The following is a 225,737-nucleotide window of genomic DNA, read 5'->3' on the forward strand; positions in this document are numbered from 1 at the left end:
CCCCATCTGATAGAGGCTGCCCACGGAATAGCGGCTCGCCTCCCAAAGCACGCCGGCGCCGATCAGCAGCGTCGTCAGCGAGGAAAGAAACTCGCGTGTGTCTACTCTCATAGTGTCCTCGACCGTTGAATGAGTGCCCTCGCCAGCTGCCGCATAAGGCATCTGAGGCGTTTGGGCGGCGATGCCGCCACGAGGACGGATACGCAGCATGCCGCGCGACCCATCGATCGCCGACATTGGCGCGGACGGCGCAATCCGTCGCGCGAGCAAAAATGCGCCCCGGCAAGGGGCGCATTCGAAAAGGACCTACTGGATGGTGATGCCGAACTGCTGGATGATCTCGCCGTAGGTCTCGGTGCTGTCGGCCAACCAGGTCGAGAATTCCTGTGATGTTCCGGTGGCGGTTCGTGCGCCCTGCTCGGCGACCCGCGCCTGCATTTCCGGGCTTTCCACGATACGGCGAACCTCTTCGCCGAGCCGCTCGACCAGTTCTTCCGAACTGCCGCCGGTCGTCAGCAGGCCCTGCCAGGACCCCATCTGGTCGGCCGCCAGGCCAAGCTCGCCGAAGGTGGGCATATCGGGCAGGTCGTCGAGGCGGCTGTCGCCGGTGAGCGCGATTCCGGTCAACTGGCCGCTCTTGACGAAGGGCAGCGTTGCCGTCGATCCGTTGATGATGACCGTCGCCTCGCCCGAAACGACGGCGCGCGACGATTCCGAACCGCCGCGATAGGGGATCGTCGTCCAGTCGAGACCGAGATGATCGCCGAGCATGACGCCGGCGAGATGGGTCGCGGACCCGATGCCGGAATTGCCGATGCGCAGGGCGCGCGGATCTTCTTCGCCGAGCGCGACGAGCGCCTCGACATTGTCGATCTCGAGCTGCGGATTGACGGCGAAGATGTAGGGCGAAAAGCTGATCATCGTCACGGGCGCGAGATCATTCGTCGGATCGTAGCTCAGATCGCTGTAGAGCCAGGGCGCGGTCGCCAGCGTCGAGACATCCATCAGGAGCAGCGTGTGCGCATCGGGCTCGGCCTTGGCGACATAGTCGGCCCCGATATTGCTGCCCGCACCGGCCTTGTTCTCGACCACGACCGGCTGGCCGACCGCCTCGGAAAGTTCGGGCGCGATGAGGCGCGCGAGAATGTCGGACGTTCCTCCGGGCGGCGCGGCCACGACGATGCGCAGTGGCTTGGTGAATTCCTGCGCCACGGCAGGGGTGAGCGCGGACGAAGCGGCGAGCAGCGCGCCCGCAAAAGCACCAATGAGCAGTTTCAAGGTCAACCTCCCTATTCCGTTATCAAGACCGGCCCTGCGGCCGGACTCCAGTCCTCCAGTTTATAGAGCGCGAGACCTGACCGGCCGTTCGACGGGCCGACGAACGGCAAAAACCGTCCACCAAGTCATCACATCTCTTGTTATTAAGTTCTATTATGAGTTTGAGGGTTCGTCAACCGGATCGGCCTTTTTCGCCAGACCGGGCCGCGTCAGTGCGCGATAGCGCTTGATCCCGCCCTGGAGATGCTTGCGCATCGCCGCCCGCGCGCGCTCGGGATCGCGTGCCCAGATCGCTTCGGCAACCTCGACATGCTCGGCGAGAAGAATGTCATCGCGATTTGGAAGAGGATCGACGCCGCCCATGAGATTGCGGAACTTCACGCGCGGAATGATGCGCCGTCCGACATGGTCGAGAAACGATTTGAACCGCGTATTGTTGGTCGCGGCCGCAACCGCGAGATGAAACTCGAAATCCGCCTGGTCCGTGGATTTGCCTTCCTCAACGAGCCTCGCGAATATCTGGATTTGCGCTTCGAGATCGGCTTCCTGCGCCGGCGAACTGCGAAGCGCCGCAAGGCCCGCCGCCTCGACTTCGACCCCGATGCGGATTTCCATCTCCTCGATGATGTCCGATATGCGACTGGTCGCTTCCGTGAACAGAGCGAGCGGCGCGGACGACTGCCGGGGTCCGAGCGCGAAGACACCTATGCCCTGCTTGGATTCCACAAGCCCCTCGGCACGCAAGGCCGCGATCGCCTCGCGGATGACGGTGCGGCTGACGCCGAAGCGTTCGACCAGCACAGGCTCCGTCGGCAGCTTATCGCCGACCGCGTAATCGCCATTTTCGATCTGCTCCGTAAGCGTCTCGATGACCTTGGCCGCCAGACTTGGCCGCCCGCCCGATTGTCTCGAAAAATGCATTGCACTGACACCCGTCTGTTTGATTGGCACGCATCATACTTCGTGCGCCCGCAAACGCAATTTACGCGCAAATTCGTATGATAATTGATGTGGCAGCCTGTCAGTTCATTGCGTGGCGCACACGCCGCTGACGCGGCGCAGGATGTCGCTTCGTTTCAGGAACTCCGGATCGAATTCAGCGCCCAGCCCCGGCCCGGCGAGCGGGGCGATATAGCCGTTCTCGACCTTCGGAATGTCCGTCATCGCCGTCCGATAGAAACCGTCCAGATGAGAGCGAACCGTTTCGGCGATCAATCCGTTCGGCGCATGCGCCAGGAGATGGAGATTGGCCAGAAGCGTGACCGGTCCGGTGCAGTCGTGCGGAGCGATCGGCCGATCGAACGTGTCCGCCAGATGGGTGACGCGTTGCGCTTCGGACAGACCGCCGGTCCATGTCACGTCGAATGTCGCCACGTCCACGATGCCGCGCGTAAAGGCTTCGCGAAACCATTGCGTCGTGCCGAGATTTTCGCTCGCCGCCACCCGCGCGCCGGACTGCCGGCGAAATTCGGCAAGGTCGGAGAAATTGTCGAGCGCGATCGGGTCCTCGTGCCAAGTGATGCCGTAGTCGCTCAGCGCATTGGCGATCTCGATGGCCGGCGGCGCTTTCCACAGGCCGTGATACTCGATCATGATCTCCATCCGGTCGCCGACGGCATTGCGGATCTGCTCGATCGGCCACAGCCCTTCACGTATCTGCTGCGGCGTGATGTGCATGCCACCATTGCGACGCGCGAAGACATCGAACGGCCAGATTTTCATGGCGCTGATGCCTTCGTCCAAGAGTTCCTGCGCCAGACGAGCGGGCTCGTAGACCTGCAACAGGAGATCTTCGTGACGGCCGATCCGGGCGGGCGGCGGCTCGTCCCGGCTGAAAATCTGCTGATTGTAGCCGGCGCGAACCTTGTTGTTGTATTCGCTGTTGGCGCAGGTGTTGTACATGCGGATCTTTTCGCGCGAGCGTCCGCCGAGCAGCGTATGGATCGGCTGGCCGGCAGCCTTGCCGCACAGATCCCACAGTGCGATGTCGACGGCGGAATTGCCGCGAATCTCGACGCTGCGCGTTGGAAATCCTTTGAAATTGTTTCCGACCTCGTCGCGCAGCGCCCGTGAGATGGCGGTTCGATCGATCGGATTTTTGCCGAGAAGATAGGGCGCGCAGGTTTCATGCAAATAGGCGATGACCGCCAGCGGATTGCGGAACGTCTCGCCAAGGCCGACGAGACCTTCATCCGTGTGCAGGCGCACCCATACGATGTTGGAAAATTCCTCGACCTGAACGGTTTCAAGTCCGATGATCTTCATGCGCCCCTGCCCTTAATTTGCTTGTTCGAGACGCGCGGCGCGCACCAGATCGTTCAAGGGCTGGCCTGAAAGAAGCGCATCGACATTCGCCGCCATCTCCTGCCCGCGCCTTCGCACAAGGCCGGTCGACCAGGCGGAGTTGTGCGGCGTCATGATGATGTTGGGCAGCGTTTCGAACGGCAGCGTCGCGGGGCGGCCCGTCGTCTCGCCGGGTCCTGGATACCGATACCAGGTGTCGATCACCGCACCGCCTATCACCCCTTCCTTCAAGGCGGAAAACAGCGCCTGCTCGTCGATGACCGGGCCGCGCCCGACATTGATGATCGTGGCATCGGGCTTCATGGAAGCAAAGGCCGCCGCATCGACCAGCCCCTCGGTCTGCTCGTTCAGCGGCAGCGAGACAACGACGAAATCGCAACCGCCGTAGAAATCCGCAAGGGCATTCATCGGGAAATACCGGTCGACATCGCCCGCCTCGGCAATAATGCTGCGGTTCGCCGCATGGACCTTCATGCCGAATGCCTTGGCCCGCCGCGCGATCGCCTTTCCGATATGGCCGTAGCCTAAAAGGCCGATCGTCATGTCGCCGATCTCGCGGCGCAAGGTCGACCGGGTTCCGGCGCGATGGGTCCAGTCTCCTTCCTTCAAGGCGGCGTGCGATTGTGCGATCGGAACCTGCCGAAGGAGTATCGCCGCCATCACATATTCGGCGATGGCATCGCCGTGGCCGAAACAATTACAGACGGCGAGTTGCGCAGGCAGGCGGTCGAGATCGATCTTGTCGTAACCCGCCGCGCAGACCTGATAGAGAAGCGCGCGTTCCGGCAAAGGCATCGCGGCGCCGAACCGGTTGCCGATCAGGACATCGGCCTGACGATAGGCGCTTATGTCGGCTTGCGTTTCCAGCGCATCCGGCAGGATATCGACGCGAGCATCCGCCTTCAGGGCAGCTTTGAAATCCTGCGCGTAAATCGCGGCGGTTTCGCCGTGGATAACGATGTTCGTCATTGCCCTGCACCTTTCTGCATAATTCTTCATTGGACGCGCCGCGCCCTATCTGGCGACCGGCAGGGAAACCGCGAGCCTGTCCGCCCATGGCCGCAGCGCACCGACGATCCCGTCGCTCAATTCCAGCCCGTCGCGCATCTGCCGCGCCCTGCGATGAAGCGCTCCGTCGCCCGGCACGCGCACGGGCCTTTGCGGATCGATCGCGCGCGATTGCCGCGTCTCGCGCGCCATGAGGTCGGTCTCGTCGAGGAAGGCCTCACGCCCGCCGAACGCGGCCGGGTCGATGATCTGAAGAAAGAAGCCCTGCGTCTTTTCTCCTGTCGCTCGCCCCCATCCCGGCAGGCCGAGCGACAATGCGCTAACCAGCATCGCCAGTGCGTAGCCCTTGTAGCCGTGCTCGGCGCCGCCGAGCGGTAAAATAGAACCCGGCGGATCGGTGTCGAGCACGGTCGGATCGTCCGTCACCTCGCCCGTATTGGACAGGAGCGCCGGCCATGGAAGGCGTTCGCCGCGTGCCTTGGCGCGTCCGGCAAATCCGTTGCTCGTCAATGACGTCGTGGTATCGATCAGGATCGGATCGCCGCGCGTGGGAAGCCCCGCCGCGACCGGTTCGCTGGTCAACACCGGATCGAGTCCACCAAAAGGCGCGACGCTGCGCACCTTCGAATCCGTTGCCCAGATGATGCCGAGATAACCGTGCCGCGTGATCGACGGCAGATAGACCTGTAGCGCGCCGATATGCTGGCTGCGGCGCACGGCGGCGCTGACGACGCCCTGCTCCGGCACCAGATCGAGTGCGGATTCGATGGCGCGCTCGACGACCCAATGGCCGGGCATCATGCGCCCGTCGAACATCAGGCAGCCGCCGCGCCGCGATATCGTTTCGATGTCGCCGGAAAGCGTGGTGAGCCCCTGATCGATCTCGCGCAGATAGCGCGGCAATTGCGCCATGCCGTGCGTGTCGTGGCCGGCAAGGTCGGCATCCACGATCCGCCCGGAGACAACCGAAGCGATCCGCGGCTCAAGCCCCAGCGCCTCCAGACATTCGACCGCAAAGGAGCGGACCTGCTCGTGATCGTAGATCTGACTGCTCATGGACGCGCGAATCCCTCCCGGATCAAATGCCGGGCGGCGATATTCCTGCGTCCGGCGCGCCAGACATATGATGACTAAATTTCAATGTCAACGTAACGTCAAATGCCGTAAGTCATCTATCCACTTGTTGAAACTTTGTAATTTCGAATTGCCTGTTGAGCTTTCAAGCTCATCATATTATGATATTCCCTACTACGACAATGCTCTAGGCATCGCCGGTCAGGCGCTTGCGTCCGCACTTACAAATCCCCGGGAATCGCGGCGACGAGTTGGCGCGTGTAATCTCGTTGCGGATTTCGGAAAATGCGCGCCGGAGGGCCGGATTCGACGACTTCGCCGCGATGCATGACCAATACCTCATCGCAAATCTGACTGGCAACGCGCAGATCGTGCGTGATGAAGATCATGGCCAGATGGCGTTCCCGCTGAACCTTTGCCAAAAGTTCGAGGATCTGGGCCTGGATGGATACGTCGAGCGCCGATACGGCCTCGTCCGCGATGATGAGGTCGGGATCGCACATCAGGGCGCGCGCGATGCCGATGCGCTGGCGTTGGCCGCCTGAGAATTCATGCGGATAGCGATCGAAGGCGGAGGGATCGAGCCCCACCTGGGCAAGGATGTCGCGTGCCTTTTCGCGCGCTGCGCCGCCCGGCATGCCGTGCGCGATCGGCCCGACGACAAGGGACGTGCCCACCGTCTGGCGCGGATTGAGCGAGGCGAACGGGTCCTGAAAGATCATCTGGATGCGCAGGCGATAGGGATGAAACTCCTTTTCGCTCATGGCCAGAATGTCCTTGCCGTCGAACTCGATGCTGCCGCCATCCGCGTCCGACAGGCGCATCAGCACCTTGCCCATCGTCGATTTGCCGGAGCCGCTTTCACCGACCACGCCCAGCGTCTTGCCCCTGTGCAGTTCGAAGGCCACGTTGCTGACCGCGTGGACCGTTCGTTCCTTCCTGAAAAGCCCGCCCTTGAGGTGGTAGGTCTTCTCCAGCCCCTCGACCTTCAGCACGATCGGAGGCGCCTGACCGGCTTCGGCATCGTGTTCGCGAAGGCGCGGCACGGCTGCGATCAGCCTTTTCGTATAGGGATGCTCGGGCGCGCGCAGCACCTGTTCGGCACTACCCTGCTCGACGAGATCGCCCTTCTCCATCACGACCACCCGGTCGGCGATATCGGCCACGACACCGAAATCGTGGGTGATGAACATGACGCTCATGCCCTTGCGACGCTGGATGCGGCGGATGAGTTCGAGAATCTGGGCCTGCGTCGTCACGTCGAGTGCGGTCGTCGGCTCGTCCGCGATCAGGATATCCGGATCGAGCGCGAGCGCGATGGCGATCATGATCCGCTGTCTTTGCCCGCCGGACAGGCGGAAGGGATATTGATGCCGTAGCAATTCAGGGTCGGGCAGACCGACCTCGGTTATGAGTTCGAGCACTTTGGCGTCGCGTTTGGCCGAATCCTTCCAGCCATGCGCGACCAGCGTCTCGTCGATCTGCGCGCCGACCGTCATCAGCGGATTGAGGGCGGAAAGCGGATCCTGGAAGATCATCGACAGCGACTTGCCGCGAAGATCGCGCCGGGCGCGCTCAGGCAAGGTCAAAAGGTCGTCGCCCCTGAAATGGATGCTACCGGACACCACCTTCATCGCCGGCGAGAGCAATCCCATGACCGTGCTGGCGGTGACGGACTTGCCCGAGCCCGACTCCCCGATGATGCACAGGATCTCTCCCGCATTGAGGTCGAAATTGACGTCCTTCACCGCATATTGCCGGTCCATGCCGGACGGCAGGGACACGGTGAGGCCTTTGACGGACAGAACGGCTTCGCTCATGGGATGCCCTTTGCGGATCGGTTGACGATCAGGGTTTAGGAACGACGGTCGCGACTTTGCGGAACGGCGACAGCACTTCCAGCCACGGCGCGACGCCCTTCGGTACGCGGACGATCGAGCCGGGTCCGATATCCTGCAGATCGCCCTCGCCGAGCCGTAGCTTCGCCTCGCCCTGCAGAACCACGAAGGTTTCTTCCAGATCGCGCGGCGGGTAAGCGTATACGCCCGGCTCGGCGATCCAGACCGCCACCTTCGTCGCGGTCTCGGACGCGCCATCGTCTTCCCAGATCAGGCGGCGATACGATTTGGCCTTGCCATCTTCGGCATCGAGGCCAGGGGTCAGGTTTTCATCGGCGGAAATATGGGTCACGTTGCTCATCGAAATTCCTTGTCAGGCGTGAGGTGGGAGGGGATCGCCCGCGAGCCGGGCGGTGAGATTTTCATAGTGGCGCATCTGGCGCAGCTTGAGCGCAGGCGCGACGGCCATCCATGCCGGCGCGCGGTGCAGAGGCTCGATTTTGAGGTCGAGGTCCGCTTCGGGCGTGCCCTTGGCCCAGTCCGACAGGATGCCGCCGAGCATCGTGCCGGTCGGCACGCCACGCCCCGAAAGGCCGGTAAGCGCAACGACGCCCGGCGCAAGGCCGTAGAGCCGCGGCACCGTGCGGTACTGCATGTCGAGTTCGCCGAACCAGAGATATTCCCAGACGATGTCCTCGCGGATGTCCGGATGCAGCCATTTCAGCCGGTCGGCCAGAACCTCGCGGGTGTAGCCCTCGTCCTGCCCGCGTCGGCCCATCGGAAACATCGACGCGACGATGCGCCCGGTGCCGTCCCATTTGTAGACGTAGATGTCACCCCTTCCGTCATGCATCGTCGTGTTGCGCGGCAAGAGTTTTGCGCGCAATTCCGGGTCGAGCTGCCTCGTCGCCGCGACGAAGACGCGCTGGATGCGAAAGCTCTGGTCGAGCTTCGGCCAGCCGCCGACCGTATAGGCGCCGGTCGTGAAGATCACGCGATCGGCAACGACGTGACCGTCGGGTGTCGTGACCTTCCAGCCGCTGCCGGCGCGCTCGCATCCTAAGACCGGCGATCCGGGATGCACGCTTGCGCCTTCACGCAGCACCGCTCCAGCAAGACCACGCGCATAGGCGAGCGGCTGGAGATGGCCCGCTTCCTCATGATGCCAGCCGCCGAAAAAGCGCGGACTGCCTGTGATCGCCTCGGTTTCATGCCGATCGAGAACGCGCGTCCGGGCTCCAACGGCGTTGTAGCTTTCGGTCTTGGCGTGCAGCGCCGCCATCTGCCCGCGGCGCAGGGCGCCCATGACGTAGCCCTGCTGCACCCAGTCGCATTCGATGCCGTAGTCGCGAATATAGGCGGCTGCCTTGTCGTTGGCGCGCGTCTGGCGGGCGATGAGACGTTCGGCCCACTTCTCGCCCAGCATGCGGCGCAACTCGTCCAGCGAATAATGCGTGAAGGTGGGCGTGCAGTGCCCGGCATTTCGGCCCGAACCGCCGAAACCGACCTCCTCGCGTTCCAGCACGACGACGGACGCGCCCGAGCGCGCCAGTTCCAGCGCGGTCGTAAGGCCCGTATAGCCGGCACCGACGATGCAGACATCGGCTCGCGCCTCTCCCCGAAGCGGCTCCATTGCAGGCGCCGCCGGGGCGGTTGCGTACCAGAGCGAGCGGTCGAAGGGGGAGAAGCGCGACGTCATGCCCGGTGATCCGCCCGTGCATCGAGCGCATCGCGCAAGCCGTCGCCGATGAAGTTGAACCCGGTGACGGCCAGGGTGATGGCGACGCCCGGCACGATGGCGAGCCAGGGCGCGCTGGCGAGATATTGCTGCGCGCCGTTCAGCATGTTGCCCCAGCTCGGCAGCGGCGGCTGGATGCCGTAGCCGAGGAAGCTGATATAGGCTTCCATCAGGATCGCGCGGGCGACCGTCAGGGTCGCGGCCACCATGATCGGCCCCATCACGTTCGGCAGGAGTTCGCGGAACATGATGTGGCTGCGCGACAGGCCGAGCATTCGCGCCGCCATTACGAAATCGCGGTCGCGGTAGGAACGGATTTCCGCCTCGACGATGCGCGCGACCTCCATCCAGCTCGTGAGCGCGATGATGAGGGTGATCATCATCGCGCTGGGGCTGACGAAGGCGGCGAGTGTCAACAGCAGGAAAATCGCCGGGAACGACAAGAACGCATCGACGAGCCGCATCAAGGACGCGCCGAGGCGGCCGCCCGAATAGCCGGCGATCACGCCGATCAGAACCCCGATCACGGTCGAGATCAGCATCGCCGCGAAGCCGACGATCAAGGATGTCTGGCCGGCCACGAAAAGTCGCGCGGCAATGTCGCGGCCGAGCGGATCGGTGCCGAAGATATGCGCGCCCGTTCCCGGCGGCGCGAAGCGCGCGCGCAGGTCGATATAGAGTTCGTCGAAGGGGAGAAGATACGGGCCGAAGAAGCAGGCCAGCGTCAGCACGAAGATCATCACCAGGCCGATGAGCGCCAGCCGGTTGCGGCTGAACCGGCGGAACGCGCGGCTTCGCCAGAAGCGTTGGCGGGGTGCGGGGTGCGCGGGAGAAGCGAGTGTCATCTTGTGGCTCCTCTCAATCCAGACGAATGCGGGGGTCGACCAGCGCGACGAAGATGTCGGCCAGAAGGTTGCAGACGATCACGAGGATCGCGGAGAACATCAAAAGTCCCATCACCACCGGATAGTCGTTGTAGCCGAGGCTATCGAGGAACAGGCGCCCCATGCCCGGCCAGGTGAAAACCGTTTCCGTCACCAGCGCGCCGCTCAGAAGTGTCGGCAGTTGCAGGCCCGCAAGCGTGATCATCGGCACCATGGCGTTGCCGACGATGTGCTTCATCAGAACCCGGCGCGGCGGCAGGCCCTTTGCCTTGGCGGTGCGAACGAAGTCCTGCCCCAGAACGTCCAGCGTGGCGGATCGCATGTAGCGGCTCCAGACCGCGACATTTACCAGCGCCAGAACGACCGCCGGCATCACCAGATGGATGGCATAATCGCCCAGCGAGCCGTCGCCGATCGTGTACATATTGCCGGCCGGGAACCAGCCGAGCTGCAACGAGAAGACGTAGATCGCGACAAGGCCGAACCAGAAGGTCGGGATCGACAGTGCCACCATGGCGAAGATCGTGGCGCCGTAGTCGAAGGGCGAGCCTTCCTTCAGCGCACTGCGAATTCCGATCCAGCCGCCGATCGCGACGGACAAAAGTGTGGATGCCCCCATCAGCAGGAGCGTCGCGAAGAGGTGACCGGCAATCACGTCGAGCACCGGGCGGCCATCGCGAAAGCTGTTGCCCCAGTCGCCTCGCAAGAGCCGGCCGAACCAATCGAGATACTGGACGATCAGCGGCCGGTTCAGGCCCATCTGTTCAGCCAGACGGTCGAGCGCCTCCTTGGTCATGCCCGGCGTGAGCGCATATTGCGACAACGGTCCGCCGGGCGCCAGATTGAGCACGAAGAACCCGATAAGGGATACGAGGACCAGCAAGATCAGGCTTTGCCAGAACCGGGAAAGCAGATAGCGCAGCATCGACAACTCCGAATGTTTGCCGGAAGGACCGCCGGGGCGGCCCTTCGCGACCGGACATCGTCCCGGCCCGTCCTATGGGCGGGCTGGAACAGGCGACGTCAGCTCCATTTCCAGCTACGCACGTCCCATGTGTCGATGCGGTTGTTGATGTTGGCCGCGTAGCCCTCAAGGCCTTCCTTCTTGCCGCGCACCACCGCGTATTGGAAGATCGGCAGGAACGGCAAATCCTCGCGCATGATCTCCTGGATCCGGCGATAGATCGGCAGGCGTTCCTCCTGCGCCATCAGGCTTGCGCCCTCGACCAGAAGCTCATCGACCTCGGGATTGTTGTAGACCCAGGTATTCTGGCCGCTGCCGCCGGTTGCCGGAGAAGATGTCGAGCGGAAATAGTCGGACGTGTCCGGATCCGGTCCCGCGAAGCAATTGAGGCCGACGATGACCGTGTCGAATTCGGACATCATCCAGTAGTCGCCCCACATGACGGCCGGCGGCAGGTTCGAGATCGTCATTTCCGCGCCCACCTCGGCAAATGTCTGCTGGAGGAATTGCTGTGCCTGTTCGCGCAGATGGTTGCCGGCAGTCGTGGAGTTGGTGAAGGACAGGCGCACTCCGTCCTTGGCACGAATGCCATCGTCGCCCCGCTCCCAACCCGCCTCGTCGAGGATTTCGTTGGCACGCTCTATGCTGAATTCGTGCTGCGGAAGGTCGGGATTGAAGTAGGCATATTCGCGCGGCATGTAGGTTTCGGTCGGCTTCGGCACGCCGTAATAGAGCGCGTCGATGATCGACTGCTTGTCGATGGCGTAATAAAGCGCCTCGCGAACGGCCCGATCCTGGAATTGCGGACGTTGCAGGTTGAAGGTCAGCGATTCGAAGGTCGCGCTGCCCGCAATATCGACCACGCGGCCGGGAAGCGTGCTTGCCTCGGCATAGTGATCCGGGGTGATCCACTGCACGCCGACCGCATCGACGTCGCCGCTGCGGAACTGGGTGTAGAGCACCGTCAGGTCCGGGATGTATTTGAGCACCAGCCGTTCGAGATACGGCCCGTCGCCGAAATAATCCGGATTGGCTACGAGTTCGATGTGATCGCCCGCCACGCGGTTTTGCCATTTGAACGGGCCGGTGCCGATCGGGCTGTTGTTGAACGGCGCCGAATTGGGATCGACACCCTCGAAGGCGTGCCGGGGCACGATGAAGGTCGTCGCGAGGATCGAGGCGTAGGGTGCGAAGGAGCGCTCCATCGTCCACGAAATCTCCGTGTCCGAGATGACGTTGATCTCGGTGATGAGTTCATGGCCGTTGCGCCGCCAGCTTCTGAAATCAGGATTGACGAGAAGCTCCAGTGTGAACTTCACGTCCTCGGCGGTGAACGGCGTGCCGTCGTGCCATGTCACGTCGTCGCGCAGCTTCACGGTCCAGGTTTTGCCGTCCTCCGATATGCCGCCATTGGCCTGCGTGGGAACCTCGACGGCAAGGAGCGGGAAAAAGTTGCCGTCCGGATCGACATCGATCAGCGGATCGAAGACCGCGTAATAAACGCCTTCATCGACCTCGATATGCGGGAGGTGCGGGTTGAAGACGGTCGGTTCCTGCGAGAATCCGACGATCACCTGGCCGGTGGGGTCGGTCTGCGCGTTCGCCGCTCCGCCGCGTCCGAAGCCCGGAATGATTGCGGCAAGACCGGCTGCACCCATGAATGCAAGGCTTTGCCGGCGATTTATGCTGAAAGCGTTCTTTCGGTTCGTCATGATAATTCCCCTTTGCTCTCTTCTTCCGCGGCTTGTCTCGCCGCCTGCTTGTCGGCCGGCTGCGCGCCGGCCGGATTCCTGCCGGTCAGAACCCGGAAACCAGCTCGATCTTCGAGCCGTCCGTAAACCGGCTGAAACGGTAGTCCTTCGCATCCACCACGGGCGTCGTTCGCGTCACGATATCCGCCATGAGCTTGCCCGCCGCCGGCCCGATGCCGAAGCCATGGCCTGAAAAGCCCGAGGCGAGAAAAAAACCGGGCACCTTGTCGATGGGCGAAATCACCGGCACGGCGTCCGGCGTCACGTCGATATAGCCTGCCCATCGCTGCGCGATTTCGGCGTTCGCCAGAGCCGGGAAGGCACGCTGCGCGGCGCCGAGCGCGGCATCCGAAAGGCGCCTGTTGGGTACGGGATCGAGCACGCGATTATACTCGAACGGGCTCGGCTCATTCAGCGACCAGCGTGTGGGAATACGCGCTTCGTCGAGGAAGCTCAGCCCGAAACGCAGGTTCAGCGACCGCCATTCCTTGCGCAGGGCCGGCAGGAACTGGCGGGCATAGCGGAAGCTTTTCGGCACGATCCGCACGATGTTCTCGTGCCCGGACGCGATCGTGTAACCCCCGTCCCTGCGCTTGCGGATGGCGAAGTCGCTGTGCCAGATCGCTTGCTCCGGCCCGCCCTCGATCGGCTTGGTGCGCAGCACCGAGTTCATCACTTTGAGCTGTGGGAAATCGATGCCCATATTCCCGGCGAAGAGGTTCGACCAGGCCCCGCCCGCGAGCACGACCGCGCTGCACGCAATGGCGCCGCGCTCGGTCACGACGCCGCTCACGGCCCCGCCCGACGTTTCGATGCCGCGTACCGCGCATTCGGTCAGCACATGCGCGCCGCGATCGCGCGCCGCCTCGGCGATGGCGGGTGCGGCAAGCTGCGGTTCGGCGCGCCCGTCGACGGCGGTGTAGAGCGCTCCCTTGAGGTCCATGTTGACGTCCGGCACGAGATTGCGCAGTTCGTTGCCCGAAACCATGCGGCTTTCGAACTGATAGGGCGTGAGCAGTTCGTTCCATTTCTCGTGATCGGCATATTGCCGGTCGGTCGCGCAGGTAAAGATGATGCCGGCGCGGCGATAACCCGTCTCGCGCCCTGTGCGTTCGTTCAGATTGGGCCACAGCCGCAGCGCCTCGGCCATCAGCGGCACTTCGCGCGGGTCGCGGCGCGATATGCGCACCCAGCCCCAGTTGCGGCTCGACTGTTCCTTGCCGATGCCGCCCTTCTCGCACAGCGCGACGCGCAGGCCCCGCTCGACCAGTTCGAGCGCCGTGGACGTGCCGATGATCCCGCCGCCGATGACGACGACGTCGACCTCCCCAGGCAGTTCGGCATCGCCATGAACAGGAGTGACGTAGGGACCCGGCATCAGAAACTTTCCTCGATCTGGCAATTGACGGCAAATTCGGCGACGCTTGCCTCGTTCGGCAGCGAAATCAGAAGCGACACGATGCGTGCGAGATCGCGCGGATCGGTCATCAATTCGGGAGGGCGGTCGGACACGCCCAACGCCATGTCCGTCGCGACGAAACCGGGACAGACGGCCGTGGCGCGGATGCCGAGGTCGAAGCCTGCATGGCGGATCGCGTGCGCCAGCGCGGTGGCGGCGAATTTGGTCAGCGCGTAGCTTCCGGCCTTCGCCGATTTCACCCGTTTGCCGGACAACGAGCTGAGGATAATGACCCGCCCCTGCCCGCATTCTGCGAGTTGGTCCCAGGCGGCTTTGGCGAGCCTGCGCGGCGCCTGCACATTGACGTCGAACATGGCCTGCACATCGTCGTCATTGGCCTCGATCACCGATCTGGCGATCATGATCCCGGCATTTGCGACGATCGTGTCGATCGAGCCGAACCGCTCTCGCGCCTCGCCGACCCAGCGCGTTGCGGCATTCCTGTCGAGCGCGTCGTAATCGACGAGGTGCAGCCGCTCGACATAGGGGCGGAGCGAAGCATCGCCGGCCCAGTCGGGGTGCTCGCCGCCGCGCAGGCCGATCGAAACATTGTGCCCCTCGCCAAGCAGCCGTGCTGCGATGGCCGCGCCGATCCCCCGCCTTGCACCGGAGACCAGAACGGTTCTCATCAGATGCCCGCCTTCGGAACGAGCTTGAGGTAGATTTTCTGAAGCGTCTCGACGAGCGCGTCGTGATCCTTCTTGCCGAGCAACGGCCCGAAGAACGCTTCCTCCTGCGCGATGACGATCTCGCGCACCTGCTTGGCAAGCGCGGCTCCATGCTCGGTCACGCAAAGCTCGTAGGCGCGGTTGTCCTGATCGGCGGTGCGCCGGCTGACGATGTCGTGGGCGATAAAGCTGTCGATGATCCGGGTGACGTGCGCGCGGTCCTTCATGATCCGCTCGGCGATCTCGGAGGGGCGAATGCCCGGATGGCTGTCGATCAGCAGGAGCGTGGTGATCTTGCCCTTGCCCCTGGCGACTTCGAGACCCTTCAGCCTCTCGTCGAGATCGCGCGACACCGCGATGTCGAGCGACCGGATGAAGAAGCTGAGCGTGCCGCCGAGAACATCGAGGTCCAGCCCCCGATCGTCGGCCGTCGTATCGACATATCCTTTTTGGCCTGGCGCCAGCATGTCGCAGCTTCCTGTGCTCACCCAACGGCAGCTAACGATATTTAGTTGACGAATGCAATTACTTTTGTCGTTGGCTATTTTTCCATGACCCATCGGCATGCCGGCTGAACGCATCTGCGGCGAAACGTTAAGGGGAATCGCTCAAGACATCCGGGAGCCCTTTTTTGCACCCGGCTCCTCTTTGGACTATGCATCTTGCAATCGACCTGTCTTTGACGATTGCGATATCTGAGGACGCATCTGCCAAGGAGTGGCGATGAGCCAGAGCGCTGCACTGGATCGCCCCGTCACAAGGGCAGCGAGCGTTTCACCGCCGGTCTTCCAGCAGGTTCTCGGCGACGATTGGGAGCTCGGCTCCATCATCCAGCGGCACTATTTCCTGCGGCCCTTCAGCGACGTCGTCCACGCCATCCGAAGGCGGGACCAGCGTTCCGCGATAGGCGTCGTCGACGAAGCGGGCGCGCTGTTGGGCGGAAGGAATCATGCATTCGGCCCGGCGCCCGAGCAGCCGATACCGGTTTCGGGCGATGAAACCGTATGCCGCATCGCGCAAAGGGCGCGGTATGACCGACATCGCGCGCAACCAGCGCCACGGCGGGGGCAACCGTTTCAATATGGCGATCACCGCGTCGCTGGCCTCGAGCGGCCTGCCTCGATCGAAAAACAGGAAGGTGGACGGATCGTCCGGATCGACGCCGAACCGAGCCGCCAGATGCCGCCCATAGGGCGACTGGATCGAGGTGAACCGGATCGCGCCCGCTCTGTCGGTGCGCAGGATGAACTGGACCTGCGCGGAGCAGAAATTGCACAGACCGTCAAAAACCATGAGGCCGTCCGGCTCGCTCGTGCGCCGGTCTTCCTGCTCGATGCTTGTCGTTCCCTCCATCATGCAGGCGCAGACTTCGTGCTTTTTCCCAGCATGCGCTGGTAGAAGAGGCCGATGCCGATCAGCACACCGCCCAGCCCCATGAAGGACAAGGCTCTGAGCACGCCTTCGAGCTGGCGCATGTCATAAAGGAAGACCTTCGCGACGGCGAGCACCACCAGCGCGGCGGAGGCGAGCCGAAGCGTGCGCGATCCGAACCGCAACCCGGCCACGAGAAGCGCGACGCCGAGCAGAAGCCACACGGCCGAATGCGTGTAGGTCTCCAGTTCTCCCATGCCCTTCCATGCACCGATGAACTCGCCCTGAAAGATGCGCCGAACCGACAGGCTGACATAGGCGAAGGCCAGCGCGGATGCGCCGATGGCGAGCATGGCGACATACCAGTCGGGACGGATTCCGCGCGCGCGCCATGCGAGCGCCGCCATCGCGGCGGCCGGGATGAGATAGGCGAGCAGCAGCAGATTGAAGATCGGGATCGAACCCGTCGATGCGTTCGTATAAAGCGGATTCAGGGCGATCAGATGCGACGAAGCGATGAACAGCATCGACAGGACACCCAGCGCGATCGATCCCCATTGGAAAACGGGGCTTGGCGAACGCCGGTCGAGCACTAGCAGGATCGCGCCGCCGCCGATCATGATCAGCGTGTAGATCGCCTGTTCGGCAAGTGCCGGCTCGCTCGCGTCGATCACGCCTCCATTCATGGCGTGGCGGACCAGCATGGCGACACCGAGCAGCGCGAACAATGCGGCGAAGGCTTCCATGGCGAGACGCGCCCGGCCGTCGCCGGTTTGCGCGAGTTGCCATGCCGCATAGGCGAACGCGGTCGCCGGCAACAGATAGCCCGGCGTCAGCGCATTGAGGACCGGCGTCGTCGAAAGCCGTTCCGGCCCGGCGATGGTGGGGTCGATGCCGATCCTGGCCAACGTGACGGCTGCGAAGCCGGCCGAAATCCAGCCGAGCACCGGCCAAGAACGCAACCGCGTTGCGACCGCCGGCAAAGCTGCGGCAAATCCCGTCAGGATCGTGGTCATCACCGGGCCGAAACCGGCAAGCAATGCCAGGCAGAACGCCGCGGCGGCACCGGCAGCCAGAAACGATACGGCGAGGCCGCCAGTCTGCGGCCTCTCTTCGGCCCGACCGACGAGTTCGGCACAAACCGCCAGAACACCGGCCAGAACGAAGCTCAGGAACGCAAAACGCCAGTCGATGTTGAGATTGCCCATGAGCACCCATGTCGCCGCGACCGTCACGAGCGGCAAGGCAGCGGCCCAGAACGCCCATGCGGCGGCGCGCGCGGCGCTTTCGGCCACGATTTGCCGCGCCATGAATACGCCGGCGATGAGAACGAGAGCGGCGATCATCCCCGAATAGGGCGCAAAGACAAGCCCGACCGTGAGCGGCCACGCGCCGTCGAGCGCGAGTGTTCCGCCATCAGCAAGCAGATAGAAGCTGCCGTCGAAATAATCCCACGCCTGGATCATGATGGCTGTCGCGCCAGCCGCGTGAAGCAGCGCGATGGCGCGCGGGCGCCACATGGCGACGGCGACCATGGCCACAAGAAGAGTTGTCGCGAGCAGGCGCGCGGATACCAGACCGACCAGTTCGCGGACGAGAAGCGCCGTCACAAGCCCGGTCATCACCCCGGCAACGATCGTGGGCAAGTCGAGACCGTCGCGTTCGCTGTCGCTGACATTTCTCAGCCAGATCGCGGCGATCATCGTCAGCCCGACCAGATGCAGGAATGCGACAGGGCCGGCAGACGGTTCAAGCATCGCCGCCAGATAGGCAAGGCTCCAGAGGCTCGCACCGGCATAGGCAGTCGCTGCCAGAATTTGCCAGCGGCGGATGGACGCCACGCTCACGGTCGCGGCAAGCACGATCGCCAGATAGACGAAGAGCACCCAAGGGTTCGGCGCATCGGACGAAACGAGCATCGGCGTGAGATAGGAGCCGATCAGGCCGAGCCCGGCCAAAGCCTGCCCATGCACCAGCGCGATGACGATTGTCGCGATGGCGAGCGCACCGAGAACGACAAACGTCGCGGCAGGTCCGATGAACCCGTAAAGCGCATGCGCCGCGTAGACCGCGCCGAACAGGGTGAAGGCGGATGCTGCTGTAAGGATCGCCGGTATGTATGCACCGCTCACGCCGGCGACCGGTGCTCGAAAGCCCTTGCGACGGGCAAGTTCGCCCGCTGCCGCCAGGGCGCAGCCGAAAAGCGCGGCGAATGTCAGCCGCACGCCGGGACCGAAAATGCCCGCTTCCAGCGAATAGCGCACGAGGAAAATACCGCCGAGCGCCAGTGCCAGCCCACCGACCCAGACCGCCCAGCGCGTGCCGAGTGCGGTCTCGATATCCGGTTTTTCGGCTACCAGCGTCGGTACGGAGGGCTGCTCGGCCTCTTCCGCCTGAACGGGAACCGCCGTCGCCCTCCACGGACCTGTGGAAACCTCCTCGGCCCTGGCTTCCTCCAAAGCTGGAGCGCTCTCCTCAGGCATCGCTGAAACGACGGCCTCTTCCACGGTCGATTCCGCTTGGGTAGCCGTCACGGCATTCGAAGATGCGATCTGCGTCCGCAACGATGCGATGCTGCGCTCCAGAACCTGAAGACGCGCGTTCTGCTTGTTCAACAGGATAAAGGCCACCACGAGGGCGATGATGATGAGCAATTCCAACGCGGCGCCCCGAATACTTCAGGCCGACACCGCGCTGGACGACGGCCGCCATCTGTTTGAACCCTCCGATTTGTAGTTGAAACGATTGCGTTGAGCGAGAGTAAAGCGCGCCGCCCAAGCTGCGCCCCGGTGAGAGACGGGCGCAAGTGACCTTTTCTTCTAGTCTTGCTAGTTCGCGCGTGGCCTTCAGGCGAAGGTCGGTGCGCGACGATCGGAAAATGACGGGGCTTTGATCGCGATCGTCGTCGTCCTTTGGGCGCTTTGGTGCGCGGTTCGCCCGCGAGCGAACCCGGAACGGAGCGCCTGATCAAAGGACAAGTATACATCATGCGACCGCCCGATCGGCGACTTTCAGCGACTTTCGACGTTTTCCTGGGACACATCCTCTTGCGAATGGCAAAACCATGTATACACTTCGATCCAGGAGGAACGACCCGGCGAAGCGCGATTGCGTATCCTGCTTCGCCGTGGCAACAAAGCCGTCAGGCAATGGGAGGAATTCGCATGTTGGGACGAACCGCAGCAGTTGCAATGCTCGGACTGGGTACCGCCTTGTCCACCGGCGCATATGCGCAGGAAACCGTTAAAATCGGCGTCATCCTGCCCTATTCGGGGCCGTTCGCCGACGCCGCCAATCAGCTTCAGGCCGGCATCGACCTTTATATCGCCACGCATGGCGACGAAGTCGCCGGCAAGAAGATCGAAATCATCCGCCGCGACACCGGCGGCCCGGCTCCTGACGTCGCCCAGCGCATGGCGCAGGAGCTCGTCGTGCGCGAAGGTGTCGACATCCTTGCCGGTTTCGCGTTGACGCCCGAAGCGCTCGGGGCCGCACCCGTGGCCGAGGAAGCGCAAAAGCTGATGGTCGTGATGAACGCGGCGACCTCCATGGTCACCGAGCAGTCCGAATATATCGTGCGCACATCGCTCACCATCCCGCAGGTCAACTACGCCTTCGGCCAGTGGGCGTATGAGAACGGCATCCGCCAGACCTATACGCTGGTCTCCGACTATGGGCCGGGCCATGATGCGGAAAGCTCGTTCGCCGACGGCTTCAGGGAAGCCGGCGGCGAGATCGTCGGCGCCGACCGCACGCCGGTCGCGAACCCAGATTTCTCGGCCTATGTGCAGCGCGTTCGAGATGCCAATCCGGAAGCCGTCTATATCTTCGTTCCGGGCGGCGCGCAGCCGGCCGCCATCGGCAAGGCGTTGTCGGATCGCGGCCTGACGCCGCCCGACACGAAAATCCTCGCGCAGGGCGAACTGACCCATCCCGAGGCGCTGGACGGTATGGGCGAGACTGCACTCGGCATCATCACCACCTTCCACTACACGCTCGAGCGCGACGACCCGATCAACAACGAGTTCGTCGAGGGCTACACCTCCGCCAACAACGGCCGCGAGCCGGACCTCTTCTCGATCGGCGGCTATGACGGCATGCACCTGATCTACGAGACGCTGAAAGCGACGGAAGGCGACGCGTCGGGCGATGCACTCGTGGAAGCGGCCAAGGGCATGGCGTGGGAAAGCCCGCGCGGTCCGATGTCGATCGACCCGGAAACGCGCGACGTGATCCAGACCGTCTACATCCGTGAAGTCCAAGAGGTCGACGGCGAGTTGCAGAACGTCATCATCGACGAAATCCCTGACGTGAAAGATCCGCTGCACGGCGCGAACTGAGACTGACGGCCGAGCAGGAGCGAGACCCGGATCGTGATCAACCAGATCGTCATCGTCCTGTTCGACGGTTTCGCCTTCGGGATGCTTTTGTTCGTCCTGTCGGTGGGGCTGTCGGTCACGCTCGGATTGATGAACTTCATCAATCTGGCGCATGGCGCATTCGGCATGCTGGGCGGCTATATCGCCGTCCTGACCATGCGCCAGCTCGGCCTTCCCTTCCTGCTCGCGCTGCCGGCCGCTTTCCTTGCGGCAGCACTCGTCAGCGTCGTTTTCGAGCGCACGCTCTTTCGCCGGCTCTACAAGGCCGGCGAACTCAATCAGGTGCTGTTCACCATCGGCATGGTGTTCGTGGCGGCGGCGCTCGCAACCTACTTCTTCGGCACCGTCCAGCAGGTCATTCCCCTGCCCTCCTGGCTGCGCGGCTCGGTCGAATTCGCCGGCATGCGCTTCGGCGTCTACCGCATCTTCATCATCGTCGTGGCGCTCGCCGTCACCGCCATTCTCGTCTTCGGGCTGGAGCGCACCCGTCTCGGAGCGCAGATTCGCGCCTCGGTCGACAACCAGCGGGTCGCGCAGGGGCTCGGCATGAATGTCGAGCGCACCTTCGCGATCACCTTCGCGCTGGGCAGCGGCCTTGCCGGTCTCGGCGGCGCGTTGGCGATCGAGATCGTCGGCCTCGACCCGTCCTTCGGCTTCCACTTCCTCGTCTATGTGCTGATCGTCGTTTCGGTCGGCGGCCTCGGCTCGATCACCGGCTCGTTCGTCGGGGCGGCGCTGCTCGGTATCGGTGACGTGGCCGGCAAATATTTCGTGCCCGAGATCGGATCGTTCCTGATCTACCTGCTTCTCGTGGCGATCCTGCTCGTGCGGCCGCGCGGCATTTTCGGCAAACGGTGATCCGCATGAACGCTGCGAACCCGACCCTTGGCGATCCGCATGTCTGGCTGAAACGCCAGAGCCGCTGGTCGCCTTTCGAAATCCTCTTCTGGCTGGCCGCGCTCCTGCCCTTCTTCCTCTTTCCGACTTATTTGACGCTGGCGAGCCAGGTCGCCATCGTCGCGCTCTTCGCCATCTCGGTCGACCTCGTGCTCGGCTATGCCGGCATTGTCACGCTCGGCCACGCGATGTTCTTCGGCCTTGGCGCCTATGCGGCTGGCATCATCAGCGTGCATGGCTGGGGCGAACCACTGACCGGCCTGATCTTCGCCGGCGCGTTCGCGGGGCTTATCGGCTTCATCGTCTCGTTTCTCATCGTGCGCGTTCAGCATCTGGCACTGATCATGGTCACGCTCGGCCTCGGCTTCCTGACCCTCGAACTTGCCAATTCGATGTCATGGCTGACAGGCGGCGCGGACGGTCTGCGCGGCATCAGCACCTGGCCGATCTTCAATCAGTTTCGCTTCGATTTGTGGGGCTACACGGCCTATTCCTATTCGCTGATCGCGCTTTTCGTCGGCTTTCTCATCTCGCGCCGGATCGTGCATTCGTCCTTCGGCCTGTCGCTGCGCGGCATTCGCGAAAACGTCACGCGCATGCCGGCGATCGGCTCGGACTACAAGTTCCACCTGCGCAAGATCTACACGATCTCGGCCGCGATGGCCGGCGTCGCGGGCGCGCTGCTCACGCAGACCACTAACACGGTCGCACTGGATTCGCTGTCGTTTCAGCGCTCCGCCGATGTCGTCGTCATGCTGATCCTCGGCGGGACGGGCCGGCTTTATGGCGCGATCCTCGGCGCGATCATCTTTCTCATCGCGCGCGACCAGCTTTCGGGCGTCAATCCGCAATATTGGTATTTCTGGATCGGCGTCCTCCTGATGATCGTCGTCCTGTTCATGCCGAAAGGCATATTGGGCTTCCTTGCCCGCATCGCAGGCAGGCGCGACTAATGGCCGGGCAAGATTTCGTCCTCACCACGCAAGCGCTCAAGAAGAGCTTCGGCAAGCTCGAAGTCGCGCGCGACATCTCGCTCAGCCTTCCGCGCGGCTGCCGCTACGCGCTCATCGGCCCGAACGGCGCTGGCAAGACCACGCTGATCAACCTCGTCAATGGCCAGCTCAAGCCCGATTCCGGCCGCATCCTTCTGGAAGGCGAGGACATTACGCGGCTTTTGCCGGCCGACCGCGTACGGCGCGGCCTGACACGCACCTTCCAGATCAACCAGCTCTTTCCAGACCTGACACCGATCGAATCCGTCACGCTTGCCGTTACCGAACGCGATGGCACGGCCGGCCAGTTCTGGCGCAGCCTTCATTCCCACACGGAAGCGATCGACGAAGCGTTTGCGATCCTCCAGCAACTCGGTCTCGCCGACGTCGCCACGCGGCTGACGCGGACCCTCGCTTACGGCCAGCAGCGCCTCCTGGAGATCGCGCTGGCGCTGGCGACGCGGCCGAAAGTGCTTCTCCTCGACGAGCCCGCAGCAGGCGTCCCAAAGGACGAAAGCGCCGCGCTGTTCGAGGTGATCGCCGCGCTGCCCGCAGATATCTCCGTGCTTTTCATCGAGCACGACATGGACATCGTGTTCCGCTTCGCCAGCCGCATCATCGTTCTCGTCGCCGGCGGCGTGCTGGTGGAAGACACGCCCGACGAGGTGCGCAACGATCCGCGCGTGCGCGAGGTCTATCTTGGACAGGCGGCGCATCATGGCTGAACCCCTTCTCGAATTTCGCGACGTGCGCGCCGGCTATGGGGATGCCGTCGTGCTCGATGGCGTGTCGCTCGTCCTGCCCGCCAATGGCAGCCTCGCGCTGCTCGGGCGAAACGGCGTCGGCAAGACCACGCTGCTCCTGACCGCGATGGGCTTCGTGCGGCTGATGCGCGGCTCGATCTTTCTGGACGGCAAGGACATCTCGAAGCTCGCGCCGCACAAGCGCGCGCGGCTCGGTCTCGGCTGGGTGCCGCAGGAGCGCGACATCTTCCCCTCGCTGTCGGTCGAGGAGAACCTGACGGTCGCCGCGCGGCCGGGTCGGTGGGATGTCGGGGCCGTCTATGGGCTTTTTCCGCGCCTGAAGGAACGACGCACCAATATGGGCAACCAGCTTTCCGGCGGCGAACAGCAGATGCTGACTATCGCGCGCACGCTGATGACCAACCCATCCGTCCTGCTTCTCGACGAACCGCTCGAAGGCCTTGCACCCATCATCGTCGAGGAACTGACGGCAGCCGTGAAGAAGATGGCTGAGGACGAAGGCATCGCTCTCGTTTTGGTCGAACAGCACGCGCAGGTGGCGCTCGGGCTGACGAAGGACGCCGTCATCATCGAACGCGGCGAGATCATGCATCGCGCGCCCTCCGCCGATCTCTTGAACGACAGCGGCACGCTGGATCGATATCTCGGATTGAAGCTCGGCGGCGGCTGAAGCGCCGCAGGCGGCGTCAAAAGCGCGCACGGCCGGGAATTGACGGCGCCTTATGCCGCCTCTCTATTTTCCACATCCGACAATCCTGCTAATGCGAAACGCATTGGCGGTACGGACAATTGAACAATCTGCGCAGACATCGGTGGAATGGCGGGACCGCGATCTTCTCGGCTGCGATGCTGTTTTTCCAGTTGGTTCTGGGCGGCTTCGCGCTTGGTACGGCCGCTGCCGCGACACCGACACTCGATATTTTCGGCAATCCCCTGTGCATCACCGGCACGCATGCGCCGAACGGCGAGGACGGCCGCGAGCACTCGGGTCTGCCCCATTGCTGCACGCCCGGCTGTTCGATGTTCGCGCCGTTCAAGAGCGTCGACCGCGAAGGGTCCGCTTTCACCAATCCGCTCGCCTTGCAGGCCGAGCTGTCCGTCCCTGCCCGTGTCGGCATCGCCGCGCTTCTGGAAGACCACGATCCGGGCAATCCGCGCGCGCCTCCTCTTCATCTTTGAAATCCGGGAATCCCAATTTCAAAGATACGCCGGTCCGTGGACGCGGCGAAAAGGAGTATATCGAATGTCGTTCAACTTTTATCCGGGCGCACGCGCCGCCGTTCTTTCCGGGCTTTTCCTTGCCACGACCATAGCGTCGCAAGCCCATGAATTCAAAGCCGGTGACATCGAGATCGACCATCCATGGTCGCGCGCCACACCCGAAGGCGCGCGCGTTGCCGCAGGCTATATGGTGCTGAAGAACAACGGAACGGAACCCGACCGCCTGGTCTCGATCACGGGTGAAATCGGAAGCCGCGCCGAGCTCCACGAAATGACCGTCAACGAGCAAGGCGTCATGACCATGAGACCCCTCGCCGATGGCCTCGAAATCCCCGCCGGCGGCGAAGTCGCACTGGAGCCGGGCTCCTATCACATCATGTTCCTGGACCTGGAAAGCGGCCTGAAGGAAGGCGAAACCTTCACCGGCACGCTGACGTTTGAAACGGCCGGCGAAGTCGAGATCGAGTATCATATCGACGCGATGGGAGGCGGCTCTGCCCATGACGACCATGGATCCCATGGCGATCACGGCAGCCACGGCGGCTAAGTTTTCCGCATTGCCATGACTCGATCAAAGGTGGCTGCGTAACGCGGCCACCTTTTTTGTGTTCGCTGCCGCGACAATGAATTGCTACGGCAAAGCCCAGCGAAGGGTCGATCTGCCGATCGTGCTTCACGTTGCGGCGATCGACATGGTAACGAGGCCCAGCGCCCGCTTGCCCAAACGCCGAGGACTTCAAATGAACCGCCAGCAACCCGCCTCTTCCATCCCGGTCGCGTGGCTGAAGCCCATCCCCGAAGGCTATCGGATTCCGCTGTGGCGATGGCTTCTGGTTCCCGCGACCGTTCTGATGCTCAAGCGCAGCGGCGGGGTCTGGATCAGCGGCACGCTTACGCTGGCCGAAGACGACTTGCGGTTCACGCAGACCAAGGCCATCAAGACGAAATCTACGCAGTTGGAGGAATGGACCGTCCCGCTTGGCCAGATCACCGACCTGACGGTCGCGCCCGGTTTCGCCTCCGAAACCTTGCGCATCACGCATGCGAATGGAGTCCATAAATTGATGGCGGCCAGATCCGAGGATTTCGTCGCGGGTCTGCGCAAGGCGCTTTCCGCACGCTGATCCGTCGTCATGTTGCAAGCTCGGTGATGTTTATTTTCGCCGCAGCCTTGTTTCCATGGCGTCAGAGACTACATTCAGATGATCGATCTTGCTTGTCGGACTTTGTTACCGGCGCATCAGCGCCCTCGGCGATCCTCCTCTTTCAAAATCGAAATCTGCCATTTGTGGCGGTAAATGCGGTTTTCGCATCTGTTTGAGACTCTTGAAAGGAAATCGCCATGACGACCGGCGTAGTCAAGTTCTTCAATACGACCAAAGGCTTTGGTTTCATCCAGCCGGATACCGGCGGCGCGGACGTGTTCGTTCACATCTCTGCTGTCGAGCGCTCGGGCATGTCGACCCTGTCCGAAGGCCAGAAGGTCAGCTTCGACGTCGTGAAGGACAATCGCAGCGGCAAGAGCGCCGCCGAGAACCTTCAGTCTGCATAACGAGATTGCGCTTCTGGTCCTTGACCACGGATGTACTGGCAATGATCATCGAGGCGCATTGGAGAGGCCGGGTTCGCCCGGCCTTTTTGCTTTTCTGAGCGGAAGGACACCATCATGGGCAACACCATCACCGAGCAGCCTCTCTTCGTCGCGAAACCATCGAAAGCCACCGCGAAGGCCGACCTGACGGATCACGCCGCTCGCGCGATCATCGGGGAAGAAGCCGCACGCCGCATCGCCAAGACGGAAAAGCTGCGGCTGGCGCGACTTGAGCACGAAGCGAAGCTGGCAGAGACGGAAGCGGCGGAAAAGCCGCGCGCGAAGAAGAAGGCGCCCGTCAAGCGCGCCAAATCCTCGACCTGACATTTCGCCCGGTAAGAACGGCCGGCCTACAACTTTTATTGTGCGGCCCAGGTGCTGGGCGACACGAGCCTGACGGCACGCATTGTGAAAACCGCCCGCTGGTTTGAACAAGGAGAGGCCAAGGTCGGTTCAGCGCCTCCAAAGTTGATTGATCGCCCCTCCACTGCCTTCGGCGATCCGGTGATGCCGTTTACGGGCGAGGTCGCCCGAAGGGTTGGAGGGGGCGCTCCCGTTAAACGCTGAACCGCTCTATGCAGCGCGGCTCGCATCCTTTCGGGCACGAAGCTGCCTGGCCGCCGCGACCATGTTGACGAGTGCCGGCCGGACTTCGTCCCATTTGCGGGTTTTTAGGCCGCAATCGGGATTGATCCAGAGCTGGCCCGCATCGAGCCGTCGTTTTGCCAGATCGATCAGCGCCGTCATCTCGCCGATCTCTGGCACGCGCGGCGAGTGGATGTCGTAGACGCCCGGCCCGATGCCCGCAGGATAGGAATAGTCGCGGAAGGCGTCGAGCAGTTCCATCTTCGAGCGGGACGTTTCGATCGAGATCACGTCAGCGTCCATGGCCGCGATCGCTTCGATGATGTCGTTGAACTCGGAATAGCACATGTGGGTGTGGATCTGGGTGCCATCGGCAACGCCCGCCGCCGTAAGCCGGAAGCACTCCACCGCCCAGTCGAGATAGGCCCGCCATTCGGATTGGCGCAGCGGCAGACCTTCACGCAAGGCGGCCTCGTCGATCTGGATCATCGCCGCGCCGGCGCGCTCCAGGTCGATCACCTCGTCGCGGATGGCGAGCGCGATCTGGCGGCAGACCTGCGATCTTGCCAAATCGTCGCGGACGAACGACCAGTTGAGAATCGTCACCGGTCCGGTCAGCATGCCCTTGACCGGCTTGTCGGTCAGCGACTGCGCGAACTGCCACCAGCCGACTGTCATCTGCTCGGGGCGCGCGACATCGCCGAAGATGATCGGGGGGCGCACATAGCGCGAGCCATAGCTTTGCACCCAGGCGTTTTTCGTGAAGGCGAAACCGGAAAGACGCTCGCCGAAATACTGCACCATGTCGTTGCGTTCGAACTCGCCATGGACGAGCACGTCGAGCCCGATCTCTTCCTGCCAGCGGATCGCCGCCTCGGTTTCCTGGCGCAGAAGCGTCTCGTAGTCGGACAGGCTCAATTCGCCGCGACCGTGCGCGGCGCGGGCACGGCGCACCTCGGGCGTTTGCGGGAAAGAGCCGATGGTGGTCGTGGGAAACTGCGGCAAATCCAGCTTTCGGTCCTGCGCCGAACGGCGGTCGGCGAACCGGCTTTCCCGCTTCGACATGGACGCGTCAAGACTTTCGATGCGGGTCTGCACGGACGCGTCATTGACCTTTAGCGACTTGGCTCTTCCCCGGCGAATGGCGCGTGCGGCTTTCAGGGCGTCATCGACCTTTGCGCGGCCATCGACAAGCGCGATGGCGAGCGTGTCGAGTTCCTCGATTTTCTGGATCGCGAAAGAGAGCCAGGAAACGATCTCGGTGTCGAGTTCCGGTTCGGCGGCAAGATCGAGCGGGACGTGGATGAGCGAGCACGATGGCGCGATCTCGATGCCGTCAGCGCCGCGATCCGCACGAAGCGCCGCGACCCGGTCGAGAATGACGTCCAGATCGGCGCGCCAGATATTGCGTCCGTCGATGACGCCGAGCGACAGGACAAGGTTTTTGCGCACGGTTGCGGCAACGGCGTCGAGCTGTTCGGGAGCACGCACGAGATCGACATGCAGGCCAGCAATGGGCAACGAGGCGACAAGATCGAGATTGTCGCCGAGCGCGGCGAAATAGGTCGCGAGCATGATCTTCGGAACCGACGCCGTCGCCAACTGGCGATAGGCGGCCGCGATAGCTTCACGCTCGGCTTCGTTCAGGTCGGTGACGAGGATCGGCTCGTCGATCTGCACCCAATCGGCTCCCGCCGCTTTCAGCCCCCTCAGAAGCTCGGCATAGACCGGCACGAGGCGTGGCAGAAGGTCGATCGGATCGCCGCCGCCGTCCCTGATCTTGCCGAGCTTGAGGAAGGTGGCCGGGCCGACGAGCACCGGGCGCGTGTGGATGCCCAGTTCTTTCGCCTCAAGGAACTCGTCGATGGGCTTGCGCGAGGCGAGTTTGAATTCCTGATCTTTGCCGAACTCGGGCACCATGTAGTGATAATTGGTGTCGAACCATTTGGTCATTTCGAGCGCAGTCGCCGAGCCGTGACCGCCGCACCCGCACGCGCCGCCATCGGCGCTGCCGCGCGCCATCGCGAAATAGGTGTCGAGCGAAACTTCGCCGCCCGTCCAGCCATAGGCATCCGGCACGGCCCCGACCATAACGGCCGTGTCGAGCACATGATCGTAGAGCGAGAAATCGTTCGAGGGGATATTGGTCACTCCGCGGTCGAGTTGGTCGACCCAGTTGGCTTTGCGGATCGCGGCGGCCACGTCCAGAAGCTCCGCCTGCGAGGATTTGCCGGCCCAATAGGATTCGAGTGCGAATTTGAGTTCGCGGCGACGCCCGATACGCGGGAAGCCGAGCGTAGATACCGCCAGTTTCTGGTTTGCCATATTGATCACCCCGATAGCTGGGACGAAGGCGCGACGGATCGATGACGGACAGGAAGGCCGTGCGACGATCCACCGGACACCCCGCCCGTGGACAGATATGCGCCACGGCAGGTCTCCTGGCTCGCGGGTCGTCGCCTTCACCCGTCTTCCCGAAGCAGACGCTTCAGTGACGTTCTGGATGTCGGCTCGCCGCTTACAGTTGCGGGGGCAGCGCCGGCATTCCCGATCCTATCGGGGCACCGGCTTCCCTCTTAGCCCTTCGGCATGCGCCGAAAGGAACCGTGACGAACGCCATCATTCAGCGCCGCCAATTAATTGTCAATATCGCATAAAGAAATGTTTATATCGTTACGTGTTTATCAAGCGGAACGGCGTGGAAGTACGGCAGATGAACATGGTTGTGCCTTTTTGATTTTCGCTGTCGGAACCGAAGCGGCTTGCGCGTCCTATTGGTGTCAGAAAAGGAGACACACAATGGGTGCACTTCAAAACAAGGTTTCATCGGCCATCGTCGCGGCAAGCGACATGGAGAGAGCGCGGCGCTTCTACAGCGATACGCTGGGGCTCGAACTCGAAGACGAGGGAACGGAGGGCGTGCTGGTCTACAAGACCGGTGCGACCTATCTCGTGGTCTACCCCTCCGAGTTCGCCGGCACCAACAAGGCCAATGCCGTCGTCTGGGACTGCGGTTCCGACGTTGATGCCATCGCCGCCGATCTGCGCGCCAAGGGCGTCGAGTTCGAACGCTACGAGATGGACGGCACGAGCTACAAGGATGGCGTTCACGACGCGAACGGCTTCAAGATGGTCTGGTTCAAGGACCCCGACGGCAACATCCTCCATCTGAACAGCGCATGAGACATCGACCGGCACCAGAATAATCGCTGCTTCGAACAGGAAGGACGAACCGATGTCCGAACCGCTGATCGTCTGGACCTATGATCGGGTGCCGGGAGGGCAAAACGGGCCGAGCGGCTATGTCCGCGACATCCGATTGCGCTGGGCGTGCGAAGAAGCCGGCCTCGATTACGTTATCCGCTCGGTCCCGTTCGATGAGCGCGGGCCGGAACATCTTGCGCGCCAGCCATTCGGCCAGGTGCCGTTTCTCGAAGACGACGGTATCGTTATCTTCGAGAGCGGCGCGGGGCTTTTGCATCTCGCCGGCAAGAGCGAGGTTCTGATGCCGCGCGACCGGCGTGGTGCGGCCGAGACGCTCCAATGGGTCATAGCCGCGCTGAACTCGATCGAGATGGTGACCGTGCCGTGGTGGTTCATCGGCCTGTCGGCGGACAAGGACAATCCGCTCGAGGGCTGGGCGACCTCGCGGCTCGACCATCTGAACGAGGTGCTTTCGTCACGCGAATGGCTGGCCGCCGATCGCTTCACCGCCGCCGACCTCTTGATGGCGGACGTGCTGCGCGTTCCGAAGGTTCGCCGGTTTGGGGCATTTGCGGCGCTCGGTTCCTATGTCGAGCGCGTCTGCGCCCGCCCGGCGTTCATCAAGGCGAAGAACGACCAGTTGGCATATTTCGCCGCGGCCGATGCGCAGGGCAAGAACGCAGAGTAATTGTGCAACCGTCGCTCGAGCCGGCACCACCGCAACGCCGTTTCCGCTTGATTGCCGATCACCGGTTCTCCACATACCGACAATGGTTTGCAAGGATTCATCCAATTGAGCGTCGCATTCGTCAAAGAGGAAAGCGCCGAAGCCGCGTCGGAAACGGTCCTGCCGGCGCGCCCGATCTCCGACCGGATCAACCTCGTCACGGAAGCCGGCCTGAAGTCGCTGGAGGCCGAACTGGCACGCGCCCAGCAGGCTCTCGACGCTGCGAACCTTCTCGAAGACGTCAATGAGAGGCGGCGGCAGGCAGCGGTGCCGCTTCGCGATGTGCGCTACTACGCCGAGCGCGTGCGAACGGCGCAGCTATTGCCGATGCCCGTTTCCAATGACGTGGTCGCTTTTGGCCATACCGTCACCTTCGAACGTGACGACGGACGAACACAGACCTTCCGCATCGTCGGTGAAGACGAGGCGACCCCCACCGAAGGCTCCATCTCGCATGGCTCGCCGGTAGCCATCGCACTGATCGGCAAGACCATCGGCGATGTCGTCCAGATGGGACCGCGCGAACTCGAAATACTATCCATTTCGTAGTTAGCCCCCCAACCGGCATGCGCCGGGTCAATCAGGTCGACGCGCCGAAGAATTCGGCATATCCGCTTTGGGTACGTTGATTCTCGATGGGGCGAGCCATGAACCGAACAGCATCCGCCTTCCTGCTCATTGCCGCGCTGGCGGGACTGATGATGGCGTTGGGATTCGGATTGCAGATGAAGGGGTATGCGGTCGGGCAACTCGGTAACGGCCGCCTTGCGAGCCTTGCCTCGTCCGCTGCATTCATGCCGCTGGCCGCGATCTACGCGCTTACTGCCGCGCTGGTGATGATCCTGCCGCTTCGTGCGGCGGGTTTCATCCATTCTCACGGATCGACGCCCGTCCACTCGACGGCGCTCGTTCTTCTCGCGACCATCTTCGGCGTCCAAGGGGCGCGGTTCGGCTTCGGGTCGAGCAATGCGCTCGAAGGGCTGCTCGACTGGCAGTTCGCATTCGCGGTCGGGATCATCGCGGCGCATCTGGCGGTGGAAAAATTGCGCCGGAACGCGCTGCTCCGTTCCCTTGCCTTCGTCGGCTTCACCGCGGCGATGCTTGCCTGCCTCTACTGGACGTTCCGGTTGTGACAAGCGGGAACCGATTTCCCTCATTGCGAGTTTAACTGCGCAACTTCGTCAAAGCGCCGTGCATCTTTCCGACGCACAAAAGGACGCTCCAGAAATTCAATCAAGCATCGGATCGGTCCGAAAAATTTTCCGGTCCGATGCAGCAGCGGGGACTCATGCAATGAGCGTACTGGTCAGCCTTCTCGTCACTTTTCTCGTCATCATCCTGGTGCTCTACCTGATCGGAATGCTCCCGATCGACGGCCGCGCCAAGCAGATCGCCCGGATCATCGTCATCATCATCGGTGTGGTTTCGCTGCTGCGCTATCTGCAAGTGTTCTAAGACACCTGCCCTGACCGGCCGCCCGCCAGCCACGGGTTCAACTACCTGAATGCTGGCATCGGTCAATTCGAGCGCGGTCCGATCGAGGGAAGCCGTTCTTCGGCTTCCCGAAATTCGCATCAGCCTCGGCGTGCCTTGCGCGCGGCATAGCGCGCGTCGCGCTTGCTCTTCAGTTCGGCCTCATATTCCAGCATCTGCTTGATGAGAGCCTGATCGTTTTCTTCCTTCGCGCGCCGTGCGGCATTGGCCGCTTCTTCGGCTGCCGCAGCTTGCGCTGCACGTTCCTGCTCGAGGCGTTCAGCCTCTTCGCGCTTTGCCTTTTCGCGCTCGGCTGCCCGCTTTTCGCGTTCGGCAGTAATGCGCGCGCGTTCGGCCTGCCGGGCGAGCACTTCGGGAGAATCGCTTGCAGGCCGCGCTTTGAATTTCTCCAGAAGCGCGCTCTTGGCGGCCTCCGCAGCCGCGCGACGGTCTTGAAAGCTCTGATTCTTCATTGTCGACAAAGGGTACGTTCCAGTTTGCGGGGTTCGATTTTTTAACAGTCTACAAGTGCTCAGATGAAAAAGGCCGGGCATTCGCCCGACCTTTTGACATCTCGACAGGTGCGCCAGTACATTCGTGGTCGCGGCCTGGAGATGAATTCGGCCCGCTTATTAAGCGGACTGAAGGTTCTCAGCAGCCGTCTTGCCGCTGCGGCGGTCGATGACGGCTTCGAAGGAGACCTTCTGGCCTTCCGACAGCGTGCTCATGCCCGAGCGCTCAACGGCCGAAATGTGGACGAACACGTCCGCGCCGCCGGTTTCCGGCTCGATGAAGCCGAAGCCCTTGGTGGTGTTGAAAAACTTAACGGTTCCGATAGTCATGACGATTTCCTTTCAATCGACATAGAGTTTACGCGCCAGACCGAGTGCCCTGCGCTGGTGATCGAAGTTGAAAAGAAGATCGTGGGTGCGCCGAAGCGCCGTACAACATTCGTCAGCAAGATCGATGCGCACCACATAAGCGCCATTCTTGTCCAATGCAAGGCACAACCGCTCGCCTTGGCCGCCTTCAGCCCTTCACGCCACCCGTCATCAGGCCGGAAACGACGCGGTCCTGAAAAAGAACGATCAGGATGGCAAGCGGCACGATCCCGACGACCAGCGCCGCCGAGATCACCGGCCAGGGAAAGTTGAACTCGCCCTGATAGAGCTGAATCCCGACAGGCAGCGTTCTGAGCGCCGGATTGGAATTGAAGGACAGCGCCAGCAGAAACTCGTCCCACGCATTGACGAAAGCGAGGATCGCGGCTGTGAACACGCCGGGCGCCGACAAGGGCACGATCACGCGGAACAGCGCGCCGACGCGCGTGCAGCCGTCGATCATCGCGGCATTCTCAAGGTCCTTCGGCACGCCCTCGAAGAAGGCGGCGAGCACAAGCGTGCAGACCGGCAGGCTGAGCACCGTATAGGGAATGACGAGCGCCGCCCACGTATTCAACAGGCCGAGCGCGCGCATGATCTCGAACAGCGGCACCAGCAGCGTGACCAGCGGAAAGGTCGAGATGGCGATGATCGCCGCCAGGATCAGATCGCGATATCGAAGGTTTAGGCGCGCGATCGCATAAGCGGCGAGCGTGGAGACGAAAAGCGTGGCGATCGTTGATAACGTCGCCACCATGAAGGAGTTGAACAGGAACAGATGCAGCGGCTGGTCGGAAAACGCGACGACGAAGTTCTGGAGCGTCGGGTCTTCCGGCAGGTAGGTGATCGGCCGCCGGGTGAGTTCAGGTTCGCTCTTCAGCGACGTCAGCAGAATCCAGATCGCCGGGAACAAGCCGTTGACCAGAAGCACCAGAGCCGCGATGGCGCGCAGCGGACGCCCGGACAGGGAGAAGCCAAGCAGCGGACGATCGGCGGAAGCAGCGTTCGACATGGAAAGTCAGCCTCGCGTTCGGATCATGCGCAGATAAAGCGCGGTGAAAATCATCGAGATCGCGAACATGACGACCGCGAGCGCGGAACCGTAGCCCAGATCGAGGAACGAGACGGTGTTCTGGTGAATGTACATGGCAAGCGTCGCGGTGGACGAACCCGGCCCGCCGCGCGTCATCATATAGGGAATGTCGAAGGTCTGGAGCGCGGTGATCGTACGGAAGATCAGCGCCACGGCGATCGCGGGTTTCAGGAGCGGCAGCGTGATCTCGATGAACTGACGCCAGCGACCCGCCCCGTCGACATCGGCCGCCTCATAGAGCGAGCGCGGTATCGTCTGGAGCCCGGCAAGGATGATCAGCGCCATGAAGGACGAGGTCTTCCAGATGATCGTCAGGCAGATCGCGGCCATGGCCCATCGCGGCGAGTTGAACCAGATGATGCCCTCGAAGCCCAACCGGCGCAGAACGTCGTTAACCACGCCGTATTCGGAATGAAAGAACCAGGCGAAGATCAGGCCCGCGAAGGACAGCGGAAGCGCCCATGGAATGAGCAGCGACAGCCGGACGGGCCACTTCCTCTTGAACGGCAGATTGGCCAGAAGCGCCATGCCAAGCCCGACGACGAGCGCGCCCGGAACCGTGATCAAGGTGATCAGGATCGTGTTGAAGGTGGTCTGCCAGAACGTGTCGTCATCCAGCATCCACAGATAGTTCTCGATGCCGACGAAGGCGGCCGGCGCGCCCGAGGTCAAGGCAAGATCAGTGAAACTCGTATAGACGAGCCGCCCGATCGGGTAGAGCACGACTAGCGACAGGAGAAGCGCGGCCGGAGCCAGAAGAACAACGGCGAGCGCCGTGTCGCCCGGATCGAGAAGACGGCTCCAGCGGCCGGGCGGCGGCCCCTCGCCTGCCATGGCGTGACGCGGGATGGTTCCGGTTCTCTTGCTGTCGGTCGCCATCGCCAGTTCCCTCAGACCAGCGCGCGGCCGGTTTCGACATCGAAAAGATGCGGCTTATCCGCATCGATGCCGACTTCGATGGTCTCGCCCACCGATGGCCGCGCTTCAGGCGGTAGCCGGGCCGTCAGCGTGCCGCCGGCGATCTCGAGATGGACGAGCGTATCGGAGCCGAGCGGCTCGACGATCTGCACCGTGCCGGAAAGGCGCTGCGAACTGCGCTCGGCCGGCTGGAAATGTTCCGGCCGAATGCCCAGAATCGCGGCCTTTCCTTCGGCTTTCGTCGCAACCGAGCCGTAGCGCGGGCCGAGCGGCAAGCGTTCTCCCGACGACAGGCGGGCGTGTCCATTCTCGATTGTCACGTCGACGAAGTTCATGGCGGGCGCACCGATGAAGCCGGCGACGAAGGTGCTTGCCGGCTGGTTATAAAGCTCGTCGGGCGTGCCGTCCTGCTCGATCGACCCGTCGCGCATGATCACGATCCGGTCGGCCATCGTCATCGCCTCGACCTGATCGTGCGTCACATAGACGGTCGTCGTTCCGATGGTCTGGTGAAGCTTCTTGATCTCGGCGCGCACCTGACCGCGCAGCTTGGCATCCAGATTTGAAAGCGGCTCGTCGAACAGGAACACCTGAGGGCGGCGAACGATGGCGCGCCCCATGGCCACGCGCTGCCGCTGACCGCCGGACAACTGGCTCGGACGACGCTCCAGCAGTGCCTCGATGCCGAGCATCGCGGCCGCTTCCGCCACGCGCGGGCGGATCTCGTCCTTCGGCGTGCCGCGCATCCTGAGGCTGAACGCCATGTTCTCGTAGACGGTCTTGTGCGGATAGAGCGCGTAATCCTGGAACACCATCGCCACGTCCCGCTCGCGCGGCGGCAAGGCGTTGACCAACCGTTCGCCGATGCGCACCTCGCCCGACGAGATCGGCTCCAGACCGGCGATCATCCGCAGCGTGGTCGACTTGCCGCAACCCGACGGACCGACGAGGACGACGAACTCGCCATCGTTGATCTCGCAGTCGATTGCCTTGACGACCTCGACGGCACCATAGCTCTTGCCGAGCCGTCTCAGACTGACTGTTGCCAGAACCGCCTCCCGATTTAGATCAACCGCCGAAGGCGGAAACAAAGGCCGCGACGCCATGGTCGCGGCCTTCCCGACACATGGATCAGCGCAAGGCGCGCGCGAGTTCGCCCTGCATGGCCGAGACAGCCGCGTCAGGCGCTTCGGCCCCGGCAAGCACGGCGTTGACGCGGGACCGGATCGTGTCGGACACACGCTGATAGTTCGGCGAGGTCGGGCGGGCGCGGGCCGTCTCCATCACAGGCAGCGCCTGCTCGAACCACGCGTTTGCGGCGAGCACGTCGGCGTCGGCGTAGAGTTCGGAGCGAGTCGGCAGCATCGAGCCCTCGACGGCAAGGAATTTCGAGGCTTCCTCGCTCGCCAGGAACTGGATGAGATCGGCCGCCGCATCCTTGTTTTCGGAGAAAGCCGAAACCGCCCATTGCCAGCCACCGAGGCAACTCACGCTTTCACCGCCTTCCGTCGTCGGCAAGGTCGCAACGCCGACATTGCCGACGACCTCGGATTCGTCACCCTGGAAATGCGCCCAGCCATACGGCCACAGCACGGCCATGGCGACATCGCCGGTCTGGAATTCACGGCGCGTGTCGTCCGTGCCGACTTCGGCGATGTTCGCCTTGGAGGTACCGCTTTCGACCATGTCCAGCCAAACATTGAAGCTGTTGACGGCATATTCCTCATTGAGCGGCTGGCGGCTGCCCGTCTCGATCGCGCCGCCCTGACTCCAATAGGGGATCAGGAAGGTGCAGACCGCACCCTCGATAGCGCGGGCCTGGAAGGACAGGCCCTGAATATCGGCGTTGCCCTCGCCTTGCTTGATCGTGGCGGCGGCCTGCTCGACTTCTTCCCATGTCGTCGGCGGCTCGATGCCGGCCGCTTCGAACAGGTCGGTGCGGTAGAACAGCATCATGGCGTCCGCAAAGGCCGGAAGCGCGACGAGGTCGCCGTCGATCACATCGGCCTCAGCGTAGGCGGGAAGATATTGCGACACGAACGTCTCGACATCGCCGTCGATGTGGTCGTTCAGGGGCTCCAGCCATCCGGCGGCCCGATACTGGGCCGGGTTGACGACATCGATCAGCATGATGTCGATGGCAGAATCCTGCGCCGACAACACGGTCGACAGATAATTGCTCTGCAATTCCGACGTCGCGCCGCCCGTTTCGAGCTCGACCGTCACGCCGGGATTCTGCTCTTCATACATGTCGAAAAGCTGCTGCATCAGGTCCGGCCTTTGCTGCGCGCCGACGAAGACGCGCAATGCCGCGCCGTCCTGCGCGAATGCCTGCACGGGCATCGAGGCAAGCACGGTGAAAACCGTTGTCGCAGCCAGGGCTGCCTTGATCATGGTCATCGAATTTCTCCTCCTGCGATTGAGCATTCGCTCTTTGAACTGGCGGCAAGCAGCCGACCGCCACGGCGCGCATAGTGTTTCCGGCAAGGCGCGCTGACAAGCACCGCGCCGATGCCGGTCTTCAGTAATGCGAGCAAAATATGCTCGCAAACCGCCCCCTTATGGTTGTTGCTTGCCGCGCATCTTGCGACAGCATGCAACACGTTTCCTCCCAAATCGCACCCACGCCTTTCAGCCTTTCCCGGCAAAGCTGCCGAAACTGCCGCGCGAGAAACACAAGGGCTCCCCTTCCCTGTGCGCCGCCCTCAATACGCGTCCGATCACGATCGAATGGTCGCCGCCATCGTGAACCGTCCAGCGCGCGCATTCGAAGCGCGCAAGCGCGCCGGCGATGAGAGGCACACCTTCATCGTTCTCAAACCAGTCCAGTCCCGAAAAATCACTGGCCCGGTAAACGAACCGCTCGCCGATATCGTGCTGGTCGGCACCAAGCACATGGATCGCATAGTGCTGTGCTGTCACGAACGGCGTGTGACGCCGGGAGCTTTTGGCGGGCGACCAGAGCACCAGAGGGGGGTCAAGCGAAACCGAGGCGAAACTGTTGGCGGTCATGCCGATCGGCCCGTCGTCGGTCGTGGCGGTGACGACCGCAACGCCGGTCGTGAAACTGCCGAGCGCGGTGCGCAGGCTGCGCTGGTTCGCAGGCTCGGGGACGAAGACGGTTTCGTGCCTGGACATGACGACCTCCATGTTCACGGCACCTCGTGGCCGATGGCGAGGGAGTAAAGTTCGAACCATGTCTGCCGATCGATCTCGACCGTCATGGCCTCGGCAATGCGCGCGATCCGCTCCAGCCTGTTGGTGCCGAGGACGGGCAAAATGCGCGCGGGATGGCGCAGCAGCCAGGCGACCGCGACAGCAGACGCCTCGACGCCCTGCTCACCGGCGATCCGGCCGAGAGCCTGCGACAGCGCGGAATCGCCGTCGGTGAAAAGCCCGCCGCCGCCCAGCGGCGACCACGCCATCGGAACGATCCCGCGCTCCTGCACGAAGGCGAGATCGCCATTGGTGAAGGGGCGGTGTTCGACGAGGCTCAGTTCGATCTGGTTGGCGACCAGCTTTTGCGACATCGCCGATTGCAGAAGCGTGACATCCCATGGGCGAAAGTTCGACACGCCGACCGCACGCACCTTGCCGGACGCGACGAGATGATCGAGTGCGCGGCCCGTTTCGACATGATCCATCAGCGGGTCGGGGCGATGAATGAGCAGAAGGTCGATCCGCTCGACCCCGAGATCGTGCAGCGACTGCTCGACCGAAGAACGGATATGCGCTTCGGACGTGTCGTAATGCTTGACCCTGGCGCTTTCGTAGCGCCCCATCGGGGCGACGATGTCGCATTTGGTGACGATTTCGATGCGGTCGCGAAGCTCCGGCGCGTCGCGCAGCGCATCGCCGAAAATCTTCTCGCCGGCATAGCCGCCATAGATATCGGCATGGTCCATGGTGGTGATGCCCTGCGCGAGACAGGATTCGACCTTCTCCCTGACATGGCGCGCTGACGTGTCCTCGTCGTCGGCAAGCCGCCACAGCCCGTAGACGAGGCGCGAGAACGAAAGGTCGGGCGTGATCTGCACGCGTTCCATCAGTGGCGCTCTCCGTTTCCAAGCGGTGTTGCGGGTGTCCCTGGGGGAATCCGGCCGTATTCGTGCGGCAGCGAACAGGTCTTGAGCTGCGGCAGGACTTTGGCGCCGAAATGGCCGGCCTCGTCCAGATGCGGATAGCCCGACAGGATGAAGGCGCGGATGCCCATGTTCCGGTAGGCTTCGAGTTCGGAAAGCACCTGATCCGTCGAGCCGACGATCGCGGCCCCGCAACCGGAACGCGCGCGGCCGATCCCGGTCCACAGATGGGGCTCGACATAGCCGAACTCGTCGGCAAGTTCGCGGGCACGAGCCTGATGCGATACGCCCAGCGAAATGGAATCATGCGCGCGGTCGCGGATCAGCCGGCCATATTCGTCGTCGAGCCCGGAGACCAGATGCTCGGCATAGTCGCGCGCTTCCTGTTCGGTATCGCGCACGACGACATGAACGCGCAGGCCGTAATCGATGACGCGGCCATGGGCGGCGGCCCGCTCGTTCACCGCGCGCATGCGCTCGGCCAGCATCTCTTTCGGCTCCGGCCACATCAGATAGACGTCGCATTGCGCGGCGCACAGTTCCAGCGCATCGGGCGAATAGCCGCCGAAATAGAGAAGCGGCCCGCCATTTTGCTGGTAGGGACGCGCCGGATCGGTCGGCACGCCTTTGAATTGATAGATTTCGCCCTCGTGGTCGATCGTCTCGCGCGTCCATGCCTGGCGCAAAATTTCCACCACCTCGTGGCTGCGGCGGTAGCGATAGGCGCTGTCGGCCTTCTCGCCGGGGAAGTCGGACGAAATCACATTGAGCGTCAACCGTCCCTTGAGCATATGGTCGAGCGTCGCGACCGTCCGGGCAAGCATGATCGGCTGCATCTCGCCGCAGCGGATGGCCGCGAGGAAATTGATGCGCTCGGTCAGCGGCGCGCAGGCGGCGACGAAGCTGAGCGTGTCCTGCCCGACCTGATAGGACGACGGGCAGAGAATGTTCCGGAAGCCGAGTTCTTCGGCCTTCAACGCGATCTTCGAGCAATGGTCGAAACTGGAGCGGAGCGAACCCTCTGGAACGCCGAGCATCGCATAGTCGTCCGAGCAGAGCGCCGAGAACCACGACACTTCCGCGCCGTCGATATCCTGCGATCGCACCGGAACTACGGACATGAAATCTTCCTCCTGATCGATGCTCGGATTTCAGCGATTGGCTCTTGAATTACATCACGATTTCATGTGAAGCAATAGTGTATCAATTTTCAAGGGAGTTATCCGGCCAGATGTCGGAGCCGATCGGCAGCCTGCCCCGTTTTCTCCAGATCGCCGAGCTTCTGGTTCGCGATATCGCCGCCGGTCGCCTGATCGACGGCGAGAAGCTGCTTCCCGAACGCGAGATGGCCGAGCAGCTTGGCGTCGCCGTCGGCACGTTGCGAAAGGCGCTCGCCGAGGTCGAGGATCGCGGCCTTCTGGAGCGCGTTCAGGGCTCGGGAAACTACGTGCGCGCGATTCCGGACACGCGCAGCATCTACGCCATGTTCCGCATCGAGCTGATTGAGGGCGGCGGCCTGCCGACGGCGAAGGTCCTGTCGGTCGACCGGCTTGCCAAGCCCGGTGATCTGCCGGCGTTCGGCACATCGCCCGAAGGTCATCGCATCCGGCGCCTGCGCTTTCTCAACGACCGGCCGGCGGCGGTCGAGGAAATCTGGCTCGATGGCGACTATGCCGCCACGATCACGCGCGAGGCGCTTTCGGAAAGCCTGTACCTCTTCTACCGAACGCAACTGAACCTTTGGATCGCGCGCGCGGAGGATCAGATCGGCCTTGACCGTGTGCCCGAATGGTCGCCGCCGGCATTCGCGCTTTCGCCGGATGAGCCGGTTCCGCATGTGCTTCGCATCAGCGTCGACGCCAACGGGCAGCGCGCGGAAGTCTCGCGCACCTGGTTCGATCCCAACGTTGCCCGCTATGTGACGCGGCTGAAATGAGACCTGGAGAAAAGATGCCGGACACCCCACTAAACGGGCCACGATATGGCGTGATCGGCTGCGGGATGATGGGCCGAGAGCATTTGCGCAACATCGCGCTGATGCAAGGCAGCGAGGTCGCCGCGATCTTCGAACCCGATGCCGAGATGCGCATGCGGGCCGCGCAAATCGCGCCGCGCGCCGTCATGGTCGAATCCATCGAGGCGCTTTTGGCCGTGCCCGCCGTGAACTGCCTTTTGATCGCAAGCCCCAACGACATGCACCTGTCGCAGTTGCAGACGATCGCCGCGATTCGCCCGCTTCCCGTTCTGGTCGAAAAGCCGCTCGTCATCTCGCAAGACGAAATCGGGCGCCTGGACGCCTTTCGGCAGACCTATCCCGCACCCGTCTGGGTGGCTATGGAATACCGCTACATGCCGCCCGTCGCGCGATTGATCGCGGAGGCCGAGGCGGCAACAGGCGGCATACGGATGCTCACCATTCGCGAGCACCGGTTTCCGTTTCTCCACAAGGTCGGCGACTGGAACAGGCTGAACCGGCGAACAGGCGGCACGCTGGTGGAAAAGTGCTGCCATTTCTTCGACCTGATGCGCTATATCCTCAAATCCGATCCCGTCAGGGTGATGGCATCGGGCGGGCAATCGGTGAACCACAAGGACGAAATGTATGAGGGGGAAGCCGCCGACATCTGGGACAATGCCTATGTGATCGTCGATTTCGCCTCCGGCGCGCGGGCGATGCTGGAATTGTGCATGTTCGCGGAAGGGTCGCGCTATCAGGAAGAGATCAGCGCCATCGGCCCCTCCGGCAAGATCGAGTGTCACGTTCCCGGCCCCGCCCGGTTCTGGCCAGAGCATCTTGGCGAGCCGCCCGTCGCACAGGTCGTCGTTTCGCCCCGCACCCCCAAGGGACCGCGCACGATCGACATTCCCGTCGATCCCGAGCTTCTGGAAGCGGGAGACCACAACGGCTCGACCTTCTACCAGCACCAGCGTTTCGCACGCGCAGTTGCGGGAACTGGACCGGTCGAGGTGACGGCCGAAGACGGCATATGGGCGGTCGCGATGGGGCTCGCCGCGCAACACTCTGCGCTGACCGGACAAAGCTGCCCTGTCGACAGCAATTTCGGCACGAGGCTTTAACGTTCGGCGAACTCGCGCTAGTCATTCCCCCGGCAACGGCACTTTCAGGATGGCTTTCATGGCGACGAGCAGCTTGCGCCTCGACGATGCGGCACGCGCCGGCTGGCTCTATTATGTGGCCGGTAACACGCAGGACGACATCGCCCGCAAACTCGGCGTCTCGCGCCAGACGGCGCAGCGTCTCGTCTCTCAGGCCGTTCGCGAAGGTCTCGTCAAGGTGCGCATCGACCATCCGATCGCCGCCTGCCTCGATCTGGCGGCGCGGTTGCGCGAGCGCTTCGGGCTGGAATTGGCCGAGGTCGTTCCAAGCGATGCCGATTCACCGTCTACGACGGTCGGCGTTGCGGAAGCCGCCGCCGCAGAACTCGAACGCCGGCTTTCTGCGGACGATCCCATCACGATCGCGATCGGAACCGGCCGCACGCTGAAAGCGGCTATCGAGAAGCTGCCGACGATGGATTGCCCGCAGCACAAGGTCGTCTCGCTCACCGGCAACATCGCGCCGGACGGCTCCGCCGCCTTCTACAACGTCATCTTCACTATGGCCGACAAGGTGAAGTGCCGATCCTTTCCCATGCCCCTGCCCGTCATCGCCTCGTCGGCAGCCGAGCGTGACCTTCTGCACAAGCAGCCGATGATCGCGGCGACGCTGAAACTGTCGGCGGAGGCGGACGTGACTTTTCTGGGCGTCGGCGATCTCGGCCCGCGGGCGCCGCTCGCGGTGGACGGGTTCCTGTCGCCTGCCGAGCTTGGCGAACTCAATGCTGCCGGCGCGGTGGGCGAGATCGTCGGCTGGGTCTTCGACCGCAACGGCCGGCTTCTGCCGGGACTGACCAACGACCGGGTGGCGAGCGCGCCGATCCCGTCCCGAAAGACCGGCCTCGTCATCGGCATCGGCAAGGGCCGGACGAAGACGCCGGGCATTGCCGGCGCTTTGAACGGTGGCCTCATCAACGGGCTCATCACCGATGAATTGACCGCATCCGCCCTTCTTTCGGACTGAAACAGCTTCCTTCTCGGAATGCCGCTTGCCGCAATGCAGCAACGATTGCGCATTGACTTCGCATGTGTCGTTGTGAGTAATTGCCCAAAGCAAAGGCAATTGCTCATAGAACCACTTTTTCTCATTTGGGAGGAACTGATGAGATACCGAATTTCCTATCTGGCAAGCTGTGCCGCATTGGCCGTCGCGACGGCCGGCGTCGCCAGCGCACAGGAAACGCTGACCATCGCAACGGTCAACAATGGCGACATGATCCGCATGCAGGGGCTGACCGAGGAGTTCACCTCGCAGCACCCCGACATCCAGCTCAACTGGGTGACGCTGGAAGAAAACGTGCTTCGCCAGCGCGTCACCACCGACATCGCGACCGGCGGCGGCCAGTTCGATATCATGACCATCGGCACCTATGAGGTTCCGATCTGGGCCGAGAACCAGTGGCTTCTTCCGCTCGACAATCTGGGTGACGACTACGACGTCGACGACCTCATCCCGGCCATTCGCGGCGCGCTGTCGAAGGACGACACGCTTTATGCTGCGCCCTTCTACGCCGAAAGCGCGATGACGCTTTACCGCACAGACCTGTTCGAAGCCGCCGGCATCGAGATGCCCGCCGCGCCGACATGGGACTTCATCGCGGACGCGGCGCGCCAGATTTCCGAGGCCAACGACGACGTCTACGGCATCTGCCTGCGCGGCAAGCCGGGCTGGGGCGAGAACATGGCCTTCCTCGGCGCGATGGCCCGCTCCTACGGCGCGAACTATTTCAATGCTGAGTGGCAGCCGCAGTTCGAAAGCGAAGGCTGGACCACGGCCGTTACCCAATATGTCGACATGATGACCAATTACGGTCCTCCCGGCGCGGCCTCGAACGGCTTCAACGAGAATTTGACGCTGTTCAATCAGGGCCGTTGCGCGATGTGGATGGACGCAACCGTCGCGGCCTCCTTCGTGACCAATCCGGAAGAAAGCCAGGTCGCCGACAATGTCGGCTTCGCACCGTTCCCGTGCGGCATCGAGAACTGCCCGAACCAGGGCGCGAACTGGCTGTGGGCCTGGTCGCTCGCAATTCCGGCATCCTCGCAGAAGGCGGAAGCGGCCGAAACCTTCATCTCCTGGGCGACTTCGAAAGCCTATCTGGAACTCGTCGCCGAAAACGAAGGCTGGTCCAACGTGCCGCCCGGCACCCGCACCTCGCTCTACGAGAATCAGGAGTACATTTCGGCCGCGCCTTTCGCCGAACAGACGCTCCAGGCCATCGAGAACGCCGATACGTCGGCGGGTGACGACAAGCCCTATGTCGGCCTGCAATACGCCGCCATCCCCGAGTTCCAGGGGCTCGGCACGGCCGTCGGGCAGCAGATGGCAGCCGCCGTCTCCGGTTCGATGGGCGTCGAGCAGGTTCTCTCCGCCGCGCAGCAGACCGCCGTGCGCGAGATGACGCGGGCCGGCTACATCAAGTAGCCCCGCGCGCACCCCGCCCGGTAAATCCTCCGCCGGGCGGGGAAGCGGCTTTCGCACGATCGTGATCCCAATCGGCCAATTCTTAACCGGAAAGGCTTCGCCATGGCGACCTTGCAGACCAAATCCGCCGCGCGGCTGATGATGGCGCCGGCTGTGATCGCGCTCCTGATCTGGATGATCGTGCCGCTGTCGATGACGCTCTATTTCTCGACGCTGAACTACAATCTGTTCAACCCGGCGCAGACGCCGTTCATCGGACTGACGAACTACCGATTCTTCCTGACCGACCCGGCCTTCTTCACCGCGCTCACCAACACGTTGAAGCTGGTGGCGGGCGTGCTGGCGATCACGGTCACGGGTGGCATTCTTCTGGCGCTTCTGCTCGATCAGGATTTCTACGGCGTCAACATCGTGCGCCTCCTCGTCATCGCGCCGTTCTTCGTCATGCCGACCGTCGCCGCGCTGGTGTGGAAGAACATGATGATGAACCCGGTTTACGGCACGATCGGGCAGTTCCTGAACTGGATCGGAATTGGCGCGATCGACTGGTTCTCCGCCTATCCGCTTACTTCGATCGTCATCATCGTCGCCTGGCAATGGCTGCCCTTCGCCACGCTGATCCTTCTGACCGCGCTGCAATCTTTGTCCGAAGACCAGAAGGAAGCGGCCGAGATGGACGGAGCGGGGCCGGTCTCAGTCTTCTGGCACATCACCCTGCCCCACATGGCGCGTGCGATCACCGTCGTCATCCTGATCCAGACGATCTTCCTTCTGTCGATCTTCGCCGAAATCTACGTGACGACATCGGGCGGGCCGGGCCTGCAGACGACCAACCTGACCTATCTCGTCTACAGCCAGGCACTGTTGCAATTCGACGTGGGCGGGGCATCCGCCGGCGGCATCGTCGCGGTTGTTCTCGCCAACATCGTCGCCTTCTTCCTTGTCCGCATCATCGGCAAGAATCTGGACGCATGAGGTAGACCTATGGCCCGCGCAGTCTCGACCCGCCGCAAGATCACCATGACAATCATAGGATGGTCGATCGGACTTCTGATCTTCTTTCCCGTGATGTGGACGATCCTGACATCGTTCAAGTCCGAACTCGACGCCATCGCCACGCCGCCGAAATGGTTCTTCTTCAACTGGACGCTGGAGAACTACCAGACGGTCCACGCACGCTCGGACTATTTCCGCTTCATGATGAACTCGGTCTATCTGGCGGTCGGCTCGACGGCGCTCGGCCTGCTCTTCGCCATCCCCGCCGCGTGGGCGATGGCCTTTTCGCCGACCAAGCGCACCAAGGACATTCTGCTCTGGATGCTGTCCACGAAGATGCTGCCGGCCGTCGGCGTCCTGATCCCGATCTATCTGATGTTCCGCAACTGGGGCCTGCTCGACAGCCATGTCGGTCTGATCGTCGTCCTGTTCCTGATCAATTTGCCGATCATGGTGTGGATGCTCTATACCTACTTCAAGGAAATCCCCGGCGAGATCCTCGAAGCCGCCCGCATGGACGGCGCGTCACTGACGAAGGAAATCGTCTACGTGCTGACACCGATGTCGGTGCCCGGCATCGCCTCGACGGTTCTTCTTTGCATCATCCTCGCGTGGAACGAGGCGTTCTGGACGCTCAATCTGACGACCTCGAACGCGGCGCCGCTGACGGCCTTCATCGCGTCCTATTCGAGCCCGCAGGGCAATTTCTACGCAAAGCTTTCGGCGGCCTCCACGCTCGCCATCGCTCCGATCCTCATTCTCGGCTGGTTCTCCCAGAAGCAGCTCGTGCGCGGCCTCACCTTTGGCGCGGTCAAATAGGAGAACGTCATGGGACAGATCACGCTCGACAAGGTCTCCAAATCCTTCGGATCGACCGATGTCATCCATGCTGTCGACCTGGAGATCGAAGATGGCGAGTTCGTCGTGTTCGTCGGCCCGTCCGGCTGCGGCAAGTCCACGCTTTTGCGCCTCATCGCCGGGCTGGAAGACGTGACGAGCGGGCGCATCATGATCGACGGCACCGACGCGACGGGCCTCGCGCCCGCCAAGCGCCGCCTGTCCATGGTGTTCCAGTCCTACGCGCTCTACCCGCATATGAGCGTGCGCCAGAACATTGCCTTTCCGCTAAAAATGGCTGGCGAGAGCAAGGATTCTATCGAGCGCAAGGTGGCGGACGCGGCGCGCACCTTGAACCTTGCCGACTATCTCGACCGCAAGCCACGCCAGCTTTCGGGCGGCCAGCGCCAGCGCGTCGCCATCGGCCGCGCCATCGTGCGCGAGCCGGCGGCGTTCCTGTTCGACGAGCCGCTGTCCAATCTCGATGCCGCGCTGCGCGTCAACATGCGTCTCGAAATCTCCGAACTGCACCAGCACTTGAAGACGACCATGATTTACGTCACCCACGATCAGGTCGAGGCGATGACCATGGCCGACAAGATCGTGGTGCTGAACGCGGGCCGCATCGAGCAGATCGGCTCGCCGCTCGATCTCTACCGCAATCCGGCAAACCGTTTCGTCGCCGGCTTCATCGGCTCGCCGAAGATGAACTTCGTCGAAGGCGACGCCGCGCGGGGCCAGGGCGGCGAGACGATCGGCGTCCGGCCCGAGCATCTCGACATCTCCACCACCGACGGCGCGTGGAAGGGCACGGTCGGCGTCTCCGAGCATCTGGGTTCCGACACGTTCCTGCACGTCCATGTCGACGGCCAGCCGACGCCGATCACCGCACGCACGGGCGGCGAGTTCACCCTGTCGCACGGCGATACGGTCTATCTGACGCCGAAGGCCGGCAAGGTTCACAAGTTCGACGGTAGCGGGCTCGCAGTTCGATGAAGCGGCTTGCCGGAAAATCGGCGCTCATCACGGGATCGGCTCGCGGCATCGGCCGCGCCTTCGCTGAAGCCTATGTGCGCGAAGGCGCGAGCGTTGCCATCGCCGACATCGACATGGCACGCGCCGAAGAGACGGTTGCTGCGATCGGCGACGCCGCCTATGCCGTGAAGCTCGACGTCACCGACCAGTCCTCTATCGATGCCGCGATCCGCACGGTCGAAGAGCGGACCGGCGGGCTAGACATCCTCGTCAACAATGCCGCGATCTTCGACCTCGCGCCCATCGTGGACATCACGCCGGAAAGCTATGCGCGCGTTTTCGCGATCAACGTGCAGGGCACGCTCTTCATGATGCAGGCGGCGGCGAAATCGATGATCGCGCAAAACCGGCGGGGACGCATCATCAACATGGCGAGCCAGGCCGGACGGCGCGGCGAGCCGCTGGTCGCGGTCTACTGCGCCTCAAAGGCGGCCGTCATCAGCCTCACGCAATCGGCGGGGCTGAACCTCATCCGCCACGGCATCAACGTCAACGCGATCGCGCCGGGCGTGGTCGACGGCGAGCACTGGGACGGCGTCGATGCGCTCTTCGCGCAGTATGAGAACCGTCCGCGCGGCGAGAAGAAGCGCCTTGTCGGCGCCGAGGTGCCCTATGGGCGCATGGGCACGGCTGATGATCTGATCGGCATGGCGATCTTCCTCGCCGGGCCAGAGAGCGAATATGTCGTCGCGCAGACCTACAATGTCGACGGCGGCAACTGGATGAGCTGACAGGCGAAACCGCCCGCGCCAAGGATTTTTCGATGCTGACCAAACTTGCCGATGCCAATCTGTCGAAGATCGCCGCGAAGGCCGCCGTTCCGGCCTATGACCGCGCGTCGCTGACGGCCGGCATCCTGCATTTCGGCATCGGCAATTTTCACCGCGCCCATCAGGCCGTCTATCTCGACGACCTTTTCAATGAAGGTCGCGACCACGACTGGGCCATTGTCGGCGCGGGCGTGCTGCCGTCCGACAAGGCGCTGAAGGACAAACTTCAGCGCCAGGATTATCTGACGACCGTGGTCGAGCAGGAGGCCGGAAAGAGCGAAGCCCGCGTGACGGGCGCGATGATCGACTATGTCGAACCGGGCGACACGGCGGCGATCATCGCGCGCCTCGCCGACCCCGCCATCCGCATCGTTTCGCTGACCATTACCGAAGGCGGATATTACATCGACCCTGCGTCGGGCCGCTTCGATCCCGAGCATGCCGACATGCGCCATGACGCCGAGGACCCCGATGCACCGAAGACTGTATTCGGTCTCATTCTCGCCGGTCTCAAAGCGCGCCGCGCGGCAGGTATCGCACCTTTCACGGTCATGTCCTGCGACAACATTCCCGGCAACGGTCACGTCACCGAAAACGCGGTCGCGGGCCTTGCCGAACGCATCGACACTGAACTTGCCGACTGGATACGCGCCGAAGTCGCCTTTCCGAACGGCATGGTGGATCGCATCACGCCGGCAACCGGCAAGCGCGAGATCGACATTCTCTCCGACGAATTCGGCATCGACGACGCCTGGCCGGTCTTCTGCGAGGACTTCAGGCAGTGGGTTCTCGAAGACCGTTTCCCCGCCGGTCGCCCCGCGCTGGAAAGGGCCGGCGTCACCTTCGTCGAGGATGTCGCGCCCTACGAGTTGATGAAGATCCGCATCCTCAATGGCGGCCATGCGACCATCGCCTATCCGGCGGCGATGATGGACATTCACTTCGTCCACGAGGCGATGGAGAACGACCTCGTGCGCGGTTTCCTGCAAAAGGTCGAACGCGACGAGATCATCCCCTGCGTGCCGCCGGTTCCCGACACCGATCTGGACGACTATTACGCACTCATCGAACGGCGCTTCTCCAACCCCAAGATCGGCGACACGGTTGCGCGCCTCGCCCTCGACGGGTCGAACCGGCAACCCAAGTTCATCCTGCCCTCCACCGCCGACCGGTTGAAGGAGGGGCGATCGATCACCGGCCTTGCGCTCGTCTCGGCGCTCTGGTGCCGCTACTGCGCGGGCACGTCCGATTCCGGTCACGACATCCCGCCCAACGATGCGAGCCACGCACGCCTGAAAGAGGCGGCCCTGAAAGCGAAGGACGATCCGGACGCGTTTCTCGCGCTCGAAGACATTTTCGGTGCGGTCGGCCGCTCCCCCCTCTTCCGCGAAACTTTCGCCACGCATCTTTCCTCGCTATGGACGCACGGCACTGCGGATACGCTGCGGCGCTATTTGCAGGAGTAAGGATGAAGCCCGACCTCGTCATCTTCGATTGCGACGGGGTGCTCGTCGACAGCGAGCCGATTTCCATTTCGGTGCTGCGCGAGATGATCCGCACCGCCGGCCACGAAATCGGCGAGGACGTCGCCTATGAGCGGTTCCTCGGGCGATCCATGGCGTCGATCTGCGCCGCGCTGGCGGACGATCCGGGCATCGAGATCACCGCCGATCAGCTCGGCGCGATGCGCGAGCGGCTGAATTCGCGCTTCCGTGCCGAATTGAAAGCGATCGACCGCGTCGGCTGGGCGTTGCAGGCATTGCCGATGGCCCGCTGCGTGGCGTCCTCCTCGAAGCCCGAGCGGATCGCCCTGTCGCTGACGGTCACGGGACTTTTCCCGTTACTCGATCCGCATATCTACAGCGCCACCATGGTGCAAAACGGCAAGCCGGCCCCCGACCTCTTCCTCCACGCCGCCGCCCAAATGGGTTTTCCGCCCGAAAAATGTCTCGTCATCGAGGATTCCAGCGCCGGTGTCGAAGCTGCCAAACGCGCGGGAATGCGCGTTTTCGCCTTTACCGGCGCAACCCATGCGCGCCATCCGGCCCACCTCGAACGCATTACCGCCCTTGAGCCCGATCTCGTATTCGATAACATGGCGGACCTGCCCGGCCTGATCGGCCGTCAATAAACGAGGAGCGAGAACGGGGTGGAGCGCGACTTCGTCGTTGCGGTCGACGTGGGCACTGCGAGCGTGCGCGCCGGTATCCTCGACCGGCAGGGCCGCACCCTTGCGCATGCCGAACATCCCATCGCGATGCACCGGCCTGAGGCCGATCATGCCGAGCATGATTCGGAAGACATCTGGCGTTCTGTTTGCCGCACCGTGCGCGCCGCGCGGCAAGACGCGAACGTTCCGCCGCAGGCCATCGCCGCCATTGCCTTCGACGCAACATGCTCCATCGTGGTGCGCGGGCGGGACGGCGAACAAGTCACCGTTTCAACCGGAGGCGATTCACGCTGGGACACGATTGCCTGGCTCGATCACCGCGCGGCTGCGCAGGCCGATCGTTGCACCGCGACCGGCCATGAGGTCGTCGCTCATGCCGGCGGCGCGATCTCGCCGGAAATGGCGACCCCCAAGCTGGCCTGGCTGAAAACACATCTGCCCGAAAGCTGGGCCGGCGCCGCGCACTTCTTCGACCTTGCCGATTTTCTGACATGGAAAGCGTCCGGCTCGACCGAGCGCTCCGTCTGCACGCTCGGCTGCAAATGGGCCTATCTGGCACATCGCGACGATCCCTGGCCCCGCGACTATCTCGACGCCATCGGGATAAGCGACATGCTGGAGCGCGGCGGCTTGCCTTACGAAGCCGTGCCGGTCGGAGCCGATCTTGGACCGCTGACGCCGCAGACCGCCGGCGCTCTCGGCCTCACGCCATCCTGCCGGGTCGCCGCCGGCTTCATCGACGCGCATGCCGGTGCGCTCGCCGTCCTTGGGCCATATGCCGAAGACCCGCAAGATCTTGCTCGCCGCGCCGCGCTGGTGGCGGGTACGTCGAGCTGCGTGACCGTACTGACCACGAATCCCATTCAGATACGCGGCATGTGGGGCCCGTATCTGGATGCCACCTTGCCCGGCTTCTGGCTTTCGGAAGGCGGGCAATCCGTCAGCGGCGGCCTGCTCGACCATTTGATCCAAATCCACGGGGCGGGACAGGCGGCCGACCGCGCCACGCACGAACGCATCTGCGCGCGTATCGGCGAGTTGCGCGCCACTGAGGGAACGGCGCTGGCGCACCGCCTGCATGTCCTGCCCGATTTCCACGGAAACCGCTCGCCCATCGGCGACCCGCATGCGCTAGGGGTCATCAGCGGCATGGCGCTCGATCCGTCCTTTGACGGGTTATGCCGCCTCTACTGGCGAACGGCGGTCGCCATCGCGCTCGGTATTCGCCAGATCGTCGAGACGATGAACGATAACGGCCATTCGATCGAGACGCTGCATCTTGCCGGTGGGCATACGCGCAGCCCGCTCCTGACGCAGCTTTACGCCGACGTGACGGGCCGCGAAGTGATCACGCTGGACACGCCGAGCGCCATGCTCCTCGGCACCGGAATGGCGGCGTCCGTCGCGGCCGGCTGGCATTCGACGCTCGCCCAAGCCTCGCGCGCGCTTCGCCCACGCCACACGCATATCCAGCCGGACCGCTCGTCCTTCGCGCACTATGACCGTGACTATCGCATCTTCCAGCGCATGCTGACGCATCGCGCCGAGATCGAAACCTTAAGCGGCGCGCCATGACGGCGGCGACAGTTCGGTAAGGCGCGGCGGGTTCGCGCCCTGCCGTGCGACCGTAGCGGCGGCGACCTCGACGGCGCGGGCAAGGCACCGCTCCAGCGCGTCCGGCCCTGCCCGGCGTATCCCGTCTTTCGACAAGAGGCCGAGCCCCGCGAGCCCCTCGATGAAACCGGCGTTGAAAGCGTCCCCCGCGCCGACCGTATCGACGACGCGCGTGCGTGGCGGCTTCACCGAAACCGAGCCGCCTTCCGTCACCGCCGTCGCGCCATCCTCTCCGCGCGTGACGAGCACGGCATGGACGCCTTGTGCGACGAGGCCGGCAACCGCCTCGTCCTCATGCCCCGGCGCGAGCCATTCAAGGTCTTCTTCCGACAGCTTGACGATATCGGCCGCGCCCAGCATGCGCGACAAACGTGCGCGATACGCCGTCTCGTCGCGGATGAAGGCGGGGCGGATGTTGGGATCGACCATGACGAAGCGCCTCGCCCGCTCGCGCATCATCAGCGCCTCGAAGGTCGAGCCGCACGGCTCGGCAACGAGACTGATACCGCCGAAGAAAAGCGCATCGATCTCCTGTGGCAGCGTTGGCAAATCTTGTTCGGAAAGCATACGTCCTGCGCTGGCCTCGTCGTAGAAGACGTAGCGCGCCTGACCGTCGGTCAGCATCACGAAGGCGAGCGTCGTCGGACGTTCGACCCGCGGTGCGAGCGAAAAATCGACATGGGACGCATGCAGTTCCCGCGCCAGCATCTCGCCGAAAAGATCGGTCGAAATCGCATGGAAGAATGACGGCTTCATTTCCAGCCGCCCGAGCGCGATGCTGGTGTTGAAGACGGCTCCGCCGACATGCGGGACGAAGCCCTTCCCACCACCGGGCAGATCGGCGGGAATCATGTCGATCAAGGCGTCGCCGCAACACAATATCATCGTCTGTCTGTCCTCTCCGAACTGCACGGGATCGTAGGAATGGAAGCCACTGAAAACAACTCCAATCTGCCGATAATCCTCGACAATCCGGACATGCGGCGGGGTGCCGAAATCAACGCCGCGTGCCGTTCAGAACCGATGCCAGCGAGCGCGTCAGTTCGAGAAGCGCCGGTCCGACCTGCTCGTGGATGAACTGCTCGGTGAACTGGTAGGGTGGGCCGCCGCAATTGAACGCGTAGATGCCCGACCCGTCCGCCGCCACGAGAGGGGCGGCGACGGCATGGATACCCGGTCGCCATGCGCCGACCGAAACCGCGTAGCCAAGGGTCATGCATGTCTCGATTTCGCCGCGCATCTCGGCCTCGACACCTGGCCAGTCATCGCCATAGCGCGACGAAAGGCGCTCGATGGTGGCCTCGCGCTCGGCCTGCGACATGACGGAAAGAAGCGCGCGGCCCATGGCCGATTGCGCGAGCGGTATGCCCGACCCGATGTCGAGCTGAAACGTGAATGCCGAAGAGCCGCGCGAGATATCCACATAAAGTGCGCGGACGCGGTCGCGTATGCCCATCGCGACCGGCGCGGCCAGCCTCTCGGCCATCTCGTCCATGAAAGGCCGCGCGATCTGCCGGATGCCCAGATTGGCGAGCGCCGAATAGCCGAGCGTGATCGCCGAAGGCGCAAGCTGATACTTGCCCAGACGCGGAACCCTGGTGAGGTAGCCGAGCCGGCACAGCGTATAGGTGATGCGCGTGACCGTCGGCTTGGGCAGACCGGTGCGCTCGGCGATTTCCTGGTTGCCCAGAAAACCGTCGCGCGGGCGGAACGAGCGCAGCACTTCGAGGCCGCGTGCGAGCGCGACGACGAATTTGCGATCCCCCTTCAGGCTGTTTTCTTCCTCCTCCTCCTGCGCGATCTTCTCGGCGTCATCGTTCATGCTGGTTGACATCTCCATCTGGCTCACCCAACAATACCCTCTGCTTGCGAAAGTCAATTTCGCAGTGCGGAATTGGGAGAGATAGAGGCTTTCGCCAAGATACCGGGTCGAGACGGCCCGAAACGGGAGGATCACATGTCGTTCATCAGCCGCCTGGCCCTCGTGCCGGCAGCCATTGCCGCGTTTGCATTCATGCCGATGGCCGCGAACGCGCAGGACACAGTCACCTGGCGCGTCCAGTCGCACTGGCCGCAATCATCGAGTTCCTACTCCGACAGTCTGGAGCATCTGCGCGACGTGCTGGACGAGCGCACCGGCGGGCGGCTGAAGCTGGAGCTTCACGCAGCCGGCGGCCTGTTCGGCCATGACGAGATCTTCAACGCCACAAGGCGCGGCATCATCCAGATGGGCACCATCTCGCCCGCCTACATCATGGGCGAAGTGCCGACCGCCGGCATCGCGAACGGGCTTCCCAACGCCTTCCAGAATACATGGGAGGCAGCCTATTTCTTCAAGCATCTGGGCTTCGAGGACATGGTGCGCGAGGAAGCGGCCCAGCACGGTATTTTCTATTCCACCGACAAGGTCTACCCGACCGAGATGGTGCTGGTGCGCAAGCCCGAATCCATGGACGATTTCCGCTCGCTCAACATCCGTTCCTCCGGCACGCTGCAAACCTTCCTGACAGCCGCCGGCGCGGCCTCCAACTCGATCGCCGGTGCCGAACTCTACCAGGCGCTGACGAGCGGCATCGTGGACGGCGCGCACTGGGGCGCGGTTCAGGGCGCACTGTCGATGAGCCTCTACGAAGTGGCGAAATATCATGTGCGCCCGCCGCTCAACATCGGCGGCATCGATGCCTTCGTCGTCAATCAGGAGGCGATCGACGCGCTGCCGGAGGACGTGCAGCAAATCTTCTACAACGCGATGGAAGAGCAGTTCTGGCGCCGCACCAACGAGTATATCTATCAGGAGCAGGTGGCGCTTGCCCGCGCGCAGGCCGAGCACAATGTCGAAGTGATCGAACTGCCCGAAGACGTGCGCACCCAAATGCTGCAAGCAGCCCAGCAAACCTGGGAACAGGAGCGCGCACGCGGCGGAAAGGCCGCCGAGGCGATGGAGATGCTTGAGGCGTTCCTGACCGAACTCGGCCATTTGTGACCGATTGAACATGGCCTGGGGCGGCGATGATGATCATTCGCCGCCCTCGCGCTCCTGCTCATTCGCATCCGCGCACGCCGTGTGCGATCCAGCCTGTCGAGGGTTCCCATGAAATTCCTGAGAGACGCGGTCGGCGCCATCACCTGGGTGAACGGCTGGGTCGGCCGGCTGACGGCCTATCTCGTCCTGCCCATGTTCGTGCTGCTCTTGATGGAGGTTGGCTTCCGCTATGTTCTGCGCGCGCCAAGCGTGTGGACCGGCGAACTGTCGCAACTGATCTTCGGCGTCTACGCGCTGATGGGCGGAGGTTATCTTCTGGCGAATAACGGCCATGTCAGCGTCGACATCTTCTATGCCAATTATGCGCGGCGCACGCAGGCCCGCATGGATGTCGCGACCTCGATCCTGTTCTTTCTCTTCGTCGGCGTCATCGTCTGGCAGGGCGCGTCGCTGGCCTATGATTCCGTGACGCGGCTCGAGACGTCGCAATCGGCATGGAATCCGCCGATCTGGCCCGTCAAGCTGATGATCCCGGTGGCCGCGCTGCTCCTTTTCCTTCAGGGGCTGGCCAAGCTCCTCAACGACATCATGATCGCGACCGGCCGCCCGCCGATCCTCACCGAGACGAAAAGCGACCATAGCGCCGGAGCAGAACTGTGAGCATCGAAATCCTGACGGTCCTGTTCTTCGGGTCGCTCGTCGTCTTCCTGATGCTCGGCGTGCCGGTCGTCTTCGTGCTCGGCGGCATCTCGGTCATCTTCCTCTATTTCACCTGGGGACCGCACGCCTTCTACATCGTCGCCTCGCGCATGTGGACGACGATGAACAACTTCACGCTGATCGCCATACCGCTCTACATCCTGATGGCGATGATCCTGGAGCGTTCCGGGGTCGCCCAGCGGCTCTATCACATGATGCATCTGTGGTGGGGCGGCATCCGCGGCGGCCTCGCCATCGGCACCATCTTCATCTGCGCCATCTTCGGCGCCATGGTCGGCATTTCGGGCGCCGCCGTCACGGCCATGGGGACGATCGCCCTGCCCGCGATGCTCAAGCGCGGCTACGACAAGGAACTGGTGCTCGGCGCGATCAATACGGGCGGCGGCTGGGGCGTGCTCCTTCCGCCGTCGATCCTGATGGTGCTCTACTCGCTCATCACCGGCGTCTCCGTCGGCCAGCTCTTCGCCGCCGGCGTCGGTCCGGGCATCCTGCTCATTATCATGGCGGCGATCTACATCGCGGTCCGCTGCCATCTCCAGCCGCATCTCGGCCCGCCGCTGCCGCCTGAGGAACGTGGCGACTGGAGCGAAAAGCTGGCAGCCCTTCGCGCGGTGATCCTGCCGATCCTCATCGTGTTCTTCGTTTTGGGTTCGATTTTCGCCGGCCTCGCGACGCCCACGGAAGCGGCTGCGATCGGCGTCTTCGGAGCGCTGATGACCTCGTTCGTCAACCGTCAGTTCTCATGGTCCATGCTCGGAGAGGCGAGCCTGCGCACCTTCCGCCTGACCGCGATGATCATGTGGATTCTGTTCGCCGCGCATGCCTTCTCCACCGCCTATACCGCGATGGGCGCGCAAAGCTTCATCACCGAACTTATGAACTACGTGCCGGGCGGCAAATGGGGCGCGCTGATCGCCATCATGGTGATCCTGTTCCTGCTCGCCATGGTCCTCGACCCGGTCGGCATCATGCTCATCACCCTGCCCGTCTTCATGCCCCTCGTCGCCATGCACGGCTTCGATCCGATCTGGTTCGGCATCCTCTTCATCATCATGATGGAGATCGGCTACATGACGCCGCCATTCGGATTCAATCTCTTCTATCTGAAGGGCGTGGCGCCGCCGGACGTCACGATGGGCGACATCTACCGCTCGATCGTGCCCTATACGATCGTCGAGCTCGTCGGTCTGGCCATCATCATCATGTTCCCGGCCATCGCATTGTGGCTGCCGAGCATGCTGTTTTGACGATCAGATCAGCCTGTTGAAGCGGCTGTAGGCGCCGCCCTTCTCGACGAGCTGGTCGTGCGCGCCTTCTTCGACGATGCCGGATTTGTCGATGACGACGATGCGGTCGGCATTGCGGATCGTCGCCAGACGGTGCGCGATGACAAGCGTGGTGCGTCCATCCGAAAGGTCGGCCAGCGATTGCTGGATTTCGCGTTCGGTCTGGGTATCGAGCGACGAGGTCGCTTCGTCGAGGATCAGGATCGGCGGGTTCTTCAGGAAGATGCGGGCGATCGACAGGCGCTGTTTCTGGCCTCCCGACAGCTTGACGCCGCGCTCGCCGATGACCGTTTCGAGGCCGTCCGGCAGCGACGCGATAAGGCCGTCGAGACGGGCGCGGTGCGCGGCCTCCTCGATCTCTGCGTCGCTCGCGCCGAGACGTCCATAGGCGATGTTCTCGCGGATCGTGCCGCCGAAGAGGAACACGTCCTGCTGGACGATGCCGATCTGCGCCCGCAGCGAGGCGAGCGTCATGTCGCGGATATCGATCCCGTCGACGGTGATTGCGCCCGCCTCGACCTCGTAGAAGCGCGGCAGGAGGGAGCAGAGCGTCGTCTTGCCCGCACCGGACGGACCGACGAAGGCCACCGTCTCGCCGGCGCGGATTTCCAGGTCGATCCCCTTGAGGACAGGCCGACCCGGCGTGTAGCCGAACGTCACGCCCCGATAGGCGATGTTGCCGGCAAGCGCCTCGACATTGCGCGCGCCGGGACGATCCGCGACGTCCGGGTCGGTATCGAGCAGGGAGAGATAACGCTGAAAACCGGCGATGCCTTTCGGGTAGGTCTCGATGACGGCGTTGATCTTCTCGATCGGCCGCACGAAGACGTTGACCAACAACAGGAAGCCGACAAAGCCACCGCTCGAAAGGTCGCCATTGATCACGTAGTAGCTGCCGGCGATCATGACGACGAGCTGGATCAGTCGCACGCTCATATATGAAAGCGAGGTGCTGGCGGCCATAATCCTGTAGGCGGCGAGCTTGGTCGTGCGGTAGCGGGCATTGTCGCGCGCGAAGAGCTTGCGCTCGAAATCCTCATTGGCGAAGGCCTGCACCACGCGCATGCCGCCGATATTCTCTTCCAGCCGCACGTTGAAATCGCCGACGCGGCCGTAGAGTGCCTGCCAGTTCTGCGTCATGCGCCCGCCATAGCGCGTCGTGATCCAGGCGATGAACGGCACGATGGTGGCGGTGATCATCGCCAGCGGCGGATGCACCCACCACATCAGCGCGAGCGCGCCGATCAGCGTCATGACGGCGATGAAGAGATCCTCCGGGCCGTGATGCGCGACCTCGCCGATCTCTTCGAGATCCTTCGTCACGCGCGCCAGAAGATGCCCGGTCTTGTTCTCGTCATAGAAGCGAAAAGAGAGCTTCTGGAGATGGTCGAACGCCTTGCGGCGCATTTCCGTCTCGATGTTGATGCCGAGCATATGGCCCCAATAGACCACCACCGCCATCAGGCAGGTATTGACGATGTAGAGGACAAGCAGGCCCGCCGCCGCAAGCATGATCGCGCCCCACTGGGCCGTCGGCAGCAGCGTATCGATGAACCATTTGACCGCCAGCGGAAAGCCGAGCTCGAGCAGGCCCGCAAGGATCGCGCAGGAAAAGTCGAGGACGAACAAGCCCTTCCAGGGCGCATAATAGGTAAAGAAGCGGCGGATCATCGATGAGCGTCCATGGGTGTGTTCCTCAGCCGCGCTGGTGCGCGCCGCGCGACAGGAGGTAGACGAGATAGGGGCCGCCGATCAGCGATGCGAACAGGCCGACGGGAAGCTGATAGGGGAACGCGACCATGCGGGCAAGCCAGTCGGACACCACCATGAGCGCCGCGCCCAGAAGCACCGCGCCGATCAGGTGATCGCGGGCGCGCCCGAGGCCGAGAAGCCGCGCCAGATGCGGCGCGATCAGTCCGATGAAGGAAAGCGGGCCGACGAACATGGCCGCCGAGGCCGTCATCAGCGCGGCGAGGAGCACTACGAGGAAACGTGCGCGGATAAGGGGAACACCGAGGCTTTTCGCCGTTTCGCCGCCGAGCGGGAGAATGTCGAGCCAGCGGACGGTCAAAAGCGCCGGAGTGATCAGCACGGCCATCAGCGTCAGCGCCGTGAATGCCTGCGTCGCATCGGCCTGCGCCGTCGAGCCGGTAAGCCAGGTCAAAAGCGTGTAGGAGGTCGTCGTGCCCATGGCGACGACTGCCGTGATGATGGCGCTTGCCGCAGCGCCGATGGCCACGCCGCCCAGAAGCAGCCGTTCCGGCCCGAATTTTCCGCGCGCGGCGACGCCGAGGATGAGCAGGAGCGCACCGAGTGCGCCCGCAGCCGCGCCCGCGATCTGCCAGAAAAGGCCGGCGGTGGCGTTGATCAGCAGCACGGCCGTCAGCCCCGCTCCCGCGCCGGTGCCGACGCCGAGCACTTCGGGGCTGGCGAGCGGATTTCCGGTCAAACGCTGCACCATGACGCCCGCCGCCGCGAGCATCGCGCCGGCGGCGGCCGCGACGACGATTCGCGGAATGCGCCATTGCGACAAATCGGCGAGAAGGTCGCCGGTCGCGATGGTCCAGCCATACGGTCCGCTGCCGGCGAAAAGGGCGACCACCATGGCGAAGATCAGGGCGACAAGCGTGACGAGCAGCATCGCTACCGGACGCGCTGCCCGCCGCGAGGCAGCCATGGGCGTCGTTAATGAAGGCCATTCCATCATCCGCAGACGCGGCAGGATCCACAACAGCAAGGGTCCGCCGAGAAGCGCGGTCGCGGCGCCCGTCGGCAGACGCTCGCCGCCTGCACCGGAGGCGAGCTGGACCAACCCGTCGGTCACCCACAGAAGGATCGCGCCGATCAGGGGCGCGGCGACGATGCGTTGGCGAAGCGTGCGCGCGCCCGAAAGCGTCGCCAATGCGGGCGCGGCAAGACCCACGAAGCCGATGATCCCGACTTCCGCCGCGACTGTCGTCGCGATCCACACGGCCAATGCGACGATGGCGAAGCGGCTTGCGTGAAGGGCAACGCCGAGGCTGCGCGCAGACGCGTCGTCGAGGCCGAGAATGCCAAGCGGTCGCAGAAGCAGGATCGCCGCCGCAAGGCCGATCGCCAGACGTGACCCTATGGCGATGGCAGGATCCCAGCTTTGCTGGACCAGCGAGCCGCCCCCCCAGATGAACAGCGAGAAGAGATAGTCGCCATTGGCGAGGATCAGCGCCGCGCTGGCGGCGTTGGCGGTGAGCGCGACCATCATGCCGGCGAGCACCACCGAGACGGGTTCGAGGCCGCGCCGCCATGTGAGCGCGAGAATGATCGCGACGGCGGCGATACCGCCGGCAAAGGCGACGAAGCCGACCGACCAGCCCATCAGTGCGGGCGCGTAAAGGGTGGCGGTCGCCATCGCCAGTTGCGCGCCGGCCGAAATGCCGAGCGTCGACGGTTCGGCGAGCGCGTTGCGCAATACGCGCTGCAACAGCAACCCGGCCAAGCCGAGCGCCGCGCCGGCTAGGATCGCCACGACAGCGCGCGGCAGGACGGCATTTTGAAGAATGATCCATTGCAACGCATCGTCGCCTTGCGGCCATGCGGCGCGAAGTTCCATCGCGAAGAGCATGGCCGCCAGCAGGCCGAGCCCGGCCCATGGCAGAAGGATGCGCTGACCTTTCATGCGACCGGCCATTGCGACATGGCGGATTCGGTGAGACGCGCGAAGCGGCGTGCCGAGGGCAGGCCGCCGAAATGGCTGACGGGGGCGATGGTCGCAACCCGCCCTTCCCGGACGGCCGGCAGCGCGTTCCAGATCGCATTGCGCGGCAGGCCGCGTGCGACTTCCGGCGGGGATGGATCGACGATGACGATCCCGGCGTCCGGCACGCGCGCCAGCGCCTCGATGCCGACGGGCGCAGCGGCGCTGTAGCTGGTCGTGTCGGACCACGCATTTTCCATCCCAAGTCGGCCGAGAACGTCGCCGAACATGGAGTCTCCGCCAAATGCGCGGAAGTGGCGGGAATCACCCAGATTGATGATGAAGACGGGCCGTGCGCGATGCGATGTGAGCGCGGTGCGCCGAAGCGCGATCTCACGCGCCGTATCCGTGACATAGGCGCGCGCTTTTTCGGCGATACCGAGGGCTTCGCCGAGCTTGAGGGTCGAATCCTCCACCAGCGCATAAGGGGGCGTGCCGGCGTCGTAGACGGGCAGGCTCAGGACGGGTGCGATCCGCTCCAGTTGCGGGCGCTGATAGTCGTAGAATTGCGAAATCACGATCAGGTCGGGTTCGACCTGCCGCAGCATCTCGAAATTCGGTGAGCCGCGCAGGCCCAGATCGGCAACGACAGTGTCGGGCACTTCAGGTTCGACAACGAGATTGCGATACTGCATGAGTTCGCTTGCGGCCGCCGGCACGATACCCAGCGCCAGCGCGGTCTCCAGCAAGGCCCAGTCGATGATCGCGATGCTGCGAGATACGTCGGCGCGGACAGGCGCCGCCGCAAGCGCCGCCGCGCCCGAAGCGAGAAAGGCGCGGCGCGTCATCGCCGTTGGTGTTCTCAGCGTCTTTCCCATGGCTCAGGCGACGTAGCTCAGCGGCTGGCCCGTCGCCGGATGCGGAATGATGCCCATCGGCAGGCCGTAGAGCGCCGCCAGCGTTTCGGGCACGACGATGGCGTCCGGCGCGCCGCGCGCGACGATCCTGCCATCCTTGAGCGCGACGAGTTCGTCGCAGTAGCGCGCGGCCATGTTGATGTCGTGGAGCACGACGAGCGCGGCCAGATCGCGCTCGCGCGTCAGGTCGCGCACCAGCGCCAGCATGTCGGCCTGATGCGCGATATCGAGCGCCGACGTCGGCTCGTCGAGGATCAGGCAGGACGCATCCTGCGCCAGCATCATGGCAAGCCAGGCGCGTTGGCGCTCGCCGCCCGAAAGGCTGTCGACCAGCCGGTCGGCGAAGCGCATCAGCTCGGTACGCTCCAGCGCGGTCTCGACTTTTTCGGCATCCACACCGCTAAAGCGACCAAGCGCGCCGTGCCAGGGGAAACGCCCGAGCGCGACGAGTTCGCGCACGGTCATGCCTTCGGCCGGCGGCGTGAATTGCGGCATATAGGCGATGCGTCGCGCCAGTTCGCGCTCGCCGAAACCATCGAGCGGGCGGCCGTCAAGCCGGATCGTGCCGGATGTCGGCTTTTGCTGACGCGCGACGAGGCGCACCAGCGAGCTCTTGCCCGACCCGTTCGGCCCGATGATCCCGGTCATCCTGCCCCGGACCAGATCGAGCGAAACGGGTTTCAGGATCGAAACGGAACCGGCGCTGAAGGTGACATCCTCCAGCGCCAGCAAAGTTTCCATGGTTCCGCGTTCAGTCATCGTCACCAGCGCGCATGGGCCTTGAGCTTGAACGAACGTCCTTCGCCGTAAGAGCAGACGCTCGCACCCTGACAGCTCGACACGTAGGTTTCATCGAACACATTGGTCACGTTGAGCGCAACGCCCCAATTGTCCTTTTCGTAGCCGAGCTTCAAATCCACCAGCGTGGCGTCGGGCACCTTCAGCGTGTTCTCGTTGTCGGCCCAGGACGAGCCCAGGTAGCGCACGCCTGCCCCGGCCGTGACGCCGTCATACCAGGCACCGCCCTCGCGGAACGTGTAGTCGGCCGAAACCGATGCCAGCACCTCCGGCACGATGAAGGGCGTGTTGCCGATCAATGCAGCGTTGGCGTCCTCGGTGATCTCGATGTCGTAGGCGGTGATGCCGGCCGTCACCCTGAACTGTTCGGTGACATTGACCTTCGCCTCGGCTTCGAAGCCGCGCGAGCGGACTTCGCCGAGCTGAAGCTGGTCGAACAGGGTCACGTTGGACGGCACGTTCTGCCGGGTCAGATCGAAGACGGAGAGCGTAAACAGGCCGTCGATGAAGGTCGGTGCATATTTGATGCCCGCCTCGTACTGGACGCCTTCTTCCGGCCGGAAGAGTTCGTCGTTCACATCGACGCCGATGATCGGATTGAAGAAGCTCGCCACGCTCACATAGGGCGTGATTCCGTTTGCGAATTCGTAGGCGAGGCCGGCACGGCCGGAGAAGCGGCCATCGTTGCGCTTCTGGGTGACGTTCTGATCCGGCGCATAGAAAGTCGGCCGATCGTGCGCTTCCAGCCAGCCGTGATCGTAACGGCCGTTGAGCGTCGCGATCCAGCCGCCGCCGAAACGCATCTGATCCTGCAGATAGATACCGAGCTGGCGCTGGGTGAGATCCTGATTGGTGTAGCTGACCGGAGTGGTCAGCGGCGCGCCATAGACCGGATTGAAAGCGTCGATCGGCGGCGTCGTGCCGAAAACGGCCGCCGACTGCACCTGATCGATATTGAAGAACTTGTAGTCAATGCCGCCCAAAATGCGATGTTCCACGGCCCCGGTGTTCACGGTTCCCTCGAGCTGATTGTCGATCAGGAACGTCGTCGATTGCGTCTGGTGAGCGAAGTTGACGCGGTTCAGCTCGGTCGCGCTGGCCCATCCGTCGGCATAGAGAAACTGCTCGTCGATGTCCGAAACGCCGAAGCGGGCGTTGGATCGCACGGTCCAGTCATTTTCCAGCGTGTGTTCAAGTTCATAGCCGATCGAACCTTGCTGGCGCTCGTAAAAATCGACGGAAGGCTCGGTGAAGTTCGCATCGCGGTCGATCCGGCCGTAATTCACGCCGCCAAAGACGCGATCGACCACCGTGCCGTCGTAAGGCAGGAAGCTGTCGCCATTGTGCGTTTCGTCGATATGCGTGTAATTGCCGAAAAATGTCAGGCTGGTGCCCTCCTCCGGCTGAATGGTGAGGCTGGGCGCGATGAAGCCGCGCCAGCCTTTCTGGAAATCGCTATAGCCCTCGCCGCCCTGAAGACGGCCGTTCATGCGCAACGCCACGTTTTCATTGGCGACGTCGGAAATGTCGAAACCGACATAGCCGGTACCCGCATCGTTGATGCCGCTTTCGACATACCGGTTGCGGCTGAAATCCGGGCGCTTGGACACGTAGTTCACGATGCCGCCGGGATTGGAGCCGCCGTAGAGGACCGAAGCCGGCCCCTTCAGTACCTCGACACGCTCCAGGCCGAACGTATCGACATAAAAGCCGCCGAAAGCATAGCCGAAGAGCTGCAGCCCATCCATGTAGGCGCCGGTCTGCGTTGCCTGGAAACCGCGAATAAAAAGCCAGTTCGTATCGCTATCGGTGCCGAAGGGCTGGGTCAGGACGCCCGGTGTATAGCGCAGCGCCTCGCCAACATTCTGTGCGCCCATGTCGTCGATTTCGGTGCGGCCGACGACGGAGACGGCCTGCGGAATGGCGGTGAGTTCGGTGGCGGATTTCATGCCCGTTCGCGAGGTTCGCGCGACGACGCCCGTGACGGGACCGACACCGCCATTTTCTTCCAGCGCCGCGCCTTCGACGACGATCTCCTCAAGTTCGGTTGCCTCCTGCGCCATGACGCCCGAACCGGGAAGCAGAGCCAGCGCGGCGACGGTGCCGGCAAGCATGGAACGATAGTGCGAACGGTCGGTCATCGAGAACTCCAGTCAACCCCGTGCCAGCAGTTTCGCCAGCCCCTTAACTTGACCGTGTAGCTCTACTTATATCGCTTGAATTGAATATTCTTGACCGGATTGCTCAATTTTGGGCCGGTCCGCCTCGTGTCGGTCGCATGATGCACAAATGTCACTTGCCGACCGGGTTCTCCCGCTTCCACAGAGCCGGCGTCACGCCCGTCACCTGCCGGAAAACACGGTTGAAATGCGCCTGATCGGAGAAGCCGCATTCGGCCGCGATGCTGCCGATGGACGATGCGGAGGTCTGCATCATCGCCTGTGCCTTGCGCACGCGCTGCTGCATGACGAAGCGATGCGGGGGCACGCCGGTCGCGGCCTTGAACGCATGGCTGAAATAGGTTTCGGAAACGCCGACGAGCCGGGCGAGGTCGGCGAGGCGAAGCGGCTCCAGACAATGCATGTCGATATGATCGAGCGCCAGACGAAGCTGCGTGCGTGAAAGCGCCGGCCGCCGCCGCTCTTCTTCCTGACGGATATCGAACAGGACCGCCAGAAGGGCATTGGCCAATCCGTCAAGGTACAGGTCGTGACAGGGCTCGTCGGCATCCAGCGCATCCGCCAACAGACCGGTCAGCGCGGCAAGGCGCGTGTCGCAAAGGGAAAGGCGCGGTTCTTCCATCTGCCGCCGGGACAAGGCGCGCCCGAACCGGCGGACGAGGCCGGCTTCGCTCATGTGCAAATCGAGGTGACGCAGCCGAAGCCGTCCCCTCGCCTCGCCCTGCGTCGCATGCCCGGCGGGAATGTAGCTCGCTACGCCTCCAACCCGCCCGCCAAATCGGTGTTGCCGGTGCTCATCTCTCAGAAGGAACGTCCCCTCGCCTGCGATAGCCAGCGGAACGAACAGGCGCGGATCGGGTGAAAGATAGTCGCCCTGCGCGCCGTCCATGCATTCGACGTCCCACAAATCCGCAGCAAGCCCGCCCCAGGCCCGCCATTTCAGGTCCTCGACGGCAAAGCCCGTGATGCGGCTTTCCATGCGCGGCCCGAACCGGATCGAGGACATGTCTGTAGGCATTGGCTGCTGTTCCGACTGCTTTGCGTGACCTGCGGGCGGACGCGCCCGAGGAAATGACATTGTGATGCGACCGACAATGAATTACAGCAAAACATGACCGCGATGGCAGGGTTTAATCGCAATCATGAACGGCGCAATTTCCATACAAGGCGGATATGCCGTTTCGGTGCTGGACGAAGCGCTTGGCGCACAGCGCCGTTTGTGGCCGCACTATCCACTTGAGATGATCGGCGGATTCGACCGGCGATGGCGCCCCGCCGAAAAATTCTTTGCGGATCACGGCTCCATCGAGGAATTGCTCGTCTTGCAGGACAAGGCCCTCCCCGGCCTCGACCGGAAGGGCAAGGCCGCATTTGCGATCGGCGCCTACAGCTATGCCCTTGCCGCCGGACTGGTGCCGCTTTTCGTGGGCTTTCGCGTCGTGCCGGACTTTTCCGCATCCAACCTTGCGGTTGCGTTCGCACCGGCCGGGCCTTCCCGGCTTCGCTTCGCGCTGACGCGAACGAACATCGCTACCGACGCCGCTTCGCCGCATCCGAACGGTAGCGACGTCCCCGAAATGAGCAGCGCGGCGCTTCGTGACCGCTTCAGCGCCCAGCTCGAAGAACACATGTGCCCGTTGATTGAAAGCCTGCATCTGGCGACCCGGCTTGGGCGAGCAGCGCTATGGCGTCTGGTCGCGGATTACTTCGCCCAATTGTTCCTCGACGCGGGCGACCAATTCCACCGGACAAGGCGTTCGCAGGCCGACGCAATGGGAATATTGAAGCGCGCTCGTTCATCGCTCTCCAATCCCCAATTGCATTTCTTCGACCTCGCGGAAGAGAATCGCGCGATCAAGCCATGCCGGAGCGAATTGCGGCGAACATTCGTATCCCGTGGCGGCTGCTGTCGTCAGTACACGGTGGACGGTTACGAGTTGTGCGCTACCTGCGTTTTGCAGAATCCGGAAGCCAGGGATATCGAAATCAGGAAGCAGTTGCGCGCTGCGGCCGGGCTAGAAATGGCGGAGCATGGCCTCCCGCGCGGATAATCATGCGGCCCCTTGACGGGACCAAGATATGATCCGCATCGAGCCATCGTCACCAACATACGGAGCTTAAGCCATGGTCCACCCGCAGCCGAAAATGCCGAAGCTGATTGTCGTGATGGCGTTTGATTGGAACGACGACGGCGAATTGGTAACCGCATTTGGGCCGCAGGACTACGCTTCCGAAGAGCGTGCCGTGCGCCAGGCGCAAACGCTGGTGCCGAACCATGCCGGCGTCATCGCATGGAGCCGGGAGGCCAATCCCGACATCGGCGAATATGGCGAGCCGGTGACGCTGTTTCAGGCCGGCGACATGCCCGATATGGAGTGACACGCCGCCGCTGCGGCGATCCGGCCCTTGCTTACTTCCCGCCCGTCTCGGCCATTTTGATCGGCGCGGCGACGATCGTCCTGTAGCCGGGTTTGTTGTCCTCTTGATCGATCGTGCCGCCCAACCGGTCGACGAGGGCGGCGAGCATGCGTGAACCGAAGCCGGTTCCCTCGACCTCGCCCTTGTGACCCTTGCCCCGGTCGGCGACGATCAGCCGGAAGGTTTCCCGGTGCTGCTCGACGCTGATGGTCAGCGGGCCCGGCTTGCCCTCATAGGCATATTTGGCCGCGTTCGTCAGAAGCTCGTTGACGATGAGACCTACGCTCACCGCACGTTCGGTTTCGATCAGCATCGGAGACAGATCGAGGTTGAGGTGCTGGTTCCATGCCGGATCCATGGTCGTTTGCAGTTCACCGACCAGTTCCTCCAGATAGCGGGACAGATCGATGATCTCGAGGCTGTCGTCCTGATAGAGCCGCCGGTGCACCAGCCCGACCGCCATCAGCCTGTGCTCGGCTTCCGCCAGTTGCTCCTTTACCGCCGCGTCGGCGGTGCGCGCCTGCATGCGCAGGAAGGCCGAGACGAGCGACAGGCTGTTCTGGACGCGGTGATTGACTTCCTTCAACAGGAAGTCCTTCTGCTGGATCAGGCTCTCGTTCTCTTTCAGCGTGGTGGTCAGTTCGCGGTTGAGCTTGCGCATGCGCCGGTTGTTGCGCGCTTCGAGCATGAGCTTGACCACGCGCGAAGCGGATTCCGATTCGGCGTGGGTCCATTCCTTCGACCGCCCGGAGACGTGTTCGGACCAGGCCTCGAACGAGGCGCGAGGCATCAGGACCGCGCCCTCTTCGAGTTCGACATCCTTGTGAGGATTACCCGCCCACTTCACGGTCTGGAGCTGTTCGGCCCGGAACCACATCAGGATCGTCGGCACTTCGGTGGACATCGTCACGGCCAGAAGGCCGCTTGCGAGGTCCCTGTAGGCGGTGGCAGCCGGGAACTCCCTGGACAAATGGCTTGTCACGACCGGCTTGATCGATGCAGGCTTGCGCACATGCTCGCCAAGCGCCCTGACGTCGATCGGATCGGGGCAGGACCCCGCGCAGAAAAGGTCGGCTCCCTGCATTGCCGCGAACCCGTCTGCCCGCAAGAGACTGGCCAGATCCGCTCCCGACCGGTCGAGGAAGTTCGAAAGAGATTCGTCGGAGCCGAGGCGACTGACGATCACATCCTCCTGCCCGCGCAGCCGAATGCGCTCGCGGTACAGATCGCCATCCTCGCGCATGCGTATCTGCCGCGCGAGCGCGGTGGCGATGGTCTGGCAGGCCAGTCGGGTCGTGAGCGAAAGCGGTCGCGGTTCGTCATGATGACACGCGACCAATCCCCACAAAATCCCGTCCTTGACGATCGACATCGACGCCGACGCGGCGACTCCCATGTTCTTGAGATACTGGATATGGACCGGCGAAACGCTGCGCAGCGTCGAATCGCTCATGTCGATCGAGGTCAGGTCGTCCCTCCCGCTGACGACGGGCAGCGGCGTGTAGTTCACGTCCGCGATCACGCGTACCCTGTTACGCACGTATAGCGCGCGCGCCTGCTTCGGTATGTCCGACGCGGGGAAGTGATGGTTCATGAAGCCGGCGGCCGCGTTTGAGAGGCTTTCGCCGATCACGACACCGGCATCATCCTCGATGAAGCGGTAGACCATGACCCGGCTATATCCGGTCAACTCCTGAAAGACCCTCGCCGCCTGCTCGGCCAGATCGGACAGCGAGGTCGACCGTTCGAGCGCCGCTCCCATCCCGTCGAGATGAGCCAGAAACGTCGCGTCGAGATGCGGTCCCGAATCAGCCACGGTCAGTTCGACGATTGTATGATTACCGCTTCTGTAGGCGATGACGTCGTGTGTCGCGCCTGCCCATTGGGCTTGTGCGAGAACCTTGATGCCGGTTTCCGGAAGATCACGGATGGCAGCCTCGGTGGCGGATGCGACGGTTTCCGTCAGCCGCTTGCCCATGATATCGGCGATGTCGCCTGCGCTGCCGGCATAGCCGCAGATCACGCCGTGAGCGTCGGCGATCAGCATCGTCCCGTATGGCTGGATCGAGCCGGGAATATGGATCGGTTCGATGTCGCAATTCGTCAGGCCGGCGGCGGTACGTTCGAGCATGGGTCATGTCCTTCGACGATATTGCAGGACGAACAACCAGTGCTTCGGCCAATTCGCTATCCGCCTATAGCACGCTATTTGGCAGAAATTTGAATTTTGCTACAGGTAGGATAACCACCGAGGGTCTACTTTTCCCGGCTTGGGAAATCATTCGCAAGACCGCGCCTCGCACTTTGCAGAAAGTCGTTCACGATGGCTGTTGCCGATATGGCCCTGCCCCTTCGCTCAAATCTGGCGGGCTTGCTGAAAGAATCGACCAGCACCACGCATGAACGCCTCGACAAGGCGGTCATGGACTGTGAGCCGTTTTCGAACCGAGCGCGTTTTTGCCTGTTCCTCAAGGTGCAGCATGCGTTTCATCGCGAGGTTGATCCGCTTTACAACGATGCCGCGATTTGCGCTTTGATGCCTTCTATCGCCGGGTCCAGCCGCCTCGAGAGGATCGAACAGGATTTGGCCGATCTGGGTGCCCGGACGCCGACCTACGCTTCGGCTCCTCTTTTCGCGGCGAACGCCGGAATCGATCTGCCTGCTGCCTTGGGCTGGCTTTATGTTGCGGAGGGCTCGAATCTCGGCGCTGCGTTTCTTCTCAGGCAAGCCGGGACGCTGGGGCTCTCGGACATTTTCGGTGCCCGTCATCTGGCTGCGGCGCCGGAAGGTCGCGGGCTGCGGTGGAAAACCTTCAAAAATGAGCTGAACGCCATCGAGCTTGCGGAGCGGCACGAAGCTGAACTCGTCTCGGGTGCTGCGGCAGCTTTCGATCGTGTCCGGGCCGTGCTTGACGACGCCTTCGGTTAATCCCACATCGCGCGGGCAGAGGTACCGGATCGATTGGACGTTTCGGCTTTCTCCAGACGTGCCAATGCGTCGGCGAACCGATCGTCTTCGCGCGTTACTTCGAAGCCGGGCAATGCAGACAGAGCCGCTCGGGTCATGGGAAGCTTCATGACCCGGCGTATTTCCTTGGTAAGCGACACGATAGCAATTCCTGTACAGATCGCGCTGAACGCATCGGCTGCAAGGGGGTTCCGCCTCCGGCTGTAAAATCGAACACGCCGGCCCTCTTAGGCCCACGGCTTACGCCGAAAAGCCAAGCAGATAGGTGAGCAGGACCGACAGAGCCGACAGCGAGACGATGATGTTTGCAAGGTCCCAACCGCTCCGCGCCATCCCGTCGGCTCCGCGGCCGGCAAAGCGTCGTTCGCCAATGGCGGTGATCGATGCGGACAGCAAATAGGCACCCAGCCACCAGACCAAGACACTGACCGGCCCCCATAAATTGGAAGATGGCGGCGATGCCGTCGTGCACAGCACGAGAAAAGGCGCGACGAGATAGATGCGGCGGGTGGTGTAGACCGCGCCCGGCTGAGCGTCTTCGACAGCGGCAAATCCCACGTTCAGTGCGTTGCGGTTCAGCCGCGCTGCAAGCAAACCTGCCCCGGCGGCAAGGATGGCGAGACAGACGATCCTCGACCGGGGATCACCGCCAAGGCGCATCAATGCGTCGACGGGTCCGCCCCCCGGCGCAAGTCCATGCGCGCCGCCGTTGCCGATCAAGCCAGAAAGACCGATGGGGATCAGTGCGATCGCGAATATGACGCCCACAATAATTTGAGAAGCGCGCGCTTTTCGCCCGCCCGCTTCTTCAAAGGTCCGGCGTGCCGCGCGCCTGTCGAAACGCGGCGGCGGCGCAGCGGGTCCGGTCCATGCCCGGCTGTCATATTCGGGTCGATCGGCCTGTGTCATTCAGTTCCGTTCCCTCAAGCTCGGCGCGCTCCGGAGACTGGTTCGTACGATAGAGCACCGGCCATTCGCCCGGCGGCACGCCGCGGCAGACATTCATGACCGCAAGCTGCGTCGGGACGAGTTTCTCACCGTCGAAAGCCCAGTAGCTGATCGCGCCGCAATCGCCCGGTCCGCGCCCACGATCGAAGGACATGATGCTGCGGCCATCTTCCAGCAGGACTGGGCTGACCAGCATCGCACCGGGCTGGTTCCAGAAGCTCGCGTTCAAAGGACCGGGATCGGCCGGCGTCGCCGTTCCGTCCGCCACGACGAACAAATCGTAGATGAGGTTATAGGCACCGCCCGAGATGCACACGCCCCAGATCAGCATGCCGGTGCCGGTATCGATGACATAGTCGCGCTGCTGGTCCGGGCAGAATTCATCGGAGGGCGGCAGCCCGTCGGGTCTCGCGGCAGACGGCGGCAACTCCTCGATCTTCATCGCGGCAACACTCGGCAGCGATTGCGGAACGGAACCCGTGCCGGTCGGCCGATCGCCTGTGGCGATAAGGGCGTCGTCGGCATCGACGCGCCCTTGCACCACATCCATATGACGCAACGCGGCCGTCATGCCCCGAAGCGAAACATTGGAGGTGACATGATCGAGCGTCAAAACAAGGTCTTCGGCCGGCAGAAGTGCGTCGATGAAGGCCCGGTGGTCGGTTGCCCCGATCGGGATCGAGCCGAAGCCCGCCCAGGGGTCATCGATCGCAAGCGTCGTCACGGGAAGCTCGCCCCTGCCCTCGGGCAAGCTCAGGCGGATCGGTCCCTTCGACGATATGTCGTTGAGGATGGCGACCGAGACGACCGGTTGCGCGCCGGTGCCGGCGTCGCGCGCGATCCGCAGATAGGCGAGCGTTTCGATCTCCTCCGGCGAGAACCCGATCGCGATGCAGGCCCCCGCATTGTCGCAGCCGACGATCCAGTCTTCGAAGGTCCGAAGCTTGCCCGGCTCGGCCTGCGCGGCGCCTGCGACGAGCAGCAAGGACAGTGCAATCAAGTAAATCACCGGAGCATCTCCATCTTTTTAGACAATGCCCCGGCGCGATACGTCTGGCAATCGATTGAAACGCCTGTATGATCGACAAGCAACGCGTGGTGGGTTTCCTGGCGCCGCGATCGCTATTCATAAGTTCGCAAGGGTGGAGGGTATGATCAACCAATGGCCGATCTGCCTGTTCACGCGACATCGCCGACCGGCCGCGGCGGCTTGGCGTCGGCGATGGCTTTGTCCTTGCTCGTCACGCTGACAGCCGCATGTTCGAACGAAAGCGAAGAGGCGGACGCGTCGCTCATTCAGCCGATGCTTGCCGCCGTGATGTATTCGCGCACGAACGAGGTTCGACGTCTCGCAGAAGCCGGAATCGGGCTGAACGAGCGATACTATACCAACAACACGACACCGATGATCTTCGCGGCCGGTTCGGATCAATGGCCGGTCGTGGAAATCCTGCTCGATCACGGCGCCGATATCTAGGCTCACGACGAGTTCGGCATCACGGCGGCCCAATTCGCAACGACCAGCCGTATCCTGCCCGGCTCGCCCGAAGATGCCGCCCGGCTGCGCGTCATCGAAAAGCTGAAGGCCCGAGGCTATCCATTCCCCCCAACCTGAAAGCGACATGGTGCTGGCGATGGTCGAGAATGGAAAATGGCCGCCGCCGGCCAGCGGGCAATGAGCGTTTGCAGGAAGCGGATACGCTATCGACATGAGTAGGAAAAAGCGTTCGGCATTCTATTTGCGCCCGCTGCGGCGAGACGAGCTTTGGCACAATGGGCTGGCGGGCGCAGGCTTCCTGATCCTGGGGCTCGGCGCCATCTTCTGGAGCCTGATCAGTGCGCTCAACACCTATGTGGCCATTGGCGAGGGTCAGCGCATCGTCAAGATCATCAGTGCTTTCGTTGCGTTCCCGTTCATGGGTGCCACGGCGGTGGGGTTCGGGTTCGCCACTCTTCTTCACATGGTCAGCCCAAAATGGTCCAACCTTATCTCCGAGCGTGTAATGAAGGTCAGTCTTGTGATGTTCGCCCTGGGGCTCGCCATGCTTCCGGCCAGTATTGTTCTGGAAGGATTCGTCATGGAACGTAACGGTTACGAAGATTGTCTCGTGCCGACCGGCGCACGCGGCGTCACGACCTGGACGAAAGCGGGCATGTTCTGCGAAGAGGCCGGCGGTGTCCCGCGCTAGAAGGATCAATTGCCGTCGTCATTCGAGGAGACGACCTGCGCGGACGGGACGGATCAGAAGCGACCATTCAAGCAATGATGAAGAAGCGAGAATCGGATGCTCTGAATTTCAAAGTCACGTCCGACAATTTATCCGATTTCCTGGCGACCTTTAGGAATATGACCGGTCAGGTGCGGTTCACCGGCCTGAAGATGCCGTGTCACAATCTTCGATGCTGATGCTCTTCGTATTTCCAATCGCTGTCCTCGGTACGCTCGCGGCGCTCGCCGCGGACATGTTCTGATTTGGTTCGCCGTTGAAGGCACGGGCCGGCATCTGGCCCGCTTTCGGCGGACTGGCTGCATCCTATGTTCTGGCCGGTATCTCGCTGGCGCTCAACGGATCCTGGTCACGGATCGATGCATCCGATATCTGGTTCGGGGCATTCGAACTGTCCGGCTGGTTGGCGTTTGCGCTTATTCCGGCAATTTTCGGTCTTGCATCGCTCATCCTCTACACGTCGCAGCAGTTTCGGAGTGGTGACCTCTTCGACCAGAGCCTGTTCGATGAGCTGCGCTGGTGGCGGAGATGGTTGTGGCTTCGACGGCAGATCATTCATTGGCGCAAATCGACACGGACCAAAGACGATCGGATCGACGCCGATTTACGGATCGAACCGTTCGGCGATTCAACGATCGCGATCGCGGACTTCGAGGAACGACGACTGGTCGTGCGCAAGCGCGTCTGGTCAGGCTGGCCCGATCCGCCAACCTATGTGGTCTTCGCCTTTATCGATAACCAGCTCTGGATGGCGTGGGACTTTTATGAATGGCCGGAAAAATGGGGTGAAACGCCAGATGTTGCAGAATAAAAATGCTATGGCTGGGGAACCTGGATTCGAACCAGGACTAACGGAGTCAGAGTCCGTGGGTCTACCGTTAACCTATTCCCCAAGGCCGGCGCACCGGGCGCTTGTGTGAGGCGGGTTTTATCGGCGTGCACGGAATAGTCAACCCCCAACCGGGAAGTTGATGCACGCCGTCGGGGAACATCCGGGCACTATGAGGTCGACATTTTCAGGCGGTTGACGGCGGCGTCCGCGAGGTTCCAACAATTTGCGGCGCCGGCAATCCTCAGGCGTGCAGCAAACGCCGTAGCGCTTGCGTGATTTCGTTCGCCGCAGGCTCGGGACAGCCACGCACCGTCGGAGCCTGCAACCAGACATGCGATCAGAACCGTTAACCGGCCGACCACCCCATAGGCGAACGGCTCATCGCTCCGTGAACGCGCGCGACATCGAATCCACCACGGGCTTGGCGAGATAGTCGAAGAAGGTGCGTTCCTCGATCTGGATCATGATCTCGGCGGGCATGCCGGGTGTCGGCTGGAAGCCGCGCACGCGCGCGAGCTGTACGGCCGGTATGTCAATGCGCGCCATATAGACGTCGTGCGGCTTGCCGGCCTGCTCGTTCGAAAGCGCATCGGCCGACACATAGACCACATGGCCTTCGAGAACGGGCGTCGTGCGCTGGTTGAGCGCCGTTAGCCGGATCGTCGCCGGCTGGCCGACGCGCACGCTGTCGATATCGGTGCGCGGCACCTGTGCCTCGATCAAAAGCGGCACGTCCCTTGGCAGGATTTCCATGACCGTCTTGCCGCTTTCGATGACGCCGCCATTGGTGTGGTAATAGGAGCGCACGACGGTGCCCGAGACGGGTGCCATGATCGACGCGCGCTGCAACACGTTCTCGGCCTCGCGCGACTGTTCGCGTACCGCGTCGAGTTCGCTCTGGATGCTTTGCAGTTTGTCCAGCGCTTCCTCGCCATGGTCGCTTTGCGCTTGCTCGATCTCCTGACGCGTGCGTTCGACCTGCGAGGTTGCCTGGTCGATCTCCGAATCCAGCCGGCCGATCTGGCCCTCGGCGTCGGCGATGGCCCGTTCGAGCGCCTTCAGTTCCGTGCCGCGCAAAAGGCCCTTCTCGAAAAGCACCGACTTGGCGTCATGCTCCTCCTTCAACAGGACGAGTTGCTGTTCGTAGGACGCCTTCTGGCGGTCATATCCTTCGGCGCGGAATTCCAGCGACAGCATGTTCTGTTCGAGGATCTTCAACTGACCTTCGAGCTTCATGTGCTGAGCATCGAAGTTCAGCTTCTGGCTTTCCACGATCTCGACCACCTCGGCGTCGCCGATGCGATCCTTCAGGAAGTCGCTGGTGCGCATGCGCTCGACGCCTTCATACTGGGATTGAAGACGCGCGGCGATCGCTTCGAGGCGGGCACGGCGCAGGAACAGTTCCCGATCGCGCGCGGCAGCGGCGGTCTCGTCGAGCAGGACGAGCGGCTGGCCCTCTTCCACGATGTCGCCTTCGGAGACCATCAGTTCCTTGATGACGCCGCCGCCGAAATGCTGGACGATCTTGTTCTGGCCGGTCGCCACGAAACTGCCCTGCGAGATGACGGCGGAGGCGAGCGGCGCGGTCAGCGCCCACGTCCCGAACCCGCCGAAGGTCAGGACAAGCAGCAGCAATCCGAACAGGGTCTGCTTCCAGATCGAGCGGGGAACGTCTGCGTACCATTTGAGATCGTGAACAGATGCGATGTCCGACATGATGCCGCCCCTTAATGGATCTGGTGACCGAACGAGCCGATCTCGACCGACACGCCGCGTGTTTCAAGCGCGTTGAGAACGTCCTGACGCATGCCGAAAAGCGCGATCGTGCCGTTGACGAGCAGCAGGATCTTGTCGACGCTCTTCAGCAAAGCGGGTCGCTGGGTAATCGTGACGACGGTGATCTTCTCGCGTCTGGCGTGTTCCAGCGCGCGCAGGAGCGCGGCGTCGCCCGCCTGGTCGAGATTGGAATTGGGCTCGTCGAGAACCACGAAACGGGGACCGCCGAAGAAGGCGCGCGCGAGTGCTATTCGCTGCTTCTGACCGCCCGACAAAGGTGTGCCGTCGGCGGCCACCATCGTCTCGTAGCCATGGGGCAGCGACGAAATCATCTCGTGAACGTCCGCCAGAACGGCCGCCTCGTAGATCTGTTCGTCAGTGGCATCGTCACGCATGCGAGCGATATTCGCCTTGATGGTGCCAGGGAAAAGCTGCACGTCCTGCGGGAGATAGCCGATATTCTCGCCGAACTGACGCTGGTCCCAGTTGCGCAGATCCATGAGGTCGAGGCGAACGTTGCCCGATGTCGGCAGGATCGAACCGACGAGCATCTTGCCGAGCGTGGTCTTGCCGGCACCCGAATTGCCGATCACGGCAAGCGAATCGCCTGGCTGCAAGGCGAAGGACAGGCCGTTGAGAACCACCCGCTTGGTGCCCTGCGGCACGTAGAGCAGCCGCTCCACGTCGAGCCGGCCTTCCGGGCGCGGCAGGTTGAGCCGTTCGAAATTGAGCGGCGACGCCGTCAAAAGCCCGGCGATCCGGCCATAGGCGGATTTCGACTGGCTGTACTGATGCCAGCCCTCGATCGCGCCTTCGATGGGCGCCAGCGCCTTGCCGGCGATGATGGACGCCGCGATGACCATGCCGCCGGTCAACTCGCCCTGGATGGCCAGATACGCGCCCCAGCCCAGCATGCCGACCTGCGTGAGCATGCGGGCACCCTTCGACAGCGCAGCGAAGGCGATGTTGCGGTCCTGTGCGACGACTTGGGCACGTAGCGACGCGGCTGTGTCCTTGCCCCAGATCTGCACCGCTTCGGGGATCATGGCGAGCGCGTTGATGATCTGCGAATTGCGCGACATGGAATCGAGGTGAAGATTGGCCTTCACCTGCGCGGCATTGGCTTCGCCGAACGGTGCCGAGGTCGCCCGCTGGTTGACGAGCGTGATGGCCAGCAGGACGAGCGCGGTCGCCACGACGATCATACCCAGTTGAGGGTGAATCAGGAACACGGCCAGAAGGAAGATCGGCGAAAACGGCGCATCGAGGAAGGAAAGCAGCGTGCGCGACACCAGAAAGCCGCGCATCTGCTGGAGGTCGTTAAGCGTCTGATATTCGCGCCCGTTGCTTTGCAGCGAGGCGCGCGCGGCCGCCGACAGGATCGGCGAGCCGAGTTGGGCGGCAACCTCGACGGCTGTGCGCATCAGGATGAAGCGGCGGATCGCGTCGAAGACGGATTGCAGCACCACGGCACCGACGATGACGATGGTCAGCATGATCAACGTGTCTAGCGAACGGCTCGTCAGCACCCGGTCGGAAATCTGGAACAGATAGATCGGGATCGCCAGCACGAGCAGATTGCTGGCGCAGGTGAAGATCATGACTACGAAGAGATTTCGCCTGACCGCCTGGACGCCGGCCTTCAGCGACGCGGCGAAATCCACGGGGCCAAGCCGCTTATGGAATGTAGAACCGGGCTTGTTGGCGTTGGCGGCAAGTTTAGATTTCGCCGCGTCCGCCTTCAAGGGACCACTGTCGGCCTCGATCGTCACCATGCCTTTTGGGCGTTGCGATGCGTCTTGGCTGGCGGGAATGGGCCGGGCCTCGCCTTCGGGCACCGGCGTTGCCGAAACGGGACGCGCCGCCGCCTGCATATCGGCGGCGGTACGTTCGATTCTGTTGATGGCGCGGTCGACATCGTCGAGACGCGGGATCGGGTCTTCGCCGCGAAAATCGGTCGAGCGCGCATCACGGTTGCCGCCACTTTGGTCATGCGTCATGTCATAAAGCCCCGGGCTTAGACGAGCATGGACTGGAGGCCATCGCCCTGGCCCGCGTCCAGCGGATGATAGGAGGGATCGAGCGAGTGGGCGCCGGCACCGTGATCAGCAGCGGCTTCGTCCGTCAGGAAGGCGACCGCTTCGTTAACCAGAGCGTCGGGGTTTTTCATGCCCAGATCGTCGGGTGATGCAGAGATGAATTCGGCCTGGACGAGAACGTCCTGTGCGTATTGCTGACCGCCGACATATGTCTTGCCGAGCGAGTCGAGATCGGCGATGGTGGCCAGGTTGATGAGGTTGTTGCTGCCCGTGTTCACGGTCCAGTCGGCATCCTCGATGGGGCCGATCGCATCCATGGCGAGCGCGATCTGGTCGCTGTCGCCCAGGATGTTGGTCTGGCTGATATAGTTCAGCTTGATCAGATCGCCGCTGATATAGAGGACCTTGAGCGCGCCCAGCCCGGCGAAAGCGGGATCGAGCAGCACGTCGCCGGCCTCACCCTGCCCGCCGCCGGCAAGGCTGGCAGCAAAGGCGCTGTAGGCCTCCGGCAGCGCCTCGAAGCGATGCGCGCCGCCGACATTGTAGATCGACGCCTCGTTCCACAAAAGGTTGTCGGAGGTGGAGACCGCGCCCTCGCCCGTCGTCGAAAAGCCTTTGACGGCCCCGATCATGTCGTTGTCGAACAGGACGTTCATCTGCTGGATGATGTTGGCGTCGAAGACATGCCCGCCGATGATTATGAGGTCATAGGCTTTCGCCATCTCGTAAAGCGAGATTTCGTTGACGGACATGTTTTCGCCGGCGATCACCGTCGTGGTCGAACCGGACGAGGACAGGATGCCGACATCGTTGTCAGACATGAAAACGAGTTGTTGCAGCCAGTTGACGATCATCACGTCGCCGGTGATCTGCGTGACGACCCAATGCTTGGGGAAAGTGGCCTCCTCGGAGGCGGGCGTCATCTCCTCGAACGTGTCGTAGCGTGAGAAGCTCGCCAGATTGAATGCCTGCGTCGGCGCGCTGTCGTTCGTCCAGTTGCCCACGAGCGCGGAAATCGCGTCGCTATCCATCCAGGCGTTGGTCTGAACGATCGCGTTCAGCTCGATATGGTCGCCCATGACGGCGGTTACGGTGGCGGCCGTCCAGAAGCTCGTGATAGCGGTCGCATTGACGAGCGTGTTGCCGCCCGCTTCAACCGTCACCGAAGCATCGACCGTAATCGTTCCGTCCGCATGGATAACCGCATTGCCCTTGGGCGCGGAGTTCGCGTCTTCCTTGGGCGGATTGAAGTCATGATAGTCCTTGAGGTCGGGCAGTTCCTCGACGGCGACGCCGTTGAGGAACTTGCCCTCGATCGTCTCGCCGCGCACCACCACCACGGTCGCGCCGTCAGGCGCATCATCGCCGGTGAAAGTTTCGAGGCGTTCGGCCGTGGTGCGAATGAACTCACCCATCGCCGCACCGCTTCCCGGCACATCGGGAACGCCGATCGGCGAAATGGACAGCGCCTGATCGGCGAAATCGAGCAGGGACTGGTTATCGATCAGCGGTGGCGCAAAACTGAGCTTGTGCGCGCCGACGCTGAAATAGTCGTTGTCGGAAAGATGCGCTTTTTGAAAAAACAGGCTGACGACCGATCCGATCGGCTCGATCAGCGGCAGGATGACGATCGTGCCACCGGTAACGGACATTGCGCCTTTCGGTGTGAACCAGCCGGAGAAGAGTGCGTCTTGCCAGGGTATGTCGATTTCCGGCGACGCGAACCGAACCTCGGACCAGGGGTAATAGATGACCGTTTCGGGAGAAGGAGCCGCGTAGTCGAGTGCCGGCCTGTAACCTGTCAGGTCGAAGCGCGCGTTGAATTCGGCCTCGACGAAGGGAAGCGCGGCGACATCGGCCGCATGGGTCTTTTCGACAATGAATTTCTTGTAGGCCTCGCGCATGCGCGCATGCTCGAGCGTCGTGTGGAAGAACCCGATGAAGTGAGCGATCGTTTCGGTGATGCTGTCCATGGACATGACACGCTGTTCCCGCCCTGTTTTTTTGGTTTTTGGGACTGCGCGGCGGTTGCCGCGCAGTCCTGAAGCGTTTCGGATCGTCAAGATCCACGTTCGATCACGATGCGTCGTCGTGAGAGAAGTCGTCACCGGCCACGTTACTGTGCAGGCCGCCCGCGCCGACGACAGTCATGTCGATCGCGTTCTGCTGCAGGTTGGCGCCCATGACGATGTCCTGGTTGAACGCATTCGCGGTGATGTTGACATCGGCCGAAGCGTTGCTCTCGCCGGTGACATATCCGTCGTCACCATTGCCCGAGCCCCACATCCCGCTGGACGTGCCCGCACCGCCGTCGCCGGCAAATGCCGAACCGGACGCACCGCCGGCACCACCCGCGCCGCCGACGCCCCAGCCGCCGAAGCCATTGCCGCCGTCGCCGCTCGTCCACGCACCGCTGAGCGCTGCGCCGCCGTCGCCGCCGATCGCACCTGCGGCCCCGCCGACAGCCGTGCCGGTCATGGCGTTGCCGCTCGTCGCTTCGCCGCCGGCGCCTTCGCCGCCTGCTCCGCCGTCGCCGCCGACAGCCCATGCAGCGCCGCCGCCGTAGCCGCTACCTGCACCGCTGGCCATCGCAGCACCGCCGGCACCACCGTCGCCGGCATCCGTGGCAGCACCGCCACCGCCGCCGCCGCCGCCGCCGCCACCGCCGCCACCGCCGCCGGTCGCGTTGTCGCCAATGATGCTCGGCGTCGTTGGCGTGGGCGTGTCGACCATCACCTGGAACGGCACATAGCCATCTGTCGAGCTGGCGTCGTCGCCCAGGATGTCGCCGCCACGGCCGCCATCGCCGCCGTCCCCGCCATCGCCGCCGTCTCCGGCATCGTTGCTGCCGCCGCTACCACCGGCAGCGCCGGCTGCAAGCCCGGCACCGAGGCCGAGGCCCAGACCGAGGCCGAAGCTGGTTGCTGCACCGCCTGCGGCGCCCGCACCGCCGACACCCTGACCGCCGGATGCCGAGCCCGTGCTCGCCGAACCGGACAAGCCCTGACCGCCATTGGCGTTGGCACCCGAACCGGCACCGCCGGTCGCGCCGCTCGAAGCCGAGCCGCCATTGCCGCTTCCGCCGGAACCGCTGCCACCCTGACCCTGCCCGCCGCCGGAACCGTTTCCGCCGTTCGAACTGGCATCCGAGCCGCCGCCGCCGCCCAGGCCGCCGGCATTGATGCCGTCAGCCGCGTGGGCCGACCCTGCCGTGGCGTCGAAGTTGACGTTGAACGCGGCATCGTTGGAAACCGTCGCGTTGCTCAACGTATCATTGTCGGAGATATGCGCGTTCTGGCCGATGACGAAGGCGTTGTCGTTTCCTTCGCCGGTCAGCGAGTTGTTGAGTACGTTGTCGAATTTGGTGACGAACAGGCCGTCCACGCTGGCCTGGTCGATATCGATGAAGTCGTTGTCGTCGGGCAGGTAGCCTTCCATGTCCATGGCGACATCGACATTGACCGAAACCTCAGTCAAGCTCTCGTTGAGATTGGCGTTCAGGTTCTCGCTGAGATTGGCATTGCCGTTGAAATTGCCATTCAGATTGCCGTTTCCGTTCAGATTGCCGTTGCCATTGCCGTTGTGGTTAGCGTTGTCGTTTTCGTTGTAGCCAATGGCGGCAGCCAACGCGCCTGAACCTGCGAGCGCACCCGCGCCGGCACCGGCAAGAGCACCGGCACCAGCACCGGCATCCGCGCCGGCATCGGAATTTGCCGACGAGTCAGAGTCGCTCGATCCTGATTGATGCTGTCCCTGCCCCTGAAGCTGTGCTTGAAACTGATTGCCATATTGGCGGTCAGTGTTATTCACCATCGTCCTATCCTCCACTGGAGGCGCAAAGGCTTGACCGCCATACATCTAACTGGGGCCTTCACCGCGCGCCGGTTAAAGTTGATGGGCACGTTCGCGCTGCGATCGCGCGAGCTGTTCGCCGTGAATTCATCGAGTACGCAGGACACATGCCTCGATTGACGCATTACTTGACCACGGCAATCAACGTACGGGAGTGTGCTTTTATGAGACGCGCTTAGTAAGATAATTCATCGGACTAAACCGTTAGATACAGGATTGCTGCTCGAACGAACTGAAATATTTTCAAATCTTTTCATGTTAAATTATTATAATGAAATAATGTTTTGGCAATGACTGCCCGAATTCAGCCATCATCCACGGCTGACATTGTCATGTCCGGCACTGACATAGCTCCAACAGTCTATTCCGAATTCGCTGGGCCTCGGTTACGATATCTTAACTGATCGACACATTTGAGCATGCAACGCCGGAAGCGATAGAGCACAACTCATGCATGCGAGGCGGGGGTTTCAAAATGCTAGGTACAAGCAGTCAATCGGCTTCGGCCGGCCAAACGGACGAAAAATCCACGCTTGATCTCTTGAGAGGCAACGGCGCGATCATGCCTTCGAGCCGCGAGCGAACGATTTTGTGCGTCTCTCCAACCGGGTTTTCCAGCGCCCTGACGGCAGCGATCGAATGCGAGTTCAGATTCCTGCGCGTCATCGTCGTCGCTGATTTCAGCGAAGCCTCCACCACGCTCGTCGCCAATGTCGACCTCATCGTCGTGGACCGCAGCCTAGCAGGCGCTCTGGCCTATCACCACGAGGAACTGAGTTCGTGGCACGGCAAGGCATCGATCGCGATCCTGGCGGATATCGATCATCACGTCGACGCAAGGCTGATGGGACTCGTCGAAAACCAGATCGTGCGGGGCGTCCTGCCCGTGAACATAAATCTGGATATTCTACTGTCGATCTTTCGTATATTGTTGAGTGGCGGCGAGTATGTGCCATCTGCGCTTTTCAGGTCGCAGGGTGCCGAATCCGGGCACGCGGTTCGCGGCAGAAAGGACGGAGCGATGAGCGATTTGACCGCCCGCGAGTGGCAGATACTCGGGCATGTCGCCAAGGGCAGCCAGAACAAGATCATCGCCAATGACCTCGGGCTTTCCGAACATACGGTGAAGATTCACATCCACAACATCATCAACAAGCTCGGCGTCCACAACCGGACCGAAGCTGCCGCGATCTATTTCGCGGGACAAAAGGGCGGCGTCACCGAGGGCAACGGGCGCGATCGACCGCTTAGCTGACCTCCATGACCGCCAATCGGCTGAAAGACATTCTTCTTCTCGTCGGCCAGCTCAACTATACTTGGACGAACACCGAAAGCCTCCTGATCCACCTCATCGCGGGCCTTGCACGGGTGGACAAGGAGACGGCGATCATCATCTTCCTGACGCTCAACACCACACGGGCGCGCACCGACCTCGTCGAGCGACTGGCGAAGATGCCGTCGACGCAGGCCGATTGCCGACGCGACGTGCTCGAAGCTACGCGACGGCTTTCCGCCGAAGCCAAGCTGCGCAACAAATACAATCACTGCATCTATTCTTTCGACGAGGAAGGCGCACCGGCGATGACGCAAACCATGCGCATCGTCGACGGCAAGAACGATGTCCGCTACGGCAAGGCGGAACTCCTCGACGACGCGGAGCTGCGCCGGATTTCCGACAGCATCGCTTCCCTCGCCTCGATCAATCGGGACATCTGGCAGCTAACGGAACGCTACGCGTTTCCGACATAGAATGCTTCGCTGCGCGCCGCCTAAGCGCCCGCCGAGGCAATGCGCTCCCACTTGCCGTGAGCGGACTGGGACTGCCTGGCAAAAAAATTGTAGCGAACGTCCGTCCAGGGGCGCAGCGCATTCGTCCGGTTATCGAGAATGAAATCGCCTCGGTCGGTGCGGGCCGTCAGAACCACATGCCCCTGACCACTCGCCGTCACGACGGTGAGCAAAAGCGTGGATGCCGGCCAGCCGCGCTTCATCAATTCCTTCTTCTTCAGGATCGCGAAATCCTCGCAGTCGCCCGCCGATTGCGGTACGGACCAGACATCATCTACGCCATGCTGCGCCTGATCGCTTACCTCGCGGATCTTCCGATTCACTGCAAGATTGACCTCGTGCAGCTCGGCGCCGCGCCTGTCGGTCATCGTCATTTTCTCGGTCGGCCCGGTCGAGGCGCACAGATCCGGTCGCGATTCGCAAAATGAATAGAAGGCCGGCGGCGCAAAGGCCGGGCCGCTCATGCTCATCAATTGAGGCTCTGCGGCGGTCAACGCCAGCGGACCGATGGCCGCCGTCGACGTGATCGAGCCCGTCGTCTGTGAACAGGCAGCAGTTGCAAGGGAAAGGCAGGTGAAAACCAGTACTTTCAGCATGACGACGAATCTCCGATGCCAACCGTACTATTTAGATCGCAGTTTCTAAACAATAGTTAATACGTCCGGGTTCACATGTTTAAATGGAGTGCCATACTTATGCTTGACTTGGGGGCAAAGTAACAGTCGGCCCCGAATTCCCGCCAAAGGGAGGGGTGAAATGTTAGGTCGCAAAATTACACTTGCCAGCCAGTCGGTCCTGATCGGATCGACCTTGATGCTGGGCAGTTCCGTCTCGCTATATGCGCAGGAAACGCGTCCCATCCTCAGCGCTGCCACATGCCAGCCGCTGACGGAACGAAACTACGTCCTGTGCTGCGTCGCTGCAAATCGCGATTCGTTACTGACGCGGGCGGAACGCGAGCAGTGCCCCCCACTCACAACGGCGCTCATCCGCTCGGTCATGAGCAATGAAGGCGCCGGCATGAATGTCGGTTTTGCCGGCGGCGGTGATGGCGGTACCGGCGGCGGCGGCGGCAGCGGCGGTTCGGGCAGCAGCGGCGGTGGCGGTAGCTCCGGCGGTGGCAGTTCCGGTGGTGGCAGCAGCGGTGGTGGTTCTGGCGGCAGCAGCGGAGGCGGCAGTCCCGGCGGTGATGGTGGTGGATCGGGTGGCACCGGTGGCGGTGGAACCGGTGGTGGTGGTACGGGTGGTGATGGCGGTGGCTCCGGCGGGTCTGGCGGTACCGGTGGCGGCGGTGGCGCAGGTGGTGACGGCGGCGCTGGTGGGTCCGGTGGTACCGGCAGCGGTGGTAGTTCAGGCGGAGGTGGCGATAGTGGCGGTGCTGGCGGCGGAGGCTCCGGTGGTGGCGGAGGCTCCGGTGGCGGTGGCGGCGGCAGTGGTGGCGGTGGCGGCTCCGGCGGCGGCGGCGGTGGCTCCGGTGGTGGTGGTGGCGGCAGCGGCGGCGGCTCCGACGGCTGAAGCCTGACACTGACGGATCGAGTTTCCTGAGCGAACATGCAACACTGAACGGCGCTCGCCGTTCAGTGTTGTAGTCACGTTTATGGAAGCTTCATGCCCACCAGTTCATCCTTTCGCCCTGCCGGAGTTCATGCCGCACTCGGGGTCGAGTTCTTCGATCCCGTCCACGCTGTCACCTTCCCCGAGCATATATTGCGGTATCGCAACCAGAACGCGGCCGCCTCCGTCGGTCTCGAAAAGCTGGATGACGGCGAATGGGTCGATCATTTCGGGCGCTTTCGCGCATTGCCGGGCAGCTTCTCCCAACCGCTCGCCCTGCGCTATCACGGCCACCAGTTCCGCTCCTACAATCCCGACCTCGGCGACGGGCGCGGTTTCTTGTTCGCGCAGCTTTTCGACGATCGCGGCCGTCTGCTCGACCTTGGCACCAAGGGTTCGGGAACGACTCCATGGTCGCGCGGCGGCGACGGGCGGCTGACGCTCAAGGGTGGGGTACGCGAGGTTCTGGCAACCGAGATGCTGGAGGCGCTCGGCGTCTACACGTCGAAGAGCTTCAGCCTGATCGAAACCGGCGAAGCGCTGACGCGCGGCGACGAGCCATCGCCGACACGTTCGTCCGTGCTGGTGCGGCTGAACCATTCGCATATCCGGATCGGCACCTTCCAGCGGTTGCGGTTTCTGGACAAGACAGATGAGATCGGACGACTGATCGACCATTCGGTTCAGCACTATCTGCCGGAAGTCACCGCCAGGGGCGAGCCGGAGAGATCGCCGGCGTTTCTCGATGCCGTCAGCCGGCGTCTGGCGAAGACGACGGCGGCATGGATGGTTTCCGGTTTCGTCCACGGCGTCCTCAATACGGACAACATCAACATCACCGGCGAGAGCTTCGACTATGGCCCGTGGCGCTTCCTGCCCAGGCTCGATCCGGCCTTCACCGCCGCCTATTTCGACCAGACCGGCCTTTACGCATTCGGCCGCCAGCCCGACACAATGTTCTGGAACCTAACGCGCCTTGCCGAATGCCTCCTCGATTTCGCGCCGCAACCGGACCTCGAAACCGTGCTGCGCGCCTTTCCGCCTCTCGTTCAGGACGAATTCAGAACCGCGCTCATGCGCCGGCTGGGCTTGGAAAGCCTCGACCTGGAGGCGGACAATGCGCTGGTCGCGGCAGCCTGGCGCTTCCTCGCCGTCAGCGAGATGCCGTTCGAACGGTTTTTCTTCGACTGGTTCGGCGGCTCCGATTGCGGGCGGTCGACACCGACCGGCGCGCCCTATTCCGGCGAAGCCTTCGACGCGTTCCGCACCGCCATTGCCGGGCACGCGCCACGCGCGGATATCGACTTCACGCACGCCTATTTCCGACGCGAAGGTCCGTGCACGATGCTCTATGAAGACGTCGAAGCCATCTGGGCGCCGATCGCGGAACGGGACGATTGGTTTTTGTTCGACGAGAAGATCGCAGCCATCCGCGAAATGGGCGATGCGCTGAAATTGCAGCCAGCCCGGTTCCCCTGAAATGTTCGCGTCTCACAATGAACCGCATGTGGGTCGCGAATGATCGGAAACCGCTGAATCTGCTCCAAATCGGCACGCAATCGGTCAAAAATCGCTGGCACACGGCTTGCACCTTGTCATTCGACGAGGAGACTGGCCATGTGGATTCAATTGACGGAAGTGAATGGACATCCGATCGCGCTCAACACGGAGCATGTCGTGACCGTCCAGGCTTATGGCGATCGGACGAAGATCACGCATCTGGGCGGACAGGCGATCGTCGCCGAAAGCGTCGCTCTGGTGCTCACGACGCTGGGTCTGCTTCCCCTCAACACGGAAGCGGAACGCGAGCCGGGGCAAAAACTGCACTCGTAGCGCCGCCGACTTCGATAAGGAACGGCGTCGCGCCTGTCGCGTTGGCAAGGCATGAGCGACCCCGCAAATGCCCAATCCGTACAGGATCACGAAATTCTTTCCGCCGCACCTATGGATCGCACGGAGCCGCCCGAGCCGGTGACCGTCTTCGAGCCCGGCGCGCGCCCTGCCCCGCTCGTCTTCGACGCACCGCATAGCGGGCGGCACTATCCCGAGGATTTCGGCCATACCGCCGGCATCGAACTCCTGATGGGCGGCGAGGACCGGTTCGTCGACGAACTCGTCGCAGACGCCTCCCGTCACGGCGCAACGCTCGTCGTCGCCAATTTCGCGCGGACCTATATCGATCCCAACCGGCGGCTTTCCGACATCGACACCGTGCTTCTCGATGGCGACTGGCATGAAGAGCCGGCCCCCTCGATCATGAGCGAGCGCGGCGTCGGGCTGGTCTTTCGCCTCATCGGCGACGGCACCTCGATCTATGACCGAAAGCTCACCGCCGCCGACATCACAAAGCGCATCGAGCATTACTGGCGACCGTATCACGAATGCCTCGCCGCCATGATCGAGCGGACAGTCACACGGCACCGCATCTGCTACCACCTCGACTGCCATTCGATGATGCCGGTGGGCAACGAACTTGCTCCCGACCCGGGCAAGGACCGCGCCGATTTCGTGCTTGGCGATCTCGACGGGGCGAGTTGTGAGCCGGGTTTCACGCGCAAGGTCGCCGACACGCTGGAGGGTCTGGGTTACTCGGTCGCGATCAACGATCCCTACAAGGGCGCGCTGATAGTCGAGCGCTACGGGCAGCCGGACAAAAGCGTGCACAGCCTGCAGATCGAGATCAACCGCAAGCTTTACATGGACCTTGAAACGCTGGAGCGTGGTGAGGGGTTTGAGAAGTTGCGCGCGGATATGGGAACGCTGGCAGAAGCAATCGCCGATTACGCCCGATCGCAGGCAAATTGAATCTTCATTTCGTTCGAGATGTCGAGGCATGGATTCCTGTGACGAGCACAGGAATGACGGCATCAAGGGTAATGCCAACCGTGAAGGCTGGAGAATGACGGGTGTCACCTATGCCACCGTCATTCCTGTGCTCGTCACAGGAATCCAGGCCTCGGCGTTTCAACAACCGAATACGCGCCGGATCACTCATTGCGCCGTTTGCCCTCAAGCAAATCCAGAACCGCACGCGCGGCGTCGAGCACGTTGGTGCCGGGGCCGAAGACGGCCGAAACGCCGTTGTCGAGCAGGAACTGATAGTCCTGACGCGGCACTACGCCGCCGACGACGACGATGACATTGTCCGCGCCACGCGCCTTCAAAGCCTGAACGAGCTGCGGCGCGAGCGTCTTGTGCCCGGCGGCGAGCGACGACATGCCGACGACATGGACCTTGTTTTTCACCGCCAGTTCGGCCGCTTCATCCGGCGTCTGGAAGAGCGGTCCGGCGACGACTTCGAAGCCGATGTCGCCGAAGGCGGACGCGATGATCTTCGCGCCGCGATCGTGGCCGTCTTGCCCAAGCTTGGCGACGAGAAGCTTCGGCGTCTCGCCCAGAACCTTGGCGAATTCGTCCAGCCGCTCGACAAGATTCTCGTATTCCGGCTCGCCTTCATATGCCGGACCATAGACCTTGCTGACCACCTTCGGCACGGCCGAGTGATCGCCGAAGGCATCGCGCAAGGCATCGGAAATTTCGCCCAGTGTCGCGCGCGCCCGCGCGGCATCGACCGCAGCTTCAAGGATATTGCCCTTGCCCGTGCGCGCGACTTCGCGCAGCGCGGCGATGGTTTCTTCCCACCGCTGCGGGTCGCGCTGGCGGCGCGTCTTTTCGATGCGCGCGATCTGCGACAGCCGCACGGCCTTGTTGTCGATGTCGAGAATGTCGAGAGCGTCCTCGGTCTCCAGCCGGTATTTGTTGACACCGACGATGACCTCGTCGCCGCGATCGACCGCTGCCTGACGGCGCGTCGCCGCTTCTTCGATCAGACGCTTGGGCAGGCCGTCATTGACGGCCTTGGTCATGCCGCCCATGCCTTCCACTTCCTCGATCAGCGCCCATGCCTTTGTCGCAAGATCGCTGGTCAGGCTCTCGACATAGTAGGAACCGGCGAGCGGGTCGACGACTTTGGTGACGCCCGTCTCGTGCTGGAGGATCAACTGCGTGTTGCGCGCGATGCGGGCCGAAAATTCCGTCGGCAGCGCGATCGCCTCGTCGAGCGCATTGGTGTGCAGCGACTGCGTGCCGCCGAGCGCGGCGGACATCGCCTCGTAAGCCGTACGGATGACGTTGTTGTAGGGGTCCTGTTCCTGCAAGGACACGCCGGATGTCTGGCAATGCGTGCGCAGCATCAGTGAGGACGCCTTCTTGGGCTCGAACTCCTCCATGATGCGCGACCATAACAGTCGCGCGGCACGCAGCTTGGCGGCTTCCATGAAGAAGTTCATGCCGATGGCGAAAAAAAACGAAAGACGCCCGGCGAAGGCGTCGACGTCCAGCCCCTTCTTCAGCGCGGCGCGCACATATTCGCGCCCGTCGGCCAGCGTGAACGCCAGTTCCTGAACCAAAGTCGCGCCGGCTTCCTGCATATGGTAGCCGGAAATGGAGATGGAGTTGAACTTCGGCATCTCCCTGGCCGTGTATTCGATGATGTCCGCGATGATCCGCATCGAAGGTTCGGGCGGGTAGATATAGGTGTTGCGGACCATGAACTCCTTGAGGATGTCGTTCTGGATGGTCCCGGAAAGCTGCGCGCGCGGGACGCCCTGCTCCTCGCCGGTCACGATGAAATTGGCGAGGATCGGGATGACCGCGCCGTTCATCGTCATCGACACGGAGACCTGTTCGAGCGGGATGCCGTCGAACAGGATCTTCATGTCCTCGACCGAGTCGATCGCCACACCTGCCTTGCCGACATCGCCCTCGACGCGCGGATGGTCCGAATCGTAGCCGCGATGCGTCGCCAGATCGAAAGCGACCGAAACGCCCTGCTGCCCCGCCGCCAGTGCCTTGCGATAAAACGCGTTCGAGGCCTCGGCGGTCGAAAAGCCCGCATATTGGCGGATCGTCCACGGCCGGCCCGTATACATCGTCGCGCGCGGACCGCGCAGAAACGGAGCCTGTCCCGGCAGCGAATCCAGATGATCGATGCCGTCGAGATCGTCGGCGGTGTAGACCGGTTTGACGGAGATGCCTTCGGGTGTCTGCCAGACGAGCGTTTCGGGATCGCGCTTGACCTCCTTCTCGGCCGCCGCACGCCACTGGTCGAGCTTGGGATTGGTCATCTGGAACATCCTCGCCCAAGATGACGCGCTACGTTGCCCCCCTCTGTCCTGCCGGACATCTCCGCCGCGAGGGGGGAGATTAGCCAATCGCCGCTAACGTGCTTGATCTCTCCCCATGCGGGGGAGATGTCCGGCAGGACCGAGGGGGGCGCGACAAAGCGCAGACGTGTCAGCATCAGACTTACTCGAATTCCAAAATCATCTCGTCCACCGCCAGGCTCGCGCCGGCTTCCACCGCAACGGTCTTGACGATACCCCGACGTTCGGCGCGCAGGACGTTTTCCATCTTCATCGCCTCGACGGTGGCGAGCGCCTGGCCGTCCTGCACTTCGTCGCCGGCCTTGACCGCTATCGAGGTGATGACACCCGGCATCGGGCACAGCAGCATCTTCGACGTGTCGGGTGGCAGCTTTTCCGGCATCAGACGCGCGAGTTCGGCCACGCGCGGAGTCCGCACATGCGCCTTCACGTCGATACCGCGCCAGCGCAGCCGCCAACTCGAATTGACGCGGTCCACCTTTACGCCGACGGTCTGTCCATCGACGACGAAGTGCGCATGACTTTTGCCCGGCAGCCAGTCGGACTGGACCGCCAGCGCCTTGCCCTCACCGATCGAGACAAGCACCTTGCCGCCCTCCTCGCGCACATGACACTCGAAAAGCTCATCCGCGAACGTCACGACCCAATCGCGACCGATCGCCCGGCGGTGATTGTCCATGCCGCCGGAGATCAGGATGTCGCGTTTCTGGCTGCGCAAATTTACGAAGGCGGCAACTGCCGCCAGTTTGCGGGCCACGTCCGCGTCGGGCGCAACGCCCTCGAACCCTTCGGGCCATTCCTCCGCGATGAAGGCCGTGGTCAGGCGTCCGTCGCGAAAGCGCGGATGTTCCATCACCGCCGACAGGAACGGCAGATTGTGGCCGATGCCCTCGACCTCGAAATCGTCCAGCGCAGCACTCATCGCGTCGACCGCGCCCGCGCGGTCGGGCGCCCATGCGCACAATTTGGCGATCATCGGGTCGTAATACATCGAAATCTCGCCGCCCTCGAAAACGCCGGTGTCGTTGCGGATCACCGTGCCGTTTTCCAGCTTGCCCTCATGCGGAGGGCGGTAGCGAGACAGACGACCGATCGAGGGTAGGAAGTTGCGGAACGGATCTTCGGCGTAAAGGCGGCTTTCGATCGCCCAGCCATTCAGCTTCACGTCGTCCTGGCCGATCCGCAATTTCTCCCCCGCCGCCACGCGGATCATCTCCTCCACCAGATCGATCCCGGTGATCAGTTCCGTCACCGGATGCTCTACCTGAAGGCGAGTGTTCATTTCGAGGAAATAGAAATTGCGATCCCCATCGACGATGAACTCGACCGTGCCGGCCGAAAAATAGCCAACCGCCTTCGACAGCGCGACGGACTGCTCGCCCATCGCCTTTCGCGTCGCCTCGTCCAGAAACGGCGACGGCGCTTCCTCGACGACCTTCTGGTTGCGGCGCTGGATCGAGCATTCGCGCTCGCCCAGATAGAGGACGTTGCCGTGCTGGTCGCCGAGCACCTGAATTTCGATGTGGCGCGGCTGCGTGACGAACTTCTCGATGAAGATGCGGTCGTCGCCGAACGACGATTTCGCCTCGTTCTTCGACGACTGGAATCCCTCGCGCGCCTCCTCGTCGTTCCAGGCGATGCGCATGCCCTTGCCGCCGCCGCCGGCCGACGCCTTGATCATCACCGGATAGCCGATGAACGCGGAAATCTTCACCGCCTCGTCGGCGTCGGCGATCAGGCCCATATGGCCGGGCACGGTCGAGACGCCTGCCTCGGCGGCAAGTTTCTTCGACGTGATCTTGTCACCCATCGCCTCGATCGCGCGCACCGGCGGGCCGATGAAGGCGACGCCTTCCTTTTCCAGCGCCTGCGCGAAGAGCGGGTTTTCCGACAGGAACCCATAGCCCGGATGGACGGCGTCGGCGCCCGTCTGTCTTATCGCATCGATGATCTTGTCGATCACGATGTAGGACTGGTTCGACGGCGCGGGGCCGATATGCACCGCCTCGTCCGCCATTTTCACATGCAGTGCCTCGCGGTCCGCATCCGAATAGACCGCGACCGTCGCGATGCCGAGCCTTTTCGCCGTCCTGATGACCCGGCACGCGATCTCGCCGCGATTGGCGATGAGGATTTTCCTGAACATCATTGCCCCGAAATCTTGTCCTGCGTCTTCGTCTCGAAGTCGGAGGCGTCGTGCCGCTCGTGAAGCTGCTTTGCCGGATCGCCGAAGGTGCGGTTGACCATCGAGCCGCGCTGAACCGCCGGGCGGTCGCCGACCGTCTTCATCCAGCGCTGAACGTTTTCGTATTCCTTGACCGACAGGAAGTCGCCCGCGTCGTCATAAGCGGCATTCGCCGCCAGCCTTCCGTACCAGGGCCAGATCGCCATATCGGCGATGGTGTAGTCGGCACCCGCCATGTATTCGTGGTCGGCCAGATGCCGGTCGAGCACGTCCATCTGGCGCTTGACCTCCATCGCATAGCGGTCGATCGCGTATTCGATCTTCATCGGCGCGTAGGCGTAGAAATGGCCGAACCCGCCGCCGAGGAACGGTGCGGAGCCCATCTGCCAGAACAGCCAGTTCATCGCCTCGGCGCGTGCGCGTAGTTCGGTCGGCAGAAAGGCACCGAACTTTTCGGCCAGATAGACGAGGATCGAGCCGGATTCGAACAGGCGCACGGGCGCGCCGCCGCCCGTCGGTGCATGATCCATCATGGCCGGGATCTTCGAGTTCGGATTGACCTCCACGAAGCCCGAACCGAACTGATCGCCGTCGCCGATTTTGATCAGCCAGGCGTCGTACTCCGCGCCCGCATGGCCGGCGGCGAGCAGTTCTTCCAGCATGATCGTGACTTTGACGCCGTTCGGCGTGCCGAGCGAATAAAGCTGCAGCGGATGTTTGCCGACCGGCAATTCCTTGTCGTGCGTCGGGCCGGCGATCGGCCGGTTGATCGACGAGAAGGCGCCGCCGCTCTGATCGGCCCATTTCCAGATTTTCGGCGGAACGTAGCCGGCGGGCAGGTTCTTTTCAGGCGGGAACTTTGTGGTGTCGGTCATGTCATCCTCAATGCGAAGAAAGTTGGCGGAACCCACTATAAAGGCATCGTGTCGTGCTTCTTCCAGGGCTGTTCCTGTTTCTTCGTACGCAGCATGGCGAAGGCGCGGGCGATGCGCTTGCGCGAGGAATGCGGCATGATCACCTCGTCGATGAAGCCGCGCTCGGCCGCCTTGAACGGATTGGCGAAATTCTCCTCATATTCAGCCGTGCGCGCGGCAATCTTTTCCGGGTCGCCAAGTTCGGAGCGGTAGAGGATTTCCGTCGCGCCCTTGGCGCCCATCACGGCGATCTCGGCGGTGGGCCAGGCATAGTTCACATCCGCGCCGATATGCTTGGACGCCATGACGTCATAGGCGCCGCCATAAGCCTTGCGGGTGATGAGTGTGACCATCGGCACGGTTGCCTGAGAGTAGGCGAAAAGCAGCTTCGCGCCATGCTTGATGACGCCGCCATATTCCTGGCTCGTGCCCGGCAGAAAGCCAGGAACGTCGACCAGCGTCAGAATCGGAATGTTGAAGGCATCGCAAAAGCGCACGAAACGCGCGGCCTTGCGCGAGGAGTCGATGTCGAGACAACCGGCGAGCACCATGGGCTGATTGGCCACGACCCCGACCGACTGGCCTTCGATGCGCATGAAACCGGTGATGATGTTGCGGGCGTAGGCTTCCTGTATCTCGAAGAAATCGCCCTCGTCGGCAAGCGCGTGGATCAGTTCCTTCATGTCGTAGGGCTTGTTCGCCGAGTCCGGGATCAGCGTGTCGAGGCGATCTTCGATGCGGCCCGGATCGTCGTGGAACGGGCGCACAGGCGATTTCTCGCGGTTGTTCAAAGGCAGGAAGTCGAACAACCGGCGCACTTCCTCCAGTGCGATCACGTCATTGTCGAACGCGCCGTCAGCAACGGAGGATTTTTGCGTGTGAGTGCGCGCACCGCCCAGTTCCTCGGCCGTGACAATCTCGTTGGTGACGGTCTTGACCACGTCCGGGCCGGTCACGAACATATAGGACGAATCGCGCACCATGAAGATGAAGTCCGTCATCGCCGGCGAATAGACCGCCCCGCCTGCGCATGGCCCCATGATGAGCGAAATCTGCGGCACGACGCCCGACGCATCGACATTGCGCTTGAAGACATCCGCATAGCCGCCGAGTGAGGCGACGCCCTCCTGAATGCGCGCGCCGCCCGAATCGTTCAGCCCGATCACCGGCGCGCCGTTGCGCACCGCCATGTCCATGATCTTGCAGATTTTCTGCGCGTGGGTTTCAGAGAGCGAGCCGCCGAGAACGGTGAAATCCTGACTGAAGACATAGACCAGCCGGCCGTTGATCGTGCCCCATCCGGTGACGACGCCGTCGCCCGGATATTTCTGCTCCGCCATGCCGAAATCGGTCGTCCGGTGCACGACATACATGTCGTATTCCTCGAACGATCCTTCATCGAGCAACACCTCGACCCGCTCGCGCGCCGTCAGCTTGCCCTTTGCGTGCTGCGCCTCGATGCGCTTTTGGCCGCCGCCGAGACGCGCCTGCGCGCGGCGCTCCTCCAATTGTTCGAGCACGGCGCGCATCAGCGACGGCTCTCGTGAAAGACGGTGGAGCGCTCGATCATTGGCAATTCCTCCCTATTGTCGTGCATTTTTTGGATAGCGGTGAAAAAGCTATATGGGAAGGGCGTCACGGGAACCCAGATGAAGGACGAGGGTGCGGGTCTCAAAAAGAGAGGCGCAACGCGGCGTGTCTCAGATCGGACATTCATTTGTGCACAGCGGCTGCGCAATCGGGAAGCATCGGCTACTTGTCGTTGCGAGCGATATCATCCGTACGAGACATTCGGGGAGTAAACGATGAGCGAAGCCGAAATCCTGTTTGACACGCGCGGTCCCGCGGGCTTTGTGACGCTCAACCGGCCAAAGGCGCTGAACGCGGTGACGCGCAATATGGTGGGCCTGCTTCATGCAAAGCTGATCGAATGGGCGAATGATCCGGCCGTCGAGCGTGTCGTCATCAGGGCGGCGGGCGAAAAGGCGTTTTCGGCGGGCGGTGATGTGCGCCAGCTTTATGACTGGGGTCAGGCGGGCGATCCGGCGATCCGCGATTTCTATCGCGAGGAATACCGCCTCAACACCTTCATCAAACGCTACAAGAAGCCCTATATCGCGCTGATCGACGGCATCGTGATGGGCGGCGGCGTGGGCGTCTCCTTCCACGGCAGCCACCGCGTCGGCGGCTCGCGCCTGATGTTCGCCATGCCGGAGACCGGCATCGGGCTATTCCCCGACGTCGGCGGCACGTATTTCCTGCCGCGCCTTCCGCACCGGATCGGAACATGGCTGGCGCTGACCGGCGCGCGTCTCGGGCAGGCGGATGCCTTGTGGTGCGGGCTGATCACGGAGGCGGTCGACAGCACGGATTTCGAGGCGCTGGAGACTGCGCTGGTCGAAGACAGCGAGCCCGGCCAAGCCCTGACAACCCATGCGGCCGGCCCGGACGGCGCAACCCTGCCCGGTCTTGCCGAAACGATCGAGCGATGCTTTGCCGGCGAGACGGTCGAAACCATTCTCGCCGCGCTCGATGCCGATGGCGGCGAATGGGCCGCGAAACAGGCCGCGATCATCCGTGCGAAGTCGCCGACCAGCCTGAAGATCGCCCTGCGCCAGATGCGGGAAGGCGCGAAGGCCGACTTCGAGGAATGCATGAAGATCGAGTTCCGGATCGTCAGCCGCGTCATCGAGGGACACGAATTTTTCGAAGGCGTGCGCGCGGTCATCATCGACAAGGACAACGCACCGAAATGGCGGCCGGCGACACTTGATGCCGTGAGCGACGCCGACATCGACGCCTATTTCGCAAGATTGCCGGACGAACTCGACCTGTCGCATCTCGAACGCCTGTGAAAATGGTAGCTGTCGATTGACGGCGGCCCAACTCGCGACATACCTTGCGGTATGTTAACCGGATGGGAGGAGCCGGAATGGCGTTTGCGCGCGTAAACGGCGTTGTGCTGCATCATGAAGTTCGCGGCCCGGCCGATGTGCCGACGCTCGTCTTCGCCAATTCGCTCGGCACCGATTTCCGCATCTGGAACGACGTCCTCGTTCGGCTGGGCGATCGATATCGCGTCGTGCTCTACGACAAGCGCGGCCACGGCCTTTCGGAAGCGACGCCTTCACCCTACCGGCTGGACGATCATGTCGGCGACCTTTCGGCGCTTCTCGACTATCTCGGTATCGACAGGGCAGCTCTGATCGGCCTGTCCGTCGGCGGGTTGATTGCGCAGGGACTTGCAGCGAAGCGGCCCGAACTCGTTTCCGCACTGGTCCTGATGGACACAGCGCACAAGATCGGCACGGCCGAGATGTGGAACCAGCGCATCGAGACGGTGACCACCAAGGGCATCGGCGCGATGGCGGACGCGATCATGGAACGCTGGTTCACGCCCGCCTATCGCAGTCCCGATAATCCCGATTTCGCCGGCTATGTCGCGATGCTGACGCGCACGCCCGCCGAAGGTTATGCCGGCACCTGCGCGGCGCTGCGCGATGCGGATCTGACGCAATCCACCGCCGCGCTTGCCGTGCCGACCCTGTGCATCGTCGGCGATCAGGACGGCTCGACCCCGCCCGACCTCGTGCGCGCCACCGCCGACCTCATCGCAAACAGCCGTTTCGAGATCATTCAGGGCGCGGGCCATCTGCCCTGCATCGAAAAGCCGGACGAAACGGCGCGACTGCTTCAGGACTTTCTCGACGCAGCCCTTCGCTGACCGCCGAACGAACCCAAGAGGACCAAGAATGCCCGATTACGTTAAGGTGATGCGCGACGGCGAGGTGGCCATCATCACCCTCGACAACCCGCCCGTCAACGCGATGAGCCATCATCTGCGCGAACCGCTGTTCGCCGCGCTGAAACAGGCGCGCGACGACGATGCGGTCAAGGCGGTCGTCATCGCCTGTGCGGGACGCACCTTCGTCTCGGGCGCCGACATCACCGAGTTCAACACGCCCAAGGCGCTTGCCGAGCCGTCTCTGCGCGATTTGTGCGCGCTGCTCGACGCATTTCCCAAGCCCACGGTCGCCGCGATCCACGGTACGGCCTTTGGCGGCGGGCTGGAGCTTGCCCTCTCGTGCCATTACCGCGTGGCCGTCAAATCGGCGCAAATCGGCCTGCCGGAAGTCAAGCTCGGCCTCCTGCCCGGAGCCGGCGGCACGGCGCGCCTGCCGCGTCTGACCGGGCCGGTCGAAGCGCTCAAGATTGTCTCCAGCGGCAATCCCGTTGCCGCCGACAAGGCAGCGAAGCTCGGCATCGTCGATGAAGTGACGGACGGTGATCTCGCCGAGGCGGCCATCGCATTCGCACGCGGAAAGATCGGCACGCCGCTCGCTCCCGTCAGCGGCAGGAGCGACAGAATCGCCGATGTGGATATGGCTGCGTTCGATGCTGCATCTGCGGAGGTCGCCAGGAAGGCGCGCGGGCTCGATGCACCGGTCAAATGCGCCGAAGCCGTGCGCAACGCGATCACCATGGATTTCGACGCGGCGCTGAAGCGCGAACGTGAATTGTTCATAGAACTGGTACAGGGCACGCAGTCGAAGGCGCAGCGGCATTTATTCTTCGCGCAACGCGAGGCCGCGAAGGTCGAAGGCGTCGGCAAGGAGATCGAGGCGCGCCCCGTCAAGCGCGTCGGGGTGATCGGAGCGGGCACGATGGGCGGAGGCATCGCCATGTCCTTCGTCAATGGCGGCATTCCCGTCACGCTTCTGGAGATGAACCGCGAAGCGCTCGACAGGGGCCTGGCGACGATCGCGAAGAACTACGAGATTTCCGTCTCGCGCGGGTCGATGACGACTGAAGCGAAGGACCAGCGCCTTGCAGCCTTCAAACCGACCACCGACTACGCCGATCTTGCCGAATGCGATCTCATCATCGAGGCCGTGTACGAGGAGATGGGTGTCAAGAAGGAGGTGTTCGGCAAGCTCGAAACCGTTGCGAAGCCCGGCGCGATCCTCGCCACCAACACGTCGTATCTCGACGTGAACGAAATCGCAGCGTCGACCGCGCGTCCGCGGGACGTGGTCGGTCTTCATTTCTTCTCGCCCGCCAATGTGATGAAGCTTCTGGAAATCGTGCGCGGCAACAGGACCGCGCCCGACGTGCTTGCCACGGCGCTGGCGCTGGCCCGCAAGATCGGCAAGGTGCCGGTGGTCGTGGGCGTATGCCACGGTTTCGTCGGAAACCGGATGCTTTCGTCCCGCTCGGCCGAGAACGAAGACCTCTTGATGGAGGGCGCGGACCCGGCGCAGATCGACAAGGTGTTCACCGATTTCGGCTGGCCGATGGGACCGTTCGCGATGGGCGATCTGGCCGGGCTCGACATCGGCTGGCGCAACCGCAAGGCGCTGGGCAAGACCGCGCCGATCGCCGATGCGCTATGCGAACAGGGCCGCTTCGGCCAGAAGACCGGCAAGGGCTTCTACATCTACGAGGAAGGATCGCGGGCGCCCAAGACGGACCCGGAGGTATCGAAGCTGATCGAGGAAACCGCACGCGCAAAGGGCGTCAACCGGCGCGCCATTTCCGACGAAGAGATCACCGAGCGCACGCTTTATCCGCTGATCAATGAAGGTGCGCGCATTCTCGAAGAGGGGATCGCCGCGCGCGCGTCGGACATCGATATCGTGTGGACCAACGGATACGGCTTCCCGATCGGCAAAGGCGGCCCGATGTTCTACGCCGACACGGTGGGGGTGAAGACCATCGTCGAGCGACTGGATCACTGGCACGGCAAGACCGGCAAGGAGGTCTACAAACCCGCTGCGCTGCTGCGAAAGATCGCCGAGGCGGACGGCTCCTTCTCGGCATCGAAGAAAACCGGATGACGAAGCTGGCGAACGCCCCCTGGAAAGCCGTCTATCCGGCGGGGCTGTCGCCGGATACGCCGCTCGACGTCTGGCCGATCCACGAAACGCTCGACCGTGCGGCGGCGAAATGGGGTGACAGACCGGCTTTCGTCTTTCGCGGGCGCGATTTTTCCTATTTTGACCTGAAGCGCGAAGTCGACGATTTCGCCGCCCGGCTCATCGGCGCGGGCTTTCGGACCGGCGAACGCATCGCGCTCCTGCTTCCGAACACGCTCTACCATCCGATCGCGTTCTTCGGCGCGCTCAAGGCCGGGCTGACGGTGGTTCACCTATCACCGCTCGACGGCGACATTGTGCTCGAGCACAAGCTTTCCGACAGCGGCGCGCGCGCCATCGTCACCACCGACATGGGCGAACTGGCTGCAAAGGCGGGCATGCTACGCGACAAGGGGCTGGTCTCGCGCCTTTTCGTGGGCGAGGCTGCGGCGCTCGATGAAGGAACGCCTGTCTGGCAGGGAATCGACGAGGCGCGGTCCGTCGATTTCCCTCGCGTCGCCGCCGCCGATCTGGCGCTGCTGCAATATACGGGCGGGACGACCGGACTGCCCAAGGGTGCGATGCTGACCCATGCCAATCTGTCGGCAGCGGTTTCGAGCTACGACATCTGGTTCGCCGCGCATGGGCTCACCCGGCCCGGCGAGGATCGCGTTCTTCTGTTCCTGCCGCTATTTCACATCTACGCGCTGACGGCGGTCATGCTTCGCGCCGTCAATAACGGCCAGACGCTCGTTCTCCATACACGCTTCGACGCCGAGACGGCGTTGCGCGAAATCGAGGCCGGTGCGACCAGCTTTCCGGGCGTGCCGACCATGTGGATCGCCATCGCCGGAACACCGGGCTTCGAAAAGCGCGACTTCTCCTCACTGCGTTATTGCGCGTCGGGCGGCGCGCCGCTTCCGGTCGAGGTGGCGCACAGATTGAAGAAGGCGACCGGGCACACTCTCCTCGGCGGTTGGGGAATGACCGAAAGCTCGCCCGCCGGCACCAACATACCGGTAACGCGACCGGACAAGGTCGATACGATCGGCGTGCCCCTTCCCGGCATTCATTTGGATATCGTCGCGCTCGACGATCCGGCCCGCGTTCTTGGCGTCGGCGAAACCGGAGAATTGCGGATTTTCGGGCCGAACGTGACCTCGGGCTATTGGAACCGGCCGGAAGATACGCGGGCCGCCTTCAGCGATGGCGGCTTCCTGACCGGCGATATCGGGTTCATGGATGCGGAAGGCTTTTTCACCATCGTCGACCGCAAGAAGGACATGATCATCTGCGGCGGCTTCAACGTCTATCCGCAATTGATCGAGCAGGCCGTCTACGTCCATCCCGACATCGAGGAGGTTCTGGTGATCGGCGTGCCCGATGCCTATCGCGGCGAAACGCCGAAAGTGTTCGCCAAACTGCGCGACGGTGCGCCGGAACTGACGCTCGAAAAATTACGAGCCTTTCTGAACGGCAAGATCGGACCGCACGAGATGCCCGGTGCCTTCGAAATCCGCGATGCGCTGCCGCGAACGCCTGTGGGAAAACTTTCGAAACTCGAACTGAAGAAAGAGGTGGCCGCCATCGCCGCCCGATCCGGAGGATTTTCATGACCGATGCCGTCATCGTCTCGACCGCCCGCACGCCCGTCGGCAAAGCCTATCGCGGCGGGCTGAACGACACGTCCGGCGCCGATCTCGGCGCCCACGCCATCCGCCACGCGCTGACCCGCGCCGGCATCGAGGGCGGCGAGATCGGGGACGTGATCATGGGCTGTGCCATGCAGGAAGGCACGACCGGGCTCAATGTCGCGCGTCGCGCAGCGCTCGTCGCGGGACTGCCGGAGACCGCCGCCGGCACCACCATCGACCGGCAATGCTCGTCCGGCCTGCAATCCATGGCGCTGCTCGCCAACGCCATTCGCAACGATGGCGTCAAGGTCGGCATCGCCGGCGGGCTGGAATCCATCAGCCTCGTCCAGAACGACCACCGCAACACCTTCCGCCTCGTCGACAAGACGCTCACCGGCGCCGCCGCCGATGTCTACATGCCGATGATCGACACCGCTGAGATCGTGTCAAAGCGCTACGGCATCTCGCGCGAGCGACAGGACGAATATGGCCTCGAAAGCCAGCGCCGCGTCGCGGCCGCGCGGGAGGCCGGCAGGTTCGACGCCGAGATCGCGCCCATATCGACCCGCATGGCGGTGGTCGACAAGGAAACGAAGGAAATATCCTACCGCGAGGTCGAGATCGCCCATGATGAAGGCCCGCGCCCGGAAACCACGGCCGAAGGGCTTGCCGGCCTCAAACCGGTGCGCGAGGGCGGAACGATTACCGCCGGCAATGCCAGCCAGCTTTCCGACGGCGCATCGGCCCATGTGATGATGAGTTCGGCGGAGGCCGAACGGCGCGGAATTGCCCCGCTCGGCATTTTGCGCGGGTTCAACGTCGCGGGCTGCGCGCCGGACGAAATGGGCATCGGCCCGGTCTATGCCGTGCCGCGCCTGCTCGAGCGCCACGGCCTGAAGGTCGACGATATCGGGCTTTGGGAACTCAATGAAGCCTTCGCCGTGCAGGTGATCTATTGCCGCGACCGGCTCGGTATCGAACCGGCCAGGCTCAACGTCAATGGCGGCGCGATCGCACTCGGCCATCCCTATGGCATGTCGGGTGCGCGCCTGTCCGGCCACGCGCTGATCGAGGGCAAGAGACGCGGTGTGAAATATGCGGTCGTGACCATGTGCGTCGGCGGCGGTATGGGCGCGGCCGGCCTGTTCGAGATCGTTTGAGGAGAACGAAATGGACCTTCGCTACACCAACGACGAACTCGCCTTCCGCGACGAGGTGCGCGCGTTCCTGAAAGACAATCTGCCCGAGGAAATCCGACAGAAGATGATCGACGGCGAGAGCATGGACAAGCAGGACCTCGTCACATGGTCGCGCATCCTGAACGAAAAGGGCTGGGCGGTGCCGCACTGGCCGACAGAATATGGCGGCACGGGCTGGGACCCGATGCGGCAATACATCTTCCTTGAAGAGACGCAGAAATGGCCAGCGCCGCAGCCGCTCGCCTTCGGCGTCAACATGGTGGGGCCGGTCATCTACACCTTCGGCAACGAGGCGCAGAAGAAGCGCTATCTGCCGGCCATCGCCAATCTCGATGACTGGTGGTGCCAGGGGTTTTCAGAACCGGGCGCAGGTTCGGATCTTGCCTCGCTGAAAACGCGCGCGGTGCGCGAAGGCGACCACTATGTCGTCAACGGCCAGAAAACCTGGACGACACTTGCCCAATATGCGGACTGGATTTTCTGCCTCGTGCGAACCGATCCAGACGCCAAGAAGCAGTCCGGCATCTCGTTCCTGCTGATCGACATGAAGACGCCCGGCATCGAAGTGCGCCCGATCGTGACCATCGATGGCGGGCGCGAGATCAACGAAGTGTTCCTGACCGACGTGAAGGTGCCGGTCGAGAACCTCGTCGGCGAGGAGAACAAGGGCTGGGATTACGCCAAGTTCCTGCTCGGCAACGAGCGCACCAACATCGCACGCATCGGCATGTCGAAGCAGCGCATTGCGCGCATCCGCGAACTTGCCGCCAAGGAGATGTCGTCGGGCCGGCCCTTGATCGAGGACGAGCGCTTCCGCGAAAAGCTCGCCTCGGTCGAGATCGATTTGAAGGCGCTGGAACTGACCCAGCTTCGCGTGGTGGCCGCCGACGCAAAGCGCGGCAACACCGGCAAGCCCGATCCGGCTTCGTCGATCCTGAAGATCAAAGGCTCGGAGATCCAGCAGGCAACGACGCACCTTCTGATGCAGGTCATGGGTCCGCACGCTTTGCCCTATCATACGGGCGATGCGGACGGATCGAACGAACTGCCGATCGAACCCGATTACGCCGCGACCGCAGCGCCGGGCTATTTCAACTTCCGCAAGGTCTCGATCTATGGCGGCTCGAACGAGATCCAGAAAAACATCATCGCCAAGGCGGTGCTGGGGTTGTGACCACTTTGGGTTGGACCGCTCAACGGCTGAAACTGCTTACTGGAGGACCGATGGACTTTGACCTCACCGACGAGCAATCGATGCTCAAGGACTCGCTCGACCGCCTTTTGAAAGATTCCTACGGCTTCGAGCAGCGGCGCAAACATATGGCGGACCCGGCCGGCTACAGCGCCGAAATGTGGAACGCGTATGCCGAGATGGGGCTGATGGCCTTGCCCTTTGCGGAAGAAGACGGCGGGCTGGCCGGCACGCCGGTCGAAACCATGATCGTGATGGAATCGCTTGGCCGCGCGCTCGCGCTCGAACCCTATTTTGCCACGGTGATCCTCGGCGGCGGCGCGCTCAAGGCCGCCGGATCGAGCGACCAAAAAGCCGAACTCATTCCGCAGATCGCGGACGGATCGCTGAAGCTCGCCCTTGCCCACACCGAACGCAATTCGCGCTACGATCTCCACCATGTCGAGACGCAGGCGACGAAGGATGGCGACGGCTGGCGGCTGACGGGCCAGAAAAGCGTCGTCCTGCATGGCGAGGCTGCCGACAGGCTGATCGTCGTCGCGCGCACCGGCGGCGACATCCGCGACGAAAACGGCATCGGGCTTTTTCTCATCGACGCAAACGCCGATGGCGTGACGCGCCGAGGATACGCCACGCAGGATGGATCGCGCGCCGCCGAAATCAGCCTCGACAACGTCGCGGCAGAAGCCTTGGGAGCACCCGAAAACGGTCTTCCGGCCTTGCGCAAGGTCGTTGACGGCGCCATCGCTCCGCTGGCGGCCGAGTCGATCGGCGTCATGTCGGCCATGAACGAGTTGACGGTCGATTATCTCAAGATGCGCAAACAGTTCGGCGTTCCGATAGGCGCCTTCCAGGTGCTTCAGCACAAGGCCGTCGACATGTATGTCGCCATCGAGCAGGCGCGTTCGATCACGCTCTATGCCACGATGATGGCGGACAGCGACGACGCGGAAGCCCGCGCGCAGGCCATGCACGCCGCCAAGGCCGAGATCGGGCGCGGCGGGCGCATCGTCGGCGAAAACGCGATCCAGCTTCACGGTGGCGTCGGCATGACGATGGAATATGCGGTGGGACACTATTTCAAGCGTATGACGATGATCGACACGCAGTTTGGCGACAGCGATTTCCATCTGCGCGCGCTGGCGCGCGGGGAGGGATTGTTCAAAGCGGCATGACCTCCAGGCCAGCGCATTGCGACGCCGGCCGGTCCATGCCACATATCGCGCCACGACGAACACGCACGGGATCTATCCATGGAAATCCGCCAGTTGACAGAAGACTATTCGGTCGCGCCGCAGATCGGCATCGAGCATGTACCGCTGATCAAGGGCGCAGGCTTCAAGTCGATCGTTTCCAACCGCCCCGACACCGAAGACGGCGCGATCCCCCATGATGAGATCGAAGCGGCCGCACGCGCGGAGGGCCTCGAATTCCGCTATCTTCCGGTGGTTTCCGGACAGATCACGGATCAGAACGTAACGGATCAGGCAGCCGCCCTCGCCGAACTGCCGAAGCCGGTTCTGGCCTATTGCCGCTCGGGCACGCGCTGCACGAACCTTTACGCCCTCATCCAGCAGCAGCGTGGCTCATAAGGGCAGCGCGTCGGTTTCCTTCAGTGTCTGAAGGACGATGGCCGTCTTGACGTGCTGCACGGATTCGTGCGGCAGCAGCACCTCGTTCACGAAATCGGCCAGCGATTTCAAATCCGGCGTCACGACCTTGACGAAATAATCCATTTCGCCGGTCATCGCATATGCCTCCTGCACTTCCGGCAGCCGGGCCAGAAGCTCGGCGAAGCGCCGTGCATTGTCGCGATTATGCGTCGCGAGCGTCACCGAAATAACGTTGACCAGCGGGAAGCCGAGACGTTCGCGGTCGAGCGTTGCCCGGTAGCCCTTGATGTAGCCTACATCCTCGAGCCTCTGGCGACGGCGGGAGCATTGCGAAGCCGAGAGGTGAATCTTTTCGGCAAGATCGCCATTCGTCAAACGCGCATCCGCCTGCAACGCCGCGAGAATCTTGCGGTCGAATTGGTCTATGTCGGGCTTGTCGCTCATGTTTACCCATGATCATGCATGATTTGCGCATGAAGACACCATCCAGTGCGGCAAAATGCAAGCCGATTGCGCAGCGCTCGCGCTATTCTTGCCTGATCAGTTTCAGGAGGAATGAATGGGTCCGTTCCCGCACGACGCGCCACCCGCACAGATCACCACCGACAACCCGGCCGGAACCGACGGTTTCGAGTTCGTGGAATTCGCGCATCCCGAGCCGGAAAAGCTCGCCGAACTTTTCGAGCGCATGGGCTACGCCAAGGTCGCCACGCACAAGACGAAGAAGATCGACGTCTGGCGGCAGGGCGACATCAACTATGTGGTGAATGCGGAGCCCGGCTCGCATGGCATGCGCTTCGTGGAGGAACACGGCCCTTGCGCGCCGGCGATGGCGTGGCGGGTCGTCGATGCCAAGCACGCGTTCGACCATGCCGTATCGAAGGGCGCAGAGCCCTATACAGGCAACGACAAGACGCTCGATGTGCCGGCCATCGTCGGCATCGGCGGATCGCTGCTGTATTTCGTGGAAACCTATGGTGCGAAAGGCTCGGCCTATGACGCCGAGTTTGACTGGACGGCCGAGAAGAACCCGAAGCCTAAAGGCGTCGGCTTTTATTATCTCGATCACCTCACCCACAATGTCTATCGCGGCAACATGGACAAGTGGTGGGCGTTCTATCGCGAGTTGTTCAACTTCAAGCAGATTCACTTCTTCAATATCGATGGGCGCATCACGGGCCTCATGAGCCGCGCGATCACCTCGCCCTGCGGCAAAATCCGCATTCCGCTCAATGAGTCCAAGGACGATACGAGCCAAATCGAGGAATATCTCAAGAAGTACAACGGCGAAGGCATCCAGCACATCGCGGTCGGCACGGACGGCATTTACGATGCGACCGACAGACTGGATGCCAATGGCCTGCGCTTCATGCCGAAGCCGCCGGATACCTATTACGAGAAGAGCCATGACCGCGTGATCGGCCATGACGAACCGCTCGAACGCATGATGAAGCACGGCATCCTGATCGACGGCGAAGGCGTGGTCGATGGCGGCACCACCAAGATTCTGCTTCAGATCTTCTCGAAGACCGTGATCGGGCCGATCTTCTTCGAATTCATCCAGCGCAAAGGCGACGAAGGCTTTGGCGAAGGCAATTTCCGCGCGCTGTTCGAGAGCATCGAGGAAGACCAGATCCGGCGCGGCGTGATCAAGGTCGAGGCTGCCGAGTAGGGCTAGAAAGAACAAAGTGGGGAGGAAGGGCCTCGCCTTCGGGCGAGGCCCTTTTTTATACGCGCAGCGCCCGTCAGGTCTCGTATCGTTCGACCGTCTGCTCGATGGCGCCGAAGATGGAGTGGCCCGCTCCGTCTTTCATCTCGATGCGCACAATATCCCCGAAACGCATGAAGGGCGTCGCCGCTTTCCCGGCCTCGATGGTCTCGATCATGCGGATTTCCGCAATGCAGGAATAGCCGACCCCGCCATCGGCCACCGGCTTGCCCGGCCCGCCGTCGAGCTTGTTCGATACGGTGCCGGACCCGATGATCGTGCCGGCGGCAAGCGGCCGCGTCTTCGCCGCGTGTGCGATCAGCGCCGGGAAGTCGAACGTCATGTCGATGCCCGCATTCGCACGGCCGAAGGGCTGGCCGTTATAATCGACGTTCAGCGGCAGATGGAGTTTGCCGCCGTCCCACGCCTCGCCGAGTTCGTCAGGCGTGACCGCGACGGGGGAAAAGGCCGAGGACGGTTTGGACTGGAAGAAGCCGAAGCCCTTGCCGAGTTCGCCCGGGATCAACCCGCGCAGCGACACGTCATTGACGAGCATGACGAGGCGGATCGCCTCGCGCGCGGCGTCAGTGCTCGCGCCCATGGCCACATCGTCGACGATGACCGCGATCTCGCCTTCCATGTCGATGCCAAATGCCTCGTCAGCCATGCGGATCGCATCGCGCGGACCGAGGAAGCTGTCGGACCCGCCCTGATAGATCAGCGGATCGGTCCAGAACGAGGCAGGCATTTCAGCGCCCCGCGCCTTGCGCACGAGTTCGACGTGGTTGACGTAGGCCGAGCCGTCCGCCCACTGGTAGGCGCGCGGCAGGGGCGACAGAACGTCATGCTCATGAAAGCGCTCCGACGGCACCGAGCCATGCTCCAGACTTTCCGCCAGCGCTTCGAGATGCGGCGCAAGTCGGCGCCAGTCATCGAGCGCCGCCTGCAGGGTCGGAACGAGGAACGACGCGTCCGTGTAGCGCGTCAGGTCCCGCGAGACGACGACGAGCTTTCCATCCCGCGTCCCGTTCTTCAGCGTGGCAAGTTTCATGCAGTCTCCATCCCTGATGTGTTTCGATCGGAACGATCAGTTCCAATCGCCCTCCGGCGTGCCGTTGAAGCGCTTCTTCAGATCGCTCCAGCAGTCGATATAGTCGTCCTGAAGCGTCTCAAGTTCCAGCCCGAAACGCGTCACGAGTTGAGGAAAGCGCGTCTCGAACATGAAGGCCATCGTATTTTCGAGTTTCGAGGGCTTCAGATCGGCGCGCGACGCCTTCTCGAAGCCGCCCGCATCCGGGCCGTGCGCGAGCATCATATTGTGCAGGCTCATGCCGCCGGGCACGAAACCTTCCTCCTTGGCGTCGTACTGGCCTCGGATCAGCCCCATGAATTCGGACATGATGTTGCGATGATACCAGGGCGGCCGAAACGTGTTTTCTGCCACCAGCCAGCGCGGCGGGAAGATGACGAAATCGATATTGGCCGTGCCTTCCTCGCCGCTCGGCGCGGTCAGCACCGTGAAGATCGACGGATCCGGGTGGTCGAAGAGGATCGCGCCGACCGGCGAAAAGGTCGAAAGGTCGTATTTGTAGGGCGCGTAATTGCCGTGCCACGCGACCACATCGAGCGGCGAATGGTCGATTTCGGTGACATGGAACCGGCCGCACCATTTCACGATGATGCGGCACGGGGTTTCCTTGTCCTCGTACCATGCCACCGGCGTTCGGAAATCGCGCGGATTGGCAAGGCAGTTCGCGCCGATCGGGCCGCGATCCGGCAGCGTGAATTTGGCGCCGTAGTTCTCGCACAGATAGCCGCGCGCCGTCGCAGCCATGAGCTCGACCTTGAAGGTGAGCCCGCGCGGCAGGATGCAGATTTCGCCGGGCTCCACTTCGATGACGCCCATCTCGGTCAGGAAACGCAGGCCGCCTTCCTGCGGCACGACAAGCATCTCGCCATCGGCGTTGAAGAAATGATCGTCCACCATGTCGGCATTGGCGACATAGACATGAGCGGCCATTCCCGCCTGCCCCAGCACATCGCCCGCAAGCGTCATGGTGCGGATGCCGGAAATGAAATCAGTCTTTTCCTGCGGGACCGGCACCGGGTTCCATCGAAACTGGCCGAGCGGCAGTTCATGATCGCCCTTCGACGGCGCGGAGAGCCACAGCGGCAGATCGAACGGCTTGAAGCGGCGATGATGCTTCACGCTGGGTCGGATGCGGTAGAGCCAGGAGCGCTCATTGGTGCCGCGCGGCGCGGTAAACGGGGAGCCGGACAGTTGCTCGGCATAAAGCCCGTATGCGGGACGCTGCGGCGAGTTCATGCCATGCGGCAGCGCGCCAGGCAGGCTCTCGGTCTCGAAGTCGTTGCCGAAGCCCGGCATATAATCGAAGCGCGACTTCGGCTTGGCCACGGGCGAGGTGTGGCCAAGGGGTCTGCTGATCTCGTTCATGTCGACCTCCCGACAGTTCGGCGATTTGACCGCCACGTCCAATTCGTTACATTCGTAACCATTGAAAATGTAACCATCAAGCGGCTGAAGCATGTCCGACACGACACTGAAACTCGAGACTTTCCTCCCCTACCGTCTCAACCGGTTGGCAGATGCGGTCAGTCGCGACTTCTCCCTGATCTATCGCAACCGGCACGGCATGACCCGTCCCGAATGGCGGCTTCTCGCCACACTCGGCCAATATGGAACGATGACGGCGACGCAGATCGGCCGGCATTCGGCCATGCACAAGACGAAGGTGTCGCGCGCGGTTTCCGCGCTGGAAAAGCGCAACTGGCTGAAGCGCGAGGCGCATGACGAAGACCGGCGACTGGAGCATCTGGCTTTGACCAGAGCGGGCGAAACGGTCTACCGCGAGCTTGTGCCGCTTGCGAAAGCATTCGAAGGCAGGATGCTCGCGGCAATGACTGCACAGGACCGCGAAGCGCTTCTCAAGGGAATCGCGGCCCTGGAACGGACGAGCAGCCCCTGAGCTACCAGTCCATCACCACCTTGCCCGAATTGCCCGAGCGCATCGCGTCGAAGCCGGACTGGTAATCGTCGATGCCGATGCGGTGCGTGATCAGGCCCGACACGTCGAGAGGCCCCTGCACCAGCGCAATCATCTTGTACCAGGTCTCGAACATCTCACGCCCGTAGATGCCCTTCAGGGTCAGCATCTTGAAGATGACCTTGTTCCAGTCGATCTCGAAGCCGGTCGGCGCGATGCCGAGGATGGCGATCTTGCCGCCATTGTTCATCGTGTCGATCATGTCGCGGAAGGCGGCGGCCGAGCCAGACATTTCGAGGCCGACATCGAAGCCTTCCGTCATCCCCTCCTCGCGCATCACGTCGCGCAGATTTTCCTTCGAGGCGTCGACGACGTGATGGATTTTCATCTTGCGGGCAAGGTCGAGGCGGACGGGGTTGATGTCGGTGATGACGACCTTGCGCGCACCGACGCATTGCGCCACGAGCGCGCCCATGATGCCGATCGGCCCTGCGCCCGTCACCAGCACGTCCTCGCCGACGAGATCGAAGGAGAGCGCGGTGTGGACGGCGTTGCCGAGCGGATCGAAGATCGCGGCGATCTCGTCCGTTACGTCGTCGGGAATCGGCACGACATTGTGCTTGGGCAGGACGACATATTCGGCGAAGGAACCGGGCCGATTGACGCCGACGCCGAGCGTGTTGCGGCACAAATGCCCGCGCCCCGCACGGCAGTTGCGGCAATGGCCGCACACGACATGCCCCTCGCCCGAGACGCGCTGACCGACCTTGTACTCGGAGACAGCCGCACCGAAATCCGCGACTTCGCCAACGAATTCGTGGCCGGTCACCATCGGCACCGGGACCGTCTTTTGCGCCCACTGGTCCCAATTGTAGATATGGACGTCGGTGCCGCAGATGGCGGATTTCTTGACCTTGATGAGGACGTCGTTGGGGCCGACCTCGGGAAGCGGCACCTCTTCCATCCAGATGCCGGGCTCGGCCTTCGCCTTCACCAGTGCGCGCATCATGTTGGACATCAGACCACTCCCATCTCTTTGCCGACCGCCGCAAAGGCCGCGACCGCGCGGTCGACGTCATCGGTGGAATGCGCGGCCGACATCTGCGTCCTGATCCTCGCCTGCCCTTTCGGGACGACAGGGAACGAAAAGCCGATGACGTAGATGCCGTGGTCCATCAGCCGGTCGGCCATGCCCTTCGCCACCTGCGCATCGCCCAGCATGACCGGGATGATCGGGTGGTCGGCACCTGCAAGCGTGAAGCCGGCCTTTTCCATGCCCAAACGGAATCGCGCGGCGTTGCCGTTCAAATGGCGACGCAGCGCATCACCGTTTTCGACCATGTCGAAAACGGTGAGCGAGGTCGCGGCAATGACCGGAGCAAGCGTGTTCGAGAACAGATAGGGCCGCGACCGCTGGCGCAGCCAGTCCACCACTTCGCGCTTGCCAGACGTGTAGCCGCCAGATGCGCCGCCGAGCGCCTTGCCGAGCGTGCCGGTGACGATGTCCACCCGGCCCTCGACGCCGCAATGCTCGATCGAGCCGCGTCCGTTCTCACCGACGAAACCGACGGCGTGGCTGTCGTCCACCATGACCATGGCGTCGTATTTTTCGGCCAGATCGCACACGCCCTGAAGGTTCGCGATGATGCCGTCCATGGAGAACACGCCGTCGGTCGCGATCAGCCGAAAGCGGGCGTCGGCCGCTTCCTTCAGCCGCGCTTCGAGTTCGGCCATGTCGTTGTTGGCGTAGCGATAGCGCCGCGCTTTCGAAAGCCGCACACCGTCGATGATCGAGGCATGGTTGAGCGCATCGGAAATGATCGCGTCCTCGTCCGACAGGAGAGTCTCGAACAGGCCCGCATTGGCGTCAAAGCAGGAGGAATAGAGGATCGTGTCCTCGAACCCGAGGAAGGAGGAGATGCGCGCTTCCAGTTCCTTGTGTTCTTCCTGCGTGCCGCAAATGAAGCGCACTGAAGCCATGCCGTAGCCGTAGCGGTCGAGTGCGGCCTTTGCCGTCTCGCGCAGTTCGGCGTTGTCGGCGAGGCCGAGATAGTTGTTGGCGCAGAAATTCAGCACCTTGCGGCCGTCCGCCTCGATCTCGGCGGACTGCATGGAGGTAATGACGCGTTCGGACTTGTACAGCCCGGCCGATTTCAGGTCGTCGAGTTCGCCGGACAGATGGGAAATAAAGGTTTTGCTCATCGCCGTTTCCTACGCTCTCAGCGTTCCAATTTCCAGCATCATTCCCGAAACGAAAACGGGCGCCGAAGCGCCCGTTCAAAAGCCGAAAGCCGGATCAGAAGAACGCCTGAATGCCGGTCTGCGCGCGTCCAAGGATCAGCGCGTGGACGTCGTGCGTGCCTTCATAGGTGTTGACCGTCTCGAGGTTCTGCGCGTGGCGCATGACGTGGTACTCGACCTGAATGCCGTTGCCGCCGTGCATGTCGCGCGCCTGACGCGCAATATCGAGCGCCTTGCCGCAATTGTTGCGCTTGACGAGCGAGATCATCTCCGGCGCGAAGCGGTGCTCGTCCATCAGGCGACCGACGCGCAGGGACGCCTGAAGGCCGAGCGCGATCTCCGTCTGCATGTCGGCCAGCTTCTTCTGGAAGAGCTGCGTGCCGGCGAGCGGCTTGTTGAACTGCTTGCGGTCGAGACCGTACTGGCGGGCGCGGTGCCAGCAATCCTCGGCAGCGCCCATCGCGCCCCAGGAAATGCCGTAGCGCGCGCGGTTCAAGCAGCCGAAGGGGCCGGACAGACCGGAAATGTTCGGAAGCAGCGCATCTTCACCGACCTCGACGCCGTCCATGACGATTTCGCCGGTGATCGACGCGCGCAGCGACAGCTTGCCGCCGATCTTCGGCGCGGAAAGACCCTTCATACCCTTTTCGAGCACGAAGCCGCGAATCTTGTTGTCATGCGCGACGGACTTCGCCCACACGACGAACACGTCGGCGATCGGCGAATTGGAAATCCACATCTTCGCGCCCGAGATGCGGTAGCCGTTGGCGGTCTTTTCGGCGCGCGTCTTCATGCCGCCCGGATCGGAGCCGGCATCCGGCTCGGTCAGGCCGAAGCAGCCGATCCATTCGCCCGAAGCAAGTTTCGGCAGGTACTTCTTGCGCTGCTCTTCCGAGCCATAGGCGTAGATCGGGTGCATGACGAGCGAGGACTGCACGCTCATCATCGAGCGGTAACCGGAATCGACGCGCTCGACTTCGCGTGCGACGAGGCCATAAGCCACATAGCCCGCGCCGACGCCGCCATATTCCTCGGGGATCGTGACGCCGAGGAGGCCGGCCTCACCCATCTCGCGGAAAATCGCAGGATCGGTCTTCTCCTCGAGATAGGCTTCCTGTACGCGCGGCGCGAGCTTGTCGGCCGCAAACGCCGCCGCCGTGTCACGGAACATGCGCTCGTCTTCGGTGAGCTGATCGTCGAGAAGGAAAGGATCGTTCCACGCAAATGCGTCGGACGTGTCCTTGGGTCGGACTTCCATATTCATCTTAGCGGTCCCAGTTTGAATTTCGGCGGCAACTTAGTCCCGTTGGCGCGCGGGGGGAACCATTTTTCTGGAAAATATTCGAAGCCTAAAACATTTTAACGCTCAAAGGCGCACGGCGTAGCGCATCGCATCGTAGATAGCGGCGTGGATGTTGCGGGCGGCGACGGCGTCGCCAATGCGGAACAGGTCGAACGTGCCGCCGGACGATCCGCGCGGGAACAGATCGCCCGAACCGGAGACGAGGGCGTCATAGTCGACCGCGCCGCCATTGCGCGAATGCGGTTTCAGCGCGTGGTAAAGTTCGTCATTGGCAAATGTGCCGTGCTCCACGATCACCTGATCGACGTGCCGCTCGCCCTGCCAACCGGGCGCGTAATCGGAGCCGAGCGTGGCGACGAGCGCGTTGCCATCACGCCGAACGGCAATGACGCGGGTGTTGATCGTGATCCGCACGTTCTTTTCCTGAAACGCCTTCATGTAGGGCGCATGGTTCATGCCGCCCATTTCCGGCGCGAAGAGGCGTTCGGGTGAGACGAGTTCGACCCGCGCGCCGGCATTGGCTGCGACTTCCACAGCCGACATGCCCTGATGCCCGCCATTGTCGTCATAAACGAGCACGTTTTCAGCCGGCTTCACCGCACCCGACAGGATGTCCCAACTCGATACGACAAGGTCGTCCCCAGCCTCGAGCGGCGGGTTCTGGGGCAGACCGCCGGTGGCCACGATCACGGCATCGGGTTCGAGAGCCAGCACGTCATCGGCTTCGGCCCAGCAATCATAGCGGATCGTCACGCCCAGATGCTCCAGCTCGGACAGCCGCCAATCGACGATGCCGACGAGTTCGCGCCGCCTCGGATTCTGCACGGCAAGACCGATCTGGCCGCCGGCGCGGCTCGATGCTTCCAGAACGCTGACCTTGTGGCCGCGCTCGGCCGCAACGCGCGCCGCCTCAAGCCCGGCCGGACCAGCGCCGACGACCACGACGTGCCGCGACGGACCCTCCGCCTTGGGAACCACATGCGAAAGCTGGCTTTCGCGCCCTGTCACCGCATTGTGGATGCACAGCGCACCGCCGCCCTCATAGATACGGTCGAGGCAATAGGTCGCGCCGACGCAGGGGCGGATGCGATGCTCGTTGCCTGCCCTCACTTTGGCGACGATGTGCGGATCGGCGATGTGGGCGCGCGTCATGCCGACCATGTCGAGCTTACCTTCCGCGATCGCGTGCCGCGCCGTCGCGACATCGGAAATGCGCGCGGCGTGGAAGACCGGGAATTTCGTCGCCGCACGCACCTCGCCGGCAAAGTCGAGATGCGGGGCAGAGCGCATGCCCGTCACCGGGATCACCTCCGTCAGCGCCGCATCCGTATCGATATGGCCGCGGATGATGTTGAGGAAATCGACTTTGCCGGATGTGGCCAGAAGGCTTGCGATCTCGATGCCCTCCTCGCGCGACAGGCCGTTTTCCAGATCCTCGTCGGCGACCATGCGGATGCCGACGACGAAATCGTCGCCGACTTCCGCCCGCACGGCATCCAGAACGCGGCTGGAAAACCGCATGCGGTTTTCCAGCGATCCGCCATAGATGTCTTCGCGCCGGTTGGTCGCCGGCGACCAGAAGGCGTCCATCAGATGGCCGTAGGCTTCGAACTCGACACCGTCCAGCCCGGCCTCCTTCATCCGCGCGGCCGCGCTCGCATAATCCGCCACGATGCGCTCGATGTCCCAATCCTCCGCTTCCTTCGGAAAGGAGCGATGCGCCGCCTCACGCACCGGCGACGCGGACAGGACGGGCAGCCAGTCCGCCCGATTCCAGCCGGTGCGGCGGCCGAGATGCGTCAACTGGATCATCACCTTGCAGTCATGCTCATGGCAGCCTTCGGCAAGGTCGCGCATGTAGGGCACGATCTCGTCGCGCCAGGCTTCGAGGTTGCCGAAGGCGGCCGGGCTGTCGCGCGAGACGAGCGCCGATCCGGCCGTCATCGTCAGCGCCATGCCGCCCTTGGCCTTTTCGGCATGGTAAAGCCGGTAGCGTTCGCGCGGCAGACCATCTTCCGCATAGGCCGGTTCGTGCGCGGTCGACATGACCCGGTTCTTGAAAGTCAGGTGCTTAAGGGTGAACGGCTGGAGCAGTGGATCGGCGGTCATATCTCACCCTTGCGGCGGAGGCTTCATAACCGCATTGTTCGGGCTTCCAAATCACAGGAGCAGTTCCATGCGCGCCATCGTCATGACGATTCCCGCCCTTCTCACCCTTACTTTCGCGGCAAGCGCGCAGGACGAGGAGGCACAGACCTGTCCGGACGCCGTCAGTACCGTCGACATCGTGGAGTGTCTCGGCGAACTTTACGAAGATGAGGACGCCAGGCTCAACGCCGCCTATCGCGCCGCGATCGAGCCTCTGGAAGGAGAACGGCGGACGCAACTCCGCGACGCGCAGCGCGCCTGGGTCGCGTTTCGCGACGCCAACTGCCTGTTCTACCGCTCTGGAGAAGGGACCATCGCAGCCATCGAAGGCAATTCCTGCATGGTCGATGTGACCCGCACGCGGGCGGACGAACTCGAAGGGCTGAGCCGGGACTAGGCGGCGAGGTTCGACCCCGACGATCAACCGACTGGAGGACAGGAACATGCCCGATCAACAAACCCGAAGCGAAACTCTTCTGAACACCGAAGAAAGCGAGCCGCTCGTCGAGATGCTGTTTCGTAACGGGACACTGACCGTCGTCGGCATCCTGCTTTCGTTTTCACTGACCTTCATTACCCAGTGGGCTCACAACCCACTGCCATGGGGTTTGGTCGACATTCCGGCAGTCGCGCTGCTCGTTGCCGGAATTGTCGGTCAGGCCTACGCCCTCGTGATCTTTCTCGGGCACGATTCGCTGCGCCGCCAAATCTACGACAAGGGAAGCAGATGGTTCATCGTCGGCCTTTGCCTGACGGCGGCCGGAGTGGTTGCAGGCGTGGTGGCCGATTTCGTGGAGATCGTCACCTAAGCCCCGCGGGCTCATCGCAGACCTTCCGCTCGCTCCTTCAACGCCAAATTCATCGCCTCGAAATTCGCCCGGAAGCTTTCGGGGTCGATGAACAGCAAGAGCGCGCCGGTAAAATTCTCGCCATGGGTGAGATGTGTCGCGCCATTGCGTTCCTCGAGCAGGAAATAATGCTCGCCGTCGAAGATGCGGGGGATGAATAATCGGCCGAGCCAGCGCAATTCGCGCTCCGGTTCGACGGTCAGAACGAGAGGGCGGAACACCATCTGGCGGCCGGGCTCCGGTTGCAGCGTGTTTTGCAACGTTGCGCCGGGTGTCAATTCACCATCCATGCGCACGATGAACGGGTTCCATTCAGGATAGCGCACGCCGTCGGCAAGCACGTTCCACACATCGGCCGGCGCGGCGTCGATGGAAATTTCGGTCACGACCCTGTGGTTGGGAGCGAAGACCATTGCGACGACGATCACGAGAAAGATGCTCAACGCACCGTAAAGAACATATCGCATGGCAACCCCGAATCCTTGAGCGCGCAAGATAGCCGCCGAGACGGGATGCCAGAAGTGCAAGCTGGCACTTTGTTGTGCGTGTGTGCGTCCGGCACGTCGCGGTGCGCGGCGAAACCGTCTAGAATTTCATCATGACCATCCGCCAGCTTTCCGAAACCATCGTCAACCAGATCGCCGCCGGCGAGGTCATCGAGCGGCCCGCCAGCGTCGTCAAGGAACTGGTCGAAAACGCGCTCGATGCGGGCGCGCGGCGCATCGAGATCGCGACGGCGGGCGGCGGTCTGCAACTTATCCGCGTTACTGACGACGGCACGGGCATGGACGCGGCCGACATCGCCCTTGCCATCGGCCGGCATTGCACGTCGAAGCTGTCCGACGACATTCACGACATCCGCTCGCTCGGATTTCGCGGCGAGGCGCTGCCCTCGATCGGATCGATCGCCAGGCTGACGATCCGTTCGAGAACGCGCGAAAGTGACGGTGCGGAAATTACCGTCAAGGGCGGGCGCGTTTCGCCGGTGCGGCCAGCGGCGGCCAATCCCGGCACGGTCGTCGAAGTGCGCGACCTCTTCTTCGCCACGCCCGCGCGGCTGAAATTCATGAAGAGCGAACGAGCCGAGACGACGGCCATTTCCGACATGATCAAGCGCATCGCGGTCGCCTTCCCGCATGTGCGCTTCACGCTGTCGGGCCCCGACCGCACCACGCTCGACCTTGCCGCATGCACACCCGACGGCTCCGGCCGGCTCGAACGCGTCGCGCAGGTCATGGGCCGCGAGTTTTCCGACAACGCGCTTTCGATCCTTGCCGAACGCACCGACGTGCGGCTCACCGGCCATGCTTCGATCCCGTCCTTCACGCGCGCGAACGCGCTCCAGCAATATGTCTATGTCAACGGCCGGCCGGTGCGCGACAAGATGCTCACCGGCGCGATTCGCGGCGCTTATGCCGATGTGCTGCCGCGTGATCGGCACGCGGTGACGGCGCTGTTCATCGACATCGAGCCGGCGCGGGTGGACGTCAACGTCCACCCGGCGAAGGCCGATGTGCGGTTCCGCGATCCCGGACTGGTGCGCGGGCTGATGGTCGGTGCGATCAAGCAGGCGCTCGGCACGGCGGGCATCCGGGCCTCGACCGATGCTGCGGCGTCCGTGGCGCATATGTTCCGCGCACCTTCGGCGCCCGCCTTCGACACCGCGACCTCGCCGCATGCGCCGCTCGACATGGGGTTCGGCGAGCGCATGCAGCCGGCATTCTCGAACGTGGCCGCCTCGGTCGATCCGCGTCCGGGACTTGCCGAACCGTCGCGCGAAGCCCTGTCGCAGCCGCTCGGCGCGGCGCGCGCGCAGGTCCACGAGAACTACATCATCGCGCAGACCGACCGGTCGCTGATCATCGTCGACCAGCATGCCGCCCATGAACGCCTCGTCTACGAGGCGCTGAAGACGGCGCTGCACTCCAAGCCGCTCGCGGCGCAGATGCTGCTCCTGCCCGAAATCGTCGATCTGTCCGAAGACGACGCCGACCGGCTCGTCGCCCATGCCGAGACGCTCGCCCGCTTCGGCCTCGGCATCGAGCGGTTCGGTCCCGGCGCAGTCTGCGTGCGCGAGACGCCGGCCATGCTTGGTGAAATGGATGTGCAGCAGCTCGTCCGCGACCTTGCCGACGAGATCGCCGACCACGACACTGTCGAAACGCTGACGGCGCGGCTGCACCACATCGCGGCGACCATGGCGTGCCATGGTTCGGTACGCTCCGGCCGCCGGCTCAAGCCCGACGAGATGAACGCGCTGTTGCGGCAGATGGAGGCAACGCCCGGCTCGGCCACCTGCAATCACGGCCGGCCGACCTATGTGGAACTCAAGCTGGACGACATCGAACGGCTTTTCGGTCGCAGATGACGCATCGGACCGAAAGTGTTTCCCGATTTTCGGATAGTCCGATGCGCAAATCGAGACCTTGATTTTCAAGCGCATTTGTGGCGGAACCGTCTGGAACGAAGGCAATGCTCCATGAACCGTTTCGAAGGCCCCGGCGGCAAGGAAGCCCGCATCCGTTATCTCGACGGCGATTTCCAGGTGATGACGCCGGGATCGTTCGTGCGCTGCGCCGTGACCGCTGAGGCGATCCCGCTCGACGAACTCAAATACTGGAGCGTCGCTCGGCAGGAGCCTTATGCGAATGCCGAGATTTCGCTCAATCGAGAGCTGCAGGAAAATCCCGACTTGCGGGCACGCGCGAAGGGGTGAACGGCGTCAAAGCGCAAGCTGGTTGATGTTGCGCATGACCGAGCCGGCGAGGCCTGGATTCCTGTGACGAGCACAGGAATGACGGTAGTTCTGATAGCTTGCGCGATAGAAGAGTCCTGGGTGGCGGTTAAAGCATCTACCTAACGGCCGTCATTCCTGTGATCGTCACAGGAATCCATGCCTTTCCGGTTGGTTCCGGCGCAGAAATTCAAACGTCGCGCTTACCCTTCGACCTGCCCTACCCCTTCCAGCCGTCGGCGTCGCCACGCCTTCAGCGTTTCCTCGATAATGGCTGCAGGCGTCGTCGCCACCTCGAACACCACGTCGATCTCGACCGTTTCGGTCCGTTCATGGAGCGCTTCGAGATCATGGGAGCCATGCGTCAGGCGGATCGCGTCCTTCGTCGTGGTGACGAGGACGAGGTCGTTTTTTTCGGCAAGCGCCATCAGGTCGCGCGCTTCATCGGCGCTGTAGAAATGATGGTCGGGAAAGTTGCGCGCCATCGCCACTTCGCCGCCGAGTTCAACCAGCGTCCGGTGGAATTTCTGCGGATTGCCGATGCCGGCAAACGCCAGGCACCGGCGGCCGCGAAGATTTTCGTTCGCGAGCGGGCGCATATGTGCACGATAGACCGCCCGTCCGGCGCGGGCCGCATGGCGGATGACGGTCGCGGACGCATCGCCAGTGCCCATTTCCAGAAGCGCACTCGCATGGCGCATCTGGTCCACCAGCGACGCACGCATCGGCCCGCCGGGAATCGTGTGTCCATTGCCGATGCCGCGCTCGGCATCGATGACGATCAACGCGTAGTCGATATGAATCTGCGCGCTCTGGAACCCGTCATCCATGATGACGAAATCGCACCCCTCGCCCAGAAGGAGCTTTACGCCTTCGGCGCGCTTTGCCGAGACGGCGGTCGGCGCATGGGCGGCCAGAAGCATGGGCTCGTCGCCGACATAGCGCGCGCCGTCATGATGCAGATTGACCAGATGCGCGCCCGACACCGACCCGCCATGGCCTCGCGACAGAAAGCCGGGCTTGAGGCTCATCGTCTTCGCGGCCTTCGCAAAGGCGATCGCGACCGGCGTCTTGCCGGTGCCGCCCACCGTCAGATTGCCGACGCACAAAACCGGAATGTCGATGCGTTTGCGCGGCGCGGTCCGGAGACGGTGACGCGCCGCAACGCCGTAGAGCGCCGAGGCCGGCCAGAGCGACCAGGCGCGCCAGTCGGCCTTCTGCCACCAGAAAGGAGGCGCCTCGGAGACCATCAGTCGAGCCCGCTCGACCTGCTACCGCCGGTCAGCCGCGCCTTGACGACCAGCGGCGTGATGAACGGATCGAGCGCGGCGAGCGTCTTCGTCAGCGCGCCGCGCATGTCGGCCACGGCGTTCGCGCCGGCCGCGATCATGCCGTTGCGCGCTTCGTGGTTGGATAAAAGATAGTTCACGGCCCCGGCAAGCATGTCCTGATCGCGCACGAGCTTCGCGCCGCCCGCCTGAATGAGGGTCTGATAGGCATCACGGAAGTTCTGGACGTTCATGCCCGACAGGACGGCCGTATCGAGCATCGCGGGTTCGATCGGGTTCTGCCCGCCCTGTCCGCTCAGGGAACGACCGACGAAGGCGATCTCCGTCAGGCGAAGATAAAGCCCCATCTCGCCGATCGTGTCGCCGAGATAGATGTCGGTGTCGGTGTCGGGCATCTCGCCTTTCGAACGAAGCGCGACCTTCAACCCCTTCGCCGTCAGCAATTCGGCGATTGCTTCGGCGCGATCGGGGTGGCGTGGAACGAGGATCGTCATGATCGACGCATGCCGCTTCTTCAGCGCCAGATGCACGTTACCGGCGATTTCTTCCTCGCCCTCATGCGTGGAGACGGCGGCCCAGGTCGAACGCGCGGCGAACGATGCCTTCAGCGTCTCGAACGCGGGAAGATCGACAGGCGGCGGCGGCGTGTCGACCTTGAGATTTCCCGAAACGGTAACCGGCCGCGCGCCAAGCGCAAGAAAGCGTTCGCCGTCGGTCTCCGATTGCGCAACGACGTGGGCGAGGTTTTCGAACAGCGCTTCGGCCAGATGCGGTCGTTTCTGCCAGGCCGCGAAAGACCGGTCCGACAGCCGCCCGTTGACGAGCACCTGCGGCACGCGCCGCGCGCCCAGTTCAAGGATCGTCATCGGCCAGATTTCCGATTCGGCCATGATGGCGAGATCCGGCATCCAGTGGTTGAGGAAGCGGTCGACGGCGGGTTTCAGGTCGAGCGGAACATATTGATGGATGATCCGGTCGCCCAATCGTTCGGCGGCAACGCCGGCCGACGTCACCGTGCCGGTCGTCAGGACGACGTGGATGCCGTCCGCGACGATCTTCTTGATCAGCGGCACGACCGCGAGCGTCTCTCCGACGCTTGCCGCATGGACCCAGACCAGCGGGCCATCCGGCCGTTCGGCCTTGGTGACGCCGTAGCGCTCGCGCCGACGCTTGCGGTCTTCCTTACCGCGGCTGGCGCGGTACGCGACATAGCCGCCGATGAACGGATAGACGGTGGCTCCCGCCAGCCGGTAGGTCGTCAGGATCGCACGGGCCCAGCGCTGGCTCATCTTGCGTCTCCCAACAGCCGGTAGGCACGCGCGGTGGTGGCGTTGAGCCCAGCCGTTACGTCGCGGCGCATCTTCTCCATCGCCTCGTCGTCACCGTCCAAGACCGCGATGGGGTCGCCGAAAGCAATCGCGGCCCGGCCGAACGGCAGGTTGATGGCCGTCCTGTCCCAGCTTTTTTCCAGAACCTTGCGCCGGCTCGTCGCGATGGCGGCAGGGAGGATGGGCCGGCCGGAAATGCGCGCCAAAGTGACGATGCCGAGGCCAGCCTGGCGCGGGGTGCCGTGCGGGACATCCGCGATCATGGCGACGTTGCGCCCCTGATCGAGCAGACGCTTCATCTGGATCAGCGCGCGCGCACCGCCTTTTTCCGCGACATGGCCCTCGCGCCCTCCCGAGCCGCGAACGATGCCGAAGCCGAGCTTTTCGGCAACCAGAGCATTGAGTTCGGCATCGCGGCTCCTGGAAAAAAGCGCCACCACGTCGAGTTCGTCGGGCAGGTAGGCCGGGGCCAGAAGATGCTGGCCATGCCACAACGCGACGATCAACGGCTGCTGCGGGAGGATCACGGTAGCCGGATCCTCGGAGCCGGGCACGAGCCTGTTCGTCGCCCTGACGGCGCGAAGCAGCATCGCGATCGTGCCGGCAACCGCGGACTTGACCGCGCGCGATTCGGCCAGCGGCCCACGCACCTTCTTCCAGAGCATTTTCAGCGGCCTGCGGCGCGGGTCGGCCCTGTCCATTTCGGCGATGGTCTTATTCCCCATTGGAACGCGCGATATCACCGTTGCCTTGGCATCATCTGCGGAACCGCCCGTTCAGCTCGGATCGAGCAGGCGGTGCAGATGCACGATGAAATAACGCATATGCGCGTTGTCCACCGTCTCCTGCGCCTTGGCGCGCCATGCGGCCTCGGCTGACTTGTAGTCCGGGAAGATGCCGACCACGTCGAGATCGTCGAGATCCTTGAACTGGATGCCCTTGAGCGTCGTCAGTTCGCCGCCGAACACGAGATGAAGGAGTTGCTTGCTGTCTTCAGCCATCGGAAAATCGCTTCTGATCGTCTTGAATGAAATGGGTGCCCGGACATGCCGGGCGTGGCACTGCTTTAAATCAGTTCGCGGAAATTGGGAACCGGGCTACCAGTCCGGATGGCGCGCCTCGTCCACCATGGCGCGCAACAAGGCTCCACTTCCGGCGACAAGCGTTCCATGGCGCGGATCGTCGCCCGCGTAAAGCGGGCTGATGCCGTCCGGCGTCAGCACCTCGCCGCCGGCCTGCCGCAGGATCAGATCGGCCGCTGCAAGGTCCCAATCGTGCGAATTCGGCTTGATGAAGGTGGCGTCGATCTCGCCATCGGCGACCATGGCGATGCGATAGGCGAGCGAGGGAATATAGGGCACCTTCACCGTCTCGCCGATGCCCGGCAGAGCCGTGCGCGTCATGGTCTTGGGTCCGGCGACGATGGGCCGCCCGCCCGATTTTCGCACCGATACCGCGCTGCCGTTCTTCAGCGCCGGGCTTCCCTGCACGGCCTCGAATATCTCGCCCTTGACCGGAACATCGAGCACGCCGGCGATCGGACGTCCGTCCTCGACGATGGCGACCGAAACGCACCACATATGCTGTCCGCCGATGAAGGCGCGCGTGCCGTCGATGGGATCGACGACGAAGGTGCGCCTCGCCGACAGGCGCGAGGTGTCGGCAACCGTCTCCTCCGACAGCCAGCCATAATCGGGACGGGCCGCGAGCAGCGCATCGCGCAGAAATGTGTCCACCGCGATGTCGGCTTCGGAGACCGGCGACTGGCCGGTCTTCATCCATACGTCGGGCGTCTTTCCGAAATAGCGCATCGCGATCAGCCCCGCCTCGCGCGCGGCCTCGCGGATCAGGGCCAGTTCGGTGTCGAGTTCATTCGCCGGCAAGGGTCATCCCTTCGATCAGAAGCGTCGGCGCGGTGGTGCCGAAATTGCGGTCGACGTCATTTGCCGGCACCATATTCATGAACATGGTCTTCAGGTTGGACGCGATGGTCACTTCGGAGACGGGATGGACGAGTTCGCCGTTCTCGATCCAGAAACCCGAAGCGCCGCGACTGTATTCGCCCGTCACCATGTTCACGCCCTGTCCGAAGACCTCGGTGACGTAGAAGCCGGATTTCAGGCTGCCGATCAAATCCTGCGGGCTGGCGGTGCCGGGTTCGACGGCAAGGTTCGTCGAGGTCGGATTGATCGACGAACCCGACCGCGAACCGCGTCCGTTGGTGACGAATCCGAGCTCGCGCGCCGCCGATGTCGACAGGAACCAGTGCTTCAGGACACCGGCCTCGACCATGGTCAGGGGTTCGCCCTCCACGCCTTCGCCGTCGAAGGGCCGCGAGGCGGGGCCGCGCACGCGCAGCGGATCGTCGGTGACGGTGATTGCGGCGGATGCGACCTGCTGGCTCATCTTGTCGCGCAGGAAACTCGTCTTGCGCGCGACCGACGCGCCGTTGATCGCACCTGCCAGATGCCCCGCGATGCCCCGCGCGACGCGCGGGTCAAAGACCACGTCGACCGGTCCCGTCCTGGCCTTGCGCGCGCCGATCCGGCGCACTGCGCGCTCACCGGCGCGCCGGCCGATCGCATCGGGCGCTTCGAGATCGGAAAAATGCAGGCGCGAGGAAAAATCGTAATCACGCTCCATGCCGGTTCCCTCCCCGGCGATGACACTGACCGCGCGCGAAAAACGCGTCGCCATGTAGGAGCCGAAAAAGCCTTCGGATGTCGCCAGGACCAGACCGCCCATGCCTGCACTGGCCGAACCGCCGCCGGAATTCGTCACCCCGGTCACCGCGCGTGCGGCGTCTTCCGTTTCCAGCGCGTCTTCGGTAAGGCGCGCGGCATCGATTTCGGTTTCATCATAGAGATTGAGATCGCGGATCGTCGCGGCGATGCGATCCCTGTCGGCGAGGCCCTGCACCGGGTCTTCCGGCGACACCTTCGCCATCGCGACCGCGCGGGCAGCCAGTTCGTCCACATTCGCACCGGCAGCCGCAGACACGCTCGCCACGCGCTTGCCGACGAATACGCGCAACGAGATATCGTCGCTTTCGGCCGCTTCCGTACCTTCGACCTTGCCAAGACGGACCGACACGTCCTTCGAGCGCGAGCGAACCGCGACCGCATCGGACGCATCCGCGCCCGCGCGCTTTGCCGCTTCGACCAGTCCGGAGACGAGGTCTGCAAGCTTCGCGGTCTCGATCTGGTTCATGGAATTGTCCCGGTTGGTCGAAGGTCATGGCGACAGAGGCGCCTGCCCCATCTATTGTCCGTATCCGCCATGTGCAATGGCGAACCGAGGGTGGCACCCGGCAAAGCCGGGGGGCGCAACGATGAAAAGACCGCAAGGAAGATCGAATTTGATGGTTTTCCACCTCGCCCTCCCCATTCAGGACAGGCTCGAATTCCAGAGCTTCGCCTCCATGGACGAGGTATTCGGACATTGACGGATACGCGGGCCGACGAACCGAAACCGCTCGACCGCAAGCCGGTAGAACAGGGCAAGTTCGTCACCGGCTCGACCATGCGTCATGTCGTGACGATGACGGCGACCGGCTCCATCGGGCTGATCGCCGTCTTCTTCGTCGACGCGCTCAACCTCTTCTACATTTCCATGCTCGGCGTGCAGGAACTCGCCGCGGCTATCGGTTTCGCCTCGACGCTGATGTTCTTCATGATCTCGGTGTCGATCGGCTTCACCATCGCCACATCGGCCGTCGTCTCGAGAGCGCTCGGACGCGGCGACAGGGAGGAAGCCGCGCGCATGGGCGGTGCGTCCATCGTCTATATGGCGATCACGACCATCGCGATGACGGCGCTGATCTGGCCGTTCATCGATCCTCTCGTCGGACTGTTGGGTGCGCGTGGGCAAACGCGCGAACTGTCCACCCGTTTCATGCAGATCGTGCTGCCCTCGATGCCGATGGTCGCCGTCGGCATGGCAACGACCGGCATCATGCGCGGCGTAGGCGACGCGCGACGCGCCATGTACGTCACGCTGGCCGGGGGTATCGCCGCCGCGATTCTCGACCCGATCTTCATCTTCGGGTTCGGTCTCGGGCTCGACGGCGCGGCGATTTCCACCATCCTGTCGCGCGCGATCCTGCTCGGTGTCGGCCTTTACGGCGCTCATAAGGTGCATCGCCTGATGAAGATGCCGGACCTGTCGGGCTTCAAGGCCGCGCTGCGCCCCTTCTTCGGCATCGGCGTCCCCGCGCTCCTGACGCAGATCGCCACCCCCGTCGGCAACACCTATGTCACGATCGAGATGGCCGCGTTCGGCGACGAAGCGGTCGCCGGCTGGGCGATCATCGGCCGTCTCCTGCCGGTCGCCTTCGGCGTGATCTTCGCCCTGTCGGGCGCTGTCGGCCCGATCCTCGGCCAGAATTACGGCGCGCGGCGCTATGACAGGCTCAACGACACGCTGCGCGACGCGCTGATCTTCACCACACTCTACGTGACCGCGGTCTGGGCGTTGCTGGCGATCTTTTCCGGCCAGATCGCGGCGCTCTTCGGTGCGACGGGCGAAGCGCGAGAACTCGTCGTCTTCTTCTGCCTCTTCGCCGCCGGCTCGTTCCTGTTCAACGGCGCGCTGTTCGTCGCCAATTCGGCGTTCAACAATCTGGGCTATCCGACCTATTCGACGGTTCTCAACTGGGGCCGCTCGACGCTCGGCGTCATTCCCTTCGTGTGGCTCGGCGCACATTATTACGGGGCAAAGGGCGTGATCGCGGGATGGGGCTTGGGCGCGGTTTTCTTCGGCATCGCGGCAGCCATCATCGCGTTCCGCACCGTGCGCGGCATCGGCCCGCGGATGCTGGCGCAAGAGCCCCTGCCCGCGCCGCCGCCAGCCGCCAACTCGGCCTTTTCGACCGGCAAAGCGTCTACGCTCCAGTGATTTTCTTCTCGTGCGCCTCGACCGCCTTTTCGATCGCATGCTTCAACTCGTCGCGGATCGATTGGGTCACCTGCATCACCTGTTCCATCTTCATGAAATCGAGCACGCGGAATTCGGAAACCGGCGGGCGGATCAATATCTGTGGCTGGCAGCGCGTCAGGTTGAGCGCGATGATCGACTGCATCATGATCTGACTCGCGCCGAACAGGAGATCGACGGAGTCGGGATGCTTCGTCGCCTGCTGCGACGGATAGCCGACGACATCGACGGCAATCACGATGTCCGCCTGGTTTTGCAGAAGATCGAACGGCACCGGATCGTAAAAGCCGCCGTCGATCAGCAGCTTGCCCTCACGCTGTACCGGTCGGAAGATCGCCGGCAATGCCGAGGACGCAGCAAGCGCCGACGGCAGATCGCCCGTATCCAGAACGGCCAGATCATGCGCGAAGAAGTCCGTTCCCGTCACTTTCAGCGGTATCTGCAACTGCTCGAACGTTTCGGGAATTTCGCTCGGCAGGAAGGATCGCAGGATGCGCTCCAGATTGAACTGGCCGAGCCGGACGCCGCCTTGCATCATTTCGGAGAAGGACTGCGGACGCGCACGCCACAACCGGCTGACGACCTCGGCGCGGCGGCCCAGCACGAGACGGGCGAATTCGCGGATGTCGTGGCCGGGCATGCCGGCCGCCATTCCCGCTCCCATGATCGCGCCGATCGAGGAGCCGGCGATCATTTTCGGCCGGATGCCCAGTTCGTCCAGCGTCTCGATGACGTGGATATGCGACAGGCCCCGCGCGCCGCCACCGCCAAGCGCAAGCGCAAAGGTCGGACCGGCGGGAGCGGGTTCGCGCCGCGCCGCTTCACTTTCGATCAAGGTCGGCACGACCGCTTCCATTCCGGTCAACCTCAGTTCGACGTCTCGGTCTCGCTCGCCTGCGGTCCGATCACCAGAACGGACGGATCGGCGATCAGCAAGCGTTGCGCCGCCGCCTTCACCTGGTCAAGCGTCACGGCTTCGATCTGCCCGACCCGCGTATCGATATAGTCGATACCCAGATCGTCACGCTGGAGTTCGAGCAGAGTGCGCGCGATCGATGCCGACGAATCCAGATTGTTGATCGCATAGGCGCCGATCACATAGGTCTTGGCCTTTTCCAGTTCGTCCGCCGTCGGACCCTCGTCGGCCAGCTTGGTGACTTCCGTCTCGATCACCTCGAGCGCCTGCCCGACCTGATCCGACCGCGTCGAGGTCGAGATCGCCAGCGAGGTGGAGAAGTCACGATTGGCGAGCCACGACCCGATGCCATAGGTCAGGCCGCGAATTTCGCGCACCTCGTTGAAGAGGCGCGACGAAAACGTGCCGCCGCCCAGGATATGGTTCATCAGGTAGGCTGCGAAGAACTCTGGGTCGTCGCGCTCCATGCCCGGATAGATCAGTTGAACGGTGCTTTGCGGCAACTGGAACTCGTAGGAAACCTCTTCGCCGAGCTTGGGTTCGATGCGCGCGATTTCGGTGAGCTCGGCGTCCTGCGGCAGTGCGTCGAACATGCGATCGAGGTCGGCCTTCAGCGTCTCCGCGTCGATCGCTCCCACCACCGCCACATGCAGGTTGGACTTCGCCAGAAGCCGTTCATGCGCGCCGCGCAGGTCGTCGACGGTCAACGCCGTGACATCCTCTTCGGTGCCGTCGTTTTCGCGCGCATAGGGATGATCGCCGTAAAGCGCACGGGCGAATTGCTGATTGCCCTGCCGCTGGGGATCGCGCGAATTGGCGCGGATGCCGGTCAGGACCTGCTGGCGGATGCGCTCGACCGGGTCGGCGTCGAAGCGCGGCTCATTGACCGCGAGCGCCAGAAGGTCGAGGGCCTCATCCTTGTTGTCGGACAAAAGCCGCATCGAGCCGTAGAGCGCGTCGCTCGTCGCATTGAACGACATCTCGGCGCCGGCATTGTCGAGCGCTTCCTGAAACTCGTTCGCTTCCAGATCGCCCGCGCCCTCGTCGAAGAGGCCGCTCATCAGATTGACCAGTCCGCCCTTGCCGGCCGGGTCCTGATTGCTGCCGCCATTGAACGAGAAGTTGATGGCGATCATCGGGATCGTGTAATCCTCGACCAGCCAAGCGGTAATGCCGCTGTCGGTCGTCACCTCCTGAATTTCCACCGCCGCCCGCGCGGGCGCGGCAAGCGTCAAGACAAGCGCTGCCGCGCCGATGATCTTCCAGAAGCCTGTTCCGGATGCCGACATGGATTGTTCCTCGATACGCTTGAGTTCGATGCTCACGACGGCTCCTCCTCGGGCGGGAGAAGGTAGCCGGTGACGGCCCGCGACCGGTCGAGATAGCGCGCCGCAGCGGCCTTGATATCGTCGGCTTCGACCGCGCGAATGCGGTCCGGCCATTCCTCTATATCGCGGACGGTGGACCCTGTCGTCAGTGCGGAGCCATACATGTTGGCCATTCCCGACTGGTCGTCGCGCGCGAAGATGATGGAGCGCAGATAGCGGTTCTTGGCGGCTTCCAGTTCGTCTTGCGTGATGCCATCCTCGGCGATCTTGACGATCTCCGCATCGGCGGCGCGCTCGACATCTTCGAGCGTCGCATCGCCGCGCGGCGCGCCATAGACGCCGAAGGCAGTCTCGTTCAGCGACGTGCCGCGATAATAAGCGCCCGCCGACGAGGCGATGCCCTGCTCCACGACCAGCGACTGGTAAAGACGGCTGCGCATGCCACCGCCCAGAATCTCTGCCAGAAGATCGAGCGATTCCGCCTCGCCTTCATCAGCCGTCGTATAGGACGGCACCAGCCACGTCTTCGAATAGCCGGGCACCGTGACGCGCTCGTCATTGAAGGTGACCGTGCGCGCGGTGCGCTGGAGCGGTTCCTGCGTGCGGGTGCGCTCGCCCAGTTCCGGATTGGCGGGGATCGGGCCGTAATATTCTTCGGCCAGTGCACGCACATCCTGCGCATCCACGTCGCCCGCCACGACCAGGATCGCGTTGTTGGGCGCGTAGTAGCGCTGGTAGAATTCAATCGCGTCTTCGCGGTTCAGCTTCTCGATCTCGTGCATCCAGCCGATGATCGGCACGCCGTAGCCGCTGTTCTGGTAGAGCGTCGCGTTGAGCGATTCACCGAGGATCGAGTTCGGACGGGTCTCGATGCGCGAATTGCGCTCCTCGATCACCACCTGACGTTCGGGGTCGACGACTTCGTCGGTGAGCACCAGACCGGTCAGCCGGTCGGATTCGAACTCCATCATCTCTTCCAGATGCTCGGGCGCGACCTGCTGGAAATAGGCGGTGTAATCATAGGATGTGAAGGCGTTCTCCCGGCCGCCCACTTCCGCTATCCGCGCCGAGAACTCGCCCTGCGGATGAGCCTCCGTGCCCTTGAACATCAGATGTTCGAGGAAATGGGCGATACCGGATTTGCCGGGCTCCTCGTCGGCGCTGCCGACCTTGATCCACAGCATGTGCGTGACGACGGGGGCGCGCCGGTCGGGAATGACGACCACTTCGAGACCGTTGTCGAGCTTGAAGTCGACGACCTCGTTCCCGGCCTCGGCCGGCGAGGCGTCCTGCGCCAGAGCCGGACCGGCCAGCAGTGCCAGCCCGATCGCCGTGCTCGCCAGTGTTCTCGCCGCAGCTTGCATCAGATGCATTCGCTTGTCCTCGGGTTGCATGCGTGTCTCGCACCAATAGCGCGTTCGCCTCGTGGCCTGAACCGGCAGCGCGATTAAATCTTCGTCATGTGTGGAGAGCGAGAGAGGCCGAAATCAGGCAAGGACGCAGAAAGCGACGCTGGTGTCGCCATAGTCGCGGCGGTCCTCCAGATCAAAACCTGCCGGCGGCTGGAAGGGCGTCGCGGCCGATTCTTCCACGATGCAGAGCGCACCGGGTTTCAGCCAGCCGCCTTCCAGTGCCACCGCCAGCGCCTGTTCGCCCAGCCCCTTGCCATAGGGCGGGTCGGCGAAGACGATGTCGAAGGGCTGAAGCGTTCCCGCTTCACCCAATCGTGTAGCGTCCCGCCGGAAAATCTTCGTGCGACCGGACAGGCCGAACGCTTCGACATTTGTCCGGATCAGGCCGCGCCCTTCCGCTGATTCCTCGATGAAGACGCCATAGGATGCGCCGCGCGACAGGGCTTCAAGCCCCAGCGCGCCGGTGCCGGCGAACAAATCGAGCACACGGCCACCGTCGAGCAGATCGCCGTAGCGATGCGCAATCACGTTGAAGACCGCCTCGCGGGTGCGATCCGTCGTCGGGCGGATCGCATCGGTCTTCGGGGTGCTGAGCGGTCGTCCGCGAAGCGTCCCGCCGACGACCCTCACTTGCGCCGGTCTCCGCGACCGCCGCCCGGACGCGCCGGGCCACGATCGTCGCGGCGCGGCCCCTTGGAGGCACCCTCCGGCTTCGGACGCGGCTTGCCGGCATAGCGCCGACCATCGGTTTCCTCGGCGCGGCGCGCGGCCTTTTTCGGGCCGAGAGCCTTGGCTCCGGGTGCCATCCAGACGTTCGAATTGCGCGAACGCTGCGGCTCGGGGCGCTTCTCGCCCTCGCCGCGCTTAGCCCCCGCGCCCTTGTCGAAGCCCTGGCCGGGCTTGCCGCGTCCACCGGGCTTCGAGGTCTGCAAGCGGCCAAGCGCGTCCTGACGCCGCTCGTCACGGTCCTTCCTGCGCGGCGCGGGACCGCGCACCTCGTCCTCGCTCACGCGCTGTACCGGTTTGTTGGAGAACTCGTTGATGACGGGCGCATCGAAATCCGCACCCGATTCGGTGACCAGCTTGTCGCCGAGTTGCTCGCGCAGGTGACGGCCGCGCAGTTCCTGAATCTCGCCCTCGGCCAGTTCGCCGAGCTGGAACGGGCCGTAGGAAACGCGGATCAGACGCGTGACCTCGAGGCCGAGCGCACCCATCACATTCTTGACCTCACGGTTCTTGCCTTCGCGCAGGCCCACCGAAATCCAGGCATTGGTGCCCTGCTCGCGCTCAAGCGCCGCCTCGATGGACCCGTAGAACACGCCCTCGACGGCGATGCCGTCTTTCAAGGCTTCAAGCTTTTCCGGCTCGACCTTGCCATGGACGCGCACGCGATAGCGGCGGAGCCAGCCTGTCGAAGGCAGTTCCAGCGTGCGGGCGAGGCCGCCATCATTGGTGAGGAGCAAAAGCCCCTCGGTGTTGATGTCGAGCCGCCCGACCGTCAACAGGCGCGGCAGGCCCTTGGGCAGAACGTCGAATACGGTCTGGCGGCCTTCCGGGTCCCTGTTCGTCGTCACTACGCCCGACGGCTTGTGGAACAGGAACAGGCGGGTGCGCTCGATCGCCGGGATCGGCTTGCCGTCCACCTCGATCGCATCACGGCCGATGACGTTGAGCGCGGGGCTCTCGATCACCTTGCCATTCACCGACACGCGGCCGGCCGTGATCATCTCCTCGGCATCACGGCGCGAGGCGACGCCGGCGCGTGCCAGACGCTTGGCAATGCGTTCTTCGCCGCGTGCGGCCTCGACGGCGCGTTCGTCGCGACCGGGGCGTTCGTCATCGCGTTTGCGGAATGGCTTGCGGTCGCTGTCTTCACGACGGGCGAAGGGCTTCTTGTCGCCATTGCGGGCGGCATAGGGCTTGCGGTCCCCGTCGCGCTTCACGAACGGCTTGCGGTCGCCGTCTTCGCGCTTTGTGTAGGGCTTCCTGTCGCCATCCTCGCGTTTGACGAAGGGCTTTTTCTCACCATCGCGCGCGGCGTAGGGTTTGCGGTCCCCGTCGCGCTTCACGAATGGCTTGCGGTCGCCGTCTTCGCGCTTTGCGTAAGGCTTCCTGTCGCCGTCCTCGCGTTTGACGAAGGGCTTCTTCTCACCACCGCGGGCGGCGTAGGGCTTGCGGTCCCCGTCGCGCTTTACGAACGGCTTGCGGTCGCCGTCCTCGCGCTTGGCGAAGGGCTTACCGCTTCGGGGGCCGGAGCGTCCCTTGGTCTTATTGTCGTCTGTCATGTGGCGTTTGCCTTTCAGCGCGGGTAACTATCAGAGCGTTTTCGGTTCCGCGAGAAAAATGTCCAGCGAACATCCCATAACGGCTCACACGAATTTCATGGATATCGCCTTTGCCGAAGCAGAGGCGGCGGCTGCACGCGGTGAGGTGCCGGTCGGCGCGGTCGTCGTTCTCGATGGCGTGGCGATCGCGAAGGCCGGCAACCGCACCCGCGAACTCAACGACCCCACCGCACATGCCGAAATGCTTGCGATCCGGGACGCCTGCACCATCCTCGGGCAGGAGCGGCTGACAGGCGCCGATCTTCACGTCACTCTCGAACCCTGCGCCATGTGCGCGGGAGCCATTTCCTTCGCGCGCATCCGCCGCCTCTATTTCGGTGCCGAAGACGAAAAAGGCGGCGCCGTTTTCAACGGGCCGCGCTTCTTTTCGTCACCAACCTGCCATCATGCCCCGGAAACCTATGCCGGATTTTCGGAGCAGCGCTCGGCGGACTTGCTGCGGGCGTTCTTTCGCCGGCAGCGCATCTGATCCTACATTCCCGGAATCCAGTCGCGCCAGGTTGCCTTACCCTGGGCCTGCTGCGCAGCACGCTGCTTGCGCCATTCGTCCTCGCCGACATCGCCGACAGGCGCATTTGCAGAAGGTTGGCGATAGGTCGTCGGCGGCTCGCTCAGGAAGCGGCGCTGTGTGGGACTGCCCTGCCGCGTCTCGGCCAGACGACGGTTGAACTCCTCGCGCTGATTGGCCCGGCTGTTCGTCGGTTCGACGTTGTTCTGCCGATCCCAGTCGACCATCGGCCCTTCAGTGTTGCGCGCGCCGCGAACGCCTGACTGATACTGGACATTGCCCTGATTGTCCGTCGCATCGTCGCGGATGCGGGCCAGCCGCTGTTCGGGAGATTCGGGCCATGCCTCGTTGCTCGACGCGCTTTGCTGGGGCGACGGCAGAACTTCCGTTGACCCGGGACGAACGAGTTCACCGCGCGGCTGATAGGCGATCGGCTCTCTGCGCTCGCCGCCGAGCGAGAGAATGCCCGACACGTCTTCGAGCGTCTGCTGACCGCTTGGCGTGCCCGTGCCATAGGTCGGGCCCATGCAGCCGGACAACACGGTCGCTGTGGTCAGAACGACCCCGGCGGACAGCATGCGTCTGGCCGTCTGTCTTGAAATGTTCATCGCGCCCTCGTTCTCTCGCGCATCCGTCCTGACGCGCCTTCGCGCTTAAAAGCGACGACAACAAGGCGCATGGTCGATGCGCGCCTGTATCGCACGATGCCCGCCCTCACGCAACGGCGGTCGGATGTTCGCCAACAGATGAGGCGCGCATATTGCAGCGGCTGCGCAATCGAATAGGTTGAGAGCGTCGAGAGCAAAAGCAGCAGCGCCGTGCCAGTCGGCGCGACCGGGAGGATGAGCCATTCCGGCCGAGGCAACGGCTTTGCCTTCGAACTGGAGTGATGCGATGTGGTTATTGCCGCTGAGTATCAGTCTTGAGATGAAGAAAACCCGGACAAGCTGGTCAGTGCGCGTCCGGGTTCTGCTTATTCTCTAAGGCGAACGGAGGCCCGGTTACCGCCGGGTCTCCACTCCAGAGCACAATATAGCGCCGATAGCGTCAGCCATCAAGCAAGCCGGCCGAGCGCCTGCAATTCGTGCAAGGCAGCGGCGTCGCGGGCCGATACGTCGGGGAACTCGGCGTCCTGTCCGACATCGTCCGTGAAGCGCCAGGAGCGCGCGCACTTCGTTCCCGACGCGCGCGCGAAGACAACCCCGACGCCCTTCACCTCATCCAGCTTGAACGCGCTTTCGGGGGCAGCCCCGTCGACGATTTCGATGCCGGAGGTGATGCAGATTTCGGCCATATCGCGGTCTGCGATCGCTTCGAGCAGGTCGGCATCCGATACATAGACTTTCGGCGCAGCCTCGAGCGACGAGCCGATGGTCTTGTTCTTGCGTTCGATTTCAAGCGCACCGGTCACGACACGGCGGACCTGACGCACCTTGCGCCATTTCTCCGCAAGCGCCGCATCGCGCCACTCCGCCGGGATCGCGTCGAATTGCTGGAGGTGGACCGAAACCGTATCCGGGTAACGCTCCAGCCATGCCTCCTCACAGGTAAAGGGCAGCATTGGGGCCAGCCATTTCACCAGATTGTCGAAAAGCGTGCGCACGACGACGAGCGACGCCTTGCGGCGTGCGCTCGAAGGCGCGTCGCAATAGAGCGTGTCCTTGCGCACGTCGAAATAGAAGGCCGACAGTTCGACCACCATGAAGTCGATCAGCGCGCGCGTGACGCGCTTGAAGTCGAACGCGTCGTACCCTTTGCGCACCAATTCGTCCAACTCGGCGATGCGGTGGAGCATCAGGCGCTCCAGTTCCGGCATGTCGGCGAAATCGACCTCTTCGCCCTCGTCATGGGCGAGCGTGCCGAGCATCCAGCGGATCGTGTTTCGAAGCTTGCGGTAGGCGTCGATATTGGTTTGCAGCACGTTCTTGCCGAGGCGCTGGTCTTCCCAATAATCGGTCGTCATGACCCACAGACGCAGGATGTCCGCGCCGGACTTGCCCATGACGTCCTGCGGCGTGACCGTGTTGCCGAGCGACTTCGACATCTTGCGTCCGTCCTCGTCCATGGTGAAGCCATGGGTAATGACGGCATCGTAAGGCGCGCGGCCGCGCGTTCCGCAGCTTTCCAGAAGCGAAGAATGGAACCAGCCGCGATGCTGGTCGGAGCCTTCCAGATAGACATCGGCCGGCCATTTCAGGTCCGGGCGATCCTCCAGCGTGAAGGTGTGTGTGGAACCGGAATCGAACCAGACATCGAGAATGTCGGTGACCATGGTCCACGGCTCGTTGGCGCGCGAGCCAAGGAAGCGCTCACGCGCACCATCCGCGAACCACGCATCCGCGCCTTCGGCTTCGAAAGCGTCGAGGATGCGCTGGTTGACGGCCTCGTCCTTCAAAACCTCGCCATCCTCGTCGGCAAAGACGCAGATCGGCACGCCCCACGCGCGCTGGCGGGAAAGCACCCAGTCGGGCCGATCCTCGATCATGGCGCGCAGGCGGGTCTGGCCGGCGGCGGGTACGAAACGGGTGTCGTCGATGGCTTTGAGCGCGCGCGAACGCAGCGTGGAATTGTCGCCGAGGTCCTTGTCCATATAGACGAACCATTGCGGCGTGTTGCGGAAGATGACCGGCTTCTTGGAGCGCCAGGAGTGCGGATAAGAGTGCTTCAGCCGCCCGCGCGCGAACAGCGCGTTCGCACCGATCAGCGCCTCGATGACCGCCTTGTTGGCGTCACCCTTCTTGCCGTTGTCATCGATGACACGCGCCGCACCGCCCTCCCGATCCGGCCCGAAGCCCGGCGCGTCCTTGGTGAAGAACCCGGCGTCGTCCACGGTGAAGGGGATGCGGGTTTCGATGCCTCGCGATTCCAGATCGCGCGCCATGTCCATCCATGCGTCGAAATCTTCGCGGCCGTGGCCAGGCGCGGTGTGGACGAAGCCGGTGCCGGCATCGTCGGTGACGTGCTCGCCGGGAAGCATCGGCACGGTGAAGTCGTAGCCGCCGCCGAGGCCCTTGAGCGGGTGGGAAAGCTGGATCGAGCCAAGCGCCTCCGCCGAAACGTCGCGCAGACGCGTGAAGCCAAGCTTCGCCTTGGCGAAAGACTCTTCAGCCAGTGCGTCGGCAAAGATCAGCTTTTCACCTGCCCGCGGACCGAAATCGTTCTCGGCTGAGGTAACCTCGTAAAGTCCGTAGGAAATGCGCGGCGAATAAGCGACGGCACGGTTGCCGGGGATCGTCCATGGGGTGGTCGTCCAGATGACGACAGAAGCTTCCTGAAGCCCCGCCATCATTTCAGTGACGGCCTTGGCATGGTCGCTCGAAGAAACTCCCTCCGGCACCCAACCACTGGCAATGGCCTTAACAATCGGGAACTTCACCCAGATCGTATCGCTTTCATAGTCCTGATACTCGACCTCGGCCTCGGCCAGCGCCGTGCGCTCGACGACCGACCACATGACCGGCTTCGAGCCGCGATAAAGCTGGCCGCTCATCGCGAACTTCAACAATTCGCCCGCGATGCGCGACTCCGCATGGAAGTTCATCGTCGTATAGGGATTGTCGAAATCGCCCTCGACGCCGAGGCGCTTAAACTCTTCCGACTGGACGTCGATCCACTTTTGCGCGAATTCGCGGCACTCGCGGCGGAACTCGTTGACCGGCACCTGGTCCTTGTCGAGACCCTTGGCGCGATACTGTTCCTCGATCTTCCATTCGATCGGCAGGCCGTGGCAGTCCCAGCCCGGCACGTAATTGGAATTGTAGCCGCGCATCTGGAACGAGCGCGTGATGACGTCCTTCAGGATTTTGTTGAGCGCATGGCCGATATGGATGTTGCCGTTGGCATAGGGCGGGCCGTCGTGAAGCACGAAGAGCGGACGGCCTTCGGCTTCCTTCCTCAGTTTCTTGTAGAGGCCCATTTCCTGCCAGCGGGCCACGATCTGCGGCTCTTTTTCGGGAAGGCCCGCGCGCATCGGAAACTCCGTCTGCGGCAGATAAAGCGTCTTCGAATAGTCGATCTTCTCGGCGGTATCGGTCATGGTCATGGTCCCGTGGCGAACCGGTTTCAAAGGCTCGCGCGTCATATGCGTATGGGAAGGGATCGCGCAAAGGCAGCGCGCAAACGGCAATTTCCCGGACCGTCCGGCAGCCTCAGGCTACCCGGACAGCCGGGCCAATAATTCGTATCGTCAGGGCCATGCGGCTCGCCATCTCGAACATAGCCGCGCTTTTAGCGGAGCCTTGCACCGGAAGGAAGCCCCGTTCGAAGGCTACAGCGAGAAGTCGAAGCGATAGGTCGCCGATACGCCGATCAGGAACTGGTTCTCGTCGCCGCGCTCGCGCACCAGGCTGGAGTCGGCCGCAGGGCCGACGAGGCGCGAATATTCGCCGAACAGGCTCGTCTCGATCTTGTCCGTGACGTCCCATTTGATCGCCGCACCCACGCCGACCGAGCGGAAGCCGCCGTCGGGCGTATAAGGGGTAAGACCCGAGGCCAGCGACTGCGTCGCCGACACGCCATAATAGGCTTCGAAATAATCGCTCGACGCCATCGAGACGCGCGGGCCGGCCGAGATCTGTACGGTGGGCGTCAGGTTCATGAAGGCGTCCGCCGATACATCGGCCACGATGCCGTCATGCGAGCGCACGCCATGGCGAACCTCGCCGCGCAGGCGCAGCCAGTCCGTCGGATAGACTTCCGCGAACGCGCCAAGTTCCGCACCGAAGCGGATCGGATCGAGCCCGATCAGATCGTCGGAATCGTCACCGTCACGCTCGAAGACCAGCTTGCCGGCAGGGCCGGCGCGGAACGTCCCGGTGTCGATCAGACCGATGGAAATATTGTCGTTGCGCGAGGAGAAGCGGCGTTCGGTGCCCTGCCGGCCGAACGAAACGATCGGTTGCGCATAGAACCGATACTTGTCATCCCCTTCATATTCGGGAGACGAGATCGCCGCGACGCCCAGCGTGAGGCTCCAATCCCCGGAAAACCAGCTTTGCTGCGCCAGCGACGGCGTTGCGAGACACGAGACGAGAGCGAAAACGGAGCCGGCAAGCACGAACTGCTTCATTGGAATACCCTCACACATATGCGCGGCATAATTGGCATATTCGTCCTAACGGCAAGTGACCAACGACTATTTCGCAACCTGCCCTGACGAAAAACTCATGACTGTGTCAATCTTGCCCATCGGGCGTGCCGCCGCCATTACAGCCCGCGCTTCTTCCTCGTCGCGTTTCATCTGCACGACAAGCGCATCGAGCCCATCGAATTTTTCTTCGCCGCGCAGGAAAGCGAAGAAGGAGACGCGGCAGGTCTCGCCGTAAAGATCGCCGGAAAAATCGAACAGAAAAGTTTCAAGAACCGGCGCGCCGTCATCGTCCACTGTCGGGCGGCGGCCGAAGCTCGCCACGCCGTCATGAAGCGACCCGTCGGCGCGCCTGAACCGGACGGCGTAGATGCCGTGCGCGAGATGGATATCCTCGCCCAGCACCATGTTCGCCGTCGGATAGCCGAGCGTGCGGCCGAGTTTCTTGCCGCCGATCACCTCGCCCTCGACGGCGAAGCGATAGCCGAGAAGGCCGGCGGCTTCAGCCACTTCGCCCTTCGATAGAAGCTCGCGGATGCGGCTCGACGAAACGATCTCGGCACCCTCGTCGCGAAAGGCGTCGACCAAGGTCACGCCGAAGCCATGCTGCGCGCCCGCTTCCATCAGAAAGGCCGGACCGCCGCCGCGCGCCTTGCCGAAATGAAAGTCGAAGCCGGTGACCGCATGGCGAATGCCGAGCCGCCCCACCAGAATCTCCCTGACGAATTCCTGCGCCGACAGGCCCGCGAAATCGCGATCGAAACGCTGCTCGACAATCGCATCGAAACCGCTCGCCGCGACCAGCCGCGCCTTCATGGCAGGTGCGGTCAGGCGAAAAAGTGGCATGTCGGGCCGAAAGAGCGCGCGCGGATGCGGCTCGAAGGTGAGCACCAGCGCGGGCGCTCCAAGCCGTTTCGCTTCGTCCAATGCCCGGTCGAGAACGGCGCGGTGGCCACGATGGACGCCGTCGAAATTGCCGATCGCCACGACGCCGCCGCGCAGGCTTTCCGGCAATTCGTCACTGCCGCAGATGTGGACGAAATCGGTCTTCATCGCGCCTCAACGCAACCGCGGGATCGAGGCGACGGGCGTATAGCCATGGCCTTCGAGGAAGGTGCCGAGCCGCGCGAGGTCGGGCGCGCCGTCCGCATCGTATTCGCGCGCATGGATGCCGGCAGTGACGAACAGGATGTTGATATTGTTCGACACCGCGCCCTTCACGTCGGTCAAAACGCCGTCGCCGATCGCGAGCACCTCGTCAGGGCGGGCCTGCCGCCCGAGCGACCGGTTGGCAAGAATGAGAGCCGCGACATAGATCGGCTGGTGCGGCTTGCCGGCGACGAAGGAGCGCCCGCCAAGCTGCGTATAATCGCGAGCGAGTGCGCCGGCGCACCAGACGAGTTTGTGCCCACGCTCGACCACGATATCCGGATTGGCGCAGATGAAGGGCAGATCGCGCGAGCGAAAACGCGCCAGCATTTCGGCGTAGTCTTCCGGCTCTTCGGTCTCGTCGTCGAACAGGCCGGTGCAGACGACACCCGACGCCTCCTGTTCCTCCACGAGCTCGATATCGAGGCCGTCGTAAAGTGACAGATCCCGGTCGAGGCCAAGGTGGAAGATGCGGCGGGGCCCTTCCGCGATCAGTTCCCGCGTCACGTCGCCCGACGTTACCAGATGGTCCCAGCAGTCGCGTGGCACGCCGATGGCGGCAAGCTGGTCCTCGACATCGTCGCGCACACGCGGCGAGTTGGTGATGAGCACGACGATCTTGCCGTTCTCGCGCGCACGTTTCAGCGCGGCGCAGGCATCGGGAAAGGGCTCGATACCGTTGTGGACCACGCCCCACACATCGCTCAGGATGACGGAATAGCCATCCGCGATGTCGTCGAGTGTGTCGATCATATTGCTCATGGGATACTCGTCAGGGACAGGAAGATTTTCGATCCGCATCTAACGGAAGGAGGCGATGAAGTCACCCGCTTTCCGCTGGCGCACAATGCGGCCATCCGGGCTTAACCAAGCTTCCACCAGCCATTGACTACGGTGAGCGTTCGAAACAGGCCCCCAAGCATGCAAATATCGAGATCACATTCGTTTCTGCGCCATGCCGCCATATTCATTTTGGCACATCTCGGCGCGGCCATATCGGCCGGTGCCATGCTTTTGGTACCAATGTTGATCTTCGCGGACGATCTGCCTTCCGATGTCTCGAGCGCAGGCTTGATCGTAAACTTCGTTGGTGCAACGCTTCTCTTCGGCGCGGTGATCGGCGTACTGACGCTGCCTGTAACGCTGCCTGCCTATCCGCTCGCGCTGTACATCATGCGGCGATACGGAATGGCGGCAACGATCGGCACAGGGGCGATACTGGGGATCGGTGTCGGTGCGTATTTCGCCTGTAGCGCGCCTGAAAACTACCCGCATCTTTCATGGACCGACCATCGCAGTCTCTCGATGGAGGTCGCATCCGCGTTCGTTCCGGCAGCAATCGCAGCAGGTATTGTCTTCGGCTGGATCGTGAGCAGCGAAAGCCAGCGAGCAAGATAGAACCGCCAACGCACTTATTCGTCGGCGGAAATGCCATAGCGCTCGATGACTTCCGGCTGGATGAGCTTCGCGTGGACCGCCAGCAGGATAAGCTGCGCATCGATCCCATCGCCCGCATCCAGCGCCTTTTCGATCCTCGCCTCGACCGCGGCGAGCCGCTGACCGCCATTGACGGCCTCGAAAGCGTTCGCGCCCATCACGCAATAACCGAAAATCTCGGCGACCGCAGGATAGGCCTCCTCAATCTCATCGACGCCGTGATCCTTCATCAAATTGACCATCGTCATCTTCACGCCTTCGGGCACCAGCGCCGGGTGAAGGTCGACGCCGCGAAGCGCCATATCGAGCTGGCGCAGATCGAAGGAGCGGCCGAACATGCCGAAAAAGCCGAAGGACGAGCGGCGGCGCATAGGAATGTCACATCTCCGGTCTAGAAATTTTCACCGCACGCTCTTGCAACTTTCTTGACTCTGCAAACGAGTGTGCTTACCTCCGCCGCCGTTGGCACTCTCAACATATGAGTGCTAACAGTCCGGTCATCCGGGCTTGAGGGAACCATTTACATCATCCCAATCGAGGATCAAAGTCACATGGCACAGTCGACGTTCCGCCCGCTTCATGACCGCGTGGTCGTTCGCCGGGTCGATTCCGAGGAAAAGACCAAGGGCGGCATCATCATTCCCGACACCGCCAAGGAGAAGCCGCAGGAAGGCGAAATCATCGCCGTCGGTTCCGGCGCGCGCGATGAAGCTGGCAAGCTCGTCCCGCTCGACGTCAAGGCAGGCGACCGCGTCCTGTTCGGCAAGTGGTCGGGCACCGAGGTCAAGCTCAACGGCGAAGATCTCCTGATCATGAAGGAATCCGACATCATGGGCGTGATCGGCTAACCAGCCGCACATCCGTCATATCCGAAATTCAACGGGTCGAAGACCCAGGGAGCTAGAAACAAATGGCTGCTAAAGACGTCAAGTTTTCCCGCGACGCCCGCGAGCGCATGCTGCGCGGCGTGGACATTCTCGCCAACGCCGTGAAGGTCACGCTCGGACCCAAGGGCCGCAACGTCGTCATCGACAAGTCGTTCGGCGCACCGCGCATCACCAAGGACGGCGTCACCGTCGCCAAGGAAATCGAACTGGAAGACAAGTTCGAGAACATGGGCGCCCAGATGGTGCGCGAAGTGGCCTCGAAGACCAACGACATCGCCGGCGATGGAACCACGACCGCAACGGTTCTCGCCCAGGCGATCGTTCAGGAAGGTGCCAAGGCAGTTGCCGCCGGCATGAACCCGATGGACCTGAAGCGCGGCATCGACCTCGCCGTCTCCGAAGTCATCAAGACGCTGTCCTCGTCCGCTGCCAAGATCAACACCTCGGCAGAAGTCGCCCAGGTCGGCACGATCTCGGCAAATGGCGAAAAGGAAATCGGCGACATGATCGCCGAGGCCATGCAGAAGGTCGGCAACGAAGGTGTCATCACCGTCGAGGAAGCCAAGACCGCCGAGACCGAACTCGAAGTCGTCGAAGGCATGCAGTTCGACCGCGGCTACCTGTCGCCCTACTTCGTGACCAATCCGGAAAAGATGGTCGCCGAACTGGAAGACGCCTACATCCTTCTCCACGAGAAGAAGCTGTCCAACCTCCAGGCGCTGCTGCCGGTTCTCGAAGCCGTCGTTCAGTCGTCCAAGCCGCTCGTCATCATCTCGGAAGACGTCGAAGGCGAGGCTCTTGCCACGCTCGTCGTCAACAAGCTGCGTGGCGGCCTCAAGATCGCTGCCGTCAAGGCTCCCGGCTTCGGCGACCGCCGCAAGGCCATGCTGGAAGACATCGCGATCCTGACCGGCGGTCAGGTGATCTCCGAAGACCTCGGCATCAAGCTCGAGAATGTCGGCCTCGACATGCTCGGCCGCGCCAAGAAGGTCTCCATCACCAAGGAGAACACCACGATCGTCGACGGTGCCGGCCAGAAGGCCGAGATCGAAGCCCGCGTCGGCCAGATCAAGCAGCAGATCGAAGAGACCTCCTCCGACTACGACCGTGAGAAGCTCCAGGAGCGCCTCGCCAAGCTGGCCGGCGGCGTTGCCGTCATCCGCGTCGGCGGCTCCACGGAAGTCGAAGTCAAGGAAAAGAAGGATCGCGTCGACGACGCCCTCAACGCGACCCGCGCGGCCGTCGAAGAAGGCATCGTTGCAGGCGGCGGCACCGCTCTCCTGCGCGCGTCGGCCGACCTCACCGTCAAGGGCGAGAACGTCGATCAGGACGCCGGCATCAACATCGTGCGTCGCGCCCTGCAGGCTCCGGCCCGCCAGATCGCAGCCAACGCCGGTGCGGAAGCGTCGATCGTTGCAGGCAAGATCCTCGAGAACGGCTCGAAGACCTTCGGCTACAACGCCCAGACCGGCGAATATGGCGACATGATCCAGCTCGGCATCGTCGATCCGGTAAAGGTCGTGCGCACGGCCCTTCAGGACGCAGCTTCGGTTGCCGGCCTTCTCGTGACCACCGAAGCGATGATCGCCGAGGCTCCGAAGAAGGAAGCTGCCGGCGGCGGTATGCCTGGTGGCATGCCCGGCGGCATGGGTGGCATGGGCGGCATGGACTTCTAAGAAGTCTCCCTCATCGAGTTTGCGAAAGGGCGCTCTCGTGGCGCCCTTTTTCTTTTGGCCCGCAGACGGCGTGGCAACCAGTGTCACCTTTGCGCGTTCTTGCAGCACCCCGACAGTTCAGTCGGTGTTTCAAAGAGACGATCGATGGTGAACAAGGATCAGGTCAAAGGCGCAGCCAAACAGGCAACCGGCGCGGTGAAAGAAGCCGCTGGCAAGGCGACGGGCTCGACCAAGACGGAACTGAAGGGCAAGGCCGAAAAGACCGCCGGCAAGGTCCAGAAGGAAGCCGGCAACGTCAAGGAAAAGCTGAAATAGCTTTTCGTCAATTGCAAGCATGCAGGGCGGCCGCAAGCCGCCCTTTTTCTTTGCGCCTCGCTTGCCTTCGTGAGACGCCACGGGCATCTGGCCCTGATGAACATGCGCATACGCCAAAATGATCGGTGAAGCCGGCGCCCTGTGGGGCCTTGCCGTTTCCGCCTTCACGTCGGCGACGCTCTTGCCGGGCACGTCCGAAGCGGTGCTTGCCGCGCTTCATGCCAGCCGAGCGGCCGATCCACTGCTGCTTCTTGCCGTTGCAAGCCTCGCCAACACGGCGGGGTCCTGCGTCAACTGGCTGATGGGCGTCTTCGTCACCCGCTTTCGCGACCGTCGCTGGTTTCCCGCCTCGCCCGACCAGATCGCCCGCGCCGAGGCGTGGTATGCGCGCTATGGTTTGTGGTCGTTGCTCCTGTCATGGGTGCCCGTCATCGGCGATCCGCTGACGGTCGTCGCGGGCGTGCTGCGGGTGCCTTTTCTTGTTTTTCTCGCTATCGTCGCAATCGCCAAGACGGCCCGCTACGCCTTCGTGCTCTTTCTGGCCGGCCTCATCTGAAGCACCCTTCAAGCGCGGCGCGAAAACCCCATATGCCGGTCAACCGAAGGGAGCTTCATTTCATGACCGACACCCGCACCGAAACCGACACGTTCGGCCCGATCGACGTTCCGGCGGACCGTTACTGGGGCGCACAGACGCAGCGCTCGATCGAGAATTTCCGCATCGGCACGGAGAAGATGCCGCTGCCGCTCGTCCATGCGCTCGGCCTCGTCAAGCGCGCGGCGGCGGAGACGAATCTGTCGCTCGGCATTTTGGATCAGGAGCGCGCGGGCGCGATCGTGGAAGCAGCGCAGGAGGTCATCGACGGCAAGCTCGACGACAATTTCCCGCTCGTCGTGTGGCAGACCGGCTCGGGCACCCAATCGAACATGAACGCCAACGAGGTCATATCCAACCGCGCGATCGAGATTCTGGGCGGCGAGATGGGCACGAAGACGCCCGTCCATCCCAATGACCACGTCAATATGAGCCAGTCGTCGAACGACACGTTCCCGACCGCCATTCATATCGCCATCGTGCGCGAGGCGCATTCCGTTCTCCTGCCGGGGCTCGACCATCTGATCTCCGCGCTTCAGGAAAAGCAGAATGCCTTCGCCGACATCATCAAGATCGGTCGCACCCACACGCAGGACGCGACGCCGCTGACGCTCGGACAGGAGTTTTCCGGCTATGTCGCCGCGCTCGTGGCCGGCCGTCGCCGGCTGGTCGAAAGCCTGCACGACGTTCATGCGCTAGCGCAGGGCGGCACGGCCGTCGGCACCGGCCTCAATGCGCCCGCCGGGTTCGACGAGGGTTTCGCCGCGCGCCTTGCCGAGTTGACCGGCCTGCCCTTCCGCACCGCTGAAAACAAGTTCGAGGCGCTGGCGAGCCATGGCGCGGTCGCTCATTTCCACGGCGCGCTGGCGGCTCTTGCGGCCGACCTCTTCAAGATTGGCAACGACATTCGCTTCCTCGGTTCAGGCCCCCGCTCGGGATTGGGCGAACTCAACCTGCCGGAGAACGAGCCCGGCTCGTCGATCATGCCGGGCAAGGTCAATCCGACGCAGGCCGAGGCGCTGACCATGGTCGCCACGCAGATCCTCGGCAACCAGACGATCGTGCAGACGGCTGCAAGCCAAGGCCATTTCGAGCTCAACGTCTTCAAGCCGGTCATCGCCAATGCCGTCCTTCAATCGGTGCGACTTGCAGGCGATGCCGCGCATTCCTTTGCCGACAATTGCATCAGCGGCCTTTCGGCCAACGAGGAGCGGATCGCCGAACTCGTGCAGAACTCGCTCATGCTGGTGACGGCGCTCGCGCCGAGCATCGGCTACGACAAGGCCGCCAAAATCGCCAAGACCGCGCACAGGAACGGCACGACATTACGCGAGGAGGCGATTGCGAGCGGCGATGTGACGGCAGACGATTACGACCGCATCGTGCGGCCTGAAAAGATGATCCGTCCGGGTTGAGGTGAACAGCTTCGACTGATCGTTCACAAATAGAGAACGTAGTGTCGAGAAGTCGATAGCTCGTGGAATATCCGGCGTAGGGTAAAAGGAAGCAACCAAGTTTCTCCTCCCAAGGATCGCCTTCCCATGTCCAACGACGCCGTTCTTCTGGTCGCCCGTATCCTTCTGGTTGCGATGTTCCTCATCTCCGGTTTCGGCATGTTGACCGCGCCGAGCGGTTTCGCCGGTTACATGGGCGCGATCGGCATGCCCGCACCGATGCTCGTCACCTGGCTCGTCATCGCTCTCAAGGTGCTTGGCGGCATCGCGATCGTCATTGGCTTCCAGACGCGCTATGTGGCCTATGCCTTCGCGCTGTTCTGCGTCGCGACTGCGCTGATCGCGCACACCAATTTCGCCGATATGAACGAGTTCAACAACTTCTTCAAGAATTTCGCCATCGCGGGCGGCTTTCTGGTGCTTTCGGTTGCCGGTCCGGGCGCACTGTCGCTCGCCGGTCGTCGCTGATCGACGTCAGTTCGTAATTGATGGAAGACGGGCTGCGGCCCGCCTTTTGTCGTTCTGGGAGATGGGTGTGTCTCATCATCCTTGAGTCATGGCTTCCTGTGACAAGCACAGGAATGACGGTGGAGAGGTTGACGCCAGTCTCCAGCGTTGGTGATTGGCATATCCCCTCGATGCCTTCATTCCTGTGCTTGTCACAGGAATCCATGCCTCGCCCTCTCCACCACGACCCGACCCTTGCCGCCCTTGTTCCTATCGGCTAGGACAGCCGCGCCCCTTCCGGGCACGGTTTTCCATTCAATCGCAGGCGGATAAGACGATGAACAGCAAGGCGGACAAGATGAGGGCGCGGCTCCCGCGGGGCTTCGTCGACCGCCATGCAGACGACATTCGCGCCGTCGACGCGATGACGGCGAAAATCCGCGAAGTTTATGAGCTTTACGGTTTCGACCCGGTCGAGCAGCCGCTGATCGAATATACCGACGCGCTCGGCAAGTTCCTGCCCGATCAGGACCGACCCAACGAGGGCGTCTTCTCGTTTCAGGACGATGACGAGCAGTGGCTGTCGCTGCGCTACGATCTGACAGCGCCGCTGGCGCGCTTCGTGGCGGAGAATTTCGAACGGGTGCCGAAGCCCTATCGCTCGTACCGCTCTGGCTGGGTGTTCCGCAACGAAAAGCCCGGCCCCGGCCGCTTCCGCCAGTTCATGCAGTTCGACGCCGATATCGTCGGCACGCCGGGCGTTGCCGCCGATGCGGAGATGGCGATGATGATGGCCGACACGCTGGAGGCCGTCGGCGTCCAGCGCGGCGACTACGTCATCCGCGTCAACAACCGCAAGGTGCTCGACGGCGTGCTCGAAGCCATCGGGCTTAGCGGCGATGAAAACGCAGGTCGCCGGTTGGGGGTCTTGCGCGCCATCGACAAGCTCGACAAGTTCGAATGGGAAGGAGTTCGCCAGCTCCTAGGAGAAGGTCGCAAGGACGATAGTGGCGACTTTACAAAAGGCGTTGATCTAACCGATGACCAGATTTCGATAGTCAAACAATTTCTGTTTGCCCGGCTGGACACACTCGAATTTACAAGCTCAGCGGACAATTTGGTGCCGTTCGGGTCGACTCTTGACGAGAAAATGAAAAACACAACGCAAGCATTTGTTCGATCGCGGCCAAACTCGAAAACCATATTCGCGCTTAGGGATTCTCTGCCCGATAATGCGGCTATCAGCGACGCATTGAATGAACTAGAAACGATAGCCAAGCTCCTTGAAGCTGCTGGCTACGACACAAACCGCATCCGCATCGATCCCTCCGTCGTGCGCGGCCTCGAATATTACACCGGCCCTGTCTACGAGGCCGAACTGACCTTCGAAGTCACGAACGAAGACGGACAGGTCGTACGCTTCGGCTCGGTCGCGGGCGGCGGGCGTTATGACGGGCTTGTCTCGCGCTTTCGCGGCGAGTCTGTGCCGGCGACGGGCTTTTCCATCGGCGTCTCGCGCCTCGTCACCGCGCTGAAGAATCTCGGCAAGCTGAACGCGGCGAATGTGACCGCGCCGGTCGTCGTGCTTGTCATGGACAAGGACACGGAAAGCCTCGGCCGCTACCAGAAAATGGTCTCCGACCTTCGCGCGGCGGGCATTCGCTCCGAGATGTATCTGGGCGGTGCCGGCATGAAGGCGCAGATGAAATACGCCGACAGGCGCGGCGCGCCTTGCGTCGTCATTCAGGGCGGCGACGAGCGCGCGGCGGGCGAAGTGCAGATCAAGGATCTCGTGGAAGGCGCGCGGTTGTCGGCCGAGATCACCGACAACGATGCATGGCGCGAAGGTCGTCCGGCGCAGTTCTCCGTCAAGGAGAGCGAGTTGGTCGCGGCCGTGCAGAAAGTTCTCGACGCGCAGGCGGCGGATCGGGATAGGGCGGAATGACGGTGGTTTGCGCTTCGTCACGCCCCCCTCTGTCCTGCCGGGCATCTCCCCCGCGAGGGGGGAGATCACGCACGTCGTCGTCGTGCTCGGCTGCAATAAGTTCGAGAATGGGCGAAAGCCCGATGAAGGCTGTTCTCCTCCCTTGCGGGGGAGATGCCCGGCAGGGCAGAGGGGGGCGCCGTAAAGCGCAAACCTCCCCCAAAGCAGCGGCAATCCAATGACATCCCGCATTCCGGAAATCGCGGACGACATCCGCTCGATCTTCGCCGCGCGTGGCGCGGGGATGGTCGACGTCGCCATCCTGCAGCCAGCCGACCCGTTCCTCGACATGGCCGGCGAGGATTTGCGCCGCCGCATCTTCCTCACCGAAAGCGAGACCGGCGCGGCGCTGTGCCTGCGGCCTGAATTCACGATCCCCGTCTGCATCGATCACATCGCCTCGAAAGCCGGCACCCCGCGCCGTTACGCCTATCTCGGCGAAGTCTTTCGCCAACGCCGCGAAGGCGGCAACGAGTTCTTCCAGGCGGGCATCGAGGACCTCGGCGAAACCGACATCGCCCGTGCCGACGCGCGCTCGATAGCCGACGCGCATGCGCTCATCGCTGGCGTGTTGCCAGATCGCTCACTTACCGTCACGCTTGGCGACCAGCGCGTGTTCGAGGCCGTTCTGGCGGCGCTTGGCCTGCCGCGTGGCTGGCAAAAGCGCCTTGGCCGCGCCTTCGGTTCCAAGGACATGCTCGATGCGGCGCTGGACGATCTGGCCAACCCCTCGCGCCGCGTGACGCTGGACGAGCCCGCCGCGTCGCTCGTTGCCGAAGGCGACCATGACGGGCTGGCGGACCATATCGCCGGGCGCATGACCGAGACGGGACTTTCCGAAAGCGCCGGACGCACGTCGAAGGAGATCGCGCTGCGGCTGATCGAAAAGACCGAGCTGCGATCGGTGCGTCTCGCCGACGACGCCTTGAATGCGCTGAAGACGTTTCTCGCCATTCGCGCGCCATTGCGGCAGGCGGGCAATGCCCTGCGCGACTTTGCCGGCGACGCCGGCATATCGCTCGGCGCGGCGCTCGACATCTTCCTTGCCCGCGCGCGCGCGATTTCCGAACTCGGCCTGCCCGAAGCGGAAATCCAGTACGACGCGGCTTTCGGACGGCCGCTCGATTACTATACCGGTCTCGTCTACGAGATTTCGTCGGGCGATGCAGAGCACCCGCTCGTCGGCGGCGGACGCTATGACCGGCTCCTGACGCTACTGGGCGCGAAGCAAGCCATACCGGGCGTCGGCTTTTCCGTCTGGCTCGACCGGATCGAGGCGCTGAAGGGAGACGCGAAATGACCGTCACGCTCGCCCTTCCCTCCAAGGGACGCCTCAAGGACGCCGCGATCGAGACGCTCGCCGCTGCCGGGCTCAATGTGGAAACGCCCGGCGACGAGCGCCGCTATCGGGCGCGCATCGCCGGTCGCGACGATATCGAGATCGCGTTTCTCTCGGCCTCCGAGATCGCGCGCGAACTCAGCCAGGGCACGATCGATCTCGGCGTCACCGGCGAAGACCTCGTTTGCGAAGGCATTGCGGACTGGCAGGATCGGACGGACATCTCTGCCCGTCTCGGCTTTGGCCGCGCCGATGTCGTCGTCGCCGTTCCCGACGCGTGGCTCGACGTCGAGACGATGGCGGACCTCGAAGACGTTGCCGCCGATTTTCGCCAGCGCCACGGCAGGCGTCTGCGCATCGCGACCAAATACTGGCGACTGACGCAGCAGTTCTTTTCGCGCACCCATGGCATTCAGGTCTACCGGATCGTCGAGAGCCTCGGTGCCACGGAGGGCGCGCCGGCTGCCGGTTCGGCAGACATCATCGTCGACATCACCACGACCGGCTCGACGCTCAAGGCCAACCATCTCAAGATTCTGGATGACGGCGTTATTTTGAAATCGGAAGCGTGCCTCTTCGCGGCGAGAACGGAGCGTACTGCGTCCGATCAAGCCGTGGTGGACGAGATCGCGCGGGCGGTATCAGCGTCCGTCTGACCACAACGGCTTGTAGCCAGCACGCAATGTGGCGACCGACGATGGCGGCGTGACGAGACGAGCCCGTCCCTGCGGGACGCCGTGTCGATAACCCTCGAACGACCAGCGCAGCCACTGGCCGTCACGCCGGGTGAACACAACCTCGCCCGCTTCGATCATCGCACCATCCGGCAAGTTTTCGAGCGAAACGCTCCTCGACGGCGCACGGGAAGACAAAAACCGCTCGGCGTGAAGCCGCGCATCCATCTGCGGTGCGGAGACAGAGCCAAGCCCGTTTCCCTTCGCGAAGGCGTCCCGAAACGCAGTGGCAGCGGCCCGCCGGCAGAAGAAGCAGGGCCGATGACCGGCAGCGAGCGCCGTCACCTCATCGAGGAAGAACAGTTCCGTCCAACCGACACCTCCATCCGGTCCGTTGCGACCCCACACGTCGCGCCGCCGGCCTTTCCAGTCGCATGTGCATATGATCCACGCTTTGGTCGCCCAGCTTCGGCCGGTCAGGCCTTTCGTTTCCGGATCATGGATGATTCCGCGATTGCCGGTAAGTTTTCCGCGTGCTTCAATCGCATGAAGACGGCCGAACGGATCGACGCGGTTTTGCAGCCTCATGCAGCCTCCTTTGCAGAGCGGACGGCGCATGCTACCCGCGAAAGACCAATTCGTCAGGCGGTCTCATGCGCGTTCTCGTCATCCAGAATATCGATGGCTCGGGTCTCGGGCAGTTGCGCGGCGCGCTCGACGAGGCCGGCGCGACGATCGATCTGCGCAGGCCCTATCGCGGCGACGGGCTACCCAAAACGATCGAGGATCACGACGCGCTGATCGTGCTCGGCGGCGCGCAGAGCGCGTATGCGGATGACGAGCACCCGTATCTGCCGCATCTCGTTCGCTTCATGCGCGACTACGCCGATAGCGGCCGCGCGACGCTCGGCATCTGTCTGGGCGCGCAATTGCTGGCCCGCGCGTTCGATGCGCAGGTATTGGTGAACTCGGCCTATGAATTTGGATGGCAGGACGTCCAACTGACGCCCGCAGGCCGCGACGATCCCGTGCTCGGCGCGCTGCCGACAAGCTTTCCGATCTTCCAGTGGCATGGCGACCACTACATGCTTCCGCGCGGCGGCTCGCGCCTTGCCGGCAACCTTGTCGCGCACAATCAGGCGTATCGCGTCGGCTCGAAGGCGTATGGCGTGCAGTTCCACTTCGAGGCGGATCGGCCGCATGTCGAGGCGTGGTCCAAACGATTCGCGGAATGGATTGCGGAGCGCGAACCCGATTGGGAAAAGCGCCACAGAATCGACGCCAGCCGATTCGGCCCTGAAGCGGATATGGCGGGCATGACGCTTGCTCGCGCATGGGTTTCGGTCATCTGAGCCTGTGCCGTTGCACAAATGCAACGATGCGAAAATAGCCGTGGCAAAGCCTTGGGCCGTCTGGCTTTCGCCCGGTTTCAAGCATAGATCAGCCACCTCATCCGGTGGGTTTTCCGCTCAATCGCCCAGTCGAACGCCCGTGCGAAGTTTTTCGCGCGGAACGATTTTTTGCGGCGGAAATTGATCTGATGAAACCGATTTGTAACGGACCTCGTTCTAAAACTTGCAGGAACAAACCGAGATGACCGCCGTGCGTGCAGCCCTGATCACCCTTTCCATGCTTTCCGGTATCCTGCTTTGGGGCGCGGGCATCTATGCGGCCGACGCCGCCGGCGATCAGGTAGTCGACGGCTACGGCGTCGTCGCCTCCGAATAGTTTTCAGCGCTGGCTGCGCATAAAGCGCTTGGTTCGTCCTTCCATGACCATGGAAGTCAAACGGCCCGTAGCGAAAGCGCATGTATCCAGATTGACGCGATTCGCCAGGATTTCGGGCTGGTGATTCGGCGTGTGGGCGTGAATGACGAGCTTGGGATGCAATCCCCGGTGGTCGAGGAACTCACCCCTGATCCAGATAAGATCGTGTTCGACCTGCCGGTCCAGCGGAACGCCGGGCCTGATGCCGGCATGACAGAAAAAGAAATCCCCAAAATTCACGGAAAGCCGTAGCCCGTTCAGGAATGCCAGATGCGTTTGCGGCACGACCGCGAGCAGTTCACGCTGACCACGAAGAACGGTTCGATCGTCCCGAAAATCGATCTGGACGCCGTAGGAGCGCGCCGTCGCGGCCCCGTCGAAATCGGCGAACTGATGCCAGTTTGTCGGATCGGCAAGAAAACCGGCGAAGACCTTATCGTGATTGCCCTCGAGCGCGATGTTGCGCGGATCGGCCTCGACGCGCGCGGCGAGCGTTTCGAGCACGCGGGCGCTTTCGGGACCGCGATCGACATAGTCGCCAAGATAGACCACCCGCCAGTCCGCCGGCCTGTCGCGGGCAATCTCGGCTTCGATTTTTGCGAGAAGATCAGTTAGGCAATCGGCGCGTCCGTGGATGTCACCGATTGCGTAGATGCGCATTCCGTCGGGCGTTGCGGCGTCGTCGTAAGTGACGCCGCCGCTCATCTCACCCCTCGACGATGAAGACGTGCAGCGCGCGCGGGCCATGTGCGCCGAGCAGCATCTTCTGCTCGATGTCGCCTGAGCGCGACGGGCCGGTGATCATGTTCAAGGTTCGCGGCATCACACCCTTGCCGAACCTGTCGCGGATATTGGCGAGCACCGTTTCGAGATCGCCCGCCACATCCTTCGCATCGACCACGACGAGATGATGTTCGGGCAGGAAGTTCACCGTCGTCGGATTGTCCGGTCCCGAATGCAGCACCAGCGTTCCAGTCTCGGCGATCGCTCCGAATGCGTGGCTCAGTCCCGCTTCGTCGCTCCCGTCTGAGGGACCGTCACGCACTTCGAGCGCCGGCTGGCTGGACCAGTGCGAGCCGCGAAGGCGTGGATCGCCGCCCATGCGTATCGAGGCCGGCAGGTTCTTGGACCGCAGATAGGAGGCCACCGCCGCCGGCAGATCGGCATGCGAGGCAAGACGTTCGGTCGTGGAGAAGACCTTTGCAGCCTGTGCCTCGAACAGAGCGACACGCTCGGCATCGGCCAGTTGTCCACGCGCCGGGATGAGACCGCGCGGGGCACTGCGAAGTCTTTCGTCCACGGCTGTCTTTCGGTCTCCCGCGCCCGCGTTCAACGATGCACGCACCTTGTTCAGGATCGCCTCGCGCCCGCTCATGAAGATACCTCCTGCTTGAGCGCTTCTCGCTGCGCCCATTGCTGCATGAAGGTGCGCCCTTCAGGTGCCGGCAGCTCGCGATATTTCGTCCAGCCGCCCGCAAAGGGCAGCCAGGAGAAGCGCCGTTTGGCGCCACCCAACATGGAAAGCGCCGGAATGCCGAACGAGGCGAAGAACCGGTAGAGACGCGGTCGTCTTGCGAAAAACGCCCAGCTTTTCAAACCATAGCGTGCGACGGCAGGGTTCAGGCCACGTTCGAACTCGCGCTCGCGCCAGTGTCGCATCATCTTCGGCAGCGGGATGCGCATCGGGCAGACGCTTTCGCAGCGCCCGCAAAAGGTCGACGCGTTGGGCAGGTGGCCGCCCTTGTCGACGCCGATCAGCGACGGCGTCAGCACCGCGCCCATCGGGCCGGGATAGACCCAGCCATACGCATGGCCGCCGACCGCGTGATAGACCGGGCAGTGGTTCATGCAGGCGCCGCAGCGGATGCAGCGCAGCATCTCCTGAAACTCGGTGCCGAGCATGGAGGAGCGGCCATTGTCGAGCAGGACGACATGGTATTCGTCCGGCCCATCGGGATCGCTTTCGCGGCGCCCACCCGTCGAAACCGTCGTGTAGACGCTCATCTCCTGCCCCGTGGCCGAGCGCGCCAGAAGGCGAAGGATTTGCGCTGCGTCTTCGAGGGTCGGCACGACCTTTTCGATCGAGGCGATGACGACATGGACGCGCGGCAGGATCTGCGTCAGGTCGCCATTGCCCTCATTCGTGACGATGATCGAAGAGCCTGTCTCCGCGACGAGGAAGTTCGCGCCGGTGATGCCGAGATCGGCCTTGAAATATTCGGCACGAAGGACCGCGCGCGCCTCCGTCAAAAGCTTCTCATGCTCGACCAATTTGCGGTCTGCCGGCAGATGCGTATGGACGCGGCGGAAATCTGCCTCGATCTGCTCCTTGTTCAGATGCACGGCCGGCGCGATGATGTGGCTGGGGTGTTCGCCGCGAAGCTGGATGATGTATTCGCCAAGATCGGTCTCGACCGGGCGCACGCCCGCTTCTTCAAGCGCATCGTTCAGCGCGATCTCCTCCGAGATCATCGACTTGCCCTTGGTGACCGTTTTCACGCCGCGCGTCTTGCACAGATCGAGGATGATATTGCGCGCATCCTCGGCCGTCTGCGCCCAATGAACGTGTCCGCCAGCTTTCTTGACCTGCTCCTCGTAGGCTTCGAGGTAAAGGTCGAGATGGGCGAGCGTGTGGTCCTTGATCGCCTTGCCGTTGTCGCGCAATGCGTCGAATTCGGGCAGCGCATCGACGGCCTTCGTGCGCTTGTCGATGAAGCCGGCGCGTACATTGCCCAGAGCCTTCTGGAGTTGCGCATCCGACAACGCCTGGACGGAGTTCTTCTTGAAGGAAGGAGAGGTGATCTGCATTACAATTTCCCTCCGACCGGCGGCTGATCGGTCATTCCCGCGAGAACTTCGGCAACATGGCGCACCTCGATTGCCGAGCCTTCGCGCTGCAGCTTGCCAGCCATGTTCATCAGGCAGCCGAGATCGCCCGCCAAAAGCATATCAGCGCCCGCGACCTCGATATTCGACGTCTTCTTCGTCACGATCGCGTTGGAGATGTCCGAATATTTGACGCAGAACGTGCCGCCGAAACCGCAGCACACATCCGCCTCTTCCATCTCGGCGATCTTCAGCCCTTCGACGCTTTGCAAGAGCTTGCGCGGCTGGTCGCGAATGCCGAGCTCACGCAGGCCCGAGCAGGAATCGTGGTAGGTGGCGGTCGCGGAGAGTTTCGCGTCGACGCCCTGGATGCGCAATTCGTCGGCGAGGAAAGAGACGAGTTCGTGGACCTTCTTCGAGAACTCGCCAGCGCGGCTTTCCCAAACCGCATCGCCCGTGAACAGCGCCGGATAGTGCTTCTTGAGCATCGACGCGCAGGAGCCGGACGGGGCGACGACGTAGTCGAATTCCTCGAACGCGGCGATGGTCGCTTTCGCGATCTCGCGCGTATCGTCCCGGTCGCCGGAATTATAGGCCGGCTGCCCGCAGCAGGTCTGGGCGGCAGGCACATCGACGCTGCATCCCGCGTCTTCCATGAGCTTGACGGCAGCAAAGCCGACGCTCGGCCGGAAAAGATCGACGAGGCAGGTGACGAACAGCCCGACATGCGGACGCGTTTTTACTTGGTGTTGCAAAGTGGTTCCCGAAACATTCAACTGGCCGGCACGATAAGCTGCGGGCCTCCTTTTTCAATAGGCCAGTTGGGCGCACGCGGTTATAAGGCGAGACGGAGGACCTGCAATGACCGGATTGACCATGCCCGCGCCCGACGCGGCAACGATGTCGCGCCGTGCCGAAATCGTCGCGGACATGCGCATCATCGTGCCGGGCGAAGGCGTGGTCGAGGCCGAACATGCCATGCGCGCCTTCGAAAGCGACGGGCTGACCGCGTACCGCCAGTTGCCGCTGGTCGTCGTGCTTCCGGAGACGACCGCACAGGTCTCGCGCATTCTCAAATATTGCAGCGAGCGCAACATCCGCGTCGTGCCGCGCGGCTCGGGCACCTCACTTTCGGGCGGCGCGCTGCCGCTGGAAGACGCCGTGCTTCTCGTCATGAGCCGGTTCAACCGCATTCTCGATATCGACTATGCCAACCGAACGGTCGTTGCGCAGCCGGGCGTGACCAATCTCGGCATCACCAAGGCCGTGGAGGCCGAAGGCTTCTACTACGCGCCCGACCCATCCTCGCAGATCGCCTGCTCGATCGGCGGCAATGTCGCGGAAAATTCCGGCGGTGTGCACTGCCTCAAATACGGGCTGACGTCCAACAACGTGCTGGGCATCGAAATGGTGCTGATCGACGGTGAGGTGATTCGGCTCGGCGGCAAGCATCTCGATTCGGAAAGCTACGATCTTCTCGGTCTGATGACTGGATCGGAAGGGCTGCTCGGCGTCGTCACCGAAGTCACGGTGCGCATATTGCAGAAGCCGGAAGCCGCGCGCGCTTTGCTGATCGGCTTCCCCACCTCCGAACAGGGCGGTCAATGCGTTGCCGACATCATCGGCGCGGGCATCATCCCCGGCGGCATGGAAATGATGGACCGACCCGCGATCCATGCGGCCGAAGCCTTCGTCCATGCAGGCTATCCCATGGATGTCGAGGCGCTGCTGATCGTCGAACTCGACGGGCCGATGGCCGAGATCGACCATCTGATCGGCGAGGTGGAGCGACTTGCCGCGCAAAACGGTTCGACCACCTGCCGCATTTCGCAATCGGACGAGGAGCGCGCGATTTTCTGGGCCGGGCGCAAGGCCGCCTTCCCGGCCGTCGGGCGCATCTCGCCGGACTATTACTGCATGGACGGCACGATCCCGCGCAAGGAATTGCCGACGGTTCTTGCCCGCATGCGCGAACTGTCCGAGCAATACGGGCTCGGCGTCGCCAACGTCTTCCATGCGGGCGACGGCAATCTGCATCCGCTGATCCTCTACGACGCGAACAAGCAAGGTCAGCTCGAAAAAGCCGAAGCCTTCGGCGCGGACATTTTACGGCTGTGCGTCGAGGTCGGCGGCGTCCTGACCGGTGAACACGGCGTCGGCGTCGAAAAACGCGATTTGATGCCCGAAATGTTCACCGAGATTGATCTGAACCAGCAAATCCGCGTCAAATGCGCGTTCGACCCCGACCATCTGCTGAACCCCGGCAAGGTATTTCCGCAACTTCACCGCTGCGCCGAACTCGGCCGCATGCACATCCATCGCGGGCAAGTGCCGTTTCCAGACATTCCGAGATTTTGAGCATGTTGTTCAAGCGCGCGATGCTGGACCGAATCGAGAAGGGCGAGGTCACGCTCGCCTTTCGTCGCTGGAAACGGCCGACAGTCCAAGCCGAAGGGCGGTTGCGTACAGCAATCGGAGTGCTACGCATCGGCAAGGTCGAGCGAATCGACGATGAAGCTATTGATGCAAAGGACGCCGTTTCTGCGGGATTTGCCGATCAAGACGCCGCCCGCATCTCGCTCGCAAACCACGGCGGCGACATCTACCGGGTAGAGATAATCGGTATCGAGCCCGACGCGCGCGTGACGCTGCGCGAAAATGTGAATCCCGAAGAGGCCGAGTTGACGATGATCCGGACGTTTCTGGAAGGCCCGAACGGCACGGCGCGATATCTACGCATACTCGAGGCCGTCGGGAAGGATGCCGCCCGCCCCGCCGGCGAGATCGCTTCACGACTCGGACTGGAAAAGGAAACGTTCAAACGCGATGTTCGCAAGCTGAAAGAACTGGGCCTCACCGAAAGCCTCGATGTCGGTTACAGGCTGTCGCCTCGGGGACAGGCTGCTCTGCGCGATCGAAAGCAGAAAACATGACCACTTTCACCCCCGCCTCCGCCGCCGAAGTGCTCGACGCCGTTTCATGGGCCGTATCCGAAGAAACGCCGCTCGAAATCCTCGGTCATGGTTCCAAACGCGATATCGGACGGCCGGCGCAGACGGAGCATGCGATCGATATGTCCGGGCTGGCGGGCGTGACGCTTTATGAGCCGGAAGAGCTGGTGTTGTCGGCGCGCGCAGGGACGCCGCTCGCCGAGATCGAGGCTCTGTTGAAGGAGCATCGGCAGGAACTTGCGTTTGAGCCGATGGATTACGGCCCGTTACTTGGCGGCGAAGAAGGACGAGGGACGATCGGGGGAACGCTCGCGGCAAACCTTTCGGGTCCGCGAAGGCTGAAGTCCGGGGCGGCGCGCGACCATATTCTCGGCATCCATGCCGTTTCGGGGCGCGGGGAAGCGTTCAAATCCGGCGGGCGTGTCGTCAAGAACGTGACGGGCTACGATCTTTCCAAGGGAATGGCCGGTTCGTGGGGCACGCTTGCCGTGCTGACCGACGTGACGTTCAAGGTGCTGCCGGCAGCCGAGACGGAAAAGACGTTCGTCCTGCGCGGCCTGGACGATGGTCCCGCCGCTTTCGCGATGGCGGCGGCGATGGGTTCGAGCGCCGAGATTTCCTCTGCCGCGCATCTGCCGCGGAGCGTGACCGGACGCGTGCTGGATGGTGCGTTGAAAGGCGGGGCCTCGACGCTTCTGCGCCTCGAAGGCTTCGGTCCATCGGTCGAATACAGGCTTCGGACGCTGACGGGCCTGCTTGCCTCGCAAGGCGAGACGGAAGTTCTGGACGAGGCCCAATCGCGTCAGGTCTGGCGTGAAATCCGCGATTGCAAACCCTATGCGGACGGGACGCAGCGGCCCGTCTGGCGCATCTCCATGACGCCGTCCGAGGCTTACAAAATGGTGGCCGAGCTTCGCCTTCATGCAGGCGTCGACGTCTTCTATGACTGGCAAGGCGGTCTCGTCTGGGCGCGGATGGAAGCCGAGCCCCAGGCCGAGGGTATTCGCGCTTTGATCGCGCATTTCGGCGGCGGCCATGCGACGCTGGTGCGAGCACCGGCGAGCTACCGGGCGTCAGGCGCGGTCTTCCAGCCACAGCCGCCGGCGCTCGGCGCGCTGTCGCGCCGGCTCAAAGAGCAGTTCGATCCTGCCGGCATTCTCAATCCGGGACGGATGAACTGATGCAGACTTCCTTCTCCCTCGCCCAGCTTGCCGATCCGCATGTCGCCGAATCGGAAAAGATCCTGCGCACCTGCGTCCATTGCGGGTTCTGCACCGCGACCTGTCCAACCTATGTCACGCTCGGCAATGAACTCGACAGTCCGCGCGGGCGCATCTATCTGATCAAGGACATGCTGGAGAACGACCGTCCGGCAGACGATACGGTCGTCACCCATATCGACCGGTGCCTGTCCTGCCTGTCGTGCATGACGACCTGCCCGTCGGGCGTCCATTACATGCATCTGGTCGATCATGCCCGCGCGCATATCGAGAAGACCTACCGGAGGCCGTTTCTCGATCGCATGGTCCGTTCGCTGCTGGCGGCCACCCTGCCCTATCCGAACCGGATGCGTGCGAGCCTGAAGCTTGCCGGGTTCGGGCGCGCGTTTTCGAGTGTGTTCCGTTCGGTGCCGGGCCTGAAGCCGCTCGCCGCCATGCTCGACCTCGCGCCCAAATCGGTGCCTACCGCTTCGCCCGTTTCGAAACCGGGCACGCATGATGCGCAAGGGGAGCGTAAAGGCCGTGTCGCCCTCCTGACAGGTTGCGCGCAATCTGTTCTCGACCCCGGCATCAACGAGGCGACGGTGCGACTTTTGAACCGTCTCGGCGTCGAGGTCGTGGTGCCGCAGGGCGAAGGCTGTTGCGGCGCGCTCGTCCACCACATGGGCCGCGAAGACGACGCGCTCGATGCCGCGCGGCGCAATGTCGATGTGTGGGCGCGGCAGATCGAGAACGGCGGGCTCGACGCCATCGTCATCACGGCGTCCGGCTGCGGCACGACGATCAAGGATTACGGCTTCATGCTACGGCTCGATCCGGCCTATGCGCAAAAGGCGGCGCGCGTTTCAGAACTCGCCAAGGACGTGACCGAATATCTCGCCACGCTCGATCTGCCTGCGCCCGCGATCCAGCCCCATCTCACCGTTGCCTATCATTCGGCCTGCTCGATGCAGCACGGTCAGAAGATCGTGCGTCAGCCGAAGGAGTTGCTGAAGGCCGCCGGCTTTGCCGTGCGCGAGCCGCTCGAAGGGCATTTGTGCTGCGGTTCGGCCGGCACGTACAACATTCTCCAGCCGGAGATTTCCAGCCGCCTGCGAGAGCGCAAGGTCAGGAACATCGAGGCGACCGGCGCCGATATCGTCGCGACCGGAAATATCGGCTGCATGACGCAGATCGCGTCGGGCTCCGCTCTGCCGGTCGTGCACACTGTCGCGTTGCTCGACTGGGCGTATGGCGGGCCGAAGCCCGCCTCCCTGACCTAACAGATCAGTCCATCCGGACGCCGGCCGCTTCGATCACCGGGCCCCAGCGCTCGACCTCGGAGCGGACATGTTCGCCCAACGGCCCGGCGCCCTCCGCCACGATGATCGCACCGGTGTCCTCGAGACGCTGCTGGACGGCGGGATCGCCGACCGCGGCCAGCGCTGCAGCTTCCAGGATATCGAGGACCTCTTGCGGCGTACCCGCGGGCGCGAAAAGCGCGTTCCATGAATTCGTCTCATAGCCCGGCACCCCTGCCTCCTCCATCGTCGGCAGATCCGGAAAATTGCCGGCGCGCGTCGTCGTCGTGACGGCCAGCGCCCGCAACTGACCGGCGCGGATCGGCTCCGTCGCGGAGGGCAGATTGTCGAAGATGATCGGCACCTGACCGCCGATGACGTCGATGAGCGCCGGACCCGATCCCTGATAGGGGATGTGCTCCATTTGGACATCGGCAAGCGTCTTGAAGAGTTCGCCGGAAAGATGGAGGGGCGTGCCGTTGCCGGATGAGGCATAAACGTAGCCCTCGGGGTCTTCCTTCAGGAGCGCGATCAGCTCTTCGACTGTCTGGGCAGGGAAGTCCGCATTCACGGCGAGCACGTTCGGCACGGTTACGAGCCAGGCGATCGGCGCGAAGTCCTCGATCGGGTCGAATGGCGGGCTCGCGTAGAGCGACGCCGAGAGCGCATGGGTCGCGATCGTGCCCATCAGGATCGTGTAGCCGTCGGGATTGGCCTGAGCGACCGCCGTCGCGCCGAGCGTGCCGCCCGCGCCCGCGCGATTCTCGACGATGACCTGCTGACCAAGTTCCTCAGCCATGCGCTGGGCGACGATGCGCCCGACAAGGTCGGTGGAGCCTCCGGCCGCGAAGGGCACGACGAGTGTGATCGGTTGCTCCGGGAAAGCGGTTTGCGCGCTTGCCGGCAAAAGTCCGGAAATGAGAACGCTGAATGCAGCGATTGCTTTCATGAGAAGCCTGTTCAACGCGTGTCCTCCTGTCGCGCCCATCTCCGCCCGCGCGCGACAAGCTACACTACCGTTGGGGAAACCGACATCGATTTCTAGCCCGCCAGCCTGCGCCGCCATAGGACGAACGGGATCGACACCGCATACATCGTCACGCCGTAGAGCCCCGAGGGCAGGCTGAAGGGCGGTAGCGCCATGACGCGCTCCACGATCAGCGAACCGATCGCGATGCCGAGCGTGGCGTTCTGGATGCCGGCCTCGATCGAAATGGCCGTCGCCTGTTCCTGCGGCAGACGGAACAAGTGCGCCAGCCCAAGTCCGGCAAACAGCAGAATGACGTTCAAGACCACCAGAAGCGGGCCGAGCAGCGCGAGATTTGCGGTCAAAAGCGACCAATTGGCGGCGATCGCGCCGACGACGATGACGACGAACAGGACAAGGGCAAGACGATCAAGCACCGGCTCGATCCGGGCCGCAACCCCAGGGGCGAGGCCGCGTATCGTCATGCCGATGGCGACCGGCACGGCCGTGATGGCGAACATGGTAAGCCCGAGCGCCCGCACGTCGATGCGCGGCGCGTCCAGCCCCATGAAATGTTCCGCGCTGAACGCCACCAGCAAGGGGACAGTCACGACCGCGATCAGGCTCGTCGCGCCGGTCATCGCAATCGCCAAAGCGAGATCGCCGCGCGCAAGCTTGGTCAGGATGTTGGAACTCGGCCCGCCGGGACAAAAGCTCAGGATCATGATGCCCAGCGCAAGCTCGCCCGAAAAGCCGAACGTGGCGATGAGCACATAGGCGACGACCGGAATCAGCAGGAGTTGGCACGACACGCCGATCACGAAGGCTTTGGGCTTCGTCAATACGCGCCTGAAGTCAGCCAGCGTCAGGACGAGGCCGAGCGACAGCATGATCGTGCCGAGCGCGAGCGGAAGAAATATTGTTATCAGGCTGTCCATGTCGGCTCCCCCCCAGGTCCGGTTCGGGGGAATTCCGGCACGTCGTTCAAGATCGAAGGGCAGCGCGACGCCAGGTCGCGCTGCCCTTCGTGCGATGGGGCGTTGCCGTCCCCCACCGCTGCGGCCGTTTGCCCCCCGGCACGACCGCCATTCCCCTCTCCGGGAATCTCGTGATCAACTTCTAGCTGACGACTACCCTTGTACCAATCTTCACGCGTTCGTAAAGGTCCGTGACATCCTCGTTACGCATTCGGATGCAACCCGACGACACGGCATGGCCGATCGTGGAGGGCTGGTTGGTACCGTGGATGCGGTAGAGCGTGGAGCCGAGATAAAGGGCGCGCGCGCCGAGCGGATTCGCCGGGCCGCCCGCCATATGGACGGGCAGGATGACGCCCTTCCTGCGCTCGCGCTCGATCATCGACGCGGGCGGGTGCCAGTCCGGCCACTCTGCCTTGCGCGTGATCGTCTCCGAGCCTTTCCACGAAAAGCCCTCGCGTCCGACGCCGACACCATAGCGCCGCGCCATGCCGCCTTCCTCGACGAGATAGAGAAACTTCGCGCTCGTATCGATGACGATGGTGCCCGGCTTGTGCGGTCCATTATAGCTGACCTGCTGCGGCAGGAATTTCGGATCGATGCCCGCCGCAATGCTTTGCGGCGCGGCCGGGACGGGCACCACTGCCGACACGGACTGAACCGAAACGGACGCCGGCATCGGCCGTGCGCGCACGACGGGCGACGGGGCGACGGCGATGCGGGCGCTGGGCACGACGCGTTGCTGCACGACCCGTTCGCGGATGGGAGCGCCCTGCGGCGCACGCTGCAACTGCATCACCCACGGAGCGGACAGGTCCGGGCTGACGACCAGCGGCGGACGCTCGCCGTAGCGATCTTGCGCATGGGCGGTCGTCGCCATAAGAGCCGCGATGAGCGCCGCTCCCAAAAGTTTCCTCGACATTGCCATGGACGATCCCTCTCGTGATGACGGGTCATTCTCGAGGGTTCATTGTCAGCAGCGATGCCAAGCGAAGTATGAATCGGCTTTCATAAAGTGTCGATCTTCGTCTAAAGCTGTTGCTGTGGTTATCAGCGCGTTCATTTCATTGGTAAATCCGTGATTAAAAAGGCTTGCATCGAATGACGGAGCAGACGGGACTGATCGAAGGCGACGATGGAAAGCTGCGCTGCGCCTGGCATGGCAATCTGCCGGACTATCTCGCCTATCACGATGCCGAATGGGGCCGTCCCGTGGTGAGCGACACACGGCTGTTCGAGAAGCTGTGTCTCGAAGGCTTCCAGTCAGGCCTGTCCTGGCTGACGATCCTTCGCAAACGCGAGAATTTCCGCGAGGCGTTCGACGGCTTCGATTTCCGCATTCTTGCCACCCGCTCCGAAAGCGAGAGCGAGCGACATCTGACCAATACCGGCATCATCCGCCATCGCGGCAAGATCGCATCGGTCTATAACAATGCGCGCCGCGCGGTAGAACTTGCCCACGAGCACGGCTCGCTCGCGGCGTTCTTCTGGTCGTTCGAGCCGCAACCGCACGAGCGGCCCGCGACCTTCGATTTCGCTGCGCTGCGCGCAAATCCCAAGACGGAGATTTCGACGCGCATCTCCAAAATCCTGAAGAAAAAGGGCTGGTCGTTCGTCGGGCCAACCACCGTCTACGCTTTCATGCAGGCGATGGGCCTCGTCAACGATCATATCGAGGGCTGCTTCTGCCGCCCGGAAATCGAACGTGAGCGGGAACGATTGGCACGTCCCGTTACGCAGATTTAATGCAGCGGAAAGCACGCCGTAATGTTCGCTTCGTCATGTTGCCTGTCAGGGACACATCACGAGGACATCATCCATGAAACGAACCGTCGCGCTCATTCTCATCGGCAGCTTCGCAGCTTCCACCGCCGCTTTCGCGCAGGCCGCCAACGAGGCGGACAAACCGGCCCGTGAAGGCCCGCGCCACCAACTCCGGCAGGAAATCCGCGCCGGCAACCTCGATCAGGCGCGCTTTGCCGAAATCATGACCGAACGCGCTGAAACCCGCTTCGACCGGCTCGATGCGGATGGCGACGGCATGATCTCGCGCGAGGAATTCCTCGCCGCAATGGAAAACCGCGTCGAACGCCAGTTCGCGCGCATGGATCGCAACGAGGACGGCAGGATCACCCGCGAGGACCGTCCGTTCCGCGGCGGCTGGCGCGGTGAGCGCGGTGAGCGCACCGAACGCGCCGCGCCTGCCGAACAATCGGGCGACGAGGCTCCGGCGGAATAATACTCAAGGCGATGGCGCGGGCTTGACCGCGCCATCGCCGCTCGTGCATCTCCTTCGCCCATGCGCGCGAACTACAAGATGCAACGGCTTTTCGTGACGGATGCGCTTTCGGTCGATGCCGAAATCGCCCTCCCTACCCAGCAAAGCCATTACCTTTCCAATGTCCTTCGCATGCGTGAGGGCGGCGAAGTGCTCGTCTTCAATGGACGCGACGGCGAGTGGCTGGCGGTCGTCAACGAAGTCGCCAGAAAAAGCGTGCGACTTTCCCTGCGCGAACAGACCCGGCCGCAGCCGACCACTCCCGACCTTCTCTATTGCTTCGCGCCGATCAAGGCGGGCCGGCTCGATTATATGGTGCAAAAGGCCGTCGAGATGGGCGCCGGCATGCTCCAGCCCGTCATCACGCAGCACACGCAGGTTCCCAGGATCGGCATCGACCGGCTTCAGGCGAATGCGCTGGAAGCGGCTGAGCAATGCGGCATCCTTGCAGTACCGCAGGTTCGCGAGGCGGTGAAGCTCGACCGGCTGCTCGCGGACTGGGACGAAAGCCGCGCGCTGATCTTTTGCGACGAAAGCGCGGCCGGCGACAATCCGGTCAGCGCGCTGGCTCCCTTGAAAGGCCGCAAGCTGGCCCTGATCGTCGGCCCGGAAGGCGGATTTTCTGACGCCGAGCGCAAGCAGCTTCGCGCCTTGCCATTCGTCACCGCCATTCCGCTCGGTCCCCGCATCCTGCGTGCGGACACGGCGGCAGTCGCCGCGCTTGCCGTCATTCAGGCAACGATCGGGGATTGGTAGCTTGTTGAGGCATCGACTTGGCATCGTGCGACGAGGCATGGATTTCTGTGACAAGCACAGAAATGACGGTGGAGAGGTTTGCGGCTACTAAACCGACGACTGTCATTGGCTGACCGTTGATGCCGTCACCTCTGTGCTCGTCACAGAGGTCCATGCCTCGATCTTTCAACCATGGAATCCGCCGACGAAGATGCGTTGATACGACGGTCAGGATTTTTCGCTTGATCGCGCAGCGCTTTTGCGGGCAACAAGCGCGCAGATTCTTGCCGACCGGCTCCGGAGACTTCTCATGGCACGCGACACAACCGATTTCCGGCCGATCGAATGGAAATCGGAACTGATCGACTACCTCGCCGCCGGCTCGAAGCCGAAATCCGACTGGCGCATCGGCACCGAGCACGAGAAGTTCCCGTTCTATGTCGATGGCCACGCGCCGGTGCCCTATGGCGGCGAGCGCGGCATCCGTGCGCTGCTCGAGGGCATGCAAAAGACGCTCGGCTGGGACCCGATCATCGATGCGGGTCACATCATCGGCCTCGTCGAGCCGACCGGACAGGGTGCGATCAGCCTTGAGCCGGGAGGCCAGTTCGAGCTTTCCGGCGCGCCCGTCGAGACGATCCACCAGACCTGCCGCGAAGGCAACGCGCATCTGGCGCAGCTTCGCCAGATCGCCGAGCCGCTCGGCATCCGCTTTCTCGGCCTCGGCGGCAGCCCGAAATGGACGCTGGCCGAAACCCCGCGCATGCCCAAATCGCGCTACGACATCATGACCGCCTATATGCCGAAGGTCGGCTCCCAGGGCCTCGACATGATGTACCGCACCTGTACCATCCAGGTGAATCTCGACTTCTCGTCGGAAGCGGACATGCGGCGCAAGATGCAGGTGTCGCTCAAGCTCCAGCCGCTTTCGACCGCGCTCTTCGCCAATTCGCCCTTCACCGAGGGCCGCACGAACGGCCTGCAAAGCTGGCGCGGCGATATCTGGCGCGACACGGACAACCAACGCTCCGGCATGCTGGAACTGTGCTTTTCGGAAGATTTCGGCTTCGCCGACTATGTCGAATGGGCGCTCGACGTTCCGATGTATTTCCTGATCCGCGAAGGCCGCTATTTCGACGTCACGCACGTCACTTTCCGTCAGTTCATGGAAGGTGCGCTGCGCAACGAGATTCCCGACGGCCTGCCGACGATGGGCGACTGGGCGAACCATCTGTCGACGCTGTTTCCAGACGTGCGGCTGAAGCGTTTTCTCGAAATGCGCGGAGCGGACGGCGGACCGTGGCGGCGCATCTGCGCATTGCCCGCCTTCTGGGTCGGACTGCTTTACGACGAGGCAGCGCTCGATGCAGCCGAAGCGCTCACGCGTGATTGGACCTTCGCCGAGGCGCTGGCACAGCGCGATGCCGTTCCAGCCCAGGGGCTCGCAACGCCGTTCCGCAATCACACGCTGCGCGAGATCGGACGCGAAGTCCTCGACATTTCCCGTATGGGACTTGCCAATCGCGGCTTGAAGAACCGCGAAGGCTACGACGAAACCGGCTTCCTCGCGCCGCTCGACGAAGTTATCGCGCGCGGGACGACGAGCGCCGAGGAAATGGTGCGCGCCTACAACACGCGCTGGGGCGGATCGATCGAGCCGGCATTTCTCGAATACGCCTATTAGCAAATTCTCATGTTGATGATCGCGGTGCGGCCTCTATCGGGCCACATTGAGTCGGCGTTCTGGCACGCGTGAATCGCTCGCGCATGGAGAAAACGCCCTTGAACATCATCGCCAGACTGTCGCCTTCGATGGCATTCGCCGCCTTCGCCATTCCGGCAGGAGCGGCCGAGCCGCCCGCCTCGATCACCGCCGTGGTCGACAGCGAGATCGAGGCGATCATGCGCGCGCATGACATTCCCGGCATGGCGGTCGCGGTGACGGTCGGCGGGCAGTCCTATATTTTCAACTATGGCACGGCGGAACGCGGCGAAAGCCGAAGCGTGGACGACGATACGCTGTTTGAGATCGGCTCGGTCAGCAAGGTCATCACCGCAACGCTCGTCGGCTACGCCGTCGAGCGCGGCAATATCTCACTGACGGACACGCCCGCAAAATACATGCCCGAACTCACCGGCACGCCGGTCGACAACGCCACCATCCTGCATCTGGGCACCTATACGGCCGGCGGGTTTCCGCTTCAATTCCCCGACACGGTGACGGACGAGGCGAGCATGGTCGCCTATTATCGCGACTGGCAGCCTGACGGCGAACCCGGAGCGATCCGGCGCTATTCCAATCCGAGCCTGGGCCTGTTCGGTCATCTTGCGGCGCTGTCGATGGGCAAGCCTTATGGCGAGTTGATCGAAGGTGAAATCTTTCCGGGTCTCGGCATGGCGGCGAGCCATGTTCACGTTCCCGAAGCGCGGATGGCCGATTATTCCTGGGGTCATTCCAGTTCGGGTAACAAGGTACGCGTCAATCCCGGCGTTCTCGACGGCGAAGCTTATGGCGTAAAGACCACAGCCTCCGACCTCATCCGCTTCGTCGAAGCGAACATCCGGCCCGACGACCTCGAAGGCGACATGCAGCGCGCGGTCGAAGCCACGCAGGTCGCGTATTTCCGCTCCGGCGACCTCGTTCAAGGTCTCGGTTGGGAGCAATATCCATACCCAGCGCCGCTAGAACAGCTTCTGTCCGGCAACTCGACCGAGATGGCGCGCGAACCGCATCCGGCAACAGTGATCGAACCGGCTGAACGCCCCTCCGCGCCGACGCTGTTCAACAAGACCGGCTCGACCGGCGGATTCGGCGCCTATGTGGCTTTCGTTCCGGACGAGGAGATCGGCGTGGTCATGCTCGCCAACCGCTTCTATCCGAACGCCGCACGCATAGAGGCGGCGCATGCGATACTGGAAGTCTTGTCGGACGCGAAGTAATCGTTGGTCGGCTGGCCCTTGCCGCGCGCGGTCCTTGCGATACTCTTGCAAGGATCGCCGCATTTCGGGAGGATAGGATGCTGCCGCTCTACGACATGATGATGAAGGTGCAGAACGGACGCGTTGCCGAACTTCTCGCGCGGCAGGTCAATTTGACCCGCCAGCAAGGCGAACTCGCGCTCGAAGCGCTTCTGCCCGCATTTTCCGAAGCGTTGAAGCGCAACACGGCCGACCCGTTTGGTTTCTCGCAATTCATGGGCGCGATGGGCGGCGGGCAATACGCCAAATATTTCGAGGACGCGGCCCGTGCCTTCACGCCCGAGGGCGTGGCGGCCGGCAACGACGTTCTGGGCCAGCTGTTCGGTTCCAAGGAACTGTCGCGCGCGGTGGCGGCCCAGGCCGCGCAGGCGACGGGGATCGCGCAGGAAGCCTATCGCCAGATCATGCCGTCGCTCGCCGCCATGATGATGGGCGGCTTCTTCAAGCAGGCGACAGGGCAGATGCCGGGGGCCGGTTCCAACCCGTTTCTGGACGCCTTCCAAAAGATGGCGCCGCAGGCCGACAACGGCGCAAATCCTTTCGATGCCTATGCGAGGATGATGCAGGACATGTTCGCCCCGAAGGCGCAGGAAAAGCCGAAGGCCGTGCCCGATCCCTTCGCCGGCAACCCGTTCATGAAGATGTTCGAGGACATGATGCAGATGACGCCGCCGGCGCGCCCGGATGAGCCGACGGCCAAACAGGAGCCGACGCCTTTTCCGTTCGAGAATTTCTTCGGCGAGATGTTCGAGACGGGCCGCAAGCAGCAGGAAGATTACCAGAAGACCATGACGAAACTCGTCGACGACTTCTTCGCGAACGCCAGGCCGCGGCAATAAAAAAGCCCGGCCTCGCGAGAGACCGGGCAAAATGCAGGCGGCCGGGAGGGAACCGGCGGCGTGGGAGCGCCTGCGTGGTGGAACGTCAGCAGACGCGCCGGGCCATCCGTTCTTCGGCGCGCCGCTGCGACAACGCGCTCAGCGTCGCGGTCGGATCGGCGGACATGCTCGCCAGCTTCGCTTCGAAGAGATCGGATCGCATGAGGCCGATATCGGCCAGTTGGTGATCCGAAAGCTCGTTCAGACTACCCAGATGGCGTCGATTGAGCATCGCGCGCAGAACTGCCTTGAGCCCGTTCGCCACGCGCGACGCCACATCCGTGCGCGACGGGGCGGCACCGGCATATGTCGTGGTGTGATCGAGGGCGGTCATGGCAGGTCTCCTTTTCGATGGATGCGATGCGATCGGCTCCACAGTCTGGTTGAGGCGCGCGTCTTCCCGCGCGGGCGCACCACCAAAAAGAGGTGCCGCCCGCCGAAAAGCCGGCATGTGGGAACGGTCGAAGATGCGCTGCTTCGATTGATTAGTCGAACGAATGTTTCTAATATTTAGCATCAATGATCATGATGGATTGATCCCATGGCAGCGGCACCGCTCGATCTCGACCAGTTGCATACCTTCATCACAATCGCCGATATGGGCTCGTTCACGCGCGCGGCGGAAGAGGTTCACCGCACGCAGTCGGCGGTTTCCATGCAGATGCGCCGGCTCGAAGAGCGGGTCGGCAAGCAGCTTTTCGCCAAGGACGGACGCACGAACCGCCTCACGGAGGATGGCGAGCGGCTGCTGTCCTATGCCCGCCGCCTGATCCGGCTCAACCGCGAAACGCTCGCCGCTTTCGACGACGCGTCGCTCGAAGGTCACATCCGCATCGGCACGCCGGACGATTACGCAGACCGTTTCCTGCCGGAGATCATGGCGCGGTTTCTGCGATCCAATCCGCGCGTGGAATTGTCGGTGACCTGCGAGCCGACCGCCAATCTGGTCGAGCAGATCAAGCGCGGACAGCTCGATATCGCGCTCATCACCCATGACGACGCACGCGGTTCCGAAGTCGTGCGGCGCGAGCCGCTTTTGTGGGTCGGCTCGATGAACCACGAAGTACACCAGGAAGAAGTGCTGCCGCTTGCGCTCGGCCGCCCGAGCTGCCTTTGGCGGCGCACGGCCTGCGACATGCTCGACGCGATGAACCGCGACTATCGCATCATCTTCACAAGTTGGTCGGCGACCGTCATCATGTCGGCCGTCCTTTCGGGGCTCGCCGTCTCGGTCCTGCCGGAATGCGCCTTGCGGCCCGGCATGCGGATCCTCGGCGAATCCGACGGGTTCGGCGCGCTGCCGGATTGCCGGATCGGCATTTTGCGCGGTCATTCCAGCCAGCCGCAGATCGTGGACGCGCTGGCGCGCCACATTTCCGAAAGTCTCGACAACATCTCCGTCGTGCCGCCGGCGACCGACGAGGCCGGGCATTTCGACTTTGCCGGCATCGCCTACGGGCGCGCCAAGCGGCTTCGGCCGGGCCAGATGCTTCCCGGTTGGTAGGGCGGCGGGCTGGTAAGCTACGCGCCAACGTTTTACGAGTCCGGCATGTCTGATCCTGCGACCTCCGATTCGCGCACCAATGCGAGCGAATATTCCGTCTCCGAGATTTCCGGCGCGCTGAAGCGCGTCGTCGAGGATACGTTCGGAAATGTGCGCGTGCGCGGCGAAATCTCCGGCTATCGCGGCCCGCACTCGTCGGGCCATGCGTATTTCTCGCTCAAGGACGATCGCGCCCGCATCGAGGCGGTGGTCTGGAAGGGGACGTTCACGAAGCTCAAGTTCCGGCCCGAAGAGGGCATGGAAGTCATCGCCTCCGGCAAGCTCACCACCTATCCCGGATCGTCGAAATACCAGATCGTCATCGACAATATCGAGCCGGCCGGCGCCGGCGCGCTGATGGCGCTTCTGGAGGAGCGCAAGCGCAGGCTTGCCACCGAGGGATTGTTCGAAAGCGCGCGCAAGCGGCCCCTTCCCTTCATGCCCCGCACGATCGGCGTCATCACCTCGCCGACCGGAGCCGTGATCCGCGACATCATCCACCGCATTGCCGACCGGTTCCCCGTGCATGTCATCGTCTGGCCGGTTCGCGTCCAGGGCGACACCACGGGCGCGGAAGTCTCGAGCGCGGTCGCCGGCTTCAATGCGCTGCCGGACGGCATCGCGCGTCCCGATCTCCTGATCGTCGCGCGCGGCGGCGGCAGTCTGGAAGATTTGTGGGGCTTCAATGACGAGGCGGTAGTGCGCGCCGTCGCAGCTTCGCAAATCCCCATCATCTCCGCCGTCGGCCACGAGACCGACTGGACGCTGATCGATCTCGTCGCGGACCGCCGCGCGCCAACGCCGACGGGCGCCGCCGAGATGGCCGTGCCCGTGAAGGCGGATCTGGAAGCTGCCGTCGCGCGGTTTTCGGCGCGGCTCAAGGGAGCCGTCTCGCGCAGCACGCAAAGGAAACGCGACGGACTGCGCGCGACCGCCCGCGCGCTGCCATCGGCGGATATGCTTCTTGCTCTTCCGCGCCGACGTTTCGACGAGGCGGCAAGCCGGCTGCAACGCGCGCTCGTCGCGAGCACCGAGGCGAAGAAGCTGCGCCTGCGCGGCCTGCGCCTGTCGCCGGCCGTGCTATCGCGACGACTGACGGACGCGAAGGCCCGCAGCGAGCGCGCGGCGGCACGGTTGCCGAACTGCTTCGAGGCGATGGTCGCCAACCGGCGCAACCGTCTGGCGCGCGATGCGATGCGCGTGACGCCGTCTGCCCTGCTGCGCCGGCTCGAAGCGGCGGGTCAAAGGGCCGACAGTCTCGGACAGCGACAGCGGCAGTCGATCGACCGGGCAATCGAAAGGCGGCGCCAGCGCTTCGAGCAGGCGGCGCGGCTCGCCGGTTCACTCTCCTATACGAAAATCCTGGAACGCGGCTTTGCGGTCGTGCTCGACAGCGAAGCCAAACTCGTAAAGCGCGCTCTGGAGGTATCTGCCGGCGATGCCGTATCGATCCGTTTTGCCGATGGTGATGTTGCCGCCATCACGGCAGGGGATGCGCCGGTACGGCCAAAGGCCAAGACGAAGCCTTCCGGTCCCGCCGGACAAGGCTCGCTTTTCTAGAGAAACGGATCACTCGCCCGGTTGGGCGGAAGAAAACTCATCCTGATCGCAAGGCTGGCCCGTGCGGAACTGTTCGGACAGGCAAGCGCCCCGATCAAAGCCACCCCCGGCAGTCGTCACAGCACGCGCCATTCCGCCCGCGCCACATGCCTGCAATGAAACAGCCGCAATCGCTATCGCTGCAATGGTTCGCAATGGAAGGGATATGGTCATTCGCCCATCTGAACGCATTCGAATCTCTTGCGCAAGACGTCGTGCTGTGTGGGCGGCATGCGAGTTCATTGGAAGTACAGGATCAAGGCGAGTCCCATTAGCCCTGCGACGATGACAATGCCGAAAAGCCATTTGCCGCTTTGACCTCGCGGACGCTGCTTGGGATACTCGCTCCGCATCGTCGCCCTCTCTTTGAGTGTACCTTAGACGCAATCACCCGCAATGCAATTGCGACACTCAAAGCGAAGACCGACCGAGTTTGTCGACGAGCGGGAGGGGCGAACCGATGTTCAAGAGAGAATGGTACGGTTGGCTGGGGTTGAACCAGCGACCTCCGGATCCACAATCCGGCGCTCTAACCAGCTGAGCTACAACCGCACGACCGACTGGTTGGGCTGCCTATTACGGGCATTCAGCCGCGATTTCAAGCGGGAATGGCACGGTGCGGCAGGAAAAACCCCTGTCGGAACGGCAACTGCTCGGCTCCATGGGATGCGATCCCTTGGAAGCAAAAGGCCGAGCGAGAAAGCCCGGCCTTCGTTCGAGCCCGCCGGGAGGACGGCAGGTCAGGCGCCCGGCGAAAGGGAGAAGGTTTCGCCAGGGCATAGACACTCGCCCGTCAGGCGGCCTCGAGGTCCTTGATGGACTTTTCGAAAGCGCTCTTCATGGGCTTGATGACGTCTTCGGTCGCCTTCGTCGAAGTCGCCTGGAAATCCTTGGCCTGCTCGATGGCGAGCTCCATCGACTTGCGCACGAAAGCCGTCTGCAATTCGAAGATTTCGGAGATGGACTTCGCCTTAACCAGCGCTTCGAAATGCGCGAAGCTCAGCTCGCTATTGGCGCGCAGGGCCGAAATCGACTTCAGCGACAATTCGCTGCCGGCCTGCTTGGCCGTTTCGAAGGTCGTCTCCAGCGATTGCTGGGTGTGTTCGGCATGCGACTTGATCTTGTCATAGGCCTGCCGGGATTGTTCGAGTCCGTTTTCCGCGAATGCGCGGAACTGGTCCGTTGCCTTGCTGGCGTCAAACGCGGCAGTGTCGATAATTTCGGCGGTCTGGGTGGCGGCGGTCTTGCTCATTGAACGTCCCTTTTCAGGTTTGGCGCGGCCCTTCCGTCGCTATCGACCGCGATCTTCGGGAACTATAGCCATTTTTTTGTGCAATGCAATATGAACGCGTGCAACGCGTCATGACCTGCCCGAGGATTAACCACATCTCCAATCGAAGCGGCTCACCACTGCCCCCAAGGTGGACGCGGAGCCGAAGCGCTTTTATTAACGAAGGGTTAAATGACAGGACACTGCTTGAGCACAGGTATAAGATGACGGCTGCGGGCCATTCCTTCATCGACATCGCCGTTCTCAACGGCGTGCGCGAGCGTTTCGCGCGCGGTGACGCCGTCGTGCTTCTCAACCCTGAGCTCGACAAGGTTATCTGGGCGAACGGGCCGGGAGCCGCCCTGTTCGGTCATGGCGACATCGAAAGCGCGATGGACAGCGATGCCGGGCTTGCGGTGCAGGCAAGGCGTCAGATCGCGTCCCTGTCGGGCTTTCCGCGTATAGGCACCGACCGCGCGATTTCGCTGCGGCTGAGCCAGGGCGCGACGAGTCGCATGGTGACGCTGGAAGCGGCTCAATTGCGCCTGCCGCGCGGTGAACTTGCAATCATGCTGTGCCAGCCGGCAAACCGCGCCGGTGGACAATCCGCAAGCATGGCAGCGGCGATCAGCGGATTCTCCGATGCCGGCTATGCGGCGGCACTTGTCGGCCCGGACGGCGCATCGATTGCGGCCAGTGTCGGCTTTGAGACGCTTGGGCTGACCCAAACCGCGCTCGGGCGACTGGTCGAAAGCGTCGCGCGCAAACGCGACCGCCTCGTAAAAACCCTCGTCAACGTGGACGGCGGGGTCCTGCCCGTCGGTTTCGCGCGCTTGACCGACGAGCCGGCCATGCACCTGCTTCTCACCACGCAGGCACTTCAACCGGTCGAAGAGGAAAGCGATATCGAGGACGAACCGGTTCCGGCAGCAATGGCGACCGAACGGCCGCCTGAACCTTCGCAGGCAGTTTTCGCGCAGGACGTGCCGTCTGAAACGCCGGTTTCCGGCGATGCCGAAACCTCCGACGACACGCCTTCCGCGCAGGTCGAGAGCACCTCACCGGCGTCTTTTTCCGAACGCGAAAGCACGACGCCCCGTATGCGCGACCTGTCGGCGCAGCCGATCCGCTTCGTATGGCGGAGCGATGCGAACGGACGTTTCAGCGAACTCTCCCCGGAATTCGTCGAGGCCGTCGGGCCGAACGCGGCCGACATCATCGGCCGCAGCTTTCGCGATGTCGCAACCGTCTTCGGCTTCGACCTCGATGAGGAGATTTCCGCTCTTCTGGATCGCCGCGACACCTGGTCGGGTCGCACCGTGCTCTGGCCGGTGGAAAATCACACGCTGAAAGTCCCGGTCGATCTCGCCGCGCTTCCCGTCTACGACCGCGACCGGACCTTCGAAGGCTTTCGCGGATTCGGCGTCGTGCGGATGGCCGACGCCGTCGAAGATGCGGATGCGCTCGGCCTTGCCTTGGCCGGCCCTCCCATTGCCGACCGACCGTCACAGCCGGAAAACCGCGAGACAGTGGACGCGGACGACAACATCGTCCGCCTCGACGACAAGCGGCCGACAAGTTCGACGAAGTCATTGTCGCCGGGAGACCGCGAAACGTTTCGAGAGATCGGAACGAAGCTGAAGAGCCAGGTAGGTCCGTCCGAACCCGACGCATCCGAAGACGAGGCGACATCGGAGCGGCAGGCGCAGGAACGCGCCCGTTTTGCCGAAAACGATCCGGATGATGACACGCTCGAAATCGAAAGCGACGCAGACATGGCGGGCGGCGCGACGATCGTCCATCTGGCTGATGCGCGGCTGGACGACCGGGAGAGCGAAGCTGCGTTGATCGCGCAGGAGGCCGAAGACGACGACAATGCGCACCCTGCCGCGGCGACCTTGCATTTCCTGCCGTCCGCCTTCGCGACGAAATCCACCGAGACGCCGGGTATCGAAGACCAGTTGATCGGTCATCTGCCCGTCGCCACGTTGATCCATTCGGGCGAGCGGCTGCATTTCGCCAATCCCGCCTTTTTCGACCTGACCGGGTTTGTCTCGCTCGCCGCCTTCGCCGAAGCCGGCGGCCTCGACGCCCTTTTTGGAACGGAGACGGAAACGTCGGACGGCGTTCTCGCGCTGAGGCGCGCCGATGGCATGGACGTGCCGGTCAAGGCGCATTTGCACGCCGTTCCCTGGCATGGCGGCAAGGCGCTGATGCTGACTCTGTTTGCGCAGGAGCAGGCGGGGACGGTTTCAGCGGAAGACGACCAGAACGAAGAATTGCGCGCGCATCTGGCGCAATTCCAGACGATCATCGATACGGCGACCGATGGCGTGGTACTGATCGACAACGATTTTGCCGTCCGCTCCATCTCGCAGCCTGCCGAAGCACTGTTCGGGTTCGACAGTGGGACGGTCGAGGGCCGCGCATTTCGAGAGCTTTTCGCGATCGAAAGCCAGCGCAGCGCGCAGGACTATGTCGAGCGGATCGCCGGGAGCGGCGTCGACGCCATCATGAATGACGGACGCGAGGTGATCGGCCGCGAGGCGGAAGGCGGGTTCATTCCCTTGTTCATGACGATCGGCCGCCTGCCGATGGAGGGTGGATATTGTGCCGTCCTGCGCGATATTACGCAGTGGAAACAAGCGGAGGAAAGCCTCACCCACGCCCGTGCGGAGGCCGAGCGCGCCTCGTCGCAAAAAAGCGAATTCCTTGCCCGGATCAGCCATGAAATCCGAACGCCGCTCAACGCGATCATCGGGTTTTCCGAACTGATCATCAATGAGAGCTTCGGCCCGATCGGCACCGAGCGCTATCGCGACTATCTGCGCGACATCAGCCGCTCCGGCAATCACGTCCTCGACCTCGTCAACGACTTGCTCGACATTTCCAAGATCGAGGCGGGCGAGCAGGAACTGAACTATGAGGCGGTTTCGCTGAACGAGGTTCTGGGCGAGGCGGTGGCGATGATGCAGCCGCAGGCGAACCGCGAGCGCGTCATCATCCGCTCGTCCTTCGCCTCGCGCCTGCCGGACGTCGTCGCCGACCTGCGCTCGATCCGGCAGATCGCGCTCAACCTTCTGTCGAACGCCGTTCGCTATACGCCGGCAGGCGGTCAGGTGATCCTGTCGACCGCGCTGGAGCCCGATGGCGGGATCGCCGTGCGGGTGCGCGACACGGGCATCGGCATGACCGCACCCGAGATCGACCAGGCGCTGAAGCCGTTCAAGCGCGTCAACGCGCTGAAGCGCAGCCACCGCGAGGGAACCGGCCTCGGCCTGCCCTTGACGAAGGCGCTGGTGGAGGCGAACCGCGCGCGGTTTACGATCAGTTCGAAGCCCGATGAGGGCACGCTGGTCGAGATCGACTTTCCGGCGACGCGCGTGCTGGCGGATTGAGACCTATTTCCTGCCTTCGTAGCGCAGGATCAGGCCGACGAAGAAGCTCGAGAAAAGTACGATCAGCAGTGCATAGGGCGCGGCCTCGGCCATCATGCCTTCCGACGTCCGGCTGAAGACGGCCGTGGCGAGCGTACCGTAGCCGGTGGGCGCCAGAAGGAACGTGATCGGCAGTTCCTTCACGATCATGATGAAGACCAGCAGCGCGGCGGCCACCATCGAACGGCGCAACAGGGGAAATGTCGTGCGCATGAAGGATTCGAACGGGCCATGCCCGAGCGAGCGCGATACTTCTTCGAGGCGCGGTCCGATCTGCATCAGCCGGCTGCGCAATGGTCCCATGGCGAGCGCGAGAAACGTCATCACATAGGCGAAGCCGAGGATCGTCAGGCTCTGATAGAGGAACGGCACGGCGCGCAGCGAGAAGAACACCATGGACAGCGCGAAGGCCAGCGGCGGGACGGCGTAGCCCAGATAGGCGAGCCGGTCGATCGAGGTCGACAAAGACGAGGGATAGCGCACGGTGAGATAGACGACAGGCAGCGCCAGAAGCGTTGCAACGGCCGCCGATGGAACGGCGATCGCCGTCGTTCGCATGAAGGCGCCCGCGACCTCCGCGACGTCGACGACGAAACCGCTCTGCGCCATCCAGTAGATAAGGACCAGAAGCGGCAGGCCGATCGACGCGGCGTAGACGACGATCAGGAACAGCCAGGCGAGCGGACGCCACTTGCCAAGCACGACGGGCCGGTGCGCACGCTGCGTGCCCTTGCCGACGCGCGCATAGCGCCGCCCGCGCAAATAGGATTCGGTGAGGATGAAGGAGAGCGTGACCGCCATCAGCATCAGCGACAGCCAGGCCGCGTAGATGCGATCGAACGCACCCGAATATTGCGTGAAGATCGCGTAGCTGAATACCTCGTAGCGCATCAGCGCGATGACGCCGAAATCGCCCAGAACGTAAAGGCCAATGACGAGCCAGCCTGCCAGCAGAGCCGGCACGAGATGCGGCAGAACCACGGTGAAGAAGGTGTTCGCCGGCGAACGGCCGAGGCTGCGCGCGCTTTCCTCAAGGCCCGGGTCGAGACCCAGCAGCGCGGAGCGCAGATTGAGGAACAGATAAGGAAACGTATAGAGCGACAGCGCGATGGCCGAACCGGCCAGCCCCTGCGGGCGTGGCAGACTGATGCCGAAGAACTGGTTGGCGAAGCCGTAATATCCGGACAGGCCGATCAGCGCATAGGCCATCACATAGCCCGGCACCGCCAGCGGCAGGACGCCCATGATCGAATGGAATTTCTTGAAGGAAAGGTCGGTTCGCACGACGAGCCATGCTAGCGGCAGCGCGATCACGGTTACGACGGCGATCACGCATGCTGTCAGGGTCAGCGTATTGACCAGAAGCAGGAAATTGCGGCGGCGGAACACGATTTCAGCGAGAGAAGCCGCATCGGCCTCCATGGCCCGCGCCACCAGATACACCATGGGCAAAAGCATGCCCGCCCCGACCAGAAAAGCCGGAGCGAGCAAGGCAAAAGGTGGCCGCCGCAAACGCGACGGCCAGATGGCAAGCGTTCTTTCTATCAGAGCAGACCCACTTCGCGCAGGAGCTCGAGCGTGCCGTCAAGATCGGAAATCTGGTCGATGTCGATTTCCGGGCTGATTTCGAGAACGGTGTCGAAGTCTTCGAGCGTGACGTTGCCGATCAGGCCCGGAACGACCGGATATTCGTTGCCTTCCAGCGTGATGTATTGCTGCGCCGGAACCGACAGGAGGTAGTCGATGAAGGTGCGCGCGTTTTCCTGGTTGTCGCTGGCGGCGACGATGCCGACGCCTGCAACATTCAGGAGATTGCCGATGTCGCCGGCTTCGAAATGCGTCTGCGCGACCGGGAAATCCTCGTCATTGGCGAGGTAGCGGCCGAGGTAGTAATTGTTGACGAGACCGAAATCGACTTCGCCATTGGCGACGGCTTCGACCTGCGTGCCGTTGTTGCGATAGACCTTGGCCTCATTGGCGATCATGCCTTCGAGCCATTCCTTCGTCGCCTCGTCGCCTTCGGCAACGCGCATCGCGGTCACGAAAGCCTGGAACGAACCGTTGGTCGGGGCCCAGGCCACACGGCCGCGATATTCCTCGTTGACGAGATCCTTGACGGAGGCAGGCAGCGCATCTTCCTCGACGCGCTCGGTCGAATAGAGAAGGACGCGCGAGCGGCCGCTGGTCGGCGCCCATTTGTTGTTCACATTGCGGAACGGAGCGGCGACACCCTCGTTCACCTCGGCCGGAAGGTCGGCAAAGAGCGGAGCGATCGCGCCCAGCGCGCCGCCGTCCTGCGCCCAGAACACGTCGGCGGGCGACTGCTCGCCTTCTTCCTGAAGCAGTGCGGCGAGTTCGGCCGTGCCGGCATAGCGCACGTTCACGTCGATGCCCGACTCGCGCTGGAACTGCGCGATGATCGGAGCGACGAGCGCTTCGCCGCGGCCCGAATAGATGGTCAATTCCTGTGCGGATGCCGCAACCGGCAGCGCGAGGGCAGCCGCAAGGCACCCCACGATCAGCTTCTTCATCGGAAAACTCCCTCTCAAACCCGTCTATCGCATGGCGCACGGTGAAGCGCTGCGGCCGGTCGTCGCCGGCGAGGAAGGGGTATATTACCTGATTGTAATGGTCAAGATTATTGCAGGCTCGACCGCGTCACGCCATCAGAGAACAAAAAGGGCGCCCGCAAGGGGCGCCATCGAATTTGTGTCACACGGGGGACTTGAAGCGGCATGCGCCAATTCCAACGCAGCTTATGTCTCAAGTTAGCGCCATCATGAAATAACACCGTTAACAAGACCTGAATCCTCGATGGAAATTTTTACCAAATATCAGGCTTGATAGAAACGAAGTAAATTTCAGCGTGACGCTTCGTTAACCAGACCAATCGCCGTTCACGACTTCAGCTTCGGCATGTCCCGATAAAGGTCCAGCGCCTCGGGGTTCGCGAGCGCTTCCCTGTTCTTGACCGCCCGACCGTGAACGACGTCGCGGACGGCAAGCTCGGTGATCTTGCCGGATTTGGTGCGCGGAATATCCGCGACGGCAAGAATGCGCGCCGGAACATGGCGCGGGCTGGCGCCTGTTCTGATCTTGGTGCGGATTTTCTTCTCCAGATCCTCGTCCAGCGTCACACCTTCTGCCAGGCGCACGAAGAGAACGACGCGCACGTCGTCTTCCCATATCTGGCCGATGCAGATCGCTTCGACGATTTCGGGAAGCTGTTCCACCTGATTGTAGATTTCCGCCGTGCCGATGCGCACACCGCCCGGATTGAGCGTCGCGTCCGAACGGCCGTGAATGACGATGCCGCCATGCCCGGTCCATTCGGCGAAGTCGCCATGGCACCAGATGTTGTCGAACCGCTCGAAATAGGCGGCGCGGTATTTCGATCCGTCCTCGTCGTTCCAGAACATGATCGGCATGGACGGAAACGGCTTCGTGCAGACGAGTTCGCCCTTCTCGCCTTCGATATGACGGCCGTCATCGTCCCATATGTCGACCGCCATGCCGAGCGCCGGCCCCTGGATTTCGCCGATCCAGACGGGTTTCGTCGGCACCGCGCCGACGAAACAGGCGACGATATCCGTCCCGCCGGACATCGAGGCCAGATGCACGTCTTCCTTGATGCCGTCATAGACGAAGCGGAAACTTTCGGGTGCGAGCGGCGAGCCGGTCGATCCGATGACGCGAACCGACGCCAGATCGTGCGTCTTCTTCGGCTCCAGACCGCTTTTCCTGACGGCATCGATGAACTTGGCCGACGTGCCGAGGAACGTCATCTTCTCTGCGTCTGCATAGTCGAAGAGGACGTTACCGTCCGGGTAGAAGGGTGAGCCGTCGTAAAGCAGAAGCGTCGCGCCGGAAGCGAGGCCGGAAACCAGCCAGTTCCACATCATCCAGCCGCAGGTGGTGAAGTAGAAGACGCGGTCGCCCTCGACGATGCCGCCGTGAAGCTGCTGTTCTTTGACATGCTGGAGCAGCGTGCCGCCAGCCGAATGCACGATGCATTTGGGAATGCCCGTCGTGCCGGATGAAAAGAGGATATAGAGCGGATGGGCGAAGGGCAGACGCTCGAACGTCACCTCGCCCGGCTCGAAAGCGGCAATCGCCGCGTCCATCGCTTCGGCCCGGCCGGACTTCGCGGCGGTATCCGCCGCCTTGCCGAGATAATCGACGATGAAAGCGCGATCGACGCCCGGAAGCTTTTCGAGGACTGCCGAGACCTTTTCGGACACGTCGATCGCCTTGCCGTTGTACCAATAGCCATCGACCGTGATGAACAGCTTCGGCTCGATCTGGCCGAAACGGTCGAGCACGCCCTGCTCGCCGAAGTCCGGAGAACAGGACGACCAGATCGCGCCGAGCGAGGCAGCAGCCAGCATGGCCGCAATCGTCTCAGGCATGTTCGGCATCATCGCCGCGATGCGGTCGCCCGCCACCACACCGCGCGAGCGGAACAACTGCTGAAGCCTCGAGACCAGCCCGTGAAGTTCGTCCCAGGACAAACGCCGCTCGACCTTGTCCTCGCCGCGAAAGACGAGCGCGTCATCCGGTCCCGTGCGCGACAGGAGGTTTTCGGCGAAGTTGATGCGGGCATCGGGAAAAAATTGCGCTCCCGGCATCCGGTCGCCGTCGGCGAGGATGCGCGCGCCCTTCTCACCCTTGATTCCGCAATAGTCCCAGACGAGAGTCCAGAACGCCTCGCGATCTTCAACCGACCAGGCGTGAAGCGCGTCGTAGTCCGACAGATCGCGGCCGGCTATGCGCGCGGCCTGCCGCGCAAAGGCGGTAATCGGCGCCGTCTCGAGGGATTGCGGGCTCGGGCTCCAAAGCGGTGCATTGTTGGTCATTCGTTCCTCCAGAAGGGCCGAAGCTCTTGAAGCACGGCGCGCACGGCGCTGACAAGCCGTCAGAAAGAGGTTGGCAACCGCCATCGGCAGGCCACAAATGCTTGAAATGCCGGGGGCATCGATTAAACCGGATCGATAGGAAGGTCGGCGCGGCGAGCCTGCTCGACCAGTCGGCGAGGATGGATGCAGGGACGCGTCGTCAAAAGAGCGATCATCGGGTTCGCGGTCCTGATCGCCGTCGGGGCGGCGCTGGTTCTCGCCCTCCCCTGGATCGCCTCCACGCAGATCGTGCGCGACCGGATCGCGTATGAATTGTCGGCATGGAGCGGCTACCGGGTCCAACTCGGCCAGGCGCCGCGCATCGATGTCTGGCCGACCTTTTCCGCGCATCTGTCGAATGTCGCGCTCTATGAATGGGGCAGCAACGACAGCCGGCCCGTGCTCGAGGCCGAGCGCGTCGATATCGACATGTCCGCCTTCGCGGCCATTCGCGGCGATGTCGTCTTCTCCCGGCTTGCGCTCGAACATCCGCTTTTGCGTCTGACGCAGCCCACGCCGCTTTTCGATTTGCCGCCGCTACCCGGCGGCGGGCGAATGAGCCGCGCGATCGCGGCGGCGGGCGAGGCGCTGGCGCTGGACGGTTCCAATCCCGATCTTGGCCGTTTGCCCGGCGATCCCTTCGGGCAGGTGACCTTCAACGACGGACGCATCGCCGTCGTGAACGACGGCAATGACGAGATCATCCTGTCCGGTCTGACGGGACAGATCGGCTGGCCGGCACTCGACCGGCCCGCAACCCTTGTCACAAGCGGCATCTGGCGCAGCGAAGCGATCAGGGTCGAGGCATCGAGCGCGCAGCCGCTGCTTCTTCTTGCCGGAGGCACCTCGCCCGTGCGCGTCCTGCTCGATGCAGCGCCGGCGAAAGTCAATTTCGAAGGCACCGCGAATCTTTCGACAGAATCCTACGTCGACGGCGAAGCGAGCTTCGAGACACCATCCTTGCGCCGCGCCCTCGAATGGTCGCGCACCGAGATTGCGGCGGGCCAGACCATCGGGGCCGCGAAACTTTCGGGGCGGGTCACGGGCAGCGTGCACGGGTTGCGCATCGAGAACGCCTCGCTCGATCTGGCGGGCAGCCTCGGAACGGGCGTTCTGGAACTTTCGAGAAATGGCGCGACGCCGTCCATCGGCGGCTCGATCGCCTTCGAACAGCTCAATCTCGGCACGTTCCTCGCTCCGTTTACGCCGCAAATGGGTCAGGCAGGGGTGGCTGCGGACCTGATCGACCCGCAAACGACCGGGCAGCTCAATCTTGACCTGCGGCTGTCGGCAAACCGTGCGATGCTGGGCGACTTTCCTTTGAACGGCGTCGCGGCCACAGCGCAGTTGCAGGACGGTTCGGCCGCGTTCGACATCTCCGATTCCTCCGCCTTCGGCGGAACGATACAAGCGGGCATCCGCATCAACTCCGCCGAAGAGGAAAATGCCGTCGAACTGCGCTTCCTCGCGAGCGAGGTGGATGTCGGCGCGATGGCCTTGCAAACAGGCGCAAAACGCTTCGTCCCGCAAACGCGCGGCAACATGTCGGCGATCCTGCGCGGCAAGGGGAATGACTGGAATTCCGTCATTTCCAGTTCCGAAGGCACCCTCACCGCCAATTTCGGTGCCGGGGACATCGTCGGCATCGACCCCGGCGCGTTCCTGCGCAGGACGGCGGAAGGCGAATTCTTCCCATTGTCGGCCGTGGCCGAGGGTGCTTTGCCGATCCGCGCACTTCAGTTCGCCGCGACCGTCGGGCGCGGACTTGCCCGCGTGGATACAGCCACCGTCCAGCTTGATGGCAGTCGCCTGACGCTCAACGGGATCGTGCCGCTTGCCGGGCGCGCGCTGGCGCTGTCGGGCGAAATCGTCTCGGTCGACGGCCAGGGCCAGGTGACCGGCGATCCGAACGCGTTTTTTGTCGGCGGCGGCTGGGACGAGCCGTTCGTGTCTCCGGTCGTGGGAGCCGATCCGGCAGAGCCGGAACCGGCGGAGGCCGATCCCATAACTCTCGAACAGGCGATCGAAGATCAACCCTGAGTGGCAGCCTGTTCGTCGCGCCGCCGCTGGACATCGCGCCTTTTGTTGATCAGCGAGGCGATGATCACGCCTGTTGCGACGACGGCGATCAGGAGCGTCGAGACGGCGTTGATCTCGGGCGTCACGCCCAACCGGACCTGACTGTAGATCCGCATCGGCAACGTCGTCGCGCCCGGCCCGGACGTGAAGCTCGCGATCACCAGATCGTCGAGCGACAGCGTGAAGGCGAGCATCCAGCCCGCCACGATGGCCGGCAGGATCACGGGCAGGGTCACGGCGAAGAAGGTTCGCACCGGCGTTGCGCCAAGGTCCATCGCGGCTTCCTCGAGCGAGCGGTCGAAGGCGAGCAGACGCGATTGCACCACGACAGCGACGAAGCACATCGAAAAGGTGATGTGCGCGAGCGTGATGGTCATGAAGCCGCGGTCGAGGCCGATGGCGACGAACAGCAGCAACAGCGACAGGCCGGTGATGACCTCGGGCATGACGAGCGGCGCGAAAACCATGCCGGTGAACAGGATGCGACCGCGAAACCGCGTGTAGCGCGTCAGCGCCAGCGCGGCCATGGTCCCCAGGACCGTCGCGATCGTCGCCGAGGCGAAGGCGACGCGCAGAGTCACCCATGCGGCGTCCAGCAATTGCTGGTTGCTCAAAAGCGAGACGTACCAGCGCGTCGAAAACCCGCCCCAGACGGTCACGAGCCGCGAGGCGTTGAAGGAATAGATCACCAGGATCAGGATCGGGATGTAGAGAAAGGCGAACCCGAAGACCAATGAGACGATGTTGAAGCGCGACAGCCGTTCCATCAGCGCCCCCTTTCCTGCGCGCGGGCCTGCGCCTGCTGGAAGAACATGATGGGCACGACGAGAACCAGCAGGAGAACGATCGCCACCGCCGAGGCCACCGGCCAGTCGCGGTTGGCGAAGAACTCGTTCCAGAGCGTTCTGCCGATCATCAGCGTTTGCGAGCCGCCGAGAAGATCGGGGATGACGAATTCACCGACGGCCGGAATGAAGACGAGCATGCATCCGGCGATGATGCCCGGCACCGAGAGCGGCACGGTGATCTTCCAGAACGCGCCGGCGGCCGTGCAGCCGAGATCCTGCGCCGCCTCGATCAGCGAGAAATCCATCTTTTCTAGCGTCGCATAGAGCGGCAGCACCATGAATGGCAGGTAGGAATAGACGATGCCGATATAGATCGCCGTGTCGGTGCCCATGATGACCAGCGGGCGGTCGATGACGCCGAGGAAGAACAGGAACTGGTTGAGCAGCCCTTCGGGACGCAGGATACCGATCCACGCATAGACGCGGATCAGGAAGCTCGTCCAGAACGGAAGGATGACCAGCATCAGGAGCACCGCGCGCAGCGAGGACGGCGCGCGCGCCATGGCATAGGCCATCGGATAGCCGATCAGGAGCGTCAGCGCGGTCGAAATGGCGGCCAGACGAACGCTGTTCAGATAGGCGTTGACGTAGAGCGGGTCGTCCCACAGCCACAGATAATTCTCATGGGTGAAGTCGCGCAGCCCCTCGACGAGCGCCGCCCAGCCCTCCGCCAGATCGAAGACGGGCGTATAGGGCGGCATAGCCGTGACCGTCGTCGACAGCGAAATCTTGAAGACGATCAGGAACGGGACGAGGAAGAAGACCAGCAGCCACAGATAGGGCGCGATGATCGTCAATCGGGCCGCGATGGCTGAGACGAGGCGGTTCATGGGTGTGGCTCGCCGGAAAAAGCGTGATCCGTCGCACCCCCCTCTGGCCTGCCGGCCATTTCCCCCGCGAGGGGGGAGATCAGTCCCGTCGTCGGCCCGCTCGGTCGGCTGCGATGCTGGCGCAAAAGATAACGTGCATGATCTCCCCCCTCGCGGGGAAGATGGCCGGCAGGCCAGAGGAGGACAACGTAGAGCGCTGACGTCAAAGGATCATCTCCCCTACCGCGTCAGGACCACGCCGGCATCGGCCGGAAAGGCAAGCCAGGCGCGGTCGTTCCAGGTCAGCGGATCGGCGGTGGTGCGGTGGGCATTGAGTTGGCTGGAGCGCACGATCTGACCGTTGGCCAGCTTGACGTTATAGACCGTCATGTCGCCCAGATAACCGATGTCCCAGACCTCGCCCTCGACGGCGTTCACCGCCGTTTCGGGACGCTGGGATGAAATGCGGATCTTTTCCGGCCGCACGGCATACCACACGGTTTCGCCTGCCGGCGGCGCTGCACTTTCCTCGGCCTGAATGTCGAACCCGCTTGCCGTAGCGATCTTCACGCGGCCCGCATCCTGGCCGGCGACCTTGCCTTCGAACAAATTCACCGAACCCACGAAATCGGCGACGAACCGCGAGGACGGCGCCTCGTAGATTTCAGCAGGCGTCGCCACCTGCATCACCTCGCCCTTGTCCATGATGGCGATGCGGTCGGCCATGGTCATCGCTTCTTCCTGATCGTGCGTGACGACCATGAAGGTCAGACCCAGATCCTGCTGCAAATCCATCAGTTCGAACTGCGTTTCCTCGCGCAACTTCTTGTCGAGCGCGCCGAGCGGCTCGTCCAGAAGCAGCACCTTCGGCCGCTTGGCGACCGAGCGGGCGAGCGCGACGCGCTGGCGCTGGCCGCCGGAAAGCTGGTGCGGCTTGCGTTTGGCGAACTGCTCCAGCTTAACCAGCTTGAGCATGTCGGCCACACGTTTTTCGATCTCCGCTTTCGGCATGCCGTCCTGTTTCAGGCCGAAGGCGATGTTCTTTTCCACGTTCATGTGCGGGAAAAGCGCATAGGACTGGAACATCATGTTCACCGGCCGGCGATAGGGCGGAATGCCGGCGAGGTCCTGCCCGTCGAGCAGGATGCGGCCCGATGTCGGCTCCTCGAAGCCGGCCAGCATGCGCAAAAGCGTGGACTTGCCGCAGCCTGACGCCCCCAGAAGCGCGAAGAATTCGCGTTCGTAAATGGTGAGAGAGAGATTGTCGACCGCAGTGAAATCCCCGAACGTCTTGGTCACGTTTTCGAAGGTGATGAAGGGCTTCGCCTCGGCGTTCGTCCACGGTGCAAAGGTTCGCCGAATGCTGCCGAGCGATTTCATGCCGGTCCCCAAACTCGATGAAAGAAAAAGGCCCGGTCTTTCCTGGTTGGACATCGGACCAGCCGAAAACCGGCTTCCACTTTTCGGTCCGATGTCCGCCGGGTCATTTTCAATTACTGGCCGGTGACGACACGCGTCCAGTTGCGCGTCAGGACGCGCTGCGCGCGCTGGTCCTTCGGCGTGACGGTGAAGAGGTTGGCGAGCGTTTCCTCATCCGGATAGATCGCGGTGTCCTCGACGATTTCCGCCTCGATGAACTCCTGCGAGGCCAGATTTCCGTTCGGATAATAGACGTAGTTCGTCGCGCGTGCCGCGACTTCCGGGTCCATGATGAAATTCAGGAATTCGTGCGCCTCCTCGACGTTCTGCGCGTCGGCCGGGATCGCCATCTGGTCGAACCACATCTGCGTGCCTTCCTCGGGGATGGCGTAGGCGACCTCGACGCCGTTGCCGGCCTCTTCGGCACGATCGGCAGCCTGGAACACGTCGCCCGACCAGCCGATCGCAAGGCAGATGTCACCATTGGCGAGCGCGTTGATGTATTCGGACGAATGGAAACGACGGATCGACGGGCGCACCGACATGATGAGATCGGTCGCGGCGGTCATCTCGTCCTGATCATCGCTGTTCGGATCATGCCCGAGATAGTTCAGCGCGACCGGCATCACGTCCGTCGGCGAATCGAGAAAGTAGACGCCGCAGGAGGCGAGCTTCTGCATGTTTTCCGGATCGAACACGACGTCCCAGCTCGTGATCTCGTCGACGCCGAGCGCCTCCTGGATCATCGCGACGTTGTAACCGATGCCGACCGTACCCCACATGTAATTGACCGAAAAGGTGTTGTCGGGGTCGTAGGTGGCGACGCGGCTCGAGACCATGTCCCACATGTTCTCCAGATTTGGCAGCTTCGACTTGTCGAGCGGCTGGTAGACGCCCGCCTCGATCTGCCGCGCCATGAAGGGGCTCGCAGTCGGCACGACGACGTCATAGCCGGACGAACCCGCCAGAAGGCGCGTTTCGAGGATTTCGTTGGAATCATACACGTCGTAGACGACGCGGATGCCGGTCTGCTCGGTAAAGTCTTCCAGAATGGAGGCGTCGATATAGTCCGACCAGTTGAAGACGTTGACCACGCGATCCTGGGCGCTGAGCGGGGCCGCCGTCAGGATCAATGCCGACGACAGTGCAGCGCCTGCGAGCACGAGTTTCTTCATTATGTTCTCCTCTGTCGGATATTCGTAGAACCGCGTTTCGCGCGGGCCTTGTTGACGCCAAACCTATTTTCGTTTTTGCAGCGCGGCAAGCCGAAAGCACTTACAGATAGGTGGTGCGCTCCAGCGGTGTGATCTCAGCCCAGAAGGCGATGATCTCGGCCCGTTTCAGATCGCGGTAGACCTTGGCGAGAAGCGGCCCGAGAGCACGGTCCGCAAAGGCGCTCTTTTCCATCAGAAGAAGCGCATCGTCCATGTCGTCGGGGAGCATCAGCGCATCCTCGTCGTCATAGGCATTGCCCTCGACCGGCGGCGGCGGCACGGCGTTGGCTTCCACGCCCTCGACCATGCCCTGAATGATCGCGGACAGGACCAGATAGGGGTTGGCGTCGGCACCCGCGATACGGTGCTCGACGCGACGATTCTCTTCGTTCGATACCGGGATCCGCAGCGCGACGGAGCGATTGTTGTACGCCCACACCGCGCGCGTCGGCGCATAGGAGCCGGGCGTGATGCGGCGAAAGCCGTTCCAGGTGTTGATGAAGAGAAGCAGTGATTCCGGCATCGTCTTCAAAAGCCCGGCAACGGCGGATTCCAGCCGCTTTTGACCGCCCTCGCCGCCGAAGATGTTGCAGCCCTCGCCATCCAGCATGGACGCGTGGACATGCATGCCATTGCCTGCATATTCAAGGAAGGGCTTGGCCATGAATGTCGCCGTCAGCCCGTGCGCCCGTGCGCAGCCGAGCACGATGCGGCGCAGCATGATCACGTCGTCGGCGGCTTTGAGAGGATCGGCGCGATGTTTGAGATTGACCTCGAACTGGCCGGGCGCCGCTTCCTTGATGATCGTGTCGATCGGCAGGCCTTGAGCGTCGGCCGCATCGCGGATCATGTCGAAAAGGTCGGCATGTTCTGCCAGATCGTCGAGGCCGTACATGCGCAGGCGATCGGGTCCAGCCGTCGCACCGACAGGCCCCGGCATGCCGTCATCCCAATCGGTGTTGGGATCGAGTAGGTAGAATTCGAGTTCGAAGGCAACGACAGGGAAAAAGCCCTTCGCGTTCACTTCCGCGATCTTCTTCTTCAGCACCTGACGCGGGTCGGCCATAAAGGGCTCGCCTTCGGGCGTAAAGGTCTGCAGCAGCACCTGCGCCGTCTTGCGCTTGGCCCATGGCACGATGGAGAGCGTTTCGCGCGTCGCGCGGCAATAGCCGTCCTTGTCGCCCGTTTCGATGTGCAGTCCGGTCGCCTCGACCTCACGGCCCCAGACATCCAGACCGTGCAGGGACATGGGGAAATTGATGCCTTCCTCAAAGGCCTTCTTCAAGGCATCGCCCGGCGCCCATTTGCCGCGCATGACGCCATTGGGGTCCACGAGCAGGAATTCGACGGCCTCGATGTCGGGATGTTCTTCGATGAAGGCGCGATATTCGCGCTCGTGATCGGGAGAAACAAAGTCCGATCCGGCCGCTTTCGGCTGGGGCGGGGGTGCCGCCAGAACTTCCATGTTGGGTTCGTTGTTGTTCTGGAGAACGCCCGTTGCCGTGGGATGCAAGATAGACCTGTATGATTGTTGCGGATTGTTACAGGGTGCCCCTGTGCCAGCCCCGAGTCAATCAGTTCGGCTGCGGCATTCCCGTCACGCCGGGCTTTGCCGGGCGGCGCTGGCGGCGAAATTCGAGCGCGATATGGACAAGCAGCGCCGCAAAGACGATCGCGCCGCCTACGATCGTTCTGGTCGACGGAATCTCGGCATGGACGAGCCAGACCCAGACCGGGCCGAGCAGCGTTTCGAACGTGCCCAGCAATGCCGCGAAGGCCGCCGGGATCAGCCGCGCGCCGCTGGCGAAGCAGGCAAGTCCAAGGCCGAGATTGATCGCGCCGAAGGCGAATAGAAATCCCATGTCGGATGTGGAAACGGCAAAGCTGCCCGCCTGCGTGAAGGCGAAGGACGCAGCGATCAACGTGCCGAGGCAGGCCGCAGGGGTCATGCGCACATGCGAGAAGCGTCGTGTGATCAGCGTCGCACAGGCGAAGACGAGCGCGATCAGGACCGCAAGGCCATCACCTATCGGAGACACTTGTCCCGTCAGCGATTCCGAAACCATCACGCCGACGCCGAAGATGACGGCCGCGATCGCTGCCCATGTCGCCGGCGCGACGCGTTCGCGGAACAGAATCCAGGACATCAGCGCCGCGATGAGCGGCACGCCCGCCTGCATCAAAAGCACGTTCGCGACCGTCGTGTAGGAGAGCGCGACGACGAATGACGTCGACGCGGTGGCGAAGCAAAGGCCAACTGCGACGCCCGGCAATCCCATGCGCAGGAAGAGGTTCTTCGTGCCGTTGACGCCGTCGCGCCAGACCATGAATCCGATAAGGAACGCGGCGGCCCAGACGGAGCGCCAGAATATGATCGTCCACGAATCCGGCGTCTCGATAAAGCGCGCGATCGCCCCGCCGAAACTCCAGAACAGCGCCGAGAGGAAGACCAGCGCAAGACCGACCCGCTCCTCGCGCTGTGGCACGGCGGGCATTGCAGCGACATGCACCGTCTCGGACATTTCGAAGATTCCAGCGAGCGCCATGTATGCGTGCGGATTTTCTAGGCCCGAACGACAGCCATGGCGTGATCCACGAGGTTCGGCTAATTGGCTCACCGATGCTTCTCAATTCGCGACCTTTCCTGTTCGGTTTGCTGATGGTGCCGTCGCTCGCGATGCTCGCCCCGCTGGCATTGAGTGCGCCGTTGCGCGTGCCGATCCGCCCGACCGGCGAGGCGGCGGCCGTGCTGCTCATCCTCGCGCTGGCAATCACGCCGCTGCATGTGCTGTTCGGCCCTTCGCGCTGGACGCTCTGGCTCACCCGCCAGCGCCGCGCCATCGGGCTTGCCGCCTTTAGCTATTCGGCGATCCACACGGTCGTTTTCTCCGCCTCGATCGGCAGTCTGGCCGACATCATCGCCGGCATGGCGTGGGCTTCGATGTGGACCGGCTGGCTGGCCTTTGCATCTCTGGCCGCCCTCGCGCTCATTTCAAACGATGCCTCGATGCGCCGGCTCGGGCGAAGCTGGAAGCGGGTTCAACGCCTCGCCTATCCGGCCGCCGTTTTGACACTGGCGCACTGGCTGCTCGTGACGCGCGACTGGACGGAGGCTCTATTGTGGTTCGCGCCGCTCGCCCTCTTGCAAATCGCGCGCGCTGTCGTGACCTTGCGACGCGACAAAAGGAGAGCCTGATGAAAGCTGGCTGGTACGAGAAGAACGGCGAGGCGCGGGACGTGCTCGTGGTCGGCGAGATGGAAACGCCGAAGGCAGGGCCGGGCGAGGTTCTGGTGCGGCTGAGGACGTCCGGGGTCAATCCATCGGATGTCAAAAGCCGCAAGGCCCGCCCCTTGATCGCGCCGCGCATCGTGCCGCATTCGGACGGCGCTGGCGTCATCGAGGCCGTAGGTGAAGGCGTTGCTACCGCACGGATCGGCGAGCGCGTCTTCATCTGGAACGGGCAATGGAAGCGGGCCTTCGGCACCGCGGCCGAGTTCATCGCCGTGCCCAACGGGCAGGCCGTGCGCTTGGCCGAAGCGGTCGATTTCGACGCAGGTGCCTGCCTTGGCATTCCGGCGCTCACCGCGCTTCATGCCGTGAAGCTCCATGGCGACATTGCCGGCAAGACATTGCTTGTCACCGGCGCGGCAGCCTCGGTCGGGCATTATGCCGTCCAGATCGCGAAGCTCGCCGGCGCGCGCGTCATCGGCACGGCGTCGGATTCGCGTCGCGATCATGCGCTCGATGCAGGCTGCGACGAGGTGATCGATTACCGCGCGGAAGACGTCGTCGCACGCGTCAAGGACCTGACGGGCGGCAAAGGTGCCGACGGCATCATCGACATGGATTTGTCCTCGACCGCCGCGCTCCTGCCCGGCGGGGTCCTCGTGCCACATGGCAAGCTCGTCTGCTACGGCTCGAACGTCGCCGCGGACGTGCCGGTGTCCTTTCCTGCCCTCTTGTGGGGCAGCCTGACCTTGCAGGTCTTCGTCGTCTACGAACTGACCACCAACGAACGCGCGGTGCGGCTGAAGGAACTGGGCGAACTGCTCGACGCCGGCAAGCTCAGACACGCCATCGGCGCGACTTTTCCGATTGATGAAATCGCTGCTGCGCACGAGGCGGTCGAACAAGGACAGATCATCGGGAATGTGGTTCTGCGTGTGGATTGAGATGCATCACGCTACACGATGCTCGATTTCGGATAACTCAGCATCGTCAACCAGGGCGAGGTCGTAGTTGGCCTGGAGGTTCATCCAGAATTGCGGCGTGTACCGAAATACTTTGCCAATCGAGCGGCCGTATCTGCTGTAATTGTACGTGCTTCTCGAACGAGCTTTTCGATGCGGTCACGAGGCACATGCAAGGCTTTCGCCAGAGCACCAGCCGAAAGTTCATACTCGACCAGAAAGTCCTCACGAAGAATTTCGCCGGGATGGACTGGACGTGGCTTCAGTTCAGGCATCTGACACCTCAATGATAATCGACAATTTCAACGTCATATGCATTCCCGTCGCGCCAGATGAAGCAAAGACGCCATTGGCCGCTAGTCCGCACGGAATGCTGCCCGGCACGATCCCCCTTCAACGCTTCCAGATTGTTCGACGGTGGTACGCTCATGTCCGGCAGCATTGAGGCGGCATCCAGTTGGGCCAGTTTGCGCTGCGCTCGTGCGATCAAATCGGACGGAAAGCCCTTGACCGACTTGCCCGCCCGGATCGCTGGAATACGCTTGTCGCACATCGATCCGATCATCTGATTTGTATCCTGATGAGATACATTTTGTAACCACCTCCTACTGAAAATCGAACGCGCTCAGCCCAGTCACCATCTCGTCGAGGCCGAGCGGGCGGGTGACGGGGGGTTCGGCGCGGGCGAGGCAGCCGATGCGCTCGCACAGCCGGCAGGCCGGTCCGATGGCGATCGCCCCGAGGGTCTGTTTGCCGCCCGGTTGCACCGGCAGCGCGCCCGCATAGACGAGATCGTCCTTGAAGCCGATGTCGCACCCTATGAGGATCGCAGTGCGGCGTGGTCGTTCGGTGAATGAGCCTTGCGGGCCTTCCAGCGTGCGGCTGATGGTCAGGAATTCCGCGCCGTCCGGCATTTCCACCGCTTCGACGAAAATCTGTCCCGGCTGGCCGAAGGCGGCATGGACGGCGAGCTTGGGGCATGCACCGCCGAAACGCGCCTGAGGAAACCCTTGCGCACCCGCACGCCGGAAGCGATTGCCGGCCTGATCGAGTTCCAGCATGAAAAACGGCACACCGGGGAGTGTCATGCGGCCGAGCATCGTCAACCGGTTCGCCGCCTGCTCGAAAGAGACGCCGAAGCGCGAGCGCAGAATATCGATGTCGTAGCGTGCGCGTACCGCAGCCGCATGGAACGCCTGATAGGGCATCATCAGTGCGTGGGCGGCGTAGCGCGCGAGCTCGAACCGGGCAAGACGCCGCGCCTCGTCGCTCGACAGTTTCAACGCCTGCACCTCGGCCGCGATGGCAACGCTCATGCGCACGAGGCAGGCTTCCATCGCCACCTCGCGCAACTGGTCGAAGGGCGACAGGCGCTCCGAGATGAAAAGCCGCTGCGAATGGCGATCATAGCGGCGGCGCCAGTTCGGCATGGTCGCGACCGGCAGCACCTTGACGACGATGCCGTGTTCGCGCCGCAGCCACTCCTTCAAGGCCGGCATCAATTCGTCGCCGCCGAGCAGTTTGTTGAAGGCTTCGGCCTCCTCCTCGATCTTCGCAAAATGGTTGGCACGGCGCTCCAGCACCTCACGCACCTCGTCGATCGGCAGACGCGCGGACGAGATAGTTGCCCGGCCTTCCCGGTTCAAAAGATCGGACAGGTCGGTCAGGCGCTCGGCCTGCTCGCGATAGGCGCGGTAAAGCTTGGCGATTGCGGCCGCCGCGTTGGGCGCGCCTTCTGCCAGTTCGATCAGTTCCTGATCACCCGGCAGTTCGCCGGACAGCAAAGGGTCGGCAAAAATTTCCTTGAGCGCGGTTACGGTTCCGGTCCCTTCCCCCTGCAACTCGTCCGGCTCGATCTTGAAAACGCTGGCAAGCTTCAAGATCAACTGGACTGTTAGCGGGCGCTGGTTGCGCTCGATCAGGTTGAGGTAGGACGGCGAAATGCCCAGCGCCTCGGCCATCGCCATCTGGGTCAGGCCCTTGCCGTTGCGAATGCGCCGGATGCGCGGTCCGGCGAATATCTTCTGGTCCGCCATTTTACAATGCCTTTACAGACCTGCCGATTGACAATTTTTACAAATTTACACGCAGCGCATGTCAAAGACAATACAGCATGACCCTTTTGAAACAGAGCTTTTGCGCATTTTCCTCGTTGAATTTCGCAGTGCAATGTAAATCCGAATTGACCACCTGCAATGAATGTCAGGCATCGGATTTATCGCGTGGAGAGCATTATGACTGATTTTTACAACCTCGTCCCATCTGCACCGGAAGGTCGCTACGAAGGCATCGAGCGTCCCTACACGACCGAGGACGTGAAGCGGCTGCGCGGCTCGGTCCAGATTCGTCATACACTCGCCGAGAACGGCGCGAACAGGCTGTGGAAGCTCATCCACGAGGAAGATTTCGTCAACGCGCTCGGCGCGCTTTCGGGCAATCAGGCCATGCAGATGGTCCGCGCGGGACTGAAGGCGATCTATCTGTCCGGCTGGCAGGTCGCGGCCGACGCCAACACCGCATCGGCCATGTATCCCGACCAGTCGCTTTATCCGGCCAACGCCGCTCCCGAGCTTGCCAAGCGTATCAACAAGACGTTGCAGCGCGCCGACCAGATCGAGACCTCGGAAGGCAACGGCCTTTCGGTCGACACCTGGTTCGCGCCGATCGTCGCCGATGCGGAAGCCGGTTTCGGCGGGCCGCTCAACGCATTCGAGATCATGAAGGCGTTCATCGAGGCGGGCGTCGCGGGTGTCCATTTCGAGGACCAACTGGCATCTGAAAAGAAGTGCGGGCATCTGGGCGGCAAGGTCCTGATCCCCACCGCCGCGCATATCCGCAACCTCAACGCGGCGCGCCTCGCCGCGGACGTGATGGGCGTGCCGACGCTGATCGTCGCGCGCACCGACGCCGAGGCCGCCAAGCTTTTGACTTCTGACATCGACGAGCGCGACGCGCCCTTCGTCGATCAGGACAAGGGTCGCACGGTCGAGGGTTTCTACAACGTCAAGAACGGCATCGAACCGTGCATCGCGCGCGCCATCGCCTATGCGCCGCATTGCGACCTGATCTGGATGGAGACCGGTAAGCCGGACCTGGAGCAGGCACGCAAATTCGCCGAGGCCGTCCAGAAGGAACATCCGGGCAAGATGCTCGCCTACAATTGCTCGCCATCGTTCAACTGGAAGAAGAATCTCGACGACGCAACGATCGCCAAGTTCCAGCGCGAACTCGGCGCCATGGGCTACAAGTTCCAGTTCATCACACTCGCCGGCTTCCACCAGCTCAATTACGGCATGTTCGAACTGGCGCGCGGCTACAAGGACCGCCAGATGGCGGCCTATTCCGAGCTTCAGGAAGCCGAGTTCGCCGCCGAGGCAAACGGTTATACGGCGACCAAGCATCAGCGCGAAGTCGGCACCAGCTATTTCGACGCCGTTTCGATGGCCATCACCGGCGGCAAGTCGTCCACGACCGCCATGCACGAATCCACTGAACACGAGCAATTCCGCCCGGCGGCGGAATAATCCCGTCCGCAGCATCAGCAGGAGTAACGGACATGACACCCAACACACGCGTCAAGGAACGGGCCGAGGAACAATCCTCGTCCATGAGCGGCGACCAGCAGGCAGCAATCCGCATGCTCGCCAACGACCTTCATCGCCTCAACCAGTCGGTCATGAAGGCCGTGGAAGCGGGTGTGTCGGTCGAACTCGTGCGCTCGGCCCGCCACCATGGCGGCGAAGGCAACTGGGGCGACCTGCTCATTCCGGTGATCGTGACGAAGAGCGCCTGAGCGCTGGCGAAATCAGCTTCATACGACAAGGGGCGGCGCAGCAATGCGCTGCCCCTTTTTTATCCTGCCCACGACAATGTGGGCACATCGACCAGACTCGATAAAGCTGGAGCGGAAAGTCAGTTTTTATTGAGTCTTTTGCCGTTATCTGCCGTCCTCACGACGGGAGAACTTGTATGTCTAAACTGCGCGGGCTTTACCCTTCTATTGAACCGTATCAAACGGGTTATCTCGATGTAGGAGACGGTCACACAGTCTCCTACGAGCGTGTGGGTACGCCCGGAGGAAAGCCAGCCGTTTTCCTTCATGGAGGGCCGGGCGGCGGCATCTCTCCTTCGCAGCGCCGACTTTTCGATCCTGCCAGGTACGATGTTCTTCTTTTCGACCAACGCGGCTGCGGCCAATCTCGCCCGCATGCCAGCATCGAGGCAAATACGACCTGGCATTTGGTGGCCGACATCGAGCGTCTTCGAGAGCATATCGGCGTTGAGAAGTGGATGGTCTTCGGTGGCTCATGGGGCTCCGCGCTCTCCTTGGCCTACGCCCAAACGCATCCCTCCCGCGTGAGCGAACTAATCCTTCGGGGCGTCTATACGCTCACAAAAGCGGAAATCGACTGGTATTATCAGTTCGGCGTCTCAGAGATGTTCCCCGACAAATGGGCACTGTTCCAAGCACCTATCCCTGAGAATGAGCGCGATGACATGGTGGCCGCCTATCATCGTCGCTTGACTGGCGACGACCCGATCGCCCGGCTCGAGGCAGCAAAAGCATGGACCATCTGGGAAGGAGAGACGATCACCCTGCTTCCTGACCCGGAGTTTTCCAAGCCTTTCCGGGACGGACACTACGCCTTGGCTTTCGCCCGGCTCGAGAACCACTATTTCACAAACCGGGCATGGCTGGAGGAAGGACAACTTCTTAAGAATGCGAACCTCTTGCGTGGCATTCCCGGCACGATCGTTCATGGGCGGTACGACATGCCATGCCCTGCCCGCTATGCATTTGCGCTCCATCAACAATGGCCCGATGCCGAGTTCCATCTCATCGAGGGTGCGGGACACGCCTGGACCGAGCCGGGTATTCTCGATCAGCTTATACGCGCCACAGATCGCTACGCTTCGTGATCGGTACGTTTGCTTTTGGCAAGTCGATGCATAGCCGTTTCGTTTCCCAAGGGTTCAGGGCAAACTGGCGGCTGCTCGTGCCTCCTCCTCTTTCCTTTGATCCCGCCCCGCGGCTATAGTCGCGCATATCCAATATTCAGTGGTGATTGATGCCTGCTTCCAAGCCCCAAGACCGCGCGCCGGCGAAGGCCACGCGCACTCGCGTTCCGCAATTCGTCAAGAATGTTCGGGGGGTCAAGAACTGGAAGGAAGCGGGCGGCTGGCTCGACTGGCGCGGCATCGAGGACATCGAGTGCATCACGCCCGATCAGGCGGGCGTCGCGCGCGGCAAGATGATGCCGTCGAAGAAATTCACGTCGAATACGTCGCTCGCCCTGCCCTCCGCCGTTTTCATGACGACGATTTCCGGCTCTTATCCCGATGACGGCAACGGCTTCACGTATCCCGAAGACGACGGCGATCTGAAGCTCCTGCCGGATCTTTCGACGCTTTCGGTCGTGCCGTGGGAAAGCGATCCGACCGCACAGGTGATCTGCGATCTCGTTCATCAGGACGGGCGCATGGTCGAGTTCACGCCGCGCAACGTGTTGCGCAACGTGGTCGAGGCTTATGCGCGCCATGGGCTCAAGCCCGTGGTCGCGCCCGAGATCGAATTCTACCTCGTGCGCAAGAATCCGGACCCGGATTATCCGCTGGTGCCGCCGATCGGCCGCTCCGGCCGCGCGATCGCAGGCGGACAGGGTTATTCGATCGCCGGCGTCAACGAATTCGACGAGCTGATCGATGACATCTACCATTTCTCCGAGGTTCAGGGGCTGGAGATCGACACGCTGATCCACGAGGAAGGCGCGGGACAACTCGAAATCAATCTTCGCCATGGCGACCCTATCGAGCTTGCCGACCAGGTGTTCCTGTTCAAACGCACCATCCGCGAAGCGGCCATGAAGCACGACACTTACGCGACCTTCATGGCCAAGCCGATTCAGGGACAGCCCGGCTCGGCCATGCACATCCACCAGTCGATCATCGACGCCAAGACCGGCAAGAACGTCTTCACCGCCGCCGACGGCTCGGAGACTGACACGTTCGCCCACTTCATCGGCGGTTTGCAACGGCACATTCCGAACGCACTGGTGATGCTTGCGCCCTACGTGAACTCCTATCGCCGCCTGACGCAGGCATCCGCTGCCCCGGTGAATACGATGTGGGGCTACGACAACCGCACGACCGCCTTCCGCGTGCCGCGTTCCGATCCGGCCGGACGGCGCGTGGAAAACCGCATTCCGTCCTCGGATGCCAACCCCTATCTGGCGCTCGCCGCCTCGCTCGCCTGCGGCCTCATCGGCATATTGCGCGAGACGCGCTGCGACGCGCCGACCGGTTCCAGCGTTAACGAGGACGAGATCGAATTGCCGCGCGGCCTTCTGGAAGCCGTAGAGCTTTTCGAGGGCGACGACGACCTCACCGGCATCCTCGGCCAGCAATTCGTCTCCACCTATGCGGCAATCAAGAAGGCGGAGTTCGAGACCTTCATGGAAGTGATCAGCCCGTGGGAGCGGGAGTATCTGTTGTTGAATGTGTAGGGAAAAGGGAAGAGGGAGTAGGGAAATAGGGAATGAGCGAAAGAGCCGGCTCATATCGTGACCTGATCGTTTGGCAACAAGCTATGGATTTGGCGGTTGCGGGTTATGCCGAAACGAGGCAGTGGCCCAAGGAGGAACTTTACGGACTGACCGGTCAAGTCCGGCGTTCGGCCACCTCCGTTCCCTCAAACATTGCTGAAGGCTATGGGCGCGAGGTTCGCGGTTCCTATCTGCAGTTTCTGCGAATTGCCCAAGGCTCTCTCAAAGAACTTGAAACTCAGCTTTTGATCGCACAGCGCGTTGGCCTATCACAGGCTCAAGCGATAGAGCCATTGATGGAAGCTTCGGCGAACATCGGCCGACTCTTGCGGGCACTGTTGCGAAAGCTCGGATCGACTTAGTTCCCTCTCCCTACTTCCCTTTTCCCTTCCTGACCCAGAGCCCTCCATGCCGTCCACTCCCTACCAATCCCCCATTTCCCCCGGCGTCTCGTGGTACGAGGCAAGTGTCGGCGAGCGGCCGGAATATCCCCCGCTCGACGGCAGCGTCACGGCCGATGTCGTTATCATCGGCGGCGGATTCACCGGATTGTCGGCCGCGACCCATCTCGCCAAGGCAGGCACCAATGTCGTCCTTATCGAGCAATACCGTTTCGGCGATGGCGCATCGGGCCGAAATGGTGGGCAGCTCAATACCGGCCAGCGCGCCTGGCCGGAGGATATGGAGGACGAACTCGGCTTCACGCGGGCCAAGGCTCTGTTCGATCTGGCCGAGGAAGCGAAGGCGCATCTTTTCGAATTCTCCAGAGCCAACGGCATCGAGATCGACTACGTGCCCGGTCACATGTCTGTCGTCCACAAGAAGCGCTATCTGAAGGACTATCAGGCGCATCCTGCCATCATGGCGGAACGCTATGGCTATCCGCACATCACATGGATGGACGCGCAGGAGACCGCAAAGCGGCTCGGTTCGACGCATTATTTTGGCGGGGTGCGCGATACCGGAACCGGCCATATCCATCCGATGAAGCTCGTCATCGGCACCGCGCGGGTCGCGGCTGCGGCAGGCGCGAAGCTTTATGAGAATACGTCCGCGACAAGCATGAAGAGCGAGGGCGGCAAGGTTCGCGTGACCACCGCAAAAGGCACGATCACGGCCGACAAGGCGCTGATCGCCGTCAATGCCTATGGCGGCGATCTCGAGCCGAAAAGCGCGGCGCACATCATGCCGATCGGTTCCTTCATCGGCGCGACCGTGCCGCTGGGCGACGACACCGACGTGCTGCCGGGCGGCGAGAGTGTGGACGATTCACGCTTCGTCGTGCGCTATTTTCGTCGTTCGAAGGACGGACGGTTGCTGTTCGGCGGGCGCGAAATCTATTCGACGGGCGACCCGAAAGGCATTGCCGACCACATCAGACGGCAGATCACGGAGGTCTATCCGCAATTGAAGGACGTGGAACTTACGCATCAATGGGGCGGTTACGTGGGCATCACCATGCCGCGCAAGCCCTATGTACGTGAGGTCATGCCGAACGTCATCTCCGTCGGCGGTTATTCCGGACATGGCGTCATGCTCTCGAACTTCATGGGTAAGCTCTACGCCGAGACGGTGGCGGGAAACCGGGATCGGCTGAAACTCTTCGAGGATCTGAAAATCCCCGCCTTCCCCGGCGGGCGGGCGTTGCGCGCGCCGCTGCTCTTTCTTGCCCTCAACTGGTACGCGTTGCGCGACCGGTTTTGAAACGCGAAAAGGCCGCCCGAGAACCGGGCGGCCTTTTCATTTTCAGTCGCCCAATGGCTTAGCGACCGCCTGGATATTCCCACGGGAAGACAGGGGTCGAAAATTCACGCCCTTCCGGCGCATTCGCAGACCACATTTCGCCGGTCCGCATTTCACCCATCGACGCCGTGGTCATCCGGTCGATATTCGAAGACTGGGTGCGCTGATCGACGTAGCTCGATGCGGCTTCTTCCACATTGGCGCTGAAATCTCCCAGCATCAGCGGAGGGTCCATCGCGAAAACGGGACCCGAAACGAGAAGCGCGGCAGCGGCGGTCAAAGTATAAATTTTCATCTTACATTCCCTTCGTGGATCAAATTCTTTTCCGAGCCGGCCTCTGCCAGCCAAAGAAAGTCACGAGGGTTGCGAGAGCAAAGTTTCGCATGCGTCTGATTTCGTAAATCACGAAAAATTTAGCGGCATCTAATGAACGAAGTTCGTTTTCATCGCTTTGCGCGCGACCTCTCCGCTCTGCTCAATCAGCCTTGCGCACAATGACGCTGCCGGCCGAATAACCGGCGCCGAACGAGCAGATGACGCCAAGGCTGCCGGCCGGCAAATCCTGTGAAAAACGCGAGAAGGCGATGATGGAGCCGGCTGACGAGGTGTTGGCGAATTCCTGCAAAACGTTCGGCTGCTCCTCGCGCGTCGGCGCGCGGCCCATCACTTTCGCGCCGATCAGGTCGTTCATGCCCTTGTTGGCCTGATGCAGCCACAGGCGCGAAAGCTGTGAGGGCTCGATGCCCTCGTCGGCCAGATGCGACAGCATCATGTCCGCGACCATCGGCACGACCTGCTTGAAGACCTTGCGGCCTTCCTGCCGGAACTGCATGTCGCGCCGATCTTCCATGTGTCCTTCGCGCGTGCGGCGTAGGAAGCCGTTATTGTTGCGGATATTGTTGGAGAACTCCGTCAGGCAGCGCGTTGACAGGATTTCATAAATGTTGGCCGAGGTTGCGTCTTCGAGCCGCTGGAGGACGACGGCTGTGCACACGTCGCCGAAGATGAAATGGCAGTCCCGGTCGCGCCATTCCTGATGGCCGGAGGTGATTTCAGGATTGACCATAAGGATCGCGCGGGCCGAGCCGGAGCGGATCATGTCGGCGGCTGCCTGGATGCCGAAGGTCGCCGACGAACAGGCGACGTTCATGTCGAAGGCGAAGCCCTTGATGCCGAGCGCTTCCTGTACCTCGATGGCGATGGCCGGATAGGCGCGCTCATGGTTGGACGCCGCGCAGATGACCGCATCGATATCCGCCGCCGTCAGACCGGCCTCGTCCATCGCCTTCTTCGCCGCGTCGACCGCGATTTCGCCCATGATCGAGATTTCGTCGTCGCCGCGCTCCGGCAGGCGCGGATGCATCGTCTCCGGATCGAGGATGCCGGCCTTTTCCATCACGTAGCGACGCTCGATGCCGGACGCCTTGACGATGAATTCCTCGCTCGACATCGCCATCGGCTCACGCGTACCGGCCTCGATCTCGTCGGCGTGCAAGCCGTTCTGCCGGGCGGCATAGTCGTTGAAGGAAGCGACCAGTTCGGCGTTGGTGATGATCTCGCTCGGCATGAAGATGCCGGTGCCGGTGATGGCGACCTTGTGCATTGCGTTTCCCGTTTCCCGTGTCGGCACTGACGGCCTTTGAATTGACAGATAGGCGAAAACGACGCGGCGGCAAAGTTCTGAAAATATGCGGCGGGGAAAGGTCGAGGCATGGATTCCTGTGACGAGCACAGGAATGACGGAGGATAGGTTCGCACCAATCGCCCGCTATCCAGGTTGACACTTCCTAGCCGTCATCGTCATTCCTGTGCTCGTCACAGTTGCCATGTCGTGATAGTTCCGACACACGCTGTGCTTACAAACGAGGTGATCGGGGTGGTTAATCTAAATCGATTAGAGTAAGAGTTGTTTGACATGATGGACGAGCAGAGATGACCAGCCAGACGATCCCCGTAGAGCCCTTCGACTTCATTATTTTCGGCGGTACGGGCGACCTTGCCGAACGCAAGCTCATTCCCGCGCTCTACCAGCGCCAGAAGGCCGGGCAATTCTCCGAGCCGACGCGGATCATCGGTGCGTCGCGCTCCGAACTTTCCGACGACGCCTTCCGAGACTTTGCCCGCAAGGCGATCGGCGAGCATGTGCCGGCCGGCGACATCGACGACACGCAGATCGAACGGTTTCTAGGCCGCCTTTCCTACATTCATGTGGACGCCAAGTCGGGCAATGGCTTCGACACGCTCAAGGATGCCATCGGCGAGAGCGAGCGTATCCGCGCCTTCTACCTGGCCGTCGCACCGGCGCTGTTCGGCGACATCGTCGGCCATCTCGGCAAGGCCGGGCTCGTCACCGGGACGAGCCGCGTCATCGTGGAAAAGCCGATCGGACGGGACCTGCCCTCCGCGCGCGCTCTCAACGACGCGATAGGCGCGGTCTTCCCCGAAGACCAGATCTTCCGCATCGACCATTATCTCGGCAAGGAGACGGTGCAGAACCTGATGGCGCTGCGCTTCGCCAACGCCCTCTATGAGCCCTTGTGGAACTCGGCGCATATCGACCACGTACAGATCACGGTCGCCGAAGCGGTGGGGCTCGAAGGGCGCGTTTCCTACTACGACAAGGCGGGCGCGCTGCGCGACATGGTGCAAAACCACATGCTCCAGCTTCTGTGCCTCGTGGCGATGGAAGCGCCTGCCGCCATCGACGCCGACGCCGTGCGCGACGAAAAGCTGAAAGTGCTGCGCGCGCTCAAACGCGTCAACGGCAACGAAGCGGTGAAGGAAACCGTGCGCGGGCAGTACAAGGCGGGTGCATCGGCGGGCGGCGCGGTCCGGGCCTATACCGACGAACTCGGCCAGGAGAGCGATACGGAAACCTTCGTCGCCATCAAGGCCGAGATCGAGAACTGGCGCTGGGCTGGCGTGCCCTTCTACCTGCGCACCGGCAAAAGGCTTGCAGAACGCGTTTCGGAGATCGTCATCGAGTTCAAGCCGATCCCGCATTCCATTTTCGAGGAAAGCGCCGGCAACGTCGTCGCCAACCAGCTCGTCATCCGGCTTCAGCCGGACGAGGGCGTCAAGCAGTTCATCATGATCAAGGATCCTGGCCCCGGCGGCATGCGGCTGCGCAACGTGGCGCTCGACATGAGCTTCGCGCAGGCTTTCGACGTTCGAAATCCGGATGCCTACGAGCGGCTGATCATGGATGTCGTGCGCGGCAACCAGACGCTTTTCATGCGCCGCGACGAGGTCGAAGCGGCATGGCGCTGGATCGACCCGATCCAGAATGCGTGGAGCGAAAACCAGCAAGGCGTGCAGGGCTACACTTCGGGCACATGGGGGCCGTCCGGTTCCATCGCGCTCATCGAGCGCGATGGGCGCACATGGCACGAGAGCATCTGAGATGGCGCAAGGCGGAACGCTGAGCATACGATCCTTCCCAGACGCCGATACCCTCTCGGCGGAACTGGCGGACCAGGTCGCCGAAGGTCTCAAGTCTTCGATCGCCGCGCGCGGACGAGCCACTCTTGCCGTTTCCGGCGGAACGACGCCGATCCGGTTTTTCGAATGCCTGTCGGTGTTCGAGCTTGACTGGTCGCGCGTGACGGTCACGCTCGCCGACGAGCGCTTCGTGCCGCCGTCCTCGAAGCGGTCCAACGAAAAGCTGGTGCGTGACAATCTGCTCGTCGGTCAAGCAGCGGCGGCGTCCTTCGTGCCGCTCTATTCGCAAACCGCCGACGTTGAAGATGCTGCCCGCGCGGCTGCCGTCGCGATCGCTGCCCTTGGCCTGCCGCTCGACATTCTGGTTCTCGGCATGGGCACGGACGGGCATACCGCCTCGCTCTTTCCCGATGCCAATGAAACCGACGTATTGCTGACCGCCACGCCCGGTCCGGCCGTCCTGCCGGTGCATGCGCCGAGTGCCGGCGAGCCGCGCCTGACGCTCTCGCTCGACACGCTCTCGAATGCGCGCGCAATCTATCTACATATCGAGGGAACGGAAAAACGCGCCGTCCTGGAGCGGGCGGACAATGAAAATCTGCCCGTCGCCGCCGTTCTCGAAGCCGCCAGGACGCCCGTCGTCACCTACTGGGCGCCATAGCGCCCCTTGAGCGCCACGTCATTCTGATTGGAGCCGCCATGAGCCTGCACCAGACCGTCAACGCCGTCACGAAGCGTATTCGCGAACGTTCGCGCGACAGCCGCGAAACCTATCTCGAACGCGTGGAGGCGCAGATCGCGCGCGGCGTTCACCGCTCCGTTTTGTCCTGCGGCAATCTCGCCCACGGTTTCGCCGCCTGCGGCGTTTCCGACAAAGCGGCACTTGCCGGCGATTTGGTGCCCAATCTCGGCATCATCACCTCCTACAACGACATGCTGTCGGCCCATCAGCCTTTCGAGACCTATCCGCAGATGATCAAGGAGGCGGCGCGCGCGGCGGGCGGTGTCGCGCAGGTGGCGGGCGGCGTGCCGGCCATGTGCGACGGCGTCACGCAGGGCCAGCCCGGCATGGAGCTGTCGCTGTTTTCCCGCGACGTGATCGCGATGGCGACGGCGGTCGGGCTTTCGCACAACATGTTCGACGCTGCCGTCTATCTCGGCGTCTGCGACAAGATCGTGCCGGGCCTCACCATCGCGGCATTCACCTTCGGGCATTTGCCGGCGATCTTTGTGCCCGCCGGACCGATGACCACCGGTTTGCCCAATGACGAGAAGGCGCGCATTCGCCAGCTTTACGCCGAAGGCAAGGTCGGCCGCGACGAACTGCTCGAAGCCGAATCGAAGTCCTATCACGGCCCCGGCACATGCACCTTCTACGGAACGGCCAATTCCAACCAGATGCTGATGGAGATGATGGGCCTGCATACGCCAGGCTCCTCCTTCGTCAATCCCGGCACGCCCTTGCGCGATGCGCTGACACGCGAGGCGGCAAAGCGCGCGCTCGCGATCACCGCGCTCGGCAACGAATTCACACCGGTCGGGCGCATGATCGACGAGCGCTCCATCGTCAACGGCGTCGTCGGGCTGCACGCGACGGGCGGCTCGACCAATCACACGATCCATCTGATCGCCATGGCTGCAGCCGCCGGCATAAAGCTGACATGGCAGGACATATCGGACCTTTCCGACGTCGTGCCGCTGCTCGCCCGCGTCTACCCAAACGGCCTTGCCGACGTGAACCATTTCAACGCCGCCGGCGGTCTCGGCTTCCTGATCCGCGAACTTCTCGACGCCGGGCTTCTGCATGAAGACGTCCAGACCGTCTGGGGCGAAGGCATGCGCCCTTATGCGGTCGAGGCAAAGCTCGGCGCGGACGGAAACGTCATCCGCACGCCCGCTCCGACGATTAGCGGAGACGACAAGGTGCTCGCGCCCTTCCCCAAGGCATTCCAGCCGACCGGCGGCCTCAAAGTTCTGTCCGGAAATCTCGGCCACGCCATCATCAAGACCTCGGCCGTCAAGCCGGAGCGCCGCGTGATCGAGGCGCCGGTGGTCATCTTCGACAGCCAGGAAGAGCTGAACGCCGCCTTCAAAGCCGGCGAACTCGACCGCGATTTCGTCGCCGTCGTCCGCTTTCAGGGGCCGAAGGCGAACGGCATGCCCGAGCTTCACCGCCTGACGACCGTGCTTGGGGTCTTGCAGGATCGCGGCCACAAAATTGCGCTCGTCACCGATGGGCGCATGTCCGGCGCGTCGGGCAAGGTGCCGGCGGCAATTCACGTCACGCCCGAGGCGCTGGACGGTGGCGCGATCGCCAAATTGCGCAACGGCGATATCGTCCTTGTCGATGGCGACGCCGGCGCGCTCGACGTGCGCCTCGACAAGGCGACACTCGACGCGCGCGATAAGGTATTGCCGGACCTTTCGGCCAACCGGTTCGGTCTTGGGCGCGAGCTCTTTGAAAATTTCCGGCAGACCGCCGGGCGGGCCGATCAGGGCGCGGCGGTTTTTTGAGGTTTTGATCTCGCATGCGCCGCGCCCTGGGGGCTGAGCGCCGGCACGAAGACGCGGCGCGAGGCGCGCTGCGTGACCGGCAGCCCCTGATAGACACGCTTCTGGGCCTCCACGACCAGCACACCGGCAAAGAGCGGCCAGAAGCGCCGGCCGGTACGCTCCAGAAGCGAATAGAATCGCATCATGAAGCGGCGTTCCATCGGTGGAAAATGCAGCGCATCCGACCACGCGCCGGGCGTGAAATTCGCCTCCCGCAAAAGCGTGTTGAGCTGGCTTTTGGAAAACGGTCGGCCCGTTCCGAACGGCGTATGCTCCATGCGTGCCCATACGCCCCGGCGGTTCGGCACGACCAGAACCAGCCGGCCGCCCGGTGCCAGCACGCGCCACATCTCCACCAGCATTTCCTTCGGATTCTCGGCGTGTTCGAGCGCGTGGATCAGAAGGATGCGGTCTATGGAGGAGTCGTGCAGCGGCAGTTCCTCCTCGAAGACCAGCGCCGTCGTGCACGGCTTTCCGGTCGGCCACGGCACAGAACCTTGCGCTGCGGGCATGAAGGCGAAGACCCGGTCGGCATCGGTGCCGAAGCGCTCGAGCCACGGCAATGCGTAGCCGAGGCCCACCAGCCGCTCGCGCGACAGATTGGCCCAGACCGACGAAATACCCATCGCGATCGACCGCTCGGCAAGCTTGCCCAAAGTGGATGCGTAGAAGCTGCGCAGTTCGACGATATCGTTTCTCATTGCCGACAGACTAATCGCCGGCCGTGACATTGCAAATGCACCGCCCTATCGTTCGGGAAAAGAACACGAGGATTTCATGGGACTTCAGGTCGAACAGTTCATGTGCCGCAGCGATAATTTCGGCATTCTCATCCGGGACGAGGCGAGCGGCGAGGTCGGGCTGATCGACGCGCCGGAGGAAAACCCCATCCTCGAAGCGATCGAACGCACCGGATGGCAGCCTTCGGTGCTCTTCGTCACGCACCACCATGCCGATCATGTCGAGGCCAATCTGGCGCTGAAATCGCGCTTCGGCCTGAAGATCATCGGGCCGACGGCGGAAGCATCCAAAATTCCCGGCATCGACGAGACGGTCGAAGAAGGCTCCAAGCTCGAATTCGGCGGCAAGGCCGTGCGCGTCATCGAAACGCCCGGCCACACGGCCGGCCACATCTCCTATTATTTCGAGGATTCCGGAATCGCATTCACCGCCGATACGCTTTTCGCGCTCGGCTGCGGACGTCTTTTCGAAGGCGATGCCGCTACGATGCACGCCTCGCTTTCCAAGCTGGCCGCGCTGCCCGACGCCACAATTGTCTATTGCGGGCACGAGTACACGCTGTCGAACGCCCGGTTCGCGCTGACCGTCGACCCACGGAACGCAGCGCTGCAAGAGCGCGCGCAGACAATCGAAGCACTCCGGTCGGACGGCAGGCCGACATTGCCGACGACGATCGGCTTGGAAAAGGAAACCAACCCCTTCCTGCGCCCGCACGACCCTGCGATCCGCACGCATCTTGGCATGGAAAACGCGAGCGATGCGGCGGTCTTCGCCGAGATCCGCAAGCGCAAGGACAATGCCTAGTGGACGCAAAGACGATCATTGCGACACTGGGAATGCGTCCCCACCCTGAAGGCGGCTGGTACGCGGAGACGTTCCGCGACGAACGGGGCGGCGTGCGCGGCCACTCGACGGCGATCTATTTCCTTTTGGAGGAAGGCCAAAGCTCGCACTGGCACAGGGTCGTCGATGCCACGGAGGTCTGGCATTTCCACGCGGGCGCACCTTTGGACCTATCGATCTGGACGGACGGTGACGATTTGCGCACCCTTCGTCTCGGCACCGACCTTGCGGCAAACGAGAGACCGCAGGGCATCGTGCCGGCGGGCTGGTGGCAGGCCGCCCGTTCGACCGGCCCATTCACGCTGGTCGGTTGCACCGTCTCGCCGGGCTTCGAGTTCAGCGCATTCGAACTCGCCCCGCCCGGCTGGTCGCCACCCTCAAGGATCGCTTCTAAAGCAGCACGCCGAGCGCAATGAAAAGCTGGGCGGCCGTATAAGTGACCCAAACCGCCGGCCCTGTGATCGCGCGGCGAGGCGATTCCGCCGGCAACAGAAAACGCTCGGTCGCGAGGATTGCGTCCGACGCGATGAACAGAACCGCGCCGACCATCAATGCCGGCTCGCGGGTCGTGAACGCCGCGATGCCCATAGCGACGATCGCGATGAGATAGGCAAGCACCGGCGGACGCATCGCGCCATCGAGCGCGGGCCAGAGTCGCGACAGCATGAAGCCACCGAATGCGACGAGCAAAGTTGCAATTGCCAGCCGCCATGGCTCACCGGCGAGAATCGCAAGTCCTTCACCGCCCGCTATGAACTGCATAGTATAGGCGACATGCGCACCAAGAAACGAGGCGAGGCCCACAAGGAAGAAACGGTCGTTGTCTTCCTGGGCCAGCGCCAGGTCGCCGAGCGCGCTGAGCGTCAGGCCGAGCGTCAGGAGCCACGGCCCGCCTTCGACGAAGCTGAGCCACGCCAGCGAGGCGACAGCCGCCGTCTTGACCGCGCTGCGCCGCCACGAGGTGGGGTGCGAGCGGGCGAAGAGATAGAGGATGGCCGCACAGATCGAGATGATCAGCGCGCCATTCGCCTGTGCTTCGATACCTCCGGGAAACGGCAGCATGGGTCAGGCCCTCGCGGTTTTCGGCTTGAAAACCATGTTCTTGGCCGCCAGCGCCGCACCAAAGGTAATCAGCAGGCAGGCAACGACGATGTTTGTGGTCGCGGCTGCCCCGCCGGCCACGATCAGCACCAGCGTCGACAGGAGCGGCGCGGCATAGCTTGCCGCACCCAGAACCTGAATGTTGCCGTGCTTGACGCCGTAGTCCCATGTATAGAACGCCGCGCCGACCGGTAGCAGGCCGAGCCCGACCACGGCCAGCCATTCGCCCGCGTCCTGGGGCCAGACGGTTTCCTCAAGCAAGACATGGCAGGCAAATGACAGGATCGCGGTCGCAAGGCAGAACCATGTGACGACACTGGTCGGAACATCGGCGAAGCGCCGTGACAGAAGCGAATAGCCCGACCAGAAAAGCGCGCACATTCCGGCCATCGCATAGCCGAACGCGTAGGTCGGATCGAGCGCGAACCCGCCGCCTCGCGTGACGATCAGGAACGTGCCGGCAAGGCCCATCAGCGCGCCTGCCACATGGTGCCAGCCCAGCCTCTCGCCCGGCATGAGCGCGGAGCCGAGGACGATGAGAAGCGGCCACAGATAGGCGATCAGGCTCGCTTCGACGGCCGGCGCGTTACGAAGAGCCGTGAAGTAGAAAAAGTGGTAGCCGAACAGTCCGCCGATCCCGATCAGCCAGACGACGGGCGGCACGGCAACCGTCTCGCGCGGCGGGGAAACGACGCGCATGACGAGCCCGAGGATGGTGGCGACCGAGAATGCGAGGCCCGACAGCAGGAAGGGCGGGACAATACCGGAGGCGGCTGTGAACAGCGCGAGCAGCGCCCACATGATGACCGCCGTAAAGCCGATTGCCGTTGCCCTTGCCATGGTACCCCTCGTTTCGAGGGGCGTAGCGCGGGGCGTGCGGCAGTTCAAGCGCCGCAGTTCATCTGCACCGTCATTGCGGGTGAAAGATCGTGGCATGGATTCCTGTGACGAGCACAGGAATGACGGATTTCATGGATGCATCTGCAAATCACGAACGCCGAAAATTGACTGAAACCCTCGATGCCGTCATTCCTGTGCTTGTCACCGGAATCCATGCCTCGACGCCTCAGTTCCGCTCGATGTTTCCTATTGCTGCCGGATCGTCTGCGCCACGATTCGCACCGTCCCGATCTGCGTTCCGATCGATGCGTCCACAGGCGCATAGAAGCCGGTGTTCGAAAGCGGCGCGAAGGCGATCGTGATGCGGGAGCGGTCGCGCAGATAGCGCAGCGCCGAGCGGCTGGGACGATAGCCTGCGACCGGCTCGAATCGCGCCGAGCATGCCACAGTGCCCTGCCGCGTGCTGCGTGCGGGCGACAGAACGAGGTTGGCGCGCATCTCGCCGTCATAAAGCCGGATCGTGCGGTTACAAACCTCGCCCATACTGCCGGCGCGGATCAGCGTCGAGGAAATCGGATCGACGACCGCGCGCAGATGCTCGTCCTGCAAATGCACCCAGTCGCCTTGCCTCGGACGCGATGGAGGTATGTTTTCGGTCGATGTCACCGTCCCGTTGGAAAAGCGGATCGCGGTGCGCTGGCGCTTCCTGTCGGAGACGTAGTCGAGGTCGTAGCTGCTCGGCACCGTTCCCGTTTGCGACAGGCCACCGGCAACGCTGGTCGTGCCGTTCGTCTGGTCGAACAGACGCGCCACCCCGGAACTTGCCAGCGACCCGTCAATTCGGAAGCGGTCATTATCGATCGTGCTCCTGAACGACGCCGTGGCGATGGGAATTCCCAGAAGGGTCACCGAATAGTCGGTGCTGAAGGTTTGCGCGCTAAGGGCCGGCGCGCTGGCCGACAATGCGGCGATAAAGGCGATTGCGGGCGCGATGCGCACCATGCGACAACTCCATCCGGTTGCGGCAGGCCGTCCCTTCCAGACTGCCGGATCATGGGATATGTCCTTTGGACCCTGTGAATTCGGCGAATATGTGTTGCCCTTCGCCGGCTCCCGCCGCTTGACCGGCAGCCCAAATGCCACTATGGAACGGCAACTTTTCAATGAGGCCGCCTGAATGGACCCGCGCGCCGACCGATCTGGTGCGGGACGGGTCTATGGGCAAGCCGAGACGAACTGAAGGTTTGAACCGATGTCCCGCGCATGTGAACTGACCGGCAAGGCTGTACTGACCGGCAACAACGTAAGCCACGCCAACAACAAGACCCGGCGCCGCTTCCTGCCCAACCTCGTCAATGTCACGCTCCAGTCGGAAGCGTTGAACCAGAACGTGCGCCTGCGCATTTCGGCCAACGCGCTTCGTTCGGTCGAGCATCGCGGCGGCCTCGACGCCTTCCTGATCAAGGCGAAGACGGACGAACTGTCGCAGCGCGCGCGTCTGTTGAAGAAGCAGATCACCAAGAAGACCGAGGAACAGGCGATCGCCTGATTCCTTCCCGCTTCAGTTTTCCGACGACGCGCGCTATCTGACCGATACGCGCGTCGACTGGTTCCATCACCCAGGCTAAAAAAATGAATGCACAGACTCTTTCCGTCTGGCCCTTCGTGGTTGCAATGGCCTTCGTGGTCGTCATCTCGAACGTGCTCGTCCAGTATCAGTTCGAGCATTTCGGCCTCGGCGAGCTCCTCACATGGGGCGCCTTCACCTATCCCTTCGCCTTCCTCGTCAACGATCTGACGAATCGTCGCTTCGGTAACGCCGTGGCGCGACGCGTCGTCTATGTCGGCTTCGCGCTGGCCGTCGTCCTGTCGGTCTGGTTCGCCTCGCCGCGCATCGCCATCGCGTCGGGAACCGCATTCCTCACGGCGCAACTGATCGACATTTTCGTCTTCGACCGCCTGCGCCATCAGGTCTGGTGGCGCGCGCCGCTCGTCTCGGGCATCATCGGTGCGCTCGTCGATACGGTTCTGTTCTTCTCCATCGCCTTCGCGGCCCGCTTCGCCTTCCTCGACACGGGGCTTGGCCTCGAAGACGGCTCGCTCGCCTTCACCGTCCCGTTCATCTTCGGTGGCGAGGCGCCTTTGTGGGTACAGCTTGCGATCGGCGATCTGATGGTCAAGCTCGCAATCGGTATCATCGCGCTGGTGCCCTATGGCGCACTCCTATCGGTAATCCGGCCGGTCCCCGCAATTCGGTAAGGGATCAATCTTCCGCCAGTTCGAACTCCAGATAGAGCGAGCGTTGAACCCACGACTGGTTGTCGTCCGACATCAGGGCGACGACCAGCGTACCGTCGTCTCGGCGGAACACGTCGAGCGCTTCCATATTGTCGATATTGTAGGTCATGCCGGCCTCGATCAACGTTTCGCCGTCGACAAGTGCATCAGGCCGAATTTCCCGCACGTCGATGCGGCGCAGGCGCATGGCCACGCCCCGGACATAGGAAAAGCGTCGTTCCAGCAAAAGCAGATCGCCATCGGGAAGGAAAACGCCGTCGGTGACATCGAACTCGTCGGTGCGGCGGATCTTGAAGATGCCTTTTTGCGGGCCTTCGATGACGGCTGCAAAGATGTTGCCATCGGTATCGATCGACTTTTCCGTGACGACGACACGGGCTCCTTCGAGCGGACCTTCGTCCCGCGCTTTGGCCACCGTCTCCATTCCGGCATTGTAGCGAAGTTCGTGGCGCGGAATGAGAAAGTCGAGCTCACGGATCGGCCCGCCCATGCCGTCCGGCTCGATGCGGTATTCCGAAACGCGCGCCTGCCGCTCGAAAGAGACGGTCGCGATGCCATTCGAAATCGACAGTCCCTCCGCATCAACGCGGTGCTTGTCGTCGATCACCCTGCCCGCCTCGTCGACCATCGCCTGCATTGTGAAGTCGGCAAGGCCGACGGGCGCGCCCTCTGCATTGCGCGCGACGCGTCCGGCAAACCAGTAGCCGTGATCGGCGACACCAAGAAATTGCTCGCCGGGTGTCAGGAAGCGGAAGGAAGACAACTGGCCGAATTCGCGCCGGTCGCCGGTCATCGAAAATCCGCCGATAAACCTCAGCGGACCGTAATCCGCGTCGGTGCCGACAATGGCGAACGAATTGATCGGCGATGTCTCGATACCTATGGCGAAAGGTTGGTTGCCGGCGACGTTTGCAACGGCCGTCGAGACGATGAGGGCTGCCAGAGCGCTGCACCCAACGCCGCGTTTCATCCAGCCCGGCGCAGTCCGGAACGGCGCGTGTCGCGCGCGTTCTCCTCTTCGAAGAGGCTGGCAAGCTGCTCCGTCATCGCGCCCGCCAGCTCTTCCGCATCGACGATCGTTACCGCGCGGCGATAGTAGCGCGTGACGTCGTGGCCGATGCCGATCGCCAACAACTCCACCGGCGAGCGTGTCTCGATCAGGTCGATCGCGGCGCGGAGGTGCCGTTCGAGATAGTTGCCCGGATTGACCGAGAGCGTCGAATCGTCGACCGGCGCGCCATCCGAAATCATCATCAGGATCTTGCGCTGCTCGGGCCGCGCGACCAGGCGCTGATGCGCCCACAAAAGCGCCTCGCCGTCGATGTTCTCTTTGAGCAGGCCCTCGCGCATCATCAGCCCGAGATTGCGGCGCGCGCGCCGCCACGGCTCGTCGGCGGACTTGTAGATGATGTGACGCAGATCGTTCAGCCGGCCGGGCGCGGCGGGCTTGCCGCCTTTCAGCCACTTCTCGCGCGCCTGTCCGCCCTTCCATGCGCGCGTGGTGAAGCCGAGAATCTCGACCGACACGCCGCAACGCTCCAGCGTGCGGGCCAGAATGTCGGCGCAGGTCGCAGCGACCGTGATCGGACGGCCGCGCATGGAGCCGGAATTGTCGAGCACCAGCGTGACGACGGTATCGCGGAAATTGGTGTCGCGCTCGCGCTTGAACGAGAGCGGCTGCATGGGATCGATGACGACGCGCACGAGGCGCGCTGGATCGAGATAGCCTTCCTCCAGATCGAATTCCCACGACCGGTTCTGCTGCGCCATCAGGCGGCGCTGGAGACGGTTTGCAAGCCGCCCGACGACGCCCTGCAAATTGGCAAGCTGCTTGTCGAGGAAGGCGCGCAGGCGCTCAAGCTCTTCCTCGTCGCACAGTTCGGCCGCACTCACGGTCTCGTCGAATTCGCGCGTGAAGACCTTGTAGTCGATCTCCTTCGGCAGATTCGTGATGGATTCATTGTTGCGGCGGGTCTCGCCGGGCGTTTCGGCATCGAGTTCGTCATCGTCCGCCATGTCGTCGGCCGACGCGTCGGTCGCCTCGGTCTCGCCGCCTTCCTGATCCTCGCTCGTTTCCTGCGACTGGTCAGCCTGGCTGTCGTCCGAGCCTGAATCATCCTCGCCGCCTTCGTCGGCTGCGTCCTCGCCCTGCGGCTGGTCGTCGTCCGAATCCTCGCTGTCGTCGGACTGCTCGTCCTCGGCAAGGTCTTCGGCCATGTCCATCGAGGCGAGCATGTCGCGCATAACGCGCGCAAAAGCCTGCTGGTCGCCGACATTGGTGGCCAGGCCGTCGAGCGTTTCGCCGGCCTTGTCCTCGATCCAGTCGCGCCACAGCGAAACAGCGCGCTCCGCGCTCGGAGGCGGCGCGCGTCCGGTCAGCCGCTCGCGCACCATCAGCGCGACGGCTTCTTCCAGCGGAGCATCGGCCCGGTCGGCTACAGCGGCAAGGTTCGCCTTCGAATATTTGTCTTCGAGCATCGAGCCGATATTGTCGGCGACGCCCGCCATCGCCTTGGAGCCTATGGCTTCGACACGGGCCTGCTCCACCGCATCGAAGATCGCGCGCGCCTGTTTGCCCTGCGGAGCAAGGCGCGAATGGACGGAATTGTCGTGACAGGCGCGGCGCAGCGCCATCGAATCGCCCAGCCCCCGCGTGACCGCGATGTCGTTGGCGCTCGGCTTGCGCGGCAGATCGGGAAGACGCGCGCGGCTGCCCGTTAGCGCCGGTTTCTCCTTGGAGAAAGAGACTTCCATTTCCGCATCGCCGGATATGGCGCGCACGCACAGCGACACGGCACGCTTGAACGTGTCCGTCTCGACGCCCTTGCCCGTCTTCACCCTGGAATTGTCGCCCGGCCCGGCCATTGCGATCCTATGCGAGAACGACGTTGGCGGCGCTTTCGGGCAGTTCCTTGCCGAAGGCGCGCTGGTAGAACTCGGCGACGACGCTGCGTTCGAGTTCGTCGCATTTGTTGAGGAAGGTCAGGCGGAAGGCGAAGCCGACATCCTTGAATATCTCGGCATTCTCCGCCCAGGTGATCACAGTGCGCGGGCTCATGACCGTTGACAGATCGCCGTTGATGAAGGCCGAGCGTGTCATGTCGGCGACGCGGACCATCTTGTTAACCGTGTCGCGGCCCTTTTCGTTGCGGAAATGCTTGGCCTTGGCGAGGACGATGTTCACCTCGTCGTCATGCGGCAGATAGTTCAGCGTGGTGACGATCGACCAGCGGTCCATCTGCGCCTGATTGATCTGCTGCGTGCCGTGATAAAGGCCCGTCGTGTCGCCGAGACCGACCGTGTTGGCGGTTGCGAAGATGCGGAAAGCCGGATGCGGGCGGATGACGCGGCTCTGGTCGAGCAGGGTCAGGCGGCCGGAGGACTCCAGCACGCGCTGGATGACGAACATCACGTCCGGGCGGCCGGCGTCGTATTCGTCGAAGACGAGCGCGACATTGTGCTGGTAGGCCCAGGGCAGGATGCCGTCCTTGAACTCGGTGACCTGCATGCCCTCGCGCACGACGATCGCGTCCTTGCCGACGAGATCGATACGCGAGACGTGGCTGTCGAGATTGACGCGCACGCAGGGCCAGTTAAGCCGGGCGGCGACCTGTTCGATATGGGTCGACTTGCCGGTACCGTGATAGCCCGAAACCATCACGCGGCGATTGTAGGTGAAGCCGGCGAGGATCGCGAGCGTGGTCTGCTTGTCGAACAGATAGTCGGGATCGATATCTGGCACATGCGCATCGGCGCCCGAATAGGCGGGCACGACCATCTCGGACTCGAAACCGAAGGTCTTTGAGACCGAAACGGTCGTGTCGGGCAGGTTTGCGATGTCGCGGTCAACCTTGTTCATCATGTCTCCACATACGGCGGGATTCCGCCGCTCGTCTCTCTTCAGGCCATCCGTTTAGCAGACGGCGCAATCAACACAAACCCGCTTGCTTGAGCATCCGGTATGCCTGGATGACATCGCGGAACCGGTCCTCGGAGGCACGATCGCCGCCATTGGCGTCGGGGTGATGCTTCTTCACCAGTTCCTTATAGCGCTGCTTGATCTGGCTGCCAGTCGCGGAGAGCTCCAGGCCCAAGGTTTCCATGGCCTTGGCCTCAAGCGATTTCAGCTTGCGCTGGCGGGGGCGGTCATTGGGATCGACGCCGTCATTGAACATACCGTAGGGATCACGCAGGCGCTGATAGTATCCGGCCCTGCCCGAGCGCTTCTGGGCGAAATCCGGCGATGCCTGCGCGCCTTTGCTGGCCCCCATCTTCCATGTCGGCCTATGCCCCGTCAGCGCCTCCTTTTGGAAGCGGGCGATGTCGCTGTCGGGCACACCGGAGAAGTAATTGAAACCCTTGTTATATTCGCGCACATGGTCGAAGCAGAATTTGAAGTACTGGCCTTCCGCCATACGGCCGACAGGCGCACGGTGCGTGCCGGCCTGCTCGCAGCCGTCCCATTGGCATACGGGCTCGCTTGCCGCGCGCTCGGCTTCGGGCGAACGGCGAACCTTGATCTTCTCGAAGTATTTCGAATAGGCGTTCATGAGGACTCGTGATCGTCGAACCGCGAATTATGGATGCTTCGGCGCGCGAAACAAGAATTGACTTTCGGCCGTCTATGCACGTCATACCGGCAAATCAGCTACAAGCGGCAACGCGCCGCAGACAGGAGCTTCCCATGACGACGATCCAGACCGCCATCGAAACGAAACTCACAGAGCGTTTTCGTCCCGAACGGCTCATCGTCATCAATGAAAGCCACCTTCATGCCGGCCACCATCACCAGCATTCGGGCCATCATGAGGCTTTCGACGGTGCGGGCGAGACACATTTTCGCGTCCGTATCGTCTCGCCCGCCTTTGCCGGCATGAGCCGGATCGAGCGACACCGCGCCGTCAACGAAGCGCTCGCCGCTGAACTCAAGACCGATGTGCACGCGCTCGCCGTCGAACCGGCTGCACCCGGCGAAGCGACCCGCTGGTAAAGGTCAGCCCGGCAAGTTCTCCATCAAGAAGGCGAGGACTTCGTCCGGCGATACGTCTTTCGCAATGAAAGAGCGACCGATGCCGCGCGTGAGAATGAAGGTCAGCGTACCGCGCTTCACCTTCTTGTCCTGCGTAATATAGGTCAAAAGCGCCTCCGCGCCAGGAAGGTCACCCGGAATATCCGCCATCGCCGTCGGCAGTCCGACGGCTTTCAGGTGCCGTTCGACGCGATCCACCTCGCCCGGATCGATCAGGCCGAGCCGCGCGGAAAAGCGATGCGCCAGCACCATGCCGATCGCGACCGCCTCGCCATGGACGAGGCGGGTGCTGTCGTAGCCGGTCGCGCCTTCGAGCGCATGGCCGAATGTGTGGCCGAGATTCAGCAACGCGCGGTCACCGGTTTCGCGTTCGTCCCGCGCGACGACGGCCGCTTTCGCCTCGCAGGAACGGCGGATCGCCTCGACGCGCTCCGCGCTGCCGGCAAAGATCGCAGGCCAGTTCGTCTCAAGCCATGCGAAGAAATCCGGCTGGTCGATCAACCCGTATTTCGCGACTTCGGCATAGCCTGCCCTAAACTCGCGCGGCGAAAGCGTGTCGAGGGCGGCGGTGTCGGCGAGAACGAGCGCCGGTTGCTGGAAAACGCCGACGAGGTTCTTGCCGCGCCGCGTGTTGATACCCGTCTTGCCGCCCACCGACGAATCGACCTGCGCGAGCAACGAGGTCGGCAATTGGACGAATTCCATGCCGCGCCGAACGATTCCGGCGGCAAAGCCCGCCAGATCGCCGATGACACCGCCGCCGAGCGCGGCCACGCAATCGTTGCGCTCGAAGCGGCCTGCAAGGATGAAATCGACGACCTCCTCCAGCCGGTCAAAACGCTTCGTCGCCTCGCCGGCCGGCAGGATGAGCGCCTCGTGCGCGATTCCGGCAGCATCGAGCGATGCGGTCAGCCGCGGCAGATGATGCTCGGCCACGTTTTCATCGGTGACGATCGCGACACGGGCACCCGGCAGCCGGTCGGCGATTGCCTTGCCGGCGGCATCGAGCGCGCCCGGTTCGATCAAAATCGGATAACTGCGCGAGCCAAGTTCGACATCGACACGGGCTTTCAATGGATTTCATCCTTTTCGTTCTCGGCAAGGATCGTCTGCTCGATGGCGTCGATGATCTCGCCGGCGATGACGGCATGGCGCGCATCGCGACTGACGATGGCGATATCGGCTTCGGCATAGATCGGATAGCGGTCCGCGATCAGCTTGCGCATGACGGCACGCGGATCGGCCGCCTTGAGCAACGGGCGATTTGACCGGCGGGAGACACGTTCCATCAGCGTGTCGAGATCGGCATTCAACCAAACCGACACGGCATGTGCACGGATGACCGCGCGCGTGTCGGCATTCATATATGCCCCTCCCCCCGTCGCGATGACGGCAGGCGAACCCGTTACGAGCCGGGTGACGACGCGTTGCTCCAACGCGCGAAACTCGGTTTCGCCATAAGCCTCGAACAGTTCGGGAACGCTCATGCGCGACACGGACTCGATCTCGTGGTCGCTGTCGGCGAAAGGCATGTCGAGAAGTTGCGCAAGGCGCCGACCGACCGATGTCTTGCCTGCCCCCATGAGGCCGACCAGAACGATCGGTCTTTTCCCTATGCGGGCACGCACGCGCTCCACCTGATCCGTCATCGCCTTCGCGTCCATGCCCCGCCCCTTCCTCTCGGGTATCGACAGGAACGCGCTGGACGTCAAGCGCCGCGATCGAGACTAAGCTTGCGCTCGGCTGGAGGCCGTCCCATAAAGGAACAGGCAACGCAGCGGACTATTGGGAGACCGATGCCGACACTTTTCCGGTTTCTGATGACGCTCTTGATTCTGGCCGGGATCGGCTACGGCGCAATGTATGCGCTCGTCATGTTCGTCGAGCCGAATCGCGGCGAAATGACCGTTCGCATCCCAGCGGAAAGGCTACAGCCTCCGCGTTGATCGCCTTGGCGTCAGGCCCAGATGCCGAGCACGTTGACGATGATCAGGCCGGCTATCAGCCCGGCCAGGATCATCAATGCGAGACGGAAATAGCCGAACGGGCCGTAATTGGGTCCGGGCGGCAAGGGATCGGAATTGTCTTCATGGTGGCCGCCCATGGCAACGCGGGCTGCGCGTTCGAGGTTCGTCATGTGAGCGACCATCATCCCATCTCCTCGCCTATACGATGGCAATAGAACGGCGACGAGGCTTTTTCGGTTCCCTTTCGAAAAATCAAAAAAGAATGAACGTAGCGGAACCCGACGCGAGTTCGTGGATTATCGGTCAGGTGAAGCGGCCCGACGCCGACCCCTCCAATCGCCCCCCACGCGAAGGGTGCTTCACTTCAGGATGAAGCGTGGATCCCCCGAACACCTTCTCCAATCTGAAAAGCCGGCCCAAGTGGCCGGCTTTCTTTTTGGGCAGTCGAAAAATTCCGCCGCGATCAAAGTTCGAAATTGTCTTCGGGGATGCTCAGCCGATAATCCAGATACCCGTCCGCGAAGCTAAGCGTCGCCTCCCCTTCCAGCGACGCGGGCACGACGCGTTCCAGCGCGATGCTGCCGAATCTCCTGTCGCCGATTTCGCTGTCGGCAACGCGCGTGTTTTCGTGCCAGTTCAAAATGACGACACGCTTCTTGTCTTCATTTTCTTCCAGTATGGCGGACAGGCTGACATAGCCGTTGGGACGCGACAGCGCGCCGTGGCTCATGGAATTGATGACAAGCTCGTGCAGTGCGAGGCCGATATGCAGGGCGGCGTTGGGATTGAGATAGGGATCGACGCCCTTCAGGCGGATCGAGAATTCGGGATCCTCGCAGTAGCGGCTGACCTGCCCGGCGACCAGTTCGCTCAGCATCGCCCCGCGCCAATTGGACGAGGTCACGAGATCCTGAGAGGAAGCCAGCGACTGAATACGCCCGCGAAATCGCGCGAGGAAGACGTCAATCGACCCGGAATAGCGGCCGGTCTGTGTGGCGATGCTCTGTATGATCGCCAAAAGATTCTTGGAACGATGGCTGACTTCGCGCAGCAGAGTACGCAATGTCTGCTCACGATGCTTCTGGTTGGTGATATCCACGATCGTCGACAGAACGCCTTGCACATCGCCTGCGGGATCGCGGCGGATGTCCACCCAGATCGAGAACCACCGACCGCCATCGCCGGACCCGTACCGCAATTCGTACTTGTCAGATTGACCGGTTTCCAGCACCTGACGCTTGATGGCAATCGACGCTTGCGCATCGGCCTCCCCAAGGAAATCTTCATCGGAACTGCCGGCGACCGCTCCCCCCTGCCACGACGAAGGCAGATTCTGCGTCCAAAGTACTTTCAGGTTTCGATCCTGAGCGATGACCGCCACACCGGCATTTTTCAACGCGGTAGCGAGAACGCGCTCCTCGTCGATCATGTCAGCGGTCTCAAAGCTCACGCCAGGATGCCCCCAATTACCATTCCGCAGGCAGCCGCAGCCGCATATCTGCGCGCCTGACCCAGATCACAATCAATTCGTGCGCCTCATGAAGCCGGCGACCAGAGAAACGCCAAGGAGCACCAGAAAGATGAAGAACAATATCTGTGCGATACCAGCCGACGCGCCGGCGACGCCGCCGAAACCCAAGCCACCGGCAATGAGCGCGACCACAAGAAATACGAGTGCCCAGCGAAGCATCTGAAATCTCCCTTGATGGCCCGCCGCCATTGAAGCACTAAACGCGCCGTCGAGTGCGGTTGTTCCCACTCGACGGCCTGCCAATGTGCGGCGGGCGACAACGATCAGGCGGCAGCCTGCGACTGGCGGTCGAAGAACAGTGCCTGGCTGATCAGCGCCTTGACCATGTCAGGGTTGAAAGGCTTCGTCACGAGAAAAGCCGGCTCCGGCCGCTCGCCCGTCAAAAGGCGCTCGGGGAAGGCGGTGATGAAGATGACAGGGACGGTCGCCGACGCAAGAATCTCGTTGACCGCGTCGATACCCGAACTGCCATCGGCAAGCTGAATGTCGGCCAGCACCATCTTCGCGTTACTGGTCTTGAACAGCGCCGTCGCTTCCTTGTGGGTGCGCGCGGTGCCGACGACGCGGTGCCCGAGGCTCTCGACCATCTGCTCGATATCCATGGCGATCAGCGGTTCGTCCTCGATGATCAGAATATCCGTCGCGACCTGACGGGAGATGTCGTTGCTCGCCTGGCCGAGAAGCTGCGTGAACTCGTCCTGTCCGACATCGAGAATTTCAGCGGCCTCGCGCTCGCCGAACCCCTCGACGGCAACCAGAAGGAACGCCTGGCGGGGCAAGGGCGCGAGCGACGACAGATTGGCCACCGCCCGGCTTTCCCACGGATTGGCCGGCGCTTCTTCGGGAACGCGCACGGCGATCGAGGAAAACAGCTTGGTGAATATCTGATACAGGCCGATCCGGTCGGTCGAAGCGGCGGGGAAAACGGCTGGATCGGCAATGATTGCTTCCAGCGTGGCGGCGACGAGCGCATCGCCACTCGTTTGCGAGCCGGATACGGCACGCGCAAAACGGCGCAGGAACGGCAAATGCGGCGCAATCCTTGCGGATAAACTCATATTGGAACGTCTCCCTCAAGACATAAAGGCGGGTAATGCGGATCAGTAGCGCCCCTCAAACGGCGTCGCAGCAAAAAAGTTCCAGCGGCACGGAACGAATCGTCGGGACATGACGTTGGATAACGATTTTATGGCTTGGCGTGACCGAGTGGAAACAAGTTGCGACAAGTGAAGACAGGGGTCAATGCATGGCGATTGCCGCACGTTGGGCAGAAGACACACATTCAGGGGACAGCGAACCGCGTATGAAGCCAAATGTCAAAAAAGAGGATGCCGTCGAGCGCGCAGAGCCGCTCGGTTCGAATTCCGAGATCGGACGTCGCCTCAAACAATATTATGACGAACTCGTAACCGAAGAAATCCCTGACCGATTCGCCGACCTGCTCAAGCAGCTCGAAGAGCGCGAAACGGGCGACGCCGCTCGCAAGGGAGAATAGCATGGCTGGCGACACCGACTTCAAGACCGGACTGCTCAGTGCGGTGCCGAGCCTGCGCGCCTTCGCCGTCTCGCTCTCGCAAAATTCGGACCGGGCGGACGATCTCGTTCAGGAAACGCTTGTCAAAGCGTGGGACAAGCAATCGTCCTTCCAGCCGGGCACAAACCTCAAGGCATGGCTCTTCACGATCCTGCGCAACGAATTCTACTCGCAAATGCGCAAGCGCGGCCGTGAGGTGCAGGACAGCGACGGCGCGATGACTGCGCGTCTTGCCGTTCATCCCAGCCAGCACGGCTCGATGGACCTCGGCGACTTCAAGAATGCCCTGGAGCGCTTACCCGAGGATCAGCGCGAAGCCATCATCCTGATCGGCGCGTCCGGCTTTTCCTATGAAGAGGCGGCCGAAATCTGCGAATGCGCCGTCGGCACGATCAAGAGCCGCGTCAGCCGTGCCCGCACGCGCCTGCAGGAACTGCTCAAGGTTTCCGGAGAATCAGACTACGGACCCGACGCCATCGCCGCGCAGGTGATGGGATCAAACGCCGCGTGAAGTTTTGCCGGTCTCGCCTTCGGTCATCGCCTCTACAATGGCGGTGATCAGGGTCGGCCCGGAATAGGGCTTTCCAACGACGCGGATGCCGGGAAATGCTTCGAACAGATGTTCGTTTTCGGCGTAGCCGGTGGCAAAGACGAACGGTACGCGTCTATCGCGAAGCGATCTGGCAAATTCGACAGTGGACTCGCCGGCCAGCATCACATCGACCACGGCCACGCTGATACCACGCTCGATGATCGTGCGATCATCGAGCTCCTTCAACGTGCGCAGGATGACCACTTCCTCCGCCCCGTGGTCGTGGCAAATCTGCTCGACATCCATGGCGATGAGAAACTCGTCCTCCATCACCAGGATGCGCAAATCTTTTAGCGGCTTGTCGCCCGGTTCACGTTTTTCGCTCATTGCTGCAAGTGCCCAGCACGGTCCCGATCTGTCATTTAATTATGACATGTCCATCAGCTTTATCGAATATATTTGAGCATGCCTCACAAATGCGCTGACAAGCGGAAAAAGCGCTGTCTATAGTCGCCTTCGAAGGAACCTTATTCCGTTTTCCGGGAGCTTGGCTTGGCAGATATCGCGATCCGTTCCGCGCGCAAATATCCATGCGACAAGTGTCCGCTGCACGCCCGCCAGATTTTCCGGCAGTTCACCAAACCGGAACTGGAATTCATCAGCCGTTTCAAGAAGGGTGAACTGACCGTGGATCGCGGCGCCACCGTCCTGTCGGAAGGCACCCGCAATCCGCATCTTTACACCATCCTGCAAGGATGGAGCTTTCGCTACAAAATGCTCTCGGACGGTCGGCGGCAAATCGTCAACTATGCGATGCCTGGCGATCTCATCGGATTGCAGGGCACGATGCTCGGGGAAATGGAACATTCGGTGGAAGCGCTCTCGCCGATGATCCTGTGCGTTTTCGAGCGCAACGAACTGCAAACGCTCTACGAGCAGCATCCCGACCTTGCCTACGACATCACCTGGATCGCCTCACGCGAAGAGTGCATGCTTGACGAGAACCTGCTCAGCATCGGACGGCGCAACGCGATGGAACGGCTTGCCTATCTGATCGCCTTTCTCCTGCGGCGTGCGGAAGGCACGGGGCTTCACAGCCAGAAGACGCCGCTGGAAATACCGATCACGCAGCAGCATGTGGCAGACACGCTGGGCCTTTCTCTCGTTCACACCAACAAGACGGTGCGTAAGCTGGCAGAGCGCCAACTTCTCCAATGGCGCGACCGAGGTTGCGCCGTGCTCGACCTTGAGGGTCTGGAGAAGCTGGCAGGATGGACGGGCGACCAGTCGAACAAGCTTCGGCCCTTCATTTAGGCAGGTTCGGTCCCTCAACGCCGCCCCAACCGGGGATCAGATTGCGCGCGATCGCGTAGCCGACCAGAAGCGCGGGAATGGCTACGAAACCGCCGATCGGGCCCCACATCCAGATCCAGAACGTCAGGGCCAGAAGCACGATGAACGGATTGAGCGTCATCATTCGTCCGATGACGAGGGGCGTGACGAACTGCGCCTCGATGAGATTGACGGCGAGATAGACCAGCGGCGGCATCAGGCTGCCGGGAATGGTGTCATAGGTGACGAGACCGACGGCGAACAGAATCGCCGCCATAATCGCCGGCCCTATATACATGACGAAGTTCAACAGGCCCGCCAGAATGCCCCACAGCGCCGGAGACGGAACGCCGACGAGCCATAATGCGCCAGTGACGGCGACCGCAAGCCCGATATTGATGGCCGTGATCGACAACAGATAGCGCGAGACCAGCGCCTCGACATCGCGGAAGATATGCGCCGTGCGCCAGCGCAGACGGCGCCCCACGCAAAGTTTCAGGACCGCAAGCCGCGTCTCGTGACGCGTGGCGACGAAGAAGTAGAGACTGGCCATGAAGATCAGGACCTGCGCGCCGATCGCCGGCGCGACCGTGATCAGGCTGTCCATCGGCGAGCCTTCCTCCAGCGAAACGGTCAGGCCGGTATCGCCGGTGGCATCTCGCAAGCCGGACTGAATGTTCCGCAAAGCCTCGATCGGCTCGCGAAGTTGCGAGATGCGCAGTTGCAACTGATCCCACATCTGCGGCGCGCGATCGGCCCAGAACGACAGCGGCCCCACCAGCGCCAAAGCCACGAGGCAGACGATGACGACGAACAGGATGAAAACCAGCAAAGAAGAAATGTAAGGCGTTATGCCACGCGCCTCGATGCGACTTGCAACCGGCCCGAGCACAAGTCCGATGACAAGGGCGAAAGCGGTCGGCGCCAGCACGAAACGACCGAAGTGAAGCGCCAATGCGATTCCCAGAAGGCCAAGCACGACGAGTGCGATCTGCGACGAGCGCTGCAACACGATCTCGTAGTTCGATTTCGGCGGCAGGCGAACGATGGGTGGTCGTTGATCGAGGCGTCTTGAGGTCAAATAATTATCTCCAGTACCAGCGCGCAACGCGGGGTGGGATAAATTCGTTCCTGCTCATAAATCACTGGAACTGGAAAGAGACGCGCACGTTGTGTGCAGGGCAATATAATCAGGAGTAATCTTCATGGCTTCACCGAGCACAACCGCAAAAGTCCGGGCAAGCGACGCCAAGACAAAGGCCGAACTGGAAGCCGAGGTAGAGCGTCTTCGCGGCGACGTGACCAAGCTCAAGGACCAATTGAGCGAAGCTGGCCAGAACTCCTATGATTCTGCACGGCGCGTCGCGTCTTCCGGCATCGAAAACCTCAAGGTTCGCAGCGAAGCGGCGATCGAGGATATTCGCGAGCAGGCTCACGACTACGAGGCGCAGTTGACGGATGCCGTTCGCGAGAAGCCGATCAGCGCGCTTGCCATCGCCGCCGGCGTGGGTTTCGTGCTGGCGCTTTTGACGCGCCGCTGAGCTGACAATGCTCGGAAGCCTCATCGCATCCCTTGCCGCCGGTGAAACGGCGAACATGGTCGGACGGGCGAAGCGGGCGGCTATCGCCTA

The 225,737-nt window shown here is 62.9% G+C and carries 217 protein-coding genes, 2 tRNA genes and 1 riboswitch (2 of these 220 running past the window's edge); of the genes, 105 read left to right on the plus strand and 114 right to left on the minus strand.

Annotated features, from left to right (window positions below; translation table 11 throughout):
* From GTW25_RS00835 to GTW25_RS00915, 17 genes are all read right to left on the minus strand, one after another.
* Positions 1-111 carry the 5' end (the start) of a tripartite tricarboxylate transporter TctB family protein gene (locus GTW25_RS00835; protein ID WP_252910094.1) on the minus strand. It extends 333 nt beyond the left edge of the window, so the window shows 111 of its 444 coding nt (coding positions 1-111); the start codon lies at positions 109-111; the stop codon falls past the left edge of the window.
* 195 nt (positions 112-306) lie between these two features.
* Positions 307-1,278 carry a Bug family tripartite tricarboxylate transporter substrate binding protein gene (locus GTW25_RS00840; RefSeq protein WP_252910095.1) on the minus strand — a complete coding sequence of 324 codons (972 nt, stop codon included), beginning with the start codon at positions 1,276-1,278 and terminating at the stop codon, positions 307-309.
* A 153-nt stretch (positions 1,279-1,431) separates the two neighbouring features.
* A complete protein-coding gene (locus tag GTW25_RS00845) occupies positions 1,432-2,199 on the minus strand; it encodes a FadR/GntR family transcriptional regulator (protein ID WP_252910096.1) in 768 nt (255 codons plus the stop codon).
* 105 nt (positions 2,200-2,304) lie between these two features.
* Positions 2,305-3,543, minus strand: coding sequence for a mandelate racemase/muconate lactonizing enzyme family protein (locus GTW25_RS00850; RefSeq protein ID WP_252910097.1), 1,239 nt, complete (start codon positions 3,541-3,543; stop codon positions 2,305-2,307).
* Positions 3,544-3,555: 12 nt separating this feature from the next.
* Entirely contained in the window at positions 3,556-4,551 is a 996-nt protein-coding gene (locus GTW25_RS00855) for a 2-hydroxyacid dehydrogenase (protein WP_252910098.1), read from the minus strand.
* Positions 4,552-4,596: 45 nt separating this feature from the next.
* Positions 4,597-5,646 carry an Ldh family oxidoreductase gene (locus GTW25_RS00860; protein WP_252910099.1) on the minus strand — a complete coding sequence of 350 codons (1,050 nt, stop codon included), beginning with the start codon at positions 5,644-5,646 and terminating at the stop codon, positions 4,597-4,599.
* 239 nt (positions 5,647-5,885) lie between these two features.
* Entirely contained in the window at positions 5,886-7,484 is a 1,599-nt protein-coding gene (locus GTW25_RS00865) for an ABC transporter ATP-binding protein (protein WP_252910100.1), read from the minus strand.
* A gap of 28 nt (positions 7,485-7,512) precedes the next feature.
* Positions 7,513-7,863, minus strand: a complete 351-nt coding sequence (locus GTW25_RS00870) for a cupin domain-containing protein (RefSeq protein WP_252910101.1) — start codon at positions 7,861-7,863, stop codon at positions 7,513-7,515.
* Positions 7,864-7,875: 12 nt separating this feature from the next.
* On the minus strand, positions 7,876-9,201 hold the full coding sequence (locus GTW25_RS00875; protein ID WP_252910102.1) for an NAD(P)/FAD-dependent oxidoreductase: 1,326 nt from the start codon (positions 9,199-9,201) through the stop codon (positions 7,876-7,878).
* Positions 9,198-10,085 (minus strand): ABC transporter permease, encoded by an 888-nt coding sequence (locus tag GTW25_RS00880; RefSeq protein WP_252910103.1) that lies wholly within the window; start codon positions 10,083-10,085, stop codon positions 9,198-9,200. Before GTW25_RS00880 ends, GTW25_RS00875 begins: the two co-directional genes overlap by 4 nt.
* 13 nt (positions 10,086-10,098) lie before the next feature.
* Positions 10,099-11,049: an ABC transporter permease gene (locus GTW25_RS00885; protein WP_252910104.1), complete on the minus strand. Its 951-nt coding sequence runs from the start codon at positions 11,047-11,049 to the stop codon at positions 10,099-10,101.
* A 98-nt stretch (positions 11,050-11,147) separates the two neighbouring features.
* Complete coding sequence (locus GTW25_RS00890) at positions 11,148-12,800, minus strand: peptide ABC transporter substrate-binding protein (protein WP_252910105.1); 1,653 nt, start codon at positions 12,798-12,800, stop codon at positions 11,148-11,150.
* 85 nt (positions 12,801-12,885) lie between these two features.
* Entirely contained in the window at positions 12,886-14,217 is a 1,332-nt protein-coding gene (locus tag GTW25_RS00895) for an NAD(P)/FAD-dependent oxidoreductase (RefSeq protein ID WP_252910106.1), read from the minus strand.
* Positions 14,217-14,927 carry an SDR family NAD(P)-dependent oxidoreductase gene (locus GTW25_RS00900; RefSeq protein ID WP_252910107.1) on the minus strand — a complete coding sequence of 237 codons (711 nt, stop codon included), beginning with the start codon at positions 14,925-14,927 and terminating at the stop codon, positions 14,217-14,219. Before GTW25_RS00900 ends, GTW25_RS00895 begins: the two co-directional genes overlap by 1 nt.
* Entirely contained in the window at positions 14,927-15,433 is a 507-nt protein-coding gene (locus tag GTW25_RS00905) for a MarR family winged helix-turn-helix transcriptional regulator (protein ID WP_252910108.1), read from the minus strand. Before GTW25_RS00905 ends, GTW25_RS00900 begins: the two co-directional genes overlap by 1 nt.
* A 307-nt stretch (positions 15,434-15,740) precedes the next feature.
* On the minus strand, positions 15,741-16,322 hold the full coding sequence (locus GTW25_RS00910) for a thiol-disulfide oxidoreductase DCC family protein (protein ID WP_252910109.1): 582 nt from the start codon (positions 16,320-16,322) through the stop codon (positions 15,741-15,743).
* Complete coding sequence (locus GTW25_RS00915) at positions 16,319-18,997, minus strand: DUF2339 domain-containing protein (protein WP_252910110.1); 2,679 nt, start codon at positions 18,995-18,997, stop codon at positions 16,319-16,321. Before GTW25_RS00915 ends, GTW25_RS00910 begins: the two co-directional genes overlap by 4 nt.
* A 504-nt stretch (positions 18,998-19,501) precedes the next feature.
* Here GTW25_RS00915 and GTW25_RS00920 point away from each other — a divergent pair.
* The 10 genes from GTW25_RS00920 (at position 19,502) to GTW25_RS00965 (ending at position 26,505) form a co-directional block, all read left to right on the plus strand.
* The gene (locus GTW25_RS00920) at positions 19,502-20,677 is read left to right on the plus strand and encodes an ABC transporter substrate-binding protein (protein ID WP_252910111.1); all 1,176 of its coding nucleotides are present in this window, start codon (positions 19,502-19,504) and stop codon (positions 20,675-20,677) included.
* Positions 20,678-20,722: 45 nt separating this feature from the next.
* On the plus strand, positions 20,723-21,574 hold the full coding sequence (locus GTW25_RS00925) for a branched-chain amino acid ABC transporter permease (protein ID WP_252910654.1): 852 nt from the start codon (positions 20,723-20,725) through the stop codon (positions 21,572-21,574).
* Between the two features lie 5 nt (positions 21,575-21,579).
* Positions 21,580-22,566: a branched-chain amino acid ABC transporter permease gene (locus GTW25_RS00930; protein ID WP_252910112.1), complete on the plus strand. Its 987-nt coding sequence runs from the start codon at positions 21,580-21,582 to the stop codon at positions 22,564-22,566.
* A complete protein-coding gene (locus GTW25_RS00935; RefSeq protein WP_252910113.1) occupies positions 22,566-23,330 on the plus strand; it encodes an ABC transporter ATP-binding protein in 765 nt (254 codons plus the stop codon). The genes GTW25_RS00930 and GTW25_RS00935 overlap by 1 nt, the downstream gene beginning before the upstream one ends.
* Positions 23,323-24,039, plus strand: a complete 717-nt coding sequence (locus tag GTW25_RS00940) for an ABC transporter ATP-binding protein (protein ID WP_252910114.1) — start codon at positions 23,323-23,325, stop codon at positions 24,037-24,039. The genes GTW25_RS00935 and GTW25_RS00940 overlap by 8 nt, the downstream gene beginning before the upstream one ends.
* A gap of 119 nt (positions 24,040-24,158) precedes the next feature.
* On the plus strand, positions 24,159-24,548 hold the full coding sequence (locus GTW25_RS00945) for a hypothetical protein (protein WP_252910115.1): 390 nt from the start codon (positions 24,159-24,161) through the stop codon (positions 24,546-24,548).
* A 64-nt stretch (positions 24,549-24,612) separates the two neighbouring features.
* A complete protein-coding gene (locus GTW25_RS00950; protein ID WP_252910116.1) occupies positions 24,613-25,137 on the plus strand; it encodes a copper chaperone PCu(A)C in 525 nt (174 codons plus the stop codon).
* A gap of 193 nt (positions 25,138-25,330) precedes the next feature.
* Complete coding sequence (locus GTW25_RS00955; protein WP_252910117.1) at positions 25,331-25,714, plus strand: hypothetical protein; 384 nt, start codon at positions 25,331-25,333, stop codon at positions 25,712-25,714.
* Positions 25,715-25,932: 218 nt separating this feature from the next.
* Positions 25,933-26,142: a cold-shock protein gene (locus tag GTW25_RS00960; RefSeq protein WP_252910118.1), complete on the plus strand. Its 210-nt coding sequence runs from the start codon at positions 25,933-25,935 to the stop codon at positions 26,140-26,142.
* A gap of 114 nt (positions 26,143-26,256) precedes the next feature.
* Positions 26,257-26,505 carry a hypothetical protein gene (locus tag GTW25_RS00965; protein WP_252910119.1) on the plus strand — a complete coding sequence of 83 codons (249 nt, stop codon included), beginning with the start codon at positions 26,257-26,259 and terminating at the stop codon, positions 26,503-26,505.
* 249 nt (positions 26,506-26,754) lie between these two features.
* Here GTW25_RS00965 and metE read toward each other — a convergent pair whose 3' ends face one another.
* Positions 26,755-29,091 (minus strand): 5-methyltetrahydropteroyltriglutamate--homocysteine S-methyltransferase, encoded by a 2,337-nt coding sequence (gene metE, locus GTW25_RS00970; RefSeq protein ID WP_252910120.1) that lies wholly within the window; start codon positions 29,089-29,091, stop codon positions 26,755-26,757.
* Positions 29,092-29,180: 89 nt separating this feature from the next.
* A riboswitch (cobalamin riboswitch) is annotated at positions 29,181-29,390 on the minus strand.
* Between the two features lie 175 nt (positions 29,391-29,565).
* On the opposite strand from metE, the gene GTW25_RS00975 reads away from it, so the two are divergent.
* From GTW25_RS00975 to GTW25_RS00995, 5 genes are all read left to right on the plus strand, one after another.
* Complete coding sequence (locus GTW25_RS00975; protein ID WP_252910121.1) at positions 29,566-29,949, plus strand: VOC family protein; 384 nt, start codon at positions 29,566-29,568, stop codon at positions 29,947-29,949.
* A gap of 52 nt (positions 29,950-30,001) precedes the next feature.
* Positions 30,002-30,658 (plus strand): glutathione S-transferase family protein, encoded by a 657-nt coding sequence (locus GTW25_RS00980; RefSeq protein WP_252910122.1) that lies wholly within the window; start codon positions 30,002-30,004, stop codon positions 30,656-30,658.
* A gap of 105 nt (positions 30,659-30,763) precedes the next feature.
* Entirely contained in the window at positions 30,764-31,246 is a 483-nt protein-coding gene (gene greA / locus GTW25_RS00985) for a transcription elongation factor GreA (RefSeq protein ID WP_252910123.1), read from the plus strand.
* Between the two features lie 98 nt (positions 31,247-31,344).
* Positions 31,345-31,830, plus strand: coding sequence for a hypothetical protein (locus GTW25_RS00990; protein ID WP_252910124.1), 486 nt, complete (start codon positions 31,345-31,347; stop codon positions 31,828-31,830).
* A 160-nt stretch (positions 31,831-31,990) separates the two neighbouring features.
* Positions 31,991-32,152 (plus strand): Thivi_2564 family membrane protein, encoded by a 162-nt coding sequence (locus GTW25_RS00995; RefSeq protein ID WP_252910125.1) that lies wholly within the window; start codon positions 31,991-31,993, stop codon positions 32,150-32,152.
* A 119-nt stretch (positions 32,153-32,271) separates the two neighbouring features.
* Here GTW25_RS00995 and GTW25_RS01000 read toward each other — a convergent pair whose 3' ends face one another.
* The 9 genes from GTW25_RS01000 to GTW25_RS01040 all read right to left on the minus strand — a co-directional run bounded on the left by GTW25_RS01000 (position 32,272) and on the right by GTW25_RS01040 (position 40,265).
* Positions 32,272-32,652: a DUF6481 family protein gene (locus GTW25_RS01000; RefSeq protein ID WP_372493030.1), complete on the minus strand. Its 381-nt coding sequence runs from the start codon at positions 32,650-32,652 to the stop codon at positions 32,272-32,274.
* Positions 32,653-32,802: 150 nt separating this feature from the next.
* Entirely contained in the window at positions 32,803-33,012 is a 210-nt protein-coding gene (locus tag GTW25_RS01005) for a cold-shock protein (protein WP_252910126.1), read from the minus strand.
* 187 nt (positions 33,013-33,199) lie between these two features.
* Complete coding sequence (locus tag GTW25_RS01010) at positions 33,200-34,063, minus strand: carbohydrate ABC transporter permease (protein ID WP_252910127.1); 864 nt, start codon at positions 34,061-34,063, stop codon at positions 33,200-33,202.
* 6 nt (positions 34,064-34,069) lie between these two features.
* Entirely contained in the window at positions 34,070-34,978 is a 909-nt protein-coding gene (locus tag GTW25_RS01015; protein WP_252910657.1) for a carbohydrate ABC transporter permease, read from the minus strand.
* 56 nt (positions 34,979-35,034) lie between these two features.
* Positions 35,035-36,111, minus strand: a complete 1,077-nt coding sequence (locus GTW25_RS01020; RefSeq protein WP_252910659.1) for an ABC transporter ATP-binding protein — start codon at positions 36,109-36,111, stop codon at positions 35,035-35,037.
* Positions 36,112-36,193: 82 nt separating this feature from the next.
* Entirely contained in the window at positions 36,194-37,462 is a 1,269-nt protein-coding gene (locus tag GTW25_RS01025) for an ABC transporter substrate-binding protein (protein ID WP_252910128.1), read from the minus strand.
* 231 nt (positions 37,463-37,693) lie between these two features.
* Positions 37,694-38,200: a flavin reductase family protein gene (locus tag GTW25_RS01030; RefSeq protein ID WP_252910129.1), complete on the minus strand. Its 507-nt coding sequence runs from the start codon at positions 38,198-38,200 to the stop codon at positions 37,694-37,696.
* A 14-nt stretch (positions 38,201-38,214) separates the two neighbouring features.
* The gene (locus GTW25_RS01035) at positions 38,215-39,108 is read right to left on the minus strand and encodes an aldo/keto reductase (RefSeq protein WP_252910130.1); all 894 of its coding nucleotides are present in this window, start codon (positions 39,106-39,108) and stop codon (positions 38,215-38,217) included.
* On the minus strand, positions 39,108-40,265 hold the full coding sequence (locus tag GTW25_RS01040; protein ID WP_252910131.1) for an LLM class flavin-dependent oxidoreductase: 1,158 nt from the start codon (positions 40,263-40,265) through the stop codon (positions 39,108-39,110). Before GTW25_RS01040 ends, GTW25_RS01035 begins: the two co-directional genes overlap by 1 nt.
* Positions 40,266-40,375: 110 nt before the next feature.
* Between GTW25_RS01040 and GTW25_RS01045 the strand changes: the two genes are divergently transcribed.
* The 11 genes from GTW25_RS01045 (at position 40,376) to GTW25_RS01095 (ending at position 52,069) form a co-directional block, all read left to right on the plus strand.
* Positions 40,376-41,080, plus strand: a complete 705-nt coding sequence (locus GTW25_RS01045) for a GntR family transcriptional regulator (RefSeq protein WP_252910132.1) — start codon at positions 40,376-40,378, stop codon at positions 41,078-41,080.
* 14 nt (positions 41,081-41,094) lie between these two features.
* A complete protein-coding gene (locus GTW25_RS01050) occupies positions 41,095-42,222 on the plus strand; it encodes a Gfo/Idh/MocA family protein (protein ID WP_252910133.1) in 1,128 nt (375 codons plus the stop codon).
* Between the two features lie 58 nt (positions 42,223-42,280).
* A complete protein-coding gene (locus GTW25_RS01055) occupies positions 42,281-43,225 on the plus strand; it encodes a sugar-binding transcriptional regulator (RefSeq protein ID WP_252910134.1) in 945 nt (314 codons plus the stop codon).
* Between the two features lie 138 nt (positions 43,226-43,363).
* A complete protein-coding gene (locus GTW25_RS01060; protein WP_252910135.1) occupies positions 43,364-44,686 on the plus strand; it encodes an ABC transporter substrate-binding protein in 1,323 nt (440 codons plus the stop codon).
* A 102-nt stretch (positions 44,687-44,788) separates the two neighbouring features.
* Positions 44,789-45,661 (plus strand): carbohydrate ABC transporter permease, encoded by an 873-nt coding sequence (locus GTW25_RS01065; RefSeq protein WP_252910136.1) that lies wholly within the window; start codon positions 44,789-44,791, stop codon positions 45,659-45,661.
* 9 nt (positions 45,662-45,670) lie between these two features.
* Entirely contained in the window at positions 45,671-46,501 is an 831-nt protein-coding gene (locus GTW25_RS01070) for a carbohydrate ABC transporter permease (RefSeq protein WP_252910137.1), read from the plus strand.
* 9 nt (positions 46,502-46,510) lie between these two features.
* Positions 46,511-47,515 carry an ABC transporter ATP-binding protein gene (locus GTW25_RS01075; protein ID WP_252910138.1) on the plus strand — a complete coding sequence of 335 codons (1,005 nt, stop codon included), beginning with the start codon at positions 46,511-46,513 and terminating at the stop codon, positions 47,513-47,515.
* Positions 47,512-48,285: an L-iditol 2-dehydrogenase gene (locus GTW25_RS01080; protein WP_252910139.1), complete on the plus strand. Its 774-nt coding sequence runs from the start codon at positions 47,512-47,514 to the stop codon at positions 48,283-48,285. The genes GTW25_RS01075 and GTW25_RS01080 overlap by 4 nt, the downstream gene beginning before the upstream one ends.
* Before the next feature lie 32 nt (positions 48,286-48,317).
* The gene (locus GTW25_RS01085) at positions 48,318-49,790 is read left to right on the plus strand and encodes a mannitol dehydrogenase family protein (RefSeq protein WP_252910140.1); all 1,473 of its coding nucleotides are present in this window, start codon (positions 48,318-48,320) and stop codon (positions 49,788-49,790) included.
* Positions 49,791-49,792: 2 nt separating this feature from the next.
* Positions 49,793-50,455, plus strand: coding sequence for an HAD family hydrolase (locus tag GTW25_RS01090; protein WP_252910141.1), 663 nt, complete (start codon positions 49,793-49,795; stop codon positions 50,453-50,455).
* Positions 50,456-50,473: 18 nt separating this feature from the next.
* Entirely contained in the window at positions 50,474-52,069 is a 1,596-nt protein-coding gene (locus GTW25_RS01095) for an FGGY-family carbohydrate kinase (protein ID WP_252910142.1), read from the plus strand.
* Here GTW25_RS01095 and GTW25_RS01100 read toward each other — a convergent pair.
* Positions 52,052-52,993 carry a carbohydrate kinase family protein gene (locus tag GTW25_RS01100; protein WP_252910143.1) on the minus strand — a complete coding sequence of 314 codons (942 nt, stop codon included), beginning with the start codon at positions 52,991-52,993 and terminating at the stop codon, positions 52,052-52,054. The two genes, GTW25_RS01095 and GTW25_RS01100, sit on opposite strands and share 18 nt — an antisense overlap.
* A gap of 112 nt (positions 52,994-53,105) precedes the next feature.
* The gene (locus GTW25_RS01105; RefSeq protein ID WP_252910144.1) at positions 53,106-53,930 is read right to left on the minus strand and encodes an IclR family transcriptional regulator; all 825 of its coding nucleotides are present in this window, start codon (positions 53,928-53,930) and stop codon (positions 53,106-53,108) included.
* Between the two features lie 135 nt (positions 53,931-54,065).
* On the opposite strand from GTW25_RS01105, the gene dctP reads away from it, so the two are divergent.
* From dctP to GTW25_RS01120, 3 genes are all read left to right on the plus strand, one after another.
* Complete coding sequence (gene dctP, locus GTW25_RS01110; protein WP_252910145.1) at positions 54,066-55,091, plus strand: TRAP transporter substrate-binding protein DctP; 1,026 nt, start codon at positions 54,066-54,068, stop codon at positions 55,089-55,091.
* Positions 55,092-55,199: 108 nt separating this feature from the next.
* Positions 55,200-55,751 (plus strand): TRAP transporter small permease subunit, encoded by a 552-nt coding sequence (locus GTW25_RS01115; RefSeq protein WP_252910146.1) that lies wholly within the window; start codon positions 55,200-55,202, stop codon positions 55,749-55,751.
* A complete protein-coding gene (locus tag GTW25_RS01120) occupies positions 55,748-57,058 on the plus strand; it encodes a TRAP transporter large permease (RefSeq protein ID WP_252910147.1) in 1,311 nt (436 codons plus the stop codon). Before GTW25_RS01115 ends, GTW25_RS01120 begins: the two co-directional genes overlap by 4 nt.
* Before the next feature lie 3 nt (positions 57,059-57,061).
* Here the strand turns inward: GTW25_RS01120 and GTW25_RS01125 are convergent, their stop codons facing one another.
* The 6 genes from GTW25_RS01125 to GTW25_RS01150 all read right to left on the minus strand — a co-directional run bounded on the left by GTW25_RS01125 (position 57,062) and on the right by GTW25_RS01150 (position 65,683).
* Positions 57,062-58,768, minus strand: coding sequence for an ABC transporter ATP-binding protein (locus tag GTW25_RS01125; RefSeq protein ID WP_252910148.1), 1,707 nt, complete (start codon positions 58,766-58,768; stop codon positions 57,062-57,064).
* Between the two features lie 25 nt (positions 58,769-58,793).
* Positions 58,794-60,752 carry a Fe(3+)-hydroxamate ABC transporter permease FhuB gene (gene fhuB / locus GTW25_RS01130; RefSeq protein ID WP_252910149.1) on the minus strand — a complete coding sequence of 653 codons (1,959 nt, stop codon included), beginning with the start codon at positions 60,750-60,752 and terminating at the stop codon, positions 58,794-58,796.
* The gene (locus GTW25_RS01135) at positions 60,749-61,618 is read right to left on the minus strand and encodes an ABC transporter substrate-binding protein (RefSeq protein ID WP_252910150.1); all 870 of its coding nucleotides are present in this window, start codon (positions 61,616-61,618) and stop codon (positions 60,749-60,751) included. Before GTW25_RS01135 ends, fhuB begins: the two co-directional genes overlap by 4 nt.
* 33 nt (positions 61,619-61,651) lie before the next feature.
* Positions 61,652-62,446, minus strand: a complete 795-nt coding sequence (locus GTW25_RS01140) for an ABC transporter ATP-binding protein (protein ID WP_252910151.1) — start codon at positions 62,444-62,446, stop codon at positions 61,652-61,654.
* Positions 62,447-62,448: 2 nt separating this feature from the next.
* Positions 62,449-64,626, minus strand: a complete 2,178-nt coding sequence (locus GTW25_RS01145; protein WP_252910152.1) for a TonB-dependent siderophore receptor — start codon at positions 64,624-64,626, stop codon at positions 62,449-62,451.
* A 151-nt stretch (positions 64,627-64,777) separates the two neighbouring features.
* Positions 64,778-65,683 (minus strand): helix-turn-helix domain-containing protein, encoded by a 906-nt coding sequence (locus GTW25_RS01150; RefSeq protein ID WP_252910153.1) that lies wholly within the window; start codon positions 65,681-65,683, stop codon positions 64,778-64,780.
* 304 nt (positions 65,684-65,987) lie between these two features.
* On the opposite strand from GTW25_RS01150, the gene GTW25_RS01155 reads away from it, so the two are divergent.
* Together GTW25_RS01155 and GTW25_RS01160 are read left to right on the plus strand one after the other, a co-directional pair.
* Entirely contained in the window at positions 65,988-66,716 is a 729-nt protein-coding gene (locus GTW25_RS01155; protein WP_252910154.1) for a ferric iron reductase, read from the plus strand.
* 94 nt (positions 66,717-66,810) lie between these two features.
* Positions 66,811-67,044 carry a hypothetical protein gene (locus tag GTW25_RS01160; RefSeq protein WP_252910155.1) on the plus strand — a complete coding sequence of 78 codons (234 nt, stop codon included), beginning with the start codon at positions 66,811-66,813 and terminating at the stop codon, positions 67,042-67,044.
* A gap of 31 nt (positions 67,045-67,075) precedes the next feature.
* On the opposite strand, the gene GTW25_RS01165 is transcribed toward GTW25_RS01160, so the two are convergent.
* A complete protein-coding gene (locus GTW25_RS01165) occupies positions 67,076-69,214 on the minus strand; it encodes a histidine kinase dimerization/phosphoacceptor domain -containing protein (RefSeq protein ID WP_252910156.1) in 2,139 nt (712 codons plus the stop codon).
* 207 nt (positions 69,215-69,421) lie between these two features.
* On the opposite strand from GTW25_RS01165, the gene GTW25_RS01170 reads away from it, so the two are divergent.
* On the plus strand, positions 69,422-70,012 hold the full coding sequence (locus GTW25_RS01170) for a biliverdin-producing heme oxygenase (RefSeq protein WP_252910660.1): 591 nt from the start codon (positions 69,422-69,424) through the stop codon (positions 70,010-70,012).
* A gap of 279 nt (positions 70,013-70,291) precedes the next feature.
* Here GTW25_RS01170 and GTW25_RS01175 read toward each other — a convergent pair whose 3' ends face one another.
* The gene (locus GTW25_RS01175; RefSeq protein ID WP_252910157.1) at positions 70,292-70,960 is read right to left on the minus strand and encodes a hypothetical protein; all 669 of its coding nucleotides are present in this window, start codon (positions 70,958-70,960) and stop codon (positions 70,292-70,294) included.
* Complete coding sequence (locus tag GTW25_RS01180; RefSeq protein WP_252910158.1) at positions 70,932-72,008, minus strand: DUF1176 domain-containing protein; 1,077 nt, start codon at positions 72,006-72,008, stop codon at positions 70,932-70,934. The genes GTW25_RS01175 and GTW25_RS01180 overlap by 29 nt, the downstream gene beginning before the upstream one ends.
* 153 nt (positions 72,009-72,161) lie before the next feature.
* Here GTW25_RS01180 and GTW25_RS01185 point away from each other — a divergent pair, with 153 nt between their 5' ends.
* The 3 genes from GTW25_RS01185 (at position 72,162) to GTW25_RS01195 (ending at position 74,038) form a co-directional block, all read left to right on the plus strand.
* Positions 72,162-72,476 (plus strand): ankyrin repeat domain-containing protein, encoded by a 315-nt coding sequence (locus tag GTW25_RS01185; protein ID WP_252910159.1) that lies wholly within the window; start codon positions 72,162-72,164, stop codon positions 72,474-72,476.
* 232 nt (positions 72,477-72,708) lie between these two features.
* Positions 72,709-73,188 carry a hypothetical protein gene (locus GTW25_RS01190; protein WP_252910160.1) on the plus strand — a complete coding sequence of 160 codons (480 nt, stop codon included), beginning with the start codon at positions 72,709-72,711 and terminating at the stop codon, positions 73,186-73,188.
* Positions 73,189-73,630: 442 nt separating this feature from the next.
* Entirely contained in the window at positions 73,631-74,038 is a 408-nt protein-coding gene (locus GTW25_RS01195) for a hypothetical protein (protein ID WP_252910161.1), read from the plus strand.
* Positions 74,039-74,046: 8 nt separating this feature from the next.
* Here GTW25_RS01195 and GTW25_RS01200 read toward each other — a convergent pair.
* From GTW25_RS01200 to GTW25_RS20410, 5 genes are all read right to left on the minus strand, one after another.
* Positions 74,047-74,120: transfer RNA gene (locus tag GTW25_RS01200), tRNA-Gln, on the minus strand.
* Positions 74,121-74,437: 317 nt separating this feature from the next.
* A complete protein-coding gene (locus GTW25_RS01205) occupies positions 74,438-75,775 on the minus strand; it encodes an HlyD family type I secretion periplasmic adaptor subunit (RefSeq protein ID WP_252910162.1) in 1,338 nt (445 codons plus the stop codon).
* Between the two features lie 11 nt (positions 75,776-75,786).
* Positions 75,787-77,835: a type I secretion system permease/ATPase gene (locus tag GTW25_RS01210; RefSeq protein WP_252910163.1), complete on the minus strand. Its 2,049-nt coding sequence runs from the start codon at positions 77,833-77,835 to the stop codon at positions 75,787-75,789.
* Between the two features lie 17 nt (positions 77,836-77,852).
* Positions 77,853-79,853, minus strand: a complete 2,001-nt coding sequence (locus GTW25_RS01215) for a hypothetical protein (RefSeq protein ID WP_252910164.1) — start codon at positions 79,851-79,853, stop codon at positions 77,853-77,855.
* Between the two features lie 97 nt (positions 79,854-79,950).
* A complete protein-coding gene (locus tag GTW25_RS20410; RefSeq protein ID WP_290127841.1) occupies positions 79,951-81,687 on the minus strand; it encodes a hypothetical protein in 1,737 nt (578 codons plus the stop codon).
* Positions 81,688-82,288: 601 nt separating this feature from the next.
* Between GTW25_RS20410 and GTW25_RS01225 the strand changes: the two genes are divergently transcribed.
* Positions 82,289-82,981: a helix-turn-helix transcriptional regulator gene (locus GTW25_RS01225; protein WP_252910165.1), complete on the plus strand. Its 693-nt coding sequence runs from the start codon at positions 82,289-82,291 to the stop codon at positions 82,979-82,981.
* A 5-nt stretch (positions 82,982-82,986) separates the two neighbouring features.
* A complete protein-coding gene (locus GTW25_RS01230) occupies positions 82,987-83,475 on the plus strand; it encodes a hypothetical protein (RefSeq protein ID WP_252910166.1) in 489 nt (162 codons plus the stop codon).
* 20 nt (positions 83,476-83,495) lie between these two features.
* On the opposite strand, the gene GTW25_RS01235 is transcribed toward GTW25_RS01230, so the two are convergent.
* Positions 83,496-84,110: a transglutaminase-like cysteine peptidase gene (locus GTW25_RS01235; RefSeq protein ID WP_252910167.1), complete on the minus strand. Its 615-nt coding sequence runs from the start codon at positions 84,108-84,110 to the stop codon at positions 83,496-83,498.
* A gap of 160 nt (positions 84,111-84,270) precedes the next feature.
* On the opposite strand from GTW25_RS01235, the gene GTW25_RS01240 reads away from it, so the two are divergent.
* The 4 genes from GTW25_RS01240 to GTW25_RS01255 all read left to right on the plus strand — a co-directional run bounded on the left by GTW25_RS01240 (position 84,271) and on the right by GTW25_RS01255 (position 87,873).
* Complete coding sequence (locus GTW25_RS01240) at positions 84,271-85,029, plus strand: hypothetical protein (RefSeq protein ID WP_252910168.1); 759 nt, start codon at positions 84,271-84,273, stop codon at positions 85,027-85,029.
* Positions 85,030-85,122: 93 nt separating this feature from the next.
* Positions 85,123-86,547, plus strand: a complete 1,425-nt coding sequence (locus GTW25_RS01245; protein ID WP_252910169.1) for a protein adenylyltransferase SelO — start codon at positions 85,123-85,125, stop codon at positions 86,545-86,547.
* Between the two features lie 138 nt (positions 86,548-86,685).
* Positions 86,686-86,901, plus strand: coding sequence for a flagellar FlbD family protein (locus GTW25_RS01250; protein WP_252910170.1), 216 nt, complete (start codon positions 86,686-86,688; stop codon positions 86,899-86,901).
* Positions 86,902-86,952: 51 nt separating this feature from the next.
* Positions 86,953-87,873 (plus strand): N-formylglutamate amidohydrolase, encoded by a 921-nt coding sequence (locus tag GTW25_RS01255; RefSeq protein WP_252910171.1) that lies wholly within the window; start codon positions 86,953-86,955, stop codon positions 87,871-87,873.
* 182 nt (positions 87,874-88,055) lie between these two features.
* Here the strand turns inward: GTW25_RS01255 and scpA are convergent, their stop codons facing one another.
* From scpA to GTW25_RS01285, 4 genes are all read right to left on the minus strand, one after another.
* Entirely contained in the window at positions 88,056-90,194 is a 2,139-nt protein-coding gene (gene scpA / locus GTW25_RS01260) for a methylmalonyl-CoA mutase (RefSeq protein ID WP_252910172.1), read from the minus strand.
* Between the two features lie 181 nt (positions 90,195-90,375).
* Complete coding sequence (locus tag GTW25_RS01275; RefSeq protein ID WP_372493044.1) at positions 90,376-92,379, minus strand: acetyl-CoA carboxylase biotin carboxylase subunit; 2,004 nt, start codon at positions 92,377-92,379, stop codon at positions 90,376-90,378.
* Entirely contained in the window at positions 92,379-93,293 is a 915-nt protein-coding gene (gene yghU, locus GTW25_RS01280; RefSeq protein ID WP_252910173.1) for a glutathione-dependent disulfide-bond oxidoreductase, read from the minus strand. Before yghU ends, GTW25_RS01275 begins: the two co-directional genes overlap by 1 nt.
* A 35-nt stretch (positions 93,294-93,328) precedes the next feature.
* A complete protein-coding gene (locus tag GTW25_RS01285; protein WP_252910174.1) occupies positions 93,329-94,861 on the minus strand; it encodes an acyl-CoA carboxylase subunit beta in 1,533 nt (510 codons plus the stop codon).
* 276 nt (positions 94,862-95,137) lie between these two features.
* Between GTW25_RS01285 and GTW25_RS01290 the strand changes: the two genes are divergently transcribed.
* The 8 genes from GTW25_RS01290 to GTW25_RS01325 all read left to right on the plus strand — a co-directional run bounded on the left by GTW25_RS01290 (position 95,138) and on the right by GTW25_RS01325 (position 104,804).
* Positions 95,138-96,187: an enoyl-CoA hydratase/isomerase family protein gene (locus tag GTW25_RS01290; protein WP_252910175.1), complete on the plus strand. Its 1,050-nt coding sequence runs from the start codon at positions 95,138-95,140 to the stop codon at positions 96,185-96,187.
* A 77-nt stretch (positions 96,188-96,264) separates the two neighbouring features.
* Positions 96,265-97,056 (plus strand): 3-oxoadipate enol-lactonase, encoded by a 792-nt coding sequence (gene pcaD / locus GTW25_RS01295; protein WP_252910176.1) that lies wholly within the window; start codon positions 96,265-96,267, stop codon positions 97,054-97,056.
* Between the two features lie 28 nt (positions 97,057-97,084).
* The gene (locus GTW25_RS01300) at positions 97,085-99,169 is read left to right on the plus strand and encodes a 3-hydroxyacyl-CoA dehydrogenase NAD-binding domain-containing protein (protein WP_252910177.1); all 2,085 of its coding nucleotides are present in this window, start codon (positions 97,085-97,087) and stop codon (positions 99,167-99,169) included.
* Positions 99,166-100,803, plus strand: coding sequence for an AMP-binding protein (locus GTW25_RS01305; RefSeq protein WP_252910178.1), 1,638 nt, complete (start codon positions 99,166-99,168; stop codon positions 100,801-100,803). Before GTW25_RS01300 ends, GTW25_RS01305 begins: the two co-directional genes overlap by 4 nt.
* Entirely contained in the window at positions 100,800-101,981 is a 1,182-nt protein-coding gene (locus GTW25_RS01310; protein ID WP_252910179.1) for an acetyl-CoA C-acyltransferase, read from the plus strand. Before GTW25_RS01305 ends, GTW25_RS01310 begins: the two co-directional genes overlap by 4 nt.
* A 10-nt stretch (positions 101,982-101,991) precedes the next feature.
* Positions 101,992-103,194, plus strand: coding sequence for a pimeloyl-CoA dehydrogenase large subunit (pimC, locus tag GTW25_RS01315; RefSeq protein ID WP_252910180.1), 1,203 nt, complete (start codon positions 101,992-101,994; stop codon positions 103,192-103,194).
* Between the two features lie 50 nt (positions 103,195-103,244).
* On the plus strand, positions 103,245-104,387 hold the full coding sequence (locus tag GTW25_RS01320) for an acyl-CoA dehydrogenase family protein (protein ID WP_252910181.1): 1,143 nt from the start codon (positions 103,245-103,247) through the stop codon (positions 104,385-104,387).
* Between the two features lie 78 nt (positions 104,388-104,465).
* Positions 104,466-104,804: a protein tyrosine phosphatase family protein gene (locus tag GTW25_RS01325; protein ID WP_252910182.1), complete on the plus strand. Its 339-nt coding sequence runs from the start codon at positions 104,466-104,468 to the stop codon at positions 104,802-104,804.
* On the opposite strand, the gene GTW25_RS01330 is transcribed toward GTW25_RS01325, so the two are convergent.
* The gene (locus GTW25_RS01330; RefSeq protein WP_252910183.1) at positions 104,799-105,269 is read right to left on the minus strand and encodes an Lrp/AsnC family transcriptional regulator; all 471 of its coding nucleotides are present in this window, start codon (positions 105,267-105,269) and stop codon (positions 104,799-104,801) included. The two genes, GTW25_RS01325 and GTW25_RS01330, sit on opposite strands and share 6 nt — an antisense overlap.
* Positions 105,270-105,384: 115 nt before the next feature.
* Here GTW25_RS01330 and hppD point away from each other — a divergent pair, with 115 nt between their 5' ends.
* The gene (hppD, locus tag GTW25_RS01335; RefSeq protein WP_252910184.1) at positions 105,385-106,497 is read left to right on the plus strand and encodes a 4-hydroxyphenylpyruvate dioxygenase; all 1,113 of its coding nucleotides are present in this window, start codon (positions 105,385-105,387) and stop codon (positions 106,495-106,497) included.
* 73 nt (positions 106,498-106,570) lie between these two features.
* On the opposite strand, the gene GTW25_RS01340 is transcribed toward hppD, so the two are convergent.
* Together GTW25_RS01340 and hmgA are read right to left on the minus strand one after the other, a co-directional pair.
* Positions 106,571-107,584: a fumarylacetoacetate hydrolase family protein gene (locus GTW25_RS01340; protein ID WP_252910185.1), complete on the minus strand. Its 1,014-nt coding sequence runs from the start codon at positions 107,582-107,584 to the stop codon at positions 106,571-106,573.
* Between the two features lie 36 nt (positions 107,585-107,620).
* Positions 107,621-108,988 (minus strand): homogentisate 1,2-dioxygenase, encoded by a 1,368-nt coding sequence (gene hmgA / locus GTW25_RS01345; protein ID WP_372493031.1) that lies wholly within the window; start codon positions 108,986-108,988, stop codon positions 107,621-107,623.
* A gap of 91 nt (positions 108,989-109,079) precedes the next feature.
* On the opposite strand from hmgA, the gene GTW25_RS01350 reads away from it, so the two are divergent.
* Entirely contained in the window at positions 109,080-109,520 is a 441-nt protein-coding gene (locus GTW25_RS01350; RefSeq protein WP_252910186.1) for a MarR family winged helix-turn-helix transcriptional regulator, read from the plus strand.
* Between the two features lies 1 nt (position 109,521).
* Here GTW25_RS01350 and tdh read toward each other — a convergent pair whose 3' ends face one another.
* From tdh to GTW25_RS01370, 4 genes are all read right to left on the minus strand, one after another.
* Positions 109,522-110,556 carry an L-threonine 3-dehydrogenase gene (tdh, locus tag GTW25_RS01355; protein WP_252910187.1) on the minus strand — a complete coding sequence of 345 codons (1,035 nt, stop codon included), beginning with the start codon at positions 110,554-110,556 and terminating at the stop codon, positions 109,522-109,524.
* Complete coding sequence (locus tag GTW25_RS01360) at positions 110,556-111,740, minus strand: glycine C-acetyltransferase (protein ID WP_252910188.1); 1,185 nt, start codon at positions 111,738-111,740, stop codon at positions 110,556-110,558. Before GTW25_RS01360 ends, tdh begins: the two co-directional genes overlap by 1 nt.
* 94 nt (positions 111,741-111,834) lie before the next feature.
* On the minus strand, positions 111,835-113,037 hold the full coding sequence (locus GTW25_RS01365) for an acyl-CoA dehydrogenase (RefSeq protein WP_252910665.1): 1,203 nt from the start codon (positions 113,035-113,037) through the stop codon (positions 111,835-111,837).
* A gap of 108 nt (positions 113,038-113,145) precedes the next feature.
* Positions 113,146-115,191 carry an NADH:flavin oxidoreductase gene (locus GTW25_RS01370; protein ID WP_252910189.1) on the minus strand — a complete coding sequence of 682 codons (2,046 nt, stop codon included), beginning with the start codon at positions 115,189-115,191 and terminating at the stop codon, positions 113,146-113,148.
* 67 nt (positions 115,192-115,258) lie between these two features.
* Between GTW25_RS01370 and GTW25_RS01375 the strand changes: the two genes are divergently transcribed.
* Positions 115,259-115,627 (plus strand): lysozyme inhibitor LprI family protein, encoded by a 369-nt coding sequence (locus GTW25_RS01375; RefSeq protein WP_252910190.1) that lies wholly within the window; start codon positions 115,259-115,261, stop codon positions 115,625-115,627.
* Between the two features lie 46 nt (positions 115,628-115,673).
* On the plus strand, positions 115,674-116,039 hold the full coding sequence (locus GTW25_RS01380; protein ID WP_252910191.1) for a hypothetical protein: 366 nt from the start codon (positions 115,674-115,676) through the stop codon (positions 116,037-116,039).
* An 11-nt stretch (positions 116,040-116,050) separates the two neighbouring features.
* Here GTW25_RS01380 and GTW25_RS01385 read toward each other — a convergent pair whose 3' ends face one another.
* Positions 116,051-116,545: an SRPBCC domain-containing protein gene (locus tag GTW25_RS01385; protein ID WP_252910192.1), complete on the minus strand. Its 495-nt coding sequence runs from the start codon at positions 116,543-116,545 to the stop codon at positions 116,051-116,053.
* 131 nt (positions 116,546-116,676) lie between these two features.
* Here GTW25_RS01385 and mutL point away from each other — a divergent pair, with 131 nt between their 5' ends.
* Entirely contained in the window at positions 116,677-118,446 is a 1,770-nt protein-coding gene (gene mutL, locus GTW25_RS01390; protein WP_252910193.1) for a DNA mismatch repair endonuclease MutL, read from the plus strand.
* A 111-nt stretch (positions 118,447-118,557) separates the two neighbouring features.
* Complete coding sequence (locus tag GTW25_RS01395; protein WP_252910194.1) at positions 118,558-118,794, plus strand: DUF2093 domain-containing protein; 237 nt, start codon at positions 118,558-118,560, stop codon at positions 118,792-118,794.
* Between the two features lie 221 nt (positions 118,795-119,015).
* Here GTW25_RS01395 and lpxK read toward each other — a convergent pair whose 3' ends face one another.
* From lpxK to GTW25_RS01425, 6 genes are all read right to left on the minus strand, one after another.
* Positions 119,016-120,062 carry a tetraacyldisaccharide 4'-kinase gene (lpxK, locus tag GTW25_RS01400; protein WP_252910195.1) on the minus strand — a complete coding sequence of 349 codons (1,047 nt, stop codon included), beginning with the start codon at positions 120,060-120,062 and terminating at the stop codon, positions 119,016-119,018.
* Complete coding sequence (gene waaA, locus GTW25_RS01405; RefSeq protein WP_252910196.1) at positions 120,062-121,390, minus strand: lipid IV(A) 3-deoxy-D-manno-octulosonic acid transferase; 1,329 nt, start codon at positions 121,388-121,390, stop codon at positions 120,062-120,064. Before waaA ends, lpxK begins: the two co-directional genes overlap by 1 nt.
* Positions 121,387-122,154, minus strand: a complete 768-nt coding sequence (locus GTW25_RS01410) for a lysophospholipid acyltransferase family protein (RefSeq protein WP_252910197.1) — start codon at positions 122,152-122,154, stop codon at positions 121,387-121,389. The genes waaA and GTW25_RS01410 overlap by 4 nt, the downstream gene beginning before the upstream one ends.
* A 51-nt stretch (positions 122,155-122,205) precedes the next feature.
* On the minus strand, positions 122,206-122,430 hold the full coding sequence (locus tag GTW25_RS01415; RefSeq protein ID WP_252910198.1) for a DUF4170 domain-containing protein: 225 nt from the start codon (positions 122,428-122,430) through the stop codon (positions 122,206-122,208).
* 96 nt (positions 122,431-122,526) lie between these two features.
* Entirely contained in the window at positions 122,527-123,312 is a 786-nt protein-coding gene (locus GTW25_RS01420) for a 3'(2'),5'-bisphosphate nucleotidase CysQ (protein WP_252910199.1), read from the minus strand.
* Positions 123,299-124,639 (minus strand): TldD/PmbA family protein, encoded by a 1,341-nt coding sequence (locus tag GTW25_RS01425; protein ID WP_252910200.1) that lies wholly within the window; start codon positions 124,637-124,639, stop codon positions 123,299-123,301. Before GTW25_RS01425 ends, GTW25_RS01420 begins: the two co-directional genes overlap by 14 nt.
* A 231-nt stretch (positions 124,640-124,870) precedes the next feature.
* Here GTW25_RS01425 and GTW25_RS01430 point away from each other — a divergent pair, with 231 nt between their 5' ends.
* Positions 124,871-126,325 carry an MATE family efflux transporter gene (locus tag GTW25_RS01430; RefSeq protein ID WP_308206217.1) on the plus strand — a complete coding sequence of 485 codons (1,455 nt, stop codon included), beginning with the start codon at positions 124,871-124,873 and terminating at the stop codon, positions 126,323-126,325.
* Here the strand turns inward: GTW25_RS01430 and GTW25_RS01435 are convergent.
* The 5 genes from GTW25_RS01435 to GTW25_RS01455 form a co-directional block, all read right to left on the minus strand.
* The gene (locus GTW25_RS01435) at positions 126,312-127,208 is read right to left on the minus strand and encodes a patatin-like phospholipase family protein (protein WP_252910201.1); all 897 of its coding nucleotides are present in this window, start codon (positions 127,206-127,208) and stop codon (positions 126,312-126,314) included. The two genes, GTW25_RS01430 and GTW25_RS01435, sit on opposite strands and share 14 nt — an antisense overlap.
* 23 nt (positions 127,209-127,231) lie before the next feature.
* On the minus strand, positions 127,232-128,605 hold the full coding sequence (locus GTW25_RS01440; protein WP_252910202.1) for a M16 family metallopeptidase: 1,374 nt from the start codon (positions 128,603-128,605) through the stop codon (positions 127,232-127,234).
* Positions 128,602-129,981 carry a M16 family metallopeptidase gene (locus GTW25_RS01445; RefSeq protein WP_252910203.1) on the minus strand — a complete coding sequence of 460 codons (1,380 nt, stop codon included), beginning with the start codon at positions 129,979-129,981 and terminating at the stop codon, positions 128,602-128,604. Before GTW25_RS01445 ends, GTW25_RS01440 begins: the two co-directional genes overlap by 4 nt.
* Positions 129,982-130,095: 114 nt before the next feature.
* Positions 130,096-130,650, minus strand: coding sequence for a 16S rRNA (guanine(966)-N(2))-methyltransferase RsmD (gene rsmD, locus GTW25_RS01450; RefSeq protein WP_252910204.1), 555 nt, complete (start codon positions 130,648-130,650; stop codon positions 130,096-130,098).
* The gene (locus GTW25_RS01455; protein ID WP_252910205.1) at positions 130,647-132,305 is read right to left on the minus strand and encodes a pseudouridine synthase; all 1,659 of its coding nucleotides are present in this window, start codon (positions 132,303-132,305) and stop codon (positions 130,647-130,649) included. Before GTW25_RS01455 ends, rsmD begins: the two co-directional genes overlap by 4 nt.
* A gap of 58 nt (positions 132,306-132,363) precedes the next feature.
* On the opposite strand from GTW25_RS01455, the gene GTW25_RS01460 reads away from it, so the two are divergent.
* Positions 132,364-132,834, plus strand: coding sequence for a nucleoside deaminase (locus tag GTW25_RS01460; protein ID WP_252910206.1), 471 nt, complete (start codon positions 132,364-132,366; stop codon positions 132,832-132,834).
* A 2-nt stretch (positions 132,835-132,836) separates the two neighbouring features.
* Here GTW25_RS01460 and GTW25_RS01465 read toward each other — a convergent pair whose 3' ends face one another.
* The 5 genes from GTW25_RS01465 to GTW25_RS01485 form a co-directional block, all read right to left on the minus strand.
* Complete coding sequence (locus GTW25_RS01465; RefSeq protein WP_252910207.1) at positions 132,837-133,481, minus strand: hypothetical protein; 645 nt, start codon at positions 133,479-133,481, stop codon at positions 132,837-132,839.
* 446 nt (positions 133,482-133,927) lie between these two features.
* Positions 133,928-136,909, minus strand: a complete 2,982-nt coding sequence (gene ileS, locus GTW25_RS01470; protein WP_252910208.1) for an isoleucine--tRNA ligase — start codon at positions 136,907-136,909, stop codon at positions 133,928-133,930.
* Positions 136,910-137,140: 231 nt separating this feature from the next.
* A complete protein-coding gene (locus GTW25_RS01475; protein WP_252910209.1) occupies positions 137,141-137,941 on the minus strand; it encodes a MipA/OmpV family protein in 801 nt (266 codons plus the stop codon).
* Positions 137,942-138,007: 66 nt separating this feature from the next.
* Positions 138,008-139,012, minus strand: a complete 1,005-nt coding sequence (locus GTW25_RS01480) for a bifunctional riboflavin kinase/FAD synthetase (protein WP_252910210.1) — start codon at positions 139,010-139,012, stop codon at positions 138,008-138,010.
* A gap of 6 nt (positions 139,013-139,018) precedes the next feature.
* Complete coding sequence (locus GTW25_RS01485) at positions 139,019-139,861, minus strand: TIGR01459 family HAD-type hydrolase (protein ID WP_372493045.1); 843 nt, start codon at positions 139,859-139,861, stop codon at positions 139,019-139,021.
* A gap of 219 nt (positions 139,862-140,080) precedes the next feature.
* On the opposite strand from GTW25_RS01485, the gene GTW25_RS01490 reads away from it, so the two are divergent.
* Positions 140,081-140,506 (plus strand): polysaccharide deacetylase family protein, encoded by a 426-nt coding sequence (locus tag GTW25_RS01490; protein ID WP_252910212.1) that lies wholly within the window; start codon positions 140,081-140,083, stop codon positions 140,504-140,506.
* Between the two features lie 14 nt (positions 140,507-140,520).
* Here the strand turns inward: GTW25_RS01490 and GTW25_RS01495 are convergent, their stop codons facing one another.
* Complete coding sequence (locus GTW25_RS01495; RefSeq protein ID WP_252910213.1) at positions 140,521-140,916, minus strand: hypothetical protein; 396 nt, start codon at positions 140,914-140,916, stop codon at positions 140,521-140,523.
* A 180-nt stretch (positions 140,917-141,096) separates the two neighbouring features.
* Here GTW25_RS01495 and groES point away from each other — a divergent pair, with 180 nt between their 5' ends.
* The 9 genes from groES (at position 141,097) to hisG (ending at position 149,898) form a co-directional block, all read left to right on the plus strand.
* A complete protein-coding gene (gene groES / locus GTW25_RS01500) occupies positions 141,097-141,393 on the plus strand; it encodes a co-chaperone GroES (protein WP_252910214.1) in 297 nt (98 codons plus the stop codon).
* Positions 141,394-141,455: 62 nt separating this feature from the next.
* Positions 141,456-143,108: a chaperonin GroEL gene (groL, locus tag GTW25_RS01505; RefSeq protein ID WP_252910215.1), complete on the plus strand. Its 1,653-nt coding sequence runs from the start codon at positions 141,456-141,458 to the stop codon at positions 143,106-143,108.
* Positions 143,109-143,252: 144 nt separating this feature from the next.
* On the plus strand, positions 143,253-143,423 hold the full coding sequence (locus GTW25_RS01510; RefSeq protein WP_252910216.1) for a CsbD family protein: 171 nt from the start codon (positions 143,253-143,255) through the stop codon (positions 143,421-143,423).
* 118 nt (positions 143,424-143,541) lie between these two features.
* Positions 143,542-143,979, plus strand: coding sequence for a YqaA family protein (locus GTW25_RS01515; RefSeq protein WP_252910217.1), 438 nt, complete (start codon positions 143,542-143,544; stop codon positions 143,977-143,979).
* Between the two features lie 62 nt (positions 143,980-144,041).
* Positions 144,042-145,433, plus strand: coding sequence for a class II fumarate hydratase (gene fumC / locus GTW25_RS01520; RefSeq protein WP_252910218.1), 1,392 nt, complete (start codon positions 144,042-144,044; stop codon positions 145,431-145,433).
* 126 nt (positions 145,434-145,559) lie between these two features.
* On the plus strand, positions 145,560-145,940 hold the full coding sequence (locus tag GTW25_RS01525; protein WP_252910219.1) for a DoxX family protein: 381 nt from the start codon (positions 145,560-145,562) through the stop codon (positions 145,938-145,940).
* 316 nt (positions 145,941-146,256) lie between these two features.
* Positions 146,257-147,864, plus strand: a complete 1,608-nt coding sequence (gene hisS / locus GTW25_RS01530) for a histidine--tRNA ligase (protein ID WP_252910220.1) — start codon at positions 146,257-146,259, stop codon at positions 147,862-147,864.
* Positions 147,865-148,081: 217 nt separating this feature from the next.
* Positions 148,082-149,203 carry an ATP phosphoribosyltransferase regulatory subunit gene (locus tag GTW25_RS01535; RefSeq protein WP_252910221.1) on the plus strand — a complete coding sequence of 374 codons (1,122 nt, stop codon included), beginning with the start codon at positions 148,082-148,084 and terminating at the stop codon, positions 149,201-149,203.
* A complete protein-coding gene (gene hisG / locus GTW25_RS01540; RefSeq protein ID WP_252910222.1) occupies positions 149,200-149,898 on the plus strand; it encodes an ATP phosphoribosyltransferase in 699 nt (232 codons plus the stop codon). Before GTW25_RS01535 ends, hisG begins: the two co-directional genes overlap by 4 nt.
* Here the strand turns inward: hisG and GTW25_RS01545 are convergent.
* Positions 149,884-150,504 (minus strand): hypothetical protein, encoded by a 621-nt coding sequence (locus tag GTW25_RS01545; protein ID WP_252910223.1) that lies wholly within the window; start codon positions 150,502-150,504, stop codon positions 149,884-149,886. The genes hisG and GTW25_RS01545 overlap by 15 nt on opposite strands.
* A 65-nt stretch (positions 150,505-150,569) precedes the next feature.
* Here GTW25_RS01545 and GTW25_RS01550 point away from each other — a divergent pair, with 65 nt between their 5' ends.
* Both GTW25_RS01550 and GTW25_RS20420 read left to right on the plus strand, forming a co-directional pair.
* Entirely contained in the window at positions 150,570-151,268 is a 699-nt protein-coding gene (locus GTW25_RS01550) for a type 1 glutamine amidotransferase (RefSeq protein WP_252910224.1), read from the plus strand.
* A 241-nt stretch (positions 151,269-151,509) separates the two neighbouring features.
* Complete coding sequence (locus GTW25_RS20420) at positions 151,510-151,644, plus strand: hypothetical protein (RefSeq protein ID WP_290127842.1); 135 nt, start codon at positions 151,510-151,512, stop codon at positions 151,642-151,644.
* A 3-nt stretch (positions 151,645-151,647) separates the two neighbouring features.
* Here the strand turns inward: GTW25_RS20420 and GTW25_RS01555 are convergent, their stop codons facing one another.
* The 4 genes from GTW25_RS01555 to GTW25_RS01570 are packed head-to-tail and all read right to left on the minus strand — an operon-like array spanning position 151,648 to position 155,264.
* On the minus strand, positions 151,648-152,388 hold the full coding sequence (locus tag GTW25_RS01555) for a metallophosphoesterase family protein (RefSeq protein ID WP_252910225.1): 741 nt from the start codon (positions 152,386-152,388) through the stop codon (positions 151,648-151,650).
* A 1-nt stretch (position 152,389) separates the two neighbouring features.
* Positions 152,390-153,058 (minus strand): LutC/YkgG family protein, encoded by a 669-nt coding sequence (locus tag GTW25_RS01560; RefSeq protein WP_252910226.1) that lies wholly within the window; start codon positions 153,056-153,058, stop codon positions 152,390-152,392.
* A complete protein-coding gene (locus GTW25_RS01565) occupies positions 153,055-154,491 on the minus strand; it encodes a LutB/LldF family L-lactate oxidation iron-sulfur protein (protein ID WP_252910227.1) in 1,437 nt (478 codons plus the stop codon). Before GTW25_RS01565 ends, GTW25_RS01560 begins: the two co-directional genes overlap by 4 nt.
* Positions 154,491-155,264, minus strand: coding sequence for a (Fe-S)-binding protein (locus tag GTW25_RS01570; protein WP_252910228.1), 774 nt, complete (start codon positions 155,262-155,264; stop codon positions 154,491-154,493). Before GTW25_RS01570 ends, GTW25_RS01565 begins: the two co-directional genes overlap by 1 nt.
* 106 nt (positions 155,265-155,370) lie before the next feature.
* Between GTW25_RS01570 and GTW25_RS01575 the strand changes: the two genes are divergently transcribed.
* The 4 genes from GTW25_RS01575 to glcF are packed head-to-tail and all read left to right on the plus strand — an operon-like array spanning position 155,371 to position 159,942.
* Positions 155,371-156,867 carry an FAD-linked oxidase C-terminal domain-containing protein gene (locus tag GTW25_RS01575; protein WP_252910229.1) on the plus strand — a complete coding sequence of 499 codons (1,497 nt, stop codon included), beginning with the start codon at positions 155,371-155,373 and terminating at the stop codon, positions 156,865-156,867.
* A gap of 2 nt (positions 156,868-156,869) precedes the next feature.
* Positions 156,870-157,442, plus strand: a complete 573-nt coding sequence (locus tag GTW25_RS01580; RefSeq protein WP_252910230.1) for a winged helix-turn-helix domain-containing protein — start codon at positions 156,870-156,872, stop codon at positions 157,440-157,442.
* A complete protein-coding gene (gene glcE / locus GTW25_RS01585; protein WP_252910231.1) occupies positions 157,439-158,641 on the plus strand; it encodes a glycolate oxidase subunit GlcE in 1,203 nt (400 codons plus the stop codon). The genes GTW25_RS01580 and glcE overlap by 4 nt, the downstream gene beginning before the upstream one ends.
* Entirely contained in the window at positions 158,641-159,942 is a 1,302-nt protein-coding gene (gene glcF, locus GTW25_RS01590) for a glycolate oxidase subunit GlcF (RefSeq protein ID WP_252910232.1), read from the plus strand. The genes glcE and glcF overlap by 1 nt, the downstream gene beginning before the upstream one ends.
* A gap of 4 nt (positions 159,943-159,946) precedes the next feature.
* On the opposite strand, the gene GTW25_RS01595 is transcribed toward glcF, so the two are convergent.
* The 3 genes from GTW25_RS01595 to GTW25_RS01605 all read right to left on the minus strand — a co-directional run bounded on the left by GTW25_RS01595 (position 159,947) and on the right by GTW25_RS01605 (position 162,826).
* Complete coding sequence (locus GTW25_RS01595; protein ID WP_252910668.1) at positions 159,947-160,909, minus strand: Bug family tripartite tricarboxylate transporter substrate binding protein; 963 nt, start codon at positions 160,907-160,909, stop codon at positions 159,947-159,949.
* A gap of 92 nt (positions 160,910-161,001) precedes the next feature.
* The gene (locus tag GTW25_RS01600) at positions 161,002-161,865 is read right to left on the minus strand and encodes a bile acid:sodium symporter family protein (protein WP_252910233.1); all 864 of its coding nucleotides are present in this window, start codon (positions 161,863-161,865) and stop codon (positions 161,002-161,004) included.
* 181 nt (positions 161,866-162,046) lie between these two features.
* Positions 162,047-162,826 carry a L,D-transpeptidase gene (locus GTW25_RS01605; RefSeq protein WP_252910234.1) on the minus strand — a complete coding sequence of 260 codons (780 nt, stop codon included), beginning with the start codon at positions 162,824-162,826 and terminating at the stop codon, positions 162,047-162,049.
* A gap of 179 nt (positions 162,827-163,005) precedes the next feature.
* On the opposite strand from GTW25_RS01605, the gene GTW25_RS01610 reads away from it, so the two are divergent.
* The 6 genes from GTW25_RS01610 (at position 163,006) to GTW25_RS01635 (ending at position 168,735) form a co-directional block, all read left to right on the plus strand.
* Positions 163,006-163,650 (plus strand): DNA-3-methyladenine glycosylase I, encoded by a 645-nt coding sequence (locus tag GTW25_RS01610; RefSeq protein WP_252910235.1) that lies wholly within the window; start codon positions 163,006-163,008, stop codon positions 163,648-163,650.
* A 73-nt stretch (positions 163,651-163,723) separates the two neighbouring features.
* Positions 163,724-164,143, plus strand: a complete 420-nt coding sequence (locus GTW25_RS01615; protein WP_252910236.1) for an EF-hand domain-containing protein — start codon at positions 163,724-163,726, stop codon at positions 164,141-164,143.
* A gap of 60 nt (positions 164,144-164,203) precedes the next feature.
* Positions 164,204-164,938, plus strand: coding sequence for a 16S rRNA (uracil(1498)-N(3))-methyltransferase (locus tag GTW25_RS01620; RefSeq protein ID WP_252910237.1), 735 nt, complete (start codon positions 164,204-164,206; stop codon positions 164,936-164,938).
* 289 nt (positions 164,939-165,227) lie between these two features.
* Positions 165,228-166,601 carry a glutamate--cysteine ligase gene (locus GTW25_RS01625; RefSeq protein WP_252910238.1) on the plus strand — a complete coding sequence of 458 codons (1,374 nt, stop codon included), beginning with the start codon at positions 165,228-165,230 and terminating at the stop codon, positions 166,599-166,601.
* Positions 166,602-166,729: 128 nt separating this feature from the next.
* The gene (ampC, locus tag GTW25_RS01630; protein ID WP_372493046.1) at positions 166,730-167,857 is read left to right on the plus strand and encodes a class C beta-lactamase; all 1,128 of its coding nucleotides are present in this window, start codon (positions 166,730-166,732) and stop codon (positions 167,855-167,857) included.
* Positions 167,858-167,934: 77 nt separating this feature from the next.
* On the plus strand, positions 167,935-168,735 hold the full coding sequence (locus tag GTW25_RS01635; RefSeq protein ID WP_252910240.1) for a DUF937 domain-containing protein: 801 nt from the start codon (positions 167,935-167,937) through the stop codon (positions 168,733-168,735).
* Between the two features lie 85 nt (positions 168,736-168,820).
* Here the strand turns inward: GTW25_RS01635 and GTW25_RS01640 are convergent, their stop codons facing one another.
* Positions 168,821-169,108, minus strand: coding sequence for a DUF1127 domain-containing protein (locus GTW25_RS01640; RefSeq protein WP_252910241.1), 288 nt, complete (start codon positions 169,106-169,108; stop codon positions 168,821-168,823).
* A 207-nt stretch (positions 169,109-169,315) separates the two neighbouring features.
* On the opposite strand from GTW25_RS01640, the gene GTW25_RS01645 reads away from it, so the two are divergent.
* Both GTW25_RS01645 and xseA read left to right on the plus strand, forming a co-directional pair.
* A complete protein-coding gene (locus GTW25_RS01645; protein WP_252910242.1) occupies positions 169,316-170,278 on the plus strand; it encodes a LysR substrate-binding domain-containing protein in 963 nt (320 codons plus the stop codon).
* A gap of 45 nt (positions 170,279-170,323) precedes the next feature.
* Positions 170,324-171,877, plus strand: coding sequence for an exodeoxyribonuclease VII large subunit (gene xseA / locus GTW25_RS01650; protein ID WP_252910243.1), 1,554 nt, complete (start codon positions 170,324-170,326; stop codon positions 171,875-171,877).
* A gap of 514 nt (positions 171,878-172,391) precedes the next feature.
* On the opposite strand, the gene GTW25_RS01655 is transcribed toward xseA, so the two are convergent.
* Positions 172,392-172,468, minus strand: a tRNA-His gene (locus GTW25_RS01655).
* 241 nt (positions 172,469-172,709) lie between these two features.
* Positions 172,710-173,168, minus strand: a complete 459-nt coding sequence (locus tag GTW25_RS01660; RefSeq protein WP_252910244.1) for a phasin — start codon at positions 173,166-173,168, stop codon at positions 172,710-172,712.
* Between the two features lie 242 nt (positions 173,169-173,410).
* Between GTW25_RS01660 and GTW25_RS01665 the strand changes: the two genes are divergently transcribed.
* Positions 173,411-176,584 carry an ATP-binding protein gene (locus GTW25_RS01665; RefSeq protein ID WP_252910245.1) on the plus strand — a complete coding sequence of 1,058 codons (3,174 nt, stop codon included), beginning with the start codon at positions 173,411-173,413 and terminating at the stop codon, positions 176,582-176,584.
* 3 nt (positions 176,585-176,587) lie between these two features.
* On the opposite strand, the gene GTW25_RS01670 is transcribed toward GTW25_RS01665, so the two are convergent.
* From GTW25_RS01670 to GTW25_RS01680, 3 genes are all read right to left on the minus strand, one after another.
* The gene (locus tag GTW25_RS01670) at positions 176,588-178,081 is read right to left on the minus strand and encodes an ABC transporter permease (protein ID WP_252910246.1); all 1,494 of its coding nucleotides are present in this window, start codon (positions 178,079-178,081) and stop codon (positions 176,588-176,590) included.
* 86 nt (positions 178,082-178,167) lie between these two features.
* Positions 178,168-179,154 carry an iron ABC transporter substrate-binding protein gene (locus GTW25_RS01675; protein ID WP_252910247.1) on the minus strand — a complete coding sequence of 329 codons (987 nt, stop codon included), beginning with the start codon at positions 179,152-179,154 and terminating at the stop codon, positions 178,168-178,170.
* Positions 179,155-179,520: 366 nt separating this feature from the next.
* Positions 179,521-181,479 (minus strand): acetoacetate--CoA ligase, encoded by a 1,959-nt coding sequence (locus GTW25_RS01680; RefSeq protein ID WP_252910248.1) that lies wholly within the window; start codon positions 181,477-181,479, stop codon positions 179,521-179,523.
* A gap of 183 nt (positions 181,480-181,662) precedes the next feature.
* Between GTW25_RS01680 and GTW25_RS01685 the strand changes: the two genes are divergently transcribed.
* Positions 181,663-183,558: an AsmA family protein gene (locus tag GTW25_RS01685; protein WP_252910249.1), complete on the plus strand. Its 1,896-nt coding sequence runs from the start codon at positions 181,663-181,665 to the stop codon at positions 183,556-183,558.
* Here GTW25_RS01685 and GTW25_RS01690 read toward each other — a convergent pair.
* The 6 genes from GTW25_RS01690 to GTW25_RS01715 form a co-directional block, all read right to left on the minus strand.
* Complete coding sequence (locus GTW25_RS01690) at positions 183,549-184,364, minus strand: ABC transporter permease (RefSeq protein ID WP_252910250.1); 816 nt, start codon at positions 184,362-184,364, stop codon at positions 183,549-183,551. The genes GTW25_RS01685 and GTW25_RS01690 overlap by 10 nt on opposite strands.
* The gene (locus GTW25_RS01695; RefSeq protein WP_252910251.1) at positions 184,364-185,275 is read right to left on the minus strand and encodes an ABC transporter permease subunit; all 912 of its coding nucleotides are present in this window, start codon (positions 185,273-185,275) and stop codon (positions 184,364-184,366) included. Before GTW25_RS01695 ends, GTW25_RS01690 begins: the two co-directional genes overlap by 1 nt.
* 219 nt (positions 185,276-185,494) lie before the next feature.
* Positions 185,495-186,634: an ABC transporter ATP-binding protein gene (locus GTW25_RS01700; RefSeq protein ID WP_252910252.1), complete on the minus strand. Its 1,140-nt coding sequence runs from the start codon at positions 186,632-186,634 to the stop codon at positions 185,495-185,497.
* Between the two features lie 113 nt (positions 186,635-186,747).
* Positions 186,748-187,848 carry a polyamine ABC transporter substrate-binding protein gene (locus GTW25_RS01705; RefSeq protein WP_252910253.1) on the minus strand — a complete coding sequence of 367 codons (1,101 nt, stop codon included), beginning with the start codon at positions 187,846-187,848 and terminating at the stop codon, positions 186,748-186,750.
* 100 nt (positions 187,849-187,948) lie between these two features.
* Positions 187,949-189,352, minus strand: a complete 1,404-nt coding sequence (locus GTW25_RS01710; RefSeq protein ID WP_372493047.1) for a glutamine synthetase family protein — start codon at positions 189,350-189,352, stop codon at positions 187,949-187,951.
* 109 nt (positions 189,353-189,461) lie between these two features.
* Positions 189,462-190,409 carry a DMT family transporter gene (locus tag GTW25_RS01715; protein WP_252910255.1) on the minus strand — a complete coding sequence of 316 codons (948 nt, stop codon included), beginning with the start codon at positions 190,407-190,409 and terminating at the stop codon, positions 189,462-189,464.
* Positions 190,410-190,435: 26 nt separating this feature from the next.
* Between GTW25_RS01715 and GTW25_RS01720 the strand changes: the two genes are divergently transcribed.
* Positions 190,436-191,083, plus strand: coding sequence for a ferric reductase-like transmembrane domain-containing protein (locus tag GTW25_RS01720; RefSeq protein WP_252910256.1), 648 nt, complete (start codon positions 190,436-190,438; stop codon positions 191,081-191,083).
* Positions 191,083-192,060, plus strand: a complete 978-nt coding sequence (locus GTW25_RS01725) for an NADPH:quinone reductase (RefSeq protein WP_252910257.1) — start codon at positions 191,083-191,085, stop codon at positions 192,058-192,060. The genes GTW25_RS01720 and GTW25_RS01725 overlap by 1 nt, the downstream gene beginning before the upstream one ends.
* A gap of 80 nt (positions 192,061-192,140) precedes the next feature.
* Here the strand turns inward: GTW25_RS01725 and GTW25_RS01730 are convergent, their stop codons facing one another.
* From GTW25_RS01730 to GTW25_RS01740, 3 genes are read right to left on the minus strand one after another with little or no spacing between them, the layout of a single operon-like run.
* Positions 192,141-192,353: a HigA family addiction module antitoxin gene (locus GTW25_RS01730; RefSeq protein ID WP_308206218.1), complete on the minus strand. Its 213-nt coding sequence runs from the start codon at positions 192,351-192,353 to the stop codon at positions 192,141-192,143.
* An 8-nt stretch (positions 192,354-192,361) separates the two neighbouring features.
* Positions 192,362-192,643 (minus strand): type II toxin-antitoxin system RelE/ParE family toxin, encoded by a 282-nt coding sequence (locus tag GTW25_RS01735; protein ID WP_252910258.1) that lies wholly within the window; start codon positions 192,641-192,643, stop codon positions 192,362-192,364.
* A 40-nt stretch (positions 192,644-192,683) separates the two neighbouring features.
* Positions 192,684-194,114 (minus strand): helix-turn-helix domain-containing protein, encoded by a 1,431-nt coding sequence (locus tag GTW25_RS01740; protein WP_252910259.1) that lies wholly within the window; start codon positions 194,112-194,114, stop codon positions 192,684-192,686.
* 198 nt (positions 194,115-194,312) lie between these two features.
* On the opposite strand from GTW25_RS01740, the gene aceA reads away from it, so the two are divergent.
* The 6 genes from aceA (at position 194,313) to GTW25_RS01770 (ending at position 200,324) form a co-directional block, all read left to right on the plus strand.
* A complete protein-coding gene (gene aceA / locus GTW25_RS01745; protein ID WP_252910260.1) occupies positions 194,313-195,602 on the plus strand; it encodes an isocitrate lyase in 1,290 nt (429 codons plus the stop codon).
* Between the two features lie 32 nt (positions 195,603-195,634).
* Positions 195,635-195,871 carry an SMc00767 family acetate metabolism repressor gene (locus GTW25_RS01750; RefSeq protein WP_252910261.1) on the plus strand — a complete coding sequence of 79 codons (237 nt, stop codon included), beginning with the start codon at positions 195,635-195,637 and terminating at the stop codon, positions 195,869-195,871.
* A 176-nt stretch (positions 195,872-196,047) separates the two neighbouring features.
* Positions 196,048-196,998 carry a prolyl aminopeptidase gene (gene pip / locus GTW25_RS01755; protein WP_252910262.1) on the plus strand — a complete coding sequence of 317 codons (951 nt, stop codon included), beginning with the start codon at positions 196,048-196,050 and terminating at the stop codon, positions 196,996-196,998.
* Between the two features lie 149 nt (positions 196,999-197,147).
* A complete protein-coding gene (locus GTW25_RS01760; RefSeq protein ID WP_252910263.1) occupies positions 197,148-198,581 on the plus strand; it encodes a glutamine synthetase family protein in 1,434 nt (477 codons plus the stop codon).
* A gap of 32 nt (positions 198,582-198,613) precedes the next feature.
* A complete protein-coding gene (locus GTW25_RS01765; RefSeq protein ID WP_252910264.1) occupies positions 198,614-198,982 on the plus strand; it encodes a four helix bundle protein in 369 nt (122 codons plus the stop codon).
* A 46-nt stretch (positions 198,983-199,028) separates the two neighbouring features.
* Positions 199,029-200,324 (plus strand): NAD(P)/FAD-dependent oxidoreductase, encoded by a 1,296-nt coding sequence (locus GTW25_RS01770; protein WP_252910265.1) that lies wholly within the window; start codon positions 199,029-199,031, stop codon positions 200,322-200,324.
* A 58-nt stretch (positions 200,325-200,382) separates the two neighbouring features.
* Here the strand turns inward: GTW25_RS01770 and GTW25_RS01775 are convergent, their stop codons facing one another.
* Together GTW25_RS01775 and GTW25_RS01780 are read right to left on the minus strand one after the other, a co-directional pair.
* Positions 200,383-200,658 carry a hypothetical protein gene (locus GTW25_RS01775; RefSeq protein WP_252910266.1) on the minus strand — a complete coding sequence of 92 codons (276 nt, stop codon included), beginning with the start codon at positions 200,656-200,658 and terminating at the stop codon, positions 200,383-200,385.
* A gap of 181 nt (positions 200,659-200,839) precedes the next feature.
* Complete coding sequence (locus GTW25_RS01780; protein ID WP_252910267.1) at positions 200,840-201,967, minus strand: beta-ketoacyl-ACP synthase III; 1,128 nt, start codon at positions 201,965-201,967, stop codon at positions 200,840-200,842.
* Positions 201,968-202,296: 329 nt separating this feature from the next.
* Between GTW25_RS01780 and zwf the strand changes: the two genes are divergently transcribed.
* The 3 genes from zwf to edd are packed head-to-tail and all read left to right on the plus strand — an operon-like array spanning position 202,297 to position 206,319.
* The gene (zwf, locus tag GTW25_RS01785) at positions 202,297-203,766 is read left to right on the plus strand and encodes a glucose-6-phosphate dehydrogenase (RefSeq protein WP_252910268.1); all 1,470 of its coding nucleotides are present in this window, start codon (positions 202,297-202,299) and stop codon (positions 203,764-203,766) included.
* Position 203,767: 1 nt separating this feature from the next.
* A complete protein-coding gene (gene pgl / locus GTW25_RS01790) occupies positions 203,768-204,466 on the plus strand; it encodes a 6-phosphogluconolactonase (protein ID WP_252910269.1) in 699 nt (232 codons plus the stop codon).
* Positions 204,467-204,504: 38 nt separating this feature from the next.
* The gene (edd, locus tag GTW25_RS01795) at positions 204,505-206,319 is read left to right on the plus strand and encodes a phosphogluconate dehydratase (protein ID WP_252910270.1); all 1,815 of its coding nucleotides are present in this window, start codon (positions 204,505-204,507) and stop codon (positions 206,317-206,319) included.
* On the opposite strand, the gene GTW25_RS01800 is transcribed toward edd, so the two are convergent.
* Positions 206,298-207,059 carry a class I SAM-dependent methyltransferase gene (locus GTW25_RS01800; protein ID WP_252910271.1) on the minus strand — a complete coding sequence of 254 codons (762 nt, stop codon included), beginning with the start codon at positions 207,057-207,059 and terminating at the stop codon, positions 206,298-206,300. The two genes, edd and GTW25_RS01800, sit on opposite strands and share 22 nt — an antisense overlap.
* 76 nt (positions 207,060-207,135) lie before the next feature.
* Between GTW25_RS01800 and gloB the strand changes: the two genes are divergently transcribed.
* Complete coding sequence (gloB, locus tag GTW25_RS01805; protein ID WP_252910272.1) at positions 207,136-207,903, plus strand: hydroxyacylglutathione hydrolase; 768 nt, start codon at positions 207,136-207,138, stop codon at positions 207,901-207,903.
* A complete protein-coding gene (locus tag GTW25_RS01810) occupies positions 207,903-208,358 on the plus strand; it encodes a cupin domain-containing protein (protein WP_252910273.1) in 456 nt (151 codons plus the stop codon). Before gloB ends, GTW25_RS01810 begins: the two co-directional genes overlap by 1 nt.
* On the opposite strand, the gene GTW25_RS01815 is transcribed toward GTW25_RS01810, so the two are convergent.
* From GTW25_RS01815 to GTW25_RS01825, 3 genes are all read right to left on the minus strand, one after another.
* Complete coding sequence (locus GTW25_RS01815; RefSeq protein ID WP_252910274.1) at positions 208,333-209,004, minus strand: lysoplasmalogenase; 672 nt, start codon at positions 209,002-209,004, stop codon at positions 208,333-208,335. The two genes, GTW25_RS01810 and GTW25_RS01815, sit on opposite strands and share 26 nt — an antisense overlap.
* A gap of 3 nt (positions 209,005-209,007) precedes the next feature.
* Positions 209,008-209,883 (minus strand): aromatic amino acid exporter YddG, encoded by an 876-nt coding sequence (yddG, locus tag GTW25_RS01820; protein ID WP_252910275.1) that lies wholly within the window; start codon positions 209,881-209,883, stop codon positions 209,008-209,010.
* A gap of 246 nt (positions 209,884-210,129) precedes the next feature.
* Positions 210,130-210,885 (minus strand): DUF3108 domain-containing protein, encoded by a 756-nt coding sequence (locus tag GTW25_RS01825; protein ID WP_252910276.1) that lies wholly within the window; start codon positions 210,883-210,885, stop codon positions 210,130-210,132.
* Between the two features lie 250 nt (positions 210,886-211,135).
* Between GTW25_RS01825 and rpmB the strand changes: the two genes are divergently transcribed.
* Positions 211,136-211,432, plus strand: a complete 297-nt coding sequence (rpmB, locus tag GTW25_RS01830) for a 50S ribosomal protein L28 (protein WP_252910277.1) — start codon at positions 211,136-211,138, stop codon at positions 211,430-211,432.
* Between the two features lie 83 nt (positions 211,433-211,515).
* A complete protein-coding gene (locus GTW25_RS01835) occupies positions 211,516-212,142 on the plus strand; it encodes a queuosine precursor transporter (RefSeq protein WP_372493032.1) in 627 nt (208 codons plus the stop codon).
* Between the two features lie 4 nt (positions 212,143-212,146).
* Here the strand turns inward: GTW25_RS01835 and GTW25_RS01840 are convergent, their stop codons facing one another.
* From GTW25_RS01840 to GTW25_RS01855, 4 genes are all read right to left on the minus strand, one after another.
* Complete coding sequence (locus GTW25_RS01840; RefSeq protein ID WP_252910278.1) at positions 212,147-213,151, minus strand: esterase-like activity of phytase family protein; 1,005 nt, start codon at positions 213,149-213,151, stop codon at positions 212,147-212,149.
* Positions 213,148-215,046, minus strand: coding sequence for a cobaltochelatase subunit CobT (cobT, locus tag GTW25_RS01845; protein WP_252910279.1), 1,899 nt, complete (start codon positions 215,044-215,046; stop codon positions 213,148-213,150). The genes GTW25_RS01840 and cobT overlap by 4 nt, the downstream gene beginning before the upstream one ends.
* Before the next feature lie 7 nt (positions 215,047-215,053).
* Positions 215,054-216,040 (minus strand): cobaltochelatase subunit CobS, encoded by a 987-nt coding sequence (cobS, locus tag GTW25_RS01850; RefSeq protein ID WP_252910280.1) that lies wholly within the window; start codon positions 216,038-216,040, stop codon positions 215,054-215,056.
* A 70-nt stretch (positions 216,041-216,110) separates the two neighbouring features.
* The gene (locus GTW25_RS01855) at positions 216,111-216,731 is read right to left on the minus strand and encodes a J domain-containing protein (RefSeq protein WP_252910281.1); all 621 of its coding nucleotides are present in this window, start codon (positions 216,729-216,731) and stop codon (positions 216,111-216,113) included.
* A 134-nt stretch (positions 216,732-216,865) separates the two neighbouring features.
* Between GTW25_RS01855 and GTW25_RS01860 the strand changes: the two genes are divergently transcribed.
* Positions 216,866-217,171 carry a BolA family protein gene (locus GTW25_RS01860; protein ID WP_252910282.1) on the plus strand — a complete coding sequence of 102 codons (306 nt, stop codon included), beginning with the start codon at positions 216,866-216,868 and terminating at the stop codon, positions 217,169-217,171.
* Between the two features lie 3 nt (positions 217,172-217,174).
* Here the strand turns inward: GTW25_RS01860 and aroB are convergent, their stop codons facing one another.
* Both aroB and GTW25_RS01870 read right to left on the minus strand, forming a co-directional pair.
* Positions 217,175-218,284 carry a 3-dehydroquinate synthase gene (gene aroB, locus GTW25_RS01865; protein ID WP_252910283.1) on the minus strand — a complete coding sequence of 370 codons (1,110 nt, stop codon included), beginning with the start codon at positions 218,282-218,284 and terminating at the stop codon, positions 217,175-217,177.
* Positions 218,281-218,874, minus strand: coding sequence for a shikimate kinase (locus tag GTW25_RS01870; protein ID WP_252910284.1), 594 nt, complete (start codon positions 218,872-218,874; stop codon positions 218,281-218,283). Before GTW25_RS01870 ends, aroB begins: the two co-directional genes overlap by 4 nt.
* Before the next feature lie 132 nt (positions 218,875-219,006).
* Between GTW25_RS01870 and GTW25_RS01875 the strand changes: the two genes are divergently transcribed.
* Complete coding sequence (locus GTW25_RS01875; protein WP_252910285.1) at positions 219,007-219,156, plus strand: histidine kinase; 150 nt, start codon at positions 219,007-219,009, stop codon at positions 219,154-219,156.
* Between the two features lie 11 nt (positions 219,157-219,167).
* On the opposite strand, the gene GTW25_RS01880 is transcribed toward GTW25_RS01875, so the two are convergent.
* The 4 genes from GTW25_RS01880 to GTW25_RS01895 all read right to left on the minus strand — a co-directional run bounded on the left by GTW25_RS01880 (position 219,168) and on the right by GTW25_RS01895 (position 221,766).
* On the minus strand, positions 219,168-219,362 hold the full coding sequence (locus GTW25_RS01880; RefSeq protein WP_252910286.1) for a hypothetical protein: 195 nt from the start codon (positions 219,360-219,362) through the stop codon (positions 219,168-219,170).
* A 278-nt stretch (positions 219,363-219,640) separates the two neighbouring features.
* Positions 219,641-220,606 carry a sensor histidine kinase gene (locus tag GTW25_RS01885; protein WP_252910287.1) on the minus strand — a complete coding sequence of 322 codons (966 nt, stop codon included), beginning with the start codon at positions 220,604-220,606 and terminating at the stop codon, positions 219,641-219,643.
* 93 nt (positions 220,607-220,699) lie between these two features.
* Complete coding sequence (locus GTW25_RS01890) at positions 220,700-220,867, minus strand: DUF1328 domain-containing protein (protein ID WP_252910288.1); 168 nt, start codon at positions 220,865-220,867, stop codon at positions 220,700-220,702.
* A 104-nt stretch (positions 220,868-220,971) separates the two neighbouring features.
* On the minus strand, positions 220,972-221,766 hold the full coding sequence (locus tag GTW25_RS01895; protein ID WP_252910289.1) for a response regulator: 795 nt from the start codon (positions 221,764-221,766) through the stop codon (positions 220,972-220,974).
* A gap of 245 nt (positions 221,767-222,011) precedes the next feature.
* Here GTW25_RS01895 and GTW25_RS01900 point away from each other — a divergent pair, with 245 nt between their 5' ends.
* Both GTW25_RS01900 and GTW25_RS01905 read left to right on the plus strand, forming a co-directional pair.
* Positions 222,012-222,203 carry a NepR family anti-sigma factor gene (locus tag GTW25_RS01900; protein WP_252910672.1) on the plus strand — a complete coding sequence of 64 codons (192 nt, stop codon included), beginning with the start codon at positions 222,012-222,014 and terminating at the stop codon, positions 222,201-222,203.
* A 1-nt stretch (position 222,204) separates the two neighbouring features.
* Positions 222,205-222,753: a sigma-70 family RNA polymerase sigma factor gene (locus GTW25_RS01905; RefSeq protein ID WP_252910290.1), complete on the plus strand. Its 549-nt coding sequence runs from the start codon at positions 222,205-222,207 to the stop codon at positions 222,751-222,753.
* Here GTW25_RS01905 and GTW25_RS01910 read toward each other — a convergent pair.
* Positions 222,739-223,161: a response regulator gene (locus GTW25_RS01910; protein ID WP_252910291.1), complete on the minus strand. Its 423-nt coding sequence runs from the start codon at positions 223,159-223,161 to the stop codon at positions 222,739-222,741. The two genes, GTW25_RS01905 and GTW25_RS01910, sit on opposite strands and share 15 nt — an antisense overlap.
* Positions 223,162-223,326: 165 nt before the next feature.
* On the opposite strand from GTW25_RS01910, the gene GTW25_RS01915 reads away from it, so the two are divergent.
* Entirely contained in the window at positions 223,327-224,088 is a 762-nt protein-coding gene (locus tag GTW25_RS01915; RefSeq protein ID WP_290127843.1) for a Crp/Fnr family transcriptional regulator, read from the plus strand.
* On the opposite strand, the gene GTW25_RS01920 is transcribed toward GTW25_RS01915, so the two are convergent.
* Positions 224,081-225,187: an AI-2E family transporter gene (locus tag GTW25_RS01920; RefSeq protein WP_252910292.1), complete on the minus strand. Its 1,107-nt coding sequence runs from the start codon at positions 225,185-225,187 to the stop codon at positions 224,081-224,083. The genes GTW25_RS01915 and GTW25_RS01920 overlap by 8 nt on opposite strands.
* Positions 225,188-225,311: 124 nt before the next feature.
* On the opposite strand from GTW25_RS01920, the gene GTW25_RS01925 reads away from it, so the two are divergent.
* Both GTW25_RS01925 and GTW25_RS01930 read left to right on the plus strand, forming a co-directional pair.
* Positions 225,312-225,647 (plus strand): ElaB/YgaM/YqjD family protein, encoded by a 336-nt coding sequence (locus GTW25_RS01925; protein WP_252910293.1) that lies wholly within the window; start codon positions 225,312-225,314, stop codon positions 225,645-225,647.
* Positions 225,648-225,654: 7 nt separating this feature from the next.
* Positions 225,655-225,737 carry the beginning of a hypothetical protein gene (locus GTW25_RS01930; protein ID WP_252910294.1) on the plus strand. Its footprint extends 385 nt past the window's final position, so 83 of the gene's 468 nt are visible here — the first part of the coding sequence; it begins with the start codon at positions 225,655-225,657; the stop codon falls past the right edge of the window.

Source organism: Aliihoeflea aestuarii (assembly GCF_024105665.1).
Classification (GTDB): Bacteria; Pseudomonadota; Alphaproteobacteria; order Rhizobiales; family Rhizobiaceae; genus Aliihoeflea; species Aliihoeflea aestuarii.

Excerpts from the sequence above, each read along its gene's own strand:
- GTW25_RS00845 (WP_252910096.1), bottom strand. The coding sequence starts at position 2,199 with ATGCATTTTTCGAGACAATCGGGCGGGCGGCCAAGTCTGGCGGCCAAG.
- GTW25_RS00850 (WP_252910097.1), bottom strand. The coding sequence starts at position 3,543 with ATGAAGATCATCGGACTTGAAACCGTTCAGGTCGAGGAATTTTCCAAC.
- GTW25_RS00855 (WP_252910098.1), bottom strand. The coding sequence starts at position 4,551 with ATGACGAACATCGTTATCCACGGCGAAACCGCCGCGATTTACGCGCAG.
- GTW25_RS00860 (WP_252910099.1), bottom strand. The coding sequence starts at position 5,646 with ATGAGCAGTCAGATCTACGATCACGAGCAGGTCCGCTCCTTTGCGGTC.
- GTW25_RS00865 (WP_252910100.1), bottom strand. The coding sequence starts at position 7,484 with ATGAGCGAAGCCGTTCTGTCCGTCAAAGGCCTCACCGTGTCCCTGCCG.
- GTW25_RS00870 (WP_252910101.1), bottom strand. The coding sequence starts at position 7,863 with ATGAGCAACGTGACCCATATTTCCGCCGATGAAAACCTGACCCCTGGC.
- GTW25_RS00875 (WP_252910102.1), bottom strand. The coding sequence starts at position 9,201 with ATGACGTCGCGCTTCTCCCCCTTCGACCGCTCGCTCTGGTACGCAACC.
- GTW25_RS00880 (WP_252910103.1), bottom strand. The coding sequence starts at position 10,085 with ATGACACTCGCTTCTCCCGCGCACCCCGCACCCCGCCAACGCTTCTGG.
- GTW25_RS00885 (WP_252910104.1), bottom strand. The coding sequence starts at position 11,049 with ATGCTGCGCTATCTGCTTTCCCGGTTCTGGCAAAGCCTGATCTTGCTG.
- GTW25_RS00890 (WP_252910105.1), bottom strand. The coding sequence starts at position 12,800 with ATGACGAACCGAAAGAACGCTTTCAGCATAAATCGCCGGCAAAGCCTT.
- GTW25_RS00895 (WP_252910106.1), bottom strand. The coding sequence starts at position 14,217 with ATGCCGGGTCCCTACGTCACTCCTGTTCATGGCGATGCCGAACTGCCT.
- GTW25_RS00900 (WP_252910107.1), bottom strand. The coding sequence starts at position 14,927 with ATGAGAACCGTTCTGGTCTCCGGTGCAAGGCGGGGGATCGGCGCGGCC.
- GTW25_RS00905 (WP_252910108.1), bottom strand. The coding sequence starts at position 15,433 with ATGCTGGCGCCAGGCCAAAAAGGATATGTCGATACGACGGCCGACGAT.
- GTW25_RS00910 (WP_252910109.1), bottom strand. The coding sequence starts at position 16,322 with ATGATGGAGGGAACGACAAGCATCGAGCAGGAAGACCGGCGCACGAGC.
- GTW25_RS00920 (WP_252910111.1), top strand. The coding sequence starts at position 19,502 with ATGTTGGGACGAACCGCAGCAGTTGCAATGCTCGGACTGGGTACCGCC.
- GTW25_RS00930 (WP_252910112.1), top strand. The coding sequence starts at position 21,580 with ATGAACGCTGCGAACCCGACCCTTGGCGATCCGCATGTCTGGCTGAAA.
- GTW25_RS00935 (WP_252910113.1), top strand. The coding sequence starts at position 22,566 with ATGGCCGGGCAAGATTTCGTCCTCACCACGCAAGCGCTCAAGAAGAGC.
- GTW25_RS00940 (WP_252910114.1), top strand. The coding sequence starts at position 23,323 with ATGGCTGAACCCCTTCTCGAATTTCGCGACGTGCGCGCCGGCTATGGG.
- GTW25_RS00950 (WP_252910116.1), top strand. The coding sequence starts at position 24,613 with ATGTCGTTCAACTTTTATCCGGGCGCACGCGCCGCCGTTCTTTCCGGG.
- GTW25_RS00955 (WP_252910117.1), top strand. The coding sequence starts at position 25,331 with ATGAACCGCCAGCAACCCGCCTCTTCCATCCCGGTCGCGTGGCTGAAG.
- GTW25_RS00960 (WP_252910118.1), top strand. The coding sequence starts at position 25,933 with ATGACGACCGGCGTAGTCAAGTTCTTCAATACGACCAAAGGCTTTGGT.
- GTW25_RS00965 (WP_252910119.1), top strand. The coding sequence starts at position 26,257 with ATGGGCAACACCATCACCGAGCAGCCTCTCTTCGTCGCGAAACCATCG.
- metE (WP_252910120.1), bottom strand. The coding sequence starts at position 29,091 with ATGGCAAACCAGAAACTGGCGGTATCTACGCTCGGCTTCCCGCGTATC.
- GTW25_RS00975 (WP_252910121.1), top strand. The coding sequence starts at position 29,566 with ATGGGTGCACTTCAAAACAAGGTTTCATCGGCCATCGTCGCGGCAAGC.
- GTW25_RS00980 (WP_252910122.1), top strand. The coding sequence starts at position 30,002 with ATGTCCGAACCGCTGATCGTCTGGACCTATGATCGGGTGCCGGGAGGG.
- GTW25_RS00990 (WP_252910124.1), top strand. The coding sequence starts at position 31,345 with ATGAACCGAACAGCATCCGCCTTCCTGCTCATTGCCGCGCTGGCGGGA.
- GTW25_RS00995 (WP_252910125.1), top strand. The coding sequence starts at position 31,991 with ATGAGCGTACTGGTCAGCCTTCTCGTCACTTTTCTCGTCATCATCCTG.
- GTW25_RS01005 (WP_252910126.1), bottom strand. The coding sequence starts at position 33,012 with ATGACTATCGGAACCGTTAAGTTTTTCAACACCACCAAGGGCTTCGGC.
- GTW25_RS01010 (WP_252910127.1), bottom strand. The coding sequence starts at position 34,063 with ATGTCGAACGCTGCTTCCGCCGATCGTCCGCTGCTTGGCTTCTCCCTG.
- GTW25_RS01015 (WP_252910657.1), bottom strand. The coding sequence starts at position 34,978 with ATGGCAGGCGAGGGGCCGCCGCCCGGCCGCTGGAGCCGTCTTCTCGAT.
- GTW25_RS01025 (WP_252910128.1), bottom strand. The coding sequence starts at position 37,462 with ATGACCATGATCAAGGCAGCCCTGGCTGCGACAACGGTTTTCACCGTG.
- GTW25_RS01030 (WP_252910129.1), bottom strand. The coding sequence starts at position 38,200 with ATGTCCAGGCACGAAACCGTCTTCGTCCCCGAGCCTGCGAACCAGCGC.
- GTW25_RS01035 (WP_252910130.1), bottom strand. The coding sequence starts at position 39,108 with ATGGAACGCGTGCAGATCACGCCCGACCTTTCGTTCTCGCGCCTCGTC.
- GTW25_RS01040 (WP_252910131.1), bottom strand. The coding sequence starts at position 40,265 with ATGTCCGTAGTTCCGGTGCGATCGCAGGATATCGACGGCGCGGAAGTG.
- GTW25_RS01045 (WP_252910132.1), top strand. The coding sequence starts at position 40,376 with ATGTCGGAGCCGATCGGCAGCCTGCCCCGTTTTCTCCAGATCGCCGAG.
- GTW25_RS01050 (WP_252910133.1), top strand. The coding sequence starts at position 41,095 with ATGCCGGACACCCCACTAAACGGGCCACGATATGGCGTGATCGGCTGC.
- GTW25_RS01055 (WP_252910134.1), top strand. The coding sequence starts at position 42,281 with ATGGCGACGAGCAGCTTGCGCCTCGACGATGCGGCACGCGCCGGCTGG.
- GTW25_RS01060 (WP_252910135.1), top strand. The coding sequence starts at position 43,364 with ATGAGATACCGAATTTCCTATCTGGCAAGCTGTGCCGCATTGGCCGTC.
- GTW25_RS01065 (WP_252910136.1), top strand. The coding sequence starts at position 44,789 with ATGGCGACCTTGCAGACCAAATCCGCCGCGCGGCTGATGATGGCGCCG.
- GTW25_RS01070 (WP_252910137.1), top strand. The coding sequence starts at position 45,671 with ATGGCCCGCGCAGTCTCGACCCGCCGCAAGATCACCATGACAATCATA.
- GTW25_RS01075 (WP_252910138.1), top strand. The coding sequence starts at position 46,511 with ATGGGACAGATCACGCTCGACAAGGTCTCCAAATCCTTCGGATCGACC.
- GTW25_RS01080 (WP_252910139.1), top strand. The coding sequence starts at position 47,512 with ATGAAGCGGCTTGCCGGAAAATCGGCGCTCATCACGGGATCGGCTCGC.
- GTW25_RS01085 (WP_252910140.1), top strand. The coding sequence starts at position 48,318 with ATGCTGACCAAACTTGCCGATGCCAATCTGTCGAAGATCGCCGCGAAG.
- GTW25_RS01090 (WP_252910141.1), top strand. The coding sequence starts at position 49,793 with ATGAAGCCCGACCTCGTCATCTTCGATTGCGACGGGGTGCTCGTCGAC.
- GTW25_RS01100 (WP_252910143.1), bottom strand. The coding sequence starts at position 52,993 with ATGATATTGTGTTGCGGCGACGCCTTGATCGACATGATTCCCGCCGAT.
- GTW25_RS01105 (WP_252910144.1), bottom strand. The coding sequence starts at position 53,930 with ATGAACGATGACGCCGAGAAGATCGCGCAGGAGGAGGAGGAAGAAAAC.
- dctP (WP_252910145.1), top strand. The coding sequence starts at position 54,066 with ATGTCGTTCATCAGCCGCCTGGCCCTCGTGCCGGCAGCCATTGCCGCG.
- GTW25_RS01115 (WP_252910146.1), top strand. The coding sequence starts at position 55,200 with ATGAAATTCCTGAGAGACGCGGTCGGCGCCATCACCTGGGTGAACGGC.
- GTW25_RS01125 (WP_252910148.1), bottom strand. The coding sequence starts at position 58,768 with ATGATCCGCCGCTTCTTTACCTATTATGCGCCCTGGAAGGGCTTGTTC.
- fhuB (WP_252910149.1), bottom strand. The coding sequence starts at position 60,752 with ATGAAAGGTCAGCGCATCCTTCTGCCATGGGCCGGGCTCGGCCTGCTG.
- GTW25_RS01135 (WP_252910150.1), bottom strand. The coding sequence starts at position 61,618 with ATGACGCGCCGCGCCTTTCTCGCTTCGGGCGCGGCGGCGCTTGCGGCG.
- GTW25_RS01140 (WP_252910151.1), bottom strand. The coding sequence starts at position 62,446 with ATGACTGAACGCGGAACCATGGAAACTTTGCTGGCGCTGGAGGATGTC.
- GTW25_RS01145 (WP_252910152.1), bottom strand. The coding sequence starts at position 64,626 with ATGACCGACCGTTCGCACTATCGTTCCATGCTTGCCGGCACCGTCGCC.
- GTW25_RS01150 (WP_252910153.1), bottom strand. The coding sequence starts at position 65,683 with ATGCCTACAGACATGTCCTCGATCCGGTTCGGGCCGCGCATGGAAAGC.
- GTW25_RS01160 (WP_252910155.1), top strand. The coding sequence starts at position 66,811 with ATGCCGAAGCTGATTGTCGTGATGGCGTTTGATTGGAACGACGACGGC.
- GTW25_RS01165 (WP_252910156.1), bottom strand. The coding sequence starts at position 69,214 with ATGCTCGAACGTACCGCCGCCGGCCTGACGAATTGCGACATCGAACCG.
- GTW25_RS01170 (WP_252910660.1), top strand. The coding sequence starts at position 69,422 with ATGGCCCTGCCCCTTCGCTCAAATCTGGCGGGCTTGCTGAAAGAATCG.
- GTW25_RS01175 (WP_252910157.1), bottom strand. The coding sequence starts at position 70,960 with ATGACACAGGCCGATCGACCCGAATATGACAGCCGGGCATGGACCGGA.
- GTW25_RS01185 (WP_252910159.1), top strand. The coding sequence starts at position 72,162 with ATGGCCGATCTGCCTGTTCACGCGACATCGCCGACCGGCCGCGGCGGC.
- GTW25_RS01190 (WP_252910160.1), top strand. The coding sequence starts at position 72,709 with ATGAGTAGGAAAAAGCGTTCGGCATTCTATTTGCGCCCGCTGCGGCGA.
- GTW25_RS01205 (WP_252910162.1), bottom strand. The coding sequence starts at position 75,775 with ATGTCGGACATCGCATCTGTTCACGATCTCAAATGGTACGCAGACGTT.
- GTW25_RS01210 (WP_252910163.1), bottom strand. The coding sequence starts at position 77,835 with ATGACGCATGACCAAAGTGGCGGCAACCGTGATGCGCGCTCGACCGAT.
- GTW25_RS01215 (WP_252910164.1), bottom strand. The coding sequence starts at position 79,853 with ATGTCCATGGACAGCATCACCGAAACGATCGCTCACTTCATCGGGTTC.
- GTW25_RS20410 (WP_290127841.1), bottom strand. The coding sequence starts at position 81,687 with ATGGTGAATAACACTGACCGCCAATATGGCAATCAGTTTCAAGCACAG.
- GTW25_RS01225 (WP_252910165.1), top strand. The coding sequence starts at position 82,289 with ATGCCTTCGAGCCGCGAGCGAACGATTTTGTGCGTCTCTCCAACCGGG.
- GTW25_RS01230 (WP_252910166.1), top strand. The coding sequence starts at position 82,987 with ATGACCGCCAATCGGCTGAAAGACATTCTTCTTCTCGTCGGCCAGCTC.
- GTW25_RS01235 (WP_252910167.1), bottom strand. The coding sequence starts at position 84,110 with ATGCTGAAAGTACTGGTTTTCACCTGCCTTTCCCTTGCAACTGCTGCC.
- GTW25_RS01240 (WP_252910168.1), top strand. The coding sequence starts at position 84,271 with ATGTTAGGTCGCAAAATTACACTTGCCAGCCAGTCGGTCCTGATCGGA.
- GTW25_RS01245 (WP_252910169.1), top strand. The coding sequence starts at position 85,123 with ATGCCCACCAGTTCATCCTTTCGCCCTGCCGGAGTTCATGCCGCACTC.
- GTW25_RS01250 (WP_252910170.1), top strand. The coding sequence starts at position 86,686 with ATGTGGATTCAATTGACGGAAGTGAATGGACATCCGATCGCGCTCAAC.
- GTW25_RS01255 (WP_252910171.1), top strand. The coding sequence starts at position 86,953 with ATGAGCGACCCCGCAAATGCCCAATCCGTACAGGATCACGAAATTCTT.
- scpA (WP_252910172.1), bottom strand. The coding sequence starts at position 90,194 with ATGACCAATCCCAAGCTCGACCAGTGGCGTGCGGCGGCCGAGAAGGAG.
- GTW25_RS01275 (WP_372493044.1), bottom strand. The coding sequence starts at position 92,379 with ATGTTCAGGAAAATCCTCATCGCCAATCGCGGCGAGATCGCGTGCCGG.
- yghU (WP_252910173.1), bottom strand. The coding sequence starts at position 93,293 with ATGACCGACACCACAAAGTTCCCGCCTGAAAAGAACCTGCCCGCCGGC.
- GTW25_RS01285 (WP_252910174.1), bottom strand. The coding sequence starts at position 94,861 with ATGCGCGCCGTGCTCGAACAATTGGAGGAGCGCCGCGCGCAGGCGCGT.
- GTW25_RS01290 (WP_252910175.1), top strand. The coding sequence starts at position 95,138 with ATGAGCGAAGCCGAAATCCTGTTTGACACGCGCGGTCCCGCGGGCTTT.
- pcaD (WP_252910176.1), top strand. The coding sequence starts at position 96,265 with ATGGCGTTTGCGCGCGTAAACGGCGTTGTGCTGCATCATGAAGTTCGC.
- GTW25_RS01300 (WP_252910177.1), top strand. The coding sequence starts at position 97,085 with ATGCCCGATTACGTTAAGGTGATGCGCGACGGCGAGGTGGCCATCATC.
- GTW25_RS01305 (WP_252910178.1), top strand. The coding sequence starts at position 99,166 with ATGACGAAGCTGGCGAACGCCCCCTGGAAAGCCGTCTATCCGGCGGGG.
- GTW25_RS01310 (WP_252910179.1), top strand. The coding sequence starts at position 100,800 with ATGACCGATGCCGTCATCGTCTCGACCGCCCGCACGCCCGTCGGCAAA.
- pimC (WP_252910180.1), top strand. The coding sequence starts at position 101,992 with ATGGACCTTCGCTACACCAACGACGAACTCGCCTTCCGCGACGAGGTG.
- GTW25_RS01320 (WP_252910181.1), top strand. The coding sequence starts at position 103,245 with ATGGACTTTGACCTCACCGACGAGCAATCGATGCTCAAGGACTCGCTC.
- GTW25_RS01325 (WP_252910182.1), top strand. The coding sequence starts at position 104,466 with ATGGAAATCCGCCAGTTGACAGAAGACTATTCGGTCGCGCCGCAGATC.
- GTW25_RS01330 (WP_252910183.1), bottom strand. The coding sequence starts at position 105,269 with ATGAGCGACAAGCCCGACATAGACCAATTCGACCGCAAGATTCTCGCG.
- hppD (WP_252910184.1), top strand. The coding sequence starts at position 105,385 with ATGGGTCCGTTCCCGCACGACGCGCCACCCGCACAGATCACCACCGAC.
- GTW25_RS01340 (WP_252910185.1), bottom strand. The coding sequence starts at position 107,584 with ATGAAACTTGCCACGCTGAAGAACGGGACGCGGGATGGAAAGCTCGTC.
- hmgA (WP_372493031.1), bottom strand. The coding sequence starts at position 108,988 with ATGAACGAGATCAGCAGACCCCTTGGCCACACCTCGCCCGTGGCCAAG.
- GTW25_RS01350 (WP_252910186.1), top strand. The coding sequence starts at position 109,080 with ATGTCCGACACGACACTGAAACTCGAGACTTTCCTCCCCTACCGTCTC.
- tdh (WP_252910187.1), bottom strand. The coding sequence starts at position 110,556 with ATGTCCAACATGATGCGCGCACTGGTGAAGGCGAAGGCCGAGCCCGGC.
- GTW25_RS01360 (WP_252910188.1), bottom strand. The coding sequence starts at position 111,740 with ATGAGCAAAACCTTTATTTCCCATCTGTCCGGCGAACTCGACGACCTG.
- GTW25_RS01365 (WP_252910665.1), bottom strand. The coding sequence starts at position 113,037 with ATGGAAGTCCGACCCAAGGACACGTCCGACGCATTTGCGTGGAACGAT.
- GTW25_RS01370 (WP_252910189.1), bottom strand. The coding sequence starts at position 115,191 with ATGACCGCCGATCCACTGCTCCAGCCGTTCACCCTTAAGCACCTGACT.
- GTW25_RS01375 (WP_252910190.1), top strand. The coding sequence starts at position 115,259 with ATGCGCGCCATCGTCATGACGATTCCCGCCCTTCTCACCCTTACTTTC.
- GTW25_RS01380 (WP_252910191.1), top strand. The coding sequence starts at position 115,674 with ATGCCCGATCAACAAACCCGAAGCGAAACTCTTCTGAACACCGAAGAA.
- GTW25_RS01385 (WP_252910192.1), bottom strand. The coding sequence starts at position 116,545 with ATGCGATATGTTCTTTACGGTGCGTTGAGCATCTTTCTCGTGATCGTC.
- mutL (WP_252910193.1), top strand. The coding sequence starts at position 116,677 with ATGACCATCCGCCAGCTTTCCGAAACCATCGTCAACCAGATCGCCGCC.
- GTW25_RS01395 (WP_252910194.1), top strand. The coding sequence starts at position 118,558 with ATGAACCGTTTCGAAGGCCCCGGCGGCAAGGAAGCCCGCATCCGTTAT.
- lpxK (WP_252910195.1), bottom strand. The coding sequence starts at position 120,062 with ATGGTCTCCGAGGCGCCTCCTTTCTGGTGGCAGAAGGCCGACTGGCGC.
- waaA (WP_252910196.1), bottom strand. The coding sequence starts at position 121,390 with ATGAGCCAGCGCTGGGCCCGTGCGATCCTGACGACCTACCGGCTGGCG.
- GTW25_RS01410 (WP_252910197.1), bottom strand. The coding sequence starts at position 122,154 with ATGGGGAATAAGACCATCGCCGAAATGGACAGGGCCGACCCGCGCCGC.
- GTW25_RS01415 (WP_252910198.1), bottom strand. The coding sequence starts at position 122,430 with ATGGCTGAAGACAGCAAGCAACTCCTTCATCTCGTGTTCGGCGGCGAA.
- GTW25_RS01425 (WP_252910200.1), bottom strand. The coding sequence starts at position 124,639 with ATGAACCAGATCGAGACCGCGAAGCTTGCAGACCTCGTCTCCGGACTG.
- GTW25_RS01445 (WP_252910203.1), bottom strand. The coding sequence starts at position 129,981 with ATGCATCTGATGCAAGCTGCGGCGAGAACACTGGCGAGCACGGCGATC.
- GTW25_RS01455 (WP_252910205.1), bottom strand. The coding sequence starts at position 132,305 with ATGACAGACGACAATAAGACCAAGGGACGCTCCGGCCCCCGAAGCGGT.
- GTW25_RS01460 (WP_252910206.1), top strand. The coding sequence starts at position 132,364 with ATGTCCAGCGAACATCCCATAACGGCTCACACGAATTTCATGGATATC.
- GTW25_RS01465 (WP_252910207.1), bottom strand. The coding sequence starts at position 133,481 with ATGAACATTTCAAGACAGACGGCCAGACGCATGCTGTCCGCCGGGGTC.
- ileS (WP_252910208.1), bottom strand. The coding sequence starts at position 136,909 with ATGACCGATACCGCCGAGAAGATCGACTATTCGAAGACGCTTTATCTG.
- GTW25_RS01475 (WP_252910209.1), bottom strand. The coding sequence starts at position 137,941 with ATGAAGCAGTTCGTGCTTGCCGGCTCCGTTTTCGCTCTCGTCTCGTGT.
- GTW25_RS01480 (WP_252910210.1), bottom strand. The coding sequence starts at position 139,012 with ATGAAGACCGATTTCGTCCACATCTGCGGCAGTGACGAATTGCCGGAA.
- GTW25_RS01485 (WP_372493045.1), bottom strand. The coding sequence starts at position 139,861 with ATGATCGACACACTCGACGACATCGCGGATGGCTATTCCGTCATCCTG.
- GTW25_RS01495 (WP_252910213.1), bottom strand. The coding sequence starts at position 140,916 with ATGCGCCGCCGCTCGTCCTTCGGCTTTTTCGGCATGTTCGGCCGCTCC.
- groES (WP_252910214.1), top strand. The coding sequence starts at position 141,097 with ATGGCACAGTCGACGTTCCGCCCGCTTCATGACCGCGTGGTCGTTCGC.
- groL (WP_252910215.1), top strand. The coding sequence starts at position 141,456 with ATGGCTGCTAAAGACGTCAAGTTTTCCCGCGACGCCCGCGAGCGCATG.
- GTW25_RS01510 (WP_252910216.1), top strand. The coding sequence starts at position 143,253 with ATGGTGAACAAGGATCAGGTCAAAGGCGCAGCCAAACAGGCAACCGGC.
- GTW25_RS01515 (WP_252910217.1), top strand. The coding sequence starts at position 143,542 with ATGATCGGTGAAGCCGGCGCCCTGTGGGGCCTTGCCGTTTCCGCCTTC.
- fumC (WP_252910218.1), top strand. The coding sequence starts at position 144,042 with ATGACCGACACCCGCACCGAAACCGACACGTTCGGCCCGATCGACGTT.
- GTW25_RS01525 (WP_252910219.1), top strand. The coding sequence starts at position 145,560 with ATGTCCAACGACGCCGTTCTTCTGGTCGCCCGTATCCTTCTGGTTGCG.
- hisS (WP_252910220.1), top strand. The coding sequence starts at position 146,257 with ATGAACAGCAAGGCGGACAAGATGAGGGCGCGGCTCCCGCGGGGCTTC.
- GTW25_RS01535 (WP_252910221.1), top strand. The coding sequence starts at position 148,082 with ATGACATCCCGCATTCCGGAAATCGCGGACGACATCCGCTCGATCTTC.
- hisG (WP_252910222.1), top strand. The coding sequence starts at position 149,200 with ATGACCGTCACGCTCGCCCTTCCCTCCAAGGGACGCCTCAAGGACGCC.
- GTW25_RS01545 (WP_252910223.1), bottom strand. The coding sequence starts at position 150,504 with ATGAGGCTGCAAAACCGCGTCGATCCGTTCGGCCGTCTTCATGCGATT.
- GTW25_RS01550 (WP_252910224.1), top strand. The coding sequence starts at position 150,570 with ATGCGCGTTCTCGTCATCCAGAATATCGATGGCTCGGGTCTCGGGCAG.
- GTW25_RS20420 (WP_290127842.1), top strand. The coding sequence starts at position 151,510 with ATGACCGCCGTGCGTGCAGCCCTGATCACCCTTTCCATGCTTTCCGGT.
- GTW25_RS01555 (WP_252910225.1), bottom strand. The coding sequence starts at position 152,388 with ATGAGCGGCGGCGTCACTTACGACGACGCCGCAACGCCCGACGGAATG.
- GTW25_RS01560 (WP_252910226.1), bottom strand. The coding sequence starts at position 153,058 with ATGAGCGGGCGCGAGGCGATCCTGAACAAGGTGCGTGCATCGTTGAAC.
- GTW25_RS01565 (WP_252910227.1), bottom strand. The coding sequence starts at position 154,491 with ATGCAGATCACCTCTCCTTCCTTCAAGAAGAACTCCGTCCAGGCGTTG.
- GTW25_RS01575 (WP_252910229.1), top strand. The coding sequence starts at position 155,371 with ATGACCGGATTGACCATGCCCGCGCCCGACGCGGCAACGATGTCGCGC.
- GTW25_RS01580 (WP_252910230.1), top strand. The coding sequence starts at position 156,870 with ATGTTGTTCAAGCGCGCGATGCTGGACCGAATCGAGAAGGGCGAGGTC.
- glcE (WP_252910231.1), top strand. The coding sequence starts at position 157,439 with ATGACCACTTTCACCCCCGCCTCCGCCGCCGAAGTGCTCGACGCCGTT.
- glcF (WP_252910232.1), top strand. The coding sequence starts at position 158,641 with ATGCAGACTTCCTTCTCCCTCGCCCAGCTTGCCGATCCGCATGTCGCC.
- GTW25_RS01595 (WP_252910668.1), bottom strand. The coding sequence starts at position 160,909 with ATGAAAGCAATCGCTGCATTCAGCGTTCTCATTTCCGGACTTTTGCCG.
- GTW25_RS01600 (WP_252910233.1), bottom strand. The coding sequence starts at position 161,865 with ATGGACAGCCTGATAACAATATTTCTTCCGCTCGCGCTCGGCACGATC.
- GTW25_RS01605 (WP_252910234.1), bottom strand. The coding sequence starts at position 162,826 with ATGTCGAGGAAACTTTTGGGAGCGGCGCTCATCGCGGCTCTTATGGCG.
- GTW25_RS01610 (WP_252910235.1), top strand. The coding sequence starts at position 163,006 with ATGACGGAGCAGACGGGACTGATCGAAGGCGACGATGGAAAGCTGCGC.
- GTW25_RS01615 (WP_252910236.1), top strand. The coding sequence starts at position 163,724 with ATGAAACGAACCGTCGCGCTCATTCTCATCGGCAGCTTCGCAGCTTCC.
- GTW25_RS01620 (WP_252910237.1), top strand. The coding sequence starts at position 164,204 with ATGCGCGCGAACTACAAGATGCAACGGCTTTTCGTGACGGATGCGCTT.
- GTW25_RS01625 (WP_252910238.1), top strand. The coding sequence starts at position 165,228 with ATGGCACGCGACACAACCGATTTCCGGCCGATCGAATGGAAATCGGAA.
- ampC (WP_372493046.1), top strand. The coding sequence starts at position 166,730 with ATGGCATTCGCCGCCTTCGCCATTCCGGCAGGAGCGGCCGAGCCGCCC.
- GTW25_RS01635 (WP_252910240.1), top strand. The coding sequence starts at position 167,935 with ATGCTGCCGCTCTACGACATGATGATGAAGGTGCAGAACGGACGCGTT.
- GTW25_RS01640 (WP_252910241.1), bottom strand. The coding sequence starts at position 169,108 with ATGACCGCCCTCGATCACACCACGACATATGCCGGTGCCGCCCCGTCG.
- GTW25_RS01645 (WP_252910242.1), top strand. The coding sequence starts at position 169,316 with ATGGCAGCGGCACCGCTCGATCTCGACCAGTTGCATACCTTCATCACA.
- xseA (WP_252910243.1), top strand. The coding sequence starts at position 170,324 with ATGTCTGATCCTGCGACCTCCGATTCGCGCACCAATGCGAGCGAATAT.
- GTW25_RS01660 (WP_252910244.1), bottom strand. The coding sequence starts at position 173,168 with ATGAGCAAGACCGCCGCCACCCAGACCGCCGAAATTATCGACACTGCC.
- GTW25_RS01665 (WP_252910245.1), top strand. The coding sequence starts at position 173,411 with ATGACGGCTGCGGGCCATTCCTTCATCGACATCGCCGTTCTCAACGGC.
- GTW25_RS01670 (WP_252910246.1), bottom strand. The coding sequence starts at position 178,081 with ATGCTTTTGCCCATGGTGTATCTGGTGGCGCGGGCCATGGAGGCCGAT.
- GTW25_RS01675 (WP_252910247.1), bottom strand. The coding sequence starts at position 179,154 with ATGAAGAAGCTGATCGTGGGGTGCCTTGCGGCTGCCCTCGCGCTGCCG.
- GTW25_RS01680 (WP_252910248.1), bottom strand. The coding sequence starts at position 181,479 with ATGACCAACAATGCACCGCTTTGGAGCCCGAGCCCGCAATCCCTCGAG.
- GTW25_RS01685 (WP_252910249.1), top strand. The coding sequence starts at position 181,663 with ATGCAGGGACGCGTCGTCAAAAGAGCGATCATCGGGTTCGCGGTCCTG.
- GTW25_RS01690 (WP_252910250.1), bottom strand. The coding sequence starts at position 184,364 with ATGGAACGGCTGTCGCGCTTCAACATCGTCTCATTGGTCTTCGGGTTC.
- GTW25_RS01695 (WP_252910251.1), bottom strand. The coding sequence starts at position 185,275 with ATGAACCGCCTCGTCTCAGCCATCGCGGCCCGATTGACGATCATCGCG.
- GTW25_RS01700 (WP_252910252.1), bottom strand. The coding sequence starts at position 186,634 with ATGAAATCGCTCGGCAGCATTCGGCGAACCTTTGCACCGTGGACGAAC.
- GTW25_RS01705 (WP_252910253.1), bottom strand. The coding sequence starts at position 187,848 with ATGAAGAAACTCGTGCTCGCAGGCGCTGCACTGTCGTCGGCATTGATC.
- GTW25_RS01710 (WP_372493047.1), bottom strand. The coding sequence starts at position 189,352 with ATGGAAGTTCTGGCGGCACCCCCGCCCCAGCCGAAAGCGGCCGGATCG.
- GTW25_RS01715 (WP_252910255.1), bottom strand. The coding sequence starts at position 190,409 with ATGTCCGAGACGGTGCATGTCGCTGCAATGCCCGCCGTGCCACAGCGC.
- GTW25_RS01720 (WP_252910256.1), top strand. The coding sequence starts at position 190,436 with ATGCGTGCGGATTTTCTAGGCCCGAACGACAGCCATGGCGTGATCCAC.
- GTW25_RS01725 (WP_252910257.1), top strand. The coding sequence starts at position 191,083 with ATGAAAGCTGGCTGGTACGAGAAGAACGGCGAGGCGCGGGACGTGCTC.
- GTW25_RS01730 (WP_308206218.1), bottom strand. The coding sequence starts at position 192,353 with ATGCCTGAACTGAAGCCACGTCCAGTCCATCCCGGCGAAATTCTTCGT.
- GTW25_RS01735 (WP_252910258.1), bottom strand. The coding sequence starts at position 192,643 with ATGATCGGATCGATGTGCGACAAGCGTATTCCAGCGATCCGGGCGGGC.
- GTW25_RS01740 (WP_252910259.1), bottom strand. The coding sequence starts at position 194,114 with ATGGCGGACCAGAAGATATTCGCCGGACCGCGCATCCGGCGCATTCGC.
- aceA (WP_252910260.1), top strand. The coding sequence starts at position 194,313 with ATGACTGATTTTTACAACCTCGTCCCATCTGCACCGGAAGGTCGCTAC.
- GTW25_RS01750 (WP_252910261.1), top strand. The coding sequence starts at position 195,635 with ATGACACCCAACACACGCGTCAAGGAACGGGCCGAGGAACAATCCTCG.
- pip (WP_252910262.1), top strand. The coding sequence starts at position 196,048 with ATGTCTAAACTGCGCGGGCTTTACCCTTCTATTGAACCGTATCAAACG.
- GTW25_RS01760 (WP_252910263.1), top strand. The coding sequence starts at position 197,148 with ATGCCTGCTTCCAAGCCCCAAGACCGCGCGCCGGCGAAGGCCACGCGC.
- GTW25_RS01765 (WP_252910264.1), top strand. The coding sequence starts at position 198,614 with ATGAGCGAAAGAGCCGGCTCATATCGTGACCTGATCGTTTGGCAACAA.
- GTW25_RS01770 (WP_252910265.1), top strand. The coding sequence starts at position 199,029 with ATGCCGTCCACTCCCTACCAATCCCCCATTTCCCCCGGCGTCTCGTGG.
- GTW25_RS01775 (WP_252910266.1), bottom strand. The coding sequence starts at position 200,658 with ATGAAAATTTATACTTTGACCGCCGCTGCCGCGCTTCTCGTTTCGGGT.
- GTW25_RS01780 (WP_252910267.1), bottom strand. The coding sequence starts at position 201,967 with ATGCACAAGGTCGCCATCACCGGCACCGGCATCTTCATGCCGAGCGAG.
- zwf (WP_252910268.1), top strand. The coding sequence starts at position 202,297 with ATGACCAGCCAGACGATCCCCGTAGAGCCCTTCGACTTCATTATTTTC.
- pgl (WP_252910269.1), top strand. The coding sequence starts at position 203,768 with ATGGCGCAAGGCGGAACGCTGAGCATACGATCCTTCCCAGACGCCGAT.
- edd (WP_252910270.1), top strand. The coding sequence starts at position 204,505 with ATGAGCCTGCACCAGACCGTCAACGCCGTCACGAAGCGTATTCGCGAA.
- GTW25_RS01800 (WP_252910271.1), bottom strand. The coding sequence starts at position 207,059 with ATGAGAAACGATATCGTCGAACTGCGCAGCTTCTACGCATCCACTTTG.
- gloB (WP_252910272.1), top strand. The coding sequence starts at position 207,136 with ATGGGACTTCAGGTCGAACAGTTCATGTGCCGCAGCGATAATTTCGGC.
- GTW25_RS01815 (WP_252910274.1), bottom strand. The coding sequence starts at position 209,004 with ATGCTGCCGTTTCCCGGAGGTATCGAAGCACAGGCGAATGGCGCGCTG.
- yddG (WP_252910275.1), bottom strand. The coding sequence starts at position 209,883 with ATGGCAAGGGCAACGGCAATCGGCTTTACGGCGGTCATCATGTGGGCG.
- GTW25_RS01825 (WP_252910276.1), bottom strand. The coding sequence starts at position 210,885 with ATGGTGCGCATCGCGCCCGCAATCGCCTTTATCGCCGCATTGTCGGCC.
- rpmB (WP_252910277.1), top strand. The coding sequence starts at position 211,136 with ATGTCCCGCGCATGTGAACTGACCGGCAAGGCTGTACTGACCGGCAAC.
- GTW25_RS01835 (WP_372493032.1), top strand. The coding sequence starts at position 211,516 with ATGAATGCACAGACTCTTTCCGTCTGGCCCTTCGTGGTTGCAATGGCC.
- GTW25_RS01840 (WP_252910278.1), bottom strand. The coding sequence starts at position 213,151 with ATGAAACGCGGCGTTGGGTGCAGCGCTCTGGCAGCCCTCATCGTCTCG.
- cobT (WP_252910279.1), bottom strand. The coding sequence starts at position 215,046 with ATGGCCGGGCCGGGCGACAATTCCAGGGTGAAGACGGGCAAGGGCGTC.
- cobS (WP_252910280.1), bottom strand. The coding sequence starts at position 216,040 with ATGAACAAGGTTGACCGCGACATCGCAAACCTGCCCGACACGACCGTT.
- GTW25_RS01855 (WP_252910281.1), bottom strand. The coding sequence starts at position 216,731 with ATGAACGCCTATTCGAAATACTTCGAGAAGATCAAGGTTCGCCGTTCG.
- GTW25_RS01860 (WP_252910282.1), top strand. The coding sequence starts at position 216,866 with ATGACGACGATCCAGACCGCCATCGAAACGAAACTCACAGAGCGTTTT.
- GTW25_RS01870 (WP_252910284.1), bottom strand. The coding sequence starts at position 218,874 with ATGGACGCGAAGGCGATGACGGATCAGGTGGAGCGCGTGCGTGCCCGC.
- GTW25_RS01875 (WP_252910285.1), top strand. The coding sequence starts at position 219,007 with ATGCCGACACTTTTCCGGTTTCTGATGACGCTCTTGATTCTGGCCGGG.
- GTW25_RS01880 (WP_252910286.1), bottom strand. The coding sequence starts at position 219,362 with ATGATGGTCGCTCACATGACGAACCTCGAACGCGCAGCCCGCGTTGCC.
- GTW25_RS01885 (WP_252910287.1), bottom strand. The coding sequence starts at position 220,606 with ATGATCGACGAGGAGCGCGTTCTCGCTACCGCGTTGAAAAATGCCGGT.
- GTW25_RS01890 (WP_252910288.1), bottom strand. The coding sequence starts at position 220,867 with ATGCTTCGCTGGGCACTCGTATTTCTTGTGGTCGCGCTCATTGCCGGT.
- GTW25_RS01895 (WP_252910289.1), bottom strand. The coding sequence starts at position 221,766 with ATGAGTTTATCCGCAAGGATTGCGCCGCATTTGCCGTTCCTGCGCCGT.
- GTW25_RS01900 (WP_252910672.1), top strand. The coding sequence starts at position 222,012 with ATGAAGCCAAATGTCAAAAAAGAGGATGCCGTCGAGCGCGCAGAGCCG.
- GTW25_RS01905 (WP_252910290.1), top strand. The coding sequence starts at position 222,205 with ATGGCTGGCGACACCGACTTCAAGACCGGACTGCTCAGTGCGGTGCCG.
- GTW25_RS01910 (WP_252910291.1), bottom strand. The coding sequence starts at position 223,161 with ATGAGCGAAAAACGTGAACCGGGCGACAAGCCGCTAAAAGATTTGCGC.
- GTW25_RS01925 (WP_252910293.1), top strand. The coding sequence starts at position 225,312 with ATGGCTTCACCGAGCACAACCGCAAAAGTCCGGGCAAGCGACGCCAAG.